Origin of the sequence: Nitrospira sp. T9, from assembly GCF_052156535.1 — a bacterium.
Classification (GTDB): domain Bacteria; phylum Nitrospirota; class Nitrospiria; order Nitrospirales; family UBA8639; genus Nitrospira_E.
The window spans coordinates 1-230686 of sequence record NZ_JBQKUP010000037.1; the positions used below are offsets into that span (position 1 = coordinate 1).

The 230686-nt window shown below is 49.0% G+C and carries 195 protein-coding genes, 1 tRNA gene, 3 pseudogenes and 2 riboswitches (1 of these 201 cut by a window edge); of the genes and pseudogenes, 128 read left to right on the forward strand and 71 right to left on the reverse strand.

All coding sequences use genetic code 11. The features are described from left to right. A partial coding sequence (locus ACTRXD_RS12860; RefSeq protein ID WP_442432200.1) for a hypothetical protein occupies positions 1 to 238 on the reverse strand: 238 nt, incomplete at its 3' end. A gap of 288 nt (positions 239 to 526) precedes the next feature. Beyond that, a complete protein-coding gene (locus ACTRXD_RS12865) occupies positions 527 to 916 on the reverse strand; it encodes a hypothetical protein (protein ID WP_442432201.1) in 390 nt (129 codons plus the stop codon). Positions 917 to 1030: 114 nt separating this feature from the next. Between ACTRXD_RS12865 and ACTRXD_RS12870 the strand changes: the two genes are divergently transcribed. Then, positions 1031 to 1663 (forward strand): DUF502 domain-containing protein, encoded by a 633-nt coding sequence (locus ACTRXD_RS12870; RefSeq protein ID WP_442432202.1) that lies wholly within the window; start codon positions 1031 to 1033, stop codon positions 1661 to 1663. Positions 1664 to 1966: 303 nt separating this feature from the next. Here the strand turns inward: ACTRXD_RS12870 and ACTRXD_RS12875 are convergent, their stop codons facing one another. Both ACTRXD_RS12875 and ACTRXD_RS12880 read right to left on the reverse strand, forming a co-directional pair. Further along, on the reverse strand, positions 1967 to 2188 hold the full coding sequence (locus ACTRXD_RS12875; protein WP_442432203.1) for a hypothetical protein: 222 nt from the start codon (positions 2186 to 2188) through the stop codon (positions 1967 to 1969). Between the two features lie 243 nt (positions 2189 to 2431). Beyond that, on the reverse strand, positions 2432 to 2887 hold the full coding sequence (locus ACTRXD_RS12880) for a YgiW/YdeI family stress tolerance OB fold protein (RefSeq protein ID WP_442432204.1): 456 nt from the start codon (positions 2885 to 2887) through the stop codon (positions 2432 to 2434). 309 nt (positions 2888 to 3196) lie between these two features. On the opposite strand from ACTRXD_RS12880, the gene ACTRXD_RS12885 reads away from it, so the two are divergent. The 10 genes from ACTRXD_RS12885 (at position 3197) to ACTRXD_RS12930 (ending at position 16135) form a co-directional block, all read left to right on the forward strand. Continuing rightward, positions 3197 to 3982 carry a hypothetical protein gene (locus ACTRXD_RS12885; RefSeq protein ID WP_442432205.1) on the forward strand — a complete coding sequence of 262 codons (786 nt, stop codon included), beginning with the start codon at positions 3197 to 3199 and terminating at the stop codon, positions 3980 to 3982. Between the two features lie 446 nt (positions 3983 to 4428). Next, positions 4429 to 4776 (forward strand): PepSY domain-containing protein, encoded by a 348-nt coding sequence (locus tag ACTRXD_RS12890; protein ID WP_442432206.1) that lies wholly within the window; start codon positions 4429 to 4431, stop codon positions 4774 to 4776. A 28-nt stretch (positions 4777 to 4804) separates the two neighbouring features. Next, a complete protein-coding gene (locus ACTRXD_RS12895) occupies positions 4805 to 5461 on the forward strand; it encodes a response regulator transcription factor (RefSeq protein WP_442432207.1) in 657 nt (218 codons plus the stop codon). Between the two features lie 4 nt (positions 5462 to 5465). Continuing rightward, complete coding sequence (locus tag ACTRXD_RS12900) at positions 5466 to 6815, forward strand: ATP-binding protein (protein ID WP_442432208.1); 1350 nt, start codon at positions 5466 to 5468, stop codon at positions 6813 to 6815. 133 nt (positions 6816 to 6948) lie between these two features. Further along, positions 6949 to 7452, forward strand: coding sequence for a hypothetical protein (locus tag ACTRXD_RS12905; RefSeq protein ID WP_442432209.1), 504 nt, complete (start codon positions 6949 to 6951; stop codon positions 7450 to 7452). A gap of 676 nt (positions 7453 to 8128) precedes the next feature. Further along, positions 8129 to 8779: a TetR/AcrR family transcriptional regulator gene (locus tag ACTRXD_RS12910; protein ID WP_312741765.1), complete on the forward strand. Its 651-nt coding sequence runs from the start codon at positions 8129 to 8131 to the stop codon at positions 8777 to 8779. Between the two features lie 4 nt (positions 8780 to 8783). Further along, complete coding sequence (locus ACTRXD_RS12915) at positions 8784 to 9890, forward strand: efflux RND transporter periplasmic adaptor subunit (RefSeq protein ID WP_442432210.1); 1107 nt, start codon at positions 8784 to 8786, stop codon at positions 9888 to 9890. Beyond that, positions 9887 to 13138 carry an efflux RND transporter permease subunit gene (locus ACTRXD_RS12920; protein WP_442432211.1) on the forward strand — a complete coding sequence of 1084 codons (3252 nt, stop codon included), beginning with the start codon at positions 9887 to 9889 and terminating at the stop codon, positions 13136 to 13138. Before ACTRXD_RS12915 ends, ACTRXD_RS12920 begins: the two co-directional genes overlap by 4 nt. 22 nt (positions 13139 to 13160) lie before the next feature. After that, the gene (locus ACTRXD_RS12925; protein ID WP_442432212.1) at positions 13161 to 14504 is read left to right on the forward strand and encodes a TolC family protein; all 1344 of its coding nucleotides are present in this window, start codon (positions 13161 to 13163) and stop codon (positions 14502 to 14504) included. A gap of 29 nt (positions 14505 to 14533) precedes the next feature. Continuing rightward, positions 14534 to 16135 (forward strand): peptide chain release factor 3, encoded by a 1602-nt coding sequence (locus tag ACTRXD_RS12930; RefSeq protein WP_442432213.1) that lies wholly within the window; start codon positions 14534 to 14536, stop codon positions 16133 to 16135. Positions 16136 to 16662: 527 nt separating this feature from the next. Here the strand turns inward: ACTRXD_RS12930 and ACTRXD_RS12935 are convergent. Then, entirely contained in the window at positions 16663 to 20013 is a 3351-nt protein-coding gene (locus tag ACTRXD_RS12935; RefSeq protein ID WP_442432214.1) for a tetratricopeptide repeat protein, read from the reverse strand. Positions 20014 to 20247: 234 nt separating this feature from the next. Here ACTRXD_RS12935 and ACTRXD_RS12940 point away from each other — a divergent pair, with 234 nt between their 5' ends. Further along, positions 20248 to 20778, forward strand: a complete 531-nt coding sequence (locus tag ACTRXD_RS12940) for a redoxin domain-containing protein (protein ID WP_442432215.1) — start codon at positions 20248 to 20250, stop codon at positions 20776 to 20778. A 143-nt stretch (positions 20779 to 20921) separates the two neighbouring features. On the opposite strand, the gene ACTRXD_RS12945 is transcribed toward ACTRXD_RS12940, so the two are convergent. The 3 genes from ACTRXD_RS12945 to ACTRXD_RS12955 form a co-directional block, all read right to left on the reverse strand. Next, positions 20922 to 22253: a hypothetical protein gene (locus ACTRXD_RS12945; RefSeq protein WP_442432216.1), complete on the reverse strand. Its 1332-nt coding sequence runs from the start codon at positions 22251 to 22253 to the stop codon at positions 20922 to 20924. Between the two features lie 237 nt (positions 22254 to 22490). Further along, the gene (locus ACTRXD_RS12950; RefSeq protein WP_442432217.1) at positions 22491 to 23300 is read right to left on the reverse strand and encodes an inositol monophosphatase family protein; all 810 of its coding nucleotides are present in this window, start codon (positions 23298 to 23300) and stop codon (positions 22491 to 22493) included. A 302-nt stretch (positions 23301 to 23602) separates the two neighbouring features. Continuing rightward, the gene (locus ACTRXD_RS12955) at positions 23603 to 24127 is read right to left on the reverse strand and encodes a winged helix-turn-helix domain-containing protein (RefSeq protein ID WP_312644486.1); all 525 of its coding nucleotides are present in this window, start codon (positions 24125 to 24127) and stop codon (positions 23603 to 23605) included. A 569-nt stretch (positions 24128 to 24696) separates the two neighbouring features. On the opposite strand from ACTRXD_RS12955, the gene rlmN reads away from it, so the two are divergent. Together rlmN and larE are read left to right on the forward strand one after the other, a co-directional pair. Beyond that, positions 24697 to 25800, forward strand: coding sequence for a 23S rRNA (adenine(2503)-C(2))-methyltransferase RlmN (rlmN, locus tag ACTRXD_RS12960; protein ID WP_442432384.1), 1104 nt, complete (start codon positions 24697 to 24699; stop codon positions 25798 to 25800). After that, a complete protein-coding gene (gene larE, locus ACTRXD_RS12965; protein ID WP_442432218.1) occupies positions 25787 to 26614 on the forward strand; it encodes an ATP-dependent sacrificial sulfur transferase LarE in 828 nt (275 codons plus the stop codon). Before rlmN ends, larE begins: the two co-directional genes overlap by 14 nt. A gap of 200 nt (positions 26615 to 26814) precedes the next feature. On the opposite strand, the gene atpF is transcribed toward larE, so the two are convergent. The 4 genes from atpF to ACTRXD_RS12985 all read right to left on the reverse strand — a co-directional run bounded on the left by atpF (position 26815) and on the right by ACTRXD_RS12985 (position 28667). Continuing rightward, positions 26815 to 27321: a F0F1 ATP synthase subunit B gene (atpF, locus tag ACTRXD_RS12970; protein WP_312644479.1), complete on the reverse strand. Its 507-nt coding sequence runs from the start codon at positions 27319 to 27321 to the stop codon at positions 26815 to 26817. Positions 27322 to 27335: 14 nt separating this feature from the next. Further along, positions 27336 to 27563, reverse strand: a complete 228-nt coding sequence (gene atpE / locus ACTRXD_RS12975; RefSeq protein WP_312644477.1) for an ATP synthase F0 subunit C — start codon at positions 27561 to 27563, stop codon at positions 27336 to 27338. Positions 27564 to 27636: 73 nt separating this feature from the next. Beyond that, positions 27637 to 28362 carry a F0F1 ATP synthase subunit A gene (locus ACTRXD_RS12980; protein WP_442432219.1) on the reverse strand — a complete coding sequence of 242 codons (726 nt, stop codon included), beginning with the start codon at positions 28360 to 28362 and terminating at the stop codon, positions 27637 to 27639. Positions 28363 to 28385: 23 nt separating this feature from the next. Next, positions 28386 to 28667 (reverse strand): AtpZ/AtpI family protein, encoded by a 282-nt coding sequence (locus ACTRXD_RS12985; RefSeq protein ID WP_442432385.1) that lies wholly within the window; start codon positions 28665 to 28667, stop codon positions 28386 to 28388. Between the two features lie 68 nt (positions 28668 to 28735). Between ACTRXD_RS12985 and ACTRXD_RS12990 the strand changes: the two genes are divergently transcribed. The 3 genes from ACTRXD_RS12990 to ACTRXD_RS13000 are packed head-to-tail and all read left to right on the forward strand — an operon-like array spanning position 28736 to position 31791. Continuing rightward, positions 28736 to 29371: a hypothetical protein gene (locus ACTRXD_RS12990; RefSeq protein ID WP_442432220.1), complete on the forward strand. Its 636-nt coding sequence runs from the start codon at positions 28736 to 28738 to the stop codon at positions 29369 to 29371. A 3-nt stretch (positions 29372 to 29374) separates the two neighbouring features. Beyond that, positions 29375 to 30883 (forward strand): anthranilate synthase component I family protein, encoded by a 1509-nt coding sequence (locus ACTRXD_RS12995; protein ID WP_442432221.1) that lies wholly within the window; start codon positions 29375 to 29377, stop codon positions 30881 to 30883. Between the two features lie 20 nt (positions 30884 to 30903). Next, positions 30904 to 31791, forward strand: a complete 888-nt coding sequence (locus ACTRXD_RS13000; protein WP_442432222.1) for an aminotransferase class IV — start codon at positions 30904 to 30906, stop codon at positions 31789 to 31791. Positions 31792 to 31794: 3 nt separating this feature from the next. On the opposite strand, the gene nadB is transcribed toward ACTRXD_RS13000, so the two are convergent. Then, complete coding sequence (gene nadB / locus ACTRXD_RS13005) at positions 31795 to 33441, reverse strand: L-aspartate oxidase (protein ID WP_442432223.1); 1647 nt, start codon at positions 33439 to 33441, stop codon at positions 31795 to 31797. A 34-nt stretch (positions 33442 to 33475) separates the two neighbouring features. Beyond that, complete coding sequence (locus ACTRXD_RS13010) at positions 33476 to 33970, reverse strand: hypothetical protein (protein WP_442432224.1); 495 nt, start codon at positions 33968 to 33970, stop codon at positions 33476 to 33478. A gap of 222 nt (positions 33971 to 34192) precedes the next feature. Here ACTRXD_RS13010 and ACTRXD_RS13015 point away from each other — a divergent pair, with 222 nt between their 5' ends. The 3 genes from ACTRXD_RS13015 (at position 34193) to ACTRXD_RS13025 (ending at position 36417) form a co-directional block, all read left to right on the forward strand. Continuing rightward, positions 34193 to 34288, forward strand: coding sequence for a 30S ribosomal protein bS22 (locus ACTRXD_RS13015; RefSeq protein WP_312644457.1), 96 nt, complete (start codon positions 34193 to 34195; stop codon positions 34286 to 34288). A gap of 33 nt (positions 34289 to 34321) precedes the next feature. Beyond that, on the forward strand, positions 34322 to 34543 hold the full coding sequence (locus tag ACTRXD_RS13020; RefSeq protein ID WP_312644452.1) for a DUF6812 domain-containing protein: 222 nt from the start codon (positions 34322 to 34324) through the stop codon (positions 34541 to 34543). A gap of 107 nt (positions 34544 to 34650) precedes the next feature. Then, entirely contained in the window at positions 34651 to 36417 is a 1767-nt protein-coding gene (locus ACTRXD_RS13025; protein WP_442432225.1) for an ABC transporter ATP-binding protein, read from the forward strand. Positions 36418 to 36530: 113 nt separating this feature from the next. On the opposite strand, the gene ACTRXD_RS13030 is transcribed toward ACTRXD_RS13025, so the two are convergent. After that, positions 36531 to 37196, reverse strand: a complete 666-nt coding sequence (locus ACTRXD_RS13030) for a hypothetical protein (RefSeq protein ID WP_312741717.1) — start codon at positions 37194 to 37196, stop codon at positions 36531 to 36533. A gap of 362 nt (positions 37197 to 37558) precedes the next feature. Between ACTRXD_RS13030 and ACTRXD_RS13035 the strand changes: the two genes are divergently transcribed. From ACTRXD_RS13035 to panC, 5 genes are all read left to right on the forward strand, one after another. Further along, positions 37559 to 38227 (forward strand): class I SAM-dependent methyltransferase, encoded by a 669-nt coding sequence (locus ACTRXD_RS13035; RefSeq protein ID WP_312741714.1) that lies wholly within the window; start codon positions 37559 to 37561, stop codon positions 38225 to 38227. Positions 38228 to 38366: 139 nt separating this feature from the next. Further along, positions 38367 to 39050, forward strand: a complete 684-nt coding sequence (locus ACTRXD_RS13040) for a type 1 glutamine amidotransferase (protein WP_442432226.1) — start codon at positions 38367 to 38369, stop codon at positions 39048 to 39050. Between the two features lie 132 nt (positions 39051 to 39182). After that, a complete protein-coding gene (locus ACTRXD_RS13045) occupies positions 39183 to 40358 on the forward strand; it encodes an LL-diaminopimelate aminotransferase (protein WP_442432227.1) in 1176 nt (391 codons plus the stop codon). A 33-nt stretch (positions 40359 to 40391) separates the two neighbouring features. Further along, positions 40392 to 40946 carry a 2-amino-4-hydroxy-6-hydroxymethyldihydropteridine diphosphokinase gene (gene folK / locus ACTRXD_RS13050; protein WP_442432228.1) on the forward strand — a complete coding sequence of 185 codons (555 nt, stop codon included), beginning with the start codon at positions 40392 to 40394 and terminating at the stop codon, positions 40944 to 40946. A gap of 3 nt (positions 40947 to 40949) precedes the next feature. Then, positions 40950 to 41810 (forward strand): pantoate--beta-alanine ligase, encoded by an 861-nt coding sequence (gene panC / locus ACTRXD_RS13055; protein ID WP_442432229.1) that lies wholly within the window; start codon positions 40950 to 40952, stop codon positions 41808 to 41810. Here the strand turns inward: panC and ACTRXD_RS13060 are convergent. From ACTRXD_RS13060 to ACTRXD_RS13085, 6 genes are all read right to left on the reverse strand, one after another. Beyond that, a complete protein-coding gene (locus ACTRXD_RS13060; RefSeq protein ID WP_442432230.1) occupies positions 41807 to 42451 on the reverse strand; it encodes a TPM domain-containing protein in 645 nt (214 codons plus the stop codon). The genes panC and ACTRXD_RS13060 overlap by 4 nt on opposite strands. 6 nt (positions 42452 to 42457) lie before the next feature. Then, a complete protein-coding gene (locus tag ACTRXD_RS13065) occupies positions 42458 to 43363 on the reverse strand; it encodes a TPM domain-containing protein (protein WP_442432231.1) in 906 nt (301 codons plus the stop codon). A 30-nt stretch (positions 43364 to 43393) separates the two neighbouring features. Beyond that, a complete protein-coding gene (locus ACTRXD_RS13070) occupies positions 43394 to 43990 on the reverse strand; it encodes a LemA family protein (protein ID WP_442432232.1) in 597 nt (198 codons plus the stop codon). Between the two features lie 197 nt (positions 43991 to 44187). Next, complete coding sequence (locus ACTRXD_RS13075; RefSeq protein WP_442432233.1) at positions 44188 to 44577, reverse strand: MazG nucleotide pyrophosphohydrolase domain-containing protein; 390 nt, start codon at positions 44575 to 44577, stop codon at positions 44188 to 44190. Positions 44578 to 44634: 57 nt separating this feature from the next. Then, entirely contained in the window at positions 44635 to 46002 is a 1368-nt protein-coding gene (locus tag ACTRXD_RS13080) for a glycerate kinase type-2 family protein (RefSeq protein WP_442432234.1), read from the reverse strand. Between the two features lie 208 nt (positions 46003 to 46210). Further along, positions 46211 to 48607, reverse strand: a complete 2397-nt coding sequence (locus tag ACTRXD_RS13085; protein WP_442432235.1) for a hybrid sensor histidine kinase/response regulator — start codon at positions 48605 to 48607, stop codon at positions 46211 to 46213. Between the two features lie 315 nt (positions 48608 to 48922). On the opposite strand from ACTRXD_RS13085, the gene ACTRXD_RS13090 reads away from it, so the two are divergent. Next, positions 48923 to 49609, forward strand: a complete 687-nt coding sequence (locus ACTRXD_RS13090; protein ID WP_442432236.1) for a uracil-DNA glycosylase — start codon at positions 48923 to 48925, stop codon at positions 49607 to 49609. Positions 49610 to 49641: 32 nt separating this feature from the next. Here the strand turns inward: ACTRXD_RS13090 and fsa are convergent, their stop codons facing one another. After that, positions 49642 to 50295 (reverse strand): fructose-6-phosphate aldolase, encoded by a 654-nt coding sequence (gene fsa / locus ACTRXD_RS13095; RefSeq protein WP_442432237.1) that lies wholly within the window; start codon positions 50293 to 50295, stop codon positions 49642 to 49644. A 337-nt stretch (positions 50296 to 50632) separates the two neighbouring features. Between fsa and ACTRXD_RS13100 the strand changes: the two genes are divergently transcribed. From ACTRXD_RS13100 to ACTRXD_RS13115, 4 genes are all read left to right on the forward strand, one after another. After that, positions 50633 to 50944: a hypothetical protein gene (locus ACTRXD_RS13100; RefSeq protein ID WP_442432238.1), complete on the forward strand. Its 312-nt coding sequence runs from the start codon at positions 50633 to 50635 to the stop codon at positions 50942 to 50944. A gap of 119 nt (positions 50945 to 51063) precedes the next feature. Continuing rightward, positions 51064 to 51825 (forward strand): 6-phosphogluconolactonase, encoded by a 762-nt coding sequence (pgl, locus tag ACTRXD_RS13105; protein WP_442432239.1) that lies wholly within the window; start codon positions 51064 to 51066, stop codon positions 51823 to 51825. Positions 51826 to 51840: 15 nt separating this feature from the next. Beyond that, entirely contained in the window at positions 51841 to 52236 is a 396-nt protein-coding gene (locus ACTRXD_RS13110) for a hypothetical protein (protein WP_442432240.1), read from the forward strand. 100 nt (positions 52237 to 52336) lie between these two features. After that, complete coding sequence (locus tag ACTRXD_RS13115; protein WP_442432241.1) at positions 52337 to 53092, forward strand: DUF4026 domain-containing protein; 756 nt, start codon at positions 52337 to 52339, stop codon at positions 53090 to 53092. Positions 53093 to 53130: 38 nt separating this feature from the next. On the opposite strand, the gene ACTRXD_RS13120 is transcribed toward ACTRXD_RS13115, so the two are convergent. From ACTRXD_RS13120 to ACTRXD_RS13135, 4 genes are all read right to left on the reverse strand, one after another. Next, positions 53131 to 53673, reverse strand: coding sequence for a hypothetical protein (locus tag ACTRXD_RS13120; protein ID WP_442432242.1), 543 nt, complete (start codon positions 53671 to 53673; stop codon positions 53131 to 53133). A gap of 227 nt (positions 53674 to 53900) precedes the next feature. Then, positions 53901 to 54839, reverse strand: a complete 939-nt coding sequence (locus ACTRXD_RS13125) for an SPFH domain-containing protein (RefSeq protein ID WP_442432243.1) — start codon at positions 54837 to 54839, stop codon at positions 53901 to 53903. Further along, a complete protein-coding gene (locus tag ACTRXD_RS13130) occupies positions 54829 to 55302 on the reverse strand; it encodes an NfeD family protein (RefSeq protein ID WP_442432244.1) in 474 nt (157 codons plus the stop codon). Before ACTRXD_RS13130 ends, ACTRXD_RS13125 begins: the two co-directional genes overlap by 11 nt. Positions 55303 to 55764: 462 nt before the next feature. Further along, positions 55765 to 57015: an amidohydrolase family protein gene (locus ACTRXD_RS13135; protein WP_442432245.1), complete on the reverse strand. Its 1251-nt coding sequence runs from the start codon at positions 57013 to 57015 to the stop codon at positions 55765 to 55767. Positions 57016 to 57419: 404 nt separating this feature from the next. Between ACTRXD_RS13135 and ACTRXD_RS13140 the strand changes: the two genes are divergently transcribed. The 5 genes and pseudogenes from ACTRXD_RS13140 (at position 57420) to fumC (ending at position 62299) form a co-directional block, all read left to right on the forward strand. Continuing rightward, positions 57420 to 58364: a DUF5996 family protein gene (locus ACTRXD_RS13140; RefSeq protein WP_442432246.1), complete on the forward strand. Its 945-nt coding sequence runs from the start codon at positions 57420 to 57422 to the stop codon at positions 58362 to 58364. A gap of 99 nt (positions 58365 to 58463) precedes the next feature. Beyond that, complete coding sequence (locus ACTRXD_RS13145) at positions 58464 to 58700, forward strand: FAD-dependent monooxygenase (RefSeq protein WP_442432247.1); 237 nt, start codon at positions 58464 to 58466, stop codon at positions 58698 to 58700. A gap of 20 nt (positions 58701 to 58720) precedes the next feature. Continuing rightward, positions 58721 to 59691, forward strand: a pseudogene (locus ACTRXD_RS13150) (FAD-dependent monooxygenase). 634 nt (positions 59692 to 60325) lie between these two features. After that, the gene (locus tag ACTRXD_RS13155) at positions 60326 to 60874 is read left to right on the forward strand and encodes a DUF421 domain-containing protein (protein ID WP_442432386.1); all 549 of its coding nucleotides are present in this window, start codon (positions 60326 to 60328) and stop codon (positions 60872 to 60874) included. A 21-nt stretch (positions 60875 to 60895) separates the two neighbouring features. Further along, positions 60896 to 62299 (forward strand): class II fumarate hydratase, encoded by a 1404-nt coding sequence (fumC, locus tag ACTRXD_RS13160; protein WP_442432248.1) that lies wholly within the window; start codon positions 60896 to 60898, stop codon positions 62297 to 62299. A gap of 44 nt (positions 62300 to 62343) precedes the next feature. Here the strand turns inward: fumC and ACTRXD_RS13165 are convergent, their stop codons facing one another. Next, positions 62344 to 62703 (reverse strand): DsrE family protein, encoded by a 360-nt coding sequence (locus ACTRXD_RS13165; RefSeq protein WP_442432249.1) that lies wholly within the window; start codon positions 62701 to 62703, stop codon positions 62344 to 62346. Positions 62704 to 62809: 106 nt separating this feature from the next. Here ACTRXD_RS13165 and tnpA point away from each other — a divergent pair, with 106 nt between their 5' ends. Then, positions 62810 to 63232: an IS200/IS605 family transposase gene (gene tnpA, locus ACTRXD_RS13170; RefSeq protein WP_442432250.1), complete on the forward strand. Its 423-nt coding sequence runs from the start codon at positions 62810 to 62812 to the stop codon at positions 63230 to 63232. A 172-nt stretch (positions 63233 to 63404) separates the two neighbouring features. Then, on the forward strand, positions 63405 to 65807 hold the full coding sequence (locus ACTRXD_RS13175; protein ID WP_442432251.1) for a COR domain-containing protein: 2403 nt from the start codon (positions 63405 to 63407) through the stop codon (positions 65805 to 65807). A 261-nt stretch (positions 65808 to 66068) separates the two neighbouring features. Here the strand turns inward: ACTRXD_RS13175 and ACTRXD_RS13180 are convergent, their stop codons facing one another. Next, the gene (locus ACTRXD_RS13180) at positions 66069 to 66500 is read right to left on the reverse strand and encodes a hypothetical protein (protein ID WP_442432252.1); all 432 of its coding nucleotides are present in this window, start codon (positions 66498 to 66500) and stop codon (positions 66069 to 66071) included. Positions 66501 to 66779: 279 nt separating this feature from the next. Here ACTRXD_RS13180 and ACTRXD_RS13185 point away from each other — a divergent pair, with 279 nt between their 5' ends. The 3 genes from ACTRXD_RS13185 (at position 66780) to ACTRXD_RS13195 (ending at position 69076) form a co-directional block, all read left to right on the forward strand. After that, a complete protein-coding gene (locus tag ACTRXD_RS13185; RefSeq protein WP_442432253.1) occupies positions 66780 to 67064 on the forward strand; it encodes a ribbon-helix-helix domain-containing protein in 285 nt (94 codons plus the stop codon). Further along, positions 67048 to 67353, forward strand: coding sequence for a type II toxin-antitoxin system RelE/ParE family toxin (locus ACTRXD_RS13190; RefSeq protein ID WP_442432254.1), 306 nt, complete (start codon positions 67048 to 67050; stop codon positions 67351 to 67353). Before ACTRXD_RS13185 ends, ACTRXD_RS13190 begins: the two co-directional genes overlap by 17 nt. 406 nt (positions 67354 to 67759) lie before the next feature. Beyond that, positions 67760 to 69076, forward strand: coding sequence for a hypothetical protein (locus tag ACTRXD_RS13195; protein ID WP_442432255.1), 1317 nt, complete (start codon positions 67760 to 67762; stop codon positions 69074 to 69076). 183 nt (positions 69077 to 69259) lie between these two features. On the opposite strand, the gene ACTRXD_RS13200 is transcribed toward ACTRXD_RS13195, so the two are convergent. Both ACTRXD_RS13200 and ACTRXD_RS13205 read right to left on the reverse strand, forming a co-directional pair. Next, positions 69260 to 69733, reverse strand: a complete 474-nt coding sequence (locus tag ACTRXD_RS13200) for a hypothetical protein (RefSeq protein ID WP_442432256.1) — start codon at positions 69731 to 69733, stop codon at positions 69260 to 69262. Between the two features lie 446 nt (positions 69734 to 70179). Next, the gene (locus ACTRXD_RS13205; protein WP_442432257.1) at positions 70180 to 71811 is read right to left on the reverse strand and encodes a CRTAC1 family protein; all 1632 of its coding nucleotides are present in this window, start codon (positions 71809 to 71811) and stop codon (positions 70180 to 70182) included. Positions 71812 to 72243: 432 nt separating this feature from the next. Between ACTRXD_RS13205 and ACTRXD_RS13210 the strand changes: the two genes are divergently transcribed. Both ACTRXD_RS13210 and ACTRXD_RS13215 read left to right on the forward strand, forming a co-directional pair. After that, entirely contained in the window at positions 72244 to 73146 is a 903-nt protein-coding gene (locus tag ACTRXD_RS13210) for an NAD(P)-dependent oxidoreductase (protein ID WP_442432258.1), read from the forward strand. A gap of 213 nt (positions 73147 to 73359) precedes the next feature. Then, on the forward strand, positions 73360 to 73497 hold the full coding sequence (locus ACTRXD_RS13215) for a hypothetical protein (RefSeq protein WP_442432259.1): 138 nt from the start codon (positions 73360 to 73362) through the stop codon (positions 73495 to 73497). A gap of 171 nt (positions 73498 to 73668) precedes the next feature. On the opposite strand, the gene ACTRXD_RS13220 is transcribed toward ACTRXD_RS13215, so the two are convergent. Then, the gene (locus tag ACTRXD_RS13220) at positions 73669 to 74112 is read right to left on the reverse strand and encodes a hypothetical protein (protein WP_442432260.1); all 444 of its coding nucleotides are present in this window, start codon (positions 74110 to 74112) and stop codon (positions 73669 to 73671) included. 273 nt (positions 74113 to 74385) lie between these two features. On the opposite strand from ACTRXD_RS13220, the gene ACTRXD_RS13225 reads away from it, so the two are divergent. The 37 genes from ACTRXD_RS13225 to ACTRXD_RS13405 all read left to right on the forward strand — a co-directional run bounded on the left by ACTRXD_RS13225 (position 74386) and on the right by ACTRXD_RS13405 (position 116156). After that, on the forward strand, positions 74386 to 74988 hold the full coding sequence (locus tag ACTRXD_RS13225; RefSeq protein ID WP_442432261.1) for a Slp family lipoprotein: 603 nt from the start codon (positions 74386 to 74388) through the stop codon (positions 74986 to 74988). 94 nt (positions 74989 to 75082) lie between these two features. Further along, entirely contained in the window at positions 75083 to 75382 is a 300-nt protein-coding gene (locus tag ACTRXD_RS13230; protein ID WP_442432262.1) for a hypothetical protein, read from the forward strand. A gap of 567 nt (positions 75383 to 75949) precedes the next feature. Next, positions 75950 to 76714: a chlorite dismutase family protein gene (locus ACTRXD_RS13235; RefSeq protein WP_442432263.1), complete on the forward strand. Its 765-nt coding sequence runs from the start codon at positions 75950 to 75952 to the stop codon at positions 76712 to 76714. 166 nt (positions 76715 to 76880) lie between these two features. After that, positions 76881 to 77168: a hypothetical protein gene (locus tag ACTRXD_RS13240; RefSeq protein ID WP_442432264.1), complete on the forward strand. Its 288-nt coding sequence runs from the start codon at positions 76881 to 76883 to the stop codon at positions 77166 to 77168. A 394-nt stretch (positions 77169 to 77562) separates the two neighbouring features. Further along, positions 77563 to 78723 (forward strand): DUF1207 domain-containing protein, encoded by a 1161-nt coding sequence (locus tag ACTRXD_RS13245; protein WP_442432265.1) that lies wholly within the window; start codon positions 77563 to 77565, stop codon positions 78721 to 78723. Between the two features lie 331 nt (positions 78724 to 79054). Then, positions 79055 to 80047 carry a pyruvate dehydrogenase (acetyl-transferring) E1 component subunit alpha gene (pdhA, locus tag ACTRXD_RS13250; RefSeq protein ID WP_442432266.1) on the forward strand — a complete coding sequence of 331 codons (993 nt, stop codon included), beginning with the start codon at positions 79055 to 79057 and terminating at the stop codon, positions 80045 to 80047. 98 nt (positions 80048 to 80145) lie between these two features. Beyond that, entirely contained in the window at positions 80146 to 81114 is a 969-nt protein-coding gene (locus ACTRXD_RS13255) for a pyruvate dehydrogenase complex E1 component subunit beta (RefSeq protein ID WP_442432267.1), read from the forward strand. Positions 81115 to 81204: 90 nt separating this feature from the next. Next, positions 81205 to 82509, forward strand: coding sequence for a dihydrolipoamide acetyltransferase family protein (locus tag ACTRXD_RS13260; RefSeq protein WP_442432268.1), 1305 nt, complete (start codon positions 81205 to 81207; stop codon positions 82507 to 82509). A 243-nt stretch (positions 82510 to 82752) separates the two neighbouring features. Then, positions 82753 to 83409 (forward strand): ankyrin repeat domain-containing protein, encoded by a 657-nt coding sequence (locus tag ACTRXD_RS13265; protein WP_442432269.1) that lies wholly within the window; start codon positions 82753 to 82755, stop codon positions 83407 to 83409. A 92-nt stretch (positions 83410 to 83501) separates the two neighbouring features. Beyond that, a complete protein-coding gene (locus tag ACTRXD_RS13270; protein ID WP_442432270.1) occupies positions 83502 to 84053 on the forward strand; it encodes a GlcG/HbpS family heme-binding protein in 552 nt (183 codons plus the stop codon). Positions 84054 to 84450: 397 nt separating this feature from the next. Further along, entirely contained in the window at positions 84451 to 84897 is a 447-nt protein-coding gene (locus ACTRXD_RS13275; protein ID WP_442432271.1) for a VOC family protein, read from the forward strand. Positions 84898 to 85303: 406 nt separating this feature from the next. After that, positions 85304 to 86326 carry a methyltransferase gene (locus ACTRXD_RS13280; protein WP_442432272.1) on the forward strand — a complete coding sequence of 341 codons (1023 nt, stop codon included), beginning with the start codon at positions 85304 to 85306 and terminating at the stop codon, positions 86324 to 86326. Between the two features lie 17 nt (positions 86327 to 86343). Beyond that, the gene (locus ACTRXD_RS13285) at positions 86344 to 86769 is read left to right on the forward strand and encodes a VOC family protein (protein ID WP_442432273.1); all 426 of its coding nucleotides are present in this window, start codon (positions 86344 to 86346) and stop codon (positions 86767 to 86769) included. 67 nt (positions 86770 to 86836) lie between these two features. Beyond that, the gene (locus ACTRXD_RS13290) at positions 86837 to 88888 is read left to right on the forward strand and encodes a sigma 54-interacting transcriptional regulator (RefSeq protein WP_442432274.1); all 2052 of its coding nucleotides are present in this window, start codon (positions 86837 to 86839) and stop codon (positions 88886 to 88888) included. Positions 88889 to 88917: 29 nt separating this feature from the next. Then, positions 88918 to 89358 (forward strand): VOC family protein, encoded by a 441-nt coding sequence (locus tag ACTRXD_RS13295; protein ID WP_442432275.1) that lies wholly within the window; start codon positions 88918 to 88920, stop codon positions 89356 to 89358. Between the two features lie 492 nt (positions 89359 to 89850). Next, positions 89851 to 90345 (forward strand): DoxX family protein, encoded by a 495-nt coding sequence (locus ACTRXD_RS13300; RefSeq protein WP_442432276.1) that lies wholly within the window; start codon positions 89851 to 89853, stop codon positions 90343 to 90345. A gap of 126 nt (positions 90346 to 90471) precedes the next feature. Continuing rightward, positions 90472 to 91020 (forward strand): hypothetical protein, encoded by a 549-nt coding sequence (locus tag ACTRXD_RS13305; RefSeq protein WP_442432277.1) that lies wholly within the window; start codon positions 90472 to 90474, stop codon positions 91018 to 91020. Between the two features lie 124 nt (positions 91021 to 91144). After that, positions 91145 to 91828 carry an SDR family NAD(P)-dependent oxidoreductase gene (locus ACTRXD_RS13310; protein WP_442432278.1) on the forward strand — a complete coding sequence of 228 codons (684 nt, stop codon included), beginning with the start codon at positions 91145 to 91147 and terminating at the stop codon, positions 91826 to 91828. An 86-nt stretch (positions 91829 to 91914) separates the two neighbouring features. Next, a complete protein-coding gene (locus tag ACTRXD_RS13315) occupies positions 91915 to 92265 on the forward strand; it encodes a SnoaL-like domain-containing protein (protein WP_442432279.1) in 351 nt (116 codons plus the stop codon). Between the two features lie 114 nt (positions 92266 to 92379). Then, complete coding sequence (locus ACTRXD_RS13320) at positions 92380 to 92697, forward strand: hypothetical protein (protein ID WP_442432280.1); 318 nt, start codon at positions 92380 to 92382, stop codon at positions 92695 to 92697. 5 nt (positions 92698 to 92702) lie between these two features. Further along, positions 92703 to 93566 carry a pirin family protein gene (locus tag ACTRXD_RS13325; protein ID WP_442432387.1) on the forward strand — a complete coding sequence of 288 codons (864 nt, stop codon included), beginning with the start codon at positions 92703 to 92705 and terminating at the stop codon, positions 93564 to 93566. Between the two features lie 226 nt (positions 93567 to 93792). Next, positions 93793 to 95049 (forward strand): efflux RND transporter periplasmic adaptor subunit, encoded by a 1257-nt coding sequence (locus ACTRXD_RS13330; RefSeq protein ID WP_442432281.1) that lies wholly within the window; start codon positions 93793 to 93795, stop codon positions 95047 to 95049. Beyond that, on the forward strand, positions 95046 to 98216 hold the full coding sequence (locus ACTRXD_RS13335) for a multidrug efflux RND transporter permease subunit (RefSeq protein ID WP_442432282.1): 3171 nt from the start codon (positions 95046 to 95048) through the stop codon (positions 98214 to 98216). Before ACTRXD_RS13330 ends, ACTRXD_RS13335 begins: the two co-directional genes overlap by 4 nt. Before the next feature lies 1 nt (position 98217). Beyond that, positions 98218 to 99648, forward strand: coding sequence for an efflux transporter outer membrane subunit (locus ACTRXD_RS13340; protein ID WP_442432283.1), 1431 nt, complete (start codon positions 98218 to 98220; stop codon positions 99646 to 99648). 374 nt (positions 99649 to 100022) lie between these two features. Further along, positions 100023 to 101123 (forward strand): non-hydrolyzing UDP-N-acetylglucosamine 2-epimerase, encoded by a 1101-nt coding sequence (gene wecB / locus ACTRXD_RS13345; protein ID WP_442432284.1) that lies wholly within the window; start codon positions 100023 to 100025, stop codon positions 101121 to 101123. A gap of 81 nt (positions 101124 to 101204) precedes the next feature. Continuing rightward, positions 101205 to 101453: a hypothetical protein gene (locus tag ACTRXD_RS13350; RefSeq protein ID WP_442432285.1), complete on the forward strand. Its 249-nt coding sequence runs from the start codon at positions 101205 to 101207 to the stop codon at positions 101451 to 101453. Positions 101454 to 101466: 13 nt separating this feature from the next. Then, positions 101467 to 101697 (forward strand): DUF2283 domain-containing protein, encoded by a 231-nt coding sequence (locus ACTRXD_RS13355; RefSeq protein ID WP_442432286.1) that lies wholly within the window; start codon positions 101467 to 101469, stop codon positions 101695 to 101697. 586 nt (positions 101698 to 102283) lie between these two features. Then, a complete protein-coding gene (locus ACTRXD_RS13360) occupies positions 102284 to 103615 on the forward strand; it encodes a hypothetical protein (protein WP_442432287.1) in 1332 nt (443 codons plus the stop codon). A gap of 101 nt (positions 103616 to 103716) precedes the next feature. After that, positions 103717 to 104103 carry a hypothetical protein gene (locus tag ACTRXD_RS13365; protein WP_442432288.1) on the forward strand — a complete coding sequence of 129 codons (387 nt, stop codon included), beginning with the start codon at positions 103717 to 103719 and terminating at the stop codon, positions 104101 to 104103. A gap of 977 nt (positions 104104 to 105080) precedes the next feature. Beyond that, entirely contained in the window at positions 105081 to 105482 is a 402-nt protein-coding gene (locus tag ACTRXD_RS13370; protein ID WP_442432289.1) for a hypothetical protein, read from the forward strand. Positions 105483 to 106051: 569 nt separating this feature from the next. Continuing rightward, positions 106052 to 107335, forward strand: coding sequence for a hypothetical protein (locus ACTRXD_RS13375; protein WP_442432290.1), 1284 nt, complete (start codon positions 106052 to 106054; stop codon positions 107333 to 107335). A 246-nt stretch (positions 107336 to 107581) separates the two neighbouring features. Continuing rightward, positions 107582 to 108661, forward strand: a complete 1080-nt coding sequence (locus tag ACTRXD_RS13380) for a glycosyltransferase (RefSeq protein ID WP_442432291.1) — start codon at positions 107582 to 107584, stop codon at positions 108659 to 108661. A 184-nt stretch (positions 108662 to 108845) separates the two neighbouring features. Further along, positions 108846 to 110000 (forward strand): DegT/DnrJ/EryC1/StrS family aminotransferase, encoded by a 1155-nt coding sequence (locus tag ACTRXD_RS13385; RefSeq protein WP_442432292.1) that lies wholly within the window; start codon positions 108846 to 108848, stop codon positions 109998 to 110000. An 859-nt stretch (positions 110001 to 110859) separates the two neighbouring features. Further along, positions 110860 to 112332, forward strand: coding sequence for an MOP flippase family protein (locus ACTRXD_RS13390; protein ID WP_442432293.1), 1473 nt, complete (start codon positions 110860 to 110862; stop codon positions 112330 to 112332). 729 nt (positions 112333 to 113061) lie between these two features. Then, entirely contained in the window at positions 113062 to 114096 is a 1035-nt protein-coding gene (locus ACTRXD_RS13395; protein ID WP_442432294.1) for a GNAT family N-acetyltransferase, read from the forward strand. Between the two features lie 106 nt (positions 114097 to 114202). Then, positions 114203 to 115117, forward strand: a complete 915-nt coding sequence (locus tag ACTRXD_RS13400; RefSeq protein ID WP_442432295.1) for a sulfotransferase — start codon at positions 114203 to 114205, stop codon at positions 115115 to 115117. Continuing rightward, the gene (locus tag ACTRXD_RS13405) at positions 115104 to 116156 is read left to right on the forward strand and encodes a DegT/DnrJ/EryC1/StrS family aminotransferase (RefSeq protein WP_442432296.1); all 1053 of its coding nucleotides are present in this window, start codon (positions 115104 to 115106) and stop codon (positions 116154 to 116156) included. The genes ACTRXD_RS13400 and ACTRXD_RS13405 overlap by 14 nt, the downstream gene beginning before the upstream one ends. A 285-nt stretch (positions 116157 to 116441) precedes the next feature. On the opposite strand, the gene cysC is transcribed toward ACTRXD_RS13405, so the two are convergent. The 16 genes and pseudogenes from cysC to ACTRXD_RS13485 all read right to left on the reverse strand — a co-directional run bounded on the left by cysC (position 116442) and on the right by ACTRXD_RS13485 (position 135669). After that, on the reverse strand, positions 116442 to 117005 hold the full coding sequence (gene cysC / locus ACTRXD_RS13410) for an adenylyl-sulfate kinase (protein ID WP_442432388.1): 564 nt from the start codon (positions 117003 to 117005) through the stop codon (positions 116442 to 116444). A gap of 71 nt (positions 117006 to 117076) precedes the next feature. After that, positions 117077 to 118081 carry a dTDP-glucose 4,6-dehydratase gene (gene rfbB / locus ACTRXD_RS13415; RefSeq protein WP_442432297.1) on the reverse strand — a complete coding sequence of 335 codons (1005 nt, stop codon included), beginning with the start codon at positions 118079 to 118081 and terminating at the stop codon, positions 117077 to 117079. Continuing rightward, positions 118078 to 118308, reverse strand: coding sequence for a sugar nucleotide-binding protein (locus tag ACTRXD_RS13420; protein ID WP_442432298.1), 231 nt, complete (start codon positions 118306 to 118308; stop codon positions 118078 to 118080). The genes rfbB and ACTRXD_RS13420 overlap by 4 nt, the downstream gene beginning before the upstream one ends. Positions 118309 to 118312: 4 nt before the next feature. Beyond that, positions 118313 to 118873 (reverse strand): dTDP-4-dehydrorhamnose 3,5-epimerase, encoded by a 561-nt coding sequence (rfbC, locus tag ACTRXD_RS13425; protein WP_442432299.1) that lies wholly within the window; start codon positions 118871 to 118873, stop codon positions 118313 to 118315. Further along, a complete protein-coding gene (gene rfbA / locus ACTRXD_RS13430; protein ID WP_442432300.1) occupies positions 118870 to 119748 on the reverse strand; it encodes a glucose-1-phosphate thymidylyltransferase RfbA in 879 nt (292 codons plus the stop codon). Before rfbA ends, rfbC begins: the two co-directional genes overlap by 4 nt. Before the next feature lie 299 nt (positions 119749 to 120047). Next, a complete protein-coding gene (locus tag ACTRXD_RS13435) occupies positions 120048 to 121028 on the reverse strand; it encodes a glycosyltransferase family 9 protein (protein ID WP_442432301.1) in 981 nt (326 codons plus the stop codon). Between the two features lie 27 nt (positions 121029 to 121055). Next, positions 121056 to 121178, reverse strand: a pseudogene (locus ACTRXD_RS13440) (sugar phosphate nucleotidyltransferase); the annotation flags it as partial. Between the two features lie 102 nt (positions 121179 to 121280). After that, a complete protein-coding gene (locus ACTRXD_RS13445) occupies positions 121281 to 121952 on the reverse strand; it encodes a glycosyltransferase family 4 protein (RefSeq protein WP_442432302.1) in 672 nt (223 codons plus the stop codon). Between the two features lie 572 nt (positions 121953 to 122524). Then, complete coding sequence (locus ACTRXD_RS13450; RefSeq protein ID WP_442432303.1) at positions 122525 to 123211, reverse strand: glycosyltransferase family 2 protein; 687 nt, start codon at positions 123209 to 123211, stop codon at positions 122525 to 122527. A gap of 59 nt (positions 123212 to 123270) precedes the next feature. After that, positions 123271 to 124422, reverse strand: a complete 1152-nt coding sequence (locus ACTRXD_RS13455; protein WP_442432304.1) for an O-antigen ligase family protein — start codon at positions 124420 to 124422, stop codon at positions 123271 to 123273. Between the two features lie 168 nt (positions 124423 to 124590). Continuing rightward, positions 124591 to 126858 carry a DUF4838 domain-containing protein gene (locus ACTRXD_RS13460; RefSeq protein ID WP_442432305.1) on the reverse strand — a complete coding sequence of 756 codons (2268 nt, stop codon included), beginning with the start codon at positions 126856 to 126858 and terminating at the stop codon, positions 124591 to 124593. Further along, positions 126855 to 127928 carry a glycosyltransferase family 2 protein gene (locus ACTRXD_RS13465; RefSeq protein ID WP_442432306.1) on the reverse strand — a complete coding sequence of 358 codons (1074 nt, stop codon included), beginning with the start codon at positions 127926 to 127928 and terminating at the stop codon, positions 126855 to 126857. The genes ACTRXD_RS13460 and ACTRXD_RS13465 overlap by 4 nt, the downstream gene beginning before the upstream one ends. Positions 127929 to 128649: 721 nt before the next feature. Further along, positions 128650 to 130281 (reverse strand): glycosyltransferase family 4 protein, encoded by a 1632-nt coding sequence (locus ACTRXD_RS13470; RefSeq protein WP_442432307.1) that lies wholly within the window; start codon positions 130279 to 130281, stop codon positions 128650 to 128652. 746 nt (positions 130282 to 131027) lie between these two features. Then, on the reverse strand, positions 131028 to 132512 hold the full coding sequence (locus ACTRXD_RS13475) for a GumC family protein (protein WP_442432308.1): 1485 nt from the start codon (positions 132510 to 132512) through the stop codon (positions 131028 to 131030). Between the two features lie 84 nt (positions 132513 to 132596). After that, entirely contained in the window at positions 132597 to 133343 is a 747-nt protein-coding gene (locus ACTRXD_RS13480) for a CpsD/CapB family tyrosine-protein kinase (RefSeq protein WP_442432309.1), read from the reverse strand. 61 nt (positions 133344 to 133404) lie between these two features. Next, positions 133405 to 135669, reverse strand: a complete 2265-nt coding sequence (locus ACTRXD_RS13485) for an AAA family ATPase (RefSeq protein WP_442432310.1) — start codon at positions 135667 to 135669, stop codon at positions 133405 to 133407. A 1018-nt stretch (positions 135670 to 136687) separates the two neighbouring features. On the opposite strand from ACTRXD_RS13485, the gene ACTRXD_RS13490 reads away from it, so the two are divergent. Continuing rightward, the gene (locus ACTRXD_RS13490; protein WP_442432311.1) at positions 136688 to 140191 is read left to right on the forward strand and encodes a PAS domain S-box protein; all 3504 of its coding nucleotides are present in this window, start codon (positions 136688 to 136690) and stop codon (positions 140189 to 140191) included. 234 nt (positions 140192 to 140425) lie between these two features. After that, positions 140426 to 141295 (forward strand): transporter, encoded by an 870-nt coding sequence (locus ACTRXD_RS13495; RefSeq protein WP_442432312.1) that lies wholly within the window; start codon positions 140426 to 140428, stop codon positions 141293 to 141295. 76 nt (positions 141296 to 141371) lie between these two features. On the opposite strand, the gene ACTRXD_RS13500 is transcribed toward ACTRXD_RS13495, so the two are convergent. Next, entirely contained in the window at positions 141372 to 142058 is a 687-nt protein-coding gene (locus ACTRXD_RS13500; RefSeq protein WP_442432313.1) for a tetratricopeptide repeat protein, read from the reverse strand. Positions 142059 to 142493: 435 nt separating this feature from the next. Here ACTRXD_RS13500 and kaiC point away from each other — a divergent pair, with 435 nt between their 5' ends. The 4 genes from kaiC to ACTRXD_RS13520 all read left to right on the forward strand — a co-directional run bounded on the left by kaiC (position 142494) and on the right by ACTRXD_RS13520 (position 146882). Continuing rightward, complete coding sequence (gene kaiC / locus ACTRXD_RS13505) at positions 142494 to 143918, forward strand: circadian clock protein KaiC (protein ID WP_442432314.1); 1425 nt, start codon at positions 142494 to 142496, stop codon at positions 143916 to 143918. Between the two features lie 132 nt (positions 143919 to 144050). Next, a complete protein-coding gene (locus ACTRXD_RS13510) occupies positions 144051 to 144410 on the forward strand; it encodes a circadian clock KaiB family protein (RefSeq protein WP_442432315.1) in 360 nt (119 codons plus the stop codon). Further along, positions 144407 to 144751 (forward strand): circadian clock KaiB family protein, encoded by a 345-nt coding sequence (locus tag ACTRXD_RS13515; protein ID WP_442432316.1) that lies wholly within the window; start codon positions 144407 to 144409, stop codon positions 144749 to 144751. The genes ACTRXD_RS13510 and ACTRXD_RS13515 overlap by 4 nt, the downstream gene beginning before the upstream one ends. A 19-nt stretch (positions 144752 to 144770) precedes the next feature. Continuing rightward, complete coding sequence (locus tag ACTRXD_RS13520; RefSeq protein WP_442432317.1) at positions 144771 to 146882, forward strand: response regulator; 2112 nt, start codon at positions 144771 to 144773, stop codon at positions 146880 to 146882. A gap of 61 nt (positions 146883 to 146943) precedes the next feature. On the opposite strand, the gene ACTRXD_RS13525 is transcribed toward ACTRXD_RS13520, so the two are convergent. Together ACTRXD_RS13525 and ACTRXD_RS13530 are read right to left on the reverse strand one after the other, a co-directional pair. Then, positions 146944 to 147858: a glutaminase gene (locus tag ACTRXD_RS13525; protein ID WP_442432318.1), complete on the reverse strand. Its 915-nt coding sequence runs from the start codon at positions 147856 to 147858 to the stop codon at positions 146944 to 146946. Between the two features lie 89 nt (positions 147859 to 147947). Then, positions 147948 to 148406 (reverse strand): DUF5069 domain-containing protein, encoded by a 459-nt coding sequence (locus tag ACTRXD_RS13530; RefSeq protein WP_442432319.1) that lies wholly within the window; start codon positions 148404 to 148406, stop codon positions 147948 to 147950. A gap of 384 nt (positions 148407 to 148790) precedes the next feature. On the opposite strand from ACTRXD_RS13530, the gene ACTRXD_RS13535 reads away from it, so the two are divergent. Continuing rightward, positions 148791 to 148931, forward strand: coding sequence for a hypothetical protein (locus tag ACTRXD_RS13535; protein WP_442432320.1), 141 nt, complete (start codon positions 148791 to 148793; stop codon positions 148929 to 148931). A gap of 73 nt (positions 148932 to 149004) precedes the next feature. Continuing rightward, positions 149005 to 149448, forward strand: a complete 444-nt coding sequence (locus ACTRXD_RS13540; RefSeq protein ID WP_442432321.1) for a CBS domain-containing protein — start codon at positions 149005 to 149007, stop codon at positions 149446 to 149448. A gap of 22 nt (positions 149449 to 149470) precedes the next feature. Here the strand turns inward: ACTRXD_RS13540 and ACTRXD_RS13545 are convergent, their stop codons facing one another. From ACTRXD_RS13545 to ACTRXD_RS13565, 5 genes and pseudogenes are all read right to left on the reverse strand, one after another. After that, on the reverse strand, positions 149471 to 152533 hold the full coding sequence (locus ACTRXD_RS13545) for a PAS domain S-box protein (protein ID WP_442432322.1): 3063 nt from the start codon (positions 152531 to 152533) through the stop codon (positions 149471 to 149473). A 15-nt stretch (positions 152534 to 152548) separates the two neighbouring features. Further along, on the reverse strand, positions 152549 to 153010 hold the full coding sequence (locus ACTRXD_RS13550) for a response regulator (protein ID WP_442432323.1): 462 nt from the start codon (positions 153008 to 153010) through the stop codon (positions 152549 to 152551). Beyond that, positions 152997 to 154577 (reverse strand): sensor histidine kinase, encoded by a 1581-nt coding sequence (locus ACTRXD_RS13555; protein ID WP_442432324.1) that lies wholly within the window; start codon positions 154575 to 154577, stop codon positions 152997 to 152999. The genes ACTRXD_RS13550 and ACTRXD_RS13555 overlap by 14 nt, the downstream gene beginning before the upstream one ends. Positions 154578 to 155629: 1052 nt before the next feature. Continuing rightward, on the reverse strand, positions 155630 to 155977 hold the full coding sequence (locus tag ACTRXD_RS13560) for a DUF488 domain-containing protein (protein WP_442432389.1): 348 nt from the start codon (positions 155975 to 155977) through the stop codon (positions 155630 to 155632). Positions 155978 to 156046: 69 nt separating this feature from the next. After that, positions 156047 to 156625 (reverse strand): annotated as a pseudogene (locus ACTRXD_RS13565) (DNA-3-methyladenine glycosylase I); the annotation flags it as partial. 323 nt (positions 156626 to 156948) lie between these two features. On the opposite strand from ACTRXD_RS13565, the gene ACTRXD_RS13570 reads away from it, so the two are divergent. Next, positions 156949 to 157395: a hypothetical protein gene (locus ACTRXD_RS13570; protein ID WP_442432325.1), complete on the forward strand. Its 447-nt coding sequence runs from the start codon at positions 156949 to 156951 to the stop codon at positions 157393 to 157395. A gap of 117 nt (positions 157396 to 157512) precedes the next feature. On the opposite strand, the gene ACTRXD_RS13575 is transcribed toward ACTRXD_RS13570, so the two are convergent. The 4 genes from ACTRXD_RS13575 to ACTRXD_RS13590 all read right to left on the reverse strand — a co-directional run bounded on the left by ACTRXD_RS13575 (position 157513) and on the right by ACTRXD_RS13590 (position 165334). After that, a complete protein-coding gene (locus ACTRXD_RS13575) occupies positions 157513 to 157878 on the reverse strand; it encodes a cupin domain-containing protein (protein ID WP_442432326.1) in 366 nt (121 codons plus the stop codon). A 762-nt stretch (positions 157879 to 158640) separates the two neighbouring features. Continuing rightward, positions 158641 to 159831 carry a fibronectin type III domain-containing protein gene (locus ACTRXD_RS13580; protein ID WP_442432327.1) on the reverse strand — a complete coding sequence of 397 codons (1191 nt, stop codon included), beginning with the start codon at positions 159829 to 159831 and terminating at the stop codon, positions 158641 to 158643. A gap of 66 nt (positions 159832 to 159897) precedes the next feature. Then, positions 159898 to 159979, reverse strand: a riboswitch (cyclic di-GMP riboswitch). Positions 159980 to 160776: 797 nt separating this feature from the next. Continuing rightward, complete coding sequence (locus tag ACTRXD_RS13585; protein WP_442432328.1) at positions 160777 to 163062, reverse strand: Ig-like domain-containing protein; 2286 nt, start codon at positions 163060 to 163062, stop codon at positions 160777 to 160779. Positions 163063 to 163130: 68 nt separating this feature from the next. Continuing rightward, positions 163131 to 163212: riboswitch (cyclic di-GMP riboswitch) on the reverse strand. 880 nt (positions 163213 to 164092) lie between these two features. Continuing rightward, positions 164093 to 165334 (reverse strand): FG-GAP-like repeat-containing protein, encoded by a 1242-nt coding sequence (locus ACTRXD_RS13590; protein WP_442432329.1) that lies wholly within the window; start codon positions 165332 to 165334, stop codon positions 164093 to 164095. A gap of 719 nt (positions 165335 to 166053) precedes the next feature. Between ACTRXD_RS13590 and ACTRXD_RS13595 the strand changes: the two genes are divergently transcribed. The 3 genes from ACTRXD_RS13595 to ACTRXD_RS13605 are packed head-to-tail and all read left to right on the forward strand — an operon-like array spanning position 166054 to position 169329. Further along, on the forward strand, positions 166054 to 167160 hold the full coding sequence (locus tag ACTRXD_RS13595) for a saccharopine dehydrogenase C-terminal domain-containing protein (protein ID WP_442432330.1): 1107 nt from the start codon (positions 166054 to 166056) through the stop codon (positions 167158 to 167160). Positions 167161 to 167196: 36 nt separating this feature from the next. After that, the gene (amaB, locus tag ACTRXD_RS13600; RefSeq protein ID WP_442432331.1) at positions 167197 to 168717 is read left to right on the forward strand and encodes an L-piperidine-6-carboxylate dehydrogenase; all 1521 of its coding nucleotides are present in this window, start codon (positions 167197 to 167199) and stop codon (positions 168715 to 168717) included. Between the two features lie 15 nt (positions 168718 to 168732). Then, positions 168733 to 169329, forward strand: a complete 597-nt coding sequence (locus tag ACTRXD_RS13605) for a VOC family protein (RefSeq protein ID WP_442432332.1) — start codon at positions 168733 to 168735, stop codon at positions 169327 to 169329. A 34-nt stretch (positions 169330 to 169363) separates the two neighbouring features. On the opposite strand, the gene ACTRXD_RS13610 is transcribed toward ACTRXD_RS13605, so the two are convergent. The 6 genes from ACTRXD_RS13610 to ACTRXD_RS13635 form a co-directional block, all read right to left on the reverse strand. Next, the gene (locus ACTRXD_RS13610) at positions 169364 to 169753 is read right to left on the reverse strand and encodes a hypothetical protein (protein ID WP_442432333.1); all 390 of its coding nucleotides are present in this window, start codon (positions 169751 to 169753) and stop codon (positions 169364 to 169366) included. A 12-nt stretch (positions 169754 to 169765) separates the two neighbouring features. Next, positions 169766 to 170623: a hypothetical protein gene (locus ACTRXD_RS13615; RefSeq protein WP_442432334.1), complete on the reverse strand. Its 858-nt coding sequence runs from the start codon at positions 170621 to 170623 to the stop codon at positions 169766 to 169768. 336 nt (positions 170624 to 170959) lie between these two features. Next, positions 170960 to 172138 (reverse strand): SGNH/GDSL hydrolase family protein, encoded by a 1179-nt coding sequence (locus ACTRXD_RS13620; protein ID WP_442432335.1) that lies wholly within the window; start codon positions 172136 to 172138, stop codon positions 170960 to 170962. Between the two features lie 1042 nt (positions 172139 to 173180). Then, positions 173181 to 174413 carry a tetratricopeptide repeat protein gene (locus ACTRXD_RS13625; protein ID WP_442432336.1) on the reverse strand — a complete coding sequence of 411 codons (1233 nt, stop codon included), beginning with the start codon at positions 174411 to 174413 and terminating at the stop codon, positions 173181 to 173183. A gap of 315 nt (positions 174414 to 174728) precedes the next feature. Further along, positions 174729 to 175748 carry a PA0069 family radical SAM protein gene (locus ACTRXD_RS13630; RefSeq protein ID WP_442432337.1) on the reverse strand — a complete coding sequence of 340 codons (1020 nt, stop codon included), beginning with the start codon at positions 175746 to 175748 and terminating at the stop codon, positions 174729 to 174731. 548 nt (positions 175749 to 176296) lie between these two features. Next, the gene (locus ACTRXD_RS13635; protein ID WP_442432338.1) at positions 176297 to 176656 is read right to left on the reverse strand and encodes an STAS domain-containing protein; all 360 of its coding nucleotides are present in this window, start codon (positions 176654 to 176656) and stop codon (positions 176297 to 176299) included. A gap of 155 nt (positions 176657 to 176811) precedes the next feature. Here ACTRXD_RS13635 and ACTRXD_RS13640 point away from each other — a divergent pair, with 155 nt between their 5' ends. Beyond that, positions 176812 to 177072: a tyrosine-type recombinase/integrase gene (locus ACTRXD_RS13640; protein ID WP_442432390.1), complete on the forward strand. Its 261-nt coding sequence runs from the start codon at positions 176812 to 176814 to the stop codon at positions 177070 to 177072. A gap of 304 nt (positions 177073 to 177376) precedes the next feature. Next, positions 177377 to 177453: transfer RNA gene (locus ACTRXD_RS13645), tRNA-Arg, on the forward strand. A gap of 5 nt (positions 177454 to 177458) precedes the next feature. Here ACTRXD_RS13645 and ACTRXD_RS13650 read toward each other — a convergent pair. From ACTRXD_RS13650 to ACTRXD_RS13670, 5 genes are all read right to left on the reverse strand, one after another. Beyond that, positions 177459 to 178538 (reverse strand): tyrosine-type recombinase/integrase, encoded by a 1080-nt coding sequence (locus tag ACTRXD_RS13650; RefSeq protein ID WP_442432339.1) that lies wholly within the window; start codon positions 178536 to 178538, stop codon positions 177459 to 177461. A 48-nt stretch (positions 178539 to 178586) separates the two neighbouring features. Beyond that, positions 178587 to 178793, reverse strand: coding sequence for a helix-turn-helix domain-containing protein (locus tag ACTRXD_RS13655; RefSeq protein WP_442432340.1), 207 nt, complete (start codon positions 178791 to 178793; stop codon positions 178587 to 178589). Further along, positions 178774 to 179367, reverse strand: coding sequence for a recombinase family protein (locus ACTRXD_RS13660; protein WP_442432341.1), 594 nt, complete (start codon positions 179365 to 179367; stop codon positions 178774 to 178776). The genes ACTRXD_RS13655 and ACTRXD_RS13660 overlap by 20 nt, the downstream gene beginning before the upstream one ends. Beyond that, on the reverse strand, positions 179367 to 180179 hold the full coding sequence (locus ACTRXD_RS13665) for a hypothetical protein (RefSeq protein WP_442432342.1): 813 nt from the start codon (positions 180177 to 180179) through the stop codon (positions 179367 to 179369). The genes ACTRXD_RS13660 and ACTRXD_RS13665 overlap by 1 nt, the downstream gene beginning before the upstream one ends. 232 nt (positions 180180 to 180411) lie before the next feature. Next, positions 180412 to 182772 carry a bifunctional DNA primase/polymerase gene (locus ACTRXD_RS13670; protein WP_442432343.1) on the reverse strand — a complete coding sequence of 787 codons (2361 nt, stop codon included), beginning with the start codon at positions 182770 to 182772 and terminating at the stop codon, positions 180412 to 180414. A 693-nt stretch (positions 182773 to 183465) separates the two neighbouring features. On the opposite strand from ACTRXD_RS13670, the gene ACTRXD_RS13675 reads away from it, so the two are divergent. From ACTRXD_RS13675 to ACTRXD_RS13790, 24 genes are all read left to right on the forward strand, one after another. Further along, positions 183466 to 183888 (forward strand): hypothetical protein, encoded by a 423-nt coding sequence (locus tag ACTRXD_RS13675; protein ID WP_442432344.1) that lies wholly within the window; start codon positions 183466 to 183468, stop codon positions 183886 to 183888. Between the two features lie 306 nt (positions 183889 to 184194). After that, positions 184195 to 185289 (forward strand): hypothetical protein, encoded by a 1095-nt coding sequence (locus tag ACTRXD_RS13680; protein ID WP_442432345.1) that lies wholly within the window; start codon positions 184195 to 184197, stop codon positions 185287 to 185289. Between the two features lie 322 nt (positions 185290 to 185611). After that, complete coding sequence (locus ACTRXD_RS13685; RefSeq protein WP_442432346.1) at positions 185612 to 186538, forward strand: Lcl domain-containing protein; 927 nt, start codon at positions 185612 to 185614, stop codon at positions 186536 to 186538. A 760-nt stretch (positions 186539 to 187298) separates the two neighbouring features. Then, a complete protein-coding gene (locus ACTRXD_RS13690; RefSeq protein ID WP_442432347.1) occupies positions 187299 to 187961 on the forward strand; it encodes a polysaccharide biosynthesis/export family protein in 663 nt (220 codons plus the stop codon). 30 nt (positions 187962 to 187991) lie between these two features. Then, positions 187992 to 188609: a polysaccharide biosynthesis/export family protein gene (locus ACTRXD_RS13695; protein WP_442432348.1), complete on the forward strand. Its 618-nt coding sequence runs from the start codon at positions 187992 to 187994 to the stop codon at positions 188607 to 188609. 77 nt (positions 188610 to 188686) lie between these two features. Continuing rightward, positions 188687 to 191035: a polysaccharide biosynthesis tyrosine autokinase gene (locus ACTRXD_RS13700; RefSeq protein ID WP_442432349.1), complete on the forward strand. Its 2349-nt coding sequence runs from the start codon at positions 188687 to 188689 to the stop codon at positions 191033 to 191035. 294 nt (positions 191036 to 191329) lie between these two features. Continuing rightward, positions 191330 to 192355, forward strand: coding sequence for a TIGR03013 family XrtA/PEP-CTERM system glycosyltransferase (locus tag ACTRXD_RS13705; RefSeq protein WP_442432350.1), 1026 nt, complete (start codon positions 191330 to 191332; stop codon positions 192353 to 192355). A gap of 321 nt (positions 192356 to 192676) precedes the next feature. Next, the gene (locus ACTRXD_RS13710; protein ID WP_442432351.1) at positions 192677 to 193501 is read left to right on the forward strand and encodes an XrtA system polysaccharide deacetylase; all 825 of its coding nucleotides are present in this window, start codon (positions 192677 to 192679) and stop codon (positions 193499 to 193501) included. A 459-nt stretch (positions 193502 to 193960) separates the two neighbouring features. After that, positions 193961 to 195313, forward strand: a complete 1353-nt coding sequence (locus ACTRXD_RS13715) for a hypothetical protein (protein ID WP_442432352.1) — start codon at positions 193961 to 193963, stop codon at positions 195311 to 195313. A gap of 364 nt (positions 195314 to 195677) precedes the next feature. Beyond that, the gene (locus ACTRXD_RS13720) at positions 195678 to 196853 is read left to right on the forward strand and encodes a glycosyltransferase family 4 protein (RefSeq protein ID WP_442432353.1); all 1176 of its coding nucleotides are present in this window, start codon (positions 195678 to 195680) and stop codon (positions 196851 to 196853) included. Positions 196854 to 196885: 32 nt separating this feature from the next. Further along, positions 196886 to 198571, forward strand: coding sequence for an FAD-dependent oxidoreductase (locus tag ACTRXD_RS13725; RefSeq protein ID WP_442432354.1), 1686 nt, complete (start codon positions 196886 to 196888; stop codon positions 198569 to 198571). Then, a complete protein-coding gene (locus ACTRXD_RS13730) occupies positions 198559 to 199359 on the forward strand; it encodes a class I SAM-dependent methyltransferase (protein WP_442432355.1) in 801 nt (266 codons plus the stop codon). The genes ACTRXD_RS13725 and ACTRXD_RS13730 overlap by 13 nt, the downstream gene beginning before the upstream one ends. After that, complete coding sequence (locus ACTRXD_RS13735) at positions 199359 to 200345, forward strand: NAD-dependent epimerase/dehydratase family protein (RefSeq protein ID WP_442432356.1); 987 nt, start codon at positions 199359 to 199361, stop codon at positions 200343 to 200345. The genes ACTRXD_RS13730 and ACTRXD_RS13735 overlap by 1 nt, the downstream gene beginning before the upstream one ends. A 234-nt stretch (positions 200346 to 200579) precedes the next feature. After that, the gene (locus ACTRXD_RS13740) at positions 200580 to 201320 is read left to right on the forward strand and encodes an acyltransferase (RefSeq protein WP_442432357.1); all 741 of its coding nucleotides are present in this window, start codon (positions 200580 to 200582) and stop codon (positions 201318 to 201320) included. Next, positions 201317 to 202867 (forward strand): class I adenylate-forming enzyme family protein, encoded by a 1551-nt coding sequence (locus ACTRXD_RS13745; RefSeq protein ID WP_442432358.1) that lies wholly within the window; start codon positions 201317 to 201319, stop codon positions 202865 to 202867. The genes ACTRXD_RS13740 and ACTRXD_RS13745 overlap by 4 nt, the downstream gene beginning before the upstream one ends. A 21-nt stretch (positions 202868 to 202888) precedes the next feature. Beyond that, positions 202889 to 203149, forward strand: coding sequence for an acyl carrier protein (locus ACTRXD_RS13750; protein WP_442432359.1), 261 nt, complete (start codon positions 202889 to 202891; stop codon positions 203147 to 203149). Next, positions 203146 to 204255 (forward strand): glycosyltransferase family 4 protein, encoded by a 1110-nt coding sequence (locus ACTRXD_RS13755; RefSeq protein ID WP_442432360.1) that lies wholly within the window; start codon positions 203146 to 203148, stop codon positions 204253 to 204255. The genes ACTRXD_RS13750 and ACTRXD_RS13755 overlap by 4 nt, the downstream gene beginning before the upstream one ends. A 12-nt stretch (positions 204256 to 204267) precedes the next feature. Next, the gene (locus ACTRXD_RS13760) at positions 204268 to 205389 is read left to right on the forward strand and encodes a polysaccharide deacetylase family protein (RefSeq protein WP_442432361.1); all 1122 of its coding nucleotides are present in this window, start codon (positions 204268 to 204270) and stop codon (positions 205387 to 205389) included. 909 nt (positions 205390 to 206298) lie between these two features. Beyond that, positions 206299 to 207441 carry a GNAT family N-acetyltransferase gene (locus tag ACTRXD_RS13765; RefSeq protein ID WP_442432362.1) on the forward strand — a complete coding sequence of 381 codons (1143 nt, stop codon included), beginning with the start codon at positions 206299 to 206301 and terminating at the stop codon, positions 207439 to 207441. Between the two features lie 57 nt (positions 207442 to 207498). Beyond that, positions 207499 to 208617: a GNAT family N-acetyltransferase gene (locus ACTRXD_RS13770; protein WP_442432363.1), complete on the forward strand. Its 1119-nt coding sequence runs from the start codon at positions 207499 to 207501 to the stop codon at positions 208615 to 208617. 31 nt (positions 208618 to 208648) lie between these two features. Further along, a complete protein-coding gene (locus ACTRXD_RS13775; protein ID WP_442432364.1) occupies positions 208649 to 210085 on the forward strand; it encodes a flippase in 1437 nt (478 codons plus the stop codon). Between the two features lie 395 nt (positions 210086 to 210480). Then, complete coding sequence (locus ACTRXD_RS13780; RefSeq protein WP_442432365.1) at positions 210481 to 211218, forward strand: hypothetical protein; 738 nt, start codon at positions 210481 to 210483, stop codon at positions 211216 to 211218. A gap of 336 nt (positions 211219 to 211554) precedes the next feature. Next, positions 211555 to 212310 carry a class I SAM-dependent methyltransferase gene (locus tag ACTRXD_RS13785; protein ID WP_442432366.1) on the forward strand — a complete coding sequence of 252 codons (756 nt, stop codon included), beginning with the start codon at positions 211555 to 211557 and terminating at the stop codon, positions 212308 to 212310. Between the two features lie 1115 nt (positions 212311 to 213425). Beyond that, positions 213426 to 214505, forward strand: a complete 1080-nt coding sequence (locus ACTRXD_RS13790) for a hypothetical protein (protein WP_442432367.1) — start codon at positions 213426 to 213428, stop codon at positions 214503 to 214505. Positions 214506 to 214714: 209 nt separating this feature from the next. Here the strand turns inward: ACTRXD_RS13790 and ACTRXD_RS13795 are convergent, their stop codons facing one another. Then, positions 214715 to 214855: a hypothetical protein gene (locus ACTRXD_RS13795; protein ID WP_442432368.1), complete on the reverse strand. Its 141-nt coding sequence runs from the start codon at positions 214853 to 214855 to the stop codon at positions 214715 to 214717. Positions 214856 to 215486: 631 nt separating this feature from the next. Here ACTRXD_RS13795 and ACTRXD_RS13800 point away from each other — a divergent pair. The 11 genes from ACTRXD_RS13800 to ACTRXD_RS13850 form a co-directional block, all read left to right on the forward strand. Beyond that, positions 215487 to 216404 (forward strand): glycosyltransferase family 2 protein, encoded by a 918-nt coding sequence (locus tag ACTRXD_RS13800; RefSeq protein ID WP_442432369.1) that lies wholly within the window; start codon positions 215487 to 215489, stop codon positions 216402 to 216404. Positions 216405 to 216630: 226 nt separating this feature from the next. Next, complete coding sequence (locus ACTRXD_RS13805; protein WP_442432370.1) at positions 216631 to 217620, forward strand: glycosyltransferase; 990 nt, start codon at positions 216631 to 216633, stop codon at positions 217618 to 217620. Between the two features lie 85 nt (positions 217621 to 217705). After that, complete coding sequence (locus tag ACTRXD_RS13810; RefSeq protein ID WP_442432371.1) at positions 217706 to 219733, forward strand: ArnT family glycosyltransferase; 2028 nt, start codon at positions 217706 to 217708, stop codon at positions 219731 to 219733. Between the two features lie 14 nt (positions 219734 to 219747). Then, on the forward strand, positions 219748 to 220713 hold the full coding sequence (locus tag ACTRXD_RS13815) for a glycosyltransferase family 2 protein (protein ID WP_442432372.1): 966 nt from the start codon (positions 219748 to 219750) through the stop codon (positions 220711 to 220713). Then, positions 220710 to 222431, forward strand: a complete 1722-nt coding sequence (locus ACTRXD_RS13820; RefSeq protein ID WP_442432373.1) for an aminoglycoside phosphotransferase family protein — start codon at positions 220710 to 220712, stop codon at positions 222429 to 222431. The genes ACTRXD_RS13815 and ACTRXD_RS13820 overlap by 4 nt, the downstream gene beginning before the upstream one ends. Positions 222432 to 222521: 90 nt before the next feature. Next, positions 222522 to 223982 carry a lipopolysaccharide biosynthesis protein gene (locus ACTRXD_RS13825; RefSeq protein ID WP_442432374.1) on the forward strand — a complete coding sequence of 487 codons (1461 nt, stop codon included), beginning with the start codon at positions 222522 to 222524 and terminating at the stop codon, positions 223980 to 223982. Positions 223983 to 224049: 67 nt separating this feature from the next. Further along, on the forward strand, positions 224050 to 225816 hold the full coding sequence (locus ACTRXD_RS13830; RefSeq protein WP_442432375.1) for a glycosyltransferase: 1767 nt from the start codon (positions 224050 to 224052) through the stop codon (positions 225814 to 225816). A gap of 13 nt (positions 225817 to 225829) precedes the next feature. Continuing rightward, the gene (locus ACTRXD_RS13835) at positions 225830 to 227020 is read left to right on the forward strand and encodes a glycosyltransferase (RefSeq protein WP_442432376.1); all 1191 of its coding nucleotides are present in this window, start codon (positions 225830 to 225832) and stop codon (positions 227018 to 227020) included. 200 nt (positions 227021 to 227220) lie between these two features. Next, positions 227221 to 228357, forward strand: a complete 1137-nt coding sequence (locus ACTRXD_RS13840) for a glycosyltransferase family 2 protein (RefSeq protein WP_442432377.1) — start codon at positions 227221 to 227223, stop codon at positions 228355 to 228357. A gap of 28 nt (positions 228358 to 228385) precedes the next feature. Continuing rightward, positions 228386 to 229558, forward strand: coding sequence for a hypothetical protein (locus ACTRXD_RS13845; protein WP_442432378.1), 1173 nt, complete (start codon positions 228386 to 228388; stop codon positions 229556 to 229558). A 62-nt stretch (positions 229559 to 229620) separates the two neighbouring features. Next, on the forward strand, positions 229621 to 230686 hold the 5' portion of the coding sequence (locus ACTRXD_RS13850) for an O-antigen ligase family protein (protein ID WP_442432379.1). Its footprint extends 299 nt past the window's final position; 1066 of the gene's 1365 nt are visible here — the first part of the coding sequence; the start codon lies at positions 229621 to 229623; the stop codon falls past the right edge of the window.

Below are 230686 nucleotides of genomic sequence, written 5' to 3' on the forward strand. Positions count from 1 at the left end.
AAACATTTTTCGCAATGTCGATCCCAATTGTTGTACGCTTCATGATGACTCCTCCTTTTCGTTGAACGCTGGGTACATGGTGATCCAGCTTGGCACACTCGATGCCGTCCTTAAAGGGGGAGTCCATACCATTATCCTGAGCCAATGGCGAAGGATCTGTGCCCAGCCCACGCACCCACCATTCAGCCAGATCCTTCGTTTCACTCAGGATGACAACATCTAATAGGGCTTGCTTCATTCGTTGTTCGCTCAGAGTCCATCAGGCACGGTCTGACAATATATTTCAAGGTTTTTCTTAACAGAGAGTTAGGGGAATGTTTCGATGCGTCACCTCTCCTCTCAGTACTTTTACCTTTGGATGGTGGAAAGCCAGCGTGCAGAAGCGCAATATGAGGCACCTGAGAGGGGATCTTGCCGTAAGAGCCTTGGGGAGTGGAGCAAGAAGATTTTTGAGAAAATCAGGATACAGTCGACCGTAAGGAATGTGACTTTCGGTATCTGGAGTCAAAACGACGGGCGGTCTCTTTTAGGCCGTACCTCCTGATTCTTCTTCGGCTTTGTTTAAGACTTGTGAAAAACGACCTCCTACAAGTGTGGTGACTTTTCCCATCACTTCGGTCAGCTCCTTCCACTCCTCAGGTTTCAATTCCTCTTTGAGATTCGGATGGAGTCCCCATTTCGCACTGACCTGTTTGCCATCCCGTTGAATCACGACATAGAGAATTTCTGTTTCCTGGGAATCGGTTGCTGCTGGTGTCGTTCCCGAACTGCTTTGTGCCATGCCTGCTCTCCCTGTTAAGAATGTGTTGAGCCGATTGTACTGCATTGCCCTGTCCCCTGTAACCACCCACCATCCCTCATGTTGACCATCGATCCGCGTTTGCGTGACTTTTGGCGGTAGGGTACATTCTTTCATTGGGAGACGATCTGCTCATTTCTGATTTTTGCAGGAAAAATGCGAAGTTTCGACATGTCTGGGTCTGGTGAGCTGAGCTTGCGGGTATTCACTTTTTTATGGGGGTAGTCTGATATGGAATTACAACGACCCAAGTTTTGGGACAATATCAATATGAACGATCTGGCCAGGAATTTTTTTGAAGGTCTCTTAATCCTGGTGCCGGTAGTAACGACGTTGTATGTGGCGTGGTTGGTGCTTCAAACTATTGATGGCTGGCTGAATATTCCCATCCCTGGTGTGGGATTTCTGGTCACGGTCGGGTTAATCACCTTGACCGGCCGATATGCGTCCACCGTGTTTGTACAAAAAATGCTGGATGTGCTGGAACGGGTGTTGGTGAAAGCGCCTTTCGTCAAAATTCTCTATACCTCGCTCAAGGATCTGATTGCGGCGTTTATGGGGGAAAAGCGGCGGTTCGATCAGCCGGTCTTGGTATCTCTGGTTCCCGGTGGTCATGCCGAAGCGGTAGGCTTTGTGACTCGAACGGATTTGGAATTTCTCGGCCTGCTCAACCATGTGGCCGTCTATTTCCCGCAATCCTATAATTTTGCGGGAAATATCCTGATCTTTCCCAAAGAACAAGTTCATCCATTGGAGGCAGAAAGTGCGGATGTCATGGCATTTATTGTGTCAGGGGGCGTCTCCGGTGGGCAAAATGGGGAAGGGGGTTTAGGCCTACAGGACATGATCTCGAAAGGTGGATGAGGTCCATGGTAATTGTATTGACGGAATTGATGATAACCGGGGGATGTTTCTGAATGAATGTGTCGTTCGCTTCAATCATGACGATCAATCTCCCTACCCCTTGTACGTAAGATTTTTCGAAATCACCTTCTATCTCAAGTAGGCCCGTGAAATTATTCATGACAACCAATTTCCTGAAGGGAAGGTGCAACATCTAAAAAGCAGGGCAAATAGGAACGAGGGAAAGGGAGTCCTCTTGTCGGCTCATCTGCATACGGCGTCTCTCAGCAACTTTGAGCCACTAATTTTTTCCTGCGAATGATCTCAGCAGGATTCTTCCAGGATTTTCCACGTAAAGATGGTTCTGGTTTTTGGTGTGACCTTCAATTCTACCCTTGTGCCGTCCGGATCACGGGCCTCAACCACATACCAATGGTCCTCATACAGAATGCTAAAAACTTGAAAATGCTTTTGTTGAAGCCAGGTAAATATTTGTCCGGGCGTATACCAGGCATGGGATCTGCCGGGCATGTAGAAATTGTACATATGTCCTCCTTGATCGGGCCCATCGAGAAAGATCTTCTGATGGTTCATACTGCCATACCGTCCTGATGTTTATACCCAATGTCTCAACATTTGGTTACGAACTGCTCGGTTAATCTGCTCATTTCAAATGGCATGTCGGAACCTGTTTATAAAAATACAGCAGGGGCAACTCCCCGGTGATACTGTTGCTCACACCCTCCACCAATTGATGGCGGGTGCGAAGTCTTGGTAGACCGTTCTTCCTCAACATAGTTGGGACAGACTTTGGCTTCGGCACGATGTCTGCCCACCGTCAGTCGGGTTGGTCTGATCGGAATCATTCCGTTGCAACTGATTAGAGCCTTGACTGGATGCGGTCATCACCTCGACCCGTTCCACATCAATTCCCGTCGCCAACCAATCCCGGTCCACTTCTCCCGAAATTCTGACAATTGTTTCCGGATTGACGGGTACGTTGCGCCAATCTTCATGATCGATCTCGACAATGATGGTTCCGGTGGCATCCTGGAAAAGATATCGTTCTTCTCCCAGTTGCCGAAGAATGGTTCCGGTCAGTGAGACCCGGGAATCATCAACTGCCCCTTGAGCGGCAGACACGGTTGTGATGCCAGTGTGTCTTGGATCATGGAATTGCGCCCAGAGGGTGAGCGTACTGAAAATGAACAATCCGATGGTCATGAAAAGAATGTTTCTACTCATGATGTTTCTCCTGGTTTGAAAAATTAACCTGTACACCACTTACAACTTGTTGTGGCCAATAGCCCAACGAATCCTCCCAACACCAACCCACCACGAATGATGGGTCTGTTGATCTCACCGATTTTTTCTTGAACCTCCTTTCTTTGTGTTTCAACGCTGCGCTTACTTTTTGGGGATTGTACCTCTCGCATCCTGAAGCCACGCTGAAAATGCATTTCAGCCTGGCTTAAATGTTGGATCGTTAGGATGCGATTTCAGATAGGGGCAGGGTAATGAATGTATGGAGAAAGGACGGAGGGAAAATCAGGCATGAAAAGTTCAACGCTTTCAGCCTGGCTTCTTCTTGTCATGACTATTTCGAATATGAGCTATGCATCTGAAGGTGGAACATTTAGTGCCTCCCCTGGTCTCCTTGAACCCATGGTCTTTGATTTGGTCTTACCAATGAGATCCCACAAACATGATTACGAGTTCAATACCTTGTTTCAATATAATTTCAAGGATGATGCATTTAGAGTCAATCCTGAATTTGAGTATGCGTTTGCAGATGGCTATGGAATTGAGTTTGAATTGCCGACGCAAGATGGTGTCGTCAAAGGCTATAAACTGGGATTGCAAGGTACATTTCATTTTCTCCAAAATGGAAGCTTTATACACGGGTGGCAATACATCGGAGAATACCATCGGCATAGTGTACAGTTTGAAGATGCTGGTGGGGTGTTTGAACATGATCCTGGAGAGTTTAGAGATGGCGGAGAGTTCGAGAATGACCTGCTCTATCTCTTTGGATATCGGATGAATACCTATTGGACTATGCTGAATATGATGGGGGTGCGACTGACGGACCTCGGCTCTCACGGGCATCTTGAAGGATTGGTGAATAGTAACCTTACTTATTCATTCTCCAAAAAATTTCATGTGGGATTAGAGATGAATTGGGAATCTCGGCCAAAGCGCCCTGATTTACTGTTAGTAATGCCCCAACTGCATGTTCGTCTAGTCAAACATGCAAAAATACAATTCGGATTCGGGGTGGAACGGACAGAACATCAGCACTTTCCAGTTGCGGCAGCTCGGGTAATTTTTGGATTCTGAACCTTCGTCGATTTACTCATAGAATGGGCAGTGTGACGAAACTTTCTTGAAATTCCTCGAGGCATATCAGGGGGCATGAGGAGTGGGGGCTGAATGGGAAAGTTTGAAAGGCCTTGAATGGAGAGGGTAGTCTTCCTATCTGGACGAAATGAAATTCGATCTATGGATCGTCGGGATCTCGGGCTTCAGTCTTTCCGCTATTCGTCTTCAATGATATACGCTCATTTGGTCTCATGCCGGCCCAATTGCCCCGCGTACCGGCTATTGTCAATGGCCTATCGATCCCATGAGAGGGCCTATGGTGAAGATACGAGAGACGGTCCTGTGTATATCCTGATTTTGGGCTTAACAGAATTTTAAGCTTGGCGTAAGGTTGGTCATGATAAGATTCTGTTCCTGAGAGATTTTCTCCGTATGTCCGAAAAGGGAAAGTGAGGTGGGAGAAAATGAACGTTGATCGAATGAAAATTCCCAGGAACGAGAAAGTGTTTTTGCCGTGGATTTTCGGGATGATGGTCGGCCTGTTCGGATTTATTTCGCCGGCGTATCCGGATGACGACATTCCCGGGTATCAACAATTAAAGGCCGAAGTGGTTCCTGTTGAACAATTGTTTCAAAAAGTACAGAAGGAGTTTGAGGGAATCATTCTTGAGCTGGAATTAGAAGAGGAGGATCTGCGCTGGATCTATGAGGTCAAGTTACTGACCCCGCAGGGCAATGTTCTGAAAATCGACTACGATGCCAAATCGATGGCGGTTCTCACGGTCAAAGGGCAGCGAGACCACTCACCCTGAGAATGCCTGTTTTTCCTTCGCTGATCCCATGAGAGTGCTTGTTGTTGAAGATAACCCGCAAGTGGCCAGGCAAATAGTCGATGGGCTGCAACGAGCGTCCTATGTCGTAGATGTGGCCACTGATGGTGAGGAAGGAGAATATTTCGGACAGACGGAATCCTACGATGCGGTGATCCTTGATCTGGGTCTTCCGAAATGTGAAGGCTTGACGGTGTTACAACGCTGGCGCCAAGCGGGACGCACGATGCCTATTCTTATTTTAACTGCACGGGATACCTGGAGGGAAAAGGTGTTGGGCTTACGGGCGGGCGCGGATGATTATCTGACCAAACCTTTTGAGGTTGAAGAAGTTGTGGCCCGGATAGAAGCACTCATTCGGCGGGCTGCGGGCCATGCCACCGCAGTCCTGACGTGGGGTTCGGTTAACCTTGACACGAGTAGCCAACGGGTGACCATCCACGATCAACCCGTGGAGTTGACGGCGCTGGAATTTCGTACCTTATCGTATTTTCTTCATCATCCTCATGCCATCATTTCCAAAACCGAACTCACGGAACATATCTACAACCAGGACTTTGATCTGGATTCTAATGTGATTGAAGTCTTAATCAATCGATTGCGAAAAAAACTGGGGACCTCTTTTATCATTACGCACCGGGGTAAAGGATATCAGCTCACCGAGTAGGAACATGAAACGTAACACGCTTGCCCTTCGTTTACTGATTCTTTCCAGCGTCTGGGTGGTACTGACTCTTGTGGTGGTCGGTGTGCTATTAATGCTTCTGTTTCGCTCCCATGTGGAACGCCGATTTGATGATTTTTTGTTTGATCAGCTCAAGGGCAATATTGCGGCCAGCGAAATTTCTCCCAATTCCGGCGGGTTAGAAATGACATGGAATCCTTCCAATCTTCGATTTCACCGGCCCCTATCCGGTTGGTATTGGCAGATCCTCGAAAACGGGAAATTGGTCGCCCGCTCCCGTTCTCTATGGCAGTATATCCTTGAGATCAACGACCCGGGCATTGGTACCGGTTTGCAACATCAGGCTCTGACGGGGCCTGCCGGAATGGCGTTACGTGGACTCGTTGAAAATGTCACCTTGCCCGATTCACAAGCCTCATTTACGTTTGTGGTGGCAGGTCCCGTTTCCAATATTGATGAGGATGTCCTGGAATTTTCTAAAATGTTGTTGATCACGTTGACCGCATTGGGGGTCGGATTAGTGGGTGCCGTGTTCTTTCAGATTCGGATCGGATTACGTCCCCTGTCCCGGTTACAACAGGCTTTGGCGGAAACCCGATTGGGAAAAACAGCCAGGCTTCCGGAAAGTTTTCCAGGGGAAGTGCAACCGGTTGTTTCGGAATTGAATGCGCTCTTGGATCATAATGCGGCTCTCCTGGAGCGAGCTCGAACCCAAACCGCGAATTTGGCTCATGCGCTGAAGAATCCTTTAACGGTCCTGACGAATGAGGCCCGTGCCATGGAAGGGGAGCAGGGGAGTCTGATGGGCGAACAACTGAAGAATATGACGCACTCGGTGCATCGATATCTTTCAAGAGCCAGAACAGCGGGGGCGAATCGATTTGTGGGTATTCAAACGCCTGTCGGGACCCTAGCCGAGGATCTGCGTTTTTCGATGGACCATCTTTACAAGGGCAAAGCCCTCAACATTCATTTAATAGGACTGGAAAAAATCTATTTTCATGGCGATGCCCAGGATTTAGAAGAAATGCTGGGCAATGTCATAGACAACGCCTGCAAATGGGCCAAGCAAGAAGTTCAGATTCGTGGAGAGCGGGCCGGGAGCAAATGGCGGGTGATTGTGGAAGACGATGGTCCTGGTATCCCCGAAGGTCAGGAAGCTATGGCCATTCAACGGGGGCGCAGACTTGATGAAGCCATACCGGGTAGCGGACTGGGGTTGGATATCGTTTTTGATATTGCCATGCTGTATGGTGGCTCTTTGTACCTGGAGCGATCACCGTTAGGGGGGGTGCGCGCCAATCTGGAATGGCCCGTAGTAGATGAGCAAGTGTAATCCACCATCCCCCAACACTTGTTTGTGCTAACCGACAGGTTTAACCCTAACCGGGAAGTGGGGATCGGCGGGGTATTTTGAGAGATCGGCGATTGGCAGTCATTATTTTTGACAGGATGATGGGAGATTGATCGTGAACATGATGACCCGAGAGATTCAAGTTGTGAGAGTTGGGCTGGGACTGGTGCTGTTGGGATTGATGTTTGGTGTGGGAATGGGAATTCTCTTCGGTATTAATGAAGATCTATATAAGGGTTATATTAAACAGGGGATTGAAGCGAATCCGGCAGTTCATGATGCCAAAAGTGCGGATAAGATTTGGCGATATGCCCAACGTGCTCACTTCCATGCAACGGGCATTGCCGCTTTTTCTCTGGGGCTGATCATACTCACCATGTTGTCCGGAATGAAGTCACGATACAAAACAGTCTCTGCAATGTTTCTCGGCCTCAGCAGTTTGTATCCACTTTCTTGGCTGACCATGTTTCTTCTGGCCCCCTCCATCGGGCGTGGTCCGGCTCATGAACATTTTCTCACGGAAATATTCGTGTATACGGGTGTGGGCGGCTTAGTAATAGGGAGTGCTCTTCTTTGCGGAAATCTGTTTTTAGGATCCTTTCGAGAAGAGACCTCGTAGTAGGCCTTGTTGCGGGAAATATTTCACTCGGCACCAAACCCAACCGGATTGGATGAATAGATGCAAGCACCAGCCATCTAGCCTGAGAAAGACCAACCACTCTCTCTTTCAGGCCGATATAAACTATGGGTAATTTCCCTTCCGCTCCTTCAAATGGGTATCCTATTTAGAGGTTTCCCGGGAATTTGAGGAAGCAAGTCTCCACTCAGCATCTTTTCTTCCTTCGTGTCGCTCGAAGCAAATTTCCTCCACACTTGTGAAGAGATCGTGTCGTCCCCGTCGCCGTGTTCAAATAGTATTCTCCTTTTTTTCTCTTTTAAACATGAAATCAAGGAAAGCGAGGGAGGATGGGAGGTGTGGATAACCTTTTAAATGCCTTTTCCCTCTGCCAATGGTCCGGATATGGCAGCTGAAAGTTTTACCTAAGCAAATAAAAAGGTGGGGCCCTAGGTCATGAAAGAGGGTTCCCGGTAAATTTTGCCCACCACTGAAGGAAGAAGGGGACCGATAATGAGAGTGTTAATAATAATTTCCAAGGGCATATTGACCCACAGGCACATTGCATATTACAGCCCCATAATGAATTGAATCAGAGATTCATGTTGTGGAATCATCATTCATATTTTAGAATAGGTATTCAAAGCCGAAAAGAACTGTTTATCAAAAAGGCCATTCTATGAAAGCGACTCCCAATCCCCGGGCGGAAAGAAAACAGCGGGAATATGAAGCCCGGCGTGAAGAAATTTTGCTGGCTGCGGAGCGCAAGTTCTCCCAGAACGGGTTTTTTAAAACCAGCATGGCTGAAATTGCCGAGGCCGCCCAATTTGCCATGGGGACGGTGTACCGGTTTTTTAAAAGCAAAGAAGACATCTATATCTCTCTGGTGGAAGCCAAGGTTGAGGAATTACTCCGTCTTTTGGAAGAGGCGACGCACAGCCGTCTCCCGGCCCAGGAGAAGTTACGTGCGGTGATTCAGGTGAAGTTAGCTTTCGCTGATCAAAACCGTGCGTTTTTCCGTATTTATGTCTCTGAGTGGAGCGGGTTTGAATGGACCGTGAAAAGCGCGTTTGGCGAGCGGGTGTGGAAACGGTATTTGGCCCAGATTGATCTTGTTGCGAATCTCATTAAGGAGGGCATCAAAACCGGAGAATTTCGCAAAGTGAATCCTAAAGATACCTCCTTGGCGTTTCATGGCATGTTAAACTCTACCATCTATCTTTGGATTCTCCAGTCAGGTCCCAAAGAATCGCTTGTGGACAAAGGCAAGTGGTTAGCGTCGTTGTTGCTTGATGGCCTCGGAACTTCACCCCTTAAAAGGTCAACGTAAACGTATGACATATCTTTCTAAAAGCTCCATCTGCCTGGTGTTTGCCATGATCCTGGCTGTGCAGGGATTGCAGGGGTGCAGTGAACAGGAGGCGGCCCAGCCGCCAACGGGACGTCCGCCCTCGCCGGTCAAGGTTGTGACCGTTTTAAGCAAGCAGGTTCAGCGATCGGTTTCCTTAGTGGGAACAGCAGAACCACGCAAGCGAAGTCTTGTGGCCAGTGAAGTGGCAGGCCTGGTCAAAGCCTTTCCCGGTAAAGAAGGGCAGTTTGTGAAGAAAGGGCAACTGCTCGCCAGTCTTCGAACAGACACGCTGGACATTCGTCTTGACTCGGCAGTGGCTTCACATCGTGAAGCCAAAGCCCGCTATGACCAGGCGCAGAAGGATTTGGAGCGAATCAAGATGTTGTTTGCCAAGGAACTGGTGACTCAAAAAGAAATGGATGATGCAATTGTTGAAGAAAGCGCTCTAGAAAAGAGGCTGATTCAATTAGAAGCGGAGATTCGACTGGTACGTGATCAAGTGACCAAGTCAAGGATCCTGGCCCCTTTTCCGGGTTGGATCACGAAGGAATATACGGAAATCGGTCAATGGGTGGAGGAGGGTGGACCAGTTGTGGAATTGGTAGATCTGGCAAAGGTCGAAGTGCAAGTGCCGCTCCCGGAAGAATACGTGCGGGATGTCAGGGTTGGAGATCCAGTGATGGCTGTGTTCGATGCTTTGCCTGGAAGAGAGGTTGAAGGAACAGTCTTTTCTGTTGTCGCGCAAGCCGATCGATCGGCACGAACGTTCCCGGTCAAAGTCGTGTTGTCCAATCCGGATTTACGCATTAAAAGCGGGATGGTGGCACGGGTGCAGTTGGCCGTAGGCGCTCCTTACCAGGCGGTCGTGATCCCCAAGGATGCTCTGGTGCTCAAAGGCGGCAAGGAATTTGTCTTTATAGTTGCTAATAATACCGTCACACAGGTCATGGTAAGTCCTATAGCTCATTTTGAGGATGTGGTAGAAGTCCAGGGAGAAATTGAACAAGGCATGCAGATAGTCGTGGAAGGGAATGAGCGCCTCCTGCCCGGTCAATCGGTCAGAATTTTAGAGGAGCCGGTAAAAACATGAATCTGGTTCATTCGGCCATTCGTTATCCGGTCAGCACGGCAGTGGGTGTGCTCTTAGTCGTGTTGTTCGGCATTGTGGCGTTGGTGAAGCTCCCGGTTCAATTGGCACCTGATGTGGAAAAGCATGAAGTCACCGTGGATACCGTTTGGCCCGGGGGGAGCCCGCATGAAGTCGAGCGTGAAATCATCGATGAGCAGGAAGAGCAACTCAAAGGCGTCGAAGGCCTGGAGAAAATGTTCAGCGAAAGTTCCTACGGTCAGGGAAAAGTCATTCTCCGATTTCCCACCGGAACGAATACGGATACCGCCTTACTCCAAGTTTCCAACCGGTTGAATCAGGTCAAGGAATACCCGCTTGAGGCGGATGAACCCGTCATTAGCAGCGCGGATACCCGTGGAGCCGCCATGGCCTGGTTTATTTTAGACACTCTAGAAGGGAATCCCGTCAACATTGAAACCATGCGGGATTTTGCAGAGGATATCATCAAAGCCCGTTTCGAACGGGTCCAGGGTGTCGCGGCTTCGAATGTCTATGGTGGGCGGGAGCGGGAGCTTCGAGTGACGGTCGATCCGGCAAAATTAGCGTCCAGAGCGTTAACCATTATGGACCTGGCTCAAGCGTTAGATCAGGAGAATAGGGATTACAGTGCCGGAGATTTCGATGAGGGTAAACGGTCGTATGTCGTACGTACGGTGGGGGAATATCTCAATCCCCAGGATGTGGAAAATGTCATTATCGCCAGGCGTGATGGCGCGTCGGTGTATGTGCGGGATGTGGCGACCGCCCATATTGATTACAAGGATCCGACCGTGGTGGTGCGACAAAAAGGCCATCCAGCCATTGCCATCAACGCGATACGGCAGACCGGGGCCAATGTATTGGAAGCCATGGATGGTCTTCGGGAGGCAGCTAGTGAGCTCAATGAAGAAATTTTGAATGCGCGGGGGTTTCAGTTATTTCAGGTTTATGATGAAACCACATACATTAACCGATCCCTGACTCTTGTCCAGCAAAATTTGATCGTCGGGAGTATATTGGCGATTTCTATTTTGTTTTTATTCCTCCGCACGGGCAGTAGCACCCTGGTGGTCGGTTTAGCCATTCCGATCAGCATGATGGGGACGTTTATTATGCTGTGGGCGTTGGGCCGGAATTTTAATGTCATCAGTTTAGCGGGAATGACGTTTGCTGCCGGGATGTTGGTGGATAACTCCATTGTGGTGTTGGAAAATATTTATCGTCACCGGGAATTGGGCAAATCGTTATTTCAAGCGGCATACGATGGCACTGTGGAGGTGTGGGGTGCAGTGCTGGCCAGTACCCTCACGACTATTGCCGTATTTGTTCCCATTGTCTTCATGGAAGAACAATCCGGTCAATTGTTTCGGGATATCGCTATTGCGATCAGTTCGGGAGTGGGCTTGAGCCTTGTGGTCTCGATGACGGTGATTCCATCATTGTCTGCACGAGTGTTAACCACGGTGAAAAAGTCTAAGGGGGAACAAGCACCCGGTACGTGGACTACCGCGGGATTTCCGGAGAGTGGTTCCACGGCGGGACGGCATTCCTGGTTGGATCGTATCAGAGAGGCCTTGGGTTCTTTGGTGTATGATTTGAGTGGTAGTGTCTTCTGGCGAAGTGTGACGATTCTGGGATTCACCTCTCTTGCGATACTGGGAAGTTGGGCTTTGTTACCGAAGGCGGAGTATCTTCCTCAGGGGAACCGGAATCTTGTCATCGGCATTCTGCTGCCTCCTCCGGGGTATAACACTCACGAATTTGTCAAGATGGGACAGCCGATTGAATCGACCCTCAGCCCCTATTGGGATGCAAAGCCCGGTTCCCCGGAGGAGGCCGCTTTGGATGGCCCCAGTATTGCCAATTTTTTCTATGTGGCACGGGGGCGATCCGTCTTTATGGGCGGTCGCGTAAATGATCCGAGCCGCGTGAAGGAATTGATCCCCCTGTTTCGTCGAGCCACGGCGGACCTTCCGGGCGTGATTGGGATCATCACACAGCGCGGCCTGTTCGAGCGTGGCCTTGGTGAAGGGCGAAATATCGATATTGAGATCACCGGGCCGGAATTGGACACCCTTGTTCAATTAGGTGTTCAGGTGTTCGGTCAGGTGAAAGGGGTGCTGCCCGAGGCGCAGGCCAGGCCCATTCCCAGTTTGGATTTGGGAAGCCCGGAAGTCCGTGTCACCGTTAAACGGGATCGTGCGGCCGATGTGCAAATGACGAATCAGGAGCTCGGATTTACCATTGATGCCCTTGTCGACGGGGCAAAGGCCAGTGATTACCAATTTGAAGGAGATGAGGTTGATCTCACGATTCGTGGTATCGATAAATATGCCAATCAGACGCAGTCGCTCAATTCCATTCCGATTTTTACCAAAGGCGGTCAACTGACGACGGTCGGCAATATTGCCGATATCACATTAGTTGCGGGCCCGGAACAAATTAATCATATTGAACGGGAACGATCCATTGTGATTCAGGTGATCCCGCCGGTTGAGATGGCGTTGGAGGAGGCGATGGATGTGATTCGAACGCAAATCCTTGGGCCATTGAAAGAAAGTGGGACGTTAGGCCGTTTGTATAATGTCCGCCTGTCGGGAACGGCCGATGATCTTACCGAAACCTATGATGCGTTAAAATGGAATTTTCTGTTGGCCTTTACCATTACCTACCTCTTGATGGCCGCGCTGTTCGAAAGTTTTCTCTATCCTCTGGTCATTATTTTTACGGTACCGTTTGCCGCAGCCGGTGGATTCCTGGGGCTTTCTCTGGTCAATAATTTTATCGCGTATCAACCATTAGATGTGCTGACCATGTTAGGCTTTGTCATTCTCATCGGGGTGGTGGTCAATAATGCCATTCTGGTGGTGCACCAGGCCTTAAATTTCATGAGGGGACCGGAAGAGGGGGATTCGTTGGGAGGAGAATCGGGACAAGGATTACCTCTTCGAGAGGCCATTCGTGAATCCGTCAAAATCCGTGTCCGGCCGATTATGATGACGACACTCACAACGCTCTTTGGCCTTTTCCCACTGGTGGTCTCATCCGGCGCGGGCTCCGAACTGTATCGGGGTATCGGAAGTGTGGTGCTGGGTGGCCTCTTGGTCTCCACAGTGTTCACCCTTATTGTTATTCCGGCATTGTTTACCTTGGTCGTTGATACGCAACGCAAGTGGGCAGAGGCCAGAAATCCTCAATTAGCTGAACAGCCGTCGGGCGGCGCTTTGTAACCTGGAGGCGAAGGGACAAGATATGATGAGAGGTCAGTGTTGGAAGGCGTTTGGGCTATGCGTAGTGTGTCTTATGGTAATTGGCGGATTCGGGGCCGTGACCTGGGCGGCTTCCCCGGAGCCTTCAACGGCTCGTGACCTTCCCGAGTTGCGGCTGAGTTTGCGGGAGGCGATGGATGCGGCTGTCGATCAGAATCCGACGGTCCGTTTGTTTAACGAACGTATTGCACAGGCGCAGGATGTCGCGAATACACAACTCGGTGAATTATTGCCCAATCTTTCAGGGACGGCAGGCGCATCCCGGCGTCGATTCTTTACGGGGTCGTTTGGTTCGAGCGCCACCGTTGTAGGCCCCAGGGATTTTTACGAAATGAGGGCTTTTCTCACCCAGAATGTGTTCAGTTTAAGTCTCATTCAAAAATGGCGGGCTGCCAAAGCGGGAGTGGACGTGGCAGGGTTGGATGCGGAAGTCACCAAACGGGATACCATGGCCACCGCAGGTCTGATTTATTTGGAAACGCTTCGGGCTAAGGCGGCAGTGAATGCCCGGACTGCGGATGTGGCATTGAATAAGGAATTATTGCGTTTGGCGGCGGAACGAAAATCCGCCGGGATGGCGACCAGTCTGGATGTGACGCGTGCGAAAGTTCAATTGGAAAACGCCAAACAGCGATTATTAGTCGCTGAAAATGAGCGGGATCGTGCCAAACTCAATTTGATTCGTGCCATGGGGCTCTCGTTCGAGGTGAAGCTGGTGCTTACGGATGAAATGAAAATGGTGAATGTCTCCGACCAATCCATAGGAGAGGCCTTGCAGGTGGCCAAAGAACACAGGACCGAACTGAAGGCGCAGCAGAACCGTGAGCGTCTGGCCTCCTTGTCGTTAAGTTCCGTGACGAACGAACGGGTTCCCACTATTCAGGCTTTGGGCGATGTTGGCATGATCGGCAATCAAATCCCCAATGCGTTGACCACCGATAATGTTCAGGTATTAATGAGGGTGCCGATTTTCGATGGCGGAATGCGGGAAGCCAGAATTTCAGAGAGTCGCAGTCTGCTCAGACAGGAAGCCATCAGAACCCAGGATGTGCAATATCAAGTGGGATTGGAAGTTCGTGATGCGCTGATCACCATGAGTTCGGCCAAACAGCAAGTTGCGGTTGCGGAAGAAGGGTTAAAGCTTTCACTGACCGAATTGGAACTCTCACGTGAACGGTTCGCGGTCGGTGTCGCCACGAATATCGAAGTCACTGATGCGCAAACCCGTGTGGCGCAAGCCAGAGATAATTTGATTGAAGGCCTTTTCACGTTTAATGCCTCCCGTCTGAGTCTGGCCCGGGCGCAGGGTCAGTTGGAAAAATTGTAATAGATCGGGCTGTTCGCCCAGAAGGTAATATGACGACACTCCAACTCAAACAAGAAATCCGATCAGAAGCAAGCAAGCGTCGGACCTTTGCCATCATCAGCCATCCGGACGCCGGTAAAACCACGTTGACCGAAAAGCTCCTGCTCTACTCGGGGCTGGTTCGTACTGCCGGGATGGTCGGAGGGCGAAAAAACCGGAAAATGGCCACGTCGGATTGGATGGAAATGGAGCAGGAGCGCGGCATCTCCATTACCGCCTCGGCGATGCAATTTCCCTATAAACAGGCGGTGATCAACGTGTTGGATACGCCTGGCCATCAGGATTTTTGCGAGGATACCTACCGGACACTCACGGCGGCCGATAGCGCAATCATGGTCATTGACGCCGCGAAGGGTGTTGAAACGCAAACACGAAAATTGTTTGAAGTCTGCCGCCTTCGCCGGATTCCCGTGTTGACCTTCATCAACAAGATGGACTTGCCCGGACGGGTTCCGCTAGATCTGATGGCGGAAGTGGAAGACGTGTTGGGCATTCACGCCAGTCCCATCAACTGGCCCATCGGGTCCGGACAGGATTTTCTCGGAGTCGTGAATCGGCAATCCCGAAAGGTGTTGCTCTATACCAGAACGGCTGCGGGAGGGGCCTCGAAACCGGATCTCGTGGAACTCTCCTTGGACGATCCCTCGGTGAAAGACCGTATGGCCGGGTATATCTGGGATGAATTGATGCATGATTTAGAATTGTTGGATATCGCCGGGAACCCGTTCTCGAAAGATGATTTTCAAAATGGAAAAGTCACGCCCGTCTTCTTCGGGTCTGCCATGACCAATTTCGGCGTGGAAGCATTTTTCGATGCGTTTGTGGAATTCGCTCCTCCCGCTCACGGTCGGTTAGCGGATGCCCCGGATGGCCGTGAGCTGATGATCGATCCGGTTGATACACCATTCAGCGCCTATGTATTTAAACTCCAGGCCAATATGAATCCACGCCATCGCGACAGCACGGCTTTTTTACGAGTCTGTTCAGGGAGATTCGAGCGGGATGTGGTGGTCAAACATCATCGGACCAACACGGAGGTTCGGCTCTCACGGCCTCACAGTATGGTGGCGAAGGAACGCAATACGGTCGATGTGGCCTATCCCGGCGATGTCATTGGGATTATCAATCCCGGGATTTTTCAGATCGGCGACACGATCTCGGTGGCGGAAGGCTTTAATTATAAACCGCTTCCACAATTTCAACCCGAAGTCTTTGCCCGTGTGCGGCCGACCGATACGGGAATGCGGAAATCATTCGACAAAGGAATCGAGCAGCTCGCCAGGGAAGGGACCATTCAAATCCTTCGAAGTCTGGACGGGCTGGAATTTTTTGTGGCCGCTGTGGGCAAACTTCAGTTTGATGTGCTGGAATTCCGCTTGCAAAGCGAATACCGCGTCAAAGTGGTGGTGGATGTGTTGCCCTATGAATCCAGTGCATGGCTGGTAGGCGACGTTGCGACGTTTAAGCCGCCCTCTGATGCCCTTGTCGTCAAAGACAGCCGGGATCGAGCGGTCGTCCTCTTTCGCAGCTCATGGTCAAAGAATTTTGCCGGCGAACGCAATCCCGATCACAGCTTCCGTGATATGGGCTAATCTCGCCTGTAGAAAAATCCTCACCTCCTTTTCATACATTCTTGGGTTTTTCCTCATCAAAATAATTGAATGATTCCGTTCGCCTGGCTCCGTCGAGGTGCTCACACGCAGCTCGGTACGTGCTTGATGAGATGCGACCCAAGAACTTCCTGGAGTCATCCCGATACAATTTCGGTTTGTTAGGAAAGGATTACTGCAAGTGCCGGATTTCGGCCCGGCAGCCGAGTCACTTTTGTTTCGGCAAAAGTAGCCAAAACCATTGACACCCCGCCCGGTGACATTAGAATGGACGGACGCAAATCAGGGGGAGGCGGGCCAACTCGTTGCACTCAAACAAGGCCCGCCGAGGGATGAGAGCGTCCGCCCATGGGGCCGAGCGGCAGGCGTCGGACAATGAGAGGGATGAGGTTCTCTGGGAATTCCATGTGAAGTGGCCGCATCTACTGGCAGGATGAAAGGCAAGAAGCCTTTGGGAATTACTTGGAATCACTATAACGACTCCACAGGCTTGCTGCTGGGATCTATAGTTATGAGTCTTTCGCTGATTCCAGAAGTTTGGCGACGCCCGCACGAATCTGTTGTTGGTCACTACCAAGTGTCGATGGGCCCTGGTGCAAGAGCCACAGGAGGTATTGACGCAGTACCTCCAGCGCAGTCCCGATATCCTCTGTTTTTAAAAGAAAGTTTAGATAATTCCAGGCCGAAAGACTTGTGGCGGGATTTTCTTTGCCGAAAAGGCGATGTGTCCGTTCCACCACTATGCCTTGGAACGCGACGGCTTCGGCATACTCGCCCTGCTGGGCCAGCGTTTCCGCGAGATTACCCATGGCGGAGAGGGTGTTGGGATGTTCCTCGCCGAGAAGGCGCTGGCTCCGTTCCACCACCGTGCGTTGGAGGGCGACGGCCCCGGCATAGTCGCCTTGGCGGGAGAGCGTCGATGCGAGATTACTTATGGCGGTGAGGGTGGAGGGATGTTCCTCGCCGAGAAGGCGCTGGCTCCGTTCCAATACCGCGTGTTGGAGCGCGACGGCCTCGGCGTAGTCGCCTTGGGCGGACAAGGTCAACGCCAGGTTGCCCATGGCGGTGAGGGTGTTGGGATGGTCGTCGCCGAGGAGGCGTTGTGTCCGTTCCACCACCGTGCGTTGGAGGGCGACGGCCCCGGCATAATCGCCTTGGTCGGAGAGCGTCAACGCGAGATTATTCATGGCGGTGAGGGTGTTGGGATGTTCCTCGCCGCGACGGCGCTGGCTCCGTTCCACCACCGTGCGTTGGAGGGCGACGGCCCCGGCATAATCGCCTTGGTCAGACAAGGTCACCGCGAGATTATTTATGGCGGTGAGGGTGGAGGGATGTTCCTCGCCGAGAAGGCGCTGGCTCCGTTCCAACACCGTGCGCTGGAGCGCGACGGCCCCGGCATAATCGCCTTGGTTGGACAAGGTCAAACTGAGATTCCCCATGGAGGTGAGCGTGTCGGGATGTTCCTCGCCGAGGAGGACTCTTCTCCGTTCCAACACCGTGCGCTGGAGCGCGATGGCCTCGGCATAATCGCCTTGGTCGGACAAGGTCGACCCGAGATTACTCATGGCCGTGAGGGTGTCGGGATGCTTCTTTCCGAGGATGCGTTGTCTCCGTTCCAACACCGTGCGCTGGAGCGCGACGGCCCTGGCATAATCGCCTTGGTCGGACAAGGTCGACCCGAGATTACTCATGGAGGTGAGCGTGTCGGGGTGCTCCTCGCCGAGGAGGACTCGTCTTCGTTCCAAGGCTGTGCGCTGGAGGACGGAAGCGTCGGCATATTCCCCCAGACGGGACAGTGTCAGGGCGAGATTGTTCATGGACGTAAGCGTGTTGGGATGGTCCGCGCCGAGGAGGGGCTGGGTCCGTTCCCACACGGTGCGTTGGAGAGCGGCGGCTCTGGCATATTCGCCTTGACGAGAGACCGTCAAGGCGAGATTGTTCATGGACCTGAGCGTGTCGGGATGTTCCTCTCCTAAAATGGTTTTGGCATAGGAGAGGGCATGTTCTTCTTGCTCTCGTGCACGTCCATACAAACCCTGTTCCGAGTGTAATGTTCCGAGGATCAATCCTAAATGAACTATAGTAGGTCCATTTTGTTCTTGGGCAGGATCCTGAAGAACGGCAATAAGTTTCTCAGCATGGGGCCCACAGGTGATCATCAGTGCCCACTGGTTTGGGTCACTGCATGCCTCCTGGGTCATGATTGTTTGAAGTGCCCCTGAAAGGATTGAAATTTCCTTATCAGTTTCTCCTGGCTGACTTCGCAGGAAGTCTGCAAGAACCCGATGGATAGTGCCGAACATCGGGACGGTGCTTCCGGTCAGGGCCATGACGATGGACCTGGTCCTCAATATTGTCCTGATGGTGGGAGACAGCAGACCAGAGTCGAGTGTTTCAAGCAGATGTTCAGGTATCGGTTCGGGAGCCAACTGCGCCAGGAGGTGTGCGGCCTTTTGTGCTTCCTGGGGCAATTGGTCATAGGAAATTTGCAAGGCTTCTGTGACCCCGCGGAGCATCCCTTGGGGAATCACTTCTTTTAAGACCGCTGCTTGGGCGTCCAGTTCGGTGGTCGGCCCGGTGCCCTCAGCTTTTTTGAGCAATTGCGGAGGTGTCATGGCTCCCGCCTGGAGCGTGGTATTCAGGAGTTCCAAGGCCAGAGGAAACCGCCCTACCCACTCAACGATGAGTATCCAGTCTTGGTCGGACAAGGACCGTCGATCCAACTGTCTCGTGAGGAGTTCAACCGAGAACGGGAGCGTCAGCGGGGGAACGGTCACTTCTTTGATACCCTCTGGAGAGAGAGCCAGGTTTCGCCGGGATGTGGCCAAGACGGCCGCCACACCCATCGCGGGGCACCAGGTTGCAAGGGGTGCAGGCTGGGTTTCAGGCACGTTATCCACCACCACAAGCACCCGGCCCTGTTGGGAGGCCTCGGTTACGGCGTCCACCATTGCGCTGGCCACCGCGTCTTGGACACCAGAGTCACGGAGGTCCTTGAGGGAGGGCATGTGTGGTCTGATTACTTTGAGGATGGCATAGAATTGTTCCTCCAGGCCTTCTTCCCCGAGATCGGCGTTGATCCAGAAGAGTCCACCGGGAAAATGTGTTCCTCCATATCTCTGTACATATTCGGCCGCAAGGCGGGTTTTGCCGAATCCGCCGTGCGCGAATAGTGCCACGGCTGGTTCCGGTTCTCCATCCATCCCACTTAATGCCGTGTGTATGGTCCACAATTCATTCGCCCGCCCTACGAAACCTTTGCGAAGGGAAACGGGCATGCCTTGAAGTACGGAATGTCTAACGGATCTCAAATCCGACAGTGAGGGGAGAGCCGATTCTTCTAATAAGGCATTTCGGACGTCATCGCGTTGCGCTAATTTCTCTAAAGCTGCCCCGATGGTGTCTTGGGTCGTCTCGACTCGGTTGCGAATGAGCGTGGCGAGTGCCTCGGTGTCATCAGCCATCGGCCAGTTCGCGGTGCCAATGCGTGGTGGGAGGTTGTGAAGCAGCCGGGTCATCACCGGTCCTGGTTGGTTGGGTGGGAGGGCTAGGACAATGCCCTCAAGTGAGCCATTCTGTTTTTCTGGTGTGTGCCCTGATTGCGTCGAGAGAATCTCAAACGGCTTGAGCGCGGTTTCCAGTTCCTTCCGGCAGTACCAGCGCTGAAAATATCGCTCGTCTGCGAAAATGACGACGACTTTTGCATCGAGCAGGGCATCGACCAGCACTTCAGGGAACTGCTCGCCGGTTTCGATGTCGGAGGTGTCGAAAAACGTCAGCTCTCCCAGCTTACGATGGAGCGCCTCCGCAAATTGGCGGCTGGTGGTACGGGCATATGAAATAAAAACAGGAGGGGACATGATTCTGTTCTACGGAACTGCAAGCGTTACCACTTAATTCGCATTTGCTGTTTCATTGGATGTCGCCATATCAACAAAACCCGCGAGGAACTTCAAGCGTTCTTTCTATCTCAGTCGTCAAATTTTTGGAAAATGGTTGTGTAACAGGTGGACAAGAAGAAAGACCAAGTAAAGAAGTCAGAACGTTACTGGCTTACCTAAGGAAGTTCAGAAACCCAACCAGGAGATGTGACGATGTTCAAAAGACCAATGCATATTTTGGTGGGCGTGGCTCTTTTCGGAATGATGAGTGTTTTCTTGTATCTTTCTTCCCCGAGCTTTGCGAATACTTCTCCAGCACCTGACATCATCAGTCCAACGTGGATTAACTCAATGCCACTCAAAATGGAAGACCTTCGTGGCAAGGTGGTGATGGTGGAGTTCTGGACGTTTGGATGCTGGAACTGCCGGAATATCGAACCCTATGTCAAGGAATGGCACGACAAGTACGCCAAACAAGGGCTGGTTGTGATTGCGGTACATTCGCCGGAATTTAAATATGAATACGATGTAGAAAAGGTCAAAGGGTACATTCAGGAGCACCATATTCCCTATGCCGTGCCCATCGATAATGAATTTCTGAACTGGCGGCAGTACCGTAATCGCTATTGGCCGACGCTGTATCTGATCGATAAACAGGGAGTGATTCAGTACACCCACATTGGAGAAGGGGGGTATCAGGAAACCGAACACACCATTCAACGTCTGCTTACCGAACCGGCATAACCAGATGCGGAGACTATTCTACTTTACGAAATGCTTTTGATCTCAAGGAATTTATTTCAGACAGTTTTCTAGGTGATTCTTGATTTTTTCTTCGCTAACACTGATTCCTATAAGTCGACGGGCTCATGTCATAAAAATTTTTACTACATTCTTTGCGTTCGTTTTGTTGGATCTAAGATTTGGGCCATTATAATATTTAAATCCATATTTTTTAAAAAGAAATAGAATGTTGAGTCAATTACACGAATAGTTTGTGTGGTTTTGTCATAATCGAAAATTGGTGGCGATATGGATTTCTCGCTTTGGAGCTTCGCGAAATTGTATAGCAAATTACTCATGTCACCTGCTCTAACATCATCTGGTCGATGATGAATTTCTTTGATTTTTTTCTCAAGACTATTTCTTGTTATCCCTTTCATTACCTCTTCAAATTTACAACTCAATATCGATCGAACGGTATAATAAGGAAGGTAAAGAGGCATATCTTTAGGATCATCCGATTTTGGCTGATTTGTCGTCTTTCTACCTTCAGCGATGGCTTCAAGTGCACGAAGATGCCTGGCCGAATAACTTTGTACTTTTTCTGCTTTTGCTTTATCCAAGGCAGCTAAATCGTTAAGCGTTAATAATTTCAATCGCGTTTCTTCTACATTTGCACTTTGACAAACTGACTTTAATAGTTCTTGAACCACACCTATGCTATCAAATGCGCTTTGAATTATTACGTCAATAAGTTCACTAGAAAATTCAACATTTAAACAAGAAGACCCTTTTGTGACAACCTTATGAAAGTCTTCAATATCCCATGGCTCAACAGGAACTTCAAAAATCCTGTCAAGCAAGTCTCCATTAAACTGGATTAGCCGATTTTTTTCTCTCCATACACCTAAGATAATAAATCGCAGTCCCAACTCTTGAAAAGAACGCAGATCAAACGCAAACTGTTTTTGAGTCTCTTCATCGAGATAATGGAAATTTTCTAAAATAATAAATTTGCTAGTCCCTGATTTTTTGTAAGCTCTAACTACGTCATTCGGCAGTTCCAAGTTAAGCTCAATTGAATTCCTCTTTTCCGCAATGGCTTTTGTGTCCTTCTCTGAAAAAGAAGTTGATCCCTCAGCGCTACCCATTAACGGGAAAATTGCTCTAACTTTTGCACCCAGGCTAACATCGGTAGATGTTCCTGTGGTGGTAGAAGTATCTGTTGTGAGTTCAATGTCAAGTGAACTTAGAATCGACTTGTAAATATCAATCAGCCTAAATTTTGGGGTAAGACTTACGGTGACATTTTCTTTGTAAGGCAGATGTTTTTCAACCAGAGATGTCTTGCCCTGCTTGGAGGCGCCATAGACAATTATTTGGTTGTCTGTTCTAAGGGCTTTTAAAAACAGCCCATCAACTTCACTTCTTTCAACATAACTCTGGACTGGGTCCTTACTTACACCAAAGACTTCTTCCAGTTTGTAGCAAGGCATTGCGATGAATCTCCTATTAATCGCATTCAAAAAAATAAGTGGAGGAACGAAAAGAAACGTATTCTCTATTTATGACATTTGAATTTGGGTGTTATTTTAACGCAGACTTTTTTCTGTTCTCTCGAATACATTAATAAGAACAAAAAACGCTCAATAACTTCAATGTTTTTTTGGAGCGTTTTTTTTTAAATTGCAATTGAAATGAGGCAGGATAGTCTTGAGTTGAAATGGCCTATGCTAACCTTTCTGTACATTGCTTAAAACTTCTACCATTTCCTGATGGATATGGCCGTTGGTGGCGATAAGGGTGCTGCCATAGATGGAGTAGGGTTCGCCTGCATAATTTGTTAACTTTCCCCCGGCTTCTTCCAGGATGACTTTTCCTGCCGCAGTGTCCCAGGGATTGAGTTGTAGTTCCCAAAAGCCATCGAACCGGCCGCAGGCGATGTAACAGAGATCAATCGCGGCGGTGCCTGTGCGGCGCATCCCACGCGCACGGAGGGTGAATGCGCAAAATTCCTTAAGATTGTTATCTTTGGCGGTGTGCACGTCATAGGCAAAGCCGGTGACGAGTAACGCTTCATTTAGATGAGGCGTGGCCGAGACATGAATGGGTGTGCCGTTGAGTGTGGCCCCCTTCCCTTGTTGTCCCAGAAACAGTTCGTCCCGCGTGGGATCATAGACCACTCCTAGGACACACGTGCCTTCATATTCCACGCCGATAGAGACATTGTACATGGGAAAGCCGTGGGTGAAATTGGTGGTTCCGTCCAAGGGATCGACGATCCATTTGACGGGATGGGAGGGAATGTCCTGCAGGCCCTGTTCTTCGCTGAGGATCTGGTGTTCGGGAAACGCATGTCGGATGGTCTGAATGACGGCTTCTTCTGAGCGTAGGTCAGCTTCGGTGACCAGGTTGATGGCTTGATCCTTTTGATGGATCTGAAATCCTTTTTTGGCATAGTCGAGCAGGATCGCCCCGCCCTGCCTGGCGGCTTGAATGGCGATGCGGGTTAACGAGTGATATTCGGTAGGGGATAATGGCATAGATGATGGGGAACAGACCGTTTTCCAGCATACCTGAAGTCTGCGGAAATCCCAAGCGCCAGGATGCGATCATGGAAATTTGTTGTGTGAGTGTTTAAGGGAGTTGGGGAGAAAAACACACCGGGAGTGGGTGGCCCCACTCCCGGTGGCACTGCAGGTGGGATCTACAGCTACTTCTTCTTGGTTTTTGCTTTAGCTTTGGGTTTCGCGGCCGCGGCTTTTTTCTTTGGAGCGGCTTTCTTTTTCGTTGCTGCCAATTCACTCACCCCCTTTCAGATCATACAAGCGTCCGTCAATGCGGGTCAGACGGCTTTGGTTAAAGATTTTTCGTGATTGACTTCGAATGTATTGGGCCCCACTTTACGAAATCGAGGGTCCCTTTTTAAGGATGTAGCAACCGACGTGACAGGGGTTTTTCCCCTGATTGGCATCCCGCCTTCTTTCAGACGTTGAAAAAGTTCCTTGGCGTGCAATGGACGACCTACCTCTTGGAGAACCATATACACTGCATCAGGGACGCTCATGCCCACATATTTGCTTCGGCCTAGAAGAATTTCCCTCGACTTAGACGCGACATCCGTGTCGGCTGAGGACAGATGTCCCTCTTTTTCCGAGAAGATCTGGCTGGAGAGACTCGCCAGCTTCGCTTTGTCAGCTTCGACGCGATAGAGGGTTTTTGCCAACTCCAGATATTTCTCAACCGTCGCAATTTCCTCACCTACCTGCTCCCGTTTTTTTTGGAGATCCTTGAGTTTGCGCTCATAAACACTGATGCGCTGCTCCAGCCCATCGCTGATATCTTTAAGCTGGTCATTTTGGTCCTCCATTTCGCAAGCTCCACCATATGTTGAGCCTCATTCTATTCGTGTTTTAAAGCAAAGTCAACAAGCAAGCTTTAAATTTTTATTTTTAAAGGATGTCTTCAAACAAATATGCAAATTACGATTGGTTGATTATAGGTCAATGGCATGTTTGTGAAGATGTCATTATAAAATTACATGTTGAAAATGAAAGCCTAAACTTAGTGCCATATGATTTAATAAATTCAATATTTGGTATGTTCATCCTCCTTACGATTCATAAATGTGTCTTATTAACTAGGTATTGTAGCGTGGTAGGGGATTTGCTTTTTTTTATGTCTGGTGACGAGTAAATTGACGAAAATTTAGGCATAATGTGGCCATATCGTTAATGATGAGGATTTACAGTTCAAAAGTATGGTATGGAAGAACTCATGTTTTGAAGCATTCCATTGAGAAAATGACAACAGGTTGTGTTGTAGGAATACCTAGTAATTAATTTGGCATTTTGAGAAATTCTCCACTTTTCTTGAGGTGGCTTGGGAATGTAGGGATGCTATGATTGTTGAAATATTTAATTGTTGGATTTAGCCGTGATGAACAAAAATACCGATCATCTTAACCTCCTTGCCCTCACCGCGAATGAACTGAATAACTTCATTCAGCAACTCGGTTGGCCACAATATCGTGCCAACCAAATCCTCAGATGGCTCTACCAACATCGTGCAGTGGATATTGACTCGATGACCAACTTGTCAAAAGCCGATCGAGCCAGGTTGCAGGTGGTGGCGACCATTCACCGCATGGGGGGGGCACCTCCAACCATTGCCAGCGATGGCACCGCAAAGTTTGTATGGAATTTAGAAGATGGCCTGGCTGTGGAAACGATATTGATCCCCGATGGCCGTCGACGGACTTTGTGTCTGTCATCTCAAGTCGGCTGTACGCTGGATTGTGGCTTTTGTTTAACGGCTGAAATGGGCCTGAAACGAAGTTTGCGCGCGCATGAAATTGTCGGGCAGGTGTTGAATGTCCAAGCCTATCTGGGGGAAGGGGAGCATCTGTCTTCCCTGGTGTTCATGGGAATGGGAGAGCCATTGGTGAATTTTGAGCCGGTCGCCGAAGCGATTCAGCGTCTCACCAATATTGAGTGGGGTTTGGGTTTTTCTCCACGACGTATTACGGTGTCAACAGCCGGATGGATTCCGCGATTTCCAGATGTGCGGCGATTAGGCGTGAATCTGGCCATATCCTTAAATGGCACCACCAATGAGCAGCGGTCACATCTGATGCCTGCAGTGAATGGGCGCTATGATTTATCCGAATTACTCGATGCCTGCCGCGAGTATACCCGATTCAGTGAGCGCCCCCTGACGTTTGAGTATGTGTTGTTAGCGGGGGTCAATGACTCACCGGATGATGCCAGGCGTTTGGTGCGCCTTTTACAGGGAATCCGGTGTAAGGTGAATTTGATTCCCTTTAATGAATTCCCGGGTAATCCGTTTCGGCGTCCGTCATCAGAAGTTATTGATGCCTTTCAAGGTATGGTAAGAAACAAAGGTCTGGATGTGTTCCTCCGAAAAAGCCGGGGAGATGATGTGTTGGGAGCTTGCGGCCAATTGGGTCGATCAGCTTCCGAAGTCTTAAATCAGACGACGACGAACAAGAAAAGGAGTCTCCCTCTCTATGCTCAGCCTTGAACCAACTCTGCAGGGGAAGTACGAAGCCTTGCAAGAACTCTTTCGCCAAATGGGATCGGTCGTCATCGCGTTTTCTGGAGGGGTCGACAGCACCCTCGTGTTAAAAGTGGGCTTTGACACACTTGGTGCGCGGACCAAAGCGGTCACGGCGATTTCGCCAACATTTCCATCACTCGAGGTGGAAGAGGTCAAGCGATTAAGCACCGCGATCGGGGCGCCATTGCAATTTGTGGAAACGGATCAGTTGCAAATTGATGCGTTTGTCAAAAATGATGCAACCCGGTGCTTTCATTGCAAGACAGACTTATACCGGTTGATTTCCAGCCTTCGCGATGCCGTGGGATTTCAGACAATCGTAGACGGGACTAATGTGGATGACTTAGGAGAAGATCGTCCCGGTATCAAGGCGGCCCGAGAACTCGGCGTGCGGAGTCCTTTGGTTGAAGCGGGATTCGGTAAGGCGGATATTCGGGAATTGGCAAAAGGTTTGGGGTTGGCAAATTGGAATAAGCCTGCCGCAGCCTGTTTGTCTTCACGAATTACCCGTGGACTCCCAATTACAAAAGCCTATCTTTCACGGGTAGAGCGTGCCGAGGCCTTTTTGGTGGCTCAAGGAGTGACGCAAGTGCGGGTTCGTCTTCACGGCGATTTGGCGAGAATCGAGATTGACCCAACCCAAATGTCGATTTTGACACAAGAACCGGGCAGATCCCGGTTAGTGGAGGAATTTAAGAAGCTGGGATTTCAAACGGTCACGCTGGACTTAGAAGGGTATCGGGCCGGAGGTGGGAATCTTTCCTCAACGAACCATTGAAGCATAGACCATGATTTTTGGGAGCGGGTCACTGGAGTGTCTCACTCAAAAACCGTTATTTGCAGGCGTTCTTGTGCACACCATAGAAAAAGAGGGAAGTGATTCTTCCCTCTTTCTTATTGTGCATGGCGTTTTGATGTAGGCGATTCTTGAATGAATCGCTCTGTGCTTGAGGCTATTCGGAGAGAATGGGGAAAGCCTTAGTTTTTTGATTGGGCAGCGACGGCTGCAAGAGCTTCCTCGGCATATCGCCGATGATCATCGTCCGATAAGCTTCGACCGATTACCTTTTCCGCAATCATAAGGGCCAGCTCAGCGGATTGGGTTTTGATATCTTGAATGGCCTTACGTCGCTCCCGCTCAATGTCCTGTGTCGTTTCCTCTTTAATTCTCTGGGATTCGGCACGAAGCCGTTGCTCATTTTCATCAAGCAGTCGTTGAGCCTGTTGCTTGGCCTCTGCCAGGATCGTTTCCACTTCTTTGGCAGCCACCTGCAGCTTGGCGTCGTATTCCTTGAGCTTTCGTTCTGCTGCAAGCCGGTTTTGTTCGGCCTGGTCGAGGCTTTCCCTGATCTTGCGTTCCCGGGTTTCCAGTGTTTCCAGGATCGGGGGGAGGGCGTACTTATAGAGCACCCATAAGAGGATCCCAAATGACAGGAGTTCCCAAAATATCAGCGACGAAAAGAAATGTGAGTCAAATTGTGGCATAGGTCAGGAGCCCTTTATCCTTTGCCCATGATGATAAAGGCGATGACCAGTCCGTAGAGCGCGATGGCTTCTACCAGGGCAAACCCGATCCACATGTACTTGCCGACTCGAGCTTCCGCCTCGGGTTGACGGGCAACCGCCTCAATCATTTTTCCAAAAATATACCCGATGCCGATACCGGCACCCGCAAAGCCCGCCGCTGCCAGGCCCATTCCCAAAAGTGCTGCTGCTGCAGAATCCATTGTAGTGTTGTCCTCCCAGTTTAAAAGGGACTAATTGTAAAAACGTCCTCTGATCGTTTCGTTCGAATGCCAGTTAGTGTAAATGCATCGCGTCGCCGATATAGACGCAGGTTAACACGGTAAAAATATAAGCCTGGATAAAGGCAATCCCGACTTCTAAGCCATAGAGTGCGATGGTAAAGGAAAAAGGCAGCCATCCTATCAGGAGTCCGCCGGCAATGGTAAGGCCGAATAATACCCCAAGAATCACATGGCCTGCAGTCATATTGGCGAACAATCTGACGGCCAGTGAGATTGGTCTGGCTATTTGACTAATTAATTCAATGGGAATCATTAAGGGAAGGAGCCACCCTGGCGTGCCAGGAGGAACGAGTATACCAAGGAATTTTGCCCCATGCAGTTGAAATCCGACGATAAGACTAAGTAGGTAAACCCCTACAGCGAACACCCCGGTCACAATGATCTGGCTGGTAATTGTATAGGATCCAGGGATAAGACCGACCAGGTTTGAAAATAAGATAAACAAAAAGAGGGCGCTGATGAGCGGGAAATATCGCATCCCGGAGGCCCCCATCGTGTCGTGGATAATCCCGCGAATAAAATCAACCAGCAACTCCGCAAGACTTTGGAGCTTAGAAGGCACGAGTGCCCTGGCGCCACCAGCTTTCAATAATATGAAAGTAACAAGTCCCACCACGACCCACATCATCAAGACAGCCTTATTGACGGAAACGTCAAGGCCGAAAATGGAAAGCGGGAGAAAGTTATGAAGCTCGAAGGGATGTAACGGATCTTCCAAAACTAAACCTTGTGTCTAGCGACTCATTGTTTCCAACGCTGAGCTGCACGGTAGGCGTTGCGAACTCCAGCGATTAATCCCAGTACCAGTCCTATCGCCACACCCCAGGGTGTGGTATCCAACACATACGAATCAGTTAACCAACCAAGGAATCCACCGACGATAAGGGCGGCAAGAAGGTCCGTCCCCACTCGCATTGCCTGTCCCAGCCCCGCAAACATTGGATCCTGAGAAGGTGCCATTTTTTCAATCGGCAAGGCGAGTCGTTGGAAGGGGTCACATTCAAGCAAAAAATCCCGAATCATGTCAAGCAACAAAGGTCCCATTTTTCGATATTGTTATGGTAAGGTACAGTCAAGGAAGAAGGAGGATCATGAAGACTCCTCGGGGGTTCGGTTCCGTATTTATTTTTTGGCCAATATTCATGATGATGAAGCATTTTGTATTATTCCTGATCCTGGCGGTTGCCACGAGTGGGAGTTCCGTGTGGGGCACTTCATCCGGAGTTGATGATTTGCCGGATTTAACGGGTGGCGTGGTGCCGGTCGTTCAATATAAGCAACTCGACCCCTTTTCTGGAAACGATTTATTAACGTCAGTGAGTGAAGTTGAATATACGGTGAAGGTGAAAAACCAGACGGGCCATCCGCTAATTGCCGATACTCTGATCCTGGTGGTGGATTCCGTCCTGGAGATTTCCGGAAAAGAAATCATCAACCGTGTCAGAATCGAAGGTTCCGATGGAATAACTCAGGAGGGGAAACCTTTTTTCAGGATTCCCAGTTCCCGGCCGGACCTGTCCCCCTATGGAGAGAGTGAGTCGGTCACCATAAGGGTGACGAATCCTGATTTTCTTCGATTTTATCCCCCTGGTGTTCGGGTTCGCGGGATTCGGCGCTCTTCTGAAAAAGCCGTCAAAGATCTGCTCGAAACCCTGGTGCAAAAGGGGTTGTTGTCTCAGGAGGACGCCATGCAGGCGTTGGAATCTCCTTCATCAGGTAGTCCTTAACCCTTGTCCCCCATTTCCAAGCATGCCGAACGAGGAGTTCCTTCCTCGGTTCATTCGAATCAGTATTTTCCGCTTATTCAGCATTGTTTCCCTGCTTTTGATGATCCCTTTGACCTCTTTGGCCGGGTGACCGGTTATGCCCCGCATTCATTTTTCATGGAGCATGATGCCGTCCAGGAAGGAGTGGCGCATCGTTATTCCTATATGGGGTGCGAACCCTATCGCGTCGTGCGGGGGAAGGGACACACGTATGAAACTGTTTCGATAGATAAGAAGGAAACCCACATTGGGGACCCTTTCGCGTTGTTGCAGCATACCTTTGTAAGTCAGCCCGTCAGTTCGTGGCCCCATCTCCCGCCTTTCCAGGGAGGAGCGGTCGGCTGTTTCAGCTACGACCTTGTTCGTAGGTTTGAGGTGTTACCGGAACGCCTACGGGATGATCTGCATTTTCCTGATCTGTATTTTCTGTTTGTCGAGATGTTTGTCATCGTGGATCATCACTCGCCAGGGGCCTGGCTGATATTTTCGCCTTCGCCAGACCGCCTGGCGACCGAAAGCTGGGATCACTTGTACCGAGAAGGGCAGGCGCGCCTGTCTGATCTGCAAGCCAAGGTGATGATCCCTGAGAATCTCCCAACGAAGATGCACTCCGCCAGGTCTTCACTTCGCATAGAGGGGGAGCAATCGTCTTTGGAGTATATGGATCGGGTGCGTACCTGCCAGCAGTACATTGCTGCGGGAGATATTTATCAGGCTAATCTCTCTCATCGATTTCGGATAGAGGACGTGACTCACGGTTTTGCAAGCCAAGCGGAAGCCGGAGCCAACTTATATCGGCAATTGCGCAAGGTTAATCCCTCTCCCCATTCGGCCTTTTTCGTGTTGGAGTCCGACGTTATTGTGTGTAATTCCCCGGAACGGTTAGTCCGCCTTACAGAAGGACATGCAGATATGCGTCCGATCGCGGGCACCAGGCCTCGTGGCAGAGAATCTCACGATGATCGACTTCTGGCGGAAGATCTGTTGTCGTGTCCAAAGGAACGGGCGGAGCATCTCATGTTGGTTGATTTGGCTCGAAATGACCTGGGGCGGGTGTGCGATTATGGATCCGTTCGTGTCAATGAATTAATGACGGTAGAGCGCTATTCCCATGTCATGCATATGGTTTCCCATATTTCCGGCCGCCTGCGGGACCCTTACCATGGTTTCGACCTCATTCGAGCCACGTTTCCCGGAGGGACGATTACCGGGGTGCCGAAGGTCCACTGCATGGAACTGATCGAGCAGCTTGAGCCAGTTCGTCGGGGAATATACACCGGGTCGATAGGGTTTATTGGATGGAACGGGAATCTTGACTTGAATATTGCCATTCGCACGTTGTTGCTCACGGAAGGACACGGATTGCTTCATGTGGGAGCAGGAATCGTGGCAGATTCCGAACCGGACCGGGAGTATCAGGAAACGCTCCAAAAAGCCGAAGCCTTTTTTCAAGTTCTGAAAGGGAACTGCTGACGACAAGACGGGGATAGGAGATGTGGATATTTCTCAACGGGGAGTTTGTGAAAAAAGAACAGGCTCGGATTTCGGTCTTTGACCATGGGTTTCTGTATGGGGATGGAGTCTATGAAACTCTTCGCGTCTACCAGCGACGAATTTTTTTACTGGAACGGCATCTGGCGCGACTTCGACGATCTTGTGAACTGATCGGCCTGGTTCTTCCAATCCAGGATAATGTCTGGGCGAGCATCATGACCGAAATGCTGATTCGGAATGGGCTTCAGGATGCAGGTCTGCGCGTGACGATATCTCGAGGAGAAGGGGAACTCGGGATTGACCCCGGTCTCTGTCTCAGCCCAACAATCGTCGTGATGGCGAAGTCTGTGGTGTCCTATCCTGCTCCCATGCGAGAGCAGGGAATCCGGTTGGAGCTCGTCTCAGTTCGACGGAATCCAGAGTCTGCCCAATCGCCGCAAATTAAGTCGCTGAGTTTTCTCAATAATATTCTGGCCAAGCAGGAAGCCGTGCAGGCCGGAGCGTTCGATGCTCTGATGTTGAATATGGATGGTCATGTGACGGAATGTACGACGAGCAATATCTTTTTTGTGTCCAATCACCGGTTGCATACTCCTTCGGTTGCTTGCGGGATCCTTGAGGGGATCACTCGGGAAGTGGTGATAATCTTAGCCAGAGAGTTGGGTATTGAAGTGGAAGAAGGGGCGTATGCAGCCGAGGATGTGCTTCAAGCCGATGAATGCTTTATGACGAATACGGGTCTTGAAATTATGGCGGTCTCTCACATTGGAAGAAATCCTATTGGTCAAGGCAGGAGTGGGAAAATCACGATGGCCTTATGGCGGGCTTTCCAAGAGAATTTAGAACGATGGTTGGGACCGTTTGTCACGAGCCCACAAGAATTATGATATTCAACCCCGTGTGATTTTCTTTGGGTTCTTCCGGGTAGCCTCAGTGGCTCTGGAAAGATTTTCCTGTTGACAGTGGCTATGGGTTTTCCATGCTAAGCCTTTATAGAATGGAAAGTCTTCACGGAAATGCGCGCCCACACTATTGGCTCTCCAAAGTGCAGATTCGGCAATGCATTGCCCAACCAGAACCATATTCCGTGTTTCTAATCCTGGCCGGTTCCACGGAGCAGCCGACAGCTTGTGCGACCATTGCTGAATCTGATCGACCGCTTTTTTTAATGAGTTTCCTGTCCGCACCAATCCGACTTTAGACCACATCAAACGCCGCAGGGAGTTTCTAATTTTTTCCACATCTTGAGTGGACATTTTCCGGCCGGTGGATTTTCGGAAAAGAGGGGAATCCGAGAAGTTTGGGGAAGAGCCGGTCGTCGGACATGTTGAAGCGGTTTGAGCTGCGCGGTAGCCAAAGACCAGACCTTCCAGCAAAGAATTGCTCGCCAGTCGATTCGCACCGTGCACGCCGGAGCAGGCCACTTCTCCAGCCGCAAACAGGCCTGGAAGGGTAGAGGCCCCATGCAGATCGGTTTTGACTCCTCCCATAAAATAATGGGCGCTGGGGGAGACGGGGATCCATTCCTCCGTGATGTCGATATCGTACCGTAAGCAGGTTGAGTAAATGGTAGGAAACCGTTCTTTCAAAAATGTTGCTCCCAAATGCGTCACATCTAAATAGACATGGCGAGCCTTGGTTCGTTGCATTTCCGTCCAGATCGCCCGGGATACAATGTCTCGTGGCGCGAGTTCCTGGCTCCGATGATAGTTTTTCATGAAGCGTTCACAGCGATTATTGCGCAAAATCCCTCCTTCTCCTCGTAGCGTTTCAGATAGCAAAAAGGGAGGACTCGAAGGGAGATACAGTGCGGTCGGATGAAATTGGACGAATTCCATATCCTCCAGCATGGCGCCGGCTCGAAAAGCCATGGCAATGCCATCTCCGGTCGCATTGGGTGGATTGGTGGTTCGAGCATAGACCTGTCCGGCTCCTCCTGTAACCAAAATCGTGGCTGGGGCACAGACGATCTTAAGATGCCCACTCAGTTCATCCAGGATTAAGGCGCCCCAGCATCGTCCGTCTTGGATACGCAGCTCAACCGCAACATGATTGCCCATCCATGTCAGATTTTTCAGCGTTTGGGCTTTAACGCTGAGCGCACGAACCATTTCGCTGCCAGTGGCATCCCCTCCGGCTCGTAACACTCGGTGGCGACTATGGGCTCCCTCTCGGGTGAACGCCAGTTTGCCATCCACTGTGTCGAATTTTGCTCCCCATTCGATCAATTCATGAATGCGCGTGGGGCCTTCTTCAACGAGTATTTTGGTAGCTGGCCGCGAACAGAGTTGATGGCCGGCTTTCAGGGTATCCGCCAAATGGAGCACCACGTCATCTTCTTCACTCAACGCGACCGCCACGCCTCCCTGGGCGTAAAAGGAATTATTGTCTTGGGGGCCACCTTTGGCGACCATTGTGACTCGTCCATGTCGACTCAATTCAATTGCGGCTCGAAGGCCCGCGACCCCCGCGCCTAAAATCAGGAAATCCGTGGAAATCATGTGAGAGGAATGGTGAGATGTGACGATGGAAGGCATGGTAATGACTGAAACAGGGAAAAAGGATTGATGATTAAGAGGGAAAATTGAGACGGTGTGTCATACCAAACGGCAGGTCCCCTTCGATCCTGCGGAGCAGAATAACTTGATTGCCACTCCATAACAGGATTCCATGACCGCTCGCTTGAGCAGAAGGTCCCTGGGGAGTGCGTTCCCAGTTGCCTTGCCAGGACACAAAGGCCGAAATTCGGTCTCCATCAATCACCATGCGGTCGATAGTCAGGTCTAACCGGATATTTGAAAACGTGGCGAAATCCTCACGAACATTGGCCTCAAGAAGGTCAAGATTCTCCAGTGGAAGGAGTAATTCCTGAAAGCCCGAAGCATCTTGATTGACATAGGCCTGTTCCAGTGCTTTGATGGCTTGCACTACTCGTTGGAAGCGGGCGTGGTCCTCAGGATATTTGGGGGCCTTTTTCGAACATCCTGTTCCGGCAAGTGAAAAAATGACCGGAATGGTTATTAAAAGCACAAAAACATGTTTATGCAAAAATTTAAGTAGAATCATGAAATTCTATAATGAAGAAGAATGCCGGAGGGGGTCAAGAGAATTAATAGAAAGTTGATGATTATTAAGTGAATGACCAGGTATACTGTCGTACTTACCTTGACACCTTTCTTTGCCCCATGATAGGTAGTCAACCGGCAGTAGGGGCGAGTTTGCCAAATAGGCGGAGAGAACTGTTCGAACTACGGTAGTAGAAACGATTTCACCCAGGAATGTAACTTTATGTCGAGTGTTGTCAAAAAGCGTAGGAAGAAAATGCGTAAGCATAAACATAAAAAGCTCCTTCGCCGAATGAAATTTGCCAAACGTCGTAATTAATTTCCATAGGCCGGGATGGTCAAGGGCTTGCATATGACCCAGGGGAAAAAAACTCGTATTCGGGTCCGTTCCTCTCTGTCATCTTATGTGGGGGATATCTTGATCCCGCCTATGCGAAATCGAATTTCAGATGTGTTAAATGATGAGTCTGTCTTGTTTATTAACTTAACAGATGTGCTGATCAATGACACTGAACATTCGGCGTTTGTGGCTTTGAATAAAAATCAGATCGAATCGGTTATTCAACTCGATTAACCGCTCATTCGTCTTTTCTCTCGCCTTGTTGCACCTTCCGATTTTAGCTTTAGGGCATTCCATTCTTTCTCTCAACGGAAAATATCACTTGTTCGTGTAAGGCCCCTATGAACTATCTGTCTCGATTTATTCCCTTCCTCCGTCCGTATTTGATGCCCATGGTCGGTGCGGGGGTCCTGGTGATGGGTGTGGCGGCGTGCAACCTGTTACTCATCCGGTTGGGTGGCACGCTGTGGGATCTTATTACGGTCCAACGCGATTTGCCGAAATTGACAAGCATGGTGTGGGTCTTTGTCGGGTTGGTGATCGGACAGGGCCTCTTATCCATGGCGCATAGTTATTTGACCGCGCTGGCTTCCCAGCATGTGATGGCGGATTTTCGTACCCACGTTTTTTCTCACCTCCATCGTTTGTCACTGAATTTCTTTGCCAAACGGCGAACAGGAGAGTTGATTTCCAGATTGATGAACGATGTCGGGGTGATTCAAAATTTATTAACTGAGACCCCGATGGATGCCCTGAAGCATCTCGTGACCATCATCGGGGGGGTGGGATTTTTGTTGGTGATGAATTGGCGGTTGTGTGTCCTGATTCTCATCGTTTTGCCATTGCTGGCCATCGTCGCCAGGATGTTTGGAAGGCGTTTGAAATTTTTATCCATGCAAATTCAGGATCAAACGGCCCACGTTACCACGCTGATTGAAGAAGTGGTGTCAGGCATTCGTGTGGTCAAATCGTTTGTTCAGGGAAAACGAGAGGACGCGCGGTTTCGTTCAGCCGTAGAGACTTTATTAGCGACCACCATGAAACGGACAGCAGTGTTGGCCGTTTTTGTACCTGTCATCACCTTCTGTACCTTTGTCATGGCGATTGGCGTCTTATGGTATGGGGGCAAACAAGTCATCGAAGGCCAGCTTTCGCCCGGGGAATTATTTGCATTTGTTCTCTTTGCGGGGATTTTAATTGGCCCGTTTGGGTCAGCGGCGCGAATGTTCTCTCAGGTCAAGGAAGTGCAAGGAGCGATGACCAGGGTGTTTGAACTCTTGGATACGCCACTGGAAATCCATGATAGTCCGATGGCGAAGGCCTTATGGCCCATTCATGGGAAGGTGGAGTTCGATCGCGTGCAATTTGGCTATGAGGGCCGATCCCCCGTGTTGGATGCGGTATCATTTTCGATTCAGGCCGGGGAATGTGTGGCGTTAGTAGGACCAACAGGAGCCGGGAAAACAACTATTGTGAATTTACTGCATCGATTTTATGATCCAACTGCCGGTCGGGTCCTTATCGACGGGCATGATCTCAAATCGATTCAAGTGGAGAGTTTGTATCGACAGTTGGCGCTTGTGCCGCAGGAAACCCTGCTTTTTGGCGGAACGATTGCAGACAATATACGGTATGGTCGAGCCGATGCCCCTGAATCTGACATGATTGAGGCCAGTCGCCGAGCCAATGCCCATGAATTTATTCAGTTGCTCCCTGATGGCTATGAGACTATTCTCGGTGAAAAAGGGATCAATTTGTCTGGAGGGCAGCGGCAGCGCATCGCCATTGCCAGGGCGTTGCTGAAAGACCCGAGAATTTTGATCCTGGATGAGGCGACCTCCGCATTGGATAGCCAGTCCGAATCGCTGGTCCAGTCGGCGTTAACGGAACTGATGAAGGGACGCACCACCCTCATGATCGCGCATCGGTTTTCTTCTATTCAGCGGGCGCATCGTATTCTGGTCCTGCATAAAGGCACAATTGTGGAAGAAGGTCAGCACGAAGAACTGCTTGCCAAGCGTGGGCTCTATCATCATCTCTATACACTTAGAGAGGTCGAAGGAATAACGGAGACCTTGGAAGACTCAGCCCAACCGTTGTCTCAATAAAGAGGCGTATGAGCCAAGCGGAAAAATAAAGAAAAGCTGGCTTCTGCCCGCCATTGAAAAGGGAATAGGTCGTGTTTGCGAATCCGTTAATCCCGTTTCTGTGAAAAATGGGGTTAATGAATTTTTGAGAAGTCGGCTGGTATGTTAATCAGTTTTCCATCAGGAAAAAACACTGCGAGGGTTCCAGGCGCCATTGGATCGAAGTCGGCATAGGCGAAGCGTGCTGTAAACCTCGATCGAAAGCTGACAGTATCCCCTGGATTTTTTCGTCCGCGCTCAGCCGGCCCAATATCCACAGGGCGAATGGTGTTTGAGCCCTGCTGGAGAGCAATTTCTGCTCCTTCCGCAAAGAACTCATCCTCTCCGCAAAGGCGAACCTCAACTTCAAGGTAGGGCATTTCCAGAATCTCCTGGATTTTGGCTTCTGGCATACGAATTTCTTGTTTCTGTCGTTTGGATTCTGCCGCTTCGCGGCGTCCAAAGTATTCCAACCAATAGAGGCGCGTTCTTAAAATGGCATGTGCCCCACAGGGTTCCACTTCCGGGTCCGCACCGACCCGAACCGCACGTTCCGAGGCTTTCATCACTGCTGCCACATCCTCTACCGAATCGGCTTGTTCCATAGTTTTGCGACCAGCTGCCATGGCCTTATTGGCTTGATCTAATGTAATGGACAGCTCGATTGCGGAGGAGAGCGATGGGTGAGTCCCCACACCGATCAGGGTGAGGGCACAAAGAGTGAGAGGGAGACGAATGTACAAAGACAGCAATGAAACCATGCGCATTCTCCTTGGTACTTTCGAGGCATGACTCAGGATGAATGCCGGAATTGTAGAGGACACCTTAAGCCATTGCAATCCCTGGATGGTGCCAGGTTGGAGCAGGGGCTTATCCGGTTACCTGCACCGGTTGGAGTCGGCCTGGGATCGGAAAAGTGATTTCTAGTTGACTCCCTCATGCCGCTCCGGTAGATTAGCAAACTGTTTGATTTATTACATACATAGGTGGCCGTCCCCCTACGGTACCAGTTATTTGGGGTTCTCGCCTCAGGTAAGCAATCCCTTATCACACGGAACAAATGTCGAATGTCAATTTCCCTTGAAGGGGTGTGGATTGCGAAGGACACCATCATGGAGAAACAATGAATCTTGAGAAAGTTGAGCGTGTATACAGTGCGTACGCATCTGTTTATGACCACACCTTTGGTAAAGTATTTCAGCAATCGCGCGAATCGGCGGTCCGAGGGCTTCCTATTGAGCCCGGTCATCGGGTTCTTGAGGTTGGCGTAGGAACCGGAGAAGCGCTCCCTCTCTATCCCTCCTGTTGCGAAGTTCTTGGCATTGACCTCTCAGATGGCATGTTGGAACATGCCCGGCGTCGGGTTCAGGAACATCGCTTGAATCATGTGACCCTTAAGAGAATGGATGCCGGGAAAATGGATCTTCCGGATAATCACTATGATATTGTGATGGCGGCCTACGTCGTCACGGCAGTTCCTGATTATCGAAGTGTGGTGGACGAAATGATTCGGGTGTGTAAGCCCGGTGGCCGGATCATTATGCTGAATCACTTTAGCAATGGGAATAAAGTGATTGCGGCGGTAGAAAAATGGATTTCTCCTCTCTGTAAGCATATTGGATTCAGAACCGATCTCGCCTTACATACGGTCCTGGAAGGCACGTGTCTGATGGTGGTCAATAAAAAGAAAGTGAATCCGTTGCGGTTCTGGCATTTGGTGGAATGTGTGAATAAGAAGAATGGTCAACAGGCTTTATTCGCAAATGGTTTTGCATTGAATGGACATTCTTAGATCTCTCCACCCAATTTCGCCGTGTTGCATCCCTCCCTACCTCCTGACCTATTTCTCTATCTAAGCTATACGACGAAAGGGTGTGTCTTGTCCTTCGTTGATTGGCTCCTTGTTCTGACTCAACCCCAACACTTACCTCATGAAGGTTGCCATCTGCCTCCAGCATGTCTTGTTTGAAGGTCCTGGCGTCTTTCGTCAGGCTCTAGAAACTCGCGGGTATGCCGTCCGAAATGTGGTTGTCCCTTCAGAGGGGTTGCCTGCAGATCCAGGGGATTTTCTGCTCATCATGGGAGGGCCGATGTCCGTTAATGATCGTGATCCGTGGATTGAGGCCGAACGCCAGTTTGTAGAGATGGCTCTCGCACGTGATATTCCTGTCCTCGGCATTTGTTTCGGCGCGCAGTTGCTGGCCAAAGCGTTGGGTGGTACGGTGGCACCGGGTCCGAAATTTGAAATTGGCATGGGTTCCGTGTCCCTGACCGACATGGGACAGATCGATCCCATCCTGTGTGCCATGCCTCAGGACTTTCTCGTGTTTCAATGGCATGGAGAGGGGATCACCCTTCCTCCGGGAAGCACGCATCTGATGACTTCGGCTGATTTTCCCGTTCAGGCATTCCGGATGACGGATCGAACGTATGGCCTCCTGTTTCATCTGGAATTGGAGGAAGCGGGAATTGTGGCCTTGTGCCGTGAATGTCCGCAAGATGTTCAACGAGGTGGGATGACACCAGAGTCTATTCAAGCCCGGTCCCGACCTCATCTACCCAGGCTTCACCAATTGGCTGATCGCTTCATGGAACATTTGGTTCGGAGAGGGTGACGCCTGCCTCTGAATTCATGTTCCCATTTCCCGTTTCGAAATGATTTTTTCCGGGACGGTACCGTAACGGGTCCCATATTTGGTACCGTAACAGGTTCATATTCACCAGTTTCTGAAAAGGAGTACGAATTCATGGCAGGGTTTCCTATTCAGTATGCAGAAAGAATCCGCACGCTCCCCCCCTACTTATTCGCCGCCATCGATGACATGAAGCGCAAAGCCATCGAGCGTGGCATGGATATCATCAATTTAGGTATTGGTGATCCTGATTTGCCGACACCTGAACCGATCATTGAATCATTACGACGCGAGGCGGGGAATCCCAAGCACCATCAGTACCCTTCGTATGATGGCATGTTGTCATTTCGGACTGCGGTCGCCGATTGGTATCAACGTCGGTTTGGCGTGACCCTGGACCCCAAAACAGAAGTTGTGACATTGATCGGGTCAAAAGAAGGCATCGGTCATGTTCCGTTGGCCTTTATCGATCCTGGCGATATCGTGTTGGTTCCGAGCCCCGGATATCCGGTATACCCGGTCGCAACCAGTTTTGCCGGGGGAATTTCCTACACCATGCCGTTGACGAAAGAGAATGGGTTCTTGCCGGACCTGTCTGCCATTCCCAAGGATATTGCCCAAAAAGCCAAAATGATGTTTCTCAACTCCCCGAATAATCCTACGTCGGTGGTGGCGAGTAAGGAATTTTTTCAACAAGTGGCGGATTTTGCGCAAGAGCATCAGATTATTGTCTGCCATGACGCGGCCTACTCCGAAATTTATTATGACGGTAAACGGCCGGCGAGCTTTCTGGAGGCAGCAGGCGCAAAAGACGTAGGGGTGGAATTCCACTCGCTGTCAAAAACATACAATATGACCGGTTGGCGCATCGGGTTCGCCGTGGGGCGAAAGGAAGTCATCGCGGGTTTGGGGAAGGTCAAAACCAATATTGATTCCGGCGTGTTTCAAGCGATTCAGGAAGCAGGCATTACCGCATTGCAACTGGATGATTTGGTGACGGAAGGCTTGCGAACGATTTATCAAGAACGGCGGGATGTCCTGGTGCCCGGCTTGAAAAGCATGGGATTGGAGCTGGATTCGCCTCCGGCGGCGTTTTACGTCTGGATCGGTGTGCCGAAAGGATTTACCTCCGCGTCTTTCACGGCGCATCTTATTGAGAACGCCGGAATCGTGACCACGCCTGGCAATGGATTTGGCGATCCGGGAGAAGGTTATATCCGGATGACGGTCACGACCACAAAAGAAAAATTAGCAGAAGCGGTGGAACGAATGAAAAAAATCGGCTGGTAGCTATTTATTTTGGCGGATTTGCGAACAAACGAAATGGCTCAAGAAATCGTGTTTATCGCCTTTGGCTCCAATGCAGGAGATCGCCAGGAATTGTGCGACCGGGCGGTGGCCCTGATGAATCTGCTCCCTCTTTCCCGTGTCACCGGAGTGTCCTCGTATTACGAATCGGAACCGGTCGATCCTCAAGGAATTTTGGGAACCACCTGGTTTTACAATGGTGTGGTGAGGCTGGAAACCACACTCAGGGCTCAACGACTTCTGGATATTCTTCAAGAAACCGAACGAGCGTTGGGCCGTGATGAAGACAACCGTCGCGGTCCACGCACGATGGATTTTGACATTGTATTTTTTGGCCAACAGGTGATTGAGCAACCAGGACTCACCGTTCCCCATCCGCGCCTCCATCAGCGACGATTTGTGCTGGAACCGCTTGTGGAAGTAGATCCGGATTGGCCTCATCCGGTCTTTCATCGTTCGGCGAAAGAGTTGTTAGAGTCTCTGTCAGATACCAGTCAGGTTAACAAGTTGGATGTCATTCCCGGGGCGAAGTATGGCTCCCGACGGGCCTGCTCCGGGCCTTTCACTTGATTCATGCGCGTCATTCATTCTGTTCGAAATCTGCATAGCTGGAGAAGAAAGCAGGAGTCGCTAGACGGCCCAATCGGGTTTGTCCCCACGATGGGCGCCTTGCATGAGGGCCATCTCTCGTTAATACAGCGCGCTCGAAAACACTGTGGGACCGTCGTGGTCAGTGTGTTTGTGAATCCGCTCCAGTTTGGTAAGGCTGAAGATTTAGGCCGCTATCCCCGGAGTTTTCACGCCGACCGGCGTTTGTGCCGGGGGGCGGGTGTCGATCTCCTCTTTGCTCCTCCTCCAGAAGAATTTTATCCGGAAAATTTTCAAACAACTGTCACGGTGAATCGTCTCACGCGACGCTGGGAGGGTGAAGCCCGGCCGACCCATTTTCAGGGCGTGACGACGGTCGTGACGAAATTATTCTGTCTGGTTCGTCCCCACCGCGCCTATTTCGGACAAAAGGATTATCAGCAATCCCTGGTGGTGAACCAGCTCATACAGGATCTCGACTGGGATATGCGAATGGTCCTCTGTCCAACGGTGCGGGAATCCGACGGGTTAGCCGTCAGTTCCCGCAATCGGTATCTCTCAGCCAATCAACGATTGCAAGCCGGGCTCTTATCGAAGGCGTTACGCGAAGGGGGCGATGCCATTAAGGCCGGAGTCCGGAAGGTTCGAACGGTACAATCCCGGATGGAAAAGATTTTACGCAGCGACCCCGATGTGCATCCGGAGTATCTTGCAATTTGCAATTCCAGGAATCTGGAACCACTGACTCATGTGCGTGGAACGGTTGCCATCTTAGGAGCCGTCAGACTGGGGAACATTCGGTTGATTGATAATCTGCTGGTCCGCTGTCCCCCATCACACAGTTAACCTGAAATCAGGTCGTTCGGGAGCTCATTGGGATTGGGACCGGTGGGACCTGCCGGGAAATATTCACCTAAGACCTCCCCGCATAAAGTAATGGCCTGACACAACGACTCCACGGGGTTTCCTTTGTGAAAGCCATCCTGAATCAAGGCCAGCATATTCTTCCAGGTCTCCGGGGGAACCCGATCCAGGATAGCGCGGTCTGTCAGAATCTCAATCCGGTGTTCGAGTAACGATATGAGAATCAGCACGCCTGTTCTGAGTTCCGTTCGATGCAGACCATGTTCCAGAAATGCCTGATGGGCGCGGAGGCTCGCTTTATAGGCCATTCGTTCGTTTGAGGTGAGGACCCGAATCACCGGGTCGAATGTTCCTAACCAGAATCCGAGTCCATAGGCCGCAATGACTGCCAGTAGGAGCCAACCGGCATTGGTGGCATGCCACCCCCAGGACATCCATTCCCATTGAATCGTTAACAGGGCACTAAGCGTGAATAAGGCACAGCCTGCTCCGGCCCGATATTGCGTCTCACGGTATCGGGCTGAGCGTTCAACGATCATCGGCACGATTTCTCCACGGGTATGGCGTTCAGCCTCCCGGATGCTTTGTCGAATACGTTCCTGATCCTGGTCTGAAAACGTCATCGTGAATTACCAGCTTCCCGAGGCACCTCCGCCTCCAAAGCTGCCCCCGCCTCCACCAAATCCACCGCTTCCGCCGCCAAACCCTCCCGATCCTCCCATTGGCCAAGATTGTCCGGGCCATCCAACGTTGGAGCCATATCCCAATGGGTGTCGAGTCGATGGACCACCGACGCTATTGAACAAACCAACAAGAAGAGAGGTTGCAACACTGGCGAGCATACCCAGCCAGAGAGCCGCAGGAAAGGCAACTACAAACGAAAGGAGCATGCCAATCACGCTACCATTCACACGTCGTCGAGAACCTAAAAATAACCCGACCACAGTCCCCACTGCGACCGCCAAGCCAAAAATTTCCCAAAGTCCAACGTGTCCAGCATTATTGTCAGCGGAGGATGTCGTGTTCGTGTACGTCCCATCAATCGTTCCAAGAATGGCGTGAGTGCCGGCAATGATGCCTCCGGAGAAATCCCCAGCCCGAAAACGTGGAACCACCTCATGTCGTATGATTCGGGAACTTTTGGCATCGGTTAGTGTGCCTTCAAACCCATACCCGACCTCAATGCGAACCTTTTTTTCTTGCAGGGCAATCAGGAACAGGATGCCGTTATCTGTACCCTTTTGGCCAAGTGCCCAGGCTGTTGCTACCTGATGAGAAAACTCTTCCAGGGGATGACCTTCCAGGGACGCAATTGTGAGAACGGCCACCTGGTTCGAGGTTTTGGATTCATGGGCGGCCAGGGCCGCGTTCAGATCGGAAATGGCAGAAGGGGAGAGAAGATGGGCCTGGTCTACAACCCGACCGGTGAGGGGAGGAACATCCAGGCACCACCCGGACGATGCCAGGAAGAAGATACTCAGGAGTCCCAACCAGGCTAACCGGTAAAGGCTTTGCCCTGGTCTCCGCCTCATCATGTTCATGCCGTCCGGTGTACCGATGTCAGGTTAGAACTTCACTTCGGGAGGGGTCGACACGGCCTTTTCATCCGCGACGGTGAAGCTTGGTTTCACCTCAAGTCCCAGGAGATATTTGGCGGTCAGATTTGTCGGAAAAAATCGAACGCCCTTATTGAATTCCGCGACCTTGTCGATATAGCGCTTACGGGCCACCGTGATGCGATTTTCCGTGCCTTCCAGTTGGCTTTGGAGATCACGAAAATTTTCGTTGGCTTTCAGATCAGGATATTTTTCCACGACGACCATCAGGCGGGAAAGGGCGGATGAAAGCCCTTGCTGGGCTTCCTGAAATTTCTGAAATACACCCGGGTCTTTTAAGGCTTCCGGGGTCAGTGTCATCCCGGCGACTTGAGAGCGGGCTTGGGTCACTCCCTCTAACGTGTCTTTTTCGTGAGCCGCATAACCTTTGACTGTCGCCACAAGATTGGGAATTAAATCGGCCCGACGTTGGTATTGGTTTAAGACTTCGCTCCAGGCGGCATTCGTTTCTTCGTCCAACCCTTGGAGGTCGTTATACCCGCATCCGCTCAGGAACAAGGTCAAGACGAGCAATCCAAGCACAAGGCTCTTGAGAATTCTTTCCATCGTCCATTTCTCCTTTACCAGCAAGCTGGAGTTCAGCAAAATATATCGCCACCAAAGAGATAGACATCAAATTCTTGGAAACAAGGAAACGAACAATCCAGTTAAATAGGAGGGTTCTCGCTGGGATTGGATTTCTGTGATAAGTCCAGGCGTCACCGGCCAGATTGCAAAATATCATGTTGGTAATAACCGCAAGGTTAAAGGGATTCACCGGAACCCATTTGTGCGGCTAACAGATCATCAAGTTGGGCTGGGGAGTAAGTTGGGGGTTTGACCCATTTGCCGTCTTCCCGTTTGTGTCCGCCAACTTTACTCATGTTCGACCGATGGACTTCCTGGAAGACCGGTTCCATGTCAATGCCAAGGGATACGGCGGTGCCATAGACGACATACAATAAATCAGCAAGTTCCTTCGCAATAGACGGTAAGTCTTTTTCCCGCATGGCTTCCTGCAGTTCATCGAATTCTTCCTGGATGAGACGTTTTCGAAGGATTTGGGTCGGTTCATCCGGGATAGATGGAGTAGGAGACACGTGGATCTCGAATTGCTTGTGGAATTCCTGGACCATGCGTTGCGCGTCGTTCAATGTTCTTGACCTCCTCTAGCTCTTACTTATAAAAACGCAAAAATTAAAAATAATCTATTACATGGCGACGATCAGATAAATGTCGTTCACGTTCGTGCCGGTTGGGCCGGTCATGATGTGGCCGCGGATCTGTTGGAAGAAGGTATAGCTGTCATGTTCATGTAACGCGTGCTCAATTGAGAGCCCTTTCTTCTTGGCCCGCTGAACCGTCTTCCCATCGACGACCGCACCGGCCGCATTGGTTGGTCCATCGGTCCCATCAGTGCCAAACCCTGCCACAAATACATTTGTGAGTCCAGCCAATTCCCGGGCTGCTGCTAGGACGCATTCCTGTGCCCGCCCACCTCTGCCTTTTCCCTTCACAGTGACCGTCGGTTCTCCTCCGGCGATAAGACAGGCTGGTGGATGAACCGGGTTGCCGAATTCGACGAGATCCCTGGCTAAACCTCCCAGGATGCTGCCGATTTCCTTTGCCTCCCCTTGCAAGGGGTAGGGGAGAATGAAGGGTTTGAGTCTTAACCGCTTGGCAGTTTTGGCCACGCCTTCGAGGGCCTGGCGGTTGTTGCCAAGAACAATATGCCGATTTCGTAACGACTGCCTTCTGGTTGGTTTCTTGGGTGCCCGAAGGGACTTGGTGAGACCTTGTTGTAAGTGGCGTTGTAAGGCTTCAGGCACTTTGCGCCAAATCGAATATTGTTGAAGAATGTCTATGGCATCCTGGAACGTGGAGGGATCTGTGACTGTCGGGCCGGATCCAATGGTGGAGAGGTCATCTCCTAGAACATCAGACATGATTAAGGTCAGGATCGTCGCCGGGGTGGATTGAGCTAATTGTCCGCCTTTGATGGCGGACATATGTTTTCGGACCATATTTATCTCATGAATGGTGGCTCCGGATCGCAGGAGTAACTGGGTGGTCCGTCGTTTGGCAGCTAAGGGGAGGCCGATTGATGGCGCGCAGAGCAGGCTTGAAGCTCCACCTGAGAGTAGAACAATCAACAAGTCATGTTGCGAAAGCGATTGAGTCAGGGCTAGGAGTTGTTTCGTGGCTTTTATCCCTCGTCCGTCCGGCGTCGGATGTGCGGCTTCAAACATGCGAATCTTGTCGCATGGGGCATCATGTCCGTCCGGTACAATGACCATTCCGCCTTCAAGCCGATCTCCGAGCATCTGTTCCATGGCTTTCGCCATGCGTGCAGAGGCTTTTCCAGCTCCGACGCAGACGATGCGACCAAAGTGAGTCAGATCGTAGCGGAGATCATGAACCTGAAGTCGGTTCTTGGTGAGACGGAGGGTATTTGCGATGGCGAGAGCAGGATCGCACGCCTCCAAGCCCGCGTCAATAAGGGATTTCAAAATTCGTTTTGTGTCCGGATTGGCCAGTTGGACGATGACCCGTGTTTTTTTAAGGTGTGATAATGACATGGAGGTGGTTGATCAAGAACTTATTGTGAAGAGCGTGATGGCTTTTCTGAAAACATTGTCTGCAATGTAGCATATTATCAATAGAAATGAGTTTGAGAAATGCAAGGCGAACTTCTCCACCCTTAGTCAAAACAAGGAGTTTTTCCAAAGAGGTGAGAGGTCGTTGGTTCGTTCACCGGGTGTATGAAGGAATTGCCCGGAACACAAATTAATGAGAGGAAGGGGAGATAGAGGATATCCGCCCTGAGGGGTCGGAAGGAATTTGTCCGGTTGCGAGGGGAGACTGACGCCAGAGTCGTTGGTGAACCATGTTGCTCAGTTCGATCAGCGAATAGGGCTTGGTAATCACCCCGACGAATCCGTGGGAGGCATAATTGGCCATGATGGGATCATTGGAATATCCGCTGGAGACGAGTGCCTTGACCTGAGGATCAAGTTGTTGCAACCGTGTCAAGGTTCCCATACCGCCAAGCTTTCCCGGCACCGTTAAGTCTAAGATCACTAAGAGAAAAGGCCTATGAGCCTCCATGGCTTGTTGATAGAGGGCCACCGCTTCCTCTCCATCCTTTGCTATCATCACTTCATATCCACAATGCGATAACATTTCCCGTGCCATGACTCGAATAGATTCCTCATCATCCATGACTAAAATTTTTCCTTGTCCCCGACAAATGCCCAGGTTCAAGGATTTGGGCGATGAGGTGGCCTTGGGAGATGCAGGAAAGTAAAGTGTGAAGGTGGTGCCTCCGCCGACCTGGGAGTCCACGGCCACATGACCGGCATGTTTTTTTATTATGGCATAGGTGGAAGCCAAGCCCAATCCATGTCCCGCAGACTTTGTCGTAAAGTATGGCTCAAAGATTTTTGGCAAATGATCTTCGGCGATCCCGATCCCTTCGTCGGTGATGGTGACTTTCACATACGGGCCGGCAGAAAGAGGCAGGGAACTTCTGACGTCCGGATCGAACAATTGGATGTTTTCGGCACGAATGATGATGGATCCTCCATGGGGCATTGCATGGATGGCATTCATGAGGAGATTTTGCATCACCTGATTGATTTGCCCCGGGTCGGCTTCAACGATCCATAAGTTTGGATCAGTCCATGTTTGGCAAATAAGCGATGACCCGGAAAGAGCCAGTTCGGAGGATTCCTTGATTAACTCGGATAAGGCCACCGGTTGCTTAATAGGATCGCCGCCCTTCGAGAAGGTGAGCAATTGGTGCGTGAGGTGTTTGGCGTGGAGAGCCGCACGTTCAGCTCGTTCTAAGTAGGACTGGTGTTCCTTGGAATAAGGCAGGATTTGTTTGGTCAGGGTAATATTCCCCAGGATCGTCGTCAGGAAATTGTTGAAATCATGGGCGATGCCCCCGGCGAGATTCCCCACCGATTCCAATTTTTGGGAACGAAGCAATTGGGCTTCCAGACGCTGTTTTTCCTCTTCAATTTTTTTGCGTTCTGTCACATCCCTGGTGACTCCCGTTATGCCTATCGGGAGATTGTGTTTATTGAGCAGGAGGCTTCCTCGCACTTCCGCCCAGACTGAGGACCCATTGTGATGTTGATGTTCCAAGACTAACAAGAACGACTGATTTGGTTCATGAGTGCGAGATTGGTGATGAGCGCGTTCTTGTTGAATGGCCTCCCTCAGAGTGACCATGGAAGTAGGGGTCAGAATGGTCTCTGGCGAAAGTGTGTCAAGTGCATAACCCGAATATCCCAACAACCGTTCCAGAGAGGGGCTGATGTAGGAAAACCTCGATCCCTCCAGGTTCATGACCCATATGACATCGGATATTCTTTCGACTACCATTCGATACCTGGCTTCGGATTTTTGCAAATCGGCAGTCCGGATCCCCACAAGGGATTCAAGATGGTCTTTGTGATGAAGGAGTTCCTTTTCGATGTCTATGCGGGTTTGGATTTCCTGACTTAATGAACGATTGAGCGCTTCGGCCTGAGAGTGGGCCTGTTCCAATTGGTGTATTAATTGAAAATTCTCTTTTTCCAAGGTGAGAGTATTTTTTATCATGAAAAAATTTCGGTAGGCAGTGACCGTTATCACAGCGAGAAAGGTGAAACCCATGACCCCTACGGCTTGATGGGGAGGGTCACCCTGCGCGAAAAATTGGTATGTGAGAGGCAAGGTCGTGGGAAGACTATAGGCCAAAAAAGCAGGGAAATAGGCTGCATGGACGGCGGTCGAGCCCGCTGCCATTCCTCCCAGCACCAGGGCTAAAAACATTTGGTGGCTTGGTGAAGAAGGGGGGTAGAGTGCAATGCCGGCCATGCCCCAGATCAGTCCGGAGGCACCATTGCCGGCAACAAACCAGGCCAACCATGTACTTGGGTGTAACAGGGGTTTCGATGCGCGGCGATAGGCCAGGACCAAACCTGACCAGAGAACGTTAATCCCCACAATGCCGATGATCCATCCAGACACGATCTTGGTCGGAATGACATCCATGAGAATAAATGCGACCAGCCCACAATTAATGATGGAGGCCAGAATGGCCATCGGGACTAGGGAAAACAGTTGATGAACCTGTTGGCGACGAAGTTCGATGAAGGAGTGAGAAGAGGAAGGGGTTCCTGAGGATCTCATGGGGGTCGGATCCGGCCGAGTGAGCATCAATGCTATTCCAATATGTAAGGAGTTCAGGCATAAACAGCACCTCGGCATGTACCGTTCATACCGTCAACCTGATGAAGAAGGGATACTTGGGACGGAACCACCCCTCTTTCTGCATATAGCCTGCCTTTCATCAAGGCCTATGTCAAGACGATTGAGATGTCGGGATAAAAAAAGGAACATAGAAAAAGCGGATAGGGAGGAAGTCCCAATTGTTGCAGAGTGCCTTGATCGGGATTTTTCGGGTGGGGGCTAATTCATGTCTGTCTATGATACGATCACCATAGTATGACATCGTTCACGCTTCTTCAGAAGGCCATTACGGACTGTACGACCTGTCAACGATTGACGACATATCGTCAAGCCATTGCTAAGGAAAAGGTCAAACGGTTTCGGGATTGGGAATATTGGGGACGGCCAATTTCCGGATTCGGCGATCCCAAGGCTCAGGTCTTCGTGGTGGGTTTGGCCCCTGCGGCCCATGGAGGAAACCGCACGGGTCGGGTATTTACCGGTGATCGAAGCGGAGACTGGTTGTATGAAGCGCTGCACGCCTTCGGGTTTGCCAACCAGCCGGATTCCACCCATCGGGAGGATGGGCTCACGCTGAACGATTGTTATGTTGCGGCGGTGGTACGCTGTGCCCCCCCGTCCAATAAACCCACAAAGGCCGAATTCGCCGCCTGCCGTCCCTATTTGCAGGAAGAATTACGATTATTGCGGCGGGTCAAAGTTGTTGTGGCGCTCGGGAAGATCGCCTTTGATGAATACTTGCGGACCTGCCAGAGCCTGGGTTGGCACGTGCCTTCACCCCGACCGAAATTCAGCCATGGGGCTCAATATGCCTTAGCCTGGGGTGTGACCTTGGTCGGGTCTTACCATCCCAGTCAGCAAAATACCTTTACGGGTACACTCACCCGTCCGATGTTTCACGGGATATTTAGCATCGTCCGCAAGCTGCTTACACCATCCTGACCTTTGCGGGCTCCTCTGACATGATGGTCCGATTAGGCCTTGTTGGAGGGTCTGGCCTCCCAATCTGAGAGAAATTTTTGTAAACCATTGTCTGTCAACGGATGTTTGACGAGCTGTTGAAATACGCCAAAGGGCATCGTGCAAATATGTCCGCCGGTGAGAGCGGCTTCGACGACATGTTGGGGGTGGCGAACGCTGGCGACGAGAACCTGTGTGGTGAAATTATAGTTTTCGTAGATCGTCAGAATTTGTCGAATGAGCTCCATGCCATTGGAACTGATGTCGTCCAGTCGACCTATGAATGGTGAGACGCACCATGCCCCTGCTTTCGCGGCCAATAAGGCTTGCGTTGGAGAGAAACATAATGTGACGTTGACCCGGATTCCTTCGCTGGACAATTGCTTTGTGGCCTTGAGCCCTTCCGGAATAAGTGGACATTTCACCACAATATTTTTGTGAATCTTCGCTAATTCTTTTCCTTCCTTGACCATGGCCGCAGATTCAACACTGACTACTTCGGCGCTGATGGGTCCATCCACAATTCCGCAAATTTCCAGGAGGAGATCTTTGAAATCACGCCCTTCTTTTGAGACAAGCGAAGGGTTGGTGGTGATGCCGTCTACCAGACCATAACTGGCCGCTTCACGGATCTCTTTGACACTTCCGGTATCGAGATAGAGCTTCATATCGAATCCCCTTTTTAGGTTTTAAGCTGGTGTTGCCTGAGTGGTCTCGTGTCTTATTGTAATCCACGCCCCTGTCTTGTACAAATTTTCTTATCCATTGTCGGGAAGGAAAATTTATATGAAAAGCCTATCTGACGTATCGTCCCCTGGGAGGGCGTGCCAGCACTCTTGGAGGACGGGTCCCTCATGCGGTCCTATCATTCGGAGATGAAGAAGACGGAGGCCTCCTTTATTTTGATGGATCACGTTGTTTGACTGGTAGAGGATCGAAGGCTAGAATTTTCACAGAGTAGAGAACGTGTCCGCGTTTCAGTCATTGTTGGGGAAGGAGACGGGTGTGGTCTACAAATATTTGCTGATAGGACTGTTGGGATTGCTCTGTGCCGGTTGTGGAGGGAATCCGTATTTGGATGCCTCCCTTGATCCCGCCGAATTTGAAGGAAAAGACAAGGCCTGGTTCGAAGAAAACTGGGGAAAGCCGAGCGGGAAATCCGCTCGATTCTTTGGAGGAGAAACCTGGGTGTATTCACGTATTTCCGGGGGTGAGTCCCGATTCCCCTACTTTAATTTTTCCCCGAATCAATGTCGCATTAATTTAGATTTTGACAAAGAAGGCAAGCTGGAAGATTATGATTATACGGATTGCTAAGGACTCTCGTGCCCGTTCAATCTGCCCGGGTTGAGGGGATCGCCCTGGTGACTATGCCATTTCAAACAGGTTTTCTTTCTTTAGGTTTTCTGCCCGTCCTTTGGATGTAGGAGTCTGCATTGTCCCGGACCATTATCATAACACCAACAATCGACGAGTTGTTTATAGCTGCCGCCAAGGAAGTGGTGCAGGTGGTGCTGGACTGTCGGAAAGCCGGACGCGATTGTCGTGTGGCTTTGGCGGGTGGGTCCACACCTCGAGGATTGTACCGGCTTTTGACGGGTGCCCCCTACCGAACTCAGATTGCTTGGGACCACCTTCGCGTTTTTTGGGGAGATGAGCGCACAGTCCCTCCGGATCATCAAGACAGTAATTTCCGCATGGCCAAAGAGGCGTTATTATCTCATGTGCCAATCCCCTCCAAACATGTATTTCGAATTGAAGGAGAAGTACCCGCCGATGAAGCCGCGGCACGGTATGAAACCGTCCTGCAGGAACAATTCAATCTGTCATCAGGAGAGATTCCACAGTTCGATCTGATCTTATTGGGCATGGGTCCGGATGGGCATACCGCGTCGTTGTTTCCTGGAACCTCGGCTGTGGCAGAGTCCGAAAAACTGGTGTCGGCGCCGTGGGTCGAGAAATTACAGACACACCGGGTGACGTTGACCCCACCGGTCCTTAATGCGGCGAAACACGTAGTTTTTTTGGTCAGTGGAGGGGATAAAGCGACGGCGTTACAGGTCGTGTTGGAAGGGCCGGCAGATCCTGCTCGCTTTCCCGCCCAAGTTGTGAATCCTCCGACAGGTCACATGGTATGGTTGGTCAATCAGGATGCGGCCGGTCTCTTGAAGAGAGAATCGATGACGTCACCTGTGTGAAGAAGGAGAGGTCCCATGAAAATGGTTAAGGCGCCCGAGGCATTTATTCACGCCCTCCATAAAAAACCCATGACATGTCCCACGTCGGATTGTTCCGGTTCGGTGGCTGTGGAAGAGCGTTCCCGGTCCACCGATCGGGTGAAATCGTTTAGATTGCACTGTGAGCAATGTGATTGGCACGACACGATAACGGGTGATGAACAAGTCGATCCGCCGTGGGACGAGGGGTCCCTGATGGAAATTACCGAGGAGCATCTTCTGCATTTAGAACCGGTTTGCCCGTATGATCAGGCACCGGTGGATTTTCATTCCCTGCCGAATCCACGTCGTCGGGCTCGCTATCGCATCACGTGTTTTTTCTGTGGGCGGCAGGAGGAATTGGATTGGCCACCTGAGGAAGCAAAGCGATAGTCCTTGTAAGTGTGCCGGGGCCCGAGATTTCCCTTCATTGCCCACTTGCGTTATTCCCCATGCCCTGTTATTCCGGTCGGACTCATCTGTTGTCGAACTCATGAAAAAAATTAAAAAAAAGAAGTCGGCTTCTCAAGTCGTGCCCGCTTTTCTTGTTGGGTGGACTCATGGAAATGCACCTCCCCCAGGCTATATCGCTGCCTGGTTCGATGAAGCGTATGGCGGGCCACTGCGCATACGTTTCCTCACCTCGAACGGACACCATCATTTTGAGGCGGCGCACACCAATTGGACTGCCGAAGTTAATATGGAGCCTTCAACGGCAATCGTGGAACAGTGGCAGGGTCGCTTACAGTGGGAACAGACTCAATTGGCGATCCTATTTCCTTCAACCAATTCCGTGACCGATCGTCGGGATACCCTGCTGCATGTGGCGAGAATGGCGAGGGGAGTAACCCTGCTCACGGACGGAACGACCTATGACGTGGCGACCGGCACGTATCTCAATCCTTCGGATTGGCGTGATCGGGGTTTGGAGGTCTTTCGAATCATCGATCACATTCAGGTGGAACATCGTGAAGAGGTTCAACGGGCGCGCATGTGGTTCCATACCAGGGGCCTCACGAAATTTGGCCTGGATGAAATCGAGACCTTTCAACCCATGGGCCTATCAAGTCGAGAGGTGAAAGACACCGTCCTCAGGGTTGCCGACTATCTGATCGAACAGGGAAAGAACTCAAAGGTAGGGGAACGAATCGTTCTTGATGGACGTGGTCCCCAGGTAGTGGTGGTACGCCATCGGACCGATCCCGTGTATGGGACTCCTCTGGCATTCCGAGAGTTTATCTTGGAGTAACGGGAACCCAAGCCACAGGAAGCTGCACCCGAATGCAGTTACCGTGGTGGAGAAACCACGGTAATGCGAGTCCGTGCGCCTCGTCCAATCGCTTGATCGCATGGGCTGAGTTGTGTATCAATGGCAATATTGGGAATGGAGCCCGGCTTGCTCATCAGTTGCCGGGTGAGTGCCTCGCCCGATCCCACAGGGCGTGGCAGGCGATAGAGATAGATCGTGTCGATATCTTCTGCTTGAAACCAGGTTGCGCCTAAGCTTCCCTGGTAGAATTCCAGAATTTGTTCAGGCGTATCCGGGCTGAGGAGCACGGCTGAAGGAATGGTCTGGTAGGTGTGTCCATGAATTTGGGCATTCCCGCTGGGCATGGCACTGGCCAGGACGGCATTCGGATATGGAGGGACCAAGAAAAATTGTGCCGGAGGCGTCCAGCTATTGAGAAATGATTCCTGCATGGCGGTGAGGCGGCATTGCGGGTTCTTGCTCACGGCGGAAAAATCGGCCAGGGGAGCATAGGGGCCTGCATGGGCGAGTGCCGGGAATACGAACAGAGATACGAAACTCAGCAAATAAGACCTCTTCATGCCTTGACTCCTTGCAGCGTTTGGGATTGAAAAACCGGCATGTTCAGCATACAAGAGGAGAATCATGACGTAAGCATGCTGTGCAGTCAACTAGGTGGGGCACAGAAATTCGGCGGCTAGAGTCATGGGACAGAATGGAATTTCATGAACCGGTCAGGAACGCAATTCGGCCTTACCGATAACGGATTGCCCCTGAGGGAATTCAGACCACTGTTGTCTGTCGTAAGTTATGAAAGCTTTGGTGCAGCCGCTGGTTTTTGATTGATCACATTCATGGCCAGCGCAATCATTGAACCCACATCGGACACGGAGGCTGGGAGCACGAGGGTGTTACTGGCTTTCGCCAATTCCCCAAATTCTCCGATATATTGTTCTGCCACACGAAGCTGAACCGCCTCAAATCCCCCTGGAAGTTGAATCGCTTCGGCAACCTTTCGAATACCTTCGGACGTGGCTGTCGCAATCGCGAGGATGGCTGAGGCTTCTCCTTCGGCTTCGTTGATTTGTTGCTGTCGTTTCGCTTCAGAGGCTTTGATGACCTGCTGCTTGTCTCCCTCGGCTTCGTTAATGGCCGCATCCCGTTGACCTTCGGACGCCAGTACCACCGCGCGTTTTTCCCGTTCAGCCCGCATTTGCTTTTCCATCGCGCTGAGCACATCTTTGGGCGGGTTGATATTGCGGATTTCGTATCGAAGGACTTTGGCACCCCAGGGAGAGGAAGCTTTGTCTAATTCGTTCACGACGGAAATATTGATCGTGGTCCGTTCTTCGAAGGTCTTATCCAGGTCAATTTTTCCGATCTCACTACGAAGCGTGGTTTGGGCGAGCTGAGAAATGGCGAACCGGTAATCGGTAATGCCATAGGAAGCCCGTTCGGCATCCAGGACTTTGATATACAAGACCCCGTCCACTCCGACCTGCACATTATCCCTGGTAATACAAATTTGTTCTGGGACGTCCACGGCCATTTCTTTTAGAGTATGTTTGTATCGAATCACATCTAAAAACGGGATGAGGATGTGAAGTCCGGCGTTCAATGTTGTCGAATAGCGTCCTAATCGTTCAACGACATAGGCGCTCTGTTGAGGAACCACGACAGCGGTTTTTGCTAGAATGATAAATGCGAGCAAGGCTAAAACCAATGTGACCAGCAATTCACCCGACATGAGATTCCTCCTGTGTCATCGGATCCGCCTGAATCCAGAGTGTCAACCCTTCAACTCGAATAACTTTGGCCTGCGATCCTTTACCTAGGGTTGATGTTCCAGCATTACGGGCAGTCCAGCTTGTTCCATGGAGTTCCACCTTTCCTATTCGTTGGGCGTCAAGATTTTCCAGAACAGTGGCAAACTCTCCAACCATGGAATCCACCGGAACCTCATCCTTTTCCCTTATGAAGCCCGTTCCTTGAAGGGGTTTCTTCATGGCAAAGAGCGAGATGATACCGAAGAACACGAAACTCAACCATTGCAGCCAGGCGGCTTCGGTCAAGCTTAGCCAGGTGAGGGCACTCACCATCAACGCCGCTACCCCGAAAAACAGAAAATAAAAATTGCCCAGGCCTCCAAGGGTGAGGATTTCCAACCCTATTAAGATCAAACCCATTATCGACCAATGCCACCAAAGCATCGTAAAGGGACTCCTCTCTGTTGCAAAGATAACGGCAGAGGGGGACAGGGGGATGCCGTTTTTCTATTATATCGGGCGTCGTATGGCGAAAACTAAGACCAAATGATTTTTTTGTTGAGAAGGGAACGCTGCGGTACCGTCTTTAGGGAAAGATTAGCACAAATTTCCGGAAAGGTCTTCCTCCCAGGAAGGCAAAGCTGCATTTCGAATGAGGAGTTGCCGGTAATCCATGAACGTTCAGCTTTGCCCTGCAAACACTGTCTTTTGGCTTGAGAAATGTTCGAATTGGATTTGATAATTTCAAACAAAACCGGGCACGATGCCTGGGGGGTCCGTGAATTCCGGCACGGCTCTTTTCCCGGTTGAGAAAACGGAAGTTGTCAGGTGAAGACAACCGACAAGTCTCATTTCCAGCTATACAGGGTTGTGTTGACTGATCGTGCCATGTCGTCGGTCCTGTTTCTACCCCGTGGGCAGGTCAGGGTGTTCGACAAAAACAGAGGGTGGAAACTTTCTGCCGGTTTTCGAGTGGCGGAGGGTGCGTTTCAGGACGAAGTCAAACAACAAAGGATTGTAGTCATAGATTTCATTGAGGGCGTCCCGTTCTTCAGAGTTGATATGACCTGAGGACATGAGTGATCGGGTTTGAATCACGATATTGATTGCAGGCAGGGGATAATCGCTCCCATTGATGAGTCTGGAGTGAATGGAGGGATTGGATAAGATCTTATCGAGGTTGTGATGCCGATTGTATTGGGTCAGGGCCGAAATGTCGGCAAACACCAAACCTGCATACTTGGGGTCTTCAAGCATTTGAATGGCCAGATCGATATATGGCGTGCCGGGTGGACAGAGGGTCTCCTCATGTTTTTCGCATTTCCCCAAACTGGCGACATGCGCCATCACGACTTTCACTCCCATGTCCAGGGGCATTTTTAATAATAAGGGATTTCCAAACCGCTGAAATTCTTCTGCTTCCGTGGCAACCTCCACGCCCGTATGGGAAATCAGGACCATGTCGTTCTCTTTCATGATGCGATAATACGGAACGAGTCTGTCCTGCATGGTCTCTGACGCCGGATCAATACCCATGGCATTGGGCAGCCATTTCACAAACCGAACGCCTTGTTGTGCATAATGACGAAGCGCGGTTGTGGCATCCTCCCGATAAGGGTGAATGGAGATGATAGGGAAAAAGATATCGGGATTCTTCCTGGCGATGGTCATCACATATTCATTGGGCACATGAAACGTTGATAATTCCCGATCGGGACGTCCTTGCTCATAATGGAAAAAATCAAACGCCATGATGCCGAATTTTCCCCGTTCAGGCATGAACTGAATAAGGTCTTTCAAGCGAGCAAGGTATTGGGCGTCGGCCTGCTGTTCGTCGGTAACCACCGCCGCACTCTTATAGATTTCAAACTGGAAAAAATGAATCAGCCCATGCCAAGGGGACTGCCATTCCTCATTGACAAAGGTTCCATTAATGTTTTCATTCATGCCCAACATATGAACGTGATAGTCGCGAAGCGTTTCACCCTGTATGCCCTCGAACGCCTGTTCGACCAGCGAGCGGGCCCCGGCATTAATCTCTTTTTCCAAATCCTTGGGTTCATGGTCGAAGGCGCCCCCCAAAAGATCGCAAGAACCACAGAAGGCACTCACAGCAATCAGCATTGCCCGGAGAATATAGGTCGGTTCCGTTCTCATATGCTTGTGTGGAATCATGTTAAGTGTATCTGGTTCGTGGTGATGGGTTCGATCTCACTGACAGACAATATTTGATATGTAACGAAAGGTTTTAGAAATTACACACGTAAACCAAGAATGTGCCCATTCTATGTTGGCTTCCTTTTAGAGAAAAGGGGAGGGATGGATTTGCCTTGTGATCTTTCGGGAAGGCAAAATGGTAAATGTGCATTCCGTTCCAACCCTATCGTAAAAAATGTTTGGGCGAAATATTCTTTCCCGCTTTTTTTGGTATTTCTGAAGACTTGGTTTACAAACTTTATACCTTGACTAATTATCAGAATTAACTAAGAATCTTCCCAACTTTCTGCTTAGGTAACAATTTCATTGATCAGGTGTAGGGGTGTTATGTGGAAGGAGGATTGATGTCTACTCCCCCGAAATCGGTAACATGGCCGTCACTGCCTTTCGAGGAGTGGAAGGATACCTATGCAACCTTGCATATGTGGACGCAGATTGTCGGCAAGGTTCGCCTGGCCAAGAGCCCCTGGATCAATCATTCCTGGCATGTCACGCTCTATGTGACCACGAGAGGGCTGACCACATCCCCCATCCCCTATGGAGACCGTACGTTCCAAATCGACTTCGACTTTATCGACCATCAGGTGATCGTGCAGACAAGTGATGGCCTCAGCGGGAGGATTCCACTTCAACCGCAGTCGGTCGCGACATTCTATTCCTCTCTTATGGCTGAGTTAAGAAAGCTGGATGTGAAGGTACATATCCATTGTGTGCCGAATGAAGTCTCTGATCCAATTCCATTTGATGAGGATGAAACGCACCGAGCCTACGATGCCGCCAATGCCAACCGGTTTTGGCGAGTCCTGGTACAGGCCGATCGAGTTTTTACAACGTTCCGGGCACGCTTTATCGGAAAATGCAGCCCCGTGCATTTTTTCTGGGGTGCGCCGGATCTGGCCGTTACCAGATTTTCGGGACGATCGGCGCCGAAGCATCCCGGCGGGATTCCCAATTTGCCGGATTGGGTCACGCGGGAAGCCTATTCGGAGGAAGTCAGTAGTTGCGGGTTCTGGCCAGGTGGAGGTCCGATTCCCTATGCGGCTTTCTATTCCTATGCCTATCCGGCCCAGCCGGACTTCTCCGCAGCATCCGTCAAACCGGATGGGGCGTTCTATAGTAACGATCTGCATGAATTTATTCTTCCCTACGATATTGTCAGGGAGGCAACATCGCCGGACGATACCCTTCTTGAATTCCTGCAAACGACCTATGAAGCCGCAGCCAATTTGGCAGAGTGGGATCGCGCCTCTTTGGAACGAAGGAGCGACCCCAAAATTACAGGGGCATGAGACTGTTCCTATTGGTGAGTGGGCAACCTTCGGTTTCTATTTGTTTGATGGCAGGGTAATTCAACGAGCAGCCTAGCCAGCCTCTGGGTATGAAAGATAATGACGCCTTCCATTGCTGATACCCGTTGCTGCATTGTTGGTGGTGGCCCGGCCGGGATGATGCTCGGATATTTGCTGGCCCGGTCCGGGGTTTCCGTCGTCATTTTGGAAAAGCATGCCGATTTTCTGGGCGACTTTCGCGGCGATACCGTGTATCCATCGACGCTTCAGGTCTTGAATGAAGTCGGTTTGCTGAAAAATTTGATCAACTGCCTCAACGCCAAGTTGATCATTTGAGTGTGAGCATCCGGGGACGGATGCAACAGGTGATCGACTTTCGTGGACTGAAGCCGTTTGCCTATTTGTCATTGGTGCCGCAATGGGATTTTCTTGATTTATTGACCGATGAAGGCCGAAGGTATCCGCACTTCGATTTGCGCATGCGTCACGAGGCCATTGGGCTGATTGAAAAAGAGGGACGCGTGGCTGGTGTTCATGTGCGTTCGCCCGAGGGTGAGGTGTCGGTTCAGGCAGATCTGATCGTCGCCTGTGATGGCCGTCATTCGACTTTGCGTGAAGCCGCTGACATGCCAAGGCGGGACTATGGAGCGCCAATGGATGTGCTGTGGTTTCGTGTGCCACGAAAGCATAGCGATCCGGAAGATACCTTCGCCATCGTGGACTCCGGCCATATGATGGTGCTGCTCAATCGGACCGAGTATTGGCAGGCTGCTTATGTGGTGCCAAAGGGGAGTGATAAACCATTGCGGGCCCAACCGGTCGAGACCCTATGCGATTTGGTTGCCAAACTGGCACCTTTTCTCAAGAACTCTGTCCGAGCTTTGGCCACCTGGGATGAGGTGAAAACATTGGTTGTGCGGGTCGATCGCCTGGAACGCTGGTACCGGCCAGGTCTGCTATTAATCGCAGATGCCGCGCACGCGAGTCACCCATCGGGGGTGTCGGGAACAATTTGGCCATTCAAGACGCCGTCGCCGCTGCGAATGCTCTCGCTTCGAACCTACGGAACGGAAACCCGATTCAAGAAACACTGTTGCGCGAGGTACAGGAACGCCGTCTGTTACCGACCAGAATCATCCAGGCTCTGCAGGTGCAAGCTCAGAATTGTCTCATTTCCAAGGCCCTGGAGAGATCGGGAGACTCACCGGAATTTCCGGCGATTTTCCGATGGCTGTTACGGTTCCGTCCCGTACGAAATATCCCCGCCCGTTTGATCGGCTATGGCATTCGCTGTGAGTACGTGCGCATGGGCGAATCCCTTCCCTGATCCTGACCTGTTTTCGAAGACCATTGTTGTCCGCTCTCTTGTATGTTCCCTGAAGAGGATAGAATGGTGGTGAGTTTTACCTCACACGTGAGTTTTTTAATTTTACTAAAAGGTCGTATGAATGCAGGAGATTAATCCGTGTTGGCAGGTATTTTAGAACCCACTGCTTGACTATCTTGAATTGTGTCTTGACTAATTTCAAAAAATAACAAAGAATCGGCCAACCGTCATTCCCAAACGGATGCTTGTGGGTGGACGTATCGTCACGGGGAAGGAAACGGAATAAAGCAGCGCGATGACGAAGTTGTATGCTCTCCAGCATCCGGGCTATACCATTCGCTGCAAGGGGATGCCGGGTGGATGGGGGAGTCGGGAGCCGGATCATCCTATGCCGACCAATGTTCAGGAGGGTTGAGCCATGACTTCACTCAACCCGACACTACTTTTATGACGTGAAATGTAATGCCTATGGGTTGCCTGTTGCGGGGGTCAGGCGGTATTCCGACTCATCTAAACCATCGTGATAAGTGGAATGCTGGCGATAGATTCGTGATACGAAGGTAGGCTCCGTAGTGCATGGTGCCTATCCGATGCTGATGCCGCCGAGGAGTGGTGCAGTTCACCGGACATGAAAATGGAGCATATCTTCTTTGACAATTGGCAGGCCTTAGCTCGAACAGGGTACATGAGCGTGTTGGCTTACCTATGCCTTCTTACTCTTCTACGATTGTTCGGCAAACGAACCTTATCCAAAATGAATGCCTTCGACTTGGTCGTGACTGTCGCTCTCGGCTCGACACTGGCAACCATTTTGCTCAACCAAGACGTGACATTGGCTCAAGGGGTTCTGGCTTTGGTTCTGCTGATTGGGATGCAATTTCTGGTGACCTGGTCCAGCGTCCGTATTCGATGGATACGCAAGCTGGCCACAGGGGAACCCACATTATTGTTATACCAGGGTACCCTGCTGTCTCAGGCATTGGTCAAAACACGGGTGACTGAAGATGAGGTGCTGGCTGCGGTTCGGAGCGCAGGAGTGGCGATGTTGAATGAGGTGCACGCTGTGGTGTTAGAGACTGACGGCTCCTTCAGCGTCGTCCGGAGCGGTAAGGGTTCCGGAGAGTCCAGCCTCAAAGGAGTCAGTCGACCGTCGGGCATTCCACCCACAATTATCAATGGCTAAACGATACTAATCAGGGGAGCCATGACAAATAAGGCAAAGGACGTTCGCATTGAAACCGACTCCTTTGGTTCGATTCCTGTGCCCGCTGGCAAATATTGGGGTGCACAGACCCAACGTTCCTTGGAGAATTTTCAAATCGGCCAGGAGCGTTTGCCTCGCCCTCTGATCCGGGCGTTGGGTATCGTCAAGCGTTGCGCGGCCCTATCGAATGTCACCCTGAACACCATTGATGAAACAACCGGCAAGGCTATTACTGATGCGGCACAGGAGGTTATCGACGGCAAGTTGGACGATCACTTTCCCCTTGTGATCTGGCAAACCGGTTCCGGCACGCAGTCCAATATGAACGCCAATGAGGTGATTGCCAATCTGGCCATCGAACGTCTGGGCGGGACGCTCGGATCAAAAACGCCGGTTCATCCGAATGATCACTGTAATCGCAGCCAGTCTTCTAATGATGTCTTTCCGACGGCGATGCATATTGCGACGGTTGAGCAACTGCACCATGTCCTGATTCCATCCTTGGCATATCTCCACCAAGTCTTGTTGGATAAGTCGCAAGCCTGGGAAGGCATTATCAAAATCGGACGAACCCATTTGCAGGACGCCACTCCTCTCACGTTGGGTCAGGAATTTTCAGGATATGCCGCTCAGGTGCAATTGGGGATTGGTCGGATTCAGGATAGTCTTAAACGACTGTATCCTCTGGCGCAAGGGGGTACGGCTGTGGGTACGGGATTGAATGCAAAGCCCGGGTTTGGTGTGCAGTTTGCTGAAGAAGTCGCAAGGTATACGCAGCTGCCCTTTCTTTCGGCTTCCAATAAGTTTGAAGCGTTGGCCACGCATGATGCCATGGTGGAAATCTCCGGTGCGCTTAATGTTCTCGCCGTCAGTTTGAATAAAATTGCCAACGATATTCGCCTGTTAAGTTCCGGTCCGCGGTCCGGTCTTGGAGAACTCTCACTGCCGGAAAATGAGCCGGGTTCTTCCATCATGCCGGGAAAGGTAAATCCCACTCAATGCGAAGCCATGACCATGGTCTGTGCGCAGGTTATCGGAAATCACACGACTATCACGATTTCCGGCGCACAGGGGCATCTTGAACTCAATGTGTTCAAACCTGTTATTGCGTACAACGTGCTTCAATCCATCCGCCTCCTCGGCGATGCCGTCATGAGCCTGACCGATAAATGCATTGTGGGCATTGAGCCCAATACCGGCCGTATTTCCGAGCTGATGGAACAATCCCTGATGCTGGTCACGGCATTGGTTCCTCACATTGGTTATGATAAGGCTGCCAAAATTGCTCAAGGGGCCTTAAAAAATGGACGCACTCTGCGCGAAGAAGCTATCGCCGGCGGTTTTGTGACTGAAGAAGAATTCAATACCTTGATCCGTCCGGAACAGATGGTTCGGCCAGAGTAATCCCAACATCACCTACAGCATTCTGGATCCTTCCGGGAAGGAATTTAAAACGAAAAATTGCGATCTCTTTCGGCCACAGCTTTGACATAATCCTCCATGCCCTTCATGACCGCACCCACCTCGAGATCAGATTCGTTAATTTGTCGGGCGATCGCACAGGCTGAACAGACCCACGGAGGAATACCTTGAGACAGAATGGTATTGGCCAACACCTTCAATGCCGGTAGCCCGACTCCCTGTACACCATCTACCGTACCCTTTTTTGCTAAGACGACGGCCTCGGCCTGAAGCCACAACACGACCTCATGCCCTTGTTGGTGAGCCGCCTGTGAGGCGATAAACGGAAGGGTGGCCATGGTTGGATCATCCGTTCCCTTACTTCCGGCAATGACAAAGCGTGCCATAGATTTCTCCTTTCATAAAATTTTGCTCTTGGATACCCCCCCAGCTTGCTGGGGGGAGGAAAAGAGCAAGCCCGCGAAGCGGGCTGAGTTTGGTATTCTTCCATGCATGAGTCTCAAACGAACCAGAGGCGCTGTTTACGATCTCAAGTATCATGTGGTGTGGGTGCCTAAATATCGTCGGATGGTTCTGGGCGAGCGAGTAGCGAATCGGTTGAAGAGGATTTTTCAGGAGATTGCCGAACGGTATGGCTTTGAGATGGATACCCAAGAAGTAATGGAGGATCATGTGCATATATTTCTTTCGGTCCCCCCACGCTATAGTCCTGCCCAAGTAGCGCAGAGGTTGAAAAGTATTTCGGCCCGCAAAGTTTTCCAGGAGTTTCCCGAGGTGAAGCAGCAATTGTGGGGTGGGGAATTGTGGAACGATGGATATTTTGTCCGAAGTGTAGGGGACCAAGTAACGGCAGAGGTGATTCGTCGGTATATCACGCATCAACATGATCCCAAACAACTGAAATTAGATTTCTAAATCTTAAATGCCTCCCAGCTTGCTGGGGGGTTCTTTACTGAAAATAGAATTCCTCTTTTTGATTTTATTATTAAAAGATAATAAGATCCCAATGATCTTATAGATAGAAGAAATTTTAAAAATTTTTTGATGCGGGGCACTAACCACCAATAGCTCGAGAGCAAGAAGATAAATGACAGCGAAAAAGCGTTCTTTTTTAAAGCAGTTCTCTCGGCAACAATCGCCTACCGTTTTTCTAAACTACGCTAATGATGGCCATGTTTACGCGAATAAGCTCACGGAATCATTGATCGAAAACGGTATCCGCGTGTTAAACGACAAAGATTTCACCATTATGTCTGGTGAACTCTGGATTGACCGACTGCAACAGTATCTTCTGGAAAGCGACGTTTTAATATATCTAGCAACACCTTCATCCCTCAGATCGAAATGGATAGTGGAGGAACTTAGATTCTCTTTGCAGCGAAAATCAAATATCATCCCGATCTTTTTTGAAGCGCGCTTGGAATTCGTCCCATTTTTTAGCAGGGACATACTTTGGCTAAAGGAAGAAATGGAGGCTCTTGAACGAGGACCGAGTAAAAAAGGTCTTGAGAAAATTCTACAGCTCCTCGGGGATTTCGCAAAAAAACCAGGACCTTCATCTTCGGTGCCAAGACAATTCCGACCAAGAGGAAAACATCCCTTAAATGAAGGAAAACTTATCCTTATTGGTAGAGGCGAAGTTGGGAAGACATCCCTTGTCAGGAGGCTCACGAAGGATGAATTTCAAGGTGACGAATCGAAGACGCAAGGCATCAACATAACAACATGGCCTCTGACGTGCTCTTCCGAGACCATTCGTTTAAATGTGTGGGATTTTGGCGGACAGGAAATCATGCACGCTACGCATCAATTCTTCCTGACCGAGCGAAGTATATACCTTGTGGTACTAAATGGGAGGGAAGGAGGCGAGGATATCGATGCTGATTATTGGCTAAAGCATATCGCGAGTTTTGGCGGTGACTCTCCAGTCATCATAGTTCAAAACAAAATCGCGCAGCATCCCTTCGATCTGAATTATCGTGGTTTGCAAGTAACCTTTCCATCCGTTCGGGCTTTCGTAAAAACAGATTGCAAAGAAATGATTGGTTTGGACACGCTTCAACAGACGATCCTAGGCATTGTCGCAGAAATGCCTGAGGTGCGTATGCCATTCCCGGCTGACTGGTTTACTGTGAAAGAAAGGTTGGAATCCATGAAGGAAGATTTCATGGGTTATGAACGGTTTAGGGAATTATGCCAGGAACAAGGAATCGACGATGAGTCTGATCGCGAAACCCTGAGTTGGGTGCTTCACTGCCTTGGAATTGCGCTCAACTATCGTGACGATTCACGATTGCGAGAAACGAGCGTATTGAAACCAGAATGGGTAACGCAAGGAATCTATAAGATTCTTAACGCGACGGTGCTTTCCGAGCGGCGGGGCGAATTGCACTTGAATGATCTTAAGGCGCTGTTGCCAAAAATACAGTACCCCATTGATAAGCACCACTTTATTCTCGAAATAATGCGGAAGTTCAGCCTTTGTTTCGCATTTCCAGATCAAATTGATCGTTACCTGGTTCCGGAGTTGCTTGGGAAGGAAGAACCTGAAGAAACTTGCCATTTTATGCCTAGTGAATGTTTAAACTTCGAATATCATTATGGCGTTCTTCCAGAAGGGCTTATACCGCGATTCATCGTACGCTCTCATCCACTGAGTCGGGACCAAGAGCGCTGGCGCTCAGGAGTAATCCTAGCCCACGAAGGTTGTAGGGCTCTTGTCACAGCCCGGCCCTCTGACCGCAAGGTAATTATTCGTGTTAAAGGCGAAGATTCGGGATCTAGAAGACGACTCCTAGCAATAATTCGCTATGATCTTGACAGAATAAATGCCGAGTTCAAGGATCGGTTGGACGCACAGCAAAAGGTGCCACTTAACGAGGCTCCTGAGTTTTGCGTTGACTACAAGAAGTTAGTTGAGTTTGAGCGGCATGGCGTTCAGGAGTTTCCGGAGTTTATCGGTCAACGTGTTGTGACAGTGCACGTCAGCGAATTGTTGAACGGAGTTGATTTGGACGCGCAGCGTGAGGAAACGCTTGATGCATTTGTTAAAGGCAAGGCTGTATTCTTCAGTTATTCGCATAAAGACGAACCTCTACGAGATGAGCTAGAAACACATCTCAAGTTATTGCAGCGGCAGGGTATAATTTCCACATGGCACGACCGAAAAATTTTGCCTGGCGGTGAGTGGGACCATGAGATAGATCATCATCTCGAACGGGCGAAAATTATTCTCTTGCTAGTCAGCGCGGATTTCATAGCCTCGAATTACTGTTGGGACACCGAGATTAAGATGGCGATGCAGCGGCACAATTCGGGGGAAGCGACTGTGATTCCTGTTTTAATTCGTTCGTGCGATTGGGATAGCGCACCATTTGCGAAGTTGCAGGGGTTCCCTCGGGATATGAAAGCGGTTACAGCTTGGGAAGATCGGGATGCCGCTTGGACGGATGTTGCAAAGGGAATTCGGTCATTTGCAGAAAAAATATAGAAACGACGCACTGCGAAATGTGCCTAACCAGTCGCCGATCGGAGCCTCCCATCCAGTCGGAAACAAATGGAGCACTGATTGGCGGCGGTCCGGTTAGCTTCATCTTTCTGCACAACCGCTGGCTATGAAGATGAAATGGTTTTTCCCTTGTGAAAAGAATGGGGCCAAGGTTTGTATTGCCATGTCTTCTTTTTAATGGAGGTAAAGCTGTCTTTAGAAACTCTTGTGTGGGATATAAAAAAACTCGTCAGGCAGAAGTTTCTAACGGCTGTTTATCTTCATCCGTCTCAATGGGATTTTACCCCGTAATCCAATGCCAGAATTCGACGTACCAAGGGGTGCCGTCGTCTTCCATGATGGTCTGGACCACAAACGGCCTTCGATGCCCCTCCGAATCACCCATATCCATTCGTCTAGCCTGCCCTTCGTTATCGACCAGAATGAAATTGGCCTTGGTGATCGTGGGGGTACCATCGCATAGGTTTCCCCTGTGGGTGTGACGAGGGCTTTGGGCGTCAGATGCTCCTCTTTTTCTAAATTCAATAGGTTGCCGACCTGCTTCTGTAAGTCCTCCGACGAAATCACGGTGCCTTCCAGTTCGGCCTGCAACGGATTGGGGTTGCCGGTGGTCGCGAGTGTGACTAAGGCTTCTGAAGCTTTTCCCATGACGGTGGCTGGTCTTTTCATTCGCATAGGCTGGTGCCGCCTTGCGGGTGTCAGAGCTGTCATGATGGTGATTATCGAACGGTGGAATCAACATGGCTTCCACATGAACTCCTGTTGACCTAACTCCTCGTTCTTTTGCCCGCCAAATCAGATTTTTAAACCAACTGCCAATTGGGTGCACTACCGTTTACTCTAAAACTGGAACTGCTCTACAGCAGTAATCCAATTTTCTTTCAAATACGACTTAATCATGCTATGATTAGGCATGTATTATGATGATTATCGTATCCTATGGAGGGTCATACCATGAATGTCAGATTTCCCGATGTCGATGAACACTACATCAAGACCAAGGTCGAAGCCGGGTTTTATGTGAACGAAACCGAGCTGGTTCGTGATGCGGTTCGTCATATGCGCGAGGAAGACGAACGCAAGACCCAGTTTCTGTCTGCAATCAAGGTCGGGCAGGACCAGGTAGCGAGCGGACAGCATCGGGAATTGACGCCAGACGTTCTAAGCGAGCTACGTCAAAACGCAACTAGAAAAATCCAGGAAGGACACAATCCCAAGTCTGATGTCCTCCCCAAATAAATACACCCTATCTCTCACTCAAGAAGCAGAAAGCGATTTTATCGATATTCTGGTTTACACCGCCCAGCAATGGGGCGAGGAGAAACTGCAAGAATACGATGCCTGCCTTTGTCACGCCCTGGATGTCGTGAAAGACAATCCCCTACTGGGGTACCGCCAATCCTTGTTACCCGAAGACTATCGATGTTTTAACGTCAGAAAGCATGTCCTGGTTTATCAGATTAAGAGTTCCCATATTTATGTGCTGCGGATACTGCATCAACGTATGAATCTCTCTGATCATGTGTAAAACCCTACTCGGAGTTTTTCCGATTTCCACCCATTAGAAAGGCTCCGGTCAAGTGGGCACACGTCGCATATGATTCTGAGTGTTCTCATTGACTCCGACGACTCCCCCTTACGATTGCCAGCTACCCCTTTTTACTGCATCCAAGTTTTCTGTGGTTGCGGTGTCGACTTCATACCCTGAGTCGCACCAGGATCGGAATGTCGGCCGTTGCCAAGGTGAGCAAGGCCTCTGCCGCTTTTTCCATAACGGTGCTTGGTTATTTGTCCCCACTAAACCTCTCAATTTTAACCAGTATAAAAAGGGAAGGTTTGGGAATGGTCAATTGACTCTCTGGAGGTTTTTCTCCAACAATAGGTGGAAAAATCGCGTTGAAATTCCTTTCCATTTTTTGATTAGGGAACTTACTATGTTGCAAACATTTCACAAGAACCGCCGACCATTCATCGTCAATCATGCATTATATCCATTTTTCCAACACCGTCACTTCATGACGCACAAAGGTTTTTTTTGTGCTTTGATCTTGGGGACCGGCTTGTTTTTCCAAACCTTTTTATTACCTATGCCGGCTTTTTCCCAATCGAAAGAGGATTACCCGGAGGGTGATCAAGAATATTTTAAAGCCCTCCTAGAAATCGAAAAAGACGAGGAGTATAAAAAGTTCTTGATGGACAGTGTGTCGTACGCGGGTGATAAGAAAGTGGAGTATGTCGATTATAAAGGTGTGAGACCCGCTGTGGATGAAAAAGGAACCGCACCGGCTGATACCGGGACGGATGCCGCTCAATTCAGACAACAAACATACGAAGCCCTGCGTAACATGGATTGGTTCAGGAAAAACAATTATCAAAACTTCATCCGCAATGTGGGTCAGAATATTTACCCGTTGATCATTGCGAGTGACTATGAACCGGGAAAAGAGGGGGTCGGCAGCACCTATTACCTGTACCGAAGAGACCGTCCCGTCGAATCGGTCACGCCGACTTCGGTCATGTATGAGATGGAAAAAATTCTTGCGCACATCCCAATGGGAGTCTTTATTGTGATCTCTCCCTACTTTGACAATGTGGCCAATCGACCCGAGGGATGGGAAGAACCTCTGATTGAATATCGAAAGCATGTTGGGAATATAAAGGCACATTTCGTAAACAGTGATTTTAGTCAGGCTACATCGGCGAGAGCCATCAAGATGTTAGATATGGTTGATAACTATTTACAGGACTGTATCGAAAATAATTCCGGTGATGAAAAGTCGTATCGTGCGTTTTCTCATCAAATAATCCCTTACGTTGCGGAAGCCATGAAATCTGCTGTGGAACTGCAGGTACAAGCGGGATTGAGGGCAATGAGCCAATGGAAAAAAGAGTTAGGTCCGAAAGAGTGGGACAGACTCCATGTATTGATTCCCGTTGTGTGGCCCGTGGCCGAAGGCAATCCGCGACGGCAGATATTTGAACATCTCATGACTCCTGAGCGGGCTAAAACCAACATTTTCGAAGTGCATGCACGATCGCACGATGAGGCCCGAACGACCTTAGGCCGAATAAAAGGCGATTCCGTGATGGCCGGTCTCACTTTTGACAAGAATACCCACTTCGGAATGGGCAGTTACTTGCGTTTATCCTCCCCCACAGATCTCGTGCAGGGGGCAACTAAAGAAGAATTGAAGAAGTACCCTAAAACCAAAGAAACTGTTCTCCCTATGCAAACACCCCACAGCGATTAAGAGAAGGGGGTTCGTTCAAATCACGATTCGGGGTCAGATTCTGTGGCAAGTCGTGCAATTCGATATTTTCATTTTGGAAAAGGCCCCACAACTGGTCATGTACTTTTTGAGGTGAAGAATGAAAACAGCCGCCAGGAAGCAAGTCCCTGGCGGCTGGCACTCCTTAATTGGCTGAGAGATACTTTACCCCGTAATCCAATGCCAGAATTCGACGTACCAGGGGGTGCCGCCGTCTTCCACAATCGTCTGGACCACAAACGGCATGTGATGCCCTTCCGAGTCGCCCACATCCATCCGCCGGGCCTGGCCCTGGCTATCGACCAGGATGAAATTATCCTTGGTAATGGTGGGAGCCACCATCGCATAGGTCTCTCCGGTCGGGGTGACAAGGGCCTTGGGTGCCAGATGCTCCTCTTTTTCCAGGTTCAGCAGATTGCCCACCTTCTTTTGTAAGTCTTCCGAGGACATCACCGTGCCACCCAGTTCGGCCTGCAACGGATCGGGGTTGCCGGTCGTCGCCAGCGTGACCAGGCCTTCTGACGCTTTTCCCATGACGGCCGCTGGTAATTCGTTCGCGAAGGCCGGTGCTGCGACTGTCAGTGTCAACGCTGTCATTATGGCGAGTGTCGATTGATTGAATGTTTGTGTGACGTTCATGATTGTGTTCCTCCTTTAATTGTTGGTTGTTTATTTTGGCTCTTCAGTGTGGGGGTAGATTTGCCAATGTCTCTACCTCCCCTAGCCCCTCCTTACAAAGGAGGGGAAATTTGGATCATACGGGATTTATGGTTCAAGCCATTCTTCGATGTTGTTTTCAGAGAAAGCTACAGAAGGCTCCGGTCCTTTCCTTGTCATCCTGAGAGTAACGAAGGACCTGTACTCAGGTTGACCGGGCTATGGCTTAGCTAGATGCTTCGCAGCTCAGCATGACAATGTTGTTGAGGATGTCCTCCACCCGGTCTTTTTGTGATCCTCAGACGTTCAATTGACCCCATCGGGACTCATCTGTTCAGAGTCATGAGTGTTAGGGTGTAGAGTTTTTTATTCTGTATGATCAGGCAATTGTCTGAGTGTTTTTATGGAGCATGCGCCACCAACCTTACCTATTGCCCCTTTCTTTCCACCTGTAGGGTATTCTGGTTTCCTACGTTCTCTTTGACGATGAGTGATTGGTTGATGGATGGGTGCTCGATGTTCGAGACGGTTCCATCAGGTCGCCGAATGAAGACGTTCTTCACGTCCTGTTCCGATCCTAGGCCGAAGAACAGGGTCGAGGATTGATCCGATAGCAATCCGACGCTCGTGACGATTTGTTTCGTGTAGGATTTGCCGCTCGTGGTTTCTATGGTGACCAGAGTCCCTAGCGAGTGCACGCTATCGGGAAGGGCTATGCCGATGCTGTTTCCCGTGGATCGGTTCAGAAAGGCCCGCATCGGGCCGTTCATGTTGAGCCAGATGAGGTCGGGTTTCGTGTCCCCATTCAAATCCGCGATCACCGGCGCTTGTCCGAAGTACGGGTTGGTGAGTCCCAGGTCGTCCACATGGACGAAGGTGTTGGTAGGGGATGACGAAACCTGGAGGAACGATTTCCCCGGCAGTTTCCAAACTTTGTGCACCGGCCACTTGATGTAATTCTGGGCCGCTAAAATATCGAGGTGTCCGTCCAGATTGATGTCTTCGAAGACCGTTCCCCAGGCAAATCCATAATCCCGTAACCCATAAGCTTCCGTGACATCGGTAAAGACAAAGTTCCCGTCGTTGCGTAACAGGAGCCATTGGGATTCCAATCGCTGACCGTCTTTGAGGTCTCCCTTGAGAAAGTAGTGCGATATGGAGGTGCCGACGTTGGTAAAGAACAAGTCCTGATCACCATCCTTATCCACGTCTCCCACGGCCAGACCCATCCAGAATCCGTATCCTGAGTTGGTGGCGATGGGTGTGAAGGTCGCGTTCCGCTCGTTTTGAAAGATTTCGACTTCGCCTGTGTTCTGCGCCACCACCAGGTCCTGCCAGCCGTCTTCGTCCAAATCGACGAAGACCGACAGAAACGTATTTTGTTTCGAGGCGGTGCCGGACGACTGCGTGATATCCGTAAATGTGAGGTCGCCGTTGTTGAGCAGCATGACGTTATGTTTGGCATGGACCGGGTCATTGAAGGTGGCGCTGCGAAAGGCCTTCTTGCTGACAAACACGCTGATGTAGAGATCCCCATGCCCGTCATGATTAATGTCGGAGACCGCGATTGTGAGCGGGACGGCGTCGGGTTCGAGATGGAGCGGAATCTTGCGTTGGGTGAACGTTCCGTGATCGTTAAGGTAGAGAGAGATCCCGTCGTCCCTGGCGATGAGCAGGTCGGTATCCCCGTCATGATCCATGTCAATCGACGTGGCCCCGTAAGTGGCGATGGTACTGGACAACCCCGATCCCTGGATGATGTTCACGAGTTGGCCATCCCGGTAGGTGAACAAGGCGTCCTCCTGCCCGCCGCCGCTGCCCACAAAGATCTCCATTGTGCCATCCTGGTCCACGTCGATGACCGCGGCTCCGGAAAATGGATGAGTGAGCTGATCCCACTGATGGACGAATTCCACCGGGATTTCTTCAAATGGCTGAACGGAAATGGGGTCGGCAGAGTGCGTCAATTTTTCATGTGTCGGGATGCAGGAGGCCGACGTGAGCACGAGTGAAGCAACCAGCAATCCCGTTCTCCATAATGCGTTGTTTTTGTGTTTCATGACGGCCACTCCTTAAAAAACGGCCTCAGCTTGCTTCATGGCAGGCATTGAATTTTCTTCTCCCCAGTCCATTTACGGGGAATATTCGTTACAGCCTTCAACGGGTGTCGCCAGGGACTATGACCGACCCCAGGAGAGAAACGGGAAAGGGAGGGAATACATGATTGGTACCTGAGGACCCTTCTTTCCTTTTCCTTGGGTCGGTCTGTGAGCCTCCCTATTCGGCCATGCTGAGCTTTCCGATGAGGGTTGATCGGAGGGTGTCCTTGAATGTTTGGTTGTGCAGGTTCAGGGCCTTCGGTACAGTAATTCTCTACTCCTGTTTCCCAGGGAAAAAATGGGAATAGTCTGAGGCAGGGAAGGAAAGGCTGGTGTTGGGTTGTTGGCACTGGGACCTCGTTGTGCAATCTCTAGGAAAAGATGGAGGTGGAAGTGAACACACCAACTGAAAAAATCGGATTTGTGGGGGTAGGGCGGATGGGGGCCAATATGGCTCGCCGGCTTCAGGATGTGGGGTATCCGGTGACCGTAGTTTTCGATGTGGACAGCGAAAGGGCGAACAGTCTGGCCAAAGAATTAGGCTGTGAGGCCGCGTCCACTCCGGGTGAGGTGGCTGCCTTATCGAATACGATTTTTACGGTGGTGACGGATGACGGGGCGATGCAGGAAATCTTTTCAGAGGGTCATCCGAAAAGTCTCTTGAAGAATGCCGACGGTCGATTGTTTGTGAATTGTGCGACGCTCTCCCCTCACATTCACATGGAAATCGAACACCGTGTGGAAGCACGAGGGGGGCATGCTCTGGAGGCATGTATGGCCAGCAGCATTCCCCAAGCGCGTGAAGGCACGTTATACCTCATGTGTGGCGGAAAGCCTGAAGTCTTCGAACGAGCCAAACCGGTTTTAGCCACCTTGAGCGCTCAGTTACGTCTTATTGGCCAGGCGGGACAAGCCGCAAAGGTCAAGGCCTTGGTCAATATGGTGATGAATATTAACACCGCCGGTTTGGCGGAGGGGTTAGGCCTTGGGGACGCGCTCGGGCTGAATCTGACGATGTTGCGGGAAGTGTTCAGTCAGACCGGAGCGGCATCACGGGTTCTGGAAACCGACGGAGCCGATATGCAACATCGTGATCACGAATGCTATTTTTCTGTAGCCCATGCCGCCAAAGATTCCGGCATTGCCTATGCGCTCGCGGAATCCGTGGGACTCACCCTGCCTCTGGCCAAATCGACGTTGGAACAATATCAACGCTTGGTGAAGCTGGGAAAAGGGGAATTGGATAAATCCGGTATTGCGGAACTGACCTTTAAAGACCGCTGTTCGCGGGAATAGGGGCAACCCCAGGTTTCTCTTAGTTCCTCGGATTAATTCGGCTATTGTCATCCTGACCCATTCGGAAAAGCCCAGGGCCAGGTCCACCGAAGAATCTCGCGGAGCCGTCGCATCGTCCACCTGGGCATAGATTCTTCGCCGCAGGCTCAGAAAGAAAGACCGTCTCCATCATTCACTCAAGGGTTCAAGGAACGACAATGGGCATGTTCGGACATGGCCGGGTGCATCATGAGCGAGGAACAGTTAGGGGACGTCCAGGGAGCCATTGTCATCCTGACCCATTCGGCAAAGCTCAGGGTCAGGTCCACCGAAGAATCTCGCGGAGCCGTCGCATCGTCCACCTGGGCATAGATTCTTCGCCGCAGGCTCAGAATGACAAGGTACTTTGGGACTACCTGAGTGAAACGAAGGATCTCGCGGAGCCGTAGCATGGTCAACCTGGGCACAGATCCTTCGCCATGGTCTCAGGATGACAGGTCGGTTGAAGTGTATTGCAAACACATATTTGACACCCAGTGCTTGTTAGCCAAGTAGGGATTTGCCATATTCCTGTGCTTGTTGAACCAATTCCTCAACAGTTTTTATTGCTTTTCCCACATTTTTCCCTACCGTTTTCCCGGCTTGCTTCGCTGCGCTGCGCACGGTGCTTTTTGCCTTCCGAGTATTCTTTTTGACGGCTTTTTTGGTTGAGGCTACTTTCTTCGCCCCTTCCTTTTTCAATTGGCCCGCAGTTTTCTTTGCACGCGAGGAAACGCCGGCGGATCGCTTTGAGGCTGTTCCCATGGCTTTGGAAATCGTGCTTTTTGCCCGTTTGGTTGCAGTCTTGGCTTTCTTGACTCCGGTTTTGGCCGCTGTCTTGGCTTGCTTGGCCACGGTCGCTGATTTTTTCTTTGCCGCTGACTTAACTTGAGATGCCTTCTTGGATGCTTTTTTCGCCGTGCTCTTTACCGCTTTTTTTGCAGCCATTGTCTGCTCCTTTTGTGTAGGTAGAGGTCATTAATTGATAATGATAGGTGAAATGTAACCTGGAACAATGGAAATCACAAGTCAAAGAGCCACCTGGTCATGGGATATCGCGATTTGTGGATGGAGCACATGCGTCTGTTGAATTCTCGTTGGCTTCTCAATGAATAGATTCGAAAGTTCATCAATCCGGCAAACCAGAGATCCTTACCCTTCTTTCCTCTTCAAGGATGCGGGAGAGAGCGTATAATAGATAAGGGGGTGAAGGAGGGATCTATGAAAATTGGGATGCGGAGTATTCATCTGGTGGTTCTGATGGTTGGCCTGAGTGGGTGCGCGACATTTTCCTCCTCCCCGTTTTCCACAAACCAGGAAGCGCAGGTGACGGACGGTGCGTCGTTTGCCAACGTGGCTCAAGACCCCTCTGCACATATCGGACACATTCTCAAGGTGGGTGGAGTCGTGCTGTCTGCGAAACGTCTCGTAGACCGGACCGAAGTGATGGTGCTTCAGATCCCATTAGACAGTGATTCGGTTCCCGAATGGAATCGAACCAAGTCTAAAGGCCGGTTCATTGCCACTCAGCAGCCCTTTCTTGATCCGGCCACGCTTCCTCCAGGAACTCGCGTAACCATTCTAGGAGAAGTCACCGGGCAAGCCTCCGTGCGAGTAGATGAAGAAGAAAAACTCTATCCTGTTCTTGCCATTCAGGCCTTGAAAGTGTGGCCGATGATTCCACGAAACACGTATGGGTATCGTCCCTCTTGGGGGACTTATCCCTACTGGGGTGGTAATTGGGGGTGGTATTGGCCGTATTCGGCTTCATCTTTCAGATATTATGGTCGTGGACATGGTGGTGGAAAACGGTTCCGGCGATAGGCCGGGTCTGTAGCCCTGCTGATTGACTTCACTTTTGGAAAACGTGCAGAGTAACTTTTCCCCTCATTCACGTTCTTCCCTAAGGAGGTTTTTTATGAAAAAGGTATTAACCGCAGTCCTTTCCGTGTTGTGTGTAGTCGGTGTCGCCGGAGTGTCAGCTGCCGGGATGATGGATACCTTAAAGGGTGAATCCGATAAGGCCACAGAGGCTTCAACTGACGCTCATAAGGGCATGGACATGACGGAACATGCAAATGAGCATGCGATTGAAGCCCAGGGCGCCACGAAAGAAGAGGCCGGTGGCATGATGGATCAAATCAAGGAAGGGGCCAAGGGAGAAGTGAATAAAACGAAGGACACAGCCAACGAAACGATCGACAATATTGGTAAATAAGACCTCTTCCTGGGTTCTGGGCTTGGGGATATCCCAAGAATAGAACTTCAGCGTCATTTGAGTGTTGGGCGGCCTGCCGAAAGTGTATGTCTTTCGGTGGGCCGTTTTTTTTCTCGTGTAACGAATAGAAAAGATGAGAGACCACTATCCATGTTCATACTTGTTATTGGGGCTTCCCCCCAAATTGTCTCTTAGCGTGTGGGCCATAGTCATTCAGTCACAAAGGGAATGGTCGTGAAAGTCCCGACGTTTCTGGAATTTGCGTTCTTGAAAGGCCAATGGCCGCTTTACCGCCACGGAGCAGACCCTCCGCAGACACTACCGTACCGGCAATCGGTTTGTGGTATTCCCTGCCTTTCCCTGCTGTGGCCTTTCCTCACATCTCTGTATTTCATTAAAGGTTGTTTTTTCCCTCGTGCCCGTTCAGAAGTCGATCCGCGTGCGTGGTGATTCCCGTTCATAAATTCCTAAGGGGATTCTAGGGAAACCTCTACGGTCATCCGTAACCCGAAAGTGTGCCATTCGCATATTTGGAAATAAGACTCAGGTCAGAAGGAGAGAAAACATATGCCTGTATTCCTATCTTTGTTGTTCATTGCGGTCGTGCATTTTGGTTTATCTGGTTTAAGCTGGGCCGCCAATGCCCCTGTGTTTGGGACCTTTGCCCTTTTTGAGGTGGATAAAGATTGGGGCAGTTTGCCGCTTGAAGAAAGGCAGAAAGGCGGGGAGGAGGCCAAAGCGCTACTGGAAGGATTCAAAAGTCAGGTGACCGTGGATGGATATTGGACCTATGGATTGACGACAGAATCCCATTTTTTGCTTCGTCTGCATTCCGCCGAACTCAAAGCCAACCAGCAATTACTGACCCAACTTCGGGGTACCGGCCTCGGCCGGCATTTGGATTTGGAGTATACGATCAGCGGGGTGACCAAGGGGCTGAATTATGCTCCGGATTTTCCTGATTTGCTGCAACAACTGAAAGGGGCGAAATACGAAGGTGATCCGTCTACCTATGCGATTATGATCCCCATTCGGAAAAATGCCGAATGGTGGAACCTGTCTAAAGAGGATCGTGTGGCACTGATGAAAGAACACACCATTCCCACGGTTGCCTATTTAAAAACGGTGAAGCGGAAATTGTACCATTCCACCGGGATTTCGGATGTGGACTTTCTCACCATCTTTGAAACTAATAATTTGGTGGATTTCAATGACCTGGTTATTGCGTTGCGGATGGTTCGTGAAGATATCTTCAATGTTCAGCTTGGAGAGCCGACGATCATCGGCACATTAAAAACCTGGAATGATATTGTCGACCTTCTTGTGAAATAGCCGGATCATGGCCTGGTGTTGGGCCTATCATCCTTGTGGCAACCAACCTTGGCATCAGAGGTGAAAGGATTTGAAAATGCCAAACATTCGGAGCAGCGTAACTGGTTTTCCTACGGTTTCACATCTTCACCATTCAACCTGTGTGTCTGTTCAAGGAGGTGGTTCTATGAAACGCGTATTTCTGATGTGCGCAGGTATCGTGTTTCTGTATGGGATCGGTTCCGTATCGTTTGCTGCCGGGATGGGAGACGAAATGACAGGCAAGACCGAGACGATGCAAGAGGAGGATATAAAAACAGCTGATGACGCCATGGGTGACATGAAGGGAAAAGGCGAAGAGATGTCATCGGACGCCAAAGGCCAGGAGATGCCTGGAAACATAGAAGCCCAGGGGAAAGAGAAAATGGGTAAAATGAAAGAGAAGCCCATGAAAGAGAAACCGATGAAAAAGTAATCCTCATTCCTTTTACGCATCTCTAAGAAGGCCGGCTGTGGACTGACTCTGCAGCCGGCCTTCTTATTGGGACACAAATAGGAACAAGATCGTCATTGTTGAATAAATAATCAGTCCTTTGCGCGTGAGACCCCGTGAATCTTCTTATTTGACAATGTCCAAATTATGCCGCTCACCCTGACGTTTTGTCTGTCCAACCAAAACTTTTCGTCATGCTATTTTGTGGGCAGGGCATCTTCCTGATTGATCAGCCGATGCCCACTAGCTTGACCACTCAAAAAAGAACGTGGTCTGTGGCGCCAGCTGAGAGAACTTCCCGGTGTTCCCTGAGCGTCGAGTATTTCCTCGCGAGGTTCTTATGCCTTTCAACTTTCGGTAAGGAGCGCAAATTCCCATGACCCAACCGGTTGCTTCTCTTGCCGTAGACTCTAGGGTTCCCTCAACGACCCATACAGGATTGCGGAAATGGACAAACGTGATCGTGTTCCTGATCTGTTTTCATTTTGGATGGATGCCTCATGCCATTGCGGTCGAAGATTCCTACATCGCCGGGTATGCTGCCGCTGTTCTTCAACATGAGTTCAATGCAACCAATGCTTCCTTAATCGTAAAAGACGGCGTCGTGACCGTCTATGCCGTTTCGCTCGGGACGCTGGATCGAACGAAGGTCCAGACCGCGCTGGAAAGCATTCCAGGTGTCAAGCGAGTAGAAGTCATAGAGGGCAATGTCGACTCCGTGACTCCCAAACCTCCTCCATCGGACGCTATCACGCAAGAAATTCCCAAGCCCGAGTCCAAATTTCTTCCGAATGGTCTTCTCTTCGATCCGCTTCATGCCGACCCACGTTGGCCGCATTTCTCCGTGGCCTACCGTGATATTTCAAAAGGTTCCGAACCCTCAAAAACCGGCTCGGCAAATTTTGGAGAAACGTTCGCGATCTATCGGAATGCTGCGCCATTCGATGGACAATGGGAAATCGCGTTCCAGGGCGGAGTTTTCAGCGTGTTCGATTTGGACGCGTCGTCCAAAGACCTCGTCAACGCTGATTATACTGCCGGTCTTCTTGCCAGTTATCGGACCGGTTCCCTTTCCGGCTTCCTTCGCATCCATCATCAAAGTTCCCATCTTGGTGATGAATTCATTCTCAATAACCAGCCGAACAGAATCAATTTGTCCTATGAAGAAATTGATGCAAAGTTGTCCTATGAATTGTTCGACTGGTTCCGGGTGTATGGCGGCGGCGGGATACTGGTGAATCGGGATCCCAACTCGTTAGGACGCGGCACCAGCCAATTCGGGGCCGAATTAACGAGCCCCTGGACGTTATTGAGCGGGAAGATTCGTCCTGTGGCGTATGGAGATTTTCAGGTCAACGAGAGAAGCAATTGGATCATCAACCGTTCGCTGATGGCAGGGCTTCAATTCGAAAATGCCCGCATCGGCGATCGCAAACTTCAACTCTTAATGGAGTATTATCAGGGTGCTTCACCCAACGGCCAATTTTATTCTCAGCGAACAGAGTGGATCGGAATCGGCCTTCATCTGTATTACTGATCCAACCTATCGGGGCTTAGAAGTCATTGGAGAAGAAAAGGAAGGCCCCTTCCTGCCTTGATGTGGGAATTTTCCACACGCCCGAAAACATGTGAAATTTGGTTTCTGGATTTTTTCTGAAAATTCCAAACGAGGTCAAGCTGAGAAGTAGTCTGGGACTGGGCCTTTTTTGCATGGTAGTTAAAAGGGAAGGAAAGGTAAAAAATAATTTCGGGAAAGACTTTAAAAATTGTATCGGCATGCGATCTCTTGTTACAGTTCTTCTAAGGATTCAGAAAGAGAACTGAAGGGGAACGAGGACACCCAACGTCGATCAAGCCCGATATGTAACATGGCGAAGAGTATAGTGGAACACCAATCAAACACGGACGATTTTCTGACATTGTACCGGGACATGCTCCTCATCCGACGCTTTGAGGAAAAGTCGGCGGAGATGTACGCCTTAGCGAAAATCGCGGGCTTCCTTCATTTATACATCGGTCAGGAAGCGGTCGCCGTGGGATGTATGCATGCCATTCGCCCGGATGACTATGTCATTACCTCCTATCGCGATCACGGACATTGTCTGGCCAAGGGATCGGATCCCAAAAAAGTGATGGCTGAATTGTTTGGAAAGGCCACCGGGTTGTGCAAAGGCAAAGGTGGCTCAATGCATCTCATCGACGTCGAACGTCACTTCATGGGCGGGTATGCCATCGTTGGAGGGCATTTACCGCTTGCAGTCGGGTTGGCATTTGCCTCACGGTATCGCAAGGAAGACCGGGTGGTTCTCTGCTTTTTTGGTGATGGAGCGGTTCCCGGCGGACATACGCATGAAGCCTTCAATCTGGCTGCGTTATGGAAGTTGCCTGTGATCTTTATTTGCGAAAACAACCGGTACGGGATGGGGACACCGGTTGAACGAGAGATGCTGCTGTATAAAGACATTGCCGAACGGGCCAGGGCGCATGGCATTGAAGCGGAACAAGTGGATGGGATGGATGTGCTGGCGGTGAAGGAGTTGACTGCGCGTGTGGTGAAGAAGTTGCGAAAGGACCCACAACCATACTTTATTGAGGCGTCAACCTATCGATTTATGGGCCATTCCATGTCCGATCCCGCTCACGGTCATTATCGAACGAAGGAAGAAGTTGGAGAAGCACGTAAACAGGATCCGTTGATTTTTCTCAAAACCCGGATCCTTCAGGAGGGCCTGGCTACGGAGGCCGACTTTAAGCAGATGGATAAAAATGTGATTGAGACGGTGACCGAAGCTGTGAAGTTTGCCGATGAAAGCCCGTTTCCTGAGCCCGGCGCGCTCCATGAGGATGTGTTAGTCGAGTGAAAATTGTGCTCTTACAAAGGCTAAGCCGGAAGGATCGGGCTGGTATCTCCTTCATCTATGCAACACGATGATCAACCATTCTTGAATGATGGCGAACCATGTTGATTTCCTATAGAGAAGCCCTGAATCAGGCGATGCGTGAGGAAATGCAACGGGATCCTCGTGTCTTTTTAATTGGGGAAGAGGTCGGGTATTACCAAGGGGCCTTTAAAGTGAGCAAAGGCTTTGTGGAGGAATTCGGCGTTGAGCGGGTATTAGATACGCCGATTACCGAAGCCGGATTCACCGGGTTGGCCATTGGCGCGGCGATGGCCGGGTTGCGTCCCATTGTTGAATTGATGACTTTTAATTTCGGCATTCTTGCCCTTGACCAAATTGTCAATAACGCGGCCAAAATTCGCTATATGTCCGGAGGCCAGTTGTCGGCGCCCATGGTGATTCGCGGGCCGGGGAGTGCGGCCCATCAATTGGCCGCCCAGCATTCGCAAAGTCTTGAAGCCTGGTTCTGCCATGTTCCCGGACTGAAAGTGATTGCCCCGGCAACGCCCTCTGATGCAAAGGGATTATTGAAGAGCGCCATTCGTGATGAGAATCCGGTTATTTTTATTGAAGCGCAACTTCTCTATGGCACGAAGGGCGAGGTGGCTGAGCAGGACTACACCCTTCCGATCGGCAAAGCCGCTGTGACGCGAACAGGAAGCGATGTGACCATAGTGGCCTATTCAAAGATGGCCTTACTGGCGCTTGAGGCTGCGGAAGCGTTAGCAAAGGAAGGTATCAATGCCGAAGTCATCGATCTGAGGTCATTAAAACCTTTGGATACCGATACCCTCCTGGAATCTGTCAAAAAAACAGGACGTGTCGTCATTGTGGAAGAGGGGTGGGAGTTTTGCGGGTTGGGCGCTCAGATTACCGAGACCATCTATTCAAAAGGATTTGATTTGTTAGATGGGCCCATTGTGCGGGTCGCCGGTGAGGAAGTCCCCATGCCGTATGCCAGGCCGCTTGAAGATCTGGCTGTTCCCGATCAGGCTCGGGTCATATCGGCGGTCAAAGAGATCCTTTAACATGCAACCTATTTTTGTCATAACTGTTTCTCAAACATTCTTCGCCACAGAGTCTTGCAAAGGATTTTTCTGCCATAACAGGAGAGGCCTATGATTACGCGCGTCGTCATGCCCAAGCTTACGGACACGATGGAGGAAGGAGTGGTGGTGGCTTGGAAAAAGCATGAAGGGGATGCTGTCGACTCGGGAGACATTCTGGCAGAAATTGAAACGGACAAAGCCGTCCTTGATCTGGAATCCTTTGGGTCCGGTGTGCTGAAAAAAGTTTTGGTGCCCGAAGGGGAAACCGTGAAAGCCGGGAAGCTCATTGCCGTGATCGGAGAAGAGGACGATGACATTGAGGCCACGCTGGCTGAGACTTCTGAGGACCAGGCTGTAGCACCTGAACCTCAAAAAGATTCTCCTGCTCCTTCTCGAAAGGAAAAGCCTTCTCCTCCTTCGCCGGCACCATCCATTCCGACTAAGGAAGAAAAATCCAGCAGTGCGAAGACAGAAGCCCAGGCAACGAAGGCAGAGACGCGCCCGGAGGCAAAGATCAAAGTGTCGCCTCGAGCCAAGGCGTTGGCGAAAGAACAGGGGATTGATTTGTCAACTATCAAAGGAAGCGGTCCTGAAGGCAGGATCGTTGAAGCCGATATTCACGGAAAGATGGATACTCCAAAGATTTCTGAGGGGCAAACCCAGGATATTCCTCTGAGCCAAATGCGCAAGGCGATCGCTCGAGTGACCACGTCAAGTAAGGCCCCTGTCCCGCATTTTTATCTCACAACCGAAGTGGCCATGGATCAGGCCGAGCGGCTCCGAAAGCAGATGGAGGAAGTGAATAACTCCCCCTTGAGTTTAACGGTGCTGTTCGTTCGTGCGGCCGCCCTGGCTTTGGCCCGTCATCCTGAAATCAATGTTTCATTCATGGGGGAAAGCATACGGCGGCATGCCACGATTGATATCGGGATCGCGGTGGCCCTGGAGGAGGGACTCATTACTCCTGTGATACGGGATTGCGCCGGAAAAAATATTCTGCAAGTTGCTGAAGAGATTCGTGATCTGTTTGTCCGGGCCAAAGGCCAACAGCTCACTCCCGAAGAATATGCCGGGGCCACGTTCTCTATCTCGAATCTGGGGATGTATGAGGTGGACAATTTCATTGCGGTATTGATGCCGCCACAAGCGGCTTCTTTGGCCATAGGCGCGGTGAATGTTGTTCCAGTGGCACGAGGACAGGCCATAAAGTTGTCCCGCCGTATGAAAGTCACGCTCTCCTGCGATCATCGAGCGCTTGATGGTGCGCAAGGGGCGCGGTTTCTCCAGTCATTCAAACGAGCGCTGGAAAAGCCCTTGGAGCTTTTTCTTCCGTTGAAAACCCCATCAACACATCACAAGCAAGCCGGCCAATAATTGGTTGTGTGCGGGTATTCGGAGATTTTAACGAAGAAGCCATTGATTGCCGCCCGTCCATAAGCCGGGAGTTCTGTGCTGCTGAACATCCTCCATTCTCTTTCTCTGTCTTTTTCTTGCCCGACTCTGGCCTTGCCCTATCTCGTCCTCAATGCTGACTTGAGGGTCAGTGAAACCGGACACACAATAGAAAGACTCGATAAACCGCACATGGCATGGATGAAAACAATAGGACTCCTTGTGATGATTGTTTTTCTAGTAGTGGTGGGCGGACCGGATTTTGCCATGTCTGAAGAGTCAAGCGGAAAGCTGGATGGAGCGTTGCTTCACGCAGCGGAACGAAATGATGCAGCCATGGTCCGGCAATTGTTGAAACAAGGGGCAAGCATTCATGCTCAAAATGAAAAGGGGCAAACGGCGTTACTCCTGGCCGTTGATCGGAATCATGTTGAAAGCGCCAGGGTGTTGATTGAGGCTGGAGCGGATGTGAATGCGCAGGATCGTCAACTGGATAGTCCATTGCTCTTAGCCGGAGCGAGAGGATACCTCGAGATTGTAAAGTTGATATTAGAGGCCAAACCCGATTTTACAATCTATAACCGGTTCGGGGGAACGGCCTTGATTCCGGCATGTGAACGAGGGCATGTGGAAACGGTGAGGGCCCTATTGCAAACCGATGTGGATATCAATCATGTGAATCGATTGGGTTGGACCGCGTTGTTGGAGGCCATTATCCTGAGTGACGGGGGTCCCAGACATCAGGAGATTGTAGGAATGCTTATGAAGGCGGGCGCCGATATAAATCTGCCGGATGGGGATGGCATCAGCCCGCTTCAACATGCCCGGGCCAAAGGTTTCACACGAATCGTTACTATCCTGGAATCGGCGGGGGCCCGGTAGGGGTGTGAGATATATTGACAACGTTGCAAGCTGAACAAGACAATCGTCAGGTCAGCATATGAATGATCTCATGTTTATCAAAGGAGCGTTTCATGATCGGCAAAAAAAATCTGCATTGTACATCGGGAAAAGGTTGGTATCTATCTGGAATGGTTATCCTCAGTATAAGCGGACTGTTCATAGCGGGCGTGTCGGCGGCCGAGCTGCCGCGTGAGGCGGTCCTGCCACTCTCACTGGCCACGAAGGCTGCGAGTGCGGCGGTCGAACAATGCACAAAAGATGGATATCGGGTGAGTGCGGCGGTTGTCGATCGGGCTGGGGTGGTGAGAGCGTTATTACGGGAAGATGGAGCCGGCCCGCATACGGTGGATAGCAGTCGCAAGAAGGCCTACACCTCGGCCAGTCTGAAAAGGCCCACGGCAGAATTGGGCGAGTTGATTGCCAAGATGCCGGCGGTTCAGGGTTTACGGGATATGAACGAAAATATGCTTATTCTTGGCGGCGGGCTTCCCATTGAAATCGGTGGAGAGGTGGTCGGTGGTATCGGGGTTGGTGGAGCGCCCGGCGGTCATTTGGATGCCGCATGTGCGCAGGCAGGGTTGGAGAGTATCGGTGCCACGTCCAAAGTCCAAAAGGATAAATGAGAGAAGGTTTCCGTCTGATTTTATGAACGCAGATTCTCCGCCTTGGAGAATCTGCGTGGCCTATTATCCGAAGCGACTTACATCTTGTAATTTTCTTCCGGTCCTTTATCGTGCCTGGCCTATCCCAATCCTTTTCGAACATTCCCTCAACCTGCCGGAATATCGTCATTCTGTCGATATTTCGGCAAGAGTTTTTCTCCTCCTCTAACTAGCATGAATTGCTCTATGCGGAATTTGGCTTATTAAATCTTCGTTTGCATTCGAGTGGCGTCCGTGAAGAAATTGGAACAATCATTGCGTAAGTCAAATCACAGAAGAAAGGCTGGAAGGGAATCGAACAGAATGTTGATTCATTGATGACCGTTTCGTTTTTCTTAAGACGGAGGAGCATTATATTATGAAAGCCCAATATTTAGGACATGTGGTGTTTTACGTCAAAAACCTCGAACAGTCTTTGAAATTCTATCGTGATGTGGTGGGGTTTCAGGAAGTCGGAAAGATTTTCGGAGGGAAAGCGGCGGCGCTTTCTTCTGGCCGGACTCATCATGAACTCCTGTTGATTGAAGTCGGCGATGTTCCAGGACCGCCTTCAGGAAGGAGGCGTGGCCTCTATCACATTGGCATAAAAGTTGGAGAGAGTCTGGATGACCTTCGGGCTGCCAAACGTGACCTGGAACGGGCCGGTATCACCATTGGGGGTATGAGTGACCATACCGTAAGTCAAAGTCTCTATCTTCATGATCCCGATGGGAACGAAGTGGAACTTTATGTCGATGCGCCGGAGGTGGATTGGAAGCACGACCCGACATTGGTGCTGGCACCGATCAAACCCCTGGCGTTGTAATCTTCCCCGGTTGTTGTTCGTCGTCGTACGGATGGGGGCACACAGCCCTGAGATACAGGGCTATTCGAGGGAGCGTGGCAATTCCCACGCATTTATTATAGGAGAGATCTTAAGAAAATCGTGTGGATTGTTTGAGCAACAGGAATTCCCGAGACCCCCCTCCTTTGTAAGGAGGGGCAAGGGGAGGTAGAAAGGCTAGATGTTAATTTGTCGCAAGGGCTGTTGGTCCTCTGATATGGGCACATGGCTGAATCTCTACCCCACCTAGCCTCCCCTTACAAAGGGGAGGAATGTGTAGACACTTAAACGTCTGTAAACATGGTCTCAAGCGTTGTCAGATATGTTGAATTACACTAAACCTGGAAGACCCTTATTAAGAAGATAGTTTCAAAGATAGGAGCATAGCATGGCAACAACCAAACCTACTGAAGGACCTTCACCGGCATTGTTTTTTCAAACCGTCAATGGGCATATGCGAACGGCAGCTCTGAAATCCGCTATTGAACTGGAACTGTTTTCGGCCATCGCGGAAGGCCATCGCACCCCAAAGGCCTTAGCTACCCGATGTGGAGGTGCTGAACGAGGGCTGAGAATGTTGGGAGATTATCTAACCGTGGGAGGTTTTCTGACCAAACAGGGGGAGGAATATCAGTTGACTCCTGATTCGGAGTTATTTTTAACGAAGACGTCGGCTGCGTATTTAGGGCCAACGCTGAACTTTATGTTGTCATCTCCTCTGGTGGAAGGATTTAAACAGCTCACTGGTGCCGTTCGAAAAGGGGGAACAGTGGTCGGGGAGAAAGGAACCCTGGCACCGGAACATCCGGATTGGGTGACGTTTGCGCGGTCTATGGTTCCGTTAATGAAAGGTCCGGCTGAGTGGATTGCCAATTGGGTGAAGCAGGAAGCCCCGGGTACCCGGAAAGTTTTGGATGTGGCAGCCGGTCATGGGGTGTTCGGCATCGAAATCGCCCGCACAATCCCGGAGGCGGACATTACGGCTCAGGACTGGCCCAATGTGTTGACGGTGGCCAGAGAGAATGCGCAGGCAGCCGGCGTTACCAAACGATTTCATGAATTGCCGGGGAGTGCCTTTGAGGTGGAATTCGAGAAAGACTATGACGTGATCCTTCTCACGAATTTTCTGCATCACTTCGATGTCCCCACCTGTGACGCGTTTTTGAGGAAGGTGTATAGCTCACTCAAGCCGGGAGGGTCTGTAATCACACTGGAATTTATTCCCAATGAAGATCGCATTTCTCCGGCGCCGATGGCGGAGTTCTGCTTGATTATGTTGGCCACCACGCCGGCCGGGGATGCCTATGTCTTCAGTGAATATGACCGCATGTTCCGTCATGCCGGATTTGGCAAGAGCATCATGCAGGATATCCCTGCATCCAATGAACGGGTCATCATCACCAAAAAATAGAGGAAGGAGCAATCGTTATGCCGGTACACGTCTATGGAGTTAATCATGTCGTGATTGAAGTTGACGATGCGCAGAAAGCCGTCGAGTTTTATGCCGATGTCTTCAATCTTGAGATGCTACGAGGCGGTGAGGGGGCTGCCTGGTGCAAAATGGGAGAGCATCAGTTTTTGGCAATCTTTGAAGTGAAAACCCTCCAACCGGATCGCACCAAACATTTTGGCATTATGGTCCGGGATGACGCTCAGGTGCAGGAAGTGCGTGAGAAAATCACCAAGAAATACGGCCTGGAGGTCCATCCGGATTTTCGATGTGATTTCCGGGATCCCTGGGGCAATCGTATTCAAGTCGGAGATCTGCATGATGAATCCTTGGTCTGGCTTCTTCCCTACCGGGAGGTCCAGGACATTGGAATTACATTTGCCTCACCGACGAGTGCCTCCTGATCGCAGGAGGCAACCGGGGGCAGGGTGACTTTTTTTTGATATACGGAATCGGCGATACTGTTGTCCTATGAATGAACGGACTCAGTCGGTTTCCGGAGATCTTGATCCGCGTTCCCACGCTCTGCTGCAGGTATCAGAATCAATCGCGGCCCATCGGGACCTGACCACCCTGTTACAGGATCTGGCTCAACGACTTCCCCGCATCGTCCCGCTCAATTTCATCGGGCTGGCTCTCCATCGGCCCGAGCGGAACACCATCCAGGATTATATTATTCAGGCCAATATTCCTGCGGATATTCAGGGCGGGAAAGAGTGGGCTTTGGATGCCCATCCCAGTGGCTGGGTGTGGCAAACCCAGCAGCCGTTGATTATTTCCGACCTGACTCAGGACTCCCGGTTTCCCACAGTGCTCCCGTTAATGCTCGAAGACGGGGTGCAGTCTATCTGTACGGTCCCGTTGACGACCGCATTACGCCGTCTGGGAGCACTCGACTTCGCGAGCGTGGAAAAGGGAACCTACCAGGATTCGGAATTGACGTTTCTGCTTCAGGTCGCCAGGCAGGTGGCGGTTGCCGTGGACAATGTCCTGCATCAGGAGGAATTGTGCCGCGAGCGGGATCGTTTGCAAGTCCTGTTGGACGTCAACAACGCAGTGGTATCCAAACTGGAATTTGGGGATTTGTTTGCCACCATGGTCACGTCCTTGCGACGGGTGATTCCGCATGAAGCCACCAGCTTATATTTCTATAATGCCGATGCGAAGAACTTCCGTCGACAGGTGCTGAATTTTCCTTCAGGAAAAGGCTTGTTGGGGGGAAGCTATTCCATTGCCCTTGATGACACGCCGGCCGGAGAAGCGTTCCGATCACGAAAAACGGTGTGTTGGCACGAAGCCGATCTGCAACCATTTCATTCCGATACCGCCAGACAGTTGATCGCAGAGGGAGTGAAATCCGGGTGCTGTGTGCCCCTCATGCTGCCCGATCGGGTCTTGGGAACATTGAATGTCGGCAGCACCCGTCCCTCGGCTTTTTCCACGGCGGATGCCGACCTGCTCACGCAAGTCGCCGGACAAGTGGCGATTGCGCTCGATAATGCCCTTGCCTATCGGGAAATTACCGAATTAAAAGAAAAGCTGGAAAAGGAGAATGTGTATCTCCGGGATGAAATCCGGACAGAAACCAACTTCGAGGAAATTGTCGGGGAGAGCCCGGGCTTAAAGCGTGTCCTCCAACAATTGGGAATTGTCGCCCCGACCGATTCGACCGTGCTGGTCCTTGGCGAGACGGGAACCGGTAAGGAACTCATTGCCCGGGCCCTTCACCAACTCAGCACCCGAAAAGACCAGGCCTTTGTGAAAATTAACTGTGCGGCCATTCCCACGGGTCTGTTGGAAAGTGAACTATTCGGCCACGAAAAAGGGGCCTTTACGGGGGCGATTTCTCAAAAGGTCGGGCGCTTTGAGCTTGCCCATCGCGGCACCATTTTCCTGGACGAAATCGGGGAAGTGCCGTTGGAATTGCAATCCAAGTTGCTCCGGGTGCTCCAGGAACAGGAGTTTGAACGGCTGGGCGGGACGCGCACCATCCGTGTGGATGTTCGTCTGGCGGCGGCCACTAACCGCGATTTAATGCAGATGGTGGATGCCGGGGAATTCCGTAGTGACTTGTATTACCGGTTGAATGTCTTTCCGATCACGATTCCGCCCCTTCGCGACCGGCAAGAGGATATCCCGATTCTCGTGCGGTATTTTACCCAGCGGTATGCCACCAGGATGAAAAAGCCAATCGAAACCATTCCGACCAGGACGATGGAACGTCTGGCAGGCTATCCCTGGCCGGGGAATATCCGTGAACTGGAAAACCTGATTGAGCGCGCGGTTATTCTATCCCAAGGGTCCGAGCTGGCTGTGCCGTTATTGGACCTCAAAGCTGGCGTTCAGCGGTCGACTCAGCCCATGGCAACATTAGAAGGAGCGGAACGGGATCACATCCTCCGTGCGCTGCACGATACCAAATGGGTGATCGGCGGCGCTTCAGGTACGGCGGCACGGCTGGGGATGAAACGCACCACGCTGATCTCAAAAATGAAAAAACTTGGAATTTCCCGCCCGTCCTAATTGTGTGTAGCCAACCGTGGAGAAGTTATATGCAAGGATTTCTCGATCACATTGTGCTGAATATTGAAGATGATGAAATCATCATCGATTTCTACACAAACATTTTGATGTTACAGGCAGAGCGCCTGGAAGCCTATCGTGCCGGGAACGCGCCGTTTCCTTCTGTTCGCATCAATCAAAACACCGTCATCGACTTATTTCCCAGGAAGTTGTGGGAGCAGAATGTCTCGGCGGGGCAAGGATTCCGCAACCTGAATCACTTTTGTCTTTCACTCACCAAAAAGGATTGGGAAGACTTACAGGGCCGACTTCGTGATCATAAGATTGCCATCAGCGAAGGGCCTGTCCAACGGTGGGGAGCGCGGGGATCGGGAACCTCAATCTATTTCACCGACCCTGAAGGAAATGCGATCGAAGCCCGATTTTATGAAAGAAATGATCAGCCAGAGAAATGCTTGCTTGGGACATAACGGCCTCGTTGAACATCCAACCCGGCGGATCACTCTATCGCTGACAAAACTGAACTTCATTGCCCCTGTGCTCTTTTTCGTTACTCCTGTCCGTCATCAGCTAGGAGTCATCTAAACAAGGCCGCCACGCTGGACTCTCGCTACACACTCTAGGGCATAACCAATCCTCTCCTTCTCTCTCCCCGCAATTCTTCAGCTGGAGCCAAAGAGAGTTCCATGCAAATCCCGTCTGCATAAGCATCCCCCCTCGTCTTCATGTCGTCCCTTCGACACGAGTCGATATGTCGTCATTTTTGATTCGACACCCGCCTGCTGAGCCTTCCGATCATTTCGAAAAAAACTCATTCATTCAATGAGTTATGTGAGTATTTTACAATCCGGCAAGCTGGAACGGCTCTTGCCATATGTCTAGGTAAGAGTTCAACAAAGCTTTCGTTGGAACAAACCATGACAAACCACACACATTTATTCATTCACAAAGGAGAGCAAGCCATGAAAACATTATTTCAAACAGAAGAGCGGTGGGCACCGGTGATTTTACGAGTGATGTTGGCGCTGGTCATTTTTCCTCATGGGGCGCAAAAGCTGCTGGGATGGTATGGCGGAAACGGGTTTGAGGGCACCATGGGATTCTTTATCCAGCAGATGGGTCTGCCCTGGGTGATTGCCTTTCTGGTTATTATGGGAGAATCGGTTGGCGCGCTTGCACTGGCCGCGGGATTCATGACGCGGTTCACCGCAGCCAGTTTGAGCATCATCATGTTGGGGGCGATCGCCACGGTGCACTGGTCGAACGGGTTTTTCATGAACTGGTTTGGCCAACAGGCCGGCGAAGGATTCGAGTATCACCTGCTCGTCATTGGCATGGGGCTTTCATTAATGGTGACGGGCGGCGGGAAGTGGTCGGTTGATCAGGTGATTGGCACGTGGCTTTCACCGCAGGATTCAACCCACGCTGATGGGACTCGCCGGACTGCGGCAGCCTAAGCGTAGCAGGGTTAATCAAAATATTAGGAAAGGAAATGAATCATTATGGAAAGGAGTCAAGAAATGAATATGGGCAAAATCCGTCAGGATAGCAACAGGGTTATCTCAACAACCATAAAGGAGGAAATGATGAACCGTACAATGAATATTCACGTGATGATGTTATCAGCGGTAATGGGCATGGTTTTTCTTATGTCCGGTATCGGGCACGCGGACTCCAAGGGCGTCAGCCATGGACACAAGCAGGTCACCGGAGTCGTAACAACGGAGAAAGGTGGGATTCTCACGGTTAAAACGCCCACCGGGAACTATACTCTGACCGAGAATGCATCTCATCGGCATGGCCACGCGGTCCCCAAGGTGGGAGACGAAGTAACCCTGGTGCTGGATGAGAACAACGCCGTCATCGAGGCCCATCCCAAAGGCGAGGAAGGCATCCATCACTTCTATACCGGGAAGTTGGTGTATATGGGGAAAATGAACAAGGAAATCAAACTGGAAACTTCCGAGGGCGAGAAAGTGTTTCCGCTTGGTCGGCTGGAGATCAAAACCAAGCCCATCGAAGAAGGTGCCATGGTGACGGTTGAAGTGAATGAAGGCGGCACCGTTATTGATCTGCATCGTGCTTCGCATGACGAAAAAAGCATCAATGCCAAAGGGAAAACTCACGAGTAACGAGGGGGATGTGAATAATGATGTGGCTCGATCTTTTACCGGATGGTGGGAGATCGGGCTCATCTTCTGATGCAGATGAAAGTGGAACAATAAAAAAGCAGAGAGACGAAAAAGGAGTTCAATAATGGGTTCCCTCAATGGAAAAGTTGTCATGATCACAGGGGCATCGGGTGGCCTGGGCCAGGCGGTGACCAAAGCATTCTCTCAGGCGGGTGCCAAGGTGATGGTCGTGGGCCGGGAATTTCCCGGGAAACTTCCGGAAGGGCTGCTGGGCATTTCAGCGGATGTCACCGATGAGGTTGAGGTTCAGCGCCTCATGAAGGAGGCCGTGCAAAAAACCACACGCATTGATTGCTTGATCAATCTTGTTGGCGGGTTTGCCATGGGTCGCCTTGCCGAAACGGACGCATCCGCGTGGTCCCGAATGCTCTCCCTCAATTTGACCTCGGCCTTTTTGTTGTCGAGGGAGGCGACTCGCCTGATGAGCAAACAAGGCGCTGGTCGGATCATTCATATGGCCGCTCAGGCCGCTGTTGAACCTTTTTCTGGAGCCGGTGCGTATATTGTCTCAAAGTCGGGCCTTCTGGCTCTGATCAAAGTGCTGGCTCTTGAGTTAGCCGGTTCAGGCGTGAAGGTGAACGGGGTGCTGCCATCCACCATTGATACGCCGGCTAATCGAGAAAGCATGCCTGACGCCGATCCCAACCAATGGGTGAAGCCGGAAGCCATTGCCGCGCTGCTGGTTTTCCTTGCCTCTGATGAGGCGGAGGCGCTGAATGGAGCGCTCATTCCTATCGGGGCAGCATAAGAGTGAGGGTGCATGAATCAATTACTCAATCAACGTTTCAACTCGAGGTATGAACCGTCAATTTTTATTCATTGAAAGGAGTAGGGATGATGAGTATTCAACAACATGTTCAAGCTGTGATCGATGGGATTTTGGCCGGAAAACTTTTGGAGACATTTGACAAGTACTACGCTGATAACGTGGTGATGAGCGAAAACCTAAAGGACGAACGAGTCGGAAAAGCGGCTAATCGGGAATATGAACAACAGTTTTTAGATAATGTTCAGGAGTTCCATGGGGCCCAGGTCGGACGGACGATCGTTGACGGAAATCATGCCGCCGTGGAATGGACGTTTGATTTGACCTTTAAAGGGGGAAACCGCGTGAAAATGCAGCAGGTAGCCGTTCAAACCTGGAAGGATGGAAAAGTCATCCGAGAAGATTTTTATCATGGGTAAAGAATCCCTGTGATCTGAAACACAAATGCCTACGAACCTGTAACGCGCACAAGGCCATGGAGTCTAAGAGATTCAGATCCCCGGATCTCAACGGTGTTGATAAGGAATGAGGTTATGATTCGAGTCACCACGCACATAGATGACACGATGATCACCTTACAGTTGGAGGGCCGTCTTGCCGGGCCCGCCGTTATCGAAGCTGAACGGTGTTGGCGGGAGATTTGCGCGGAGAATCCGGGTCGACCACGTCGACTGGATCTGCGGGGGGTGACGTTTTTGGATCAGGAAGGGAAGGCATTTTTGAAACGGGTCTTTCAGCAGGGAGCCGTTTTTCTCTCTTCCGGCTGTCTGACCCGGGCCTACGTTGAGGAAATCACGCGTTCGTGTAAAGAAGACGTTGAGGAAACGTGTGAAGAAAGGAGTCCACCATGACGCAGATGAAATCGGTGACAGGAATCTATAAGCCGGGGTCCACCCACATGGTAGGGGACGGGTTTCCGGTACGGAATATCTTTCCAAGCCAAAATCTGACCGAAGAGATCAGTCCCTTTCTGCTCTTGGATTATGCGGGGCCGGCATCGTTCCCTCCTACGAATCAACGGCTGGGTGTCGGAGAGCATCCTCATCGTGGGTTTGAGACCGTGACCATTGTCTATCAGGGAAAAGTCGCGCATCGCGATTCAGCCGGAAACGGAGGAACCATCGGACCGGGTGATGTGCAATGGATGACGGCGGCGTCGGGTGTGGTCCATGAAGAACTTCATGAGTTAGCCTGGGCCAGGGAGGGCGGCACGCTACAGATGATTCAACTCTGGGTCAATCTTCCCAAGTCATTAAAAATGAGCGCGCCCCGGTACCAAACCCTGCTCAATGAAGACATTCCTCAAGCCAATCTTGGGGAACAAAGCGGTGTGCTCCGTGTAATTGCCGGGGAATATGAGGGACTCAAAGGTCCGGCCAAGACGTTCACCCCCGTGCACCTGTATGATTTGAAATTGGTTGCCGGACATCGTAGTGAGCTCAGTCTTCCAGTTGGCTATAATACCGGCTTTTTTGTGTTGAGTGGAGGATTGGTTTTGAATGGATCACAAAAAGTCGGGGAGGCCGAAATGGCTCTCTGTGACCCGCAGGGGACGCAGGTGGATCTTGAGGCCACGGAGGAGACAAGGTTGTTGGTGCTGAGTGGAGAACCGATTTTGGAACCGGTCGCGCGCATGGGTCCCTTTGTCATGAACACGGAGGAAGAACTCGTGCAGGCTGTGAACGATTACCGTGCGGGAAGGATGGGGCGACTTGAGTAAGCCGATATTCGAGCTCCTTGATTGAAGAAACTCGTGGAAAGTTTTGTTCGGCCGTAATATTAGTGGCGAACTTTCGTCTATACATTTAAAGATGATGATGCCCTGCAATGAAGACAAGGAAGACAACCTTTATGGATGAGCCAATCATTCAGAGAACAGCACAATTTGAAAATTCCGGCATGAATGCCGTGAATGGAATTAACCGGAATTGGTGGGAACCAACCAGATGAATGCAGCCATACTCAGGCTCGTTTCAGCGCACTTTGGCAATGGGAACGCTGTGGTTCGGAGGAGTGTCGGATTATTGCTGATTCTTCTTGCAGGATGTGGCCAGGGAGCGACCTCTCCTCCGGATCCTCCACCGCCGATGGTGGAAGTGGTGACGGTGACCACACAGGATCTCCCTGATGAACCGGAATTCATTGGACAAACCGAGGCCTTTCGCCCGGTGGAGATCCGGTCACAGGTGACAGGCATCATTAAGAAGGTGTTTTTCACCGAAGGCAGGAATGTCAAGCAAGGTGACCGGCTGTATCTCATTGACCCCGTGCCCTTTAAAGCGGCGTATCTGAGCGCCAAAGCCAAGGTGACACAAGCGCAGGCTCGACTGGTACAAGCGAGGCAGGACTTTGCTCGCGTCGAACCTCTCCTGGAAGAACAAGCGGTCAGTCAAAAGGATGTGGACGATGCTGTGGCGGAAGGATTAGCCGCCAAAGCCTCTTTGGAAGCGGCGCAGGGCGATTTGGTCAAGTCCAGGTTTGACCTGAGTAATACCCTGATCGTCGCCCCGATCGGGGGACGTATTTCGAAAAGTCGATTTTATGCAGGACGTCTGGTGTCTGCCCAGACAGATCTGCTGACCACCATCGACCAGTTGGATCCCATGTATGTGAATGTATCGGTTCCGGAAACCTATTTGTTGCGACGGAGGCGTGAACTGGCGGCCAACAGAGTCCAGAGGCCCGATCTCTTTCAATTACGCGGAGTCATGACGTTTGCAGATGGCAGTGTCTATCCCCACGAAGGTAAGTTGGATTTTGCCGATGTGGCCATCCGGTCGGAGACGGGGACCTTACAGGGCCGTTTTGCCTTTCCCAATCCTGAGGCCGATCTTTCTCCCGGTAAATCCTATTTGTATCCCGGACAATTCGTCCGTATCCGGCTGAAGGGATATATCCGGACCGATGCGATTTTGATTCCTCAGCGTGCGGTTCAACAAGGTCCGAAAGGCACGTTTGTGAATGTGATTGGACCCGACGATAAAATCGAAGTGCGTGAAGTGGATGCCAGTGGTTGGCGTGGCGGCGATTGGCTCATTGAAGAAGGCCTTCAGCCGGGAGAGCAAATCGTTGTCGAAGGGTTTCATCGGATTCAACCGGGAATGCAGGTCAATCCAGTGCCGTTCCGGAATGGTGAGGCCACATCGGAAAGCCCGGGCCATGAGAGTCCGACACCTCCTGTAGCCACGCAGGAGAACACATGAGTTCTCATTTTTTTATCGACCGTCCTATTTTTGCCACGGTCATTTCCATTGTGATTGTGGTGGTAGGACTGGTGTCTCTCCAGGTTCTTCCCATCGCCCAATTTCCGGAAATCACTCCGCCCGTAGTCCAGATTGAAGCCGACTATCCCGGTGCCAGTGCAGAAGTCGTGGCCGAAGCCGTGGCGCGGCCGATTGAGGTGCAACTCCCCGGCATCGACAATCTCCTGTATTACGATTCCTCAAGTACCAACGATGGTCATATGACCATCCGATTGACCTTTGAAATCGGGACCGATGTCGATATCGCACAGGTCCAAACTCAGAACCGCCAACGTCTGGCCGAACCCCAGCTTCCGCCGGAAGTGGTCCGGCAGGGTATCACCGTCAAGAAAGTGTCTCCGGATCTACTTGCGGTGGTGGCGTTGAGTTCCAGTGATCCTCGTCAGGATACGGTCTTCCTCTCCAATTTTGCGATTCTCCGGATTGTGGACAACATCAAACGGCTTCCCGGAGTGGGGGATGCGATGATCTTCGGAGGACAGAATTATTCCATGCGTCTTATTTTGGACCCCATTCGTATGGCGCAAATGGATGTGACGCCCACCGACATTGCGAATGTCGTGCGGGAACAAAACCGGGATTTTCCAGCCGGTCGGATCGGACGTGAGCCTGCCCCCAGTGGAACTGAGATGACTATTCCCGTGATCACGCAAGGACGAATGAGCGAGGCCAAAGAATTTGAGGAGATGATTGTCCGGGCCTATCCGGATGGGTCCATGGTGCGTCTCGGCGAAGTGGCCACAGTCGAACTGGGCGCGCAGTCCTATGACCTTGAGGGCCGGTGGAATGGGAAGCCGAATGTCTTTCTGTTGACCTTTCTGTCCCCGGGAGCCAATGCCCTTGAAACCATGAAACGAATCAAGGACGAGATGAAGAGCCTCACAAATATTTTTCCGGCTGGAGTCTCATACGACATCCCGTACGATACGACCCGATTCATTGAGGTTTCCATTCAACAAGTGGTGAAGACCCTGGGTGAAGCCTTGATCCTGGTCATTCTGGTGGTCTACCTCTTTCTTCAAAGCTGGCGTGCCACGGTCATTCCTGCGGTGGCTGTTCCGGTGTCACTGATCGGCACGTTTGCGGGGATGGTCGCCCTGGGATTTTCTATAAATACCTTGACCCTGTTCGGCATGGTGTTGGCCATCGGGATTGTGGTGGATGATGCCATTGTGGTGGTGGAAAACGTCGCCCGTCATATTCAGAACGGACGCCCGCCAAAGGAAGCCGCGAAGCTGGCCATGACGGAAGTGACCGGACCGGTCATTGCGCTGGTCGTCGTGCTGGCGGCCGTATTCCTGCCGGTGGCGTTTCTGGGAGGTATTACCGGAGAACTCTATCAGCAATTTGCGATCACCATCACGCTGGCTGTGGTCCTTTCCGGCGTTGTGGCGCTGACCTTAAGCCCTGCGCTCTGTGCGTTAATTCTCAAGCCGGATCAGGAAGGGGAGAACCGGTTTTGGAAGAAATTCAATGACGGATTTGATTGGACGCAGAATCGATATGTGGGGACGGTTGGCTCCATTCTCAAGCATGCGGTGCTGTCGCTTGCGATCTTTGGGGTCCTGCTTTTTGTCAGCTGGGGACTGTTGCAATCCTTGCCATCCAGTTTTTTGCCCGAAGAAGATCAGGGATACTTTATTTCGATCATTCAATTGCCGGATGGTGCCTCCAAGCAACGCACGATTGAAGTCCTCAAAAAGGTGGAAAGTTATTTTCTTTCCGTGCCTGAGGTGCATTCAACGGATGCCCTGGCCGGACAGAACTTTGTGTTTAATACTCGAGGGGCGAATCAAGCGACGATGTTTGTCCCCCTCCATCACTGGGATGACCGCACCAGACCTGAGCAACATGTGAAAGCGTTGATTGGAAACGCCTTCAAGAAGTTTGCCGAAATTCCTGAAGCATTGATCCTGGCCTTTAATGCGCCCTCTATCCGGGGGTTGGGGGCCACCGGAGGATTTTCACTACAATTACAGGATCCGAGCGGTGGGGATTTCAAACAATTTGCTGAGATCACACAACAATTTGTGACCAAGGCGCAACAAGATCCGGCCATTGGTGCGATCGGTACCAGTTTTCGCGTGACGGCACCGCGACTGTATGCCCGGGTCGATCGCGAACGAGCCAAAGCTCTGGGTGTCCCCATTTCCGAAGTATTCGATACGTTGCAAGCCTATTTCGGCAATCTCTACATTAACGATTTTATTAAATTCGGACGGGTCTATCGGGTGCAGACTGAGGCCTTGCCGGAGTTTAGATCGAGTCCGGATGATATTTCGAAAATTTATGTGCGGGCCAGGAATGCCAAAGGCTCGACGATGATTCCGCTGGATGCGGTGGTCAGTACGGAATTTACGAGCGGGCCGGATACCGTGACGCATTTCAACGGATTTAATACCGCTTCCGTTTTGGGTGCTGCGGCTCCGGGGTATAGTTCAGGGGCCGCCCTTGATGCGTTGGAACGACTGGCGCAAGAAATTCTGATACCACAAGGGTACGATATCGATTGGAGCGGGATTTCCTATCAGGAACGGAAGACCGGCACGGAGTCCATCTTTGCCTTTGCCTTTGGTCTGTTGATGGTGTTCCTGGTGCTTGCCGCCCTCTACGAAAGTTGGTCGGTGCCCTTTGCGGTGATTCTGGCCGTGCCGTTCGGTCTCTTCGGGGCTCTATCTGCCGTCTGGATTCGGGGGTTGAGCAATGATATCTACTTTCAAATCGGCTTAGTGACCTTAATCGGCCTTGCGGCACGAAACGCGATTCTCATTGTCGAATTTGCGAATCATCGCTACGAGGGAGGGATGCCGCTGGTGGAGGCAGCCTTAGAGGCCGTCCGTCTTCGCTTCCGGCCGATCATTATGACGTCTATGGCGTTTATTTTGGGCGTGGTGCCCTTGGTGATTGCGTCCGGTGCAGGTGCGGCCAGTCGTCAGTCCATCGGAACAGGCGTCTTCGGCGGAATGTTGGCGGCAACATTTTTAGCGATCTTTTTTGTGCCGTTGTTTTTTGTGCTGATCAGGAGGCTCGCTCAACGAATGCGGAGGAGGTCTGCGTCCTCTCCCGCTGAGGATCTGAACGAGTCTGTCCTGGATGGAGAATCGTAACATGCGTTCGGTCTGTGGCCTCTTCTTATCGGCCGTGTTGCTTATGGCCTGCGCCATGGGACCGGACTACTCACGGCCCGATATCAAAACGGCCGACCAGTTTCGCATGTCTGAAACCGAAGGGGAATCGATCGCCAATCTTCCCTGGTGGGAATTACTGCACGATGAGGAATTGCAAAAACTCATTCGTGTGGCGTTGGAGGAAAATAAAAATCTTCAGGAAGCTGCCGCCAGTGTCGAAGAATTTCAAGCTCGCGTGTTCATCGAACGCATGGATTTTGCGCCTCAATTAAGCACGCAACTCAATGCTCCGGTCTTAGGGAAGTTTGGGGGTTTTGCCGTACAGGGCTTTCCCAGCAATTTTAGTTTTTTTGGAATCGGGAATTTGAATTGGGAGATTGATATCTGGGGACGCATTCGTCGGTCAAATGAAGCGGCGTTTGGCGATCTGCTTGCCCGCGAAGAAAATCGACGGGCCGTCATCCTTCAGTTGGTCAGTGGTGTGGCGGGAGCGTATTTGGATCTGTTGCAATTCGACATGCAGTTGGACATTGCCAAACGCACGCTTGGTTCGTGGGAAGAATCGGTGAAAATTGCCCGTGCGCGATTAAGACAAGGGGTAAGTTCGAGACTCGATGCCGATCAATTTGAGGCGGAACGGGCCAATGCGGCGGCCCGGGTCGCACAATTCGAGCGGCTCATGGTGCAGAAGGAAAATGAACTGAGTGTATTCCTTGGCCGGAACCCCTTTAGGATTCCTCGAGGCCGGATTCTCACTGAGCAGATTTTTCCGCCAACAGTCCCGCCCGGCCTCCCTTCGGAATTGCTTCAGCGGCGTCCGGATATCGTACAAGCCGAACACGAACTGGCCGCGGCGACCGCCCGTATTGGGGTCGCGAAAGCGGAACGGTTTCCCAAGTTCTCGATTACGGGTATTCTTGGTCTCGCCAGCCCCCAACTTTCGAGTCTGGTCAGTTCAGGCAGTGAGTTTGGACAAGCCGGCCTGGGACTCACCGGTCCGGTGTTCAATGCCCAAATTTTGGGGTTTCAACAAGAAGCCGTGGTTGCTCAGGCGAAGCAGGTGTTGGCGCAATACGAGCAGACCATTCTTGTGGCATTCCAAGAAGTAGAGGATGCCCTGGTGGCCGTGCGCACGGCCGAGTCCCAACGGATTGCCCAGCAGGAACAGGTGACGGCTCTCCGGTCGGCATTGCATTTGGCCGATCTTCGCTATAAAGGCGGCCTGACCAGTTATGTAGATGTGCTCATCGCCAAACGAGATTTGTTCGATGCCGAACTCGAACTCACGTCCACTCATCGTTTGCATTTGGTGTCGATGGTGCAACTCTATAAAGCGTTGGGTGGAGGATGGTCCCCGGAATCTCCTGAAGGAGCCATTGCCATTTCCAGTTCATCAAAGCCAGCACCATAACTGAGAAGTTTGAAGTTCCAGGATCGTATTCGGTGGGCAGTAGATGTATAATGGGTTGCCAGAGAGTTTTCCAGGAAGTCATCGATCTTTCTAAATCAACGGCGAAGGATCTCTACCCAAGCGCTAATTGCGGAAACTCATCGAGAATCTTCGTGGAACCCGCTTGAGCGGGTCGATGGGAGAGGGTTCCATGAAAGGGTTTAAACACTCTCACGCGAATTGATCAAAAAAGTGAGAAAACGTAAGAAGACAGAATTGCTCTGCATAGCGTATATGAATTGTAGACCGCCTCTCCTCCCACACCAAACAATCTCTCATGACCGAGCGAGGCAGCCACATCAAATGGGGAGCCTGTTTTTGCTCTTGATTCCAGGATGAAACGAATTGACCTGATTGCCGGAGCGAGGCCCAATTTCATGAAAATTGCGCCCATTATCGACGCCCTAAAGGCGGCCGAGATGCGGGGAGGGGTCTTACGCTTCCGCCTGATCCATACGGGGCAGCACTATGACCGGACCATGTCGGGGAGTTTCTTCGAGGAACTGGACATTCCAGAGCCGAATATCAATCTAGGAGTCGGGTCCGGGACCCAAGCTGAACAAACCGCCGCCATCATGGTGGCGTATGAACAGGTGTTGCTCAAGGACAAGAGCGACCTGTGCCTGGTGGTTGGGGATGTGACATCGACCATGGCTTGTTCCATGGTCGCCCGCAAACTCGGGGTGCCGGTGGCGCATGTTGAAGGCGGGATCCGCTCGAGCGACTGGACTATGCCGGAGGAGATCAATCGGGTCGTGACCGACTCTCTCACCAACTGGTTTTTTACCACGAGCGAGACGGCGAACGAGAATCTTCGCCGATCCGGCATCACAGACGACCGCATATTTTTTGTTGGCAATACGATGATTGACACCCTACTCAAACAGATGTCGCGCTTGCGTCCACCGGACTGTTGGAAATCGCTCAAGCTTGAGTCAGGCAACTATTTTGTGGTGACCCTGCATCGACCAGCGAATGTCGATGGGGATCAGCAGCTACTACAGCTGTTGCATGCCATTGCCGACGGCGCATGCGGGGTACCTGTGGTGTTCCCTGTTCATCCTCGTACGGCGAAGAGTCTGCGTGAACTCGACACCCGGACGCCACAACTGCACTACATCGACCCACTGGGCTATTTGGAATTCAACTATCTGGTAAAACATGCTCGTGGGGTGATTACCGATTCCGGAGGTATTACCGAGGAGACCACCGTTTTGGGCGTGCCGTGCTTGACGTTGCGTGACAATACGGAACGTCCCGAGACCATTACGATGGGAACCAACGAACTCATTGGGACTGATCCAAGCAAGCTGCCGCCGGCGCTGGCCCGATTGTTAGCGGGCCAATGGAAAAAAGGGTCCATCCCCCCAAAATGGGATGGCAAGACGGCCGAGCGGATCGTTGCGTGTCTGGAACGAGTGCTGGTGAGTATATGAGACGAATCATACTTTGTGCTCGACGCGGAGTCTCTAAGCGAAACGAGAATGGCGCATGGTGGGCGCAGGAAGAGGACTGAATTGGAGGTCAGATTGCACCCCCATGCCAAGAGTCGTTTGCATGAACGCGGGGCAACAGAGGAAGAAGTTGCACTCACGGTGAAAAGGGGCGAACGCTTCGGCGCAAAATATGGCAGAATAGGATTCCGGCATAACTTCCCGTTTAATCGAGAGTGGGCTGGAAAGCGCTATGCGACGAAACAGGTCGAAGCGTATGCGGTCGAAGAGAATGGGTGGCTGGTCATTACCGTTATGGTCAAATTCTTCTGAACAGGGAGGGGCTATGAAGCTTAGCTATGATGCAAAATGCAACATTGCGTATCTGCGCTTGCACGAAAAGACGGAGCAAGTCACCACCATTAAAGTTAGCGATGAGATGAACATCGACATGGCGCCGGATGGCACTGTCTATGGTATCGAATTATTGAATGCCAACGAGCAATTGGCGGAAGACCATGGCGCCCTCATTGTGGAGGCGGAAGGGGTCTGCCGTGAAATTCCGCTGATAGCCTAAACAATCAAGTTTGATGCTGTCCCACACCATACGCACGACCAAGCTGCTGTCCGGCAACGTGTTTCCGAACCTCTTTACAGATGCCCGTCGGCTGCGCATTGCCACCCAAGGTTCCCTCGCTCCTTTGTGGGCTAGGGTTAGAGTGAAGGGAAGGATGTGAAGCACCCTCAGCGGAGGCATTACCGAGGAGACCATTGTTGGAAAAAAGGGTCCATCCCTCCAAAATGGGATGGCAAGGCGGCTCTGCGAATCGTCGAGCACTTAGAGCAAGTGCTTAAAAAATCATAATTCATCAAACGAGATCTGTTCATTTCCGAATTCGAACTCACTCACGTCCACCCATCGAATGCATTTGGTGTCGATGGTGCAACTCTATAAAGCGTTGGCTGGAGGAGGGTCTCTGCCGACTGGCGGAGATCACGGGGAGAATCCCTGCCGATGCCCTATCCCCATGGTCATCCTGAGCGCAGCCAAGGATCTTTGTCCAGGGTGACAATACCATCGCACAGCCAGATACTTCGGAGACCCTCAAACAGAATTCATTGGTAACTTGATTCCGGGAGGGCACTACAATATAACGTGGGTCATGTCCAAACGAATTTTAATCATAGCCCGCGATTTCCCGCCCTATGCAAATTCCCTCGGCTCCGTTTTGCGCATGCTAAAGCTAGGAGACTTTCTGGAGGAGAGAGGCTACGAAGTACACGTACTTGCGGCCGAAGGAGAACCGGTTAGCACGTTCGGATACGATGCGACACTCAGCCGATTCAAGCTCCACTATGTGCCGGACCGCTTCCAGCGATACTCCACCAGATTCTGGATCAGACAACAGACCATCACAAGGGATTCGGATACAGTGGCCAAAGAATCTGCGGCAAGATGGGTAAAAACAAGACTGCTGGCCTATACTTATAGAAGTATTATTCCTGATGGAGGGCTCCTCTATGCCCACAATCTTGCTGACGCAGCGCAAGAGGTCGCCGAACGCTTCAATATACGGAACGTGATTGTCAGTTCCCCACCACATAGCACGCAAGCTGTTGGATACATTCTAAAGCAACGGATGGGACCTCGTATTAATTACATCTTAGATTATCGAGACAGCTGGAACACCCTGGGTATATTCGCCCAAAAAAATCCAGTCACCCGTTGGATCAGCCAACGAATGGAAGCCTCTGCTCTCAAGGCGGCCGACCACATCACCTATCAGTCTGCACCGGTGCTTACAAAACTCAACAGCATGTTCTTCAATGTTAGCTCCAAAGCCACATTGGTTATGAATGGATTCGACGAAAAAATGGCTATTGAGCCCTCAGCACTAAAGACAGGAACGGATATAATCACTATTGGCTATTTCGGCGCGATTAATGACATTCCCTCTTCTTACCGTAATCCGACAACATTTTTTGAAGCTGTAGAATCCACCAAACTTCCGATGAAGATCATCTTCTTCGGTGACATTAATCTCAGAGGGAATTGGGATAAGAGATTAGGTGAAAAGCTTGAGATCTATGGAAACGTGTCCCACGACGAGGCGTTGCATCGAATGAGTGAGATGGATATCTTGATGCTCTTGCACTCGCAAGAACAGGGTAGTGATGAGGTGATTCCAGGGAAACTATTTGAATATATGTTAGCCGAGCGACCCATTTTTGCTCTTGGACCCAATGGAATGGAGTCTAGGCGAATAGTTGAGGACGAAGGCATCGGATACACTGCAGATGCCTCAAATAAAAATGAAATAGAGAGAACACTGCTTACTATATATTCAGATTGGAAGGAGAAGCGACTGCCAGTAGTCGATGCAAAAAAACTCTCCACTTATAGTCGTCAAAACCAATACAGGAAAATTTTGCCCTATTTGCTTGATGTACAAGAATTCGGCTGCGATGCATCCATTCCCGCAAGTACGCACTAACCTGAATTGTCTCCTAAATTGATAACTACCGTTTTTATCTGCCTTCGAGCATCGTGCGATTGGGATGCCCAGAAGACAGGGTTCAGGTCCACCATCTTGGCGTGGCCGTAGATCAGATCGCCTATCATCCACGAAACCGAACCGCAGGCGAGCCACTACGCATACTCATTGCTGGAACGATCCCGGAGAAAAAAGGCATATTGGATGCACTCCGTGCCATAGGCGACTTAAATCGGGACATCGAAGTTGAGGTTACAGTCCTTGGTAGAACAACCGACGGACCTTGTCTGAGCCCTTCGTCGTGGCTCAGGACAGGCTCCGCGAGTTGGTACGTCCTACATGGCTTGCGTCCACCTAATGCAATGAGTTCGGGCGGGGCGTCAATGGTTTTGGGGCCTTTTGCCTCCACAACAATGGTCGCGCTCTTCGAGACGCATCAGTCAAAAACCTCGGATGCCGCGACGAAACCGGAAATACAGAAAACATGATAATGCTGTAAGGCCGGAACCATACATTCTGTTTGATCCCCAGATTGCCTGGGACATACAAATCCTTCATCAACGATCGATAGCGATCAACCGTATGCTGGTGATGACATCTCAACATGATGTTCGCTGTGTATATGTATTCCTCGATTAATGGTCTCGATACCCGTCACTTAATCGATCATTCGACTGTCGGATGACGTTCCTTAAGATATGCATTCTCTTCCGACCGTGAATTTTTTTTTGTGGGCGATCTAAATGGTTAATTGTAGGGATAAGCCTGCGCAGCTTAAATCTACCCGACGATGGTCAAAAAACATTGAAAACGCTAGACATATGTCTGAAGTTAATCGCGTGAATGTGATTTGTACGTAGTATTACTGTTATATTATTAATACATATTACTTGGGTATTTTAAAGTAAGTTTTTCTAAAGTTTATATATAACTATATGTTATTAATATGAAATTATTTGCACGGTTTCGTGGTTCCCTATTCGGTATATATGTTGCTTTGTTTTTATGTTAGTGCCCGTTCCTTTTAATTAATGGTTGCTTTGTGCGATTAGATTTGTGTATGTTTGTTCGGGAGTTGCACTTAATTATTTAAACTTATATATCATTTAATTTTAACTTTCATAAGTGCAATGGATTCAATCTTCATTTCATACCAGTCTTTCATATTCCTCAATTCATCTCCACCTTTTCCAACTCACATCCTTGTAGAACTGATGATGTGTTACCCGATATTGCGACGTAATTCTCAAGGTAGGTAATTCGTTCAGATTCTAAATCTGTTTTTTAATCAGTGCAGGACATTCGATTGTTTTGTCTAACGGCCGGGAATTTCTTATGCATTTTCGCAGGGGATCGCTCCGGAAATTGAATTGGCTGCATCAAGAAGTGCCGGATTAGGTACGAGCGATACCTTGTTTTAATTTCTATTATTGTTGTTGGCGCTATACAAATTTGGAGAATTTTCATGAAACGAAAATTGAGGGTTGTCCTTTATTTAGTTTCGGTTCTTATTGTTTTACTCACTTTTAATGTGGCATTGGGGTTAGTCGATAATCCCTCCATTGTTGAGGATACAGTTGAAAGTAACGATGGGAAGGTAGGTTCATTTGAAGTGATGGCGTTTGAGAGGACAGGTTCTGAAGGAAATTTTAATTCTAAATTGAACTCCACTACCATCAACTTGCCAATCATTAAGAGTGAAACAAGCCTGGGAATTCAAGAGTTCATTCTGCCTTCGACTTCTCTCGATGTCAGGGGAATCATTGATGGATTTGCTCCTACTCCCATCCCACCTTCCATTTTGCTGCTTGGCACTGCCCTCATCGGATTCATTTGCGTTGCCCGAAGAAGTTTCTTTACGAAGTAAGTTCAATATTGTTGAGTAACACTTTTTGTGCAGTAATATCCCTGGCCCATGAATGTGAGGCATATCCCCTGGAGGCAGAACGGCTGGGGACATTTGACGGCCGTGATCGATTGGCATGACCGTCAGACTAAGGGTATAGGTTCGCCTTACGAGGACGCCCGCAGCAGGCGGAACGGACGCTTGAAGCGGCATGTTTGCCTCGTCTCCGCACCCTCCGCCTTGTTGCGCGGCCACTCCGGTCCTTGGAAGTGATAATGGATTCATTTTCCAGAGCGAGACCTTCGGTAAGCTTGTTGCGACTACCGTTAACCTCAAATGTTTATGACCCCCAATACCCCGCAACAAAATAGGTTGTTTGAGCTGTTCTTTTGGAGTTTCAAAGAAGAGGTCCTCGGGCAACACGAGTTTGAGACATTTGAAGAGGCGAAGCAGATCAACAGCTGGATGCAATGGTAAAACGAAGACCGACCGCCTCAAGCATTGAAGTACCGAAGGCCTCGTCAATATGGTCGGAAACAGGTTTCATTGGTGGCTTGATTCCGAGAGGGCACTACACTATAAGGTAGGTTATGTCCAAACGAATATTAATCATAATCCGCGATTTCCTGCCCTATGCCTATTCCGTTGGCTCTGTTTTGCGCATGCTAAAGCTAGGAGATTTTCTGGTGGACAGCGGCTACGAAGTACACATACTTGCGGCCGAAGGAGAACCGGTTAGCACGTTCGGATACGAATCGACACTTGGGCAGTTCAAGCTTCACTATGTGCCGGACCGCTTCCAGCGATACAGCACACGCAAATGGATTAAACAACAGTCGACCACCTGTAGCACTCCTACAGGTGGGAAAAGTGATGTCAGGGGCTGGGCAATAAAAAATTTCTTATCCTTAGCCCACACATTAATTATACCTGACACAGGGATACTTTTTGCACACAGTCTTGCTAACGCTGCGCAAGAGGTCGCCGAGCGTTTCAACATCCGGAATATTTTGGTTAGTTCACCCCCACATAGTACGCAAGCTGTTGGCTACTTTCTCAAAAGACGGATGGGACCTCGTATCAATTACGTATTTGATTACAGGGACAGCTGGAACACACTGGGTATATTCGCCCCCAAAAATCCAATCAGCCGTTGGGTCAGCCAACGAATGGAAGCCTCTGCTCTCAAAGTGGCCGACCACATTACCTATCAATCGGCACCTGTCCTCTCCCAACTGAACAACATGTTTTTCAATGTTAGCTCCAAAGCCACATTGGTCATGAATGGCTTCGATGAAAAAATGGCCCTTGAACCCATGGAAAAACTGTCCAGGACGGACGCCATTACGATCGGTTATTTCGGTGGAATCAGTGACCTTCCCACGTCTTACCGAAATCCAACGACATTCCTCGAAGCCGTAGAAGAGAGCCAAATTCCCATTAAAGTTATTTTTTACGGCGACATTAATTTGAGTGAAGATTGGTGGAAGAGATTGAATGGGCGTTTGGAGATCTACAAAAACTTGCCCCACGACGAGGCATTGCGTCGAATGCATGAGATGGATATTCTGATGCTTTTGCACACGCAAGAACAGGATAGCAACGAGGTCATACCAGGGAAACTATTTGAATATATGTTAGCCGAGCGACCCATTCTTGCTCTCGGACCCGTTGGGATGGAGGCTAGGCGAATAGTTAAGGACGAAGAAATCGGATACACCGCAGATGGATCTAGCAAAAAGGAAATATCTACCACCTTGTCAACCATACTCGCAGACTGGACACACAAACAAATGCCTCGAGTCGATTCTAAAAAGCTCTCCACTTACAGCCGTCAAAATCAGTACAGGAAAATTCTTCCCGTACTTACTTGAAGTACGAGGACCAAGATCGGATGCATCCATATCGGCAAGTGCGTAGTATCCGAATGAGGCCCTAATAAATTCATGACGGCCGTTCCTATGCCCTTTAGTATCACAGCCACAAAAGATTCGTCTTCCCCGCGCGCGACAGAGCCGACTGCGGTAGCTGATTGCTCTGGTTTGACTGTATTGCATTCCCTCGAGAATTGGCTTCCCCTCACGGAAACCTGGCTCTACAACCAAATTTGCTATCTGCCTTTGAGCATTTGCTCCCATGCCGTCAGCGAAAGGCGAGAAAATCTCGAACATTTCCCGTTTGAAAAATTGCATACCATCTATCAAGGGCGTGGCTTTAAATTAAAGTGGGAAGGGTGGTTACGCAAGCTTGGACTACGTAACTACTCAGGGTTCAAGTTACAAGTAGCAAGAAGTATAGGCGCGCAGATTGTTCATTCGCATTTCGGGGACATCGCATGGCAGGATATTGGTATCGCCAAACATGGCGGCCTAAAGCATGTCGCCACATTTTACGGCCACGATGTCAATCGCCTCCCTCGTACTGACCCGCGCTGGCACCACCGCTACGCTGAACTCTTCGCCTCGGTGGATCGCGTCTTCTGCGAAGGCCCCTACATGGCGTCGAGCATCGTGCGATTGGGATGCCCAGAAGACAAGGTGCAGGTCCACCATCTTGGCGTGGCAGTAGATCAGATCGCCTATCATCCACGGAACCGAACCCCAGGCGAGCCACTACGCATACTCATTGCTGGAACGTTCCGGGAAAAAAAAGGCATACCCGATGCACTCCGTGCCGTAGGCGAATTAAATCGTGCCGTTCAAGTGGAGGCCACCGTCATCGGTGGAACAACCGGCGAGTCTCGCAGCCTAGTGGAAGAGGAACGCATCCGAAAAATTATTGCCGACTACAACCTCTCAACGCGAGTCCGCTTTCTAGGTTTTCAATCTCATGCAGTTCTGTTTGCTGAAGCATACAAACATCATATATTCCTCTCACCCAGCGTAACAGCCGAGGATGGCGACACGGAGGGTGGCGCTCCCGTGTCCATCATCGAAATGTCTGCCACCGGCATGCCGGTCGTCGCTACGACACATTGCGACATTCCCAATGTAGTCCTGAACGGTGTATCCGGATTGTTGGCTGAAGAGCATGATGTCACTGCGTTGGCTGGGCATCTCCAGTATTTAGCCGAGCATCCCGACCGCTGGGGTCCTATGGGCAATGCAGGCCGAGAACACATTGAGGCAGAGTTTAATGCCACGACGCAAGGCATGCGGCTCGCTGCTATGTATGGTGAACTCGATACGGCTTCCGCTTGATTGAAAATCCATGAAATTGTTCTCAGCGCCCCCTAACGCCTGGTGGTCAGGCCTAGAGTGGTCCATCCAATATACTTTGGGAAGAGACAAGGATTGATGTTCATGAATCGAAAACGGTGGCTCACACTCAGAGCTTTGCGAATACATAGACCCAAATTTTAGCTATAAGGTAATATTCAGCAATATGGATAGAGATTCTTTCCTAGTCTTTGGTGCCCCTGCGATCGAAGAAGACGAAATAGCAGAAGTCGTGGCCTCCATGCGATCCGGTTGGCTCGGGACGGGGCCAAAGGTGGCGCGATTCGAAACAGATTTCGCAGATTACAAGGGAATTCCGTACACAGCCGCCGTCAACTCCTGCACAGCCGCCCTGCACCTCAGTATACTCGCGGCCGGACTTGGCCGGGGAGATGAAGTCATCACCACTGCCCTGACTTTTTGCGCGACGATCAACGCGATAATCCATTCAGGAGCAACCCCCGTGCTTGCGGATGTGGATGCGTACACCATGAACATTGACCCAAATGACATCGAGCGACATATCACACCACGAACCCGTGCCATCGTACCTGTGCATTTTGCCGGGCGACCATGCGACATGGATGCGATCATGGATATCGCCGAACGTCATCAACTCAAAGTCATCGAAGATTGTGCCCATGCCATCGAGACCGAATATAAAGGACGCAAGGCGGGGACCTTCGGCGACTTCGGTTGCTTCTCCTTCTATGTCACGAAGAACATCGTTACCGGGGAGGGTGGGATGGTAATCGCACGAAAGAGCGAGGACATCGCACGAATCAAGACCCTGGCTTTACATGGCATGTCCCAAGACGCCTGGAGCCGTTTCAGCGACTCCGGATATAAACACTACTTCGTGACGGAATGCGGCTTCAAATACAATATGATGGACATCCAGGCTGCCATCGGGATTCACCAATTAAAGCGAGTCGAACAGTGTTGGAAGAGGCGGGAGACCATCTGGCAAAAATACAACCAGACATTCAATACCCTGCCCATCGCAATCCCTGAATCAGTTGAACCCCATACTCGACATGCGTTTCATCTCTACACCATCCTCATTGATGAAAAGGAAAGTGGAATTAGCCGCGATGCGTTCTTAAGTGCGATGACAGCAGCGAAGATCGGTGTTGGTGTCCATTATCTTAGCATCCCAGAACATCCCTACTATCAAGAGACATTTGGTTGGAAGCCTGAAGACTATCCGCATGCCATGCAAATAGGCCGGCAGACTGTGAGTTTGCCCATTTCAGCCAAACTTTCTGATAGGGACGTGGAAGATGTGATCAAAGCGGTCACGCAAGCGATCAAAGCATAGGAGATGACAGGGCAGTGGATTCGATTTGATTCACACCATTTTTAGGTCGCAGATCACCGTTTTTATCAGAAACGGTGTGATTTGTTCCCAGCCTCCGTGCCGTAGACAACTCGAGTCAGACAGCAAGCAAACAAAACCCCGATGTCGGGAAAATTTCATGGGGACGGCTTGGGACGAGTAATTAAAGACAGATCGAAGACATTAAATTTCGATCGCGCTTCTTCGGTTAGGGGGAAAATTGGCAAACAGAATAAAAATTCGGTCAGTTGATGAAGCTTCCGAAGACGAGTGGCAACTATCGTGGCAAAACTGCCAATACGGAACCTTGTTTCATTCACCTGCCTGTTTTCGGATTTATTTGAATAGCCTCGATCATTATAAATGCCTGAAAAATACAGTTGACGACGGCCGACATTCTTAATTGCCGTTTCGCGTCCTGGACAAATGACGACTGTACAAAGTTGTGATACTTCTTCCCCGAGGAACTTACCAAGGCTGGATCAGCGACGATCCGTTAGCTGAACAACAATTTTCAGGCTAAGTCAACGGGCTTTCCTACGCGCTTTGCGAAAAGGCACTTGACCTTTCCGAATAAGAAATCTGTCGCAGGCACCTTCGGTCAATTGCAAGTATCGTCTGGATTGCGACAAATATTGATAAAAATGGCAAAATCGGATAGTTGGTAAATCGATTGCGTCGGGTGAGCATAGGATGGTCCCTAGGGCTGTCATGATCGTGCAACTGACTAACGATGTAACAAGAATGACTCTGTTTCATCATTTGGTCAAAGAGATGGTCTGAATCATCACAAATACGATTGTGACAATAGTGATTTGATGAGTTGGACGAAACGCTACTGATGTCAAAGGACCTTAAAAGTCGAACCATTGGGGCCTCGTGTTGGGCGGCGGCAACCCAATTTCTGGCGCTTGCGATTCAGTTTTCCATCTCGGTGGTACTGGCAAGAATTCTGACACCTGATGACTTCGGGTTAATGGTTGTCGCGATGATCTTTATTGGTTTTGCGAACATTCTTTCCGAGGGAGGAATTGCATCTGCAGTTGTGCAGAAAACCGGGATCGACGATAGGACTCTGAGCACGGCGTTTTGGCTAAACACCGCATTTGGTCTGACAACCTCTTTGTTAATCCTCGCGACCAGCCCTTTGATTGCCCTGTTTTTTGAACGGCAAGAACTGCAGGCGATCGTCTCATTGACGGCGGCAACCACGGCCATAGCCTCGCTGGGCATGGTTCATGGGGCGATTCTTCAACGGAACCTGGATTTCCGCTTGCTAGGGATTATCGATCTTATCGCCATTGTGATTGGTGGAGCAATTGGGATATCTGCGGCCATCATGGGCAGTGGCGTTTTTGCCCTCGTGTACGCCTCAATCGTGCGGGTCGTCACTTCAACCTTGCTGCGCTGGATACTGATCCGGTGGGTGCCCAAAATACACTATTCGCGTTCATCCGCCCGAGAGATTATGCAGTTTGGATGGGGGCTGCTGGGATTTTCGAGTTTCAACTACTGGATTCGTCGCGCCGACGATACGCTAATTGCGAAATTGCTTGGCTCGTTTGAGTTAGGTATTTATTCCCGCGCTTACAATCTGATGAAAGAAGTGGTCCAGCAGGTCGGTGCCGTCGTTGGCCGTGTCATGTTTGCCAGCTTGTCAACTGTGCAAAACGACAATGACAGGATACGGGCGATTTATCTTCGCACGTTGAACATCATCTCCCTGTTTACTTTTCCTATGTGTCTGGGTCTGTCTGTTTTGGCGGAACCGTTTGTCTTAGTCCTGTACGGCGAGCAATGGATAGGTTCCATTCCTGTCCTACATGTGTTAAGCCTGGTCGGTGTTACGCAATCAATTGGTACCACGACCGGAGTGATATACCAGGTCAAAGGACGCACCGACTGGATGTTTCGTTGGGGCGTCGTTGCTGGCATTTATATTTGCCTGGCATTTGTAATCGGGATCCAGTGGGGTTTACTGGGCTTGGCGATTGCCTATATGGCTGCAGTTTGGTCACTTACCTGGTTTAATTTTTCAATCCCAGGACGCCTGATTAGCATGAAATTCCGGGATGTCGTATCCGCCGTACAGCAAAATCTGATCAGTGCTATATTGATGGCAGCCGCGATTTTTGCACTTGATCTCGTTATCAGCCCCAATGCCAACTCGATTCAAAGGCTGGGAATTGAAGTCCCCTTTGGCGTAATTTTCTACTTTTGCACAATCCATTTTTTAAACCCAATTGCTTTTGGCGAATTACACAAAATAATGCAATCGCTCAGAAGCCCCACTCCTTCCCAGCGCCAAGCTTGAAACATCCACCTGATAGATTCACCAAAGAACGAAGCAAAATAATTGGTACCGGTATCTGGTCCCGCACTGATTTCGAGTACCCCGCATCTGTTCCGGCAAATATCTCGAAAAACGATCGTCAAAATTCTTGCAAATATTTAGCTCACGAGCCAACAATCCCTCGGCCTTTAATACCTCAATCGCAAAAATACTTGATAAGCTTTCGCTAAATTCTCAACAAATGGACAGAGGCGCCCCTTCTCGCAGCATGCCCCCCGCACCGATTGTGCCATTGACCACTAAGCGACTTCTTTGGTACTTTTCTGTTCGTTTCAATAGCCCGGTTTAAAATTTCTATCCGTTGCCGGAATAGAATTTCCCTTTTCCATCGGCAGACATATCACTCACTACACCACGAGATCGTTTTGCCTGACAAACTCCTCATTGATATGAGATTTTTGGTGTATCACGCCAACCTCGCCGTAATATTTTTCTGCTTGATCACTATGGCGATTCTGGTTTTGGCACTGCCCGCCATGTTGTCGATTTCATGGCCGGATTGGACCAATTTCCCAACATGTATATCGGAAGGAATGGTCTTGTCCTGGGCACTGAGTTATTTGTTCCACATTGACGCCTATGAAGCGATTCGTAGCGAGCCCACAAATACCAGGAATATCGACATTAAATACCCTGACAGGACGTAGTTGAAATACCACTACGGATGAGAATGCAAAAAGATTTCTTCCTATGAAAATGAAAGTATCTCATCAGGTAACCGACGATGAGTGGACTGCAAGAGTGCGGGAGTGCTCCGTGGCAACCTTCTTTCACACTCCTCAGTGGTATCGTTGTTTCGCAGCCCCTGACTCGTCCACGCGAGTTGTCGTCAATAAATTTACCTTCGATGATGGGACCACGGCACTATTGCCGATGCTCGAACAAGCAGTTATGTGGGGCCTCCACCATATTAGATACATGGGGCCCGCGGGATGCCTGGGCGGCTGGATCGCCCCAGCGCCACTAAGTCGCGACCAAAGCCTGGAAATCGTCAAGTACGCACGCAAGCACCTCGGCGGCACCTATTGGCGGATTAACCCATACGCTTCCGACCAACAATCGATCGAACTGACACGTGTAAAGACTGACTCAACCGAGATCTTGAGACTCAGCGATTTTCGCGATGAGGAGTCGCTGATGAAAAACTACCGCCACAGCGTACGAAAGCAGGTCAAAAAGGGTGCTCGAGCCGAGTTGAAAGTTTTGGTTGCCGACTGCTGGGAACAGTGGCAGGAATACTTCGACCTCTACGAGTGCGTCCTGGCTAACTGGGGCGCCGATGCAACGTCACGCTACCCTATCACGCTATTTCGCAAGCTGTTTGAGATTGGTGGCAATCAGGTACGGTTATGGCTTGTTGTCAAAAATGGCCTTCTCCTCGGCGGAAACGTAAACTTTTATCACGGCCGTCATTGTGTTGAGTGGCATGCTGCATTCGATGATCGTCATCTTGGCCTGGGGACTCGCAACTTCTTGGTCCACTCCATTATTACGCACGCCATGCAGGAAGGGTACGAGATTTATGATTTCAACCCCAGCGGCGGGAACGAGGGCACCCGACGATTTAAACAAAACTTTGGCACGACGAGCTTATCAGCCAACCTCGCTTTTCACGATGAAATACCGCTCTACTTGGATATGCTACGAAACACCTATCGTGGCATTCGATTAATGAAATCTAAATTCTTGGGGCGTCTAAAATTTGGCGTATCGGAGAAAACCTAGTGAAACCCAGGCAGAACGAACCCCCACCGTTGTCGAGAATCCCCACGAGCATTAGAGTCAGCCAATGCAAGTACCTGCACTGGCTGCTGGCACTGGCTGGGAACTGATGCAATCCATCCGAAGATTACTGCGACTTCCCGAAACAGTTGCGGTGCGAACCCTGCGAATGCGAAACAAGTATCCTCCGTTGTTCATCGTAGGCGCTCCACGGAGCGGAACGACGGTGGTGACCCAGCACATCATCAACTCCCTACGTTTTGGATATTTTCCGAACATATCGAAAGCGCATCCCCTTGCATGTGTATCGCATGGCATCATGGGAAAAGCCCGATACCGGTACCAACCTTCATATGAGAGCCAGTACGGTATCATTGACGGACCCATGTCCCCCAGTGACGGCTGGGATATTTTTCATCGGTGGTTTCCGCGCTACGGTTCACCCGAGCCGCTCCCTGGGGCGAGGCTGCACGAACTTCGGACGATCGTCCGAATGTTCGAGATGATATTTCGCGCCCCGTTCGCAAATAAGAATAACGCCAACTCCCTCCGAATCGCTTATCTTGACCAGTTATTCAACGATGCTTTGTATATCCACGTGACCCGAAACCTGGCGGACACCGTGCGTTCCATATTGGCGAGTCGAAAGAAGCACGCAGTGCAACTCAATGAATGGTGGGGAGTCGCGCCCCCCCAGTTCCTTGACCGCGTGTTTTCGTCAGATCTTGAGCACACAACGTACCAAGCTTGGGGGATCATGCGTTGGGCAAGTAACGCATTTTCCAAAATTTCGGTCGATCGTCAGCTCTTAGTACCGTACGAATCGTTCTGCAAGAATCCATCGGACGTTATTTGCTGGCTCGAAAATCAATACCGCCAGAGAGGAATAACCCTGGAGCGTACACCTGGAAACCCTCCGACATCATTCTCGCAAAGTCGTCGCGATTTCGACGGACGTCACGATCAAGAGCGGGAGATCGAGCGCATTGTGGCAGAGATCGAGGCGGCGCATGGCTCTCAGTAGAAGCTTCCTTGATGAAGTACGAAGCTTCTTTGCGGTGCCATACGTGATACCGGTGGGAAGCGGTTCGGCTGGCTTGGCGCTGGTGTTGGAAGCCGTCGGTGCTAGGGGCAAACGAGTGATTATTCCAGCGCTGGTGTGCCCTAATGTGGCCGTGGCCGTGTATGCAGTCGGTGCAAAACCGGTCGTGGCAGATGTGTCGATGAAGGACTATAATTTGGCTACGGATTCCGTGGCCGCAGCCATGACCGATGACGTAGCCGCGATTATTGCAGTCAGCAGTTTTGGATATCCGACCGACATCGATGCGTTGGAGTTGCTGGCTTCGGAGCGGAACTGCGTGGTGATTGACGATGCTTGTCAGGCTTACGGCGGCTTCCGAGCAGGAAGACCGATGGGTGGCCTAGGGCACGTCGGCATCGTGAGTTTCGGCTACGCCAAACCAGTTGAGCTCGGTGGTGGAGGTCTAATCCTAACGGCTTCGAAGACCATTGCAGACGAAGTAGAAGTGCAGATGCAATCATTGCAATACCGGATCCTCAGTGGACTGAAGAACCGAACGATGCTCAAACTGATGCACAAGGATCGGTATCAGACCATTACGAATTGGGCGATGCGTTACGGCCTGCTCAAGTATGAGTTCCCGTGCCTGCAGGCACGACAACTGCCAGGGCGATGGCGAGAATGGTCTGCTCAGGTCGACGACATTCGCGGTTTGTTCGGTCGTGCAGAGGAACTAGTGCGCAGGTTAGACGGTGTCGAGTTATTCGACTACCAGACACAAGACTGGTTGCCGTGGAGATACAGCTTCAAGGCACGGGATGCTGCCGAAGCTGACAAGGTGAGCAAAAGGCTGGCTAGTGCTGGCATCCGGACAACGCGATTGTATGAGAATGTCGACCGATATATGGACGTCGAACAACGGGTTCCGACCCCCGGAGCCTCAGGGCTCAAAGGGAGAACTGTCAATCTGGCAACGCGAACAACACTCAAAGACGTGACAGAACTCGTTGAGCGTTTGGAAAGATTGGTTAGAAAATAATCATGTCCTTCATGACGACATGCAAGCTTGGTGTCAGATTGACGAAGGACCCATTCACTATATTTATACCCGTTCCCAGTCAACAATCAAATGACAAATACTTGGCAGAGTTTACCAACAGGAAAAAATCAACCCGTTGGAGTTTAACTTTGCTGGACCCCGGTTCAAACAAACAGATCCACTTCTACGCTTAAGCGGATCAACTTCTTGGAATTGTCAGCCATGACACTGCATTAATAAACTTTGCTGGAGTTGGAATTTATTCAGGCCCACACATTGGAAAAATCATCGATTTTTTTCGCGTAAGAAGTAGCCTTTGGCTTCTAGGTAATGAAGGATTTTATGAATACTTTCTTCGGGGGATTCTTGATCTGTTTTGACGATGATCTCGGAGTTGCTTGGCGGTTCATATGGATCAGAAATGCCGGTGAAGTTTAGTAGCTCTCCCTTCTGAGCTTTCGCGTAATGTCCTTTTACATCGCGCTGAATGCAAACCTCTAGCGGACAATTGACATACACTTCAACGAAATGACGAATTTCGTCACGCGCCTGCGCCCTCAATTTTTCATAGGGAGAGATTGCAGCAGTAATGGCCACACCTCCTACACGCGTGATCAGCTTAGCAACGTAGGCAATCCGCCTAATATTTTCATCTCGCCCTTCTTTTGAAAACCCCAATCCTTTTGTCAGTCTTTGACGGACCTCATCTCCATCAAGAATCTCGGCAGCACATCCATTTTGGCCGAGATTCGCATGGAGCATTTTAGCCAAGGTGCTCTTCCCAGAACATGGAAGGCCCGTAAACCACACGGTAAATCCTTTACTGTTCATATCTTTTTCCTTGTGTATACTGGAAAAGGTTCGAAGTAGAGATTCTTTTAGTTATTGTTCTACTAAGGCGAGACCAGAAACGTTTCATCTTAAACCCTGTCCAGGGATTCGTAGTTATTCATATACCAGATAATACTGTCCTTTATGCCAGTCTCAAAGTTGTGTTTTGGCACCCACCCCAATTCCGAGCCGATCTTGCTTGTATCAACGGCATAACGTTGATCATGGCCTAGCCGGTCTTTTACAAAGGCTATGAGTTTTCGATGAGGCTTGCCCGCAGGATGAATCGAGTCAAGTTGGTCACAAATCATTTCGACGACCTCCAGATTATGTCGTTCGCAATTCCCACCGATGTTATACACTTCGCCAACCCTCCCATTTTCCAACACGCTTTCGATGGCTGCGCAATGATCTTCGACATATAACCAATCACGAACATTACTTCCGTTGCCGTATACGGGTAACGGTTTACCTTGAAGAGCATTGAGAAGCACCAATGGGATTAACTTTTCTGGGAACTGATACGGTCCATAGTTATTGGAGCAATTTGTCGTTAATACAGGCAGACCATATGTATGGTGGTATGCCCGCACCAAGTGATCTGCAGAAGCTTTTGAGGCTGCATAGGGGCTGTTGGGTTGATGAGGTGAAGATTCGGAAAAGGGCGGATCATCCGGCCCCAAACTCCCATAGACCTCATCTGTTGATACGTGCAAGAAACGCTGGCCCGCAACGCTATCCTTCCATATCTCACGCGCGGCTTCGAGTAGGGTAAACGTGCCATGTACATTGGTGCGTATGAATTGTTCTGGTCCCAAGATGGAACGATCCACATGCGATTCCGCGGCAAAATGCACAACCGTATCAATGCCTTCTTCCTCGAATAGCCTTTTCACCCGTTGTGCATCACAGATATCGCCATGGACAAATCGGTAATTAGGAAGCCGTGCGAGGTCATTAAGATTGTCGAGCTTGCCCGCATAGGTCAGGGCATCCAGGTTCACAAGACGATCATCTGGATGTCTCGCCAACCAATATCGAATAAAGTTTGAACCGATAAAACCTGCTCCGCCGGTGACGAGTAACCGTCTCATTCTTTGAACTCCTTTAGCATTTTCACTAAGCTTTCACGCCAGTTGCGAATGGGGACACTGAGCAATGGACGGATCTTCCGTTTACTCAGCACGGAAAAGTGTGGGCTCTTCGCCGCGAGCGGAAATTCCTCTGTGGTGACAGGAAAAATGCTTTTCACCTTGACCGAAAATCCGAGTCGTCTCGTCTCTCCCACAACAGCCACGGCCATATCATACCAAGAGGCCATACCTTCATTGCTTTGAATCATACCCCGGGAGAGAATCGCCGAGGTCTTTCAGTCGTGGAGACTGCTCATCCTTCTCAGACAGCATGAAATCCATTTTTGGCCACACGATCCCGATATCCGGATCATTCCAATGCAGGCCGTGCTCATGTTCAGGGGCATAGTAGTCTGTACATTTATAGAGAAAATCGGCCGATTCACTTAGTACACAGAATCCATGGGCAAAACCTGGCGGAATAAAGAGCTGGCGCTTGTTGGACCCGGATAACGTTTCCCCCACCCACTGCCCGAACCAGGGGGAGCCTTTGCGGATATCCACTGCCACATCAAATATTTCTCCGCGTATGACGTGGACTAACTTGCCCTGAGGTTGGTGGAGTTGATAGTGAAGACCACGCAAGACACCTCGGCAGGAATGTGAAAAATTATCCTGCACGAAAACGGCTGGCAACCCAGCACTGCTGTATCGGTTGCCGTGAAACGTTTCCATAAAAAATCCACGCGGGTCCTCAAAAACCCTGGGCTCTACCACCACCAGCCCGGGGATCGCCGTCTTAATGATGTTCATATCTCTTTTTCCAGCTCTAGCATCTGTAACAGATACGCCCCATAGGCGTTTTTCGAAAGAGGCGCAGCCAGCCGCGCTAATTCTTCGGCCGTAATGTATTGCATCCGGTACGCGATTTCTTCGAGACACGCCACCTTTAGGCCTTGCCGGGTCTCAATGGTTTCGATGTAACAAGAGGCTTGCTGCAATGCTTCGTGGGTGCCGGTATCCAACCAGGCGGTACCACGACCGAGTTTTTGTACCGTCAACTGTCCTCGATCCAAATACGTTTGATTGATGTCGGTGATCTCCAATTCGCCACGCTCAGAGGGATGTAATCCACATGCGATATCGCACACTTGGGGATCGTAAAAATAGAGACCGGTGACCGCATAATGCGAGCGAGGTCTCTGGGGCTTTTCCTCAATAGCCGTCACTGTACCATGGCCGTCAAAAGACACCACGCCGTAACGCTCAGGGTCATGGACTCTATAGGCAAATACCGTGGCCCCTTCTGTCAGTCTGGCAGATTGCTGTAAGGCGTCACTTAAGCCGTGACCATAGAAAATATTATCGCCTAGGATAAGACAACTCGGCTTTCCATCAATAAACTTACGCCCGATGATGAAGGCCTCAGCCAGCCCACGAGGTTCGGCTTGCTCGGCATACTGAATGCTGAGACCCCATTGCTCACCATCCCCAAGCAGACATTCGAATTGGGGAAGGTCCCGAGGGGTTGAAATGACCAAGATCTCTCGAATCCCAGCTAACATGAGCGTGGATAAGGGATAGTAGATCATCGGCTTATCATAGATGGGTAACAATTGTTTACTGATCGCCCTGGTCACCGGATAGAGCCGGGTACCTGACCCGCCCGCGAGAATGATCCCTTTCATTATCGTCCTCCGCCTACTTTAAAAATTGGCATCATTGAAAAATTATTAGTAAAGGCCAAGGCTTTCAATGATATTTTCTTTCGAAGACTGCTTGGCTTGTTCTATTAACTGAAATGAATCCAGGCATCACAACCTAGGTCCCCCTGACGCGCCGTTTGAACTTTTCATCTACCCCCAAGGAGCTTCCCAGTTCTTTTAATAAACAAGAAATCAACCTTTGCCCAAAGAATAAACGTTTCTCAACCTCAGAAGAGCAATAGTTCAAGTGTTATTTGAGGAGTAGCAAGACGAAGCATTTATTATTCTGTGTTGCGCTCTTTAAATTGATACTTATTCATAACAGTCTGAAAAATTTGATCTATTTGTATATCTTTTACCGCTCTGCTCTGTGCTGTTATCGAAATGTTGCACCCCTTTCCTATAGGGTGATACCTCCCCGCAGAAGTAGGACCAAAGAGCGTGATTGTATTTGCACGATAATAGGCTGCTAAGTGAGCTGGCCCTGAATCATTTGAAATAATTAATACATCCTCGGCCAACTGTTTCACCAGTTCTATTAGACTTTTGCTTTCAATGCGAAATCCCCTTCTAACCGATACATCAATTTTACTTAGTTCCTTTTCAGCCACAAAAAACCTTATCGGGATCTGAGGGAAAGCGTCTGCCAATGTCTTGCCTAAATTAAGGAAATTATTCAATCCGTAATCTTTGTTCTGGTTTCCGGAGAATGGGAAAATAAAAATCTCCCCTATCATCGGTTTCGTCGCAGCACTGTCCGAAAAAGTATCCGTCAATCGTGCAATCTCATCTTTGGAAATATCGTTTAATTTAGTAATATGCCTGCTCAAGAGATTCAAGCTAATTTGAAAAAAATGAAGATTAAAATAGCCAATTTTAGGGCGAGCGGCGTTGCAAAGGATACTCTGTATGTCATACGCAAGAATAGTTGTCTTTTCAGAACTCTTAAGCTTCACAAGCATGTACTTTAGAATATAAGCAAAAATACTTTTAAAGCGAATTGCTAAATAGTTTGGAGTTAGGAAAACATAATCGTACGTGTTGTAAGGCTGGCTAATGATTTCCTTTAGGGTATTGAACTTTGCAATGCCAACTTTTGGGAACAAATATCTAGCTAAGTCAACCAACCATTCTTTTACAGATATGGTTATGTCGTATCCCTTTTTATGAAATAGATCAATTATTTTTTTGTCAGAGACAAGGTCTCCAAGACCTCCGTAAAACCCAAAAAAAATTCTGGGTTGAGTTCTATTAATATTCATCTATCCTATCCCATGCGGGAAGCGATGGAGTGTGGACAGGGGATAGTAGATCATGGGTTTATCCTAGATGGGTGATAATTATTAACTGATTGCTCGGGTCACCGGATAGAGTCGAGTACCTGACCCGCCCGCGAGAATGCTGCCTTTCATGTGCATGCTCCTAAATATTGAGAATGGAGTTTCATGGATCCTCAGTCTGCGAATCCTTGGGCCAAAAACTCAGATTTACTGATAGAAAAAAATTGCAAGAACCTACCCTATTGAGGGTAGTTGTTTAGAGTATTCCTTTGTGCAGCTTATGCCTAAGACCTCACGTGCAGCGCGTTCGTAGCCGTCACGATGGGTTTCAACAACTCTCTCTATCATTTCCAAAACACTTTCCCTGTCCCTTTGGCTTGAACGCATTTGATGGATAAAATCCACAATGGCCTCACAAGAGGTGAAATCCGCGGGGAAAAGCGGGTAGTCTTGGCCCATTAATTTTCGGAAGACCGGAATATTTGATAAAACAGGTATGCAACGAAACCATGCGGATTCAAGGAGAGGCAGTCCGAACCCCTCATTCTGAGAGAGAAAGAAACAAAAAGCACTCTCTCTGTAGAGTTGGTTCAACATATCGTCATTCACATAGCCATGCACACGAAAGTCTACCCTTTCGAATTTCGCAGCGTTCAACAGAGTTTCCCCCTCCAGAGTTCGCTTCCCTACGATGTGGACGAGAATTGAGATATCCTCGTGCTCCAATACATATTGGTCAAGCCGACGGCAGGCGGCAATCACCAGGTCAAATCCCTTCAACTTATTGATGCGCCCGACAAAGAGCAGCTTCAGAGTTTTGGAGGTCAATTTTTCCTCGACATCTTCCTTACACGGTCTGGCATAACGAGCCATCTTAAACGGGAGGCCGTTAGGCACATGAATCATGTGCTTGTTTCTACAAGAAGGATAATGTTGAAACAGATCTTTTTGGGTGGATTCCGAAATATATCCAAGAGTCGCATCGGATGCTATTCGAAAACGTGTCAAGAGATCCAAGTAAAGTTTGCGCCCAATGGAAAAATGCTTGAATGCTTTCTTGTAGGTTAAGTCATGAACCAAGCTTAATACCTTCATTCTAGGGAGTAAGAGCGGCTGTAAGTTTGGGAGAATAACCCTGTCATACGGTCCATTTTTTTGTAATCTTATGGGTAACACGACGTATTTCGTAAACAGATCCTTTCGAGAAAGTTTTATAAAGGTAACGTGAGAAAGGATAGTAGGGGGAAACCCGTCGAAATATTCCCTAATATTGGCTTCTAGGATGGCTGCACTCATTCCGCAAGAATACACATCTATATGAATGTTCTTGGCATCTTGAGAGACTAAGTGTAAAACTTGGGCCAAGAAATTTTCAATAAATACACTGACCCCGTCCCTTTGCTCAGTGAATGAGATCGCGATCAGCGCTAGTCGTTGATTCTGCTTCGTTTTCATTTTAAGTTCAGCCACCTATCTTTCTAATTGTTGTGGCTATACTTTGAAAAATATCGCAATAAGCTAGCAATGTGCCAACGTACGTGTGAAACGTTCCTGTGACTCTTCCGCTGGGCATTATGGATCACCGCGACCGAGGGCACCAAGGATACCCCGTAGCCGGATCGCCAAAATCGTGCACAAATATCCGCATCCTCGCAATACATAAAAAATCTTTCATCAAAACCCTTCATCTCAGAGAATGCATCACTCCGAAATAGCATGAACATGCCAGCGACCCAATCGGGGGATATTGGCAATTCATTGATGTGATAGTCAGGCTTTTTGTCAATCTTCAAGAGCCGTCTGGCGATGGACATAGGAGTGATCACTCGCCTTGCATTATCTTCCATCTTCCCCAATGGATCGATAATTAAGGGCGAAACTATGCCAATATTGGGTTTCCTTAGTTCTGCGAGTAAAGAAGGAAACGGATCACTGTTTAATCGAATATCCGGGTTAAGTACGCAGAAGAATTTACTACTCATTCTGGAAAACGCTGCGTTGTGATTTGCACCAAATCCTTTAGGCTTTGCGTTTCGGGCAATCCCCAATTCAAAAGGAAAATCCCTTTCTCCAAAGTTGAGCGTTTCCTCGACATTGATCGTCAATAAAACGGTCAGAATTGTTGGATCACAGGCCACAGCAATGTCAGACAATAAGTCAGCCACAATTGGGGCCTGTTTATGGCTCACTAACGAGACGACGAGACGTTCAGTGGCCAAACCACTCATGTAGGCTGCCTTACAAACTGAGGGGTGTTCCTAGTTTCATGGGCACATGCCCAGGCAAAACCAAGGAACATAAAATACTCCTCGTTTTGGGCGATGGGATTAAGATTAGCGGCAATAAATAGATACACCACAATAATTTGTGAAGGCAAACTTTGCCGTCCGTAGGATGTGAAGAGAATCCATAGGGAATACAGAAATCCAAGGATTCCAACAGAGATCCACATATCCAAATAGGAATTAAAGATCATCCCAGTCCCTTCGCCCGTACCTATTCCCGTATCTGCTGTAGCAATTTCGACGGCGCCAAACCCCAACCCTAACCATGGCTCCTGAGCGATCAAGTCTAAACTCGCCCCCAATACCGCTCCTCGCTCGGATTCCCACTTATGCTGCAACATCGCCTCATTCACAATTTGTTCCTGAGGGTCCAAACTGGAGTTATACAAACCCACGGCAAGCACCGACACACACACCCCACCGAATACCCGTAAGCCCCAACCCTTTACCGCGACTTTATTTATCGATGTTAACGCTTCAATATTGTGGGCAAACGTGTCACGGTTGAACAGGACAACACACAATAGAGAAGACCACGCAGCAAGCCAAAAGCTTTTGCTCTTGCTTGCCACAATGCAAGTAACGACAAGCAAATATAAAACCCATATGCTCCATGTGGTAGAGGGCCATATTCTATATTTGATCCGCAGCGCTAATGATGTCACCAACAGCAGACCGAAAAAGAAAGCCAGGACCGTTTGCTCCCAAAAGGTACCTTTCAATGCTATAGATAAGTGTGGCGGACGTACATGCATCAGGCCAGAAATTGGGTAATAATGAACGACAATAGAAAGCAGACAGGAAAGCCAGAGCACTGACTCGCATATCCGTATGACCCCTTTAGGTTCCAAAAGACGAAGAGCCCGTTGTCCAAGGTAAAAGGCGGCAGGATAGATAAAGAGATACTTAATAATGAATCCGTTCTCTTTATTTTTTGGGTAGAGGGAGACACTACTAATGGCCATGAAGAGCAGGCCGAAAGAGAAGAGGATCAGCAGCATTCCCATTTGGGCCGTACGGCCCTGCAAGTCAGTAACTAGCAACACACAAAAGACAGCGACCAGAGCTATCTGACCAATACGAATCTCCATACCCAAAGATATCTTCGTCGACTGAAGCGACAACAGGAACAATACGATGAAGTAACACCCTATCCAGAAAGTTCTGGGGCCTACCTGCACCGCTGGGGAAGGGATGGATCTAGTCAATTTTTCGTGTCGCTGATTCGAAAGAAGTCTAAAAAAAGGGGATCTAAGCTTCTAATGATTCGCACGCACTGCGAATATTCGATCAATATAGAAAGCTTTAGTGGAGTTAGATTTTGTTGGCGCCATCCAGATGTATTTACTTCTGTCCCTTGTCCATACTCCAGGGAGTATTAATTCAAGATAGCCCTTGCCTACCATTTGATTCATTGTTATTTCCTGAGCCAGGCCAGGGTAGACCCCTGCCTTGAATGCGATATCGTTTCCCTTTCCCAAACCTTCTTCTATTCGACCCCTGAAATACACTTTCCATTTACCTTCAGTTGGCAATTCACTTAAAGACAATTGTATTCCCCAAACATCGCTACCTCCTGCCATTCGCACAGCTGATCCGTCGGATGCCATCGCATCAGGAACAAGCCTGGCATCCCCGGCAAGCCGAAAATTGATATCCTGGAAATCAATACAATTCCCAGGCGAACGGTTCTTGCAGGCCTCTGGCGGCATCACTGAATTCCGTGGGAGTCTCAAAGTATCTATCAGCGCATCCATACCTGCCTGCTGCCCACCTTCTCGAAGGGACGTAATTTTTGCGTCCTTCAGATATCGTTTGAAGCGCGTATACCTCGTATCATAATCTTCTCGATTTCTGTCATATTTCTTCACGGCGGTATTAAAACGTTCGTTGTTGACCAAAATTACATAGTCAATCCCAAGCCGTGCCGCTTGGACATGACGTAGAAATTTAACTTCATTCCGCACGGCATGTTCCGCCTTCTGAAAGATCTGGTCAGCTTGGACTAAAAAGTCCTGACTGAAGTAAGCCGCAGTCGGCGGAACTTTAACAGAAAGATGCATCGGATGTTCTTGAATCGATTTTTCCAATAGAGCAAGATAGTCTGCCATGAATTGGCTTGCAGGGCCGTAGTATCCAGTTAGGAATTGCTGAATTAAAACCTTCTCGTCTTGTTGGGGATTCCATAATAATTTTGAAAGTACCCATGCTCTCAACTCTGCGAATTCTCCCCCTCTGGTACCATAGCTGCCTTGCTCAAATACCCCCTTCACTTGTGGCCATTGAGACAAAATTTTCAAGTTTTTACCAAGTACTCCAAAATTGGGATGTGGCTGTATATAGCTGTTAAAATTAGTAATGTAGTCCCAGATGATGATTGAATCAGTTAGCTTGGCCCAGCCTTCTAAGTCATGAAGAAAATCACGATTTCCTGCACTGTCGAGGGGTTTTGAAAAATCCACCTCAATATTAGCGAGCATGATTCCCATGTTTATGGGTAACTTAATATTAATGGGTGGTTTGCGAGACCATGTATAGGCTAATGCTAAAACGGTCACTTGCGGATATTCTTCTCTTACCGCATCGGCGATAACACGCACAAAATCGAAAAAGGCTGTTCCGGGCGCACGTCCAGCATCAATCAGCGCCTTGTCCTCATCTTCGTTGTAGTAGGAGTCGATGTCAGCAGGCGAGATCAGGAGAAAGTAGGGTTCTTGTGGCCAGCGGCCTAACTTTCGGTGCACCGCCTCAATGGCCTTGGCCCGGACCGAGGCCTTACCGAAACGAAGCTGGCCTTCACCGAAAAATTCTGGATGACTTCGGCCATATTTGGAGCGGCTGATCAGCTCGTGCACTCCAACTGGACGAATGTTTGATAAGGAACCAAATCTTTGCTCGTGTTGTCGTACCGCCCTATGCCCAAACTGACCGTTCATCCGGTTCCGCACGTAAAATTCGAGATTGTCGGCATCTGCCGAGAAGACCTCTCTATGGACATACCGTGGAACTTGGAGGTCGAAGGTAGAAGGAATTGTGACTTTGGCGCGATAAGGTATGACCATAAAGTCCGAAGAGTACCAACGACAGCTCAGATAGTTTTCCAAGAAATGGTAGACACCAAAGAGCAGCCCTTCAGGAGATTGACTCGTAATGATGAGGTCTTCACCTTTTGTCTGAATGAGAAAGCCATTGGACAGCAAATCTTTAGAAGCAGGCTCCATCACAGATCGAGGAGCTCCGGCCATGCGACTACCCAGCATAACGAACGGGTCAGGAGACAACCCATCAACCTCTTTGATCTGAAATTTCGCACCCGCAACCTTGCCTAGATAGGTTGCAAGTTCCTTTGCAGCATACCGCTCGGCCGGAGTAGCAGAGGCACTCACGAATATTTCGTACTTAGTCGTTCCATGGTCCGCAAGGACAAGTTCTTTGTCGGAGGCACCAGAAAATCCTGAACAGATGAATGAGGCAAGCAACGCGATGAAAACTGAGATACCATATCGGTAACCGTTGAAAAAGTTCATGCCTTCTTACCAAAAATTGACGATAATTCCCACTTGCCGAACATTAACTGGATAATAGGGAAAACCCTTTTAATTTGTCCTCGCCTGATTCTATTCAGGACCACTCCTACCATCCCTATCCAGACGCTTGGGAAAGCCACAATAGCGTGTTTGTAAGTAAAATACAGCCGATTTCTCAGGGCAAGAAAATCTATGGCTTCACTTGGGACTTTTTGAGAATTAATCGTTCCTCCTCCCTTGTGGTACACAAGACTCTTGGGTGCATAGGCCAGAGAATAGCTGCTGCGGCTCCGAAAAACCCAATCAAGCTCTTCGAAATAGAGAAAATACTCTTCGCTCAACAGCCCAATATCACAAAGGAATTGGCGCGAAACCAACATTGATGCACCCAAGACATAAGACATTTGTTTTTCTACAGATTCTGATCTAGGCAACTTGCTGATCGATTGATATTCGCCAATTGGTTCTATTGTGCCAATCCATTTGTTATATCGTACGCCTCCTAACGCCTGGACTCGATCCGGTTCATCGTACGACAGCAGAGTCGACCCACAAATTCCAGCACCAGGCCTCTTTTTCATATGACCAACTAGTTCGGATAAGGAATCCTTGGATACGACCGTGTCGTTGTTGAGTAACCACACATAGTCAAAATTAGCCCGCTCAAGAGCATGACACATGGCCACATTACAGCCTCCGGCAAAACCGAGGTTCTTGCCTGTTTGTATGAGAATTAACCGTGCGGTGCTGTCGCCAACCTTCCCTCCGGATTCCGCCGTAAAGCGATCATAGAAAACATATTTCACAGGCTTCTCTATTGGTGGAAAGGAGAAAGCTCGCAACTTGGGATTTCCGGATTTTAGGATATCCAAACGCCCTTCTGCCCAGGCTTTAATGTTCTCCATTGATCCGTCGCTGGAACCATTGTCACAAACAATAACCTGATAACTCTGGTAGTCCAAACGAAAGACACTCTCCAAACATTCAAGCGTTTCGGGTCCGCTATTCCAATTTACTATAGCGACACAAACATGAGGTACTGTGCATGCCTTATCGTGCAAAATATCCAAGTTCTCAAATCTCCTATAGACAATCGCATTCTTTTTGGGCCTATATGCGATACCTCTTTAAATAAATATTATGCTCAGCCTTACGTCTGTTGATTTATTGAGCGCGGGGTCGCACGGCCACACAGAACTCTACCAAAATCCGATGACGATCTTTTACACAGAATTGAAACTCAAGGTAAATTTTCATTCCCTGCAAGAAACACAAGAACTTTTTTCTTTGGTTTCTCTATACCGACAGTCCTTCCTTGTCTTACTTGAAAGGACATGCAACCATACCTTCCACAATATATTGCGTGATCGCCTCAATACCAGATGGGAGGAATGCAAACGCCCACCAAGCTGCGCCCTCTGAAATGATATTTTCAGATCAAATATTTTGCGGCTGCCGACGGTTGGAATTATAGAAGGTAGCAAAATAGTTGAAGATATCCTCGGGAATCCTCGCCTCTATGAGGTTTTCCCACTCTCTCCTACGTCAGAAAGTTGAGTTGGACCTACGAATAGAAACCGTTTTTATCTCAGCTTCTTACTTGCTCTAAGAGTCTTGTTCTGGAATTTTTGGTTTTCCTGCTACGATCTTTTCCCCACCCGACTTGCCCCACATTGGAGGGACAAGCTTCATTTAGGAGGAAAATTATTACTTACCCCTATTGGTGAGACCACGATAGATTTCCTATTTTTTTCAGCATGCGTTAAATCCGATCAGATTAATTAGGATCAGTTAGTACCATCCCTGAAGACCAAAGCCTAACAGGACAGCTCCTGACAGGTATCCTAGTTGGCGCGTCCTGCTGGAATACGCCTGAAGCAGAAATTCGCAGGCAAAGAATAAGACAATAAGTTTTGCTATCATGGAACCCAGCTCGACCTGCCCCAGCTGAATTCCCAGGAGAAATGGCATAACCAACGCCAAAAAGAGAAGTAAATAATCCATGGGAGTGGCCTGAAACCCATGGCCTTTATTTAAATGGATGTTCAGAAGCAGCAAGAGAACCAGAATCCCAAAAAAAATTTGATACACGAGAGCTACCTCACTTCCCACTCCCAGGAGGGAGTTTTCAACGAGATAGAGCACAAGGGTGGATCCCAGGAAGAGGCTCAGTCTTGTGATGGCGAGAACGACTTTGGGATTGCCCAGCATCCTAAGAAAGACCGTTAGCACAAGTCCCAGTGCGAGGTACGAGACTGCCAGAGGCGTTGTGTGGGGAAGAAGCATTCCCAAGAAGAGGAAACCTACGACGCCTATCGTAAGGCCGTACAAACATGTTTGAGAAAACCACGGTACCAATTGGAACCTGGACTGCCAATACAAAGCTCTGACTCTCCATATCTTGATACCATCCAGCAGTCTCCCGGTAGAAAAAATGTAATAGAAGGCCCCCATCGCAGCCAGGATGAGTAGATATAGACTCGCAAGAACAACCCCGGAGCTCGATTGACAGGCATAGGCCAACCCCACCAGACAAATTTGTAAGAAGTAGATGAAGAGCACCACATGATCATGCGAGAACCCCAGCCTTAAAAGCTTGTGATGCAGGTGCTCTTGATCCGGGTAAAAAGGCGACCTCCCTTCGAGGATCCGTTGCGTAGCCACTGCCACCAGATCTAACAAGGGCACACCGATACAAAACAGCACCAACACCGGACTGACCGAGGACCGTCCTGGCTGGGTTAAAAGCAGTGCGGTTGTTCCGAGGGCAAACCCTAAAAATTGGCTTCCACCGTCCCCCATGAACACGCGAGCCGGAAAAGTATTAAATCGCAAAAATCCAAGTAGTCCCCCTATAACCGGAACCGTCAATAAAAGCACAAGGTGGTCTTCCAGATGATACGCGATGAACACGATCAGGCCAAAACTCAAAAGGGAGAGGCCGCCCGCTAGGCCATCAAGTCCATCTGACAGGTTCATCGCGTTTGTCACCGCGACAAGCAGAATCATGGTTAGGGAAATCGCCAACCAGTCTGGAAATTCAAAACCTAAGATCATCGAAAACGGCTGCCAGGAGAGTTGACTGTAGGTTGCAACCACACCGGCTGCCAAAAATTGCCCACCGAATTTATACCGGACCTGAAGATCCCAAAAATCATCCAGGCTGCCCATACTCACAATAATGATTGATGCGCCAATCACCCCGATCACAACGTCATATTTTGGAATCCAAAAACCTATGGAGACTAACGCGCCCACCGCAAAAGCAATGCCCCCGACTCTGGCAATGGGTTGCTTATGAACTTTTCGATGCCCAGGCTGATCCAACAAGTCAAACCGTCTGGCTCCCAACATTAAACAAGGAGTCAAGATGGTCCCAATAAGAAGGGACAGCAGGAAGGCATAGAATAATACTTCTACCATTTAGAGGGAACCGGAAAAACCATCCTTGAACCCTGTGGTCAAGAAGGGTAAATTGGCATGCATTTTAGTAAAGGTGAACAAGTAGCACACTTCAGCTATTTCAGCAGAATTGTTCAGCGAAAATGAGAGTTGGACTGACAAAAGCGGTCCATTAACCGATCCTTATCATCCACAACTGAAACAAAAAACTATTTAAGAATCAATTTGAGAAAACCTAATTTAGGGCCTGTTCATAAAAAACCAGGTCAAATCTGCGGAATGAATGGAGGGGATAAATGGAAAGAATTAAATACATAAAAATAAAAAATTTATTCCGCCAGACCCATGAACTAGAAATTTAATATCTGATGTCTGTTTCGGAAAATACAAAATTTTATATATTAAATACATGAAAAGCAAATGAGAACTTTCCTGTTAACCTCACTAAATATCATACGTATTTAAAGAAACAATTGCCATTATTTCATTTTTTAATAAGGGGTTTTTGTCAATCCATCTTGAGGGTGAAAGAAACGTTAACAAATTCATTGCTGCCGAAATTTTACCAAAATCAGCTTGTTGTAGACTGAGTAAAGCCCCTTCTGACAAGTACCCCAAATGACTCACGTAGGTTGAAAAGGACCTGGAGAATTAATTCACAATCTCTATCAATTGTTACTCAAGTTCCTTCGAAGACATCCACTTCACTCGCCAGGGCCATTCGTTTAAAACCCCCAAACCGGCAGAGCATCGCTTTGCTGCCCCGTTTAGCTTTTATAACTAATGCTGGTAAGAACCGGGATCCCTTGCTCAAGGGCGGCCTGTTCCGGTCTTATATAACTAGTTTTGAGCAATTCCGAGACAAACGCCCACGCCATTCCGCTTAGCATCCCCAATCCCATTCCAAGAGCAAAGATCAGGAGTTTTCTGGGTTTAATCGGTGCAATAGGGATTGAGGCCGCTTGTATCACACTTACATTGGCAATTTGTCTGTCATCCATTTGCCTAGAGACATTAGCCATTTCAAGTTTTCCCACATACATTTTTACATTCTCGCGGTCTTTGTCGACTTCACGTTGAAGCCCATCAAACTGTTTTTCTAATCGATTAAGGCGTGCAATTTGACGGGCAATTTCCTCTATTTGTCTCTGGATAACTCCTCCCTTAGTTTTGAGAGAAGTTAATTCTGATTCTGTGTTTAGAAGCTCCAACTGAAGGTCTTGATAAACAGGATTTCTAATAGTAGTCACCTGATCATCTTTAATTTGAGCTTCTTGCTCATTAATATAAGCCTGAATTCGAGCTATTTCTTCACGAATATCAGTAACCATTCGACTGTGCTCTTCGTATTTACCTAATAAATGGTGTTCTTTTCGCCGAAGATCCAGCAACTCCTGTCGGGTAGCATCAACGATCTGGTCCTTCTGTTCCTTTTCTGTCCACATTGGAATGTACTCAGGAATATCCTTCAACTGTCTCCTCAGTGAATGTATTTTCGAACCCGATCCTTGTATTTCATCTTCGTTAAATTTTAACCTACTGTCGAAATTTTGCCGTTGATCAAGGAGGAGTTTCCGTTGATCCGAAATTGATGAAATCTCATGCTCTTGCTTGAATTCCTGCAGAGTGGTCTCTGATTGTTCTAACTTTTTACGAAAAACTTCAACCTGCTCCTTTAAAAATGAGGCCTGTGGGTTACTGAAAATGGCAAGATGTTTCTCTTTCCAAAGTTCACTGAGTAAGTTGAGCGCACGTGCTGCAACTTCGGGATCGTGGTGTTCGAAGGTTAAATTTATTACATTCGATTTCCCAGATTGAGTAACAGTTAAATTGTTTTGAAAGCGTCCCTGGGCCGTCTCCAGGGGCGAATTAGTTAAAAATTCATTTTCTAAAATATCAGGATATATGGTGCCGACTCCAAGTACTTCCAAAACTCTCAATCTAAGATCTCGGGTCGTCAGTATTTCGATTTCTGGAGCAATGAGTGCCTGAAGATCAAAAGCCACTTTCTGAGATTGATCCCCTACTTCCGAGTTGTAAATATGCTCTCTTCCAATTTTAACCATGAGACTTGCCTCGGCTTGATAAATTGGCGTCATCTTCATCGGAACAAGAAGGGAAAGAATCGTAAATAATAGGAAAATCGCGATTATCACCCGTTGATGCTTAAAAAGAACCGTGAGAATATCCCGTATTCTCAAAAAGTCACTTTCGTAAATGAGTCCTGATGGTTGAGCGGAAGGGTTATTCATGTTCAATGCGAAGGGAGCTAGAGTAGTACTGGTTTAGCTATAAAGTAACACTTAGCCAATCATTTTTACCGAAATGATAGGGGTTCATAGTCGCCTATAAATCCACTTGGGAATGTAATGATGTTGTTTATTGAAGACCATGCCAAGGAGATTTCCACCATTCTGCACAATCCGGTCTTTAAGGTGAGAGATCACCTTGGCACGGGTTTTTTCTGCTTCCACCACCATCACCACTCCATCAGCGGCCGCACACAATTCCAAGCCCTCATCAGAGATATCGATCGGTGCGGTATCGATGATAATCATGTCAAACTGTTTTCGTATATGGGTCCATAAATCTTGCTTGCCTGTTGTGACTTCATGATGAACGGTTTCTGAGGTATTTCCGGACAGCAAGGCAAGGAATAAACGGGAATGGAGAACAGGCGTGATGGCCTGATCTAAATCCCCCCCATTCCGCATGATATATTGCAAAGATGTTTTGGGAGGAATTCCAAAGAATTGATGTTGGGTTATTTTTTGAGAATCTCCATCCACCAACAATACGGACTTCCCCTGTTTTTCAACCAGGACTCTTCCGAACTCCTGAACAATGGTGGAGACCCCCTCCTGGTTCCTGCTACTGATAAATTGAACAATATTGTGATGGGGATCAGGAAAAAGTCCGGCAAGGCGTTGTTCCAGTTGCACCATCTCTCGCCTCATTTTTAGAGGAGGTAAATTGGAAACGACGACCGGTTGCGAACGTGGGCGTTCTTCTATCGGATGGATCTTGATGACTTCACGTTGATTTTCGTAGGCCTGTTGCAAGGCCTCGTATACTTTACTCATTTGGCGATTCTCATACAGAGTTATTCAAGGTTTTGCTACTTTGGCAAAATTACTTCACCGTCTATTCAGATGAATTGGATTGAGACGCTTGGTCTGTCTGCGTTTTCACATCTTTAGGAATTTTCGGAAAGGCAATGTCCTGCCCTGGAAAGATTTTCTTGGGATTCCGAATTTTTGGGTTGTACTCCAGGACACGTTGAACGTAGCTCGGATGAGACGATCCATAGACAACCTTGACCAATTTTTCTAGCGTATCGCCCTCTTGTACGGTAGCCACAGCATAGGGAGATTCGCGTTTGTGGTTTTTGATTTCATTCGGGTTGGTTTGGGTGGAAGAGCGAGCAAAGATTTTTTTCGAAGGAGGTAATTCCTTAGGTTTAGCCGACCCCAAAGGCTCTTCAGCCTCAGCCATCTTTTTTTTGCTCTCGACGCTTTGTAAGGGCGGAAATATAATCTTTTGCCCCGGATACATTCTTCGCACGCTTGCAATATGCCGATTGTGTTCAAGAACGAATTTAACGGTAGATGGACTCGCCGACCCATACACATCATGCAATAACTTTGCCATTGTGTCACCCTTTTCCACGATCCTGGTGACGGGTGAATATGAGGAACCCACCTCTGGCTTACTTGGACTTTCCTGCAATGTCACACGTGTTTGAGAGACAGGGACCGAAGGAGAATTATCTTGGCTAGGTGGACTCATTCGTTCTTCAGCGGCTACTGTGGGTTGTCCTGCACGCTCGCTGAGGTTTTCAGGACTCATTTGAACCGGATTGGCCTCACTGACATTTTCGGATGGTGGATTTGCCTCATCCTGTACCACCGGAGTTCCCTCTACCATATTATTACCTTCAGCCGTCGCAATCCCTTCTTCCTGAATTAAGAGCTCGGGGAGCTCTTGTTGGGCCGACTGGATAAATGGTGTTTCTGTTTCATCCTGACCAAGACTCGCTCCATTTTCCGGACTGTCTGCTGCAGCCTTCATTAGAACCTGTTCCTGCGTGGAGAGATCGAAGTGTTCTTGTTGAAGGGGAAGGATTTCAGGCGATGCGGTCTCTGAGGTTGAGGGTACTTCTCGCTCATCTGAAACTGGAGGTGCCTCAATTTGGAAGTTATCCTGTGGAATCCCGGCAAGCAGGAGGTCTTCCTGGTTGTCAGAGTTGGTAGGTGTGTTGCCATGGGTTTGAGTCATGGTTGATTCGGAATTCGAGCTGACCCGGTTTCGTAATTTCTCAAAGACTTCAGATACTGATTGCGTTACGAACGTCTGTGCTCTTTCGGTCAAAGTCGGACCCGATTGAGTAGGGGATGGGGTATATTCTTCTACACTGAGGAGATCTTGATCAGATGCGAGGTCTTGTTTTGGATTTTCCTTATCTGTAACCGGTTGTCCAATCCTATTTGAAGGTATATCCGAAAATTTTGATTCAGTCAGGGGCAGGAGCGCGACCAGTCCAAGGACAAGGATGAGAGCCAAGCCAATCAGGGGGACTAATTTCCAGAGGGAGTGGGCGGGTCGGCCGGTCAGATCACCGATCACCTCTTTAGCAATTTTGGCTGTCACCAAGGCTGTGTTATATCCAAAGGCGGTGACCAGGGCATTATCACAGAGAATATTCAGGCGCCGGGGAATCCCCTTGGCTTCCTGCACAATTAGGACTAAGGCCGAGTTTGTAAAAATCTTTTTCCCTTCTCCGCCGGCCTTGTCCAACCGATGCCGGATATATTCAAAACTTTCCGGCCTGGAGAGGGGCTGAATGATGGCTCGCACGGCGATACGTTGACGTAGCTGTCGGAGTTCATATTGATCGAGAAGGCCATCTAATTCAGGTTGACCCAACAGCACAATTTGAATGAGTTTGTCTTTTGGGGTTTCTAAATTTGACAACATCCGCAGATGCTCTAAGGTATCCACCGGCATATTTTGCGCTTCGTCAATCAAGAGCACCACGGTCCGGCCTTCTCGATATTTTTCTATGAGGACGAAATGCAGTTGTTCCAATACTTCTGCATCGTCCCCCTCAATGGGTGTCTGTCCCAGCTCCCGCAGCAGGGTCTTGAGTAAATTGGTAAATGACAGGTTGGGATTGAGGAGATACACCGTTTCCTGATTGGCCTGATGATTTTGATTCAGAAACGATCGGAGAATCGTTGTTTTTCCAAGACCAACTTGGCCGGTGACGGCAATAAATCCTTTTTTTTCCTTTATTCCATAGATCAGGGAACCCAATGCCTGTTTGTGGCCGGGGCTGAGATACAAAAAATCCGGATCCGGAGTGGTGTTAAATGGTTTGGTCCGTAACCCGAAAAAATTAAAATACATCGTGTATTCCTACTTATGGGTTTCTGAGCATCGCTCGCTTAAAAGTGGAAACCAAAATTTATGCACCTTTCCTGTCTTTCGGTTACCTGCCCCCCTGGTTCATATTTATTCAACAAGGTCACACAGGTGACAGGTACGATAATTCAGGAAAGGGAACAACAACTTTTTTTGTTGCTCTCGTTCTAAATGACCTTAAGGGGAACATCGTCGATTGTTGTACAGTCGTTTTGATTCCCTCAGTCCACAATCAACCCGATGTCCACAAGGCTTTCCAAAATGAGTTAAGACACTGCACTTGGGGGAAAGAACGAAGATTCGAGCTTCGCATGCACAGCACTTAAGGATGAAAGAATTTTGAGAGGTTTAGTCTATCAAGATACGCCATTTGGGTAAAAAGGTATGATAATGAGGATGAAAAAACATTAAGAATATGTACTGTATAAATATTTACCGATTATAACGAAAAATATCAATATATAGCTAGTGATTTCCTAAAAGGAGACCACTCTAATTTTCATAACCAAGGCACCTTCTCTTCAGGGAAGAATCGTTCCCCCGAAGGACCTTAGGTTGGCAGGCCATGGGGGGTCGCTCCTGTGAAAATCCGGGCGACCAAGGCTGCATGGTTTATCAGTCTCTCCATCGCTTGATTGGAGTGTTCATTTTTTCCCATTCATTTTCATAAAGGGTTATCTATATGGTAGCGTTCATTTCACCGATTCCAGGCCCTGGGTAAATGTATTATGGTCACTCTGCTCCCCTCGGGAGCTTTTAGGGTTGACGGTCAAGGGTTTTTGATAGGTTTCCTTCCATTGAAAAGCTGAAATAATGGGAAGCACATTTTTATAGCAGTCGGGTTTTGATCCTGGTTTAGGATAAGGATGTGGTGTGTCTACATGCCAAAATTCAGCAGTAAGAACCTTCAAGCCGTTTCTCGACTCACGTAAAAATCTCAGATCTGGTCATGGGGTCCATAGGGATTCGACCGGATAAAATGTTTTCCCTGAAATTGAACCCGATGGAAAATCCGAACGCCTCCAATGCCAAGTCTGAAGAAACTTTGCCGGGCAGGACCACCGATTCGGCCATGGCTCCCGTCGGACCTGAGGCAAAGGAATGTGAGAGCGTAGGATTCGAGGAACGTATTCTCCTCGGAGTCTTAGCGCACGCTGGAGAAGCCCTGGTTGTTTGCGATACCTCGGGAAACATCATTCGCGCCAGTCCTGCAGTCAATCGTTACTATCACCTTCAATGCTTGAATCGCCCATTTGATGAAATTTTTCATCTATCCCTTCCAACCGGGAGGAAGCAGCCTTCCGCTGCATCTTCAGCAAATCTGAGCAGTAAGTACCTCTCACGAATTCTGGGGTGTGAATCATTGCGCAACGAAGCCGTCTGCCTGACAACAGAGGATGGAACGTTTGCCGATGTCCTGTTCAGTGCCCACCCGCTACAAGATGAACACCAGAGAGTGATCGGCGCCATTATGACGTTTGGCGACAGCGGGCCACTTCCCCATAGCGAGTATATTCTCAAACGCCATACCGACGTGCTGGAAAATATTATTGCCGGCAACCCCCTTTCCATTATATTAGAAAAGCTTTGCCTGGAAATTGAACAATATTTTCAGACCGGTGTACGGGCTTCTATCCTTCTGCTGGAGGATGGATGTCGGCTGTGTCATGCTGCGTCCCCCTCTCTACCCGAGAGCTACAGTCAAGCAATAAATGGTGTGGAAATCGGTCCGGAGGTTGGGTCTTGTGGTGCAGCAGCCTATCTCAAAGAGCCTGTGTATGTGGCAAACATTTTCGAGCATCCGAATTGGGTGCATTTTAAGGAATTAGCCGGGAGATATGGGATACAGGCTTGCTGGTCTACGCCGATTCTCGCGAGTGATGGGGATGTCCTAGGCACCTTTGCCTTATATGCTCCTGTTCCACGGGTACCCTCCACCGAAGAAAAAGAGTATGTGGAATTTCTTGCGCATTCGGCCTCTATTGCCATTGAAAAAGTGCAGGCTCAGGAACGGCTTCTGCAGCAAAAACATGCGCTGGAGGTGGTGAATCGAATCGGCAGTTCGTTGGCAGCCGAATTGAATTTAGAAAAATTGGTTCAATCCGTCACGGATGCGTGTCGTGAGTTGACGGGAGCGGAATTCGGGGCGTTTTTTTATAATATGGTGAATGAAAAGGGAGAGTCTTATGCCTTATATACCATCTCCGGTGTTCCGCGCGAAGCCTTTGATGGCTTTCCCATGCCGAGAAATACACCTATTTTCGCTCCGACATTTTCTGGGGATGAGGTGGTTCGAATCGCCGACGTGACGGCAGACCCTCGATATGGACAAATGCCTCCTCATCACGGAATGCCCCCCGGGCATCTTCCCGTCAAGAGTTATCTGGCGGTCCCGGTCGTATCCCGCTCCGGAGAAGTCCTGGGGGGATTATTTTTCGGTCATTCACAACCCAACAGGTTTACCCACACTGGTGAAGCCATTGTCATAGGTATTGCCTCGCAGGCCGCCATTGCCATTGATAATGCCCATTTATACCAATCCGCTCAGATAGAAATTGAACAGCGAAAACACGTTTCGGAAAATCTGAGACGTTTGGCCTCAATTGTGGAATCATCTCAGGATGCCATTTATAGTCTCAATAGGGCCGGGATAATCACCAGTTGGAACCATGGGGCGGAAAAGATGTATGGGTATGCTACCTCCGAAATGGTGGATCAGTCTTTCTCCATTCTCCTTCCCCCGGAATCACGACAGGACGCTTTTTCAGACTTGGCCCTTCTTTTGAACGAAACCGGGGCGACGCTTCAGGAATCCTTCCGAATGAAAAATGAGGGTGTGGTGTTTCCTGTATCCCTGACGACTTCTCCAATTCTGGACGTGGATGGAAATCTGATTGGCCACTCCTTGATTGAACGGGATATTTCCGAGCAAAAACGAATTGGAGAAGCCCTTCGAACGAGTGAAAGCCGCCACCAGGCGATATGGGAAAATTCTCCAACGGCCAAATTTGTGAAAGATTTGGATGGGAAATATCAACTGATTAATAAACGGATTGAAACCATTTTCCAAATGCCTCGGGAAGCCATTTTAGGAAAGACGGATTATGAATTGATGAACCCGGCTGATGCCCGACGCCTACGTGCGAATGACCAGGAGATTCTCGACTCTCGAACCCCGCAAGAATTTGAAGAGCAGATCGAACTCCCGGATGGGGTGCATACGTATCTGTCCATGAAATTTCCTTTATACGATGCCCAAGGAATTCCCAACGCGATATGTGGCATCGCAACCGATATTACCGCGAGAAAACAGGCAGAGCAGGCCCTGCAGGAATTGAATGATTCCTTGGAGCAACGGGTGTCTGATCGGACTCGTGATCTGTTGGTCTATCAGGATAATTTACGAGCCATGACCTCCGAGTTGGTGGTCACGGAACAACGGGAACGGCGACGCTTGTCCACCGAACTGCATGATTACCTGGCGCAATTGCTTGTGGTCTGCCGGATGAAACTGGCTCAGGCCGTCAATGAGTGGAGCATGCCTGCCTTAAAGACCAATCTGGAGGAAATCGATCAAATCCTTTCCGACTCCCTTTCCTATACACGCACGTTGATTGCCGAGCTGAGTCCCAGCATTCTGTATGAACTCGGGCTCGTTCCGGCCCTGACATGGTTGGGTCAGCAGATGGAGCGCCATGACTTGCGTGTGCAGGTACAGCATGGAGACCAGGCCATAGAGCTTTCGGAGGATCAGGCTATTTTTGTGTTTCAGGCCGTTCGCGAATTGCTCTTTAATATCATTAAACACTCTGGAGTGAGCGAAGCCCTCGTGTCCCTCAAGAGGACCGCATCTCAGGAACTTCACGTAAAGGTGGAGGATGCGGGGAAAGGGTTTCACCCATCGCCGATATCAACAGATTATTCCAAACCTGGAAGATTCGGACTGTTTAGTATTCGAGAACGAACGGAAGCGCTGGGCGGGCATTTTTACATCGAATCCGCACCAGGGAAGGGAACTCAGGCTACCCTCGTGGTTCCGCTTCAGCCGGTCTCCCCAACGGTTGCGTCGAACTCAGATTCCAAAGGAATTCCGAAATCTCTCGTTCCAATCGCGCAGGGTGGTTCAAGGAAAAAAGTTGTTCGAATTCTTCTGGTCGATGATCATGCCATGATTCGTGAAGGAATCCGAACCCTGTTGGAACACCATGAAGATTTTCTCATCGTGGGAGAAGCAAAAAATGGAGAAGAAGCGATAGCGGTAGCCCAACTGGTCCTTCCCGATGTGGTGATCATGGATGTCAACATGCTAAAAATCAATGGCATCGAGGCGACAAAGTGGCTTACCCAGGAACATCCTTCAATCAGGGTCATCGGATTATCGGTTCATGAGGACAAACAGATCGAAAAAATGCTGCTCGAAGCCGGGGCCGCCATGTATGTGACCAAAGGGAGTGTTGCCAGCCAACTAGTTGAGGCCATCCGACAGGTCGTGAATCAAATTTCCTAAGCCCTTTCCTATCGTGCCTTCCGAGAAATATTAGAGACGGGTTTCATGAAGGCAAAGCCTGTTAGAAAAATGCCGAATTGATCCTTGGATAATGTTCTCTCCTATTTTCGGGATCTCATAGATGAGCCACCGGCTGCGACCTGGTAAAAAGTTAGGCCCCATTTCATCATTTTCTGGACGACAACATTCAAGGCAATCACGGTACGCTTTTGAGCCAAATGGATTCGAAATTCTATGCGCGTATTCTGTTTTCCCGACATCACAAGAATTGGACGATCGCTCCCTGGAGTCTTAGGATGGTCACTGTGTATGGTCCTGATCGGACAGTCCTGGTGTTATGGGCAGGAAAATGGGGGCGAACCTACTTCCTCCCGTCCGTGGATCATGGGGCAGGCCAGCTTTTTTTCCGAGGCGATTGCGACGGATCGCCCGACATTCAGCCTGAGCCCGGCAACGATCACTCCAGGACGCATTCAAATCGAAACGGGATATACCTTTTCTCTTGAAAAGGCATCTCCCGATGTCAAAACGCATAACTTCCCTGAGACCCTTGTCCGTATTGGATTGACCGAGACTGTGGAATTCCGGGTGGAATGGCCAACCCTGACTTACATTGACAATGGCCGTGATGTAAATGGGTTTAATGATCTTGGCCTGGGATTTAAAGTGCAGGTCTGGCAGCAAAAAGGGTTCAGGCCACGGTTGAGTTTCGTCGGCCGACTGTCCATTCCCACGGGAGATAAGGATTTCTCCTCGGATCGGGTCGACCCGCTATTCCGGACGATTTTGACGTATGGGTTGGATGAACAAGTGGGGATATTCGGGACGGTGAATGTCGGCAGTCCTACTTCTCAGGGAACGCGGTTTGTGCAAGTCTCTTCGTCTCTCGGGCTCAGCGCCATCCTTCGTGATCGCTTAACCGGATTTGTGGAATATTTCGGATTGTATCCCAGGGATGTGGCGAGTGGGAGCGCAAATTTTCTTCAAACGGGTGTGCTCTATCAACTGACATACAATCTTCAACTGGATGCACGCGTGGGAGGCGGACTGACTCATGGAAGTGATGATTTCCTGACGGGGGCAGGAATCTCGTGGAGATTTTAGCCTTATTGGAAAGGAAGGCGGAGCGCGTCGTTCGTTCACCTGACATGAGGGTTGAGCGGGGGGACGGAAGAGACCTCTATTCCCTTCGGAAGAGAAGATCTAAAATTTTTGCGGTCTCAATGACGAGTTGATCCTGGTTGAGTTTGAAGGCCTCCACCAGCTCCAGGCGGGAATGGGCCTCTGAATAATCCGGTCGCAAGCCAATGGCCTGGCGAAGAGCGTCGATGGCCTGGGTGGGTTGACCTTGTGCCATGTAGGTCAGACCTAAATCGGAAAAGGCTTCCGCATCGGCGGGATTCAGTCTTGTCGCTGTGCTGAATGCCTGCTGAGCCTCGTGAAATTTTTGTTGTGCCAACCGGGACCGTCCCAGCCAGTATTCGGTCTGACTATTCCCGCTCTCTAATTGTGCGGCTCTATCAAGGGCTACTTCGGCCTGTTTCCATTCGTGTTGATCAAGATAGACGGCTCCCAGACCTTGAAACGCCCCGGCGAGATCGGGATCAAGTTGAATCGTGGCCCGATATTCCTCAATGGCGCCGTTCGGGTCTCCCTGTTGGGTGAGTATTTCCGCCAATTTGAGATGAGTCGCGGGAGAATTGACCTGGAATGCGGGTTCCGCCCGGAGCAATTCACGCCTCCTCCGAAGACCGGCTTCGACACATTCGTTCGTGACCGGTGCGTGGGCGGTGCAGGTCTCTGAAGGTGGTGAGGATTCAGGAACAATTTGGAGGACTTCAGGCCGAAGAGAAGGAGGTGGGCTCATGATCCATCCCACCAGAAAAAGGAGGAGGATGGATTGGTAGCAGCTGGACGCCCGAAAGAGGCAACATGGATGCATGTTCAAAATCATGAGGAAATGAAAGGCAAAGGTATTGTGACACTGAGACGGAAGGTATCAAATGAGGAAAAATTGAGCTGATTGGTCGACAAATGAGCCCTCCTTCGGTCTATTCTGTCCATTCTTCTCTGTTCCTATTAATTGATAGGATAGTCTCCAAACTAAAACGTGACGCATGTAGAGGATTGCCTCCCGCCAAAACACACCTGAGATGAGGCAGAGAATTGATGTGGCTGTTAGGACATCGTCCACCAACCGTTGTGGTCTGAATTTCTCAGACTGTCGTCAGGTTGTAGGCTTTTTTAGGGCATTGTGTTAAATTTCGACGTCAATCTTTCCCAGCTCAGGAAATTGTAAAATATGCCCCGGAAAAAATCATCAAATAAAATCGTCCATTCAGAATTTCCAAAAGCGCCCACCGGCATTCAAGGCCTGGATGACATCACGGCAGGCGGGCTTCCCAGGGGACGAACCACGTTGGTTTGCGGAAGCCCGGGCTGTGGAAAAACACTATTAGGCATGGAGTTCCTGGTTCGCGGGGCCCTCCACATGGACGAACCCGGTGTGATGTTGGCGTTCGAGGAAACGGCAGAGGAATTGACCCAAAATGTCAGGTCCATGGGGTTTGATCTGGACCAATTGATCAAAGATAAGAAATTGATTTTGGATACGATCCCCATTGAAGCCACCGAATTCGAGGAAAGCGGAGAGTATGATCTCGAAGGATTGTTTGTGCGACTGGGTGAGTCTATTGACGCTATCGGCGCCAAACGTATTGTGTTGGACACCATCGAGGTCTTGTTCGGCGGGTTATCCAATCAAGGTATTATCCGCTCCGAGTTGCGGCGTTTGTTTCAGTGGCTGAAAGACAAAAATATGACCTCCATTGTCACCGGCGAACGGGGAGAGGGGTCCCTCACCCGTCAGGGACTTGAGGAATATGTGTCAGACTGTGTGATTCTGCTGGATCATCGAGTGAATGAACAGATGTCCACGCGCCGGCTGCGGGTGGTCAAATACCGGGGAAGTATGCATGGAACCAATGAATTCCCCTTTCTCATCGGACAACATGGATTGTCCGTGTTGCCCATCACGTCTTTACAACTCGAACATACCGTTTCCAAAGAAAAAATCTCGACCGGAGTTCCGCCATTGGATGAGATGTTCGGGGGGGAAGGGGTGTTCTGTGGATCGACGGTTTTGGTGACAGGAGGAGTCGGGACCGGCAAAACGAGTCTGGTCGCGCATTTTGCTGAAGCCGCCTGTCGCCGTGGGGAGCATGTTTTGTATTTTGCCTTTGAGGAGTCGAGTCCTCAGATCATTCGGAACATGAAATCCATCGGACTTAATCTGGAAAAATGGGTGCAAAAAGGATTGCTGCACATTGAAGCGTCACGTCCGACCTTATACGGATTGGAATCCCATCTTGTGAATTTCTACAATGCCGTGAATACCCATCACCCGAGTCTCGTGATCATGGACCCGATCAACGATTTTCTTTCCATCGGGTCAACCCGGGAGATCAAGTCCTTATTTTTGAGAATGGTGGATTTCCTCAAGTCTCATCAGATAACGTTGATTTGCACAGGCCTCGTCTCTCATGCGGATTTCGTTCAGGAGACGGAGATCGGAGTGTCCTCCCTCGCCGATACCTGGATACTTCTGTCAAATCTGGAATTCGAAGGCGAACACCATCGCCAATTGTATATTCTCAAATCCCGTGGCATGGCTCATTCTAATCAGGTTCGGAAATATACGATGAGTCATCGGGGGTTTTCATTTTAGATAGAGGTCGCTGTGGCCGCCGCCGAAACCAGGACGGAATCGCTTCAACCATTCTTAAATGAAAAAATCGTCAAGGACCATAACACCGGGATGTCACACAATGTCAGATGACTCTTGAAGGGTCTTCCAACCATGAACAAAGTGTCTCAGAGGCCTAAGCGGCAATCTCCCAAAAATTCTCCCTACCACTTAACACTCTATGTCGCGGGCTATTCGCCCAAATCGCGACTGGCCATGAGTAATCTCAAGCAATTGTGTGACACTCGTCTTTCCTCGAAGTATACGGTGGAAATTGTCGATCTTCTCCGGGAGCCCCACAGGGCCAGATTGGACCAGATTGTGGCCATTCCGACATTGGTCAAAAAATTACCGCCTCCCTTAAAAAAGATTATTGGAGATTTATCGAACACAGAAAAAGTGTTGGTAGGGCTCGATCTGTATGATGAGTCAGGTGATGTGATTCTTTCAAGCTCAATGGAGCCGGCATCATGAGCGCGCGCAGGACATCAATCACCGGAAAGAACGTTCCTGCCGAGACAGATGCCGGTATTCGGCTTCGGCTGTATGTAACCGGCGCGACCAGCCTATCGCTTCGGGCTATGGCTAATATCAAATCCATTTGCGGGGACTATCTCAAAGACCTGAATCCTGATTTACAAATCATCGATTTGTATCGCAATCCCTCTTCCGCCCGTGCCAACCAAATATTCGCCGCTCCGACGCTCATCAAAGAATTTCCTCTTCCCAGTTGCAGAATCATCGGGGATCTTTCAAAAAAGGACCGTGTGCTGAATTCTCTGGGATTGACTCCGTCTCCTCCTCTGCCCTCTTAAGGATAAACGGAATTTATCCATGGCTTCCAAGCATAAACCGTCTCCAGCCAAATACGTTCCTCCCAGTCAGGAGGAAATGCTACAGCAGCGGTTGAAGGAAGCGGAGGACACGCTCCAGGCAATCCGGGAAGGAGGGGTGGATGCCCTCATCGTCGAGACGGGTGAGGGAGATCAAGTCTTTACCCTTAAGAGCGCCGACTATCCGTATCGACTCATCATCGATAATATGATCCAAGGGGCGGTCATTTTTGATGATGCCGGGATTATTTTTTATGCGAATGCCACATTTGCCAGAATGGTCAATCACTCTCATCAGGAGCTGTTCGGCTATTCGCTCGACTCATTTATTGATGAAGAAGATCTGGAGTTTTTTAGAACTCTGTCTTCTTCCCATTCCCACCCAGCCGGGGGAACAGGGACTATTCGATTGGTGGCCCAAGATCATCATGATTTGGCCGTTTTTGTCGGTCTGGTTTCCCTGAAGATTGATAACCAGTATTTACATTGTGCGATTTTGACCGACCTGACGGAACAGAAGAAATATGATCGGGCCCTGGTGGAGGAAAAATTTTCCAGAATGATTCTGGAACAAACGGGGGAAGCGGTGGTTGTGTGTGAACCGTCCGGCCGAATTATTCGCAGTAGTCGTGCGACCGATAGACTCGTCCAGCAATCCACACTTCATACCTGGTTTCATGAAAAATTCCAATTTATGTCCTCAATCACCGGAATACCTGCCTGCGGAAGTGAACCATGGAATGCAGGGAGGAATGTGATTGAGGACGTGATTGGAGGAAGGACGCTCCATGGTTTGGAAGTGACGTTGCAAGTTGCCAACAGGACCGTGCCGTTGCTCCTCAGTGGCAGACCCCTGCTGGATGAAGACGAGAATACGATCGGGGCCATCATTACGATGGTGGATATTACCGAGCAAAAACAGGCTGAACAGGCTTTGAAGCATTTAAACGATACCCTTGAACAACGTATCGTGGATCGCACGCGTGACTTGTTGAGTTATCAAAAACATCTCCGGAAAATGACGTCGGAGCTTGTCGTGACGGAACAACGGGAACGTCGACGTCTGGCTAATGAACTTCACGATTATCTTGCCCAATTAATAGTTGTCTGCCGCATGAAACTTGCCCAACTGAATCGGGCAGGGTGGACTCCGGAATTGAAAACGAACATCGAGGACATCGATAAAATCCTGACGGATTCCCTTGAGTACACCAGGACCCTCATTGCGGAGCTCAGTCCCAGTATTTTGTATGAACTGGGGATTGTGCCTGCCCTGTTCTGGCTTGGAGGGCAATTTGAACGACATGATCTTCATGTGGATGTCCAGGAAGAAGATAAAGATATTTCACTCCCGGAAGATCATGCCATATTTGTGTTTCAGGCTGTCCGGGAACTTCTCTTTAATATCCTGAAGCATGCCGACACGAAATACGCCACGATTTCACTCAAGAAGACAGCACCTCACGAACTGCGAGTGAAGGTGGAGGATGCCGGAAGAGGGTTTCATCTCTCAAGCGAATCGCATGATTTTGCCAGGCCCGGAAAATTCGGACTTTTCAGTATCCGTGAGCGTGTCGAAGCCCTGGGGGGGGAAATTCAGATCGAGTCAAAACCGGGGGAGGGGACCTGCATCACACTTCATGTTCCTTATGATTCTCTCCCTCCATCAGAACTTTCTGATAGCCGGTCGGGTCCCTCGACCTTCATGGGATCTCAGTCTTCCATCACGACACGGGATAAGAGAATCCGAATTCTCCTCGTTGACGATCATGCCCTTGTGAGGCAAGGCATGCGGGGATTATTGGAGGTTCAACCGGATTTTCTTGTCGTGGGAGAGGCACAAAATGGCCTCGAAGCCATTGAAAGCACACGAACGCTTCACCCAGATATTATTGTGATGGACGTGAATATGCCAAAGATGAATGGCATTGAGGCGACTCGAAACATTGTGCGGGAGTTCTCCTTGATGCCTATTATCGGCCTGTCTGTCCAGGAAGATAAACACGTACAAGGACTTATGCTGGAAGCAGGAGCGACCCTGTATTTGACTAAAAATGGCATTGCCAGCCAACTCGTCGACGGCATTCGTCGTCTGGTTCTCCGTTCCTCTTAGGCTCCTAGGCGAATGCTACGCATCGGCTTCATCTGGCCGTACAAACTGCCATCATCACGAATCAGAAAATAGAAACCCCGGTTTTGGTGGTAAACAATTCGAGTGCGTATTGTCCCGCGAATGAATTGCCATTTTCGTTTAACCCGGGGGACCAGACGGCAATCGTGAGCCGGTTTGGGATCACCCCGACAATTCCACCACCCACCCCACTTTTCCCCGGCAATCCGACATTGAAGGCGAAGTCACCTGCCGCATCGTAGGTTCCGCAGGTGAGCATGAGGGCGTTCACTCTCTTTGTCTGGCTCTGGGTGAGGACCTGCTGATTGGTCCAAACACAGTGACCCTTGTTGGCGAGAAAGAGAAATCCTTTCGCCAGGTCGACACAGCTCATCGACAGTGAGCAGTGAAAGTAATAAAACTCTAACACCTCCTCCACCTCGTTCGTGAGGTTGGAAAAACTTTTGAGGAAATTGGCCATGGCCGCATTTCGAAAGCCGCTTTGTCGTTCGGAGCGGGCTACCTGGGGATCATTTTGAATGCCGGCATTATTGGCCCGTTGCCGGACATAATCGAGAAAAGCGGGTTTGGCATCTTTTAAATGAGATAAGAGGATATCGGAAATCACCAGGGCTCCAGCGTTGATAAACGGATTTCTGGGTTTGCCATGTTCATACTCGAGCTGCACAAGAGAGTTGAAAGTCGATCCGGATGGTTCGAGTCCCACTCGTGTCCAAATTTTGTCGCCTTCAAAGGTAAATCCGAGGGTCAGGGTAAACACCTTTGAAATGCTTTGAATCGAGAAGGGCTCTAAGGCCTGCCCCACCTGGAATACTTCCCCGCCAACGGTCTGTACGGCCATTCCAAACATTTGAGGGGACACCGACGCCAGTTGGGGTATGTAGGTGGCGACGGCTCCGCATGGTAACAGGGGCAGAATTTCTTGATGAATTTCATCCAATATGGCTTGATAGTTCATACAGGTTCCCTTCTTTACAGGGGGGGATGTATGGGTTTTGGGTTAAATGCCATGACACCAAGTATGGAGGGGAATTACGGGCCTTCATCCTATTCAATCATTGCAAAGAAACTGATCACGGGATCCTTGATGGATTTGGGATAGACAAACCATTTTATGAAATGGCGCACAAAGGAGACAGGGTAGCCTGGAGTGCATAGCTTTGGGGCAAAGTCATTCCAACTCGAAATAGTTGAGGAGTGTACCCCCATATGACCCAGGAACCACCGTTCCAGATTTTGGTCCGTACGAGTTTCTATGTCGTCATTGCGAAATTGACGAAAAGACAGCCTGAAGTGTCGAAGGAAATAGCCGTCAATTCCAATCGGGCTGCCCAAAGACAATCGATAGAGAACTGGGAAGTTCTCCTGTTGAGATGCCCGCACTTTATCTGCCATACGGGCGAGCCAACAGCAACTCGCTAAATTCTCTTGTGGGCGACGAAGGTTCATTATAAGTTGGGTGAAAGGACCCGCACGAAATCCCACCTCATTTCGTTGGGGAGGCATATTTTCGCAGACTATGTCATGGAGGATTTTCAAGAATTTAGCGGAATGCTGGAAAAGATGCTAGAGGTTTTTCTCATAGTTCTGGTCGTGGCCTTTTTCTCAGGGAACTTTCCCTCTTCACTGTGCCCTGTTTCCCCAAAATGCGGCGCTTTACTTTTATTAAAAAAAAGCGCATGGTAGAAAAAATCAAAAAAATCGAGGTCGTTATGGGGTAAATGGTTCTTTCTTCACCCTATCGAAAGTGATCCATACGAAGGCCTTCCGGGGATGCATATGTCCGGAAGGCCTTCTTGCTTTTATGATGCGGAAAACATGAAAAATTTTAAGGATCAACATGGAATTCTCTGAGTGACGGGTGGTCGAGAATCGGAAGGAGGTGAGTCCATGAGAAAAGAGTTTCCGGGCTGGATGATGGTGAAACTGTGGTTATTCAGCCCCCGTTTGGTAGCTTGGGGGGAAGGAATGGTCGAAGGTCTTATTTTTAGCCTCATCGCCTTGGGAATGTGGAGAGTGGTTTTAGAGTGATAGACCTGTGGTGCCGGGTTGTCCTTTCAACACATACGCTCACACGATTTCCCTTTATGAAGGAAGGTGGATTATGCGACGCGTTGATTACATAGTTGGTTCTCGTGACTTCAAAGGGCTGATTGCCGAGCAATTCATGCAAGATGCCGTGTATGCCTATCATCCTGAGGATTCAGCAGAAGCATTAGCGCAGACGATGACCGAGGAGGGGTTTGGGAGCGTACCGATTGTTGACCGGGACCAGCATTTGCTTGGGATTGTGAGCGAGTTCGATCTTCTCCATGCGATTAAGGAGGAGCGGTCTTTGGCAGGTGTCCCGGCGAGTGACTTGATGACTCCTGCCCCGGTGACCGTAAAACGGGAAACGCCGGCTATGGAGATTATTGATCGATTGGAAGGGAAACATCTGATCCGAATGCCGGTAGTCGATGAGGATGGAAAACTTCTCGGTGTTGTCGCAAGGCGGGATATCCTCTTAGGGTATCTGAACGCGACACGAAAGACAAAAATGTTTTAGAAGAGAAGTCTGAGCATATCAGTTATGCCTTAGGAATTTCGGATTTGGAATGGGACAGGATGTGGGTTAACGTCTGGCTCAGTTGATCCAGTAAGATGGGCTTGTAGAGGAATGCGGTAATCCCCTGCTCCAAAGCATTTTCCTTGTCAATCGTATGACTGAACCCCGTACAAAGGATGATTGGCATATCGGGGTGTATTTTGAGGATTTCTCGAGATAACTGGTCTCCTCCAAGTCTGGGCATCGTTTGATCGGTGATGAGACAGTCGAATTCGTGGGGTTTCATACGAAATTCTTCAAGGGCCTCCAAGGGATTAGTCCGGACCGTGACGGTATAGCCGAGGTGCTCCAGAAATTCTTTCAAGACTTCGGTAATTGATATTTCATCATCAACAATAAGCACGTGTCCACTTCCGGGACTGATGTTGGAAGGCATTGAATGAAGGGAGGAGTCGGTGGGGACCTGGTACTCGGGGATGGAAATGAGAAAGGTGGTTCCGTCCTTTTTGGAAGATTTTACCGAAATGTGTCCTCGGAGATTTTCTACAATGCCATGTACCACGGACAATCCCATTCCGGTTCCTTCTCCCACGGGTTTGGTGGTGAAGAACGGGTCGAAAATTTTTGGAAGGATATGATCGGGAATCCCAGGACCGGAATCACTGACGACGATTTGCGCATACCTTCCCGGAATCAGTATCGGTGGAAATTGAAAGTCGCCTTTTTCAATGATGATGGCATGAAGGTCGATGTTCAGGATTCCGCCATGGGGGCGAAGGGCATGTTCCGCATTTGAACAGAGGTTCATGATGATTCGTTGAATTTGAACGGGGTCGGCAAACACCATATTCATTTTGTGATGAATACCAAACTGCAGCTCAATGTTTGAGGGAAAGGTGGCCCGAAGAAGAGCAAGCGATTCTTCGATAACCGGGCCCAGATCCACCGGACGAGGATGGTGTTCGGTTTGCCGGCTGAAGGTAAGGATCTGCTGGATGAGATCCCGCCCGCGTTTCCCCGCGATTCCGATTTGCTCAAAATATTTGTATGCTGGATCGCCTTTGGGATGCTTCCATGTCCCCATTTCTGCCCACCCGAGTATCGCCATCAGGATATTATTGAAATCGTGGGCGATTCCTCCTGCCAGGGTTCCGATGGATTCCATTTTTTGTGTCTGTCTTACATGCTGTTCCAGACGTTTTTGCTCCGTGAGATCTCTCCATATGGCGGTCACGCCTGAAATCGTTCCGTCCGACTCAACATAGGGATTCAGCTTCACCTCCATGAAACGCACATTTTCTTCAGGAAAGGTCACATGCTGATGAAAGCAGACGACCCGCCCTTTTCGACAGTCATCTAAATGACTGTTGAGTTGAGATTCAAATAGTTCCGTCCCTACAAAATCCCGAATGTGACGACCGGTGATTTCCCGGGAAGGAAGATTGAAATATTCACAAAATCCATGATTCACGGCTTGCAAGCAATTCTTCTCATCTAAAAAGCAGAGAAAGTCGGAACTGGTTGACACAATTTGTTCATACCGACGGAGCGCTTTGGTTGCGTGATACCGCTGGGTGATATCCCGCGCAACGGCATAGATGGTTTTTTCCTGAAGCTGGGGAGTGGCACGCCATTCCAGCCAGAGGTAATTGCCACGGATATCACGGATGCGGTTCTGGAAATCCACCACATCCTTTTCTTCGGCGAGTTGATGGAACGCTGCCTGGGTGGATGTCCGATCATCCGGATGAGTGAAAAAGATCAATGGTTGCGATAGCAGTTCCTCCTGGGTGTACCCAAGAAGTTTTTCGAAGGCAGGATTGGTTTTTTTGAGATATCCGTCGATGCCGATGCTACACATGAGATCCAGGGAGAGGGAAAAAATGTGATCCCGTTGGATTTCTGCCTTGAATTGGCCTGTGACATCGATTGAAACACCTCCCAGTAACGGTGGACGATCATGTTGTAGAATTGGAAATTTGCAGGTTAGATACTGATGGAGGCCGTCATGGAGTGGGATGTCCTCGATTATTTCCAGAGATTGACCATGAGAAAGCACCCAGTCATCATCGTATTGAAGCTTTGCCGCCGTGTCGGGAGGTAAGACGTCGTGAACGGTTTTGCCTATCCAGTTTTTGAGATCAATATTGAACACCTGCTCAAATTCCGGATTCAGATACATCAAACGAGACTGTTCGTCTTTCATATAGGCCAAACCCGGAAGATGGGCCATGAACTGTGCAAAGCGTTCCTCGCTCGCCTGAAGGGCTTCTGACATCGTGGTGCGGTCGGTAATATCTTCTGCCAGCCGGGTGATCCGATATGGATGCCCCTCCTGATGATGAAAGATGAACCCGCGTTCATGGATCCAGCGAGTCGACCCGTCTGTTTTAATGATTCGATAAATCTCGTTATAGCCTCCGGTGCTATTCAACTTCAGATAGGCGTTCCTGATACGGTCCTGATCTTTAGGATGAAGGGCTTCAAGCCAATCCAAGGGGTTTCCGGCGAGCTGAAGAGCCGGGCGGTCCCAAATCCTTTCATAGGTCGGGCTGATATACAATAATCTTCTTGGTTCTTGAAAGTCGGTTAGCCAAAAAATCCCCTGATAGTGCTCCATGAATTGGTGAAACCGTTCCTGAGCTTCTTTGAGCGACAATTCGAGTAATTCATTTTTAATTTTCAAGCGATGATGCTGGATGACTTCCGTCACGAGCGCCGGCAATAAATCCAAGTAGTCGCTCTCGGACGCTTTGACCAAATAGTCATTCACTCCGGCTTTGAAGGCTTCAATGGCAATCTGTTCGGATCCATTGCCTGTTAAGAGAATAAACGGCGATACGCATTTCATCTGACGCAGGGTGCGAAACAGCGTGAGGCCATCCATGCCTGGGAGCTTGAAGTCGGCGATGATGATGTCAAATTCCGAAGGAGAGTGTTCCATATGGCGAATGGCTTCCTCCGCACTTTCACATTCAAGAAGGGTGTGAACATCCTTCTTAAGGGAACGGCGGATCGCGATTCGCTCATGGAAATTGTCTTCGATGAGGAGTGCTGATAATCCGGAATCCTGGACTAGGGACATGGGTTACCCGTTCGTTTAAGCTGTTAATGGCTTGGCATAGGGTTCCACGCAACTCCAGAACGTCCGTAGAGATTTTAAGAGGTTGGCGAAGTTGGCGTACCCGACCGGTTTTTTGAGGAACGCCGTACATCCGTATTCATATCCTTTGTTCCGGTCGGTCTCGAGGGTTGAATTCGTGAGAATGATGACCGGTAAAAACCGGAACTGATCGTTCGCCCGAATCGTTCTGAGAACCTGATGGCCATCCAGCTTTGGAAGTTTAAGGTCCAGAAGGATGAGGTCAGGATCAGGAAAGATGTTCGATTCCAGATATTTTCCTTGATGAAACAGGTATTCCAGACATTCTTCGCCATCTGACACGATATGCAGATGATTCCCAAAGCCGAATTGTTCCCAGGCACGTTTGGTGGCCAGGACATCGTGGGGATTATCTTCCGCCATTAAAATCGTTAAATTCCTGGTTTCATGCATCATCATAATTTTCTCCAATCGGTACCGTAAATGAAAAAATGCTGCCTTTGCCCAATTCGGACTTCACGCGGATTTCTCCGCCAAGCCTGCTCACCGCATTTTTGACAATGGCCAAGCCGATCCCGGTTCCCTCATATTCCCTGTTCGTATGCAATCGTTCAAAAACCTGGAAAATTTTATCCTGATAGGGTTCAGAGATCCCAATGCCATTGTCCTCGACGGTGAAGGTGATCACGCCATGAGGTTCCAACCTCCAATTCATGTTCAGAACTTTTGGGGAGGAGTGGTTGAATTTGACTCCATTGGCGAGGAGGTTCTGGAAAATCTGTTTCAGAAGGTGTTCATGGCCAAGGACAGTTGGCCATTCAGCTGGTTGATGGATTTCCACGTCTTTATCGAAATTCAGCAGGAAAAGCGTTTTGGCAATGATGTTCCCGACGTGACAGATCTGCGGAACAAAATCTTTGATATTTAACCGGGAGAGTTCAAGGAGATCGGAGACGAGCTCTTCCGCCTCGTATACGGCGGTGGTAATGCCGGTCAAGTACTCGCTTTGTTCGGAGGAAACCTTTGTAGACAAGTCTTCCAGCAGAAAATCCGCATAATTATGAATCGCTCTCAAGGGTGTTCGTAAATCGTGGGAAACGGCATAGTTATAGGCTTCCAGTTCCTGATTCTGGTTGGCTAGTCGTTGATTTAAGCGTTTGAGCTCAGCTTCGTGTTGTTTTCTGGCTGAAATGTCTACGACTGAACTGAGCACCATGAAGCCGTCCGGCGTGCTGATGGGGTTCAGGCCGATTTCTACGGGAAATTCACTTCCGTCTTTACGTCGGGCAAAGAGATCCCGTCCGGCTCCCATGGCCCGGGTGCTTGGGTTTTCCAGAAATGCCACGCGATGTCGGGCATGATCCTGCTGAAATCTTTTGGGAACGAGAGTGTCGATGGATTGTCCGATTAATTCATGTTGTGAATACCCAAAGAGAGTTTCAATTAATTTGTTGGCCAAGACCACGTTTCCGAGATGGTTAACAATCAACATGCCACTTGGAAAGGCATCAACAAACACGCGTAGCCGATGCTCCCTGTCTTCCAAATCATTTTTGGTCAGCTTCAAATCCTCGAGGAGAACAGACATCGTTTGGTTTTGCTCTTTGAGTTCCTTGGTCTGCAAGCCATATTTGACTTCGAGATCTTCCTTGACCGTCTGAAGGTCCTGTCGGGAAGCGATATTTTTTAAGGTCATATATCCAGTTACCAAAACGCAAAGAGTCGATAGGGAGCGATTAATAACCGCTGTTTCATATCCTAGCTTTGAAATAGAGCCCCAATAGCCGAGAAAAATAAAAAATATTGCGCCGATTATCGCGATTTTTGTGGTCCAGGGATGATTGAGGGGGAAAGTGGCCACGACAACCAGAATGTACAGACTGCCCATACCGATCCCAAGAGGGGTCAGGCAATCCACCACAAAGATCCCCAGTGCCAACCCCACAATGAGAGCCCTCTGAAGGTTTGGCTGTGGCTGTTCGGCTGTTAGGATGGGAACCCCCATGGTCAGAGATTTGAATGACATGTTATCGACTCGCTTTTTCCATTGGTCCATACAATGAATGAGTCATAACAGGAAGCCCGGGAAGATTCGATGCACGGGGGAAATTGATTTCAGGGGATCGCGTTATCCGGACTGCCGGAGCTGGATCTGATGGCAGCCTGAACCCTCCGAATTTTATCGGTGGAGGTAGTCTATGGCACAGAAATTGGACGAAACGGTTCATGCTCCGGCGCACCACATGGCCATAATGTGGAGTCCTCACGCAGGACTCGTTTTGGTCAAAAGATGAACACCAATATCCTTCGACCTTTGGTTAATGATGACTTAAGGAAATGCCGAATGCGCACCTGAGAAAAATGATTGTTCTATCAAGCCGACTTTTGAGTAGAATGTTGAATTTGCCGTTCCATTGGCAAATCCTCGATCATGATGCTCCTTCCCGTGAACATTGGGATCGAACTTGTGCCATCTCTCGACATGATAAAAATAAGGCAGGATGAATGGGAATGAAGAATAATTTAAAATAATGCGAAATAGTAACGATTTTTTTTATTATTCGCAAGGAAAATGCTTTCAATTTAAGAAGGTTAACTTCAAAAAATTTTCTTATGGAAGTTCCTTAAAACAGGAGTCGTGAACGGTGCTAAGCCCTCTGGGTTTGATCCTTCCGAAATCGGTACGGACGTGTTTACGAAGAGTGAATTGAGAGATCAACATCACTGGTCCGGGTGGGTTCTTCCAATAAATCACCCTCTGCCAAAAGGCCTGATTGTTTTTGTGGTGCCATTTCGTGGCGAAAAGGGCGAGTAGCAGCAGAGCCTGCCAGGATCGAAAGGGGATTCTCCCGGCAGGGGTTGAATTCCATAATGGTTTAACAATATTTGAACGAAGGCCGTATTGGACCAGAAACGCGTATCGCCGACGTTATGCCCCATGTCATTGCCACGATTTGAATTGTTGGTAAGAGACATTCGCTAAACCGGCCACACAGGCGATTCCGCATCCTGTGAGATCCTCCTGAAGAACCGCTTTCATGTGGATTGATCCAAAAGGCATGGAAGGATACAGTCCCCTCATCTAAAATGATGAGCGAGATAGACTTTCAGGGCGACCGCATGATTGTATTTCTCGTTCTTGGCCCCAAAAAGAATAGTCACCGGACTATATCGGGCTCGTTGCCAAAGGTCCTCAACGGCATTGATATTCTGATCAAGCTCGGTGAAATACCGTGTCTGAAATTCTTGCCATCGGGCCGGGTCATGCCTGAACCAGCTACGCAGTCTTGTTGACGGGGCAAGATCTTTTTGCCACAGATTGACGCAAGCCGCTTCTTTTGAAAGTCCACGTGGCCACAGCCGATCAATGAGAATCCGACATCCGTCATCCGGGGCAGGGGCGTCGTATACTCGTTTGATCCTGATGGTGGAGGGGGCTGCTGTTCGGGAATGGCTTGTTTCTTGAAAAGTGGTCTGCGCGGAATGGTTTGAGGGATGTCGAAAGCAATCCGTGGTATGGTCATTGACCAATCCGGCCGCTTGCATGTGTGCGTAGATCACGGTACTCCCCACAAATTTAAACCCTCGCTTCTTGAGATCTTTTGAGAGGGCCTCGCTCTGAGAAGTGGTGGCTGGAACTTGTGCCATTTCATTCCAGTAATTGATGATTGGGGCCCCTCCCACAAAGTCCCAGATGTACTGATCAAAAGATCCGAACGCTTCCTGAATTGTGAGAAACGCTTTGGCGTTTGTGATGGCCGATTCAATTTTAAGACGATTCCGAATGATCCCTGTATCTTGAAGAAGCGCCGCTTTTTTTCTGGAATCGAAGCGTGCGACCTTTTCGGGATCGAATCCGGCAAAGGCGCGACGATACCCTTCACGACGAAGGAGAATCGTAGACCAGGATAAGCCGGCCTGTGCTCCTTCCAATGTCAGCATTTCAAAGTGGCGGTGGTCTTCGTGGACAGGGATTCCCCATTCTTCATCATGATAGGGAATGAAGTGTGGTTTGGTGCCTACCCATCCGCAGCGGGTAGGCTCCTTCCCTAGGATGGTGGTTGTGCGTCCCATGTAAAATCACTGGCTTTCTGCGGAAGAACCTATTTGTGTGCCCTGGTCTTAAACCATGAAAACCTCTGTGCAAGGGGAACCAGGTGAAGGCTACGAATTCCTGAACAGGGTGTCAATGGATCTTTCGTGACTTCATTGCGCTTCAGTTCATCAGTGTGAAGGTCTCTCGTTTGTAGGGCTACGTGAAGCCATGATAAAATACGGCATGCCTTCAATTGGAGGGGGATATGAATACGTTTATGATGCAGTTCCCGCCAAAGTCCTTCCGGTTAATCCGTTGGATCATATGCCTGCTAATCTCTGGAGTAGGGGTAGGTGTGACTATGAGCAATCCTCATGCCTTTGCAGAAGCCACCAATGTTCCCTGGGAATGTTCCGGATATTCTGGAGATGCTCAAGCCCGATGCGTGACCACGTTGATGGAGCTTCAGCAAGAAAAGATCGATACCTTGGCAAAACAATTGAAGGCCCAGGAGGGGATAGTCAACCAGCTCAAAGAGAAAGTGGATCGTCAGGAAGCGTTAGCCCTGAGCCAAGTTCAGACCTCTAAGCAGAATTCCCGGTATCGGCCGCCTTATGTTTTCCCCTACGCGTACTCCTATGGTTCTCACTCTGGCTATGCCCGGTTGCCACCTAAGGGCTTTTACCTCAATTCTCCATGGGGATATTCACGCTATTACGGCCATAGTCCCGGATATTGGGGATATGGGCCTCCTGCAATAGGGTTTGGGTTCAGGTTTGGAGGAGGCCATCGTCATAACAACCGATAAGCATTGCACTAACATCTTTAGCCTCTTTTGGATATCTCCAATTGCCACGCCCGTGGACGGATTATTAGCCGGCGGTTAGGACTGGCTCTCTGTTGGGTGCTTTCATGGAAACCTGTTTCAATCCAAATCGCGATGCACGGTCTCCGGGGAAAAGGCCTGGGTACACACCGCGATATACTCAGCTCCCTCCGGGCCCGGGGTGCTGTATCGCACCCATTCATTGCGATAGGCGATGACCGCCTGACCGGCATTTACCTCAATCACCCCTTCTTTCGTTTCCACCCGCAATTGACCTGACAGGACCAGGGTATATTCATCGAACTCCGGCGTCTGGCCGGGCTCTTCCCATCCGGAAGGACTGTTCATCCGCGCAATGCTGATCTGATCTGTGCCGGAATTGACCCGTCCGATAAATTCATCGATGAGTTTGGGTTTATTCCCTGCAGGTTTAATTCTTGTGGGTTGCTCGATCAGTTTAGCCATCCTGTTTCATTGACCTCCTGTTGGTGTTTTGAAGGGCGCATCGACCGGGGACTTCGCTCGTCAAATTTTATCCCAAGCTTAATGGCCTGTCATCGTAATTGCTATTGAAGTTTCCATATGGCGACCGAAAATCTAAATCAGGCCGGAACAATAAAATGATGGGTGCCGCGGGGTTGAGGAAATTAACGTAAAGCCGTCACATCTCTCTCTCCCATAGTGGAAACGGTAAACCACGATAGAATGCTTACGACAATCTCTCAAGAAAAATTTTTGAAGTCATTTTATAAGTGATAACAAATAGTCCGGCCGGTTCCAAATTTAGAATAGCCTCAGATACCATCTGGCAGCAAGGAAAAGGTCGGGGTCGCATTCGGAATTGCCTAATTTAGACAATTGGAATCTGTCTTGGACGAAAGGAATTTGTTGGAGTGGGTGTGCCGCGTGGGGGGCGGGGCAGGAATAAAAATACTAATGGGGGATTGCCGGGTTTTTTCAAGTGAGGGGAGTAATTTTTTTGAGCGACATTCAGTGTGCGGTGGCCGTTTGGATGTCTAACTAAATTATTGCCTACCATCGGTGCAGAGACATTCGGTTCTTAACCCCGGTTAAAGTCCCTTCTGGCATTCCGGGTCGGACACCTCAATTTTGAATTCCCCGGAATGCTCCTCGGCTACGGTCAACAGTCTTGTTTCGTGTCACCCCCAAATATCTCGGATAATTTTTACTCATGCACGCCATCCAGGGAATGGAGAAGCGTGTGAGTTATCTCGTTCGTCTTTGTCTTTTCACATTTCTAAAGTCTTTACCAGAGCTGACCCTAGAACCCTTTGTGAAATTAGCCTGAACGGTCCTGTTTCCCGTTAATGTTAATGAACATGTCGCAGTCCCGGTACAGCTGCCGGACCATCCCGAAAATGTCCAACCATTTCTTGGGTTAGGGGTCAAGGTCACCACGGTTTGATTTGGGTAGTTGGTTGAGCACTTTCGTCTTGGGCAATTAATTCCGCCAGGAGTCGAAAGGACGGATCCACTCCCGCTGACGAACACCTCCAGTTGAGCCATTACTTGGGGAGTAGTGAGCTGCAGGGGGGGCGACCATGCGGATCCATTGCCGTTGGCATCCCGCGCCTTCACGGTATAGTAATAGGAATTGCCCGGACTGATCGTTTTATCCACAAAGGCATTGGTGGTGGGTTGCCCGATGACTACATTATTTCGGGCCACATCATATCCGGTCACGCCGACATTATCGGTTGAGGCTGTCCATGAAAAGGCCACTTGGGTGCCTGATATTGAAGTCAACGTGAGATTTTGGGGCACGGACGGCGAGATCATATCTTGTGGTGGGACGAGTGGGATCGATACGGAAAGTGGACTAGACGATGCGGATACATTCCCGCCGGCATCCCGGGCTTTGACGGTATAGAGGTAAGTCATGCCCGGACTGATTGTTTTATCCACAAAGGCATTGGTGGTAGATTGCCCGATGGCCACATTGTTCCGGGCCACATCATATCCGGTTACGCCGACATTGTCGGTTGAAGCTGTCCATGAAAAGACCACTTGGGTGCCTGATGTTGAAGTCAATGTGAGATTTCCAGGTGTTGTCGGCATGATGATATCGGGAATTTTCACACTCACCTCTTCCGAGGGTAGACTTTCGTTGTTCGTCTGATCATATGCCGTGACTGTAAAATAATAGGTGATTCCCTGCGACAAGTTCTGGAACACATATGAAGGGTTGAGTCCGATATTTTTTGTGGTGTTATAGGTCCCCTGGGATGTTCCCATGTACACATTGTATCCCTTTAAATCCGGTTCCGGACTTGCGTCCCAGCTTAGTTGGACTGAAGATGCTGAGAATGCGGGGCTGGCGAATAATCCGATGAACAGGAATGCAAGACCTGCAACCGTTCTGTTGGCGAAATTCCAGGGGATCATAGGGGGGACCATAGTCGACTCCTTGTGGTATTCGGACCGAAGTCCTCATCCTCTCCTCCCCCTGCCAATGATGCTTCCTTTGGTAGCCGGACGATCAGGCGTGGGGACCTGACTCCTGGCTTTGCGACCCTACTTCACAATAGGTGTGCCGTTTCGGGAAGAGGATTTCATGAATTGGCGGACTTTCTTTTGCCGTCTGTTGCTCTGGTTTGTACCTCAGACCTCCAAACGGTCTGCCGAACTATATCGGGTCTGTAAAGAAAAACTTTAGGGATAGCAGCGATATGGATGTTCAAAAAACTTATGAAAGAAAAATCTATAAACCAACGGCAGGAAAACGTGATTGATGCAAAGAAATGAACTCGTTACTGAGCTTTTTGTATCTCTTTGGCATGAAAATTTGATGATAAGAATGCGAGCATTGGGAACAAGAACACGACAAATGCTAAGTAGGATTCTGGTCTGTGAATGTGGTGTGATCTCTATTTGGAAAGAAATGACCTCATTTTTCCTTTCGACTAATAGCGAAATGTGGAATCGCCCAGGGAGAGGATTTCTCCTTCATACTTTCTGGTTGCCATCAGGTATCTCTATTGGCAAAACGAGGAAATACATTCACATCAATATTTGCATCCTGGCATCCTATCAAAGAAATAGGCATGCCTTGCTGATCGCTTTCTGCTAAAGGCTGGAATGAATGACACGGTTGAGGGAGGATTAGTTTCCAGTTTTCCATGTCGTGTTTCATAAAATGGAAGAGACTTTCCGTTTGTTGGTTGTATGAGGGCCTAACATGATGGTTTGTCCGTATGGCAGTTGCCTTTACATTTTGATTGACGGGTCAGCTGAGGTTAAGGTCTCGCCTCGTCCTCCGGATGGCAAATTTTCAGACATCCATTCATCAGGTTGTGCCCGAGGTCTTATGTCGTTACCATTCTTGTGTTTGTAATATTAGTGCTACTGAATTTCCCAGTCTGTGGAAGTGGCTCCGGGAAAGCCGGTGGATGTGATGGCCAAACCGTTCATCAGCCAAACTGCCACTCCTCCATTGCTGCGGTTGCGCCAAATGATATCGGCTTTTCCGTCACCATCCACATCGTTTGCTCCCGACATCTGCCATGCCACCGACACTGTCCCAGGAAAGCCGGAAGAGGCTATCGCCGTTCCATTCATGAGCCATATGGCGGTATTGCCGTCTGTAGTGTTACGCCAGACGAGGTCGGCTTTGCCATCGCCATTGGCATCTCCAATGGCTTGAATTCCCCAAACCGTCGGGGCGCTCCCTGGAAATCCGGTGGAAGTGATGGTCAAGCCGTTCATCAGCCAGATGGCCACTGTGCTGCTGGTGTCATGACGCCAAATGACATCGGCTTTACCATCCCCATTCACATCTCCCACTCCGGCAATCTGCCACCCTAACGAGACACCTGCCGGAAATCCTGTCGAAGCAATCGCCGTCCCATTCATGAGCCATATGGCGGTGTTGCCATCAGTGGTGTTGCGCCAGAGGAGGTCGGCTTTGCCATCACCATCCATATCCTTGATGGCTTGAATGTCCCAATTCGTGGGGACAGTGCGGAGAAAGCCCGTGGAATTGATGGTCAAGCCGTCCATCAGCCAGATGGCTACTGCGCCGTTGACGCTATTGCGCCAGACAAGGTCGGCTTTGCCGTCCCTATTCAGATCACCCACTCCACTCAGGGCCCATTCCCTGGACAACTGACCCAGAAAGCCCGTGGCTGCGATGTTTGTACCATTGAGCAGCCATCCGGCTACGTCGCCGGTTTTTGTGTTTCGCCAGACGAGGTCGGCTTTGCCGTCCCCATTCAGATCGTGATTTTGGGGTGAGGTTGGCGGCGTGCTGGAATTACTCACAATGACCGTGCGGGGGGCAGCGGTGGTCGTATTGCCCGCAGCATCGCGAGCGATGGCCGTGAGGGTATACGCGCCATTGGGCACGGTGGTGGTATTCCAGCTGGTGCTGTAGGGACTGCTCGGATCTTCGGGGCCGAGGTTGGCGCCCTGGAGGCGGAATTGGACGCCCGTGACGCCGACATTATCATCGGCGGTGGCGCTGACCGTGACCGTGCCGGAGACAGTGCCCGCGCTGGGGGCGGTCAGCGTGACCGTGGGGGCAGTGGTGTCACCAGGAGTACCCCCCTCTGATTTCACGATGACAGAATACATGCTTAATCCATCACCACCATTGCCCCCGAGGGTAATGGTACCAGCCGGGAAGGACCGCACAAACAGGCGGAGGGTCGTATCCGTGGTCACCAGATTCGTGCCGGTATCCGTAAAGGTGCTCAACCACGAAGGTTTCGGGGTGATGCGCACGTCATGGGCGACCGACACGGAGACGGGTTGATTGACGCTAAAGCTGAGGAAAGCGCTCGTGGTGGCAGCTTTGTCATCATTTGCAGTTCGAATATATGCCGCTCCCTGCAGGCTGGCGGGGATGGTCGTAAAGGTAAAGGCGCGGTCTATATACACCGTGCCCCCGGGTTGGAGCCCGGAGGTGGGCACGACATACGCTTGCCCACTGGCGACGGCCAGATTCGAAATGCTGAATGCTGAGGGTGGGGGCGGCGTACTGTTATTGCTTACGGTGACCACAATTGCCCCTGAGGTTTTCGTATTGCCCGCAGCATCGCGGGCGATGGCCGTGAGGGTGTACGCACCATTGGCCACGGTGGTGGTATTCCAGCTGGTGCTGTAGGGACTGCTCGGATCTTCGGAGCCGAGGTTTGCGCCCTGGAGGCGGAATTGGACGCCGGTGACGCCGACATTATCGCTGGCGCTGGCGCCGACGTTCACCGTGCCGGAGACGGTGCCCGCGCTGGGGGCTGTCAGCGTGACCGTCGGGGCGGTCGTATCTGCGGGCGGTGTACTTGTGGTTATAGTAATTGTTGCTTCTGTAGAGGGGGTACTTTCATTTCCTGCCGTATCAAATGCGGTCGCAATAAATCCATAGGTTGTGCCTCCACTGAGCCCGGAAACGGTTGTTGAGGGGGAGGATGGATTATTGGGAAATCCTGAAAATATGGGTTGTCCAAAATCTTGAGAAGGTAACGTCCGTTTATAAATTTTATATCCTGCTAAATCCGATTCGGTATTTGCGTCCCAGATTAGCTGGATAGAGGAAGCCGAATAGGCGGGGCTAATAAGTAAACCGGAGAGGAGCAGGGTCAGGACTGCCGTATGTGTGATGTTGAAACCCAAGGGGGTGGTTCGTCGGATCATACTCTACTCCTTGTGGTATTCGGACCGAAGCCCTCATCCTCTCTTCCCCCCTGCAAATGATGCCTTCCTTCGGTAGCCGGACGGTCAGGCGTGGGGACCTGACTCCTGGCTTTGCGACCCTACTTCACAGTAGGTGTGCCGTTTCGGGAAGAAGATTTCATGAATTGGTCAACTTTTTTTCTAATCCTCTGTCTCCCTGTATTGTAATCTATACCCCCAATCGGTCTGCCGAACATTTCGGAGAACTAAGGAAAAACTTTAGAGACGAAAATATTGGAGTGTGAAAAAACTATGCAGAGAAAATTCGGAGAATATAAAAAAATCGAACTGAATGATCATGGAAGAAGAAAAGGAAATTAAACAAGGTTAGCAAAGGGGGGAGGCAAGGACACGCTTATCAGTGAATTGTCTGGAGACCATGTCCAATGCCTACTGTAATGAACTTTTGCCTTATCTATTAACAATTTGATTCGTTCAATACGGCAATGGTGAACGTTTCGCAATGACCGAATGAAGGACAATGCTGGCAGCTGCGACTAAGAAAAATTAAGGAACGACACGTATCGGCATGACTCCAGGCTATGTACTCCAGGGATTGATGTGTTGGCAACCATTCTGTTTGCCGATTTCAATACGCTCACAACAGTGTGGTGACTCCGGCGTACATTTTCCGTGTGATGAAAAAACTGTGTGCCATCTTTCATGGGAAGGCTACGCTAGGTGGGTGAGGTGCTTCCAACAGCCAGAAGGGGTAACTGGCTGAACGGCCGAATCACGATAATCATGATTATGCAGGATGGAGGAGCGATGGGAATCTCTCATGGTGCTTGAAATCATTGGGTGCCCAGGAAGTGATAGATTGATGAATCTTGTTTATGCGGAAAACATGCTGGAGACGAGAGAATTTTACCAGATTGGGGAGAGATTTATTTGGCCTAGGTAAACGGAGGAGGAGAATTTTTTGAATGGGATTATTGATATCGGCCCATGAGACCATTCAGAAGAGTGGTCCAGGGAATTTTTGTTCCGCCTACTGGATTTCCCAGTCTGGGGAAGCCGCACCGGGAAAGGTCGTGAAGCCTATGCTGACGCCGTTCATCAGCCATACCGCCACGGCTCCATTGCTGTTGTTGCGCCAGATGACGTCTGTTTTGCCATCCCCATTCACATCATCTGCTCCCGCTATCTGCCATGTTGCCAGCACAGTCGCCGGGAAGCCTGAGGAGGCAATTGCGGTTCCATTCATGAGCCAAATCGCAGTGTTGCCATCAAGGGTATTTCGCCAGACGAGGTCGGCTTTGCCATCGCCGTTGAGATCCCCGCTGGCTTGAATATCCCAAGCCGCCGGTGCACTACCGGGGAAACTCGTGGACGTGATGGTGAAGCCATTCATCAACCAAACGGCCACCGCACCGTTCGTGTCATTGCGCCAAATAATATCGGCCTTCCCGTCCCCATTCACATCGCCCATCGCAGCGATCTGCCATCTTAACGAGACCCCCCCCGGAAAACCAGTGGAAGCAATTGTGGTTTCATTCATGAGCCAAATTGCTGTGTTGCCATCAAGGGTGTTGCGCCAGACGAGGTCGGCTTTGCCATCGCCGTTGAGATCCCCGACGGCCTGAATATCCCAAGCCGTCGGCGCGCTGCCGAGAAAGCTCGTGGACGTGATGGTCAAGCCATTCATCAACCAGATGGCCACCGCGCCGCTCGTGTCATTGCGCCAAATGAGATCGGCCTTCCCGTCCCCATTCACATCGCCCGCTCCCCTCAAAGCCCATTCGGTGGGTAATTGGCCCAGAATGCCGGAGGCAGTGCCGCTGGAGCCATTGAGCATCCACAGGACTACCTCTCCGGTTTTCGTGTTTCGAAAGACCAGGTCGGCCTTCCCGTCCCCATTCATGTCCTGATTCTCATGTGGATTCGGGTTTGTGTTTTGTGCGAGAAGTTCAATAGCCACTTCCTCTGCGGTTTCACTGATGTTTCCGGATTGATCATAGGCTGTGACCGTAAAATAGTAGGTGAGCCCATCCGGCAGGTTTTGGAAAACATATGATGGGTTGAGTCCTGCATTTTTCGTGATGTGGTAAGACCTTTGCGATGTGCCCATGTATACATAGTATCCCATCAGGTCCGACTCCGGACTCGCGATCCAGGATAGTTGGATGGAAGAGGCAGAGAAGGCGGGGCTAGCGATTATTCCGAGTAGAAAAAAGGCGAGGGTGGCTGTAATTCTGGCTGCAAAACTCAGGGAGGATATTTGTCGGGTCATACCCTGTTCCTTGTGGTATTCGGATTGGTATCCAAATCCCTTTCATAGGTATTACCCCCTCCTTAGGGTAGCTGGACGAGATCAAATATGCACACCTAACTATTGGCTTTGTGATCAAATGCCACGGTAGGTATGCAGGTTCGGAAAAAAATCTATGAAAAAATGGGTCTTCCCGGTGAATGGGCCCTGTATTTTCCTTCAATCATCTAAATTGGCTGCGTTATTTTCTGAGAAAGTTTAGCGAAATTTGTTGTGCAATTTTTCGTTCAAAAAAATTATTGATGAGTAAAGTGGTAAATCTTAGAGCAAGATGTCATACAGAGGATATAGGGTAAAACATGTAGTTAGGTGCTAATGTATAACTATTTTCATGCAGACCATCGCAAACGTTGAGTAGAGAAAAGACTGTAAAACGGGCTTCTCAGGATAACCTTCTGGTAGTCGTCAGGAGATCTATTGGACACCATTGTGCTCCTCCCACCTTACTTAAATTGCCGTGGCAATTGATACAGATTGATGAAGAGCGGCAGAAGAAGAATATGGGTAGCCTGATTGTCCAGACTCCGAAGGGCTGTATGGGCTAACCACATGTTCCAGTTTTATCCGTGAATCACAGACGATGGAAACAAAAATTTTTAATCAGCCTCAGGCCACTACCATGACTGCCAAAAAGGAGTAAAATAGAAAAGAAGGCAAGATTTTCTGAGAAAGGGATGTCTATGGGTAAAATGTGTATTCTTGGTGGGGGCAAAATCGGATCGCTGATTGCCACATTACTGGTGGAGTGTGGAGACTTTGAAGTGGTGCTGGGAGACGTCGATCCGGAAGTGGTTGCCAGGATGAAGGAGGAAATCGCCCATGACCATTTCCAGGTGTCATCTGTCGATGTCCAGGATGCTAAGGCCCTGGGTCGGTTTATCGATAATGTCGGGCCGGAAGGCATTATTTCCTGTCTCCCGTATTTTTGCAACCAGTCGGTCGGAGAGCAAGCTCGCGCGTGTGGGGCGCATTATTTTGATTTAACCGAGGATGTGGAAGTTACAAGGAAGATTCGTGAGGTGAGTGAGGGAGCGTCCTCGGCATTTGTGCCGCAATGCGGGTTGGCGCCGGGATTTATCAGCATTGTCGCGCATGAACTCATGACCCGGTTTGAGACTGTGGATATTGTGAAAATGCGGGTTGGGGCGTTGCCGGTGAATCCCAGCAATGTGTTGAAATATTCGCTGACGTGGTCGACGGACGGCTTGATTAATGAATACGGCAATACGTGCTATGGGATTGAGAATAGCCAGGAAGTGCCGTTGTTGCCTCTCGAAGGATACGAAACCATTTCCATTGATGGATTGTTATATGAGGCCTTTAATACCTCGGGTGGGCTGGGTACGTTGGCGGATACGTATGCGGGCAAGGTCAGGACAATGAATTATAAGACTCTGCGCTATCCCGGCCATTGTGAAAAAATTCATCTGTTGATGAATGACCTTAAACTCAATGATGATCGTGAGACCTTGAAGCGTATTTTGGAAAAGGCCGTGCCGAAGACCTTGCAGGATGTAGTCCTGATCTATACGTCGGTGACGGGTCTTCGAAAAGGAGAGCTCTATGAGGAAAATTTTGTACAGAAAATCTATCCGCAGACGATTGCCGGTAAATTGTGGTCTGCGATTCAGGTGACGACGGCAGCCGGGATGTGCAGTGTGGTCGACCTGGTCTGTAATCGTTCAGGGACGTATCGGGGATTTGTGACCCAAGAGACGTTTGATCTGCCCTCAATCCTGGATAACCGGTTCGGGCGGTATTTTCAACCGGATGATTCGTGTTCGTGATGGTCCTATGGTGTGTCAAAGGAAATGGAGCGCGTGATGGATGTCTTCCATGAACTGGGGTTAAAAGCGGTAAATGCCGGCGCGTGTTCCGGCCAGGGGCGTTGGATGTCGACGACCACCGAGGGCCTTCTGGATTCGGTGAATCCCGCGACGGGACAGGTTCTAGCTCAAGTGAACCGGTGCTCCGGGGAGGATTACGATGCCCTCCTTCAGGAATCGCAACGTGCTTATCGGGAGTGGCGGCAGGTTCCCGCTCCGAAGCGCGGGGAGGTGGTGCGGTTGATCGGTGACGCCCTACGCGCAAAAAAAGATGCGCTGGGGTCCCTGGTGTCGATGGAGGTAGGAAAGATTAAGGCTGAGGGTGACGGGGAAGTGCAGGAGATGATCGATATGGCGGATTTTGCGGTGGGGCAATCCCGCATGTTGTATGGTCTGTCCATGCACTCCGAACGGCCACAACACCGGATGTACGAACAGTGGCATCCCCTCGGAGTGGTGGGGGTGATCACAGCCTTTAATTTTCCTGTTGCCGTATGGGCGTGGAATGCCTTTCTGGCCGCCATCGCCGGCGATACGGTGGTGTGGAAACCTTCCCCCAAGGCCGCACTCTGTGCTTTAGCCGTTCAGCATGTCTGTAACCAGGTGATGGAGGAACAAGGTGTTCCGGGGATTTTTTCCGTGTTCATTACGGACCAGGTTGAATTGGCGCAGACGATGGTGGCTGACGAACGCTTGCCATTGATTTCATTTACCGGTTCTGTGCCCGTGGGGAAAAAGGTTGCGAAAGTCGTGGGACAACGACTAGGGCGTAGCCTGTTGGAGCTTAGCGGGAACAATGCCGTGATTGTCGATGAAACGGCGGACTTGGATCTGACCATACCTGCCATTGTTTTTGGAGCTGTTGGCACTGCCGGGCAGCGATGCACGACCACCCGCCGGTTGTTTGTGCAGGAGACACGGTATGAGGAGGTCGTGGAACGTCTGCTCCGGGCCTATCAACAAATCCGGGTGGGTAATCCGTTGGATGAAGGGGTGTTGATGGGGCCGCTGATTGATGAGCGGGCTTTGGAGGAATTTCGAATTGCTCTTGAGGAAGTGGTACAGGATGGTGGACAGATTCTCTGTGGTGGGGGTGTGATTGAGGGTCCCGGGTTTTTTGTCGAGCCGACGATCGTACGTGCTGAGAATCAATGGAAGGTGGTGCAACGGGAGACATTTGGGCCGATTTTGTATGTCATGCCGTATGCCACCCTGGACGACGCGATTGCCCTTCAAAATCAAGCGCCACAAGGGTTGTCGTCCTCATTGTTTACCTTACATGTGCGGCATGCCGAGCAGTTTTTGTCGGGGCAAGGGAGCGACTGTGGGATTGCGAATGTGAATATCGGCACCTCGGGGGCGGAAATTGGAGGCGCCTTTGGCGGAGAGAAAGAAACAGGCGGGGGGCGAGAGGCCGGTTCTGATGCCTGGAAAGCGTATATGCGTCGGCAAACCAATACGATTAATTGGGGAACGGAGCTGCCGCTGGCGCAAGGAATCACATTTTCTGTGGACTAACCAGGGAGGAGAGCAATGAATCAGGGTTCCGAACTCGAACAGGTGATTACGCGATACATTCACGAATATGCTGCCAAAAACCATGCGGCGGCGATTGTCAAAGATGCGTTGGAGGAGATTGGAATCGGGCTGTTCCCGCTTGTGGATCATATCACCGTGCGCACGTCGTCGATTGATCCACGGGCCGAGGAATTTCTGTTATTGGGATATGCCTATTCTGAAACGTTGGAGTATGACGACTGGTGGGCCAAGGTCTACCGGGCACCCGGATGTCCCGCCTTATTTATTGATCAGGCGTATGCGGATGAACGGGGAAAGACGAGTATTATTCCCGGATGGGTCAAGCAATTCGGGGATCGCACCCTGCATCATATTGCCGTGCGCGTGGCGGAGATTGAAACCAGTATGGAACGGTTGACCGCCAAAGGGGTGCAGTTTGCGGGACAGATTGTGGGGGAACGGGGAGGAGATCTTCGGCAGATTTTTACCGTGCCCGAGCAAGTGAACGGTCATGCGTTTTCAGTCTTAGAACTGACTGAGCGTCATCGGGGGTTTCAAGGATTTTCTCCGCCGCAAGCCAATAGTCTCATGCAATCGACTGTGGCCCGGTGACGGCTGCATATGAAGACGGGAAAGACCGGGCGACCTACACGTCGGCAGCTTCCAGGACAAGTTTGGCGTTTTTAGCAATGGCGCCTGGGTCTTTAGCCACGATTGCTGCAGCAAGGCCGACCGTGGCGGTAGCAACTTTGATTACTTCACCGACTTTTTCTAATTTCTTGATCGCCCGCTTAGCTTTGCCTACCGACCTTTTAATGCTTTGGGCATTGATTTCTGATTCTTCCAAAGCCAACCCCACGGCTTTCGTGGTCATGTCCGAAGAGGAGTTCAACAGCGACCATTCCTCGTCTTCCAAGTCACGTCGTTGTGTCGGGGTCAGATTGTTCCAATTGGCAAACCGGTAATTTCCAAGGTTAATGCCAAGATCACGGAATTGTTTGGATAATTCAAAAGCGTCTTCAGCGCTCAAAGGCATCACAGTCCTCGCTTACAGTTTTTTAATGGTTTCCAGTAATGACCGGAGGTCTTTGACGGATTTCCCAACCTGTTGTAGTACCTCTTTCTTTGTCAAATTCTGACGTTGGTCAAAAAGTCGTTGGTGCCCATCAGAAATTTGGTCCAAAACTTTCCCGTATATCTGAACGGCTTCAGAACGTTCGTGTACCTGGGACATTCTGAGGTCTTTCCATTCGGCTAACGCGGCTTTCCCTGCGGGATCTTGGGATTCCATGGTCAGAGTCATGTAATAATTTTGGATGGCGGCTTCCTCAGTTTGAAAATCTCCGCCAAATCCGTCTGACACGATGTGGTGTAAGGATTCGAGTACCTCTTGAATAGGCGTGTTGGCTTGTTCGATAAGACTCTGAAGTTGATCTTGTCGCCATCGTTTCACCGCCACAGTGGTCACGATGCCGGCTATTTTCTTAAACGCTTCTGCCTCTTTTGGAGTGGTGGGGCCCTGAGACTCTAAGGCAGCCGAGAGTTGCGCCAGTTCTTCGGTGTTATCAACCACTTCATCAGCCGCGAGACGCCCCAGGGATTTCATGTATGTCTCGATAATTGATTGGCGGAGGAGTAAAGACGTTTTCTGTGTGGCACGGTCCTGCGCTATGGCATCAAGATGGGCATGGCGACTTGGGGGTTGATAGCGTTTTTGCCGCTGGGGAAAACCCAGGTAGTCATCAACCAGGGTCGTGTACTGAGCAGATTCTGCGGACAGACTGGCAAAATCTTGAATGGCTTTGAGGTTCGTCGTACAGCCTTGCGTGAAGGCGAGCAGGACCATCGTACTGAAAACAATTGTAATGGAACGCAAGCGGGAGAGCGAAGTGTAGCCTGTCATCATCCTTCCTGTAGTGGATTGATCCCGAGAAGAGGCTCCATAGGTAATCGGAAGATGTATGCGTTGAGGGCCACCATAGGTGATTGGGAAAAAAGTGTCAAGAGAAATTCACCTTTCTCCTCAGGGCGAAAATATGTTGGAGGGCTGGAGGCTATAGAATATGGTTCTGATTATGTTTCGAACCGAATTTCTTGGGACAATCCCTTCATATGCACAGTCGCAACCGACCCGCAGATAAGGAAAAGGGAGCAGGAGGTCTCTGGGAGTGATGTGGTGATTGATTGGTAGTACCTTATCCACTGGATTTCAGCTACAGGGTATCCTGAGACCATGATGTCTTTATAGTATGGAAGGATCCTGACATATCCGTTCGGATATTAATTGGGCAGCTAAATCGTGACCTTGTTCATTCCAATGCCCAGCCCCAAGTTTCGTATTCGGGAATCCGTGAAGATGTACGTGATATTGGTTCGCATGCCGCTGAAAATCATACAGCAGATTGAGCACGGGAAAGCCTTCGGATTGGCCAAGTGCTCGAAGTCGTTGCTCCGGATAATCTAGTTTTTGGGTAGCAAGGCGCTCCTGCAACAATAGCCTACCTTCCTGGTCGATTTGATCAGGGCTTGTAGCAGTGACCAGAAAAAAATTGGCTCCATGCTCAAGCACTTCCTGATGCATTAATTTCAGAATGGCTTCGGTAATGTCCCATGCCTCACGATGGATCGGTGTCTGGGGTGGGGCATACACAAAGTCTGCCAATCCTCCATGGCTAGATCCCTGTTCCTGACTCTCCCCGATTTGCCGTGCCGCCAGCACCCGCTTGGCTTGGTTGAGTAATTCCAAAGTACGAAAGTGATGTACTCCCCAAAGAAGAAGTTGATATTTGAGAAGCGGTGGAGACCACTCTTGGAAATTGTACACCAGCTTCAATTCTCCCTGATCAAGATGAAAGTATGGACGAGGGATGTACTCTGGTTCGCGCAGCTCCGCGCGGGGAAAATTGTCGATGAGATCATTCCCGCTGAAAAACATGGTGAGCACAAGGTCCGGGTCATAGTCCCAACCACGGGAGCGTAGGGTGATTAATTCTTCAGCATTTCCATACCCTGGAACACCAAAATTAATAATTTCCACATTGTGGGGGAGTAATCGCTCACATGATCGGAGCTGTTGTTCGACTTTTCTCCCGAAGGTGTCTTCCAGCATGACCTGCCTTGCCTCCGTATAGGAGTCTCCCAGGAGCAAAATCCGGTATGTGTTTTTTGGCTTTTGAAGTGGATGTTCGACATCCCGAAATCCGGCTGAGTTAATTTTGATGTAGGCGTTTCCCTCACCATGAAACCACCCTTCCATTCCCGGTTCAAGAACTCGTCCTCTTTCAGGGTCAAACCCGTGAAAGACCGGATAGGATATGTCCAATAGACGAAGACCGGCTTCCGCAATCAGGAAACCTCCAAAGACACCTATCAGAATTAACAGGCCAATTTTCCCGAAGTAATTGAAATTTTTATTGCTCACCGTAAGTCATCCTCCTCTATCACGTCATCGGCCTTCTTCATTTGTTCCTTGCAGCGGGAAAACATCCCCCGTACTAAATGATAAGTCCTCCGGGTATTGATCACGGGCATATTCCAAAGTGATCCAAACTCCACGGAAACCGTTACAACGGTTTTCGTTTCTGACGAATGGGAGAAGAAACATTTTTCATGAAATGTCGGATGATCGATTTTGACCAAAGCGACGACTTCCACCCCATTAACCGGCAATGCCAGGGAAAGTGATTGACCTATTCATATTGAATAATAAGCAGAATCAAATTTTCTCAAGTGCCATGGACGTCCTCGACTACGGCAAGTTTGTCCTCTCTAGGTTCAGATCGGTTTTTTACACGTTCAGCTTAAATGAAATAATGTTGAGCGATCCTCCTCTTTCACAAGCAATGGGAAGTGAATTTCCGGACAATCTTGTAATTGAGTGAAAGAAGAGGATCTTGTGAAATGAGATTGAGTTTCAAGATATCTTCGTATGCTGGTGATCACATTTCCGCAGCAAATAGAGTATTCCAGGACTTGGGATGTGGCGTTGAAAAAGGATGACGGATCTACCCCTTTATGGCGAATGTGGACAGTGAGCCTCTCTGATTAAGCCTACGAACTCGAATTGGTTTCAAAGGGGTAGGTGGTGTCTCATGAAGGAGGGAGGACCGATGGAAAGTTAGTCATGAATTTAAAAGCGAAGCGGTTTAACTGGTTATTCAAGGGATCTTGATGGCGGGATGTCTTGGCGGCAGCCATGCGGGGGTAACCGGGTTTCAAGGTATGAGATGCTAATAGGCTCAAGCGAGTATCCGGCCTATAGGCCAGACAGAGGATGGTAAACGAGATAATGGTAGAGGGAATGATCCTGTTCTAGCAGAATTGGGCCTTGTGTCAGGAGAATGAGAACGTGTGTCCCGAGATCTCAATGCGACCTGGGCCACAACATTATGAAGGTTGCCTAAGCGAGGACCGGAGTCCGTGATGTGAGAACATGCCTTCCACGGATGTATCGACGATAGCTCCTACCCCGGAGAAGATGTCAGTGTAGGATTATTTTTTTCGTGAATGGCATTGGCCCTCGTTTCCTGCGTGACGGCGTCCTCGGTTCGACCTATTTTTCGCAAAAGGGTGGCGTAATTTCTAAGCGCTCGTTCCACACGAAAATGATCTTTCCCCATGGTCTGTTCCGTGAGAGTGATGGTCCGTTGAAACAAGGGATCGGCTTTATCATATTGTCCTGTGGTGACATACAGTAACGCTAAATTATTGAGAGGGCCGCTCAAGCTTGAATGTTCGGGCCCTTCAGCCTGTTCAATAATGACAATGGCGCGTTGGATTAAGGGGATGGCTTGCTCAGGTTGGTCCTGTAGTCTATGGATTTCTCCTAATTGATTGAGGATGATGGCAACCCGGGGGTGGTCCTTGCCAAATCCCTCTTCGCTAATAGTCAGCATTCGTTCCAACACAGGCGTCGCTTGTGAAAATTGCTTAGCAGAACTATAGAGAAGCGCGAGATTATTCAAGCTGCCGAGGAGATGGGGATTGGTGGGGCCAATTTGCTTTTCTTTGATGGCTAAAGCCCGGAGTAATAACGACTCTGCCTGGTCATACTGTTCCTGGGCTCGATGGAGGAGCGCAAGATTATTGAGTGGTTCAATAAGTTCAGGTGCCTCCGGTCCTGTGGTTCTTTCCCGGCTGGCGAGAACCCGTTTCAGATAGGGTTCCGCCTGGGCATAGTGGGCTTGCCGGACAAACAGTGCTGCGAGATTTTCCAGGTCACGGATAACTTCAGGGTTATCAGGACCTAGCGCCTGTTCCCGAACCGCCAAGGCTCGTTCAAATGAGGCTTGAGCCTGGTCGAACTTCTGTTGGGTGACATACAGCGCGCCAAGATTACTGAGGCTTGCTGCTAACTCGGCTGTCTGAGGATTTGGCCCTTCTTCATGAATGGCTACAGCTTTCAGAAGGAGGGTTTCAGCCTGTTCGGGCTCTCCTTTCGCATTGTGCAGAATCGCCAGATTGGTGATGGACTGGATGTGACGAGGGTCCTGGCCTTCGAACTGTTCTGCCAGTTCAAGCGCAGCCTTCAGTTCCTGTTCAGCTTCCGGGAACTTTCCCTGTTCCATCAAGGTCGTGCCTTGGTCAGTGTGGAGTTGCCAAGGCGATTTGTCTTCGCTGCACCCGATGAGGGTAATGATGAGCAGGGTAAGGGTCAGATACCGCAAGATATGTGAGGGCCGAAAAGAAAGAATCATGAGATAGGGTGTGTCCTTTGGTTCTGAATGAGCAAGATGAATTGTCAGAGGTGGATTGTACTGAAGGACTCAGGGTCTTGCCAAACTGTCTGTTTCCCGTTGGGGTTATGAGGGAGGATCCTCTACGGAGAGTCTGTGTAAACATTGAAATAGGTCCTATTTACACCCACATGCGGGTGATCTAAAGCCATTTGAAAAAAATCGAAAATATTCAAAAAGGCTTATCCAGCAAGGCCGCAGCTCCTTGGTTTGGCGGAACGTACGGAGGAGTACGAGAGCCAGGCCGAGGGGCGAGAACGCCGCTGGTGGCCTTTTTCAAAACTCCCACAGAGAGAGTTGCGTGGGTCCTGGCCGTCGAAACGTAGCAGGAATAGGTGTGTCGGGAATATCCTGAAATCCAAGTTTCCTTGATGAAGTGTCGAATAGTTGCTCGATGACATTCCATGTTTTCCCCTCCCCAACATGGCGTTTGAAAAACGTTCGATCCCCAACTTGTCCTCCTCGAACTTCTTTGAGGTGGGCGAGGATTTTCTGGATTCGATCGGGAAAATGATGCGTCATTCGTTCAATAAATACCTGTTCCACGTTATCGTTGAGACGCAGCAGGATATAGGCAGCATGTTGGGCTCCGGCATCGCGCGCTCGCGATAAAATCTGTGGAATGTCGTGTTCATTTAATCCGGGAATGACGGGGGCAATCGAGACCGCGGTTGAAATGCCGGCTTTGGACAACTGTTCTAAGGTCTCAAACCGTTTTGTAATTGAGGGGGCTTGCGGTTCAACTTTCCGGGCAATGTCATCTGAGGCAAACGGAATACTCAAAAAGACGCGCACCCATGCTTTGTTTCGCAGTTCTTGCAATACATCAATGTCTCGCACGATTAGGGCGGATTTGGAGATGAGTCCAACCGGATTATGAAATTCTGCACAGACTTGTAAACAGGATCTGGTCAGTTTGTAGGTGGCTTCCAGGGGTTGATAGGGATCGGTATTGCCGGAAAAGACAATCAATTCCCCTTGCCAGGATCGTTTGAGCAATGATTCCTGAAGTTTCGCAGGAGCATTGACCTTGACGACCAGCTTGGATTCAAAGTCCGTTCCGGATCCAAAACCCCAGTATTCGTGGGTGGGGCGGGCATAGCAATAGGCGCAGGCATGAAAGCACCCCCGATAGGGATTCACGCTCCATCGAAAGGGGAGGTCGGGGCTGGTATTGTGGCTGAGGATGGTCTTCACCGTTTCTTCGTAGATGTCCGGGGTCACGGGTGGAGGCGTCTCCAGGCGCTCGCGGACTTCCGGAGAAAAGGGATTTTTGGGATTGGAGATCGGTTTCATGTCAAACTAAAAAATACGCTGGGTCCTCTTTGTTCTCGCTAGGTAAAGAGGGTACCCTTTCACATCTGCTGGGTACCATTTGAACATTCTGGTAAAATATAAACATTCTATCAGGATCGAAAATGAAAGCCATTGCTCGTAAAAACCAGGCTCGTTGCTCCCGTAGCTCAGTCGGATAAAACAGCATTTTCCGAAACACTCAAAGGGGGATTGTCGAAGTAATTGAAAAAAACGGCAATCCCCTTTTCCCACCTGCATAAACACTGATTACTCTTCATGTTCCACTTCACCAACGTTCATCCTGCTTCACCCACAATTGTCTCTCTTTCTAACATCTAATTAATACTTGATTCTGGGTATTAAGAATCTTGAGAGGGAATCCCCTTTTCCAGAAAACTCAGCCCCACTCCCACCCAACGCCCCTCTATAAGTGGGTCTGTCAGCGGAAGATTCCCCATATCAAAATGGAAAGGCTTCTGAAGTTTGATTACCTGAAACTGGACAAATGGATTAGACAGTAAACAATAATGCCGATGCCCGGGAAGAAGTTAGGAAGAAACTGAATCGGGGGCAGGATGATGACTGATCGCTTCAGGAATGGACGAATAGATCGAAATGAGGTCCGTCAAATGGAGAGATTCCATCGTATTGCGAACCATGGGGGACGGGGCCACGATACTGAGCCGCACCTGGTTGATTTGCAAAGCGTGGTACCACGTAAAAAGGTTGCCTACTCCGCCCAGGTCCATTGTGGCCACTTTGGAAAGATTGAGGATGACGTGGCGGCAGGTTCCTTGTTGAGCCTCCTCAATAATTGCTTCAAGTCTCAAGGTTTGAAGGGAATCCAGGTGTCCAGAAAGAGTCAATACTCTAGTGGTAGGGTGTTTGGAACTATCGAAGTCCTGCATGAGAGGTTTATCGGCAACAAAGAGAAGAGAGTGAAGAGTTTTTTGAGAAAAGACACCTCATGGATGGAAGCAGCGGGCATATTGGATATCGCCAAACTGGATGATTGCATCAAACAACAAACCGTGATGCCGATATCTGAAATACGATCTTAACAATTGTCACTTGTCGACTAACAAACTACTATGAGCAGGCTGGTCCTCGACTGAAACCCATTCTCCTTATTACCTATCATCTGGGAATGCAGTTGGGAGAGATTTTCAATCTGACTTGGGAACAGGTTGATCTGCAAAGAAGATTTTTCACCTTGTCGGAGAGGGATATCAAAAACAGGGAGTCTTGCCTGATGCGGTTGATGGTCAATGTCCGACAAGCTCTGACAGATTTATTTAAGGTGAGGAGTCTATTAAGCAACTAAGGTATTTTTGTATAATGACCGGAGCCTGGGTTCGGTTAAAAGGAATTTAAGACTGCTTTAGAGGATGCCGGGATTTAGAACTTTCGATTTCATGACCTGAGACGTTGTGCTGCTACGATTCTCAGGAGAGCAAGGGAAGTACGGTGACAGAAGATTGTGGGTCAGAAATCGGAAAAGATGTATAATCGGTACAACAACGTAAACGAAGAGGATTTGCCGAAGGCATCTGCAAAACTTAACACGCAAATAACATCTGCAGTTTACCTTTCTTGAAGGAAACTGTAACATGTTGTATATAAAGGATGCCCCCGTAGCTCAGTCGGATAGAGCAGCGGTTTCCTAAACCGCGGGCCGCACGTTCAATTCGTGTCGGGGGCACCATCTTTTCAACAACTTACGGCGATCTCTCCCTCCTTCTCCTTCCCCATTGTGCTCGAAATTGTGCTCAAGATGTTCAATTTGTCCTTAGCCTGAACCAGGTCTGCCTCACTCACAATATTGTAGCGGTCGAAGACGGATCGGGTTCGATGGCCAGAAATATCCATAGCCACTCGTTCAGAAATGCCGGACCGGATGAGGTTTCGAACGCCTGTCCTTCGTAAGTCATGAAACAGTTTCTCTGGCATATGGGCCTTGTCACAGGCCTCTTTCCATGTTCTCTTGGGTATTCTCCGTAACCAGGTTCCCCTGTAATGGCACACCCACGGGCAATAAGGGTATTTCAGGCGGGATTCTCGCCACCATTGCTTGAGACCATGGGTGACCTCATTAGCCAAGGGAATGATTCGTCCCTCTCCATTTTTGGTGGTACCGGGGTCTAATCGGATCCATCCCTTTTCGAGATCAACGTGATCCCATTGAAGACCAAGAATCTCTCCTGATCGCATTCCCGTCCAATAGGCAATGATGAAGGGAATTTTGAGGTAATCGGATAAACGGCCCCGGAGTAACTGATACTCTTCATGCGTAAAAAACCCGGTCCGAATATTGTTTTCCTTGAGTTTCGGGATGTGGGGGATGGTATATGGCTTTACGAGAGGTGGGGTTTGTTTGATTGCTAAATTAAACATGCGTTTGAGAGCGGCCAATTCACGATTTATAGTGGCAGGGGCGGCTTTTTCCTGTTGTCGTCTTTCGATATATCTCGAAAGGTGAGGGCTCGTTATATCGTGGGCTCGAAACTTGGCAAAGGATTCCTTGAGATGATTGACGAGTTGTTCGACTCGGGTGAGGGTTTTCCGGCCATTATTGCGGTAATCTTGGATCAGTAGGTTGGTCAGATCCTCAAACGTGGTTCGATCAGCCTGTAAATTTGGTAACCGGCCATCGACGACTTCACCTTCCCGTTTTTTTAAGAACGCCGTCGCAACTGATTTTTGAGGGGAACGGCTACTTTCCCTAAACAATTGTCCCTGGTGGTAATATTGTATCCACCACGTGTGCCCTCTTTGGTAGACCCTTCCCATGGTTCATCTCCCTGACTCCTTGATGGATCGCTCCATTGAGTCCAAAAGTCAAGGCCCCTCCACCTTTTTGAGTCTGGAAATGTAGGCATCCAGGTCTTGCCGATCAATGAGAATCCGGCGATGAATTTTTATGGAAGGGAGTTCTCCCCGAAACCGGAGATTGCGAATCGTCCAATAGGAGATGCCAAGATACTGAGCGGCTTCCTGTTCTGATATCAATCGGGATTCCACAGGACTATAGCTGGGTTGTTTCATGCTGGCCCTCTCGAAGACGACGGCGAATGGTGGACCGACTACACTTCAACTTTCGAGCGATGGCCGGAATAGACAGGCCTTCCCGATGCAAAAAGACAATATAAGAAATATTTTTTGCGACGGGCGGTCGGCCTAACCGAAGCCCACGGGCTCTGGCTCGGTCTAATCCGGCCTTGACGCGATCGCGAATAATATCCCGTTCAAGTTGGGCCATCGCGCCGATAATGGTAAACATGGCGTGGCCAAATGGCGTGGAGGTATCGAATTGTTCCTGGAGCGAAATAAAATGGACATTCAAAGATCGGAAATTTTCTAATGCGGAGAGCAGATGTTTAACCGAACGGGCAAACCGATCAAACCGCCAGACCAGAACCGCTTGAAACTGTCCATGCCAGGCGGTCTTATTCAGGCGATCTAAGCTGGGACGTTTTTCTTTTGCACCCGACACCCCATGATCAATAAATTCCTCCACAATCGTGAATCCCCGCTGCTCGCAATGCTGCCGAAGGGCTTCTAGTTGAACCTCAGTATCTTGGCTCCCGGTACTTACACGTGCATATAAGGCCACTTGCATCAGGTGTTCTCCTTTTGGAAGATCAACAAATATTCATGCAAGGTAGGAATAAAAGGGGTCGGGCCGTAACGAAAGAATTGCGCCCTGCGCTGATGGTCCCCTTCCTTAATAAGGACCACTTCGAGGCGCAAGAGATTCCATTGGATGATTTCGTTGTGTATGGAATAAAACTTCCCTTGTTTCCGGCCATCCCCGATAAGAAGGGCAAGATGTCCTCCTGGAGCGAGACAATCAATCAAACGGGTAAACGCGGCATGAAGGGCCAGCAAAAATTGGTTGATATTCTTAGCTGAAGAAAGATCGTTTGGATGAGTTGAATATTTGTGGCCGGGCCAATAAGGGGGATGCCAAAAGATCAAGTCAAAATCTCGGTTGGGGAGAGGAGAGCTGAGGAGATCAAATCCTAGTTGTAAATCTCCCCCGCAATAGTCCACCTCAAAATCAAAGCAGACATCTCCTGCGGTTCCCGATCCTTCCATAGGGTCGAATAGAGATTTTGGTTTTAAGTAATCCAATAAATCCACCACCAGATAACCGGGGCAGTTTCCAAAATAATTGGAAATTCCCCACGGCCCCCGCTCGGGGTAGCGCAGTACGGACGTTAACCGAGGGCGGGATTGGAGATGCTGTCGGATCAGTGCCTGCCGGGTTTTGGCTTGGATGAGATGGTGCTCGAGGTCTCTTCTGGAGAATCCAAACAGGGATTCGGCTTCTATCAGAGAATGGCCGGCTTCCACAAACCGTAGGGCTTGCCGAAGGTTTTCTTTCGGAGAAGTGTTCATAATTGGTTGATTCGGTTCCAGAGTATTCATACGCTTTTCTATTCCTTTCCTGGTCTGTATGGTCTATGTCCGGGTTACGCTGATTTCGGGTGTCACTATCCTTCCTAGATGTTTTTGGACACCCTCTGAGAGGGTTCCCTTGGATGTTTCTTTACCCTTCCACATGAGAAAGCTGAAAAGGCAGAAAATATGTTGTCGATGATTCCCTGTTTGTTTTCCTCAAGGGATTCAATGGGCTTTTTCGTCAACAACTTGATGACATTCATTCCGGTCTTTCCGGAAAAAAATCCTGTTGATGGCACGGGTTAGAGGACACGGAAACATTGCAATCATTTTGGGAAATTTTTTTTACTAATTGAATCCGGGTTTGGTCTCCTTCCCTCTTCCGTGATGAATGTATGCCATGCGCGGCCAGACTTGGACGGATTTCCTTCATTCTTCGCCAGACCCAACGGATATCCTTTGGCCAGAGTGAACTTTTCGTATCTACTCCCACCTCTGGGGCCAGGGCATTGAGTCGTTCCAACAATTGTTGGGGTGAGCCGTTCCAGACCTCATCCGACTCCATCAATTTCACGAGCACTTGGGCGATAGGGCTGGCTTCAAGGGTCTCCTGTGTTTGCATCCGTTGATTCTGTGCCCAGGCATTTCGAAACCGTTCAGGGGGAAGATTGAGAGCAACGGTAATCGCTTCTCCCCATCGTGCAAAATCAGCCATCCGGGGATACTGTCCAGGAGAAATGGTCTCCAGACACGCCATGGCATGGCTTAGGATCGTGAATAACGACCCCAGGTAGGCTGGGCGATGAAGAAAGAAATGGTCCCAGAATTCGGCTTCCGTCTGGCGGTGGGAATCCGGGATGCGCTCAAGGGAGAAAATAAGCGCCCGGTCTAATAAATCTGGTTTGTTGGCGATGAGGTTAATGCCATTAAACCCCTGACATCGTCTGAAGCTATACAGAATATCTTCATCATCCGAGAAGAGTTCTCGTTTGGAAAAACCTTCCCCGGTGACACACCGACACATGGCATCGCTCATCCATTCCGGGAGCTTCGTCAAATTATCTAGCCAAACCAACCAATGATGGCTGGCTAGTTGGATAAATTCTCGTAGGCTGTCCTGTGGACCCAGTATCGGGATGGCGCTGGGATCAACGAGTTCCCGAATTACTTTAAACAGCGTAGTCTTTCCGCTGCCTTGTTCCCCCTGAACGGCCAAAATGGGGTGTGGGATATCGGGAATGATCAATGTCACCAGATAGACAATGAAAAGCAAAGCAGTTGAGTCCATGGTTTCCGGATCCCTGGAAATATGGAGCGACGGCACCAAGTCGGCAATTGAACCGCCCAAAGTAGGAGGTACCTGAGGCCGTTGATGGGAATATCGATAAAATAAAATTGGAGGGTCGGGGACGAATTCCCAATGTCCTGACCCAATGCGGACCGCTCCTTGCCCGAGGTCATACCAAATATCCCCCTGGAATCTGGCGACGCGATTCCAGAGGGTCCGTTGTTCACCTTCATGAATGGCTCGGGCTTCCAAAATGGTGATGGTTCGTTCCATGGTGTCGGAGGAAGGGGCCGTTTTTTCAGTCTGCCAGATTTGATAGGCTAGCCAGCGACGAAATAAACGGCTCCGAAGTGGATGGGTTGCATGGTGATTCTGAGTTGGCAGGTGGGCAAAACCCGTATGAAACTGGTCATGAAAGAAAACGATTCTGCGCTCCTCGATTAGTTGAAGAACACGAGAAAGCTGAGCATTACCAGATCCCCAATTCGATTTTTCGTTAGAAGATAAATGGCTAGAATCTGTGGAATAGGGCGCTTTGGGAGAGTATCGGGAGATGCTTGATCCGATTTGTTTGACCTCTTGGTCTGATAATGGCGGAAGACATCGGGCCTGGTTTTCTTGGAGCAATGCCGCGACGATACTTTCCTTACTCATTCCCCGATGGCGCATCGCCCCCGCTAATCGCGTGAGGGAGGCATTGCGTTCTCCTTCCTTAATAATTTTTTGGGGAGCGTGAGGGGATGTTGCTGCTTGGTTTGCAGCGATTTGTTTTTCAGATAACGTCGAGCGAAAAATGTGCGGAAGGGGAGCTAAGGGGATATCGTCCGGATGCGAAGAAACCTCCCACTGGTATTCCCTGCCACTGGAATGAAGGCTTGGAGGAGCCACCACATAACCGCCATCAGCCCGGATATCGATCCCACGCCAACCAAGGAAATTCGTCGCATTTTTTAGATGGGTTTCCACATCCGGATATTGAAAGTACAGGTGACGTCCGCCACCACCGGTAAGCACTTCCACCGTTTCTGATAATTTGCCGTGTTGAGCTTCTAATTCGGTTAGATGGTCATCTCCCTCATGCCGGGGGTCGATATCGAGTACCACCAGGCCTGAAATTTTTCCGGTTCGAATTCCCACATTGGCATGAGGTTCTTGTGTCCACCATTGTTTGATGATGTTGATATCAGTGGTAGCATCGTGAAGCCCACGAGGAACAAGTTTTCCCAACGGAATTTTCCCTTGTGGGAGGAGAGGCAGAACGAGCCACCCTCGATTGGCATAGGATAAAGCAGATTTAAGAAGATGAGCCGGTGAAGAAGTAGGGGTGTTCATGATATTATTTTCTCTTCCTTGAAGTGCCTTGTGGATTGTGTGTTGGTGCGATCCATTTTGTTCGACAAAGTTTATTCAGAGCTGTTTGCGTTCCAAAGGAACGGATCTCGCAACGCCAACATCGCCAGTAGGGCCGATTCTTAACATCCATGTGCACCTCAATTCCCTTCAAGCAATAAGGGCACAGGCCCTTGAGTGATTCCGGTTTGTTCTTCTGCTGCATTTGTTTTTTCATCTGAATCTCCCTTGCTTTTTTTAAGGTTTTACCTTCTACTAAGGACTTGACTACAACGTAATCCCTGCAAAAAGGTTTTCCTATGGGAGATAAGGGGATTCCCCTTATTTTGCGGAATGGCTAGAGCGAGTAAGAAGGATGAGCAGAAATGGGCGAGGAAGTTATATCTTTTCCACCGAGAATGCGTACGGAGGAATCGAGAATACGGGCGTGAATATAAACGGTGGGTTGAATCTGGAAAACCGATTTTTTCCCTCTTTGAAGGTCTTCAGGGAAAATGGAAAGTTTATGAATTAGATCCTCCCAATCCAGAAGATATTTCAGATTTAGATGAGGTGTTAAGAAAAGGGGAATTCCCAAAGTCTGTGTGGGAAATTTGGGAGGTTCCTGAGAATGAATTAAAGGCTTATGGAGCAATTGATCATTGCTTTAAACGGGAGGATTTTACAGAAACCCAAATGAGAAATTTAAAGGGGCACCTTTTTTTGTTGTATTTTCCGGAGGAAAAGGAATTTAATTGGAATAATACCGTTGGAATCATTGATATGCGACGACCGAAGGACGAAATTAAAACGAGTATTTCTGAAAGAATTAGTTCCTGGTTAACTGAACGAACGGAAGCCGGACTCAAACAAGAAAAGGCGAAAGAGAGAATTCGTTTGTCGGAAGCCTTCCAATATCTCAAGGCCGTTGATTTACGTAAGCAGAAAATGACGTATGAAAAAATTTCTCTACAACTGAGAAAGGGAAGAGCAAGTTCTTTTGATGCCAGAGAGGCGAAAAGGTACTGCCAAAAGGGGGAGGAATTTATTGCTAATCCTCCACTTTTAAAATATTCAGAGAAAGATTATCAGGAAAAATTTCAGCGCTTTCTCCGGTAAGTTTTTAACTTTGGGGAGGGTTTAAGTATATTTAAATGGGGGGTGCGTATTTTGTAAATTCTTTGGGAAGGTATTAAAAATAATACCTCAGCTGTTAAAAGGCCACCAGGGAATGGTTTAGAATAGTTTTTGTGGAAAAAGATAAACGGAATTAGTTTTTTAAAGAATTTGGCATAATTTTTCAAATATCTTTTAGGAAAACCTTCCCTTTAAGGTTGATTTATCGGAAATTAATATCTCATTTTTTTAGGGTCAAAAAAGAATAATTGTGGGAGAAAATTCCTGAAACCTTCGGATCCTCAAAGTATGTCCAATAATAGCTCAGGCACTACGGAAACTGCATATTATCATTGCCCCCCAGTGTGGGTTGAAGCAGACCCCTTTATTGGCTGTCAGAATCCACCTGTTTCAACACAACGAGAGGAAGTGTTTAAAAAATCCCTCGCTTCAGGAATTAGAGTCGTGGTTTCGAGAGATGGATTATTTGTTTTTGACTTCAATGATTGGCTTCCTCGTGCAGAAATGCCAGATCTAAATTTTGATGACATTTTAGATAATTCTATTCCACCCATCACATCAAAAATGGTAATGCAAAACCCAAAATTTCAGAGATTTATGGAGGTCTCCCAACAAGAAGTCGCTAATGTTTACAGACGAGTGGAGGTTATGAATGCTCATTTAGCTTGTCTGAATACTGCCTTGCAAACATGCCAAAAAGAGTCTTGGCCAATCCTACAATTTATTAGCGCTGGGGAATATTTAAAGGTTGATCGGGGGCAGGATGAAATTCGTAGATTAAACCTTATTGCAAGTCATTCCCCATATCATGCATATATAGAAAAATTTAGAAGTACAACCGATACCCCAACTGAATGTCCTACCAGGCAGTTGGTAACAATTCAAACAGTTGAAAAATCTTTCGAGATTTTGGACTCGATTATAAAATCCCCAATTCCCGATTCTTTAAAGCTAGTCACAATGTTGTTGCAGAGTGCAAGAGCCTATCGGGACCATGATTTTTCCGGATCAATTATACTTTCCTGGACAGTATTGGAAAAACTGATTTCAATTATTTGGGATAAGATGCTTAAAGATAACAAAGAGCGGGAAGAGGAGGGTACAAAAATTGATTTTATAGATAGTAAAAGGGAAAAGAAATTGAAGGGTAGCCTTTATTCTGCGTCTACTAGAATAGAGATACTTTCTTTGTTAAATAGGATAAATAAGGCTTTGTATACGGAATTGAATAAAATCCGAAAAGTCAGAAACGCCTGGCTTCACAACCTTGGCCAAGTGGAAAGTGAGGATGCTTCGCATGGGTTAGTTACAAGTCTAAAGTTATTCTCGGAAATTTCCCTGGTTAAAATTTCATTAAACATTTCCCACCAGACAACATTTTAAGTTCTTATCCTCTGGCTTCAAAAACTGTTGTTTTTGAATGACTTGGAATTAAAAAAATAGGTCACTAATAACAACCTGCTTTCCCTCTCAAATTACCATAGGATTTGGAAACTTGTTTCTTTAGGAATTTACATCAGTTGAAAAGGGAATAGCTTGCAGGAATTCTACTAAATCTCTCTTCATGAAAACATAGCCATTCACAGATGCCATAGAAATTACAGAGAAATTCCCATGGATACTAAAAAAATTTATGGCGCTATCCAGATGGTTTAGCATCCGATACTAAGAAATTTTAGGTAGATTAGGAATAGGTGAAGACATTGTGAACAACGATTTTGAAATCTTCTGCAGCTATGCTCATGTTGATAACGATGACGCATGGGTGGAGAACTTCATCACAGAGGTAACAAGGACATATCGCAAACTCACTGGGGAGGAGCCAAGAATCTTCATGGATCGAGAATCATTAGTAACAGCAGACGTTTGGGATAAGAAGATTCGCACTTCACTTGAGGTTAGTAGTGTACTAATGGCAGTGATAACACCGTCTTTTATCCGCTCTGAGTGGTGTCAACGTGAGTGGGAAATGTTTTCCCTGCGGGAGGCGGAACTTCGTAAAAAGATACTTCTTGCGGATGAGCAGGGGCTCATTTTCCCTATATTGTTATATCCGCTTAACCGTGGGCGCTTCACCCAACAACAAGAGGCCTTTTCTGCTGATGTAAAAAAGCGCCAATGGCTTGATGTATCATCACAACTCGAAGGCTCCCCGATACGACCTGATCAAGTACGTGACCTCACTGAACAGCTAATCGATACGTTGGCGGAATTGGAACAACGTCGGCGCCGTTCTTCCAGTGCGGCTTCAAGCGCGATTGCAGGAGTAACCATTCGTGATCCTCAATTAGGAATTGAATGGTCAGCTGGTCTAAGCCCAACTACGATGAGTTTCGAGGATGCGTTAAAGTACGTGGCTGAGCTTAAAATCGGCGGATCAGGCGGGTGGAGGTTGCCGACGAAGGCGGAGTTAAAGGCCATCATCGATCCCATTGCGATATCAACCGACCTGACGGCTAGCCCATTCCCCTTACGAGAACCTTTCAATGTCCAGCGATTCGGACACCTTCACTCTGGAACGCTTGTACCTTCTCCACACGAAGGAAACTTCGTCATGAATGTTCGTAACGGGCATATTTTTAATGGTAAGGGGTTTAAATGCTATGTACGGGCTGTCCGGGATTTGCCTTGATTCCTGATTAGGAAGCCACCAGGATATGACCCTCACCTTATCTGAAGAAATTTTAGTTTGTGCTCATTTTGTGCTCAACGCTACCACTTTCCAGCCTATTCAGGCCCACTCCAGGAAAAGGTTTGGCCTAGCCAAACCCCTTGTTGGAATTGGTTGGAATGAGCTGAAGTAGGGTAGAGGAAGGTGAAATTTTTGCATTCCTAAACCGCGGGCCGCACGTTCAATTCGTGTCGGGGGCCCCAAAAATTCTTACATTATGCCCGTTCCTTCTTCAGCAATATGAGGGCCACGTGTGCCTCATCCTTTCTAAGTTTTCCTTCCCAGTATTCTGAATTGAGAGCCTGATTTAATCACACAGAACAGTTTTCCTCCATCGGATACGTCCTGAATCCACTTGTCCATTGGGAGAAGTCCAACCTAAGTTTTATGCTTGGAGGTCTTCATGCCCCCGGTGACTTCTTTTGTATTTTCCTAGATCAGCCTCAATGCACTATATGTGTGAATCACGCATATGAAAGATTTTCGATTATGATTTAATTTTCATCCTCTACCCACCGATTGATACTTTATTCAGCAGTTTCTGTATGCGAGCCAGTCCAGGCCGAGAAGCTGGTAAAAAGGCGTTGGCTATGAATGATTGGTGGCAAGTTTCGTCAATGAATTTGGCCCATGATGTCGTAAAGGCCATCGCGTTGATGAAGCAGGCAAAGCTTATCTAACAAATGTGCTTGGGTATCTTTCACGGGGAATGAGGTGAGTTATGAGGCAGAGTGCGTATCGTAGGAGTATTCATGTCGTGTGTCTGGTATCCGGTTTGCTCAGCCTGAGTCTTTTCGGTTCGGCATTTGGTGATTCCAATGTGGGTGCCATGTCCCAAGAGGCCCAACGAGCCGAAAAGCGGGCCTTAATTGTCATCGATGATTACATTATTGGCCCGGAAGACATTTTGGAAATCAGTGTCTGGCGCAATCCGGATTTGTCGAGAGAGGTGAGGGTTCGTCCCGATGGAAAAGTGTCCTTGCCGCTTATTGGAGATGTGAAGGCGGTGGGGCGTACGACTTCTGAACTTCGAGATGATATTACTCAGAAACTCAAGTCCTATAAGGAAAATCCGACAGTGGCCATCGTGGTTAAGGAAGTCAATAGTTATTACTTTTACGTACAGGGCGCAGTCGGCAAAATCGGGAAATTACCGTTGTTAAGCCGAACAACACTCATCCAGGCCATTACGTTAGCGGGAGGGATGGCACCAGATGCCGTACGGAGCCGGATTACTATTTTTCGGTTGGGAATGGATAGCGAGGCACCGCAAAAATTGGTGGTCAGTTACGATGATATTATTTTGCGGGGAGCTGACAATGTTGAGTTAAAGCCCGGAGATACCATTGTCGTTCCTTCCGAGACCATGGTCCTGATTCCGTAATCACTCATTTTTTCGTTTGATTGAGGTCATATGAGGAATACCATTCCATCTATATATAGCAAGTTTGGTCTCATCCTAACCCTGATGGGGTTTTTGCTCTGTTCCGGATGTCTGAAGCCGGACGTGGTGGTTTCCCCGGGCCACCCTGAAGAGGGCTTTGTCTTGGGCCCTGAAGATGTCATCGAAGTGATCGTATGGAAAAATCCCGACTTATCGAGGCAGGTCGTGATCCGGCCGGACGGAAAAATTTCTTTAGCCTTAATCGGTGATGTGGTAGCCAGTGGCTTGACTGCTGATCAAGTTGCCAAAAAAATTGCAGAAAAATTTAAGGCGGTAAAAGAAAATCCATCCGTATCGGTCAATGTGATCGAGGTCAATAGTTACTATGTCTTTGTTGTGGGAGAAGTGACAAAGCCAGGGAAATTGCCATTGAAATCCTATACGACGATTCTCCAGGCTCTGTCCTTAGCCGGTGGATTTACCCAATTCGCTTCCCGAAATGACATCATGGTCGTTCGGACGGAAAAAGATGAGAGGGGCCATGTCACAGAAACACGTATCCCGCTTCGATATTCAGATCTTATTTCGGAAGATGGGGGAGTGTATAACATCACCCTCAGGTCCGGGGATACGGTCATCGTCCCGTAAATCGAAAACGCCGTTCAAAAACCGGATTGGCCAGGTAGACCCTGGGCTCTCGCAATAGAAGGAATATCATGGGCTCCATGTCTGGTCCTACTGCAGCGTCTCACACCACAGATCCTGCTCTTGTCGTCCAAAAATATCTTAAAGATTTTTGGGATTTAGCTGTTCGACGAAAGTGGTTGATTCTGAGTTTCGTCATCCTAGGGATAGCCATTGGCGGGACTCTCGCTTGGCTGAAAGTGGATATGTATCGATCGGAGACGGTCATTCTCATCGAACAACAAAAAATACCCGAAAAATATGTTTCGTCGGTGGTCGGAGGCAGTACCGCAGACCGAGTGTCCACCATGACACAACAGGTGTTAAGCCGAACCAGTTTACTGAAGATTATTGAAGAGTTTCACTTATACTCTGACGAAATTAAAGCCCGGGGGTATGAGGGGGTAATTGAGGAGTTACGTACGAACATTAAGATTGAAACAAAGGGCAGTGGTGGGCAAATCGAAGCCTTTAACATATCGTTTGCGCATCGTGATCCGAAGATGGCCATGAAAGTGACGGCCAAGTTGGCCTCTCAGTACATCGATGAAAATATCAGAATTCGCGAACAATTTATTGAAGGGGCGATGGAGTTTTTAGACCAAGAACTGATCTCGGCGAAAGAGGCCCTAGATCAAAAAGAAAAGGCCTTGTCCGAATATAGGATGAAGTATGTCGGAGAGTTGCCCGCTCAATTGGAGGCGAATTTCAGGACGCTCGATCGCTTGCAGCTTGAAAAAACCCGTATCCAGGAATCGATGAATTCTATCAACACCCGCTTGGATCTGTTGGAAAAGACAATTCTGGATTATGAGGCAAACCCCGGTATGGTTGCAAAAACGAAGGGATCTCTCCTTTTGAGAAAAACGGATCCCCTGAGCCAGCGACTTCATGAGCTGAACCGTGAGTTGGCGAAGTTGTCGAGTGAATATAAGGAATCCTATCCGGATATCATTTCCTTGAAAAAACAAATCGAGGATGCCGAACAGGAGCTGGCCAATCGACCCATGGTGCGTGGGGGACAGGCTCCATCAGATCCCTATCTGGCCGAGCTGCTGAACACCAAGAAGGAATTAAATTCGCAACTCCCTGCGTTGAAATCCCAGTTAGCCGAAGTTTCAAAAAACATGAAAAATTTGGAGAAGCGGCTTGAAGACACGCCTCATCATGAACAGGCATTGCTGGCCCTGGAACGGGACTACAACAATATCCAGAGGCACTATCAACGCCTGCATGAAAACCGTATCAATGCCAGAATTTCTGAAAATCTTGATAAACGACAAAAGGGGGAGCGATTTCGCATTTTAGATCCGGCCAATTTGCCAACCAAGCCTGAGGGGAAACCCCGTGAATTGATTGCGGCGGCTGGGTTTATCCTTGGAACCGGATTGGGGTTTGGACTCGCCTTTCTTTTGGATTTGTTATGGCCGACGTTCCGACGTTCGGAAGAGGCGGAAATGTCGTTAGGGCTTGCCACTCTGGCTACCATCCCCAGTTTTAAAATGGCCTATGGGAAATCCATGAAGATGGTCGCAAATGAATTGGAAGCTCAGAGTAGTTCCAATGGGAAACACCTTGCCTTGTCTCAGTGCGTCGATTCCCTGTTGACCAGAAAAAGTCCTGACACCGATACGGAAGGCCACGATGGCGGGGCCTCTGGAGACCGCCAAAAAACCTCTCATGAAGCGTTTCTCCCTCAGTTGAATTTAGTGACCAAATGGCGTCCTCATTCCATTGTGGCGGAGCAGTACCGGGTCGCTGCAACTCGGCTGGATCTTCTGGATCCCGTTGCCTCTAACCAGGTTGTGTTAATTACGAGTGCCATGAAGGGAGAAGGGAAAACCAGCACAGCTGCCAATATCGCCTATACGCTGGCAAGAGATTTGGATGAGCCGACACTCATCATTGATTGTGACTTTAAATGTCCGAACTTGCACAGAGTACTCGGTCTAAATCAGGCGCCGGGTGTGGCGGAATATTTTTCTGGGGCTAAAGGGTTGTTGGAGCCCTGCCTGCAAAAAATTCCTGATGTGCCGTTGTGGTGCATGTCGGTGGGGGATGTCGGTCGGTATCCGGTTCCGCTTTCCAAATTGCAAAATCTCTCCTCTATGTTGGAGATGCTGACGTCTCGCTACCGGTTTATTATTCTTGACGGCCCGCCCGTATTGCCATTGGCGGATGTCAATGTCTTAAGCGGATTGGCCCATGTCGTGCTGGTGGTGGTTCGGTCCGGGGTCACACCCAAGGATGCCGTGCAAAAAGCGGTCGAAATGATCAAACATATAGGGCCTACAAGACTGGTATTGACCGATGCCTGGACGCAAGGCGTGCCTTACTATGTGCGGCAAAGATACATTATTCCTTACTCGTCGGACAGCAAGGGTTCATGAAACTTTTTGTGGAATGGACGTTTCACGACGCAACCTATCTGGGGTTGCGAGGGATGAAATGTGGGGACGGGTCGTGGTCATTTTGACTTCAATTAAAATTTGGGCTTATTCATTTTCCAGAATGTTGATGGAGGTGCCGAGGCATGTGCTAGAGCATGAGGTTCCGATACATACAGACCGTAGGTTGTGGGACAAGGTACGAAAGTTCGATCTAATATCCGGCCAGGGTCCTGGCCGGATATGTTGAAAATGTTGCTGATGGGGTGAGCTTGCCTCGGATGGTTAGGGTCTCTTATGCGAAGTCGGTGGAGGAGGTTTTTTTTTACATTTGCCCCAAAACGGTGGACTAAAAGGCGGGTCCTCATTTTGGGGGATGGGCCTCTGGCTCAAGCCCTGGCACGTGTCTTAGTGTTCGATCAGTCTTTCCGATATGATGTCAAAGGTTTTTTGTCGCATAATCCCGCCATGGTCGGAACGTCGTTGGTCAATTCCAATATACTTGGGACGACCAATCAGCTGTTTGAAATAGCTGAAAAAAATGAAATTGAGACGATCGCGGTCTGCGTGGAAGACCGTCGTGGGACGTTGCCCCTTGATTCTCTGTTGGATGTGAAATCCATGGGGCTTGAGATTGTGGATGGACACCGCCTCTATGAGACCGAGTGTGGGCGTCTGTCAATTGATGAGCTTAAGCCAAGTTTTCTCATTTTTTCCTCTGGATTCAGGAGAAAACCCATTATTTTGTTTCTCAAACGTATGGGGGATTTATTTGGTGCGCTTCTTGGGCTCATAGCGTTGGCCCCCTTGTTTGTCTTGATAGCCCTGTTGGTAAAACTGGATTCTCCTGGCCCCGTGTTTTATCGGCAAACTCGCGTGGGGCATCATGGATATCCCTATGTCCTGTTAAAATTTCGTTCGATGCGAAATGACGCTGAGGCCGAAGGGATTCAGTGGGCGAGCCTGCGGGATGTCCGCGTAACGAAAACAGGAGCCTGGCTTCGAAAGCTTCGATTGGATGAGTTACCCCAATTGCTTAACGTCTTGAAAGGGGACATGAGCCTGGTTGGGCCTCGACCTGAACGGCCACATTTTGTGCAGGAACTCCGAAAATCTATTCCCTACTATGATCTTCGACACACCGTTCGTCCAGGAATCTCAGGTTGGGCCCAGATCTGTTTCCAGTATGCGGGGTCGGTGGAGGACTCGCATGTCAAATTGCAATATGATCTCTACTATGTCAAAAATCTCTCGTTATGTTTGGACCTACGAATTCTCGTGAGGACCATTGGGGTTATGTTTACGGGAGAGGGTGCGCGATAAGTGCAATTGACAAGGCGTTCGTTGGACTTTGTTGGAATGACTCCGCGTAGGCAGCCTCTGGTAAAAAATCAGGAGGCAAACGAGGTGACGCCAAGGTGTTGGAGTTTTCGACCGTAGCTTTTTCTGTCAAGCTTTACCCCCAAAAGGCGCCTCTTACTCATCACTCACTACCCTCTATCTTTCCTCTCATGCTTTTAAGTTCTCACTTGTGAATCGTGGGAGATCTCACGTCCCTCTACTTGTTTTACTTCAACGGACTTCAGTGTACTCTCTGATAAACCGAAAGGGTCTAACAAACAAATTGAAGGATGTGCATGTATTATGATCCACGGGTTGAGCTTCGATATTGAGGAACATTTTCAGGTTGCAGCCTTTGATTGTGTGGCTCGCCGCCGCCATTGGGAGAGGCACGAAAGCCGGGTAGAGCGTAATACGCATCTCATCCTGGATCTTCTGGAGCAACAGGGGATTCACGCCACGATGTTTGTGCTGGGATGGGTGGCCGAGCGACACAAAGAGTTAATCAGGCGTATTGTGGAATCTGGACATGAGTTGGCCTCTCATGGCTACGCGCATGAACTTATTACGGGGCAGACTCCTGAGGCTTTTCGGGAAGATATTCGTCGGGCCAAACATATTTTGGAAGATATTGGGGGGGTGCCCATCATTGGTTACCGTGCTCCGACCTTCTCGATTACGAAGGAGTCGGAATGGGCCTTGCCGATTCTTGTAGAGGAAGGGTATCGCTATGATTCCAGTATTATGGCCGTCGTCCACGATTACTATGGAATTCCTGGGGCCATTCCAACCATTCACACGATCTCCACCGATTCAGGTCCTCTTTGGGAGGTGCCACCTTCGACCTGTAAATGGGCCGGAATCACCTTTCCTGTTGCGGGAGGGGGATATTTTCGTCTATTTCCTTATCGGTTGCTCAAGCCACTCCTGCAGCGAATCGAAGCACAGGGCCATCCTTTAATTATGTATCTCCATCCGTGGGAGCTGGATCCTTCTCAACCCCGTATGAGGGGATCCACTCTTTCAGAGTTTCGTCATTACTTGAATCTCGAAAAGGTTCATGGTCGTCTCATTCAACTCATTCAGGATTTTCCCTTCGGGCCGTATCGCAACCTCATTACCTCCTGATTTGGTAGTCGGTGTCTGTCAGGAAACGATCCTCATCCTTTATCCAAGGATTTATTGCCGTGGTTAAATATGTGTAGGTGCAATTGATAGGTGAGCTTTACCTCTATTTCTCAATTGGCGGACACTCCCATATTCCCTCTTTAATAGGCTCACGTCTTCATTTCAAATCTCCCCAAATCTTCTGAAGAGAGCGGCAAACGAAGCCACCCCATCAATTCTCGGTGGAATTCGGTTTATCTCGTCATGTTCTCCTGACAATTCAGCAACAGCGTAATCATTGAGCCTGAATTATTTTTGGACTTATGGCTTATTTTTTTATTTTTTTGACCGATAAATAACATTATGCATGGTTTTATCGGTTGATTCCCTTGTTTTCAGAAGAGGAGACGAACATGGCAGTACTTTTCAAAGCCTGCGGTAGGGTGTGCTTGATTAGTTGAGGAGGATGTGATTTAGAACATGCGAAATCAGAATATCTTTCGTTCGGCTATGGGTTTCCTTTGCTTAGCTATCGTCTATCCTTCGAGTCTTGTTTCAGCTGCTCTGACTCTGGAATCCTCTTTTAACCTCACTGAAACATATACGGACAATCTCTTTTACGATGATGAAGACAAAGAGGATGATTTTGGAACCATGGCCGGCCCGAATCTTGAACTGAAATACGACAATCCGGATATTGTTCTGGGTGCGACGTATTTCGGCAGATTTGTGGCATTCGTCAATAATCCCGATCAAAATCGCTATATTCAAAACGCCAATATTCTTTTGGATCTTCCTTTCCTAACCAAACGCTATAAGAAGTTGACCGTAACCATTGACGAGAGCATGAATTTTACCCCGCAATTAGATGCATTCTCCCTGTCCGGGGCACAGGATGCCTCCACGTCTTTTTCTGGGAGAGGGGGGCCTGAGGATGGAGAGGAGGAAGGAACAGGAAACGTCTTGGGAGGAGCTGGATTTTCACAAGGAACCGGCGGCACTCAGGGGGTCTTTACTTCCCGGGCCAGCGCGTTTTCAAATTTTTCAGGAATCACCTTGGCCTATGCTATGACGCCTTCTGTAACCCCAACTTTTACTTACAATAATCATTACCTTCATTTTTTTACGAGTGGCTTTCAAGATTCTGTGTCACATATCGGAAAAATTGCTTTGCACTTTGGGGAGTCTGAGCGAACCACGATCATCCCCTCCTATACCTATCTTCAGACAGACTATCTCGGCACACCTACTCAGGTTACCGTCTCGGATAAACTGATTTCTCATCAGCCTCGATTAACCATCTCCCATAGTTTTACTTCGTTGTTGATTGGGTCTCTTCAGGGCGGGGCAGCATTTAGCAAACAAAAAGGTGCTAAAGAAACTCTTGATAATGGAGCCACCACAAAGGAGCTTTCTGATCAGTGGCAGAGCACATTAATTGGGGGAGCGACAATCACGAAAACCTACCGAAACGGAAACATTTCTCTAAGTGCAAACCAAATGATCGGGGGTGGGGGAGGGCTGGCCTCTCAAGAGACCCGAACACAAACACTTACGGGAAGGATTCAACACACTCTGAGCGCAAAGTTGAATGGCTTTGTGTCTGTCGGGTACGCGAGGAACAAATCGACACAGGACGGTAATGCCTTTGATACTAATACTTACCGGATTCAGGGTGGGATCTCTTATGCTTTTCTGAACTGGCTTTCCGCCAATGTGAGCTACTCCCATATCAATCAAAAGTCAAGTGGCTTGGCCGTTGATGATATTAATGTTAACCAGTTCTTTTTGGGATTTACGGCCTTTGCTGATCCCTGGATTCTGATGCGATAAGGATGGGATCAGAAATTTTACAAAAATAAGGCCCCAAGAGTTTCTATTGCCAATGCCATGGAGATTGATCCTGCTCACATCATTCCGAAATCCACCATTATGTTCAATCGGGTACCCGAATACGAATTCATTGACCATGCCTCTAACCGTGCCCCTCTGTGGATTTGGTCATCTTCTTCGTGACAAATCTTCAATTCGTCTTTCGAATTAGCCGATAAAATTCTAGAAGCGTTATCTCGCTAACATCAGAATACTCTCGTTCAGCCGCCTAGAACCTGTGGCATGATCCATCGGTAAGGAAAGCATTTGTGGATAGTCGGGAATTCTCATTCCGGATTTCCTTATTAAAAATTGAAAGTTCAATATGCATATTTTGCTGCTAGCTCCCCATCCCTTTTATCAAGATCGAGGGACTCCTATCGCCGTCAATCTTGTCCTCAAGGTGTTATCAGAACGTGGGGATACCATTGATGTCCTCACATTCCATGAAGGCAGAGAGGTGGACTATCCGCAGGTCAATTTATACCGAATACCGGCCTGGCCTTTTCTTCGCAACATTCGGCCGGGGTTTTCGTGGAAGAAGCTAGTGTGCGATGGCCTTTTGTGTGCCAAGATGATCGTTCTTCTTTGTAAAAAACGGTACCACCTGATCCATGCCGTAGAAGAATCGGCCTTTCTCGCGCTTGTCGTGAATTGGATAGCACGTATTCCCTATCTCTATGATATGGACTCCTCGTTGGCGCAGCAAATGATTGAAAAATATCCTCGTCTGACTTGTCTGTCCAAGGCGTTCATGGTTTGTGAACGTCGGGCGGTGCAGGGTGCTGCTGTCGTAATGCCTGTGTGTGAAGCCTTAGTGACGCGCATTGAACCGTATCACCCGTCAAAAATTATGCTGCTTGAAGACGTCCCTCTTTTGGGCGATCCGACAGACTCTTTCTCAAAGGCGAAAGAGGACCTCAATGCACCGGGCATACGAATTTTATATGTTGGAAATCTGGAAACCTATCAAGGAATTGATTTGTTATTAGAAAGCTTTGCTCTGGCTTTGAAAGAAGCGCCACAGAGCACGCTATTCATTGTGGGTGGTGAAAAAGACAATAGGGATTTCTATCATCAGAAAGCCGAGCATTTAGGTATCGACCGGAACGTGTACTTTCTTGGTCCACGACCCCTTGATCAATTGTCCGCGTATCTGTCGCAAGCAGATATTCTGGTATCTCCAAGAATTACGGGAACTAATACTCCCATGAAATTGTATTCCTATCTTGCCAGCGGGAAGGCGGTTTTAGCCACAAATTTGGTGACCCATACCCAAGTCATCAATAATCGAGTGGCCATGTTAGCCGACCCGAACCCGGAACCATTTGCTGAAGCGATGCTTCAACTTATGAAGAACGACGATCTACGACGAACCTTGGGTCTGGCAGCCAAGAAACTGGTCGAAGATAAATTCAGCTTTCGGGCCTTTCGAATGAAATTGAACGCAGTGTATGACTATCTCGGTGAAACCATACAACAGACTTCAGAAACTTATTAGGTAGACGGGTTTTCCTATCTTAAGGCGCGATAATGACTAGAAATTTACTTCGTTTGGCAAATGGCCGGTACGATGTGATTGTCGTGGGAGGTGGAATTTATGGCGCGTGCGTGGCCTGGGATGCGAGCCTCCGTGGATTGTCGGTTGTTTTGCTTGAAAAAGGTGATATCGGTTCAGGGACTTCGGCGAACAGCTTGAAAATTATTCATGGAGGATTTCGATACCTACAACATGGGGATTTTTCGCGAATGCGGGAATCGTTATATGAACAAAAGGCGCTGATGCGGATTGCCCCGCATTTGGTCCATCCCCTCCCAGTCCTTATCCCCACGTATGGCCATGGTCTGCGAGGAAAGGAGGTCTTCGCGTGTGCCTTAGCGATTAATGATCTTGTCGGGTTCGATCGAAATCGATTGGAGGATCCCCAAAAGCATATTCCAAGAGGACGAATTCTCCCACGAAGTCAGGTTCTGGAATTGTTACCGAATATTCAGGCATACAATCTGACGGGTGGCGGGGTGTTTTATGATGCCATGGTCTACAACTCGGAACGGTTACTGCTGTCATTTCTTCACTCGGCTGTGGCGATGGGGGCGGAACTGGCTAACTACGTCAAGGCGGTTGGGTATCTCAAAGGGAAGGACAACGTTCGGGGGGTTGAAGCTGAGGATATGCTATCGGGTGAGAGATTTCAGGTTGAAGCCAAAGTGGTGGTTAATGCCTGTGGCCCGTGGTTGGATCAGACGGAAGATATGTTGTCTGATCGTCCCAGCAACCAGCGGATCCCGTGGGTCAAGGCCTTTAATATTCTCACTCGTCCGTTGTTCTCATCCTATGCCGTTGGGTTGGCGGCCAGGGGGAAATATTCCGATGACCGGGCTTTGCTCAATAAAGGGAAACGACTGCTGTTTATGGTGCCCTGGCGTGGGTGTTCCCTCGTTGGGACCGCCTATCGCTCATATGAAGGAAAGCCGGATGAATTCAGCATTTCCGAAAAAGATATTCATGAATTTTTACAGGAAATCAATCAGGTCTATCCCCAAGCTGCTCTTCAAATGAACGATGTAAAATTTGTCAATGGCGGCCTGCTTCCAGGGGCGAGGGTCGAGTCGCGTGGTGGAGATATTCAGCTTGAAAGCGAAGCTTCCATACGGACCAGGGGAGACGTTGGAGCCAGAAATGTTTTATCGCTTGTAGGCGTCAAATTTACAACGGCTCGACGGGTGGGAGAACGAGTGGTTGATCAAGTGTTTCAGGTTTTGGGTAAGACTCCACCACGATCTCGAACGTCTCATACCCCTCTTCGCGGGGGGGCCATCTCTAAATTTCAGGAATATTTGAGTCAGGAAATGAAGAGCCCTCCCCAGGGTTTAAGTGCTAAGGCTGTGCAACGGTTAGTTTACAATTATGGCTCTTCCTATGGCGACGTTCTGCAATATTGCCCTGATACCGGTGGTAGGGAGCCCCATTCTGAGTCAGAATCTATCAGGCTTTTACAAGCAGAAGTGCAGTATGCCTTGCGGGAAGAAATGCCTCAACGATTAAGTGACGTGGTTTTTCGCCGAACAGAGTTAGGGACGGCTGGATATCCCGGCGATAAACCCCTGGAGGTCTGCGCCGATATTCTCTCGAAAGGGTTGGGATGGAATAAGACCCAAACCCAACAAGAATTGGCAATGGTTCGAGGTATGTACCCGAGGGGAACATGGCGGAATTAGAGAAGCCCCTGTGGCCCATTCGACTTTTTAATAAATCCGTCTTAAAACAACGGAAATACAAAGAAATCACTGAGGCCCTTGGCCAAACGACGCAGTTACAGTGTCTGGACATCGGGGCAGATAATGGAGTGCTCAGCTACCTGCTCCGTCAACGGGGTGGACATTGGAAGAGTGCGGATCTTGACCAAACGACTGTGGACGCGATTCAAAGCTTGATTCATGAACGGGTGTTTCAGATTGATGATCAAGGCACACCATTTGCCGACGATGAATTCGACCGTGTGGCTGTGATCGATTTCCTTGAGCATATTCCCAATGATGAGGCGTTTATCCGTGAGTTGCATCGAATCGTCAAACCTGGAGGACAAGTGATTTTGAATGTGCCACATATCAAAACGAGCATGCTCAGGAAAATTCGACTGGCAATCGGCCAGACGGATGAGAAGCATGGGCATCTCCGCCCCGGTTATACACGCGGTGACATTACCCGAATGTTGGGAACCCAATTTACCGTGCTATCGGAAAAGACCTATTCCAAATTTTTCTCAGAATGTATTGATACGCTCATTACCTTCGCCTTTGATGTGCTCAAAAGTGGGAAGCGCAATTCTGCCAAAGGCCTTGTGGTAACCGGGAATGATCTCCAACGCTATCAAAAAATGTTCACTATGTATTCGCTGCTTTATCCATTTATCTGGATAATCTCGAAGCTGGATCATTTGTTGTTTTTTACGAGTGGATACATGCTGTTAGTGGTTGCTCAAAACAAGAAGGATGCAAACGCATAATGGGACGAGTCTTGGTCACCGGCGGAAAGGGATTTCTGGGTAGCCACCTGGTGAGGCGCTTGCTTGCTGAGGGTGAAGAGGTTCGTGTATTTGGGCACCGGGGAAGCAAGCAGGGTGAAGCCGCACGTGACAATGGGAGTGAAGTCATATGGGGAGACATCCGCAATCTCCCGGATGTGGAGCAGGCCGTTCAAGGAGTGGAGAAAGTGTTTCATTTGGTCTCCAACTTTCGGAAAGGGGGTTCGGATAAGGCCGACGCGTATGCCGTGAATGTGGAAGGGACAAAGAATGTCCTTAATGCCGCCAGGAAGTATGGGGTGGCCCGCGTGGTTCATTGCAGTACGATTGGCGTCCATGGTGATGTTCAGGCGATCCCGGCTCATGAGGGAACGCCATTCAACCCCACCGATTTATATCAGGAAACGAAGCTCAAGGCGGAACAATATGTCTGGCAATTTCATCAGGAAACAGGGTTGCCCATTAGTGTTGTCCGGCCAATTTCGCTGTACGGCCCTGAAGATCTGCGCATGCTGAAATTGTTTCGTACCATCAAAAAGCGACAGTTTATCTATATAGGCAAAGGCAATGTCTTGTTTCATCCGGCCTACATTGACGATGTCATTGAAGGGTTCCTTCTCTGTGCCACCCATGAAAAGGCTGTGGGAGAAGCCTTCATCATCGGAGGAGATGGATACCTTCCGTTACATGACCTCGTAGATCGGATTTCCGCTCGTCTTCAGGTTCCACCCCCACGTTTGCATATTCCGTTGAGACCGGTGGAATGGCTTGCCGCCTTGTGTGAGTCCCTGTGTACGCCCTTGGGCATTGAACCTCCTCTGCACAAACGTCGTGTGAGTTTTTTTAAAAATAATCGGGCCTTCTCAATTGAAAAGGTTAAACGTGTTCTTGGTTATGCTCCACGGGTTTCCTTGGATGAGGGGCTGAAACGAACTATCCGCTGGTATGAAGAACATGGATATCTCTAGTCATGGAAAACGTTTTGGGGTTTGTACGAGTAAGGGTTGAATCGTAAAAAATGGGAGAACGCTCAGCTTCATCTTTTTTTTGAAGTCTCAGGTAGCGCCATGATAACCATTTCTTCAAACAACGGGATGGCGGGCGAGTTTATGCCAACGATGACGCGAGTCTTGATGCACCCAGGGATGTCCTGAAATCTAGGGATTCAATGCCTATGTTATATGTTGGCAAGGAGCACCGGCATGAATGAGCGACCGCTAGTTGAATCGCTTGGGGATGCCACTCTTTCCCCCTATCGGCGATATCTTAATATCTTTGTTGGCAAGGAATCCCTTGTTGCTTTGGCCAAATACGAGCTCTACACGGGTTTGCTTGGTCGATTGCCGGGTGCCATCGGTTATTTTATGAGGGGGAAGTGCTATCCCGGCCTTCTGGGAGCCGTCGGTCGAGGAACGGTCTTCGGAGCGGGGGGCGTGCTGCGTTGTCCTAAGCGAATCCGGTTGGGGCGGGGAGTGATGATTGATGACTCTGTCGTACTCGATGCGAAAGGACCAAGCTCATCCATCGTTCTTGGTGATCAGATTCTATTGGGGCGGAATAGCATCCTCAGTTGTAATGACTCTGCGATATCGATCGGCAATTTCGTCTCCATTGGGCCCTTCTGTTTTTTGGTCTCCCGCAGTCATCTGACAATTGGTTCCAATGTCGCGATCGGAGCAGGCACGTACATGCTCGGTGGCGGTCACGCCTATGACGATCCCGATACGCCTGTGATTCATCAGGCTCGGGTGTCGAAGGGAATCGTGATTGAGGACGGGGCCTGGATTGGAATCGGCGCGAAAATTCTTGATGGGGTGACCATTGGCCAAAACAGCATTGTCGGTGCGGGGGCCGTCGTTTCCAAAGATGTGCTGCCTTGGACCGTGGTATTGGGTAACCCCGCTCGTGTGGTCGAAAAACGCAAGCAGGTTAAAGAAGGATGAACACACTTCCTAAGGTTTGGTCTGAGGCGGAACGTCTGTGGCCTGAAAAGATCGGGCTCGTCACGGAGAGGGAGCAACTGACGTATGCTGAACTCGCCAGGCGTATCCGTCGCCTATCCTGCCAGTTGATTCGGCAATGGGAAGTTCGACCCGGGGAGGTCGTGGGAATATTGGCCCCAAATGGCGTTGAGTTCGTGCTCACCTATTTTGCGGTGACAGCAATTGGGGGAATCGTTCATCCTATCGATGAACGTCTTAAGCCTGAGGAAATCCGATTTCTCCTTGAGGATTCAGGTGCACGGTTTGCTATCGTCCACCAGGCGCTTTGGGAAAAATTTGCGAACGTGTGGAATGTTCTCTCCGCGTTAGAACGTGTCATAGCTGTTGGGGATGTTGAGGCTAATGTCGAAAGTTTTCATACGTGGGTGCAAGGGTCAGCCGTTCATGACATTGCGGGGGCAGTAGAATTGTCTCCTGCTTCTGATGATATCGCGGAACTCATGTATACCTCAGGAACGATAGGCCATCCGAAAGGTGCCATGCGCTCGCATGCCAATGCCAGAGCCGCGTCCAGAAATGCACGACGAGCGTTCGGATATCGGCACGACGATGTTATTGCGATTGTTATGCCACTCAGTCATTCAAGCGCCCTCGTCAGCCAGATGCTACCCATGGTTGAGGTGGGCGGCAGGATTGTGCTGGTGGAGCGATTCGATGCTGCGGACCTCGTGGCGAGAATTCGTGGGCAGGCTGTGACCTGCTTTCGTGCGGTTCCTGCTACGTTTAAAATGCTGATGGTATATCCAGAGTTTAATGCCGATCACCTGCCATCTTTGCGGTTGTTGATGAATTCCAGCGCTGCAATCGACCCCAAAACCCATTGGGATATCAAAGCGCGTTTCCCGGAGGTGGATTTGGTCAATTCCTATGGCCTGACGGAGGCCTCCACTTGCACGATCCTAACCGACGCCATGGCTCGGGAGCATCCAGATTCCATTGGCGTTCCGATACCCGGTGTTGAAATGTCCGTTGTTGACGATGCCGGATGCGTTGTCGATGACGGGATTGAGGGCGAGTTTTTTGTGCGCGGTCCGCACGTGTGTCACGGCTACCATAACCTCCCCAATGAATCAGAAGCGTTATTTGCTGCAGGAGGCTGGATGAGAACCGGAGACATGGGCCACAAAGACTCCGAAGGCCTTTTTTACTTTCACGGTCGCAAGGCCGACGTCATTAACTGTGGCGGGAGAAAGTATGCACCGGTGGAAGTGGAAAACTGCATACGGCAACTCACAGAAGTTGCCGAGGTAGCTGTACTTGGTGTGCCCCATCGTGTCCTCGGCCAGGTCGCCAAGGCCTTTGTGGTCTTTCGGGATCGGGCGTCTGCGGATCTTAAGGCCGTGACCCGGCATTGTACCCGATATCTTCCGAGCCACAAAGTCCCATTTTATGTCGAGTCCGTCGACGCGTTGCCGAAAAACAGCCTCGGCAAGATGCTGCATCGCGAACTCAAGGCGGAGTCACACGCAGCGTGTCACAAAAAATAATGAAAAAAAAGGACTGACATCATGTCAAACACACATGCGAGGGTGATCGAGTTTCTGTCAGGTGTCCTACAGGTGGATATCCCGACGGATATTGAGGATCTGCAACGTCGGGAATTCTCCGAATGGGATTCCATTAATCATCTGCGCCTGATCATGGAGCTTGAAGAAATGTTAGGTGTGACCCTTGAAGATGAACAAGCCGCAGACCTGTCGTCATCCAGGCAAATTGAGGCGCTGTTCATCAAACATGGGGTGACGTTACCTGACGAGGCATCCGCGTGAGGATAGGTATATGTGCCAGAACCTGGGGGGAGAACGGCGGTATCGGTGTGTATACCCGAAGCGTCATTCCTTCGATGTTGGATCTAGATGCACGACACGAGTATCACATTCTTTATTCAAACAAGGCGCATCTTGGATCGCTTACGGGCAGGGCTCGCGTTCGTGAAGTGTACCTGCCTGCTAAAGGCAAATGGATGTGGGATCAATGGGCGGTGCCGAGGTATGCCCACCGGGAAGGATTGGATGTGATCTTTCACACGAAATTCGCCATCCCGTTCCTGGCGAGGTGTAAGACGGCCATGGTGCTTCATGGGACCGAGCGGTTTGTTTATCCAGAATTTCATCAGTCTGCGGATCTCTGGTTCTTTAAAACAGTTTACCCGCAGTACCTAAAGCGGGCCTCACTTATCATTGCGGTATCGAAGCGAGCAAAAGAGGATATCATTTCGTACATGGGTATTGATCCGGATAAAGTAAAAGTGGCCTATCTCGCCACTGATCCCATATTCCGATCCATCAGTGATCCAGAACAGTTGGAGGTTGTTAGGGCAAAATATAATCTTCCGCGGCGATTTATTCTGTTCGCCGGGCATATTTATCCGGGAAAGAATTTTGGCCGGTTATTGGAAGCGTTTTCCACCGTGAGAAAGGATATGAACATTCACCTCGTCGTAGCAGGAGGGATGCGCTGGAAGTACCAGAATGACCTGAATGCGATAGAGACCCTGGGACTAAAGGAAAGTGTGCATTTTGCCGGCTATGTCCCCCAAAATGAGTTGGTGGCATTTTACAACCTCGCTGCCGCAACAGTGTTTCCTTCACACTATGAAAGTTTTGGACTTCCAAATATCGAGTCAAATGCTTGCGGTTGCCCTTTAATCACCAGCCGTACAGGAGGAATGCCCGAAGCAGCAGGCAATGCCGCCATGTATGTCGATCCACTGGACGTGGCTGATATTGCGAATGCCATTGTCCGAGTGTTGACCGATGAGGACCTTCGACAAACCCTTATTGCCAAGGGGTATGAAAATGTGTGGCGTTTCTCCTGGGAAAAGACGGCAAGGGCCACATTGGACGCGTTGGAGTGGGTTGTGACCCCTTCGTAAGATGCAACATTAATGATACGACGTTTAAAGAGAAGCTTTGAGAAAAATCGAAACGAATTGCTTGGATTGGGATTCAGACGGTATCCGGTATTTGTGCGTTGGGATGTGCAACCGGAACACATACCTGTCTTCCAGTTCCACGACGTCTCACCCGCCACACTCGAACCGGTCTTGGAGTTCTTGGCCCGTAATGACTATGAAACATTAACGGGAGATGCGTATTACGAAAGGGTAGTCGGCGCCTCTTCAGGACGGAACCGGGAAGTGATGTTGACCTTTGACGATGGTGAAGCCAGCCTATACACCGTCGCGTTTCCCTTACTCGGGAAATTCAAGCAAAGGGCAGTGGCCTATATTGTTCCTGGTCGCGTTCCAGAGGGAATAGAGGCTTTGCAGGAAAACCACATGGATCCAGCACTTTGTAGCTGGCCACAAATAGTCGAGATGCATACAAGTGGTGTCATCGATTTCCAGTCGCACTCTCTGTACCACCACAGTATCGCCATCTCTCCGACTGTTGTCGATTTCATAAGGCCAGGCCTTTCTACCTCATTTCTGGAATCTGATCTCGCCCCGATTCGTCAACAAAATATAAATGGTCTTGGCCCGGCACTTCATAACTCCTTGGGCTTGCCGATATATCAATGGAACGCTCGCTTATGTGCACATCCAGCGTATATCGAAAACACTCGAATCGAAGAACTTTGCATCAAGTACGTAGCAGCAAATGGTGGTGAGGCCTTTTTTCACTCTCGAAACTGGCGGCGTCAACTCAGCGAAATTATGAAGAAAGCACATGAGAAATACGCTCCTATTCAATTTGAAACTGCTGGGGAACAGCGAAACGCCATCCTCACGGATCTACGTGAGTCGAAGACGGTCATCGAATCCAGGCTGCCAGGGAGCCGGGTGCGGCATTTCTGTTTTCCATGGTACAGGGGTTCTGCCCTGGCAGTTGAGCTTTCCCACGATGCCGGATACGTCACCAACGCTTGGGCTAGTCTCCTGCCAAGATTTGTTAATCCTGCCGAGACCCAACCTGTCCCCATTGCTCGGCTTCGACCGAAATATATCTACAGACTTCCAGGTGTTGGACGCAGACCATGGTGGAGGTTATTCGGCGGAGCGATGTAATGGATGTTTGTGATGTTGAAGGGGGTAACGGGCAAGGCCGAGATGTTATTTTCCCTCATTTTATTCGGGAGAGCATTTTGCTTCCCATGAGAGAATCGCTTTCTTATGAATGATGATGTGTCCTTTCTCTGGTTTACGGACACCTCGAAAAAACCTTCAATAAGGCAAGGAGATAAGTAATGTGGGCAATGATAAAAGTACAGTCAGGAATTTAAGCAGTAAGCGATCCAGCTGATCAAACAGGCTGGGTACGCCAATATCCATATGGGGAAGGACTCGGACAACAATGCCGCGATAATGGGGCGGTGGTGGGGGAGAGGCAATCCACCGAAGGAGCAATGCTTTTCCAGCAACGGAGGTGCCTCAGGATCAAGAACTGGGGAGGCCCAAACGAGAAATAACCCTCGTGGATCGAGAGCGGAGTTTCTCAAATGAATCTGCACTTTCTTCTCTAAAACCTCGCGATAAGAGATGTAATGATCCAATGTTGTCGACCTATGGTTCCCCTGCTGTTGATGGATCGGCAGCTTCACGTCTCTTCAAGTGGTTTGTAGATGTGGCAGCTCCGTTCTTAGAGCTCTTGGGCGCAAGACTAGCAATGTCTACCGCCGCCAATACGGACTCTTCTATACGGCGAGGGATGGGGTCCATGGGAGCCCACAAATCTGACAAAGAATCGCGCCAAGAAGCAAAGGATTGGAAAGCTCACATTGCGCGGTTAATGCGATGATACTGGGGCAGGGGTGTAGATTTTCCGGAATTTTAGGAGCTTAACCATTGGTAAAGTTCTGATCTTCAAATATCTGTTCCCAGGCAGAGGTTGATAGTGTGGAGAAAACCACTGAAAAAACTATAAGAAATATTTTTCCAATCAATTGGATCTAATTCCCATTTCAAAGGATGACGCCCTTGAACATACAGGTATTGAAATCCAGTCAGGATTTGGACCGCTTGCGTCCGGTCTGGGAAGAGTTAGCGAACGCAAGCGCTGCCATTCCCCCTTGGGCAACATATGAATGGTTTAGTTCATGGTATCATGCGTCCTCCGACACGATTTTTCCTTACATCATCCTATTTTTTGAAAATGGAAAGGTTATTGGGTTAGCGCCGCTTATAAGGACTGTAGTCAGATACTATGGTGTATCTTTTAGGCAAATCGGCTTTGTATCCGATACTACACCTAATGAAGTTCTTATCAGTAATTCTGATACGGCACGTTGTATAGCGGCACTCATCGGCCACCTTTCTAAGATTGAACAAGACTGGGACGTAATAAAACTACGGGGACTTAAGAAGCAATCACAGGTTACTGAGCAACTAATCTCTTCCATAGAAGAAAATGGTTATAAGTGGCATTTGGATTCCAGCATTGAATCTCCATATTTACCCATTAGAAATTCGTGGGAGGACTTCTATAAAACATTGTCTCGAAAGATGAGAGCTTCCCTCCGTAAAGACATCAAAGCTATTGAATCCGAGGGGGGGGCAATCAATGTAATAGACTATTCGACGCCCGGCGCTGTTGATGGTGGACTTGAATTGGTTAGATCTATCTCAAAGGCAAGTTGGCAGAGTAAAGAGGGGACCGACTTGTTTTCGGGTCGGGATGGCAGTTTTTATCAACGCTTCGCAAAAATTGCTGCTTCGCGTGGATGGCTCCAATTACGGATTCTCTTTCTAAGGTCTCAGCCAATAGCCTTTACCTATGACGTTTGTTTTGGAAAGACTGTTTATGGGTTAAAGACCGGGTTTGATCGAAACTATCAGAAATTTTCACCTGGCAAGGTACTCCTTCGGCATATCCTTGAAGATTATTTTTCGAGACAATTTCAAGAAATGAATTTTATGGGTGCCGCTGACGCATATAAATTGAACTGGACATCGCTTGTTTGTCCTTATTCGAATCTCTGGATATATCCGGACAAGGTTAAGTCCACGGTTCACTCTTTTCTTAGAAGAGAGATCGTGTCACGATTCAGAAATTTTAAAGCTCTTAGGACAGTGGCACGAAAAATCAGGCGTTTGAAAAGCGGGGCAGGTTCAACTGAATAGCTTAAAGGGTCGATGCTTGCATCGACCCATATTCTTATCTCGGAAGGTACATTTTTTATGGCACTGAAGATCCGTACAATTCGGGATTTAAAAGAACTCGACGACATCAAGCCCATTTGGGAAAACCTCCAGAACTCCATAAAAGGCCCTTCCGTATTTCAATCATGGTTCTGGAACCGTACATGGTGTGATGAGGTACTTCGACACCAAAAGCATGCCCACCTCGATGTCCGTATTGCAGAGGAAGCAAATGGAAATGTAGTCGCCATCATACCCACATTCATTGATAGATTAGCCGTTCCCGGAATAGCAACCTTACAGTTCCTAGGCCATCGCATGTCGATCTATAACGGAATTCTCTTATCCGAGCCTGATAATCTTGAGCTTGCCGTACATGTCACTGAATCGCTTATACGGTCTCTGGGGCACGCGACCATAATTCACTTACGTCATATGGGGCAGGAAGCAACTTTCACCAAGGCTCTCCTTCAAAAGAATTGGGCCTCCCTTCAGTGTCCACGCCTAATATTGCAACGCGATCCCAAAATTACGGATCAAAGTATGCGTCTCGGTCCGTCCCGGCGAAAGGCTTTTCGGACTGCTCAGAATAGGCTTAAAAAGGAGTATGTTTTAGAGTATGGCATCGTTAATCCCGCTCATCCCGGTTCTGCCGTGGATGAGTTAATTTCTCTACATTTACGTCGCTTTCAATCGAAGGAACAGGCAAGTTTACTGCAAGGTGCAAATCAGTCGTTCCTCCGGCGCGCCATCCAGTGTAACTCCGCTGGAGACCAGTTCGAGATCGTTCAGCTTCGTGCTAATGGCAGCACCATTGCCGCAGTGCTTATGCTAAGGAATGCAAAGACCTACATATTTCTTCAGGCAGGCTTTGATCCTGCCTTTTCGCGTTACTCGCCTATGCGTCTGCTTCTAACGGAAACAATGCGGAGAGCGTTCGATGATCTTGGATGTGAATACTATGACCTGGGGGATGGCTATGCCATGTACAAATACGATTGGTCACCAACTGCTGAACTGAATTATTTCTGCTGTCATGGAAATAGTCCCTTTTACGCAAATATTGTTGCTTTAGCCGCAAGATACGCATTTCAACGTAAAACCCTATGGCGCTTGCCGCAAAAAGGGTTAGAACTCATTCCCAGTCTACAATCTTAGCCCAGGATTGATAACTTTCAAGGCAGCAATTATGGCTTTTGACAGATCACTAGTCCTTAATACGGCAAAATACAGCCTGTCAACAGTCAGCCATGTTTTTCTCTTTGTTCTTTTTCTTCTCGCTGCCAGAACACTTGGTCCATCGGATTTTGGAATCTTTTCTTTCGCATTAGCCTTCATCGTTTTTTTTGAACCTATCATTGACCCAGGCTTTCATACATTAATAATCCGCGATGTCGCAAGACAGCGACTTCAAGCCAGCAACTATCTTTCGCACATCCTCGCCTGGAAATTATCTCTTGCCCTTCCCTATCTCCTCCTTCCCACCCTAATTGCGTATTTTCTGCACGAATCCATTACTGTCGTCCATGCCGTATTTGCTATGGCTGTGGCTGGATTATTTAAGTCGGTTAAAGAATCTTTTATGAGTATATTGAAGGCGTATGAGTATTTTGGTCTCGCAGCCACTAGCATCACAGTCGAAAGACTTTCACTACTAGTGTTTGGCGCATTTACCATATTAACAGAACAAGGGCTAATCTTTCTTTGCTGGACGTTTGTTATTGTACGCTTTGCTGACCTTGTTGTCGCTGCAGGTATAGTTGGATGGAAGACTTCTCCCTTTCGTCTTGGTCGGAATATCTCCTTTTGCTTTTCCCTCGTTAGAAAGGCCCTGCCTCTAGGAGTGATTGCCTTTCTCTGGCGGCTTTACGCTGAGGTGGATACGGTCATGCTTTCTGCTATGACTACGGATGAAGAGGTTGGTTGGTACAATGCGAGTTATAAATTGTTTGAAGGATTGTGTGTGTTTGCCATAGTTCTGACTACCGTCCTACAACCACGGCTATCTCGCCTCTTTTATGAGGACTCTGCAGCATTTGATCAGCTCCAAACAACATCGCTCAAATGGGTTGCATTGAGTGCATCTCTCATTTCCGCTAACGGATGGTTAATGGCAGACAGGCTAATTCACACCCTCTATGGGGTGGCCTATGAAAAATCCATCATTAGCTTCGAAATTATGCTCATTGCCATTTTTTTTCTTTACTGCTCCGCGCTACTTCAGGCTGTCACCATTGCAATGAATTGTGACAAAATCTTACTCTCCATTGCTGTAATCGGTCTCTTGACAAATTTTTTTCTCAACCTTCTCCTAATCTCTCTGTATGGATACATCGGTGCCTCAATCGCCACGGTCATCGCAAATTTCATTGTATTTCTTTGTCTTCTGCTTTTTATACATTCAAGAACCCACGAAATTGGCATTTTGGGTACGATCAGTAAGTGTGTTTCGATAGTCGTTCTATGCTTTGCCCTGGTCAAATTCTTTGTTCCTTCCCATTCACTGATATTATCCCTCGTACTCATGAACAGTGGAATTCTTTGTTTATTATATTTAAGTCATTTTGTGACGAAACATGAGATTCACTTGGCCGCCAATCTTTTAAAGCTGGGCAATAATGCATAGTGAAGCATTACTAACACACACCCTTATTTGTTTGCACAACGACCTAGATCGTCCCGGATGGATTTGTGAGGGGAAGTCGACAGTCTTTTCGTTTACTCGGCAATTTTATCTGAGCACGTGAGCGATCAGGGAAGATTCAAAAAAGAATTTTCCGAGGAACAAGTTCGGCGTTAAATGAGAGGGCGTTAGCATTAAGTATTGATGCTGATGGATATAGAAGGAGTGCTGTGTGGCACCGATGAGATAATTGTGGCCAAAGCTTGGTTGTAGGTTCTGGTCAGGTCGAACAGCCAACACGGTGAACGCATACTTACCTATGGCTAAGAGTGGACATTTCCGATCAAAGAATTGACACCAATTATCAACCCATAGAAAAGAATAAGGAGTAAATAGACATGGAAAAATCCTCTCCTGTTTCGTTGACAAAAATGGCGTTCCACGAGAAGGGTTTTCGTGGGGTCCTAGGACTTTACGTTCGTGGGTTTATCAGGCGCATCGACGGACTCACAGATCGCCTATTTGACAGGGCTCATGGAATAGAAACCTCAGGAAAGTTCTTTCTTTCCAGCCTTGATTTGATTGGGTCAAATCCGGAGCAAAGCGAAGGATTTGAATCGACCCCTGTTTTAGAGTGGCGGCAAATTATCGACCCATTGTTTCAAGCTCTGCCCAAGGACTTATCCGATTTCGTATTTGTGGATTTCGGATCTGGGAAAGGAAAAGCGCTATTTCTTGCATCCTATTATAACTTTAAAAAAATAATAGGAGTAGAATTTGCTAGGGATTTACATGAAGTTGCCAGAAGGAATATCTCAAATTACAAAGCCAGCGGGCAAAGATGTTTTGCTATTGAAGCAATGTGTATTGATGCCCTTAAGTTTGAAGTACCAACGGACAAATGCGTTTTCTTTTTTTCAAACCCTTTTAAGTATGAGCTTTTTTCAATGGTGCTACAAAAGCTTTTGGAATCCTACGAGTCACAGCCACGGAAAATGTATTTCATATACAGCAATCCAATTTGTAAGGAAGTATTCGAATGCCAAGAACGACTCAAAGAGCTTGATCGACACTGGTACAAGAAGCGATACTTCTTGCCCACGATTCGCGGGGTAAGGGTTTATGAATCAAAGTGATTGAGCCCATCGATTAAGGGACCCTCTTGCCATTGATCTTTAGCACTTGGTGATTTCCACTGGATAAGGGAAGGGGGGGGAATATGGTTGAAGCCTCATCTGGTCTAGTGGGATGGAACCATCTCTAGTATAACAGTGGACGCAATTTTCGTAAAAGGCCAGTTCTTGCCTCAATACTATATCTTTCAAGCAGTATGGAATATTTCTTTTGCACAGAAATCGTGATGTGGTGCAGTTCCTACCACATATTTGTTTTTTTTCTGTCCATAATGTAAATCGGCCAAAGTTGATTATACATTGATGTGTGTCTGTTTTATTCCTGAAGGAGTTAGTTAGATGGATAAGAATCAGTATGTCGATGGAAGGTATTTGGGAAAAGTTCAAGACTGGCATGCGGGCGATTCGGTATGGAAGGCTTCGAAAGTGTTCGAAATGATCCGGAAGCACCGGCTCGAGCCAAGAACGATTTGCGATGTTGGTTGCGGCGCGGGAGAGATTTTGTTGGAACTTCAAAAAAAAATGTGTAATAACGTGAAACTGGTTGGATTTGATATTTCGCCACAGGCCATTTCCCTTTCCAAACAAAACGAAAATTCGTTCCTTAAATTTTACAATCAAGATTTTTTACAAAATTCCGTAACGCCTTCTGATTTAATACTTTTACTAGATGTATTTGAGCATGTTCCAGATTATTTAGGATTTCTTGAAAATTTGAGGACAAAATCCGACTGGATTATCTTCCATATCCCCCTAGATATTTGTGCTCGCGGAGTATTGGAGAAGTCGAATTATATGATGGAAATGCGCAAAAAATATGGGCATTTACATTATTTTACAAAGCAAACGGCATTGGCTACTTTGACAGAAACCGGCTATCAAATTGCCGACTACTTTTACACGGATGATTTAGAGATTGCAGGTCCCAAAGGGCTGTCTGGACACGTTTTTCGAATTTTCCGAAAGCTTCTGTATCGCTACTATCCTAATTTTACCGCTTCCTCGTTTACTCATTTTAACCTTTTGGTGTTGGCGCGTGGAGCGAAAGCTGACCGACCTGCCGAGGTGAGTGATGAAGAGAAAACAGGCATTTAAAATCGAACTAGAGTAAGGCTGCACTGCCGGCGGGACCTCTCAGACATGTTAGTAATTTCATGAATTCCGAAGTTTTGCTGATTTATGTTCTAGCATCCATTTTGTGAAAAACCGTCTAATGGAATTTTGGGTCTATGCAATGTTTTCTCTACGGAAGCGTGGAAACTTATATTCCTGTCGAGCAGGGGGAATTCTTATCATTGTGCAGAATTGAGATCTGGGTAAGTAAGGATGAGATGGAGTGTCGCAGGTCTCGTGTACTATGCGATACGAATTGATATCCAGGGCAAAAAGTGAAAATCACCAAATCATATGCTTGGATACTCAGAATTGATTAGGCGGCATTGGATTGGCTCCTTCCAGTTCAAGAGCCTTTCAACCAATTGAGATTTATGCGGTTAGGGTAGCGGGAACTCTCCATCTGAAAACAAAGGGATGGGAATGCAAGGTCGAAGTATCCCTGCGTTAGAAATCCGAAGCTGAGAAAGCTGCAAAAAACCGCTCTTACCGAACAGATCGCGTTGATCACCTGTCCTAATTTGACGGGTTATCCAGATTTGGGATCAGTTGTTTCGCTCAGGGGGTTCTTGGACGAGTGCAAAAAATTATAAGGGAAATCAAACGCTTGGGTCGTATTCATTGGCTTTCCATCCTAATTTCGGCGCCGACGGTCCAGAATTTTGATGAATAATCAAGTGGTTTTAAACCTGGTTCTTCGTAATTACGTATTATTGATGAATGCTTTTGACTGCGTTTAAGCATTTATTTTGATGCACTTGTCTATTATGGGTTCAGTTTTCTTATTCTCTATTTTTATGGGAATTAACTTTTTTCATTACCGTCGACTTCAACTCACTTCCTGCCGCCTGCCTTAAGGTTTGGCTTTTTCTCCCGAATGGAAGAAAAAGGATTCCTGGGGGTAAAAACCCATTCCTTTGAATCGTACCCAGCATGATCCTATTGTGATGGCGTAGATTTTGCTTTGCCTTATTGTCAGTTTTTAGTGAACCACAAATCTTACCACCGGTTTAATAAAATAAACGGGGACGAAATGAAAATGAGAAATTGCAAAGCAGGAAAAGTGTCCATTTTGGAAATTGAAGGAGGGCATGCATATGTTTAGGATGCGAATCTTATTTCTAGGAATCATAACTTTTGCATTGATAGGGCAGGCATATGCCCTTGATACAATTCCGGAAAAGCTGTCCGATTGGACCGAAAAAGGTGTTGTTCTCCAAAACAGTTCCGGCGTTGCTTGGGAAAATAAACCTGGAATTGCTGTCAGTGGTGTTTCAAAAGTGGGCGGAATCTATTATCTGCATTATCTCGCTGGTTTTAACGGGTGTTGGGATGCGGATGGTGATGTCAATCATCAATCTCTCGGTCTTGCCACCAGTACGGACGGAGTGAACTTTACGAAATACCCAGGTAATCCTGTGTTGAAACCGCATAATTTTGTATCTGTGAGCTCTCAGGAAGAAGGAATCCGAACCGCGTATATTCAGTACATTCCTTCCAAGGGGAAATTTTACGGATACTTTGGGGTCGAATCGCCTGGGGGTTCTCAGACCTGTAATTTTGGTGGAGGAGGAACCTGTGGGTGTAATATTAGCGTTGATTCTCGGGTGTATGGAGCGACGTCGGTTGACGGGAAAAGTTGGACGGTGGAAGGGGCAGTTGGTGGCGCATATTCCTCAGGCGGGAGTGAAGTCTATGCTGCAGGCTGGGTGTACGATGGTAGCCAATTCGGTCTGTACGTGACTACTGCCGAAGGCGGACAGCTAAAATCTGCATCTAGAGGATCAAATGCTTGGAGCCTTACTGAGTTGGGGGGTATAAGTGCCCTCAATTGGGGCTGGTCAGGGCTCGACGCGTATTTACACGATGATAATAATACTCTCACCTTAATTTACAATCCTCAGGGTGGGAGTCATCCTGGGAGCAACAATGACAGACTTTATTTTGCAACCACCCATCTCGACGACATGCGGAACATACAAAACGAACGGGTCATCACTACATCGGGAGAACTACAAAATAAAATCATGCGAGATGGAAACGAGTGGAAATGGTATTACAGTGATGATCCGAGTTGGAATAATACTGTCATTAAACTTCGCACATACCCTATTGCCAATGTGGACAATGTGCCTCCGCAACCTCCCAAAAATCTGAATGTCACACCCTTTCCTTAATTTCACTTGTTGGTGAATCTTTGGCTCTTGATTGAATGATGGGCTCGACAGCTTCGAGGAATTTTCTAAGCGATCAACACCGGCGCAGGCCATACAGGGCAACGACAGGTTGCTGATCTTTGGGCAATGCTCTCTCTTTCAGGCCCAATTGTGAAGGGTTCAGAGCCGATTTTGTCTCGGTCTTGGTGATGGGATGACCAATTCCACGATCAGTCGTGAACTTCCATGAAACCAAGGTCTTTGCCTGCATCAGCTTCAATAAGTCCCTTCTCCTCCCTTCTTTGCCATTTTAGGTTTTTAATTGTCTGGCGGATGTCGTTTCGCCAAGAACGAATCATGCCCTCTGGCATCCTTCCTTGATGAGCCGCACACGCACCTGATAATGCCCGGCCTGGATACTATTTTTATCTTACGAGACAACTTCATGGCATTTATTAGTGGACGCCGCCAGGAATTTACACGCCGAATGTCATTGGAATGGTCTTGGCGGAAGTGGCCGGGAGTTTTTGGTCCCCCTGTGACATGAGGAAGGCGCGTATCTAAACGGTGGTGTGGCATTAGGAATGCGATGGCACCACGTCTTCCATATCTCCTGGAGAATAGGGCCGATTTGAAGTTGACAGGTTCTTCATGCCGACTCAGGTTTTTCCCTCTGTGCGGGTACCTGTCTAAGTACCTTTAGTTTCCTCTTTCCGTATCCGAAACATACCTACATATTCTTTTTTGCCGGTTCTCAGAAAAATTATGATTTCTGTGTTGTTTGTATTCCAGCCTACATGGCTCAGGATTCCTGGTTCCTAAGGAACATCTGGTCAAGGTCAGAGGGCCTCATGAATCCACCGCGAGATAGATTCCGTTGCGAAAATATTTCATGAATGAGAATACAAGGGTAGGTACACGTGACACGGCTGAGGGTCATTTTCCCATAGTTTCTTCAAAAACTCGGACTTTCATTTGGTCCTACTTGAATGAAAGGCTTTGATGATTATGCGACCTCTCCTTTCCATTGTGGTTCCCATTTACAATGAGGAGGAATCCGTCCAGCCTCTCTATGAGGCTATTCGAACCGCATGTGAGCGGAATGGGCAATCTTATGAAATCGTTTTCGCGGATGACGGAAGCCAAGATCGGACATTCGAGTTACTTCAAGCACTCCATCAACAGAACTCTGGGGTCACCGTGATTCGTTTTCGAAAAAATTTTGGACAAACCGCAGCTATGGCCGCCGGATTCAGGGCGGCACGAGGACAGGTCATCATCAGTATGGATGGAGATCTGCAAAATGATCCCACTGATATTCCCCGATTGTTAGAAAAAATACAAGAGGGTTTTGATGTCGTCTGTGGATGGAGAAAGGAAAGAAAGGATAAGTTTTTATCTCGCCGATTTCCTTCTCTCATTGCGAACTGGCTGATCGGCAAGATCACCGGCGTGGCTATTCACGATAACGGTTGTTCCCTGAAAGCTTACCGTGCCTCAATTATTAAACGCGTGGCTTTATATTCTGAACTTCATCGATTTATTCCCGCTATGGCAACCTTGTCCGGAGCGAGAATTGCTGAATTAATTGTGACGCATCATCCAAGGAAATTTGGGACAAGCAAGTATGGAATTTCAAGGGCTTGGCGGGTGTTTTTGGATTTGTTCCTGGTGAAAATGGTGACAGGGTTTGCTGCCAGGCCGGCCTTATGGTTTGGGATCTTAGCCATTCCCGGAGTATTTTTAGGCAGCCTGAGCTTGCTCGGCATGCTATTTTCAGAGGGTATTGGCATTGTATATCCGGCAACAGCATTTTTGCTATTCGCGCTTTCGGGCCATTTACTCACAATGGGAATTCTAGGCGAAATGATCCTCTATGCCGGAGATTACCGTCCGGAACAAATGATATGGAATATTTAACGGGCCGGTATTTCTCGTGGGGATTTCATGATGCCCAGGAAATGATCGCACCAACTCATCAAAAATTGTATGGACCACTGGTCAGGAATAGAACTTGAGCGGGAGTCACCAAAAACCTGTCTGTATTCGTTTGGTAGTTGCCCGTATCGGCATCACGGGTTCAATGTAAGAATCAAAATTTTATGAACGTAATCAAATCACGTTGTATTCCCGGGGGCCTTTTCCCATGACTATTCATAGTCTTGAGACAGAATGTGTTTCTACAGATTCAAAGCCTGTGGCTGTTTCCGTTGTGGTGCCAGTCACTGAACGATGTGATGCCTTAGACCAGATTTATTGTGTGCATGCTGACATTTTACGCAGCCTGGTGCCCTCATTTGAATTTATTTTTGTTTTAGACGAAGGGTTTGAGAAAGCCGCTCAACCTCTTCATGGCCTGGTAGACAAGGGAGAGCCCATTCGAATCGTTCCACTTCAACGACATTTCGGAGAAGCCACTGTCCTTATGGTGGGATTTCAGGAGGCCCGGGCTGACGTCATTATAACTCTGTCGGCGTACTTTCAGACGCTTCCCGAAGGTTTGCATACGGTTATGAGTTACCTCAATAAGGGCTATGATCTGGTTGTGACCCGTCGCTACCCTCGGCAAGATCCCTGGATCAATCGTCTTCAAAATCGAGTCTTCCATTTTGCCATGCGATTGCTAACTGGCGTGCAGTTTTATGATATGAGTTGTAGTCTTCGCGGGATTCGAAAGCATGTGGTCCGCGAAGTGAATCTCTATGGAGATCTGCATCGTTTTCTCCCTCTACTGGCCTATCAACGGGGGTTCCGAGTGGTGGAGCGAGATGTCGCCCAGCATCCAGCGGATCTTCATTCCCGAATGCTACGGCCGGGGGTGTATCTTCGCAGGATCCTCGATATCATTTCCGTTGTGTTTCTATTCAAATTCACCAAAAAACCATTGCGGTTTTTCGGCTTGGTTGGGGCAGGGTTGTTTTCCGGTGGTCTGATTATTTCTCTGGTTTTGGCCATTCAAAAACTTTTTGGTCTCACTGGGCTCACCGATCGCCCACTGTTGATCCTGGGTGTCCTGTTGATGGTACTCGGGGTCCAAACCGCCTCCGTCGGCCTTCTTGGTGAAATGATTGTTTTCACTCATGCCAGGAAGATGAAAGACTACACCATTAAAGATCTCTTAAAGGCAAAACCTTAAGAAGGGTACCCGAATCAATATCGAGTAAGAAAGCGATGGTCTGAAGTTAGGTAAGTCTAACACGATTTCCTGTCACTGGGTTCTTATGAATTTCTCACTGGCTTCCTCTCCAGGTGTATCCATTTCAAAAAGTGAGTTAGGTTGTGCCATTTTTTGTCTTGTCGGTTTTTTAATCGGGATCCTGGCCAGGTTCGATGCGTTAGGCAACTGGTGTCTGGCTGTAGATGAATTTTATATCGCCAAATCGGTGGAACTGATTCAGCAAAAGGGGATCCCGTTATATCCCAGTGGTGGCCTGTACTGGCGAGGGTTGCTCTTTCAGTACTTTGAAGCAGCCAGTACCGGCCTATTCGGGCTAAATGAATATGCGCTTCGATTGCCAGCAGTCCTGTTTAATCTGTTAACGATCCCCCCCCTCTTTTTATTGGGTAGAAAGCGAATTGGAAACGTAGGAGCATTTCTCCTAGTAAGCTTTTTTTGTGTTTCAATTTGGGAAGTGGAATTTGCTCGATTTGCACGAATGTATTCTATGTTTCAATGTGCATTTCTTTGGTTTCTGTATTATTTTCATGAAGGATTTTTTCTTGGCCGGAAGCGGGCGATTCTTTGGTCCTACGCCATTGCTTCCATTAGCACCCTCATCCATGAAGGTGCGATTTTCATGGCTTGTTTATTGTTCCTGCCCCTATTGTTTCGAGGGGTAAGCCTTGTCAATCAGTTGTGGTATGGGATTTGGGCTAGTGCCATTATGCTTTTGAATGTTGTTTCTCCGAAGATGTGGTCGTGGCTTTTTCCAGGAAGTTCGGGAAATCCATACCCACAGGGATTCGCGCTTCCTCAGGAGGGGGGAGGCCCTCTTCTACTTCCAGATCTGTCATTGTGGGAGTCTGTCCTCCTGCGAGGAGATTTTTGGGGTGTGGGATATATGGTACTTGTCCTGATGGGAATAAGCCTCGCCTATATGGGAATGAAAAATTCTTTATGGGATTGGCGGCAAAAAACCCTTGCATTAGCGTTACTCGGAGCTGGCCTAATGCAGTTGTTTGGAGTCATGGTGGGCATTCTGCTGGTTTCCTATTTCACCCAAATCCTTGATCCTCGGATGGTTTTTCGCAAGTCTCTTGAAAGGGGTTTTGCCATATTCCTGGTCTCATGCCTTGGATTCTGGCTTACCGTAGGACTTTTTATAACAACCGGGCATATGGTTATAGAAGGAGGAGAAAGTCTATCTTTGCATAAAATATTTGCCATTGTCTTTCATTATCCAAGGGTCATGGAGGAGTTTGGCTTTCTCTGGTTTAATGTGATGCCCTATTTAATGACGCTTTCATGTCTTTTCGGTTTCCTGGTGTTGTGGGGCCGAAGGAATTCCCAACAATTTGTGACTGAACACTTTCTCCTACTGGTGTTAGTTAGTTGCATCCTCATCTTGGGCGTGATCAATACGATGTACAACTCAACAAGATATTCATTTTTCCTTTATCCATTGATTCTTCTCTTGTGGTTCGAAGGCGCGCTGGCCGGTAAATCGTGGCTGGATCATACGCTATCTCCAAATGCCATTTTGGGAAAAGTCCCTAAGTTTGCGGTAGTACTTTTGGCATTTGGATTATTGCTCTGCTCGGAAGACTTCTCCTTCGCCCATATTATGAATATCGGAAAAGCGGAAGTGAATTTTCGGATGAACGTTTCCGAAGAAGTTTCGGTTCACTACTATCAGCGATCCGATGTTAGAGGTCCAGCCGACTATATTAATGAAGCTTGGAAGCCTGGCGATCTGATTGTAAATGCCGTCCCTTCTTCCTCCTTTTATCTTACTCATGAGAACTACATATTTTATGACGATCAGTCTTCCTTATTTAGGGAGAATTCCCAGGCTCAAGGAACGAAAGACCGATGGGGAAATTTGATTCTGCATAATAAGGACACCGTCCAAAAGGCTGTGCAGGGTAGGAAAGGAGCCGTGTGGATTTTGGCCACACCAAGATACCAAATGATGCTGACTGAATGGGTACAAGAGGCACTAGGTAATAATGTTTCCGGAATTTATAGCACGAACCCAGGTCGGGATAAGCGAATACAGGTGATCACCGTGGTCCGGAATCCGCCTTAATCCTAAGCAAAAGAATGAATTCCTATTCATATTCATTGGTAAGTTTACCCTTAGTGTCGGTTATTGTCCCTGTCTATAATGCTGCCCAATTTTTGCGTGAAACTCTTGAATCGATCTTAGAGCAAACCTATAGGCCATTCGAAATTATTGCCGTGAATGATGGGTCTACAGATTCATCCCTGGAAATCCTGGAGGAATATGCCGATCGAATTCAATGCATTCACCAGGAGAATCAGGGTGTAGCCATTGCTCGGAATGTGGGAGTCGAATGCAGTCTGGGGAGCTATGTTGCCTTTTGTGATGCAGATGATATTTGGTTTCCCCGGAAACTTGAGTGGCAAATGGATATTGTGAAACGACATCCTTGTGTCGGGGTTGTGGCTGGTTTCATGGAGAAAATTGATGAACTGGGTCGAACGCTTGATTCTGATCAAAAACCCTCAGACTTGCATGATCAGCCCATGAATCTCAAGCAGGTCTTACTCATGGAAGGGAATTTGATAGGTATGTCGACCTCTCTAATCAGGAAAGAAATTTTCCAGGAAATTGGGGGATTTCAGCCTGGGAATAAAGACCTCAAAGCAGAAGACTATGATTTGTGGATACGGGCTGCAGGAAAAACAAAAATTTACTTATCTTCTAAATTTGTTGGTCAGTATCGGGTCCTTAAAAATTCAAGAAGCCATGGAAGTCTGAGGAAGGAATATGGAGCACAATTTCAATTATTGCGAATGTACCGAAGTGAATATTCCACTGATTGCTACAAAATACGCAAGGCAAAAATTTATGCCGAATGGGCTGATAGTAGCTTTTTTCAAGGAGAAAGTCATGCCTTAAAGTTGCAAAAAAAGGCCATAACGTTACATCCAACGCACCTATCTTACTATTTTCGGTTCGGCGGAGAACTAGTCAAAATGAAATTGAAGCGCAGTCTGCGCAATTTTCAAGAGAAGATTTCCTTTCGTAAGGACATGAGGTGATTGCATCAACGACATATGACCGTTTGTCCGATTTAGTAGAAGAGCATGGGTGGCGGGATGGTGTCCGAATCACCCTGAATGAGTTGGGTCCGAACGAGCGAACGGCTTTGTTTTGGGAAATCCATCTTGGTGCCCAGACCGCTTGGATGCTGTGGGTGGGAAGGACAAATCAAGATACGGTGTTGAATCTTGATGATTCGATTGGAACCACGACGGTAGCTCTCTCCTATTTGTTTTCACATGTGACAGGAGTATTTCAAGACGAGCCCACGAAACGATGCGCCGTTGCCCGTGCCCGGCAGGATGGCCGCAGTGTTGCGGCGATTTCCATAAATGAGATTAAAGATCAATCCCCTTTTCAGGAAGGCCAGTTTGATTTGATCTGTCTTTCCAATTCCCGTTTTTGGCTTAAGTCCGATGGAGTGGTCTCCCACACGGGAATGATCTATTTATCCAACCTTCTGAAATTTTTAAATCCGAGGGGGATGATCTATTTGGGAATGCGGGAAGATCCATTTTCTCTTCGGTTTGGTATTGGTTCCCAGGAATTATGCCATCAGGGACTTGTCTCCTCATTGGAAGGAAGTCCGTGGAGAGTAGTGACTAGGCTTCAGTTCTATCCTGCTTTTGGTCCTATTGAAACAGTGACTCAGGAGGGGAGTAAGAGATCTTCGGTCAAAGGATGGCGATCCACCCTGAGTAAAATTGTGAAAGGGGAATCATATGGTTTGATTTTAGGGAACTCTTGGTCAAATTCGTCTTCAGGGGTAATCGGGAATATTGCCAGCCAACATGGGATGGAGCCGTCAGATGAAGCTGATATTAGCGTTTTTGTGGGAACGGCCAGTTCGCTTGTAGGGAAACTTCCAGATCGGATTGTCCGATTCCCCTTAGGCAAAGGGGCTACGTCACGTTGTCGTAATAATTATGAGACCCTGCAAGCTTTGCAGGGTCTAAGCCCGGTGGCCATTCCAGCTCCTTCCTGCTCTGGCCGTTTTGGTGATCTGATGTACTTCGAAGAATCCAGGCTGCCGGGGTCTGAGCCAACAGGAGAACAAAAAAGAGCTTGGAGATCTGACAAGATCACGGCACAAGCTTCTCGCTATCTTCTCCAACTTCATGCAAAAACGTTACAGAGGGTGATCCTTGACGACCTGCTCTTTGAAGAGCTGGTGAGCGTTCCTTTTGCAGATTTCATGACCTATTGCAAAGGAACCGATAAAGATGTCTTTGCGAATGTGAAAGCCTTGCTAAAGAAACGGTTGATGGGAAAAGAGACGCTTCTTGTCCAAACCCATGGCGACTTTAAGCGTACGAATTTACTTGTCAATAAAGCCGGAAAGGTGATGGGTTTAATTGATTGGGATTTATCCAGAAAAATGGGATTTCCGTTGATGGATTTGTTGTGGTTTTTAGGGTACGAAATGTATTTGAATGCGCGAATACCATTTTATCAGGCTATTGTACGAGTGGCTTTTGAGGAAGATCTCTTAAAAAATGATTGCGTGCAATCATATTGGCATGCACTCTGTGTTGGAGATGAAAGTTTACAAAAGGTTTATGCGGCCATTCTCCTTCTTTATCAATTCCATGAGCATTTAGATTTTTGGCATAAAGCAGATGAACATTGGTTTTCTCATACCATGACGCCAATTTTGCGTTCTGCTTTCGAGAAAGCTTTAGGTTCGGTTGTCGAGCCACACTACTCCCTTCCGTAAATTTACGAATAGAATTTGTGCAGGCAGAAGTTGGCAGGTTCTCGTCTATGTTCGTTCTTTTGAAATGGATTTATGAATATTCAGTCAGACATGAAACGGTTATTCAAGCATTCTTCCATTTATGCATTAGGAGGGATCATTAATCGTGCCGGAGCGTTTCTTCTTCTTCCGCTGTATACCAGTTATTTGACCCCTTCAGAATATGGGACGCTGGAATTAGTGTATGGCGTCTCTGCGTTAGTTTCTTCTTTGTTGGGTGTTGGTTTGGCACATGCCACCCTCCGATTTTATTTTGAGTTCCAGGATGAGCTGGAACGAAAACATTTGGTGAGTACGACGTTGGTCGGTTCCGGTGTCGTGGCCTGTACTGGGGTAGCCCTGTTGTGGTTTGCGACTCCGATCTTGTCCAGGGTCCTATTTGGGTCATCACAAGAGGCAAGCCTTCTCCAACTTGGCCTTTTGATTCTCATCCTACAATTGTCATCGGAAATTGGCCTTGCCTACTTTCGGGCCAGAGAGTATTCGACCCGGTTTGTTGTCTCTTCCTTTCTGCGGTTGCTCTTACAAGTAGGGTGCAATTATTACTCCGTGGCTATTTTGGGTTGGGGGGTGTGGGGGATCCTTCTGGGAAATCTCATGAGTGTCGGGATATCATGGGGCTATGTCGTTGGCACCACGGTGTATGAATGTGGCCTTCGTTTCCATCAAACGAAATTTCGTCAGGTTCTCGAGTATAGTTTTCCCTTTCTCTTAAGCACCATCGTTAGTGTTGCTGTTCTTTATTCGGATCGTTTTCTCTTAAAGGCTTTATATGGACTTGAAGCGGTTGGGCTTTATGCCTTGGCGTTGAAATTCGTGGAATTGGGCAATGTCCTGGTTCTTGAGCCGTTTAGAAACAGTTATGGATCCTTCCGGTTTTCCATTATGAAAAATGAAAATGTCAAAGATGTACAAGCCAAAATCGTCATCTATATGGCTGCAATGGTTGGGTTATTGGTACTGGGAATTGCAGCATTTTCACCGAGTGTTTTGCGGATCATGACGACTCAGGAATATTGGCCTGCGGAACTCCTTATCCCGATCCTGGCCGCGGGTCTGTTGGTGTCCAGTTTGGGGTACCCGTTTCAAACCGGAATTCTGTATATGAAAAAGACCAAATACCTGTTTTATGTGACCGTTATGGCGGGGATTGTCAAAATCATTTTAAGTATTGCCATGATCCCTAGCATGGGCGCAATAGGGGCAGGTATTGCATTTCTTTTGGCGGAAGTAGTGAGTGTGAGTAGTATGCTGTTCTATTCGCAGCAGCTTTTTCCTGTTCAATATGATTATCAGGTCCTGGGAAAGATTGGCGGGATTTGTGCATTACTATTGGGGTTGATTTGGGGAATCCTTTTCATGAAATACGGCGGATTTTTGGGAGCCGGGGTAGCTATAGTGTTTTGTTACCCTGTTTTGCTCTTATCTGTCGGGTGCTTTAAGCGGGAAGAAGTAGAGGCGGGGTGGCAGTTCGCTCTTCACCGGATAAAGCGGATGATGGGAAAAGCTTAATTAATCCTGTGGTTATGATTTTTCGATTTCTTATATGGCAAGAGGAAAATCGGGCCGAGGAAAAGTTGTGATCGCTCAACCAAAAGTTGCTCACGTGGTCCTGAGTCTTCAACCTGGGGGACTTGAACGGTTGGTCTGTACTCTTGTGAGTTCTCCTGTGCTGTCCTCTTTGCCCACCATCGTCGTCTGTTTGGACGAGCCAGGTGTTCTGGCTCCCGTAGTTGAAAAAGCCGGTTGCCGTATTGTGATGGTTAAGCGCAGGGCAGGCCTTGACGTGGGATTGATAGGTCGTTTGGCCTGGGTGTTTAAGCAGGAGGGAGTGACCGTGGTCCACACCCATAGTCTTGATCCCATGCTGTATGCCGGGTGGGCAGCATGGTTCACTTCTGTTTCAGTCCGCATTCATACACAACATGATACGTGGCTCAGAACTTACAATTGGAAAGAACGCTTGAAGTTTCGTGTGGCTTCAAGGGTCTTTCATAAAATAGTGGGCGTTTCTCAAGAAACCACTCGGGCCTTTGGTCTGTATGGAATCTCCTCTCAGAAGGCGGTAACGATTTTAAACGGCATCGAAGAGAAGAAATTTTCCAGAACACACAAGGAAGCGAAGCACATTACTATTGAGTCAACCCAGGGCTGCACACAAAAGGAATGGGTGGTGGGGAGCGTTGCTCGACTTTCTCCGGAAAAAGGGATTCATCATCTTTTGCACGCCCATGCAATTCTTCGATTACGGGGTCTGCCTATTCGGCTTGTGTTGGTGGGAGACGGGCCACAGCGGAATGATTTGGAAATGCTTGCTCGGACTCTAGGAATTTCTAGAACCGTAGAGTTTATGGGCTATCAAGAACACGTAGAAACGTTCCTTTCCACATTTGACTTTTTTGCTCTTCCGTCTATTACGGAAGGAATTCCCCTTTCATTGTTGGAGGCGATGGCTAATGGCCTTCCCGTCGTGGCGACGAATGTGGGAGGAATTCCCGAGATTGTTGTGCATCAGGAGTCAGGTCTCTTGGTTCCTCCCGGCCAGCCAGAGGCATTAGCGCAAGCTTTAGAACAACTCTTTCGGGATCCCGGTGAAGCCGACCGAATCGCCAAAAATGCTGTGGACCGAATCCGAGCGCGTTTCGGAATGACTGCCATGTCTGAGGCCTATCGATATCTCTATGGGGCAGAACCACCAGCTCAATTTATAAAGAACATCATGAAAGCCAGTCTCCGGATGTTACCACGGAGATGGCTATTATGGCAGGGTGAAGTAACCAATCGTCACATTGCCATAACCTTCGACGATGGCCCGGATCCAATTTACACCCCTCAAATTTTGGAGTTACTCAAAGCCTATGGAGTCACAGCCACCTTTTTTCTTGTTGGTGAAAAGATTGTACAGCACAAAGAGATGGTTGAAAGAATTTTTAAAGAAGGGCATGAAATAGGCAATCATTCCTATACCCATCCTTCTTTCGATTCACTGTCATGGAAGGAATCCGCAGGAGAAATTGAGAAGACGCAGTCTCTTCTTCAAACCATTACTGGACGTCCATGCCAATCATTCCGTCCCCCATTCGGGAAATTATGCTTGGGTTCTCTTGTTGGAGCATGGATAGCAAACATGACCTGTGTCATGTGGAATGTTGATCTCAAAGATTTTCAGGCCACGAGCTCGGGAGAAATTCTTGCTGCACTACAATGCCAACCTCTTCAGCCTGGGGATGTTCTCTTATATCATGGGACTAATCCTCATGCGGTTCAGGCGCTTCCAGTTATATTGGATGCCATCGTTCGCCAGAAATTTGAAACGGTTTCAATTTCTGGGATGATCAGGATTTGATGGAGTGGGACCGATGAAATTTCTCTATCATCACAGAACGCTGGGTCGTGGGGGGGAAGGGGTCCATATTGCCAGTATGGTTCGGGCTCTTGAAACTCTGGGGCACACGACGAAAATGGCTTCCCCCTCTGGTGTGGACCCTCTGGCAATGGCTGGAGATTCGCCAATCGATAAAGGTCAGTCCAAGGTCCAAGGGATAAACCGAATCTGGAGGTTTGTCAGTTGTTGGGTTCCGGATATTGTTTTTGAAATTCTGGAAATCAGTTATAACCTGGTTGTGTTGTTTCGATTGGGGCCTAAATTAAAGCGACGTGGTCAAGATGTGTACTATGAACGATATGCATTTTTCATGTTTATGGGAGTCTTTTTAGCCAAATATTTTGGTTGGCCTGTTTTGCTCGAAGTGAATGAGGTGGTGGGAGTTCAAAGAGCTCGGAACCAGTTGCTTATTCCTGTTTCTAAATGGTTTGAAAAAATGGTATTCAAAAAAGCTGATGTGATTTTCACAGTCTCCAGTTTTTTGAAAGAAGAAGTCTTAAGTCGGAGCGGAAAAGTTGAAGGGGTTTATGTGATTCCCAACGCGATTGATTCCCGAATTCTCGAAAGCCAGGTTACCGGAGAACACATTCGAACGCGTTATACATTCAATGGAAGTATTGTGGTTGGTTTTGCCGGGTGGTTTGATACCTGGGACCGGTTAGATCTGCTGATTGATGTGGTCAGAGAGCTTCATAAGGAATATCCTTTTGTTCGGCTAATGCTGGTGGGTGACGGCCCGATAGCTGATAGGCTCAGGGACCAGGTTCGGCATCATAAATTGGAAGAGGTTGTTTTTTTGACAGGTCCTGTTCCCAGATCTCAAGTTTTATCCTATATCGCTGCAATGGATATCTGTGTCCTGCCAGATTCAAATGTCTTTGGGTCTCCCATTGTCCTGTTTGAGTTTATGGGAATGGGGAAAGCCGTAATTGCGCCGGATCTTCTGCCAATTCGGGATATTATTGAAGATCGAAGGGATGGGTTGATCGTACCACGTGGAGATGCTCTTTCGCTCCGGCAGGCCCTCTCCCTGCTATTGAGCGATAGTGCTCTTCGGATAGAATTAGGTGAGCGGGCCCGCCAAAAAGTTTTGGACAAGCACACCTGGTTTGAGAACGGAAAACGTGTAGAAGGGTTTGCCTCTGCACTCATGGAAAAAAGGTGAGGCGCCTGGTTTCTCCCACCCCGCTATTGCTGTCCACTTAGGATTGTCGGAAGAATTACCGACATAAATATCATACACTTATCTTCAATCAAGTTTAATCTCTCCTTTTCCTTCTTGAGAAAGAGGCTGTCTGGTCACAGGCTCGGCTTGAAGAAAATTGGAGGTGTGGATAAATCTCTACCCCCTGAGAAGGAATCGGGATGAAAATACTATTTTGGGTGGCATTTGGGGCGGTGCTGTATACCTATTTTGGTTATCCCTTTCTTGTTTGGGTCTTCGCACGTCTGAGACCGAGGCCCATTAAGCAAAATGTAATCTTTCCCTCTGTTTCTATGGTTATTGCCGCTTATAACGAAGAAAAAGTCATTGATGCCAAAATGACCAACACGATGGCGTTGGCGTATCCAGAAGATCAGTTAGAGATTATTGTTGTTGCAGATGGGTCGACCGACCAGACGGTGAGTATTGCTCAGTCATATAAAACACAAGGAGTCACTGTCTTGTATCGGCCACTTCGGCAAGGAAAAACGGCTGCCTTGAATCATGCTGTTTCATCGGCAAAGGGGGAGATTATATTTTTTTCTGATGCAAACACAATGTATGAACCAACAGTCATTCAAAAGATCGTACGAAATTTTCATGACCCCTCTGTGGGAGGTGTTTCAGGGCGAAAGGTGATATTGGAGGACACCGCCAGGCAAACCAGTCAAGGGGAAACAGCCTTTTGGAATTATGAAGGCTGGCTCAAATCTGAAGAAAGTCATTTAGGATCGATTGTAGGTGCAGATGGTGAGATCTTTGCCATCCGCAAAAGTCTTTTTTCATCTATGCCGCCAAGCATCGTTCATGACGATATGTTTCTTTCTCTCAAGATCGTTGAAGCGGGCTTTCGAGTCATCTATGAAGAGGAAGCCACTTCAGCAGAATATTCCTCAAAAACTCTTCACGATGAATTTTTCCTCAAGGTTCGCTATGCCTCGGCGGGATATCAAATTCTTTCCGAATTCCGGAGAATGTTTCTTCCCCCAAAGACGACCTTTGCCTTTCAGTTTATTTCTCACAAACTATTTCGTTGGTTGATTCCCTTTTTTCTTTTGGGCATGTTGCTCACTAGTGCAGTAATTCCTTCCCTTTGGTATCAAAGTCTTTTCTGGGGGCAAATCTTCTTTTATCTTGCTGCGGTCTTAGGATGGGTCCTGATGGAAAAACTAGGCCGCACGAATATTTTTTATGTGCCCTTGTATTTCTGTATGGGGAATGCGGCCGCTTTGTATGGATTTTTTCGCCATTTCTTCAGCGCCGGACAGACGAGCCTCTGGCGTAAAGCTGAACGATAGGGATGAAATAACATTGGAGAAATTCTGAGTGTATTTCGTATATGGAGTGTTTACCAGCATTTTGATCCTCCTGGGATTATTCGGAATTGTGTTATATAAAAAGCAGATGCATCAATGGATTGCCAGCTATGTGGCTCGTCAGTTTCGTTCGCGTCCAAGCTTGTCTCAGGAGCCCATTCATATATTTTTTTGTGTTGCGGACCATTATGAACCCGCTGTTGGTGGGGTCCCGTATGAACAGGAATGCGCCAGGGTGGAGAAATGGATGAAACTCTACCCGGCTCTTGCGTCCAAGCATCGGGATGGAAGTGGGCGTTGCCCCCAGCATAGCTTCTTTTTTCCTGCAGAAGAGTATCGCCCCGAACATCTTGACCATCTCGCAGATTTATCCCGAATGGGGTTTGGAGATGTTGAGGTTCACCTCCATCACGATAATGATACAGCCGAAAACCTGCGAAACACACTTCTAGAATTTAAGACGCTCCTCTATGAGAAACACCATCTTCTCCGCAAAAATCCTGAATCAGGAAATATCGAATATGGCTTTATCCATGGAAACTGGGCCTTAGATAATAGTGGTTGGGCAGGAAAATGGTGTGGCGTGAATAATGAGATTACCATTCTTCGTGAGACGGGATGTTATGCGGACTTCACTTTTCCTTCCGCCCCCGATGAAACACAGGTTCAAACGATTAATTCGCTGTATTATGCCACAGATGATCCTTTGCAACCGAAATCCCATAATGCGGGTATCTCGGTTGAAGTTGGCAAAAAAGCCTGCGGAGATTTAATGCTGATCCAGGGTCCATTAGGATTGAATTGGAAGGCTCGAAAATTAGGATTTCTTCCCAGGATTGAAAATGGTGAACTGTCGGGTGATAACCCCCCCTCCAACGATCGCGTCGATCTTTGGATCAAGACTCATATTCATGTGCAAGGACAACCCAATTGGATCTTTGTGAAGCTTCATACACATGGCGCCTCTGAACCAAACATGGACGTTCTCCTTGGAGAGCCTATGGATCGTATGTGGACGTATCTGGAGACCACCTATAATGATGGAAGGAGATATTGTCTTCATTATGTCACTGCCTATGAGTTATTTCAGATGGTGAAGGCTGCGGAAAGCAGAGCCATGAGTGATCCGACTCACTATTTGGAAAAAATTCGTGAGTTTCAGGCAACACAACATGCTGAATAACGTCAATTAAATAACCAACGTATTCAATCCTGAAAAGCCACAAAGGATTTCATTCATACTTTATGGTCAAAGAAGAAACCGCAGCGATAGACCCTGTGGACTCCATTGAGCCCAATCGAATTTCTGGGACCGGGCCTATACCCTCACCCCTGTCTTTCCTTCTTTATATTTACTTTATCACTCTCTATCTACGGCCCCAAGACTGGGTTCCGTTTATGCTGAATTGGCCTGTTGATTATATTATTTTTGCCTTTTTGCTCGGTGGCTCTGTTTTCCAATTGGATGGATGGCAGCGTTTGGGCAAATTGCCATTATTGTATGTGTTGATGGTCTGGCTTGTTGTGATCATCTTGTCAAACCTCGCGCAAGGTGGGGAAGGATCCTGGTATGCCAGGGCGGCTTTCACTGAATATTCAAAATCCTTTCTTATTTTTATGTGTTTGTTTATTTTTCTGACCTCAACTGGACAAATCCGCCGCCTGATCTGGTTTCAAATTATCTTATCAGGGCTTCTCGCCTACCAGTGCATTGATCAAGTGGCTACCGGCGTCGGGTGGGCCGGGCAACTTCTTGGTTGGGATGATGGACATGGCGGGCGTGCAAAATGGGTTGGACTTTGGGATGGAATGAATGTCCTGGCGTTGCTGTTTGTTATTTCCTTCCCTTTTCTCATCCAATTTATGTTCTCTCCCTGGAACATCTTCGTTCGGATTATTTCCTTCCTTTTTGCCATACTTATTTTTCAAGGCCTTCTTTTGACCCAATCACGGGGAGGGTTGCTGGCGTCCGTGGTTTCGTTATTTGCTTCCCTGGTATTACGGTTTAAGCCGCGTACTGCGTTGATCCTCGGTGCTATTGTTCTGGTTTTGGCTGCCCCGTTGGTTGGGTTTCTCACAACACGTGGGCTTGATGATAGTGATGGGAGTAAGTCTGCGGCTCATCGTGTAGACCTATGGGCGGCGGGGCTGGAGATGGCTAAGGAAAATCCGGTCTTTGGAGTAGGCAAAATGCGGTTTAAAGGCTCTGCCAGACATAAAACGGGTCTTAGCCTGATCGCCCATAATTCATATGTCGAAAATCTTGGAGAAACAGGCTTTCCTGGCCTATTTGTCTATATCGCCTTATCTT

What these genes read in the sequence shown, in the direction of transcription:
- ACTRXD_RS12865 (WP_442432201.1), bottom strand. Translation starts at nt 916, where the DNA reads ATGAAAGAATGTACCCTACCGCCAAAAGTCACGCAAACGCGGATCGAT.
- ACTRXD_RS12870 (WP_442432202.1), top strand. Translation starts at nt 1,031, where the DNA reads ATGGAATTACAACGACCCAAGTTTTGGGACAATATCAATATGAACGAT.
- ACTRXD_RS12875 (WP_442432203.1), bottom strand. Translation starts at nt 2,188, where the DNA reads ATGTACAATTTCTACATGCCCGGCAGATCCCATGCCTGGTATACGCCC.
- ACTRXD_RS12880 (WP_442432204.1), bottom strand. Translation starts at nt 2,887, where the DNA reads ATGAGTAGAAACATTCTTTTCATGACCATCGGATTGTTCATTTTCAGT.
- ACTRXD_RS12885 (WP_442432205.1), top strand. Translation starts at nt 3,197, where the DNA reads ATGAAAAGTTCAACGCTTTCAGCCTGGCTTCTTCTTGTCATGACTATT.
- ACTRXD_RS12890 (WP_442432206.1), top strand. Translation starts at nt 4,429, where the DNA reads ATGAACGTTGATCGAATGAAAATTCCCAGGAACGAGAAAGTGTTTTTG.
- ACTRXD_RS12895 (WP_442432207.1), top strand. Translation starts at nt 4,805, where the DNA reads ATGAGAGTGCTTGTTGTTGAAGATAACCCGCAAGTGGCCAGGCAAATA.
- ACTRXD_RS12900 (WP_442432208.1), top strand. Translation starts at nt 5,466, where the DNA reads ATGAAACGTAACACGCTTGCCCTTCGTTTACTGATTCTTTCCAGCGTC.
- ACTRXD_RS12910 (WP_312741765.1), top strand. Translation starts at nt 8,129, where the DNA reads ATGAAAGCGACTCCCAATCCCCGGGCGGAAAGAAAACAGCGGGAATAT.
- ACTRXD_RS12915 (WP_442432210.1), top strand. Translation starts at nt 8,784, where the DNA reads ATGACATATCTTTCTAAAAGCTCCATCTGCCTGGTGTTTGCCATGATC.
- ACTRXD_RS12920 (WP_442432211.1), top strand. Translation starts at nt 9,887, where the DNA reads ATGAATCTGGTTCATTCGGCCATTCGTTATCCGGTCAGCACGGCAGTG.
- ACTRXD_RS12925 (WP_442432212.1), top strand. Translation starts at nt 13,161, where the DNA reads ATGATGAGAGGTCAGTGTTGGAAGGCGTTTGGGCTATGCGTAGTGTGT.
- ACTRXD_RS12930 (WP_442432213.1), top strand. Translation starts at nt 14,534, where the DNA reads ATGACGACACTCCAACTCAAACAAGAAATCCGATCAGAAGCAAGCAAG.
- ACTRXD_RS12935 (WP_442432214.1), bottom strand. Translation starts at nt 20,013, where the DNA reads ATGTCCCCTCCTGTTTTTATTTCATATGCCCGTACCACCAGCCGCCAA.
- ACTRXD_RS12940 (WP_442432215.1), top strand. Translation starts at nt 20,248, where the DNA reads ATGTTCAAAAGACCAATGCATATTTTGGTGGGCGTGGCTCTTTTCGGA.
- ACTRXD_RS12945 (WP_442432216.1), bottom strand. Translation starts at nt 22,253, where the DNA reads ATGCCTTGCTACAAACTGGAAGAAGTCTTTGGTGTAAGTAAGGACCCA.
- ACTRXD_RS12950 (WP_442432217.1), bottom strand. Translation starts at nt 23,300, where the DNA reads ATGCCATTATCCCCTACCGAATATCACTCGTTAACCCGCATCGCCATT.
- ACTRXD_RS12955 (WP_312644486.1), bottom strand. Translation starts at nt 24,127, where the DNA reads ATGGAGGACCAAAATGACCAGCTTAAAGATATCAGCGATGGGCTGGAG.
- rlmN (WP_442432384.1), top strand. Translation starts at nt 24,697, where the DNA reads ATGAACAAAAATACCGATCATCTTAACCTCCTTGCCCTCACCGCGAAT.
- larE (WP_442432218.1), top strand. Translation starts at nt 25,787, where the DNA reads ATGCTCAGCCTTGAACCAACTCTGCAGGGGAAGTACGAAGCCTTGCAA.
- atpF (WP_312644479.1), bottom strand. Translation starts at nt 27,321, where the DNA reads ATGCCACAATTTGACTCACATTTCTTTTCGTCGCTGATATTTTGGGAA.
- atpE (WP_312644477.1), bottom strand. Translation starts at nt 27,563, where the DNA reads ATGGATTCTGCAGCAGCAGCACTTTTGGGAATGGGCCTGGCAGCGGCG.
- ACTRXD_RS12985 (WP_442432385.1), bottom strand. Translation starts at nt 28,667, where the DNA reads ATGATTCGGGATTTTTTGCTTGAATGTGACCCCTTCCAACGACTCGCC.
- ACTRXD_RS12990 (WP_442432220.1), top strand. Translation starts at nt 28,736, where the DNA reads ATGAAGACTCCTCGGGGGTTCGGTTCCGTATTTATTTTTTGGCCAATA.
- ACTRXD_RS13000 (WP_442432222.1), top strand. Translation starts at nt 30,904, where the DNA reads ATGTGGATATTTCTCAACGGGGAGTTTGTGAAAAAAGAACAGGCTCGG.
- nadB (WP_442432223.1), bottom strand. Translation starts at nt 33,441, where the DNA reads ATGCCTTCCATCGTCACATCTCACCATTCCTCTCACATGATTTCCACG.
- ACTRXD_RS13010 (WP_442432224.1), bottom strand. Translation starts at nt 33,970, where the DNA reads ATGATTCTACTTAAATTTTTGCATAAACATGTTTTTGTGCTTTTAATA.
- ACTRXD_RS13015 (WP_312644457.1), top strand. Translation starts at nt 34,193, where the DNA reads ATGTCGAGTGTTGTCAAAAAGCGTAGGAAGAAAATGCGTAAGCATAAA.
- ACTRXD_RS13020 (WP_312644452.1), top strand. Translation starts at nt 34,322, where the DNA reads ATGACCCAGGGGAAAAAAACTCGTATTCGGGTCCGTTCCTCTCTGTCA.
- ACTRXD_RS13025 (WP_442432225.1), top strand. Translation starts at nt 34,651, where the DNA reads ATGAACTATCTGTCTCGATTTATTCCCTTCCTCCGTCCGTATTTGATG.
- ACTRXD_RS13030 (WP_312741717.1), bottom strand. Translation starts at nt 37,196, where the DNA reads ATGGTTTCATTGCTGTCTTTGTACATTCGTCTCCCTCTCACTCTTTGT.
- ACTRXD_RS13035 (WP_312741714.1), top strand. Translation starts at nt 37,559, where the DNA reads ATGAATCTTGAGAAAGTTGAGCGTGTATACAGTGCGTACGCATCTGTT.
- ACTRXD_RS13040 (WP_442432226.1), top strand. Translation starts at nt 38,367, where the DNA reads ATGAAGGTTGCCATCTGCCTCCAGCATGTCTTGTTTGAAGGTCCTGGC.
- ACTRXD_RS13045 (WP_442432227.1), top strand. Translation starts at nt 39,183, where the DNA reads ATGGCAGGGTTTCCTATTCAGTATGCAGAAAGAATCCGCACGCTCCCC.
- folK (WP_442432228.1), top strand. Translation starts at nt 40,392, where the DNA reads ATGGCTCAAGAAATCGTGTTTATCGCCTTTGGCTCCAATGCAGGAGAT.
- panC (WP_442432229.1), top strand. Translation starts at nt 40,950, where the DNA reads ATGCGCGTCATTCATTCTGTTCGAAATCTGCATAGCTGGAGAAGAAAG.
- ACTRXD_RS13060 (WP_442432230.1), bottom strand. Translation starts at nt 42,451, where the DNA reads ATGACGTTTTCAGACCAGGATCAGGAACGTATTCGACAAAGCATCCGG.
- ACTRXD_RS13065 (WP_442432231.1), bottom strand. Translation starts at nt 43,363, where the DNA reads ATGATGAGGCGGAGACCAGGGCAAAGCCTTTACCGGTTAGCCTGGTTG.
- ACTRXD_RS13070 (WP_442432232.1), bottom strand. Translation starts at nt 43,990, where the DNA reads ATGGAAAGAATTCTCAAGAGCCTTGTGCTTGGATTGCTCGTCTTGACC.
- ACTRXD_RS13080 (WP_442432234.1), bottom strand. Translation starts at nt 46,002, where the DNA reads ATGTCATTATCACACCTTAAAAAAACACGGGTCATCGTCCAACTGGCC.
- ACTRXD_RS13085 (WP_442432235.1), bottom strand. Translation starts at nt 48,607, where the DNA reads ATGAGATCCTCAGGAACCCCTTCCTCTTCTCACTCCTTCATCGAACTT.
- ACTRXD_RS13090 (WP_442432236.1), top strand. Translation starts at nt 48,923, where the DNA reads ATGACATCGTTCACGCTTCTTCAGAAGGCCATTACGGACTGTACGACC.
- fsa (WP_442432237.1), bottom strand. Translation starts at nt 50,295, where the DNA reads ATGAAGCTCTATCTCGATACCGGAAGTGTCAAAGAGATCCGTGAAGCG.
- ACTRXD_RS13110 (WP_442432240.1), top strand. Translation starts at nt 51,841, where the DNA reads ATGAAAATGGTTAAGGCGCCCGAGGCATTTATTCACGCCCTCCATAAA.
- ACTRXD_RS13115 (WP_442432241.1), top strand. Translation starts at nt 52,337, where the DNA reads ATGAAAAAAATTAAAAAAAAGAAGTCGGCTTCTCAAGTCGTGCCCGCT.
- ACTRXD_RS13120 (WP_442432242.1), bottom strand. Translation starts at nt 53,673, where the DNA reads ATGAAGAGGTCTTATTTGCTGAGTTTCGTATCTCTGTTCGTATTCCCG.
- ACTRXD_RS13125 (WP_442432243.1), bottom strand. Translation starts at nt 54,839, where the DNA reads ATGTCGGGTGAATTGCTGGTCACATTGGTTTTAGCCTTGCTCGCATTT.
- ACTRXD_RS13130 (WP_442432244.1), bottom strand. Translation starts at nt 55,302, where the DNA reads ATGCTTTGGTGGCATTGGTCGATAATGGGTTTGATCTTAATAGGGTTG.
- ACTRXD_RS13135 (WP_442432245.1), bottom strand. Translation starts at nt 57,015, where the DNA reads ATGAGAACGGAACCGACCTATATTCTCCGGGCAATGCTGATTGCTGTG.
- ACTRXD_RS13140 (WP_442432246.1), top strand. Translation starts at nt 57,420, where the DNA reads ATGTCTACTCCCCCGAAATCGGTAACATGGCCGTCACTGCCTTTCGAG.
- ACTRXD_RS13145 (WP_442432247.1), top strand. Translation starts at nt 58,464, where the DNA reads ATGACGCCTTCCATTGCTGATACCCGTTGCTGCATTGTTGGTGGTGGC.
- ACTRXD_RS13155 (WP_442432386.1), top strand. Translation starts at nt 60,326, where the DNA reads ATGGAGCATATCTTCTTTGACAATTGGCAGGCCTTAGCTCGAACAGGG.
- fumC (WP_442432248.1), top strand. Translation starts at nt 60,896, where the DNA reads ATGACAAATAAGGCAAAGGACGTTCGCATTGAAACCGACTCCTTTGGT.
- ACTRXD_RS13165 (WP_442432249.1), bottom strand. Translation starts at nt 62,703, where the DNA reads ATGGCACGCTTTGTCATTGCCGGAAGTAAGGGAACGGATGATCCAACC.
- tnpA (WP_442432250.1), top strand. Translation starts at nt 62,810, where the DNA reads ATGAGTCTCAAACGAACCAGAGGCGCTGTTTACGATCTCAAGTATCAT.
- ACTRXD_RS13175 (WP_442432251.1), top strand. Translation starts at nt 63,405, where the DNA reads ATGACAGCGAAAAAGCGTTCTTTTTTAAAGCAGTTCTCTCGGCAACAA.
- ACTRXD_RS13180 (WP_442432252.1), bottom strand. Translation starts at nt 66,500, where the DNA reads ATGCGAATGAAAAGACCAGCCACCGTCATGGGAAAAGCTTCAGAAGCC.
- ACTRXD_RS13185 (WP_442432253.1), top strand. Translation starts at nt 66,780, where the DNA reads ATGAATGTCAGATTTCCCGATGTCGATGAACACTACATCAAGACCAAG.
- ACTRXD_RS13190 (WP_442432254.1), top strand. Translation starts at nt 67,048, where the DNA reads ATGTCCTCCCCAAATAAATACACCCTATCTCTCACTCAAGAAGCAGAA.
- ACTRXD_RS13195 (WP_442432255.1), top strand. Translation starts at nt 67,760, where the DNA reads ATGTTGCAAACATTTCACAAGAACCGCCGACCATTCATCGTCAATCAT.
- ACTRXD_RS13200 (WP_442432256.1), bottom strand. Translation starts at nt 69,733, where the DNA reads ATGAACGTCACACAAACATTCAATCAATCGACACTCGCCATAATGACA.
- ACTRXD_RS13205 (WP_442432257.1), bottom strand. Translation starts at nt 71,811, where the DNA reads ATGAAACACAAAAACAACGCATTATGGAGAACGGGATTGCTGGTTGCT.
- ACTRXD_RS13215 (WP_442432259.1), top strand. Translation starts at nt 73,360, where the DNA reads ATGGCCGGGTGCATCATGAGCGAGGAACAGTTAGGGGACGTCCAGGGA.
- ACTRXD_RS13220 (WP_442432260.1), bottom strand. Translation starts at nt 74,112, where the DNA reads ATGGCTGCAAAAAAAGCGGTAAAGAGCACGGCGAAAAAAGCATCCAAG.
- ACTRXD_RS13225 (WP_442432261.1), top strand. Translation starts at nt 74,386, where the DNA reads ATGAAAATTGGGATGCGGAGTATTCATCTGGTGGTTCTGATGGTTGGC.
- ACTRXD_RS13230 (WP_442432262.1), top strand. Translation starts at nt 75,083, where the DNA reads ATGAAAAAGGTATTAACCGCAGTCCTTTCCGTGTTGTGTGTAGTCGGT.
- ACTRXD_RS13235 (WP_442432263.1), top strand. Translation starts at nt 75,950, where the DNA reads ATGCCTGTATTCCTATCTTTGTTGTTCATTGCGGTCGTGCATTTTGGT.
- ACTRXD_RS13240 (WP_442432264.1), top strand. Translation starts at nt 76,881, where the DNA reads ATGAAACGCGTATTTCTGATGTGCGCAGGTATCGTGTTTCTGTATGGG.
- ACTRXD_RS13245 (WP_442432265.1), top strand. Translation starts at nt 77,563, where the DNA reads ATGACCCAACCGGTTGCTTCTCTTGCCGTAGACTCTAGGGTTCCCTCA.
- pdhA (WP_442432266.1), top strand. Translation starts at nt 79,055, where the DNA reads ATGGCGAAGAGTATAGTGGAACACCAATCAAACACGGACGATTTTCTG.
- ACTRXD_RS13255 (WP_442432267.1), top strand. Translation starts at nt 80,146, where the DNA reads ATGTTGATTTCCTATAGAGAAGCCCTGAATCAGGCGATGCGTGAGGAA.
- ACTRXD_RS13260 (WP_442432268.1), top strand. Translation starts at nt 81,205, where the DNA reads ATGATTACGCGCGTCGTCATGCCCAAGCTTACGGACACGATGGAGGAA.
- ACTRXD_RS13265 (WP_442432269.1), top strand. Translation starts at nt 82,753, where the DNA reads ATGATTGTTTTTCTAGTAGTGGTGGGCGGACCGGATTTTGCCATGTCT.
- ACTRXD_RS13270 (WP_442432270.1), top strand. Translation starts at nt 83,502, where the DNA reads ATGATCGGCAAAAAAAATCTGCATTGTACATCGGGAAAAGGTTGGTAT.
- ACTRXD_RS13275 (WP_442432271.1), top strand. Translation starts at nt 84,451, where the DNA reads ATGAAAGCCCAATATTTAGGACATGTGGTGTTTTACGTCAAAAACCTC.
- ACTRXD_RS13280 (WP_442432272.1), top strand. Translation starts at nt 85,304, where the DNA reads ATGGCAACAACCAAACCTACTGAAGGACCTTCACCGGCATTGTTTTTT.
- ACTRXD_RS13285 (WP_442432273.1), top strand. Translation starts at nt 86,344, where the DNA reads ATGCCGGTACACGTCTATGGAGTTAATCATGTCGTGATTGAAGTTGAC.
- ACTRXD_RS13290 (WP_442432274.1), top strand. Translation starts at nt 86,837, where the DNA reads ATGAATGAACGGACTCAGTCGGTTTCCGGAGATCTTGATCCGCGTTCC.
- ACTRXD_RS13295 (WP_442432275.1), top strand. Translation starts at nt 88,918, where the DNA reads ATGCAAGGATTTCTCGATCACATTGTGCTGAATATTGAAGATGATGAA.
- ACTRXD_RS13300 (WP_442432276.1), top strand. Translation starts at nt 89,851, where the DNA reads ATGAAAACATTATTTCAAACAGAAGAGCGGTGGGCACCGGTGATTTTA.
- ACTRXD_RS13305 (WP_442432277.1), top strand. Translation starts at nt 90,472, where the DNA reads ATGATGAACCGTACAATGAATATTCACGTGATGATGTTATCAGCGGTA.
- ACTRXD_RS13310 (WP_442432278.1), top strand. Translation starts at nt 91,145, where the DNA reads ATGGGTTCCCTCAATGGAAAAGTTGTCATGATCACAGGGGCATCGGGT.
- ACTRXD_RS13315 (WP_442432279.1), top strand. Translation starts at nt 91,915, where the DNA reads ATGATGAGTATTCAACAACATGTTCAAGCTGTGATCGATGGGATTTTG.
- ACTRXD_RS13320 (WP_442432280.1), top strand. Translation starts at nt 92,380, where the DNA reads ATGATTCGAGTCACCACGCACATAGATGACACGATGATCACCTTACAG.
- ACTRXD_RS13325 (WP_442432387.1), top strand. Translation starts at nt 92,703, where the DNA reads ATGAAATCGGTGACAGGAATCTATAAGCCGGGGTCCACCCACATGGTA.
- ACTRXD_RS13330 (WP_442432281.1), top strand. Translation starts at nt 93,793, where the DNA reads ATGAATGCAGCCATACTCAGGCTCGTTTCAGCGCACTTTGGCAATGGG.
- ACTRXD_RS13335 (WP_442432282.1), top strand. Translation starts at nt 95,046, where the DNA reads ATGAGTTCTCATTTTTTTATCGACCGTCCTATTTTTGCCACGGTCATT.
- ACTRXD_RS13340 (WP_442432283.1), top strand. Translation starts at nt 98,218, where the DNA reads ATGCGTTCGGTCTGTGGCCTCTTCTTATCGGCCGTGTTGCTTATGGCC.
- wecB (WP_442432284.1), top strand. Translation starts at nt 100,023, where the DNA reads ATGAAACGAATTGACCTGATTGCCGGAGCGAGGCCCAATTTCATGAAA.
- ACTRXD_RS13355 (WP_442432286.1), top strand. Translation starts at nt 101,467, where the DNA reads ATGAAGCTTAGCTATGATGCAAAATGCAACATTGCGTATCTGCGCTTG.
- ACTRXD_RS13360 (WP_442432287.1), top strand. Translation starts at nt 102,284, where the DNA reads ATGTCCAAACGAATTTTAATCATAGCCCGCGATTTCCCGCCCTATGCA.
- ACTRXD_RS13370 (WP_442432289.1), top strand. Translation starts at nt 105,081, where the DNA reads ATGAAACGAAAATTGAGGGTTGTCCTTTATTTAGTTTCGGTTCTTATT.
- ACTRXD_RS13375 (WP_442432290.1), top strand. Translation starts at nt 106,052, where the DNA reads ATGTCCAAACGAATATTAATCATAATCCGCGATTTCCTGCCCTATGCC.
- ACTRXD_RS13385 (WP_442432292.1), top strand. Translation starts at nt 108,846, where the DNA reads ATGGATAGAGATTCTTTCCTAGTCTTTGGTGCCCCTGCGATCGAAGAA.
- ACTRXD_RS13390 (WP_442432293.1), top strand. Translation starts at nt 110,860, where the DNA reads ATGTCAAAGGACCTTAAAAGTCGAACCATTGGGGCCTCGTGTTGGGCG.
- ACTRXD_RS13395 (WP_442432294.1), top strand. Translation starts at nt 113,062, where the DNA reads ATGAAAATGAAAGTATCTCATCAGGTAACCGACGATGAGTGGACTGCA.
- ACTRXD_RS13400 (WP_442432295.1), top strand. Translation starts at nt 114,203, where the DNA reads ATGCAATCCATCCGAAGATTACTGCGACTTCCCGAAACAGTTGCGGTG.
- ACTRXD_RS13405 (WP_442432296.1), top strand. Translation starts at nt 115,104, where the DNA reads ATGGCTCTCAGTAGAAGCTTCCTTGATGAAGTACGAAGCTTCTTTGCG.
- rfbB (WP_442432297.1), bottom strand. Translation starts at nt 118,081, where the DNA reads ATGAGACGGTTACTCGTCACCGGCGGAGCAGGTTTTATCGGTTCAAAC.
- ACTRXD_RS13420 (WP_442432298.1), bottom strand. Translation starts at nt 118,308, where the DNA reads ATGGCCTCTTGGTATGATATGGCCGTGGCTGTTGTGGGAGAGACGAGA.
- rfbC (WP_442432299.1), bottom strand. Translation starts at nt 118,873, where the DNA reads ATGAACATCATTAAGACGGCGATCCCCGGGCTGGTGGTGGTAGAGCCC.
- rfbA (WP_442432300.1), bottom strand. Translation starts at nt 119,748, where the DNA reads ATGAAAGGGATCATTCTCGCGGGCGGGTCAGGTACCCGGCTCTATCCG.
- ACTRXD_RS13435 (WP_442432301.1), bottom strand. Translation starts at nt 121,028, where the DNA reads ATGAATATTAATAGAACTCAACCCAGAATTTTTTTTGGGTTTTACGGA.
- ACTRXD_RS13445 (WP_442432302.1), bottom strand. Translation starts at nt 121,952, where the DNA reads ATGATTCATGTGCCTAACGGCCTCCCGTTTAAGATGGCTCGTTATGCC.
- ACTRXD_RS13455 (WP_442432304.1), bottom strand. Translation starts at nt 124,422, where the DNA reads ATGGAGATTCGTATTGGTCAGATAGCTCTGGTCGCTGTCTTTTGTGTG.
- ACTRXD_RS13460 (WP_442432305.1), bottom strand. Translation starts at nt 126,858, where the DNA reads ATGAACTTTTTCAACGGTTACCGATATGGTATCTCAGTTTTCATCGCG.
- ACTRXD_RS13470 (WP_442432307.1), bottom strand. Translation starts at nt 130,281, where the DNA reads ATGGTAGAAGTATTATTCTATGCCTTCCTGCTGTCCCTTCTTATTGGG.
- ACTRXD_RS13475 (WP_442432308.1), bottom strand. Translation starts at nt 132,512, where the DNA reads ATGAATAACCCTTCCGCTCAACCATCAGGACTCATTTACGAAAGTGAC.
- ACTRXD_RS13480 (WP_442432309.1), bottom strand. Translation starts at nt 133,343, where the DNA reads ATGAGTAAAGTATACGAGGCCTTGCAACAGGCCTACGAAAATCAACGT.
- ACTRXD_RS13485 (WP_442432310.1), bottom strand. Translation starts at nt 135,669, where the DNA reads ATGTATTTTAATTTTTTCGGGTTACGGACCAAACCATTTAACACCACT.
- ACTRXD_RS13490 (WP_442432311.1), top strand. Translation starts at nt 136,688, where the DNA reads ATGGAAAATCCGAACGCCTCCAATGCCAAGTCTGAAGAAACTTTGCCG.
- ACTRXD_RS13495 (WP_442432312.1), top strand. Translation starts at nt 140,426, where the DNA reads ATGCGCGTATTCTGTTTTCCCGACATCACAAGAATTGGACGATCGCTC.
- ACTRXD_RS13500 (WP_442432313.1), bottom strand. Translation starts at nt 142,058, where the DNA reads ATGAGCCCACCTCCTTCTCTTCGGCCTGAAGTCCTCCAAATTGTTCCT.
- kaiC (WP_442432314.1), top strand. Translation starts at nt 142,494, where the DNA reads ATGCCCCGGAAAAAATCATCAAATAAAATCGTCCATTCAGAATTTCCA.
- ACTRXD_RS13510 (WP_442432315.1), top strand. Translation starts at nt 144,051, where the DNA reads ATGAACAAAGTGTCTCAGAGGCCTAAGCGGCAATCTCCCAAAAATTCT.
- ACTRXD_RS13515 (WP_442432316.1), top strand. Translation starts at nt 144,407, where the DNA reads ATGAGCGCGCGCAGGACATCAATCACCGGAAAGAACGTTCCTGCCGAG.
- ACTRXD_RS13520 (WP_442432317.1), top strand. Translation starts at nt 144,771, where the DNA reads ATGGCTTCCAAGCATAAACCGTCTCCAGCCAAATACGTTCCTCCCAGT.
- ACTRXD_RS13525 (WP_442432318.1), bottom strand. Translation starts at nt 147,858, where the DNA reads ATGAACTATCAAGCCATATTGGATGAAATTCATCAAGAAATTCTGCCC.
- ACTRXD_RS13530 (WP_442432319.1), bottom strand. Translation starts at nt 148,406, where the DNA reads ATGCCTCCCCAACGAAATGAGGTGGGATTTCGTGCGGGTCCTTTCACC.
- ACTRXD_RS13535 (WP_442432320.1), top strand. Translation starts at nt 148,791, where the DNA reads ATGAGAAAAGAGTTTCCGGGCTGGATGATGGTGAAACTGTGGTTATTC.
- ACTRXD_RS13540 (WP_442432321.1), top strand. Translation starts at nt 149,005, where the DNA reads ATGCGACGCGTTGATTACATAGTTGGTTCTCGTGACTTCAAAGGGCTG.
- ACTRXD_RS13545 (WP_442432322.1), bottom strand. Translation starts at nt 152,533, where the DNA reads ATGTCCCTAGTCCAGGATTCCGGATTATCAGCACTCCTCATCGAAGAC.
- ACTRXD_RS13550 (WP_442432323.1), bottom strand. Translation starts at nt 153,010, where the DNA reads ATGATGATGCATGAAACCAGGAATTTAACGATTTTAATGGCGGAAGAT.
- ACTRXD_RS13555 (WP_442432324.1), bottom strand. Translation starts at nt 154,577, where the DNA reads ATGTCATTCAAATCTCTGACCATGGGGGTTCCCATCCTAACAGCCGAA.
- ACTRXD_RS13570 (WP_442432325.1), top strand. Translation starts at nt 156,949, where the DNA reads ATGAGCAATCCTCATGCCTTTGCAGAAGCCACCAATGTTCCCTGGGAA.
- ACTRXD_RS13575 (WP_442432326.1), bottom strand. Translation starts at nt 157,878, where the DNA reads ATGGCTAAACTGATCGAGCAACCCACAAGAATTAAACCTGCAGGGAAT.
- ACTRXD_RS13580 (WP_442432327.1), bottom strand. Translation starts at nt 159,831, where the DNA reads ATGGTCCCCCCTATGATCCCCTGGAATTTCGCCAACAGAACGGTTGCA.
- ACTRXD_RS13585 (WP_442432328.1), bottom strand. Translation starts at nt 163,062, where the DNA reads ATGATCCGACGAACCACCCCCTTGGGTTTCAACATCACACATACGGCA.
- ACTRXD_RS13590 (WP_442432329.1), bottom strand. Translation starts at nt 165,334, where the DNA reads ATGACCCGACAAATATCCTCCCTGAGTTTTGCAGCCAGAATTACAGCC.
- ACTRXD_RS13595 (WP_442432330.1), top strand. Translation starts at nt 166,054, where the DNA reads ATGGGTAAAATGTGTATTCTTGGTGGGGGCAAAATCGGATCGCTGATT.
- amaB (WP_442432331.1), top strand. Translation starts at nt 167,197, where the DNA reads ATGGATGTCTTCCATGAACTGGGGTTAAAAGCGGTAAATGCCGGCGCG.
- ACTRXD_RS13605 (WP_442432332.1), top strand. Translation starts at nt 168,733, where the DNA reads ATGAATCAGGGTTCCGAACTCGAACAGGTGATTACGCGATACATTCAC.
- ACTRXD_RS13610 (WP_442432333.1), bottom strand. Translation starts at nt 169,753, where the DNA reads ATGCCTTTGAGCGCTGAAGACGCTTTTGAATTATCCAAACAATTCCGT.
- ACTRXD_RS13615 (WP_442432334.1), bottom strand. Translation starts at nt 170,623, where the DNA reads ATGATGACAGGCTACACTTCGCTCTCCCGCTTGCGTTCCATTACAATT.
- ACTRXD_RS13625 (WP_442432336.1), bottom strand. Translation starts at nt 174,413, where the DNA reads ATGATTCTTTCTTTTCGGCCCTCACATATCTTGCGGTATCTGACCCTT.
- ACTRXD_RS13630 (WP_442432337.1), bottom strand. Translation starts at nt 175,748, where the DNA reads ATGAAACCGATCTCCAATCCCAAAAATCCCTTTTCTCCGGAAGTCCGC.
- ACTRXD_RS13635 (WP_442432338.1), bottom strand. Translation starts at nt 176,656, where the DNA reads ATGCAGGACTTCGATAGTTCCAAACACCCTACCACTAGAGTATTGACT.
- ACTRXD_RS13650 (WP_442432339.1), bottom strand. Translation starts at nt 178,538, where the DNA reads ATGGGAAGGGTCTACCAAAGAGGGCACACGTGGTGGATACAATATTAC.
- ACTRXD_RS13655 (WP_442432340.1), bottom strand. Translation starts at nt 178,793, where the DNA reads ATGAAACAACCCAGCTATAGTCCTGTGGAATCCCGATTGATATCAGAA.
- ACTRXD_RS13660 (WP_442432341.1), bottom strand. Translation starts at nt 179,367, where the DNA reads ATGCAAGTGGCCTTATATGCACGTGTAAGTACCGGGAGCCAAGATACT.
- ACTRXD_RS13665 (WP_442432342.1), bottom strand. Translation starts at nt 180,179, where the DNA reads ATGAATACTCTGGAACCGAATCAACCAATTATGAACACTTCTCCGAAA.
- ACTRXD_RS13670 (WP_442432343.1), bottom strand. Translation starts at nt 182,772, where the DNA reads ATGAACACCCCTACTTCTTCACCGGCTCATCTTCTTAAATCTGCTTTA.
- ACTRXD_RS13675 (WP_442432344.1), top strand. Translation starts at nt 183,466, where the DNA reads ATGAGAAATTTAAAGGGGCACCTTTTTTTGTTGTATTTTCCGGAGGAA.
- ACTRXD_RS13680 (WP_442432345.1), top strand. Translation starts at nt 184,195, where the DNA reads ATGTCCAATAATAGCTCAGGCACTACGGAAACTGCATATTATCATTGC.
- ACTRXD_RS13690 (WP_442432347.1), top strand. Translation starts at nt 187,299, where the DNA reads ATGAGGCAGAGTGCGTATCGTAGGAGTATTCATGTCGTGTGTCTGGTA.
- ACTRXD_RS13695 (WP_442432348.1), top strand. Translation starts at nt 187,992, where the DNA reads ATGAGGAATACCATTCCATCTATATATAGCAAGTTTGGTCTCATCCTA.
- ACTRXD_RS13700 (WP_442432349.1), top strand. Translation starts at nt 188,687, where the DNA reads ATGTCTGGTCCTACTGCAGCGTCTCACACCACAGATCCTGCTCTTGTC.
- ACTRXD_RS13705 (WP_442432350.1), top strand. Translation starts at nt 191,330, where the DNA reads ATGCGAAGTCGGTGGAGGAGGTTTTTTTTTACATTTGCCCCAAAACGG.
- ACTRXD_RS13710 (WP_442432351.1), top strand. Translation starts at nt 192,677, where the DNA reads ATGATCCACGGGTTGAGCTTCGATATTGAGGAACATTTTCAGGTTGCA.
- ACTRXD_RS13715 (WP_442432352.1), top strand. Translation starts at nt 193,961, where the DNA reads ATGCGAAATCAGAATATCTTTCGTTCGGCTATGGGTTTCCTTTGCTTA.
- ACTRXD_RS13720 (WP_442432353.1), top strand. Translation starts at nt 195,678, where the DNA reads ATGCATATTTTGCTGCTAGCTCCCCATCCCTTTTATCAAGATCGAGGG.
- ACTRXD_RS13725 (WP_442432354.1), top strand. Translation starts at nt 196,886, where the DNA reads ATGACTAGAAATTTACTTCGTTTGGCAAATGGCCGGTACGATGTGATT.
- ACTRXD_RS13730 (WP_442432355.1), top strand. Translation starts at nt 198,559, where the DNA reads ATGGCGGAATTAGAGAAGCCCCTGTGGCCCATTCGACTTTTTAATAAA.
- ACTRXD_RS13735 (WP_442432356.1), top strand. Translation starts at nt 199,359, where the DNA reads ATGGGACGAGTCTTGGTCACCGGCGGAAAGGGATTTCTGGGTAGCCAC.
- ACTRXD_RS13740 (WP_442432357.1), top strand. Translation starts at nt 200,580, where the DNA reads ATGAATGAGCGACCGCTAGTTGAATCGCTTGGGGATGCCACTCTTTCC.
- ACTRXD_RS13745 (WP_442432358.1), top strand. Translation starts at nt 201,317, where the DNA reads ATGAACACACTTCCTAAGGTTTGGTCTGAGGCGGAACGTCTGTGGCCT.
- ACTRXD_RS13750 (WP_442432359.1), top strand. Translation starts at nt 202,889, where the DNA reads ATGTCAAACACACATGCGAGGGTGATCGAGTTTCTGTCAGGTGTCCTA.
- ACTRXD_RS13760 (WP_442432361.1), top strand. Translation starts at nt 204,268, where the DNA reads ATGATACGACGTTTAAAGAGAAGCTTTGAGAAAAATCGAAACGAATTG.
- ACTRXD_RS13770 (WP_442432363.1), top strand. Translation starts at nt 207,499, where the DNA reads ATGGCACTGAAGATCCGTACAATTCGGGATTTAAAAGAACTCGACGAC.
- ACTRXD_RS13775 (WP_442432364.1), top strand. Translation starts at nt 208,649, where the DNA reads ATGGCTTTTGACAGATCACTAGTCCTTAATACGGCAAAATACAGCCTG.
- ACTRXD_RS13780 (WP_442432365.1), top strand. Translation starts at nt 210,481, where the DNA reads ATGGAAAAATCCTCTCCTGTTTCGTTGACAAAAATGGCGTTCCACGAG.
- ACTRXD_RS13785 (WP_442432366.1), top strand. Translation starts at nt 211,555, where the DNA reads ATGGATAAGAATCAGTATGTCGATGGAAGGTATTTGGGAAAAGTTCAA.
- ACTRXD_RS13790 (WP_442432367.1), top strand. Translation starts at nt 213,426, where the DNA reads ATGTTTAGGATGCGAATCTTATTTCTAGGAATCATAACTTTTGCATTG.
- ACTRXD_RS13795 (WP_442432368.1), bottom strand. Translation starts at nt 214,855, where the DNA reads ATGCCAGAGGGCATGATTCGTTCTTGGCGAAACGACATCCGCCAGACA.
- ACTRXD_RS13800 (WP_442432369.1), top strand. Translation starts at nt 215,487, where the DNA reads ATGATTATGCGACCTCTCCTTTCCATTGTGGTTCCCATTTACAATGAG.
- ACTRXD_RS13805 (WP_442432370.1), top strand. Translation starts at nt 216,631, where the DNA reads ATGACTATTCATAGTCTTGAGACAGAATGTGTTTCTACAGATTCAAAG.
- ACTRXD_RS13810 (WP_442432371.1), top strand. Translation starts at nt 217,706, where the DNA reads ATGAATTTCTCACTGGCTTCCTCTCCAGGTGTATCCATTTCAAAAAGT.
- ACTRXD_RS13815 (WP_442432372.1), top strand. Translation starts at nt 219,748, where the DNA reads ATGAATTCCTATTCATATTCATTGGTAAGTTTACCCTTAGTGTCGGTT.
- ACTRXD_RS13825 (WP_442432374.1), top strand. Translation starts at nt 222,522, where the DNA reads ATGAAACGGTTATTCAAGCATTCTTCCATTTATGCATTAGGAGGGATC.
- ACTRXD_RS13835 (WP_442432376.1), top strand. Translation starts at nt 225,830, where the DNA reads ATGAAATTTCTCTATCATCACAGAACGCTGGGTCGTGGGGGGGAAGGG.
- ACTRXD_RS13840 (WP_442432377.1), top strand. Translation starts at nt 227,221, where the DNA reads ATGAAAATACTATTTTGGGTGGCATTTGGGGCGGTGCTGTATACCTAT.